The following is a 218,325-nucleotide window of genomic DNA, read 5'->3' on the forward strand; positions in this document are numbered from 1 at the left end:
GGCGGACAGCGGGCCCAGCCCGCCTGTCACCCACCGCCGGGACGCGCACCCGGCACCACCCCGACCGGGCGCGCGGCCAGCGCGTTTCGGAGTCCGCGATGTGCCCTGACGCGCCTGCGCGCAGCCGGTCGTCGCGTGCACGATCCGCCCTTCCGTTACGTGACGGGCGCATTCCGCCGCCGACCCGGAGCAAGCCTGGCTGGCCCGGTCGTCCGGTCGCCGGGCCGAGGAGGGCGTATGGCCGCGTGCGCTCCGCATATCCCTACGGAGCGGAGTTCGAAGGCGGCCCACGGCGATGCCTCGGCCCGCAACGCGGAGGCACCCAACCCACGTCCGACCTGGCGGGCGCGCCCACCACGTTCGACCCGGCGGGCAACCTGGCGGCTTCGTCACCACGGGCTGCGGCCCTGTGCGGCCTGCGGGTGCGGTACGCGATGACTTCCCCGTAGAGTTGCGGTTCGTTCACCGGGTGGTGGAAATGTCCGAGTCCCTACTTGTTGCTCAGGAGGGCCGCTTCCCCCGGTAAACGCCCAGGTCAGCAAGACTGCTCCCCGCGCACGCGGGGATGGTCCCAGGTACGCGGCCTCGATGAGCAGGGAGAGTGCCTGCTCCCCGCGCACGCGGGGATGGCCCCGAGAAGAAAGCGGCGGCGGGGGGTTCGACCGGCTAGGCCGCTGGCAGGACGTGTCCTCCCGCCGGGCAAGGCTCCCGCCGGGCAAGGCTCCCACCGGGCAAGGCTCCTGCCAGGCAAGGCTCGTGCCGATGGTGAGCAGGGCGAAGGGGCCGGTGCCGGAACGGGCAGCGCGTACATGCGTACCGCCTGTGGTCAGGTGCGCGCGACGTGGCGGGCAGCAGGGCGCTACCCGTAGGGAGCGCATCGCTCCTCACCCGGGATCGCGTGGCGATCGACGGTTGCGGAACGGGCCCCGTTGGTGACGGGGCGGGCCCCGGGCAGCGATGCGCAGGGTGCGCCCAGAGGCGCGTGGTTGCTGCTTCGGCGCTGCCGGGGGACCGGCGCGGCGCACGCCAGCCGTCGCAGCGGAGCCCGACCCGGCGTCAAGTAGCCATCTCCGCCCGGCACTTCGCGTCGACGCCGCGAAGTATCCGCGGTTCCCGGGCGGGGTACGCTGAGGAGGAGGCCCTTGACCCCGGCAGCGACGCATCGTTCTGCCCGCGGGGAGGCCCGCCGTGACCGTCTTGTTTTCTCTCCTCTTCCTGGTCCTCTTCGGTCTGGGTTTCCTCAACGCCCTGTGGTGGGTGGCCGCGGCCGTGCTCGCCTTCGCGCTCGTTGGCCCCGGTCGGAACCGGCGTCGTGGCAGGGGGCGTGGTCACGATTCCGACTACGGGGAGTACCGGGACCACCGGGATCGTGAGGACCGCTGGGACCGCCGCTACAGCCGCCAACGCCGGGGGCGCTGGAACCGCCGGGACCGCCGGGACCGCGAACATGACAGGTGACCGCGAGGAGCCTGCCGCCCGGATGCCCGGGAGCGGCTTCGGCCGGGCCGGACACCGCGAACCCGATAAGAGGTGTGTGTTCATGCAGCGGACGACCACGATCCACGCGGAGCGGTGGCATCTGAGGGCCGAGGCCGCATGGGGGAGTGAGCCCAGGGGGCAGGACACGGGCCAGGGAACGGAGCAGGACACAGCCGCGCTGCGCGCCGAGAACGATCAGCTTCGTCGGAAGATGGCCGGCCGCGCGGTCGTCGATCGGGCCTGCGGCATGGTGATGGTCCTGACCCCGTGCCGTCGCGGGGCGGCGAGGGGGCTGCTGGTGGAGGTCGCGCGGCAGTGCGATCTCAAACTCCGGGAAGTCGCCGCGGCCCTGGTCGCCACCACGGAGGACGAGCCGCTCCCCGAGCAGATGCATCGGGCGCTGCGCCGTGCACTGGTGCGGCTCTACACAGCAGACCGGCGTTTCCATACAGCAGACCGGCGTTGAGCGCCGCGCCGACGAGGCGCGGCTTCCAGGAGGGAGACGTCATGATCCACGCAGCCGATGTCCGCGAGTGGCGCAGCCTCGACGTCATCGACACCGAGGGGCACAAGGTCGGGGTCCTCGAAGCGGTCTATGTGGACACCGCGACCGACGAACCCGCCATGGCCACGGTGCGCACCGGACTGCCCACGCGGCACCGTCTGATCTTCGTCCCCCTCGCAGACGCGATCGCCGGTCCGGGCTACCTCAAGGTCACCTACGCCAAGGCGCTGGTGAAGACGGCCCCTTCGATCGGTACCGACGACGTCCTGCCGGCGGGGGACGAGGAAGCGATCTTCGAGCACTACGGGCTGCCCTACGAGCACGGCGCGGCCGGCGAGAGGCAACTGGCCCGACGCTGACCACGGCGGTATCCCCCGGGGGCCAGCGGAACACTGCTCGCGTCACTGCGTTATGAGGCAAACATCATGCATCAAGCGGCCACGCCCTATGAAGAACAGCGGCTGTGGGCGGCCACGGCTTCGACAGAGGCCGTGGCTCTCGTCGCCGAGGTCCTCGAACTGCGTGCCAAGAACGAGCAGCTGAGCAAGGCCCTGTCGAGCCGTGCCGCGATCGACCAGGCGCGCGGCATGGTGATGGCCTTGGCGCGGTGCTCCAGCGAGAGAGCCTGGGGCGTGCTGGTGGACGTATCGCAGCACTGCAACGTGAAACTCCGGGACGTGGCCGTGGCCCTGGTCGCCACGGCACAGGACGGGCACCTGTCCGAGGAGATGCAGCGCGAGCTGCGCCGCGCGCTGAGAGGTCTCAGCGACCGGTAGTGACTGCTGGGTGGGCTCGCTACGGGCGGCACCGGGAGCTGTGACTTCAACTCTCCGGCGCCTTCGTCCGGTATCGACGGGCGGACGCTCCTGCCGGGTAGCCCGCCGCGCGCTTCCCAAACGCGGGTAAGGAAGCCCTCGGCTTCGCTGACCGGTCACGTGCCGCGAGACAGGAGAGGCAGGCCGGTTGTGCCGGCCGTGCCGGTTGTTGGGGCCGCTGGGGTCGGGCGTTGTGAGCGAGGCCGTCGGGATGCCCCGGTGTGGGCACCCGAGCGGCAAGGGGTGCCGGTTTCGCCGGCGTGGTTCCGACACCGGGGCAGCGCTCACGGGAGCAGCGCTGTCCGGGACAGGCGCGCGGTTCGGTGTCGTCGGCCGGTAGCGCTCAGGATTCGCTGACCGGGGGCCCTTGGTGCGATCATTCAGGGCTCGGGCCGCGCACTTCGGTGAGTGGGCCGCTTCACTGTTTCAGTGCTTCACCGCGACGCGAAACGCACAGGTCACGAACGGGCCTCTCGCGCTTCGTCCACGCGGTCGAAGCGCTGCTGGGCAGCTTGCCCTGCCCGGCCGGCGCAGCCGGACCGGTCCTCAGGACCTCGCCGATCAGCGGCGCGCGGCTGTTACAGAGTGCGGACAAGATCCCGTGAACAAATCCGGGCTTGTCGTCATCACAGTGAACGTCCCGGTCGGCGAATCCGGTCCGGGGTCGATATTTCGCGAACTGCGGAATGACGTGTCACTTCGTCGTTGCGGTGAAGGAACTGCAGCGAATGGTCGGGCATGAGCCGCATCTAGGGTGAATGGGTAAAATGCGTATCTCTTTCTTGATCTTCAGTGCGTACGGGATGGGGGGAACCGTCCGCACCACCTTCAATCTGGCGCAGGCGCTCGCCGAGCAGCACGAGGTAGAGGTCGTGTCGGTCTTCCGGTACCGGGACAGACCGTTCTTCGAGCCGGGCAAAGGCGTACGGCTGACATCGCTGGTCGACATGCGGCGGCACAGACCGGGCTACATGGGCGATGATCCCGAACATGCGCTTCCCGCCCGGGTCTTCCCGGTTGCCGACGGACAGTACGCCCGGCACAGCGCGTTGACCGACCGCCTGATCGGTGAATACCTGGGCAGCACCGAGGCGGATGTCGTCGTAGGCACACGGCCCGGACTCAACGTGCACGTGGCCCGGCAGACGCGCCGTGGCACCGTGCGTCTGGGGCAGGAGCACCTGACGCTCGCCACGCATCCCGCGCGGCTGAAGCGCCTGCTGCGCCGGACCTATCCCCGTCTCGACGCGGTCACCACGGTGACCGAAGCCGACGCCCGCGACTACCGCAGGACCCTGCGGCTGCCCGGCGTGCATGTCGAATCGCTGCCCAACAGCGTGCCCGAGCCGGACGTCGGTTCCGCGGACGGCAGCGGCAAGTGGGTCGTGGCCGCGGGCCGGCTCGCACCCGCCAAGCGTTACGACGTCCTCATACGCGCCTTCGGCGAGGTCGTCAGGGAGCGTCCCGACTGGGGTCTGCGCATCTACGGCCACGGCCGCGAGGAAGGCAAGCTGAGGAACCTCATCGACGAGCTCGGCCTCTACAACCACGTCTTCCTGATGGGCTCGGCGAACCCCATCGAGGCCGAGTGGGTGAAGGGAGCGATCTGCGCGGTCACGTCCAGCCTCGAATCCTTCGGCATGACCATTGTCGAGGCGATGAGGTGCGGTCTCCCGGTCGTGGCCACCGACTGCCCGCACGGACCGAAGGAGATCATCCACGACGGCACGGACGGACTCCTGGTCCCCACAGGCGATGTGGGCGCGATTTCCGGTGCGCTGCTCCGCCTCATCAACGATGAGGGACTGCGTGCACGGATGGGCGCCGCCGCGCTCACCGCGTCGGCGCGGTTCGACCCGTCGCAGGTGGCCGCCCGGTACGAGAGCCTGATGACCTCGCTGGTGAACCGCCGGGCCGGCACGCTGCACCGGGCGCGCGGCACCCTCCTCGGCGGTGCGTACGCGGCCAAGGACAGGATCCGGCAGGGAGTGGGATACGCCCTTGAAGGAGCGCGGTCATGACGCAGCACTGCCTCGACACGCCACCACGCGCCGAAGCGGCGGCAGCCCCACCGGACGCCGGTTCGCCCCCCGTTCACAGGGTTCACCACGCGCGCGCCGACTGCACGGCCGACAGCGCCGGAGGGCTCACCTTCCGGGTGCGGCTCTTCGACGAGACCGCCAAGGAGATCAAGGCCCCCGAGGTGCCGGAAGCCGCGGCGGTGCTCCTGCGCCTGCGCCGGCATCACGGCCCGGACGCCTCCCTCAGGCTGCCGCTCGTCCGCACGGCGGCAGACGGCGGACTGCGCGCCGTGCTGGCCGGTACCGCGTTGCTTCGGGAGGGGCGCTGGGACGCCTCTCTCGTCCTCGCCGACGAAGAGCCGCAACGGTTGCTGCCCGGGGTGCACGACCTGCGCACCCTCGCCAGTCACGTGCCTCGTGAAACGCACGCGTGGCTCGGCGTCCGGATCCCGTACACAACCAAGCACGGCAATCTCACCCTCCGTACCTGGCTGCGCCGACCGCACGCGGAGGCAGGGGCGTTGCACCTGGGCGACGGCGCCATGGCGCTGCGGGGCAGGCTCTATGGTGCGCCGCTCACAGCCACCGCCTGCTTGGAGGCACACCCCCGTGACTCGGAGGTCTCGCCCGTGCGTGTACCGGTGCGCCTCGACGATGAGGATGAACGCTCCGGACACGGGGCCGCACCGGGACACGGGAGCGCGCCCGGGTACGGTGCCGACGCGCGATACCCGGCGCGCGGTTTTGCCGCCGAACTGCCGCTCAGCTCCCTGCTGCCCGGACACCGCATGTGGGACCTGTGGCTGCGTCCCTCCGTGGACGAGGAGCCGGTTCGCCTCGCGCGGATACTCGACGACATCCTGGACAAGAAGCGAATCTTCAGCTATCCGCCGCAGCGGGTGACAAGCTCCGACGGGGCGGTCCACTCGGCGAGGCCGTACTACACGGTCAACAACAACCTCTCGGTGCACGTCAGTGACGAGGACGGCGGCCCGGCGCAGGCCGGGCGATAGGGCTGTGCGGCCCTTGATCCCCTGGACCGCCCTCGTTCAGGGGCGTGGAGCGGAGGACGGTGAGGGTGGCCGGCTCCGGGGATTGCGTGGGTTCGGGGTGGGTGTGGCCCGCCGCGAGGACGTAAAGCGGGATGTGGCAGGTGTCGTCCAGGGCGCAACTCGCGGCGACCTGCGCGTCGTTGAAGGCCCCCGTCTGGGCTGGGCCCAGTCCCAGGGCCGTGGCGGTGAGCGCGAAGGTCTGGCCCAGGTGGCCCGCGTTGAGCAGGCAGACGCGGTAGCAGCGGGGGGTGTGGTACTTCACGCTGAGCCGTTCCAGCCGGGCAGCGAGCACGACGAGGAAGGCGGCTTCTCCGGCCCAGGGCTGGTCGGCGCACAGGTGCGTCGCCTGTGCGGGGGTGAAGCCCTCGGCGAGCAGCTCCAGTGAGTGCTGGAGGCCGTTGTAGTGGTACCAGCCGGGGGCGAGCCCCGTGACGTCGAGGGCACCGACGTAGGCGTCGAGTTCCTGGCGGGCGCCACCGGAGGGGCTGGTGCGGCGATAGAGCGCGCCGTGGCCACTGTCGATGAAGTCCACAGGTCCGAAGACGGTGGCGAGCAATGTGGCCAGCGTAGTCAACGGGACCGGGCTCCGGGCGAAGTCGCGGTGGGTGCGGCGCCCGTAGAGGACCTGTTCGTACGGGGTGCGAAGGTCGGCGCGTTGGCGGGGCAGGGGGAGCCGTGGAGCGTCCGGGTAGCTGGTGAACAGGGCCGGCATGCGGGCTGCTTCCGGGGCCGCGCCGGTGTCCTCGGTGTGCAGTCCGGTGTCGAGATAGTCGTGCTGCGTCGCGTAGTGGAGGAAGGAAGCCTCCGGCGACCCGTTCGGCGGCTACGGCCGCCTGCGGGAGCAGGGCCCCGTCGTCCGGGCACGTTTCATGGACGACACGCCCGTCTGGCTCGTGACGCGCTACGAGGAGGTACGCGCCGTCCTGCGGGACCCGCGCTTCGTGAACAGTCCGCACTCACTACCGGAGCGCAGGGGCGGCCAGGATCCGCGCGACCGGCTCATGGAAGTGCTCGGTATCCCCGAGGAGTACAGCGTCCACATCCTGGAATCGGTGCTGACCAGTGACCCGCCCGACCACACCCGGCTGCGCCGCCTGGTCTCCCGCGCCTTCACCGCCCGCCGTATCCCCAGCCTTCGGCCACGCGTCGAAGAGATCACGGACAAGCTGCTCGACGCACTGCCCGGACACGCGGACGAGTACGGAGTGGTCGACCTCATCGAGCACTTCGCGTACCCGTTGCCGATCACGGTCATCTGCGAGCTGGTGGGCGTACCCGAGGTGGACCGGCCGCGCTGGCGGGACTTCGGCTCCGACCTCGCCTCACTGGAGCCCGAACGCATCGCGACGTCCTTTCCGGCCATGGTCGGCCACCTGCGCGAACTGATCGCCGAACGCCGCGCTGAGCCGCGGGACGATCTGATCACCACGCTCATCCGCGCCCAGGACGACGACGGCGGCCGGCTCAGCGACACCGAGATGATCACCCTCGTCATGACACTGGTGCTCGCCGGTCACGAGACCACCGCCCACCTCATCGGCAACGGCACGGTCGCCCTGCTCACCCACCCCGACCAGCTGCGGCTGCTCAAGGAGGACGGGGAACTGCTCCCGCACGCCGTGCATGAGCTGATGCGCCGGTGCGGCCCCGTCCAGATGACCCAGCTGCGCTACGCCGCGCAGGATGTGGAGTTGGCGGGCACCCGGATCCGCCAGGGCGAGGCCGTCCAGCCCGTCCTGGTCTCCGCCAACCACGACCCGCGCCACTACGACCACCCCGAACGCCTGGACCTGACCCGGCAGTCGGCGGGCCGCGGCGAGGACCATGTCGGCTTCGGCCACGGCACGCACTACTGCCTGGGCGCCTCGCTCGCCCGCCAAGAGGCCGAGGTGGCCATCGGCCGCCTCCTGCGCCGCCACCCGGACCTCTCCCTGGCCGTCGCCCCCGACCAGCTCAAGACCCAGGTACGCCGCCGCCAGCCAGGCGCCTGGCGCCTCCTGCGCCTCCCGCTACGCCTGACACCCATGGCGCAGCAATGACGCCACGGCGGCACCGTGCACCCGAGGGCTCCTATTTGCGGTTCCCGCGCGATGGAACTCCGGCATCGTGGAAGGCCACGCCAACCGGACCAAGACGCTCAAGCGCCAGACGTTCGGCCGCGCAAGGGCCCGAGTACCTCAGCGAACGCGCCCTGTTGGCGTGACCGAGCGCCACGGCCGCCCAGGAATCGGGCCAGAGCCACTACTGCTCAACCGGTATCCCGAACGGGGTTCGGCCCGCGCCGTGTTCCCTACCGTGTTCCGTGCCGTGTCCCGCCCAGGGATTCGTGCCCCATCTGGACGGTGACTGTGAAGTCGCGCCGATGCCGGACTCGCAACGGACCGCGGCTGCGGGCCTGTTCGGCGCGGCGCCGAACGAGCCGGACGCCCCCAGCCGGTTCTACGTCACCGCACCGGACGCGGCGCTGCCCGCGGCTGAGCAGGCGCTGTGGCTGGCGTCGTACTTCAACCGCGCCACGCTGCCCGTCATCGCGGTACACGAGGTCGCGCCCGGTCACTTCGCGCACAGCCGAGCCTGGCGCCGCGCCGAAGGGCAGATCCGGCGCACGCTGTTCTCGGAGGGATTCAGCGAGGGGCGGGCGCACTACACCGAGCAGCTTGCGTTCGAGGAGGGCTTTCGCGGCGGCGATCCCGCCTTCGGCGTCGGGGTGGCGCTCGACGGACTCCGCAGGGTGGCCCGGCTCTCCAGCGCGCTCGGCCTGCACAGCGGTGAGCTCACGCTCGACGATGCCGCGGCGCTGTTCGGTCGGGACGCCCACATCACCGGTCCCGGCGCGTACTCGAAGGCTCGGCGCGGCCTGCTCGATCCCGGCTACGGGCGCTACACCTGGGGCAAGCTCGCCGTCCTGGACGCGCGGGAGCGGGCCAGGAGCGTCAGCAGCATCGCCTGCTCACCTCGCTGCTCCCCGCGCACGCGGGGATGGACCCGACGTGCCGCGCGAGACCTGGAGGCGCTGGCATTGCTCTTCGCGCATACGGGATGGACCCCTCCCGAAGATCTCGACCACCGACCCCGACGTCTGCTCCCGTAGCTGCGGGAGCGGGAGGCCAGTGGCCTGGTGCGCGGCGAGGTCCACCACACCGTGTCATCGACCATCCCGAATCCCCGCTCGCACTCCAGCCACGCAAGCAGTTCCGAAAGGAGGCCGTTCCCCTTGTGGGCGGCACCCTGGTGGCACTCGTAATCATTCGGTGGTCGAGCGGTCGAAGAACTGCGAGTACTCCGCGAACCACGAGGCCGTCATCGTCATCATCGATGCGGGGACCCGGCTCGTCGTGGCGGTCCGCCGACCGCAGCCCGCCCGGCAACCGCTACAGCTGCAAGGTGGGGAAGGCGGGGTAACTGTCCGGTGCGAAGGCTGCCTTCGGCCGGACCACGGTCATCGCGGACGGCGGCTACCCGGCACCGGCCTGGTCGTCCCGCACCGCCACGAACGCGGCGAGACCGACTGCCCGCATGGAAAGACGAGCTCAACGTCTCCCACCGCGAGACCCGGGCTGGTCGGCCCGCGTCGAGCAGGTCTTCCCGCGGACGAAGAGCTGGAAGACCCTTCGCGCCTGCCATCCGAAGGGCGATGGCGTGCACACTTCGGTGCTCCGAAATGCCCGGCTGCACAATCCGTCCCCACGGGCCAACTCCCACCTCCCCTGAGTCCCAGAGCGGCGGCTCAAGGGAGGCGACACCTCACGTCACCGGCTCGGTGGATGCTCAGTCGAGGCAGAACTCGTTGGCTTCGATGTCCTGCATCACAATGCACGAATCGGTGCCGTCATACAGAAGTTGCACGCGTACCGCGCCGAGCGGGATCAGTCGTGCGCATTCGGCCTCCAGCGCGGCAAGTCGCTCTTCGCCCGTGAGTCCGGTGCCGACCCTCACATCAAGATGCAGCCGATTCTTGGCTACCTTTCCTTCTGGGACGCGCTGAAAGTACAGTCGCGGGCCCACGCCTGAGGGGTCACTGCAGGCGAACGATGACCCCTGGTCCTCGGGAGCCTGGGAGCGATCGAAATCGTCCCAAGTTGCGAACCCCGCCGGTGGCGGCGGTATGACGTACCCCAGCACCTCGCACCAAAAGCGAGCGAGACGCTCAGGTTCCGCACAGTCGAAGGTGACTTGGAACTGCTTGATCGATGACATCGGCGCACCATAGCAAGGGGCACTCCGTTACTCACCCCGATGGAAACCGGCACTTCTCGGGGGAGGGCCGCCCCTGCTCGCCCGTTGCTGTTTCGCGGGTCGTTTTCAGGTAATTTCCCGCAGGCCGAACCGGCGCCAACCGCCGTTCTGAGTACACGATGCACAGAGCCTCAGCAGAATTTGAGTCAGAACCTCAGCCTGACGAAATGGGTGACGGCTCAACACCGAAGGCTCGGCGGCAGAGCTTCCCGGCCGCCGCGAAAAGCATCGGTCGCTGTGACCACTGATGCGGGTGGGAACCTGCGGTCTGTGGCCCGCGTCCTTCTGGGTGTGACTGAATCGCCTGGCCCCTCCAGCCCTGACAACTGCGCCGGCTCCGAAGGCGACGAGGAGTCCCTGCGGCCCGGTCCGCTATGGCGCCACGCCTTGTGGGTGGTGGGCGTCACTGTCCTTGCAGTGGGCTGGGGTTGGGTCAGCGCGTCGTTCCGTACGGGTCCCGACGAGTTCGGGATGCCGCTCGCCGTTCCCGGGCAGGTGTGGCCGTATCTGATGGCTTGGACCGCGACGGGGCTGGCGGCGGCAGTCACGCTGCGGGCTGTCGCCGCCAGGGTTCCGCTTCTTTGCCCGGAGGTGGTCGTGGTCGCACTCACCTTCCTGGGCACCCGGCTCTCCCTAGGCTTTCGACCGGACCCACCGCTCCTGGGCGCGATGGCCGCAGCCGCACTGACGGCAACGGCCACATGGTGCGCCCTTGCGCTGTGCCGCGGCCTGCGTGGCAACCGCGGGCAGCGAGTTGCTTCTGGTGGGGGAGAGGCCGGGTAAGTAAGCAGGGGCGGCCCACGCAACCCGGGCACTTTGCGGGCCGCGCTCGGGTTCCGTGAGGCCGTCGCGCGGGTACGCGGGCGGACACGGTATGCCGCTGCTCGCGTCGGCACCCGGTGGCAGCAACGCAGGATACGACGCGAACGTTCACCGACTGCCGACTGCCGACTGCCGACTGCCGACTGCGGCCCCGGACTTCATGGACCGAGCCGCGCCGACGGTGTTGGCCTGCCCCGCGACCGAGGCCGCCCCCGGGCGTGAGTAGTTGGCGTACAGGAAATCCCGGTGAGAACGACCATGGTCGGCCGGCACACCTCCCGGAGGCTCCGCCGGAGTTCTCGGGAAGGTTGCTGGACGGGCGTCGGAGCTGGCTACGTTCCGCTGCGTGCCGGTGGAATTCCTGACTGACGAGCAGGTCGAGGCGTACCGAGCGTTCACCGATGTGCCCACGCGTCCGGAGCTGGAGCGGTTCTTCCGCCTCGACGGGGACGACCGCGACCTGATCGCGTTGCGGCGTACGGACACGCACCGACTTGGCGTGGCCGTGCAGATCCGCACGGTTCGCTACGTCGGCCGGTTCCTTGGTGAGGACCCGCTTCGTGCCGTGGGAGGCCGTGGAGTACCTGGCCGGGCGGCTCGGCATCGAGGACGCCTCGTGTGTGAAGCGGTACCCGGTGCGCCTGTCGACGGTGTACGAGCACGCGGCGGAGATTCAGGAGCGGTTCGTGTACCGGGACTTCACCGACGGGCGGTGGGGCCGGGAGGTGGACGCCGAGCTGGTGCCCGCGATGTGGGAGCGGGCGGTGTTCTCCAGCACCAAGCTGCTCCAGGGGGCGGTGGACCGGGACGCGTACGCGGTGTGCGTGCTGTGGAACATCCGCTACTCGCACGCCGCAGCCGCCCAACTCCGCGCCGAAGGCCATGACCTCAAGGACGAGGACGTGGCCCGCCTCGCACCGTTCAAGGAGCGGCACATCAACTTCCTGGGCCGCTACCTGTTCAACATCACCGCCAGCGGCCCGGCCCCGGCCAGGGCCTACGCCCCTTCCGTAACCCCGACGACGCCGAGAACAGCGAGGACAGCGAGGACAGCGAGGAGGAGGAAGGCGAGGGCGCCCAGGTCCCGGTCGATGTCACGTCCGGGACCTGGGGGCGGCTCAGTCGGCCTGGTTGTTTGCTTGCTTGGGCAGGCAGAACATCAGGGCCCACATCAGGGCGAGGAGGCCGCTGACCCACCACAGCACGGTGACGAACGCGTCGCGGTTGACCGCGCCGTCGGGAGAGCCGCCGGTGATGGCGAAGAACACCACGGCGGTCAGCGCGGTGCCCAGCGCGATGCCCAGGTGAATGGCGGTGTTGAACAGGCCAGAGGCCGAGCCGGCGTCCTCGTGCGGGACCCTGGCCAGCGACAGGTCGGCGAGCGGGCCGGCGACCATGCCCAGGCCGAAGCCGATCAGCACCACCGGAGCGGTCATCGCCAGCAGGGTCAGGTCGGCCTGGTGGCTGCCGATCTGGAGCCCGTAGGTGACCATCGCAGCGGTCGCGATGAGGGCTCCGGCCTGCGGCAGACGGCGGGCGAAACGTCCGGCGGTCTTCGCCGCGATCGTCGCGCCGCCCAGTTCTCCCACGGAGAGCAGCACGAAGGCCACGGCCGCCTCAAGCGGGCTCAAGCCCAGTCCGCGCTGCAGGTACAGCGTCCAGGTCATGAAGAACAGGCCGCACAGCAGGCCCTGCAGCAGGTCCGCGGCCATGCCCCCGGTGAACTGCCTGACCCGGAAGAGGGACAGGGTCACCAGCGGGGCGTTGTCCTGCCTGCGCCGCTGGTGGCGCAGGAAGACACCGAGGACAAGGGCGCCGGCGGTGAGCATGGCGAAGCACCACAGCGGCCATCCGTGAGCGTGGCCCTCGGCGAGCGGGAAGAGGATCAGGACGATGGCCAGGCCGGACAGCACCATGCCGACCAGGTCGAGCCGGTCGGCCTTGCGGACGGTCGATTCGGGGATGAATGTGCGTCCCAGGAGGAGTACGGCCAGCCCGACGGGCACGTTGACCAGGAAGATCGGCCGCCAGGACAGCCCGAACAGGTCGGCCTGGGTGAGTACGCCGCCCAGGACCGGGCCCAGGACGTTGGCGATGGCCAGGACGGCCCCGTACAGGCCGAACGCCTTGCTGCGGTTCTGGCCCTCGAAGGTGACGTGCATGGTCGCCAGGACCTGCGGGATCATCACGGCCACGCCGACGCCCTGGATCAGGCGGGCGCCGATCAGCACGCCCGGGCCGGTGGCCAGACCGCACAGCAGCGAGGCGGCGGTGAACACGACGGTGCCGATGAGCAGGATCCTGCGGCGGCCGTAGATGTCACCGAGCCGTCCGCCGGTGATCAGCCCGACGGCGACGGGCAGGGAATAGGCGGTGGTCAGCCACTGCACCGCGACGGGTCCGGCGCCGGTCGACTCCTGGATCGCGGGCAGGGCGGTCAGCACGACCGACTGGTCGAGCATGTTCATCAGCTCGGCGGTCAGCAGCACCAGGAGGGCGATCCAGACCGACAAGGCCATTTTCGGATGGTGAGGTGCTGGGCGGTCTGGGGAGTGGGTGGTGCGCTGCGGCTCGTTGTCGAGCGCGGAGGAAGACACGACGGGAAGCTCCTGATCCAAAGGAATCGGGGAGCCCTGCCGACAGCCGCACCAGGGCCGGAAGAGACGCAACCCGGGGCAGACGGCAGAGCTGCACCCGGGAAAGACAGAAAACTGCGGGAAGGGTGGCGCAACTCAGGCAAGCGCGACGTCCGCCCCCGGACACGTGCGACAACTCAGCACGCGGGGAACACGGACGACTACACGGCCTGGTTGATAGGACGTCACCTCAAGATCGACGCAGAAAGGAACAGAAAGTCCGGTCGCTGCCACCGACACCTCGGCGCAGGAATTCGTCCACTGTACGACACCCCCTGATCCCGCCGCACACCAGAACGGGCCCGCCCCCTGCCCGGCCGCAACGCCCAGCCTCCACTGCCAGAAACGGGGCCCGTTTGGGAGAACGCCTGAGCCCACCGGTCCTGCTCGGTCACTCGGTCTCCGTGGACTCAAGGGCCTGTGCGCAGAGAGCTACTGGCACCCTCGCGGCAGCTTCGGGAGGACAGGGACGTGACCGACGAACAGGTACGTCACGCCCGCGACCTGCTCGCCCGCCCGGAGAACAGCGTCACCTCCATCGCGAAGCTGCTCGGTGTCTCCCGCGACACCCTCGTTCAGCAGGCTCAGGCTGGGCGGCCTTGCGATGCTTCGGCGGCGCTGATGTGGACCTCGGTCGCGCCGAGGACGCGTCCGTTGGCCTGGACCTCGATGCGGTGCGGGCCGGGGTGGATCGTGCGGACCGAGAGGCTCTCGAACCGGTGCCGGCGTGAGAAGCGGGCCGCCTGGCCCGCGGGGAGGTCCCGGGTGGTCAGCTTGAACACCTTGCCTGCTCTGGGGCCGCGAACCCCTTGGTAGTGGACTATGTAGTCGATCGCCGCTCTCGTCGCGTCGGTGGCGTGCAGTGCGAAGGTGACGGTGGTCGCTTCGCCGATGGAGATGGCGGAGGGCGAGCAGGCGAGGTCCGTGATCTCGATCGGAGCATGGTGATCGAACCCGAGAACCGCGAGAGCCTCCGGGCGTCCTCGCTTGACGAGTGTCCGCAGGCCGTGGCGTACGACGAAATCGCCCTGCGTGCTGCCGCGAAGCCATCGCCGGGCGGTGACGAGGACGAGGTCGGGGTGGTCCTTGCTGATGTCGTTGAGGTGGTTCGCCACGGAACGGCGGACGTAGAGGGACTCGTCGTTGACGAGAGGCTCCAGGAGCGCCAGCGCTGGAGCGGGGTCGGCGACGAACCGCGAGAGCTGTGACGCCCAGGGCAGCCGCGGGCGCGTGCCCTCCGAGACGAGCCGCCGAACATGTTCGTCCGGGTCGGTGGTCCACGCCCTGAGCTGGTCCATCGTGACCTCGTAGTGGGCTTCGACGAACGGGCGGACAGCGAACTCGGCGGTGTAGCGGGAAGTGAGCGCGGCCAGCAGCGGCAGCGCGACATCGGGCCGGTCCAGCAGCGCCGAGGCGACGTAGGCGTTGACGGGCATGGAAGCCCACCCCGTGAGGCCCCCGCTGTCGAGGGCACCACGGATCACCCGCCCGGCATCCTCGGGGGACGTCGGCATCGTCGCCGCGAGGGCACGGGCGATCCAGTCGATACGGGCCTTCAGCTCCAGGTCACCGATACCGGTGCCCGCGAGCTGCTCGAACGCCGTCCGGTCGAACGAGGACGCGGCACCCGCGAGGTCGCCCGCGAGACGCCCGATGAGCTCCGGCGACAGTTCATCTTTGAAATCGGCCATCTCAACGCCCGCCCACGGTCACGTCGAGGCCCCCGACCGCTCGCCCCGTACGGCTCTCGGCCGGCGGGAGGAGGGGCTCGATGCGCTCCCACTGTTTGTTCGGGAGCGGTGTGGATCTCGACCTGGGCATCATGGTTTCGAGTCTGCCACGGACCACTGACACACAGCCGGTGCCTCAGGCGCTCTGAGCTGCGACGACACCCCGCAGCTCGACGCCCGCCCTCGCCAAGCACGGCATCGAGCGCGACAAGGTGTTCTCCGAGAAGATCAGCACCCGCTTCCGGGCCCGTCCCCAGTTCGAGGCCGCGCTCACGCTGGCCCGCCAGATCAAGGCCCACGCGCCCCGCGCTGCCGGGTCGTCTTCACCGTGTACGCGTGCTCCCCGCGCACGCGGGGACGGACCCACCCCGCGTTCACGTGGGCAGGCCCTACACGAAAGGCCGCCCCGCGAACCGCAGGCCCGGGCGGCCAGCCACGGGCGGCCCCAAACGCGGGCGGCCCAGGCGCGAGCGCCCAGGCGCGGGCGGCCCGAGTCGCGGGTCGCCCGTGCCGGCGTGGCTGCCGCTCGGGGCGGTCACTGCCGTTTCGTAGGCGGCTTCTCGCACTTCTTCCAGGCGAAGTGGTAGACGGTGCTGACGTCGCCGTCCGTTGAGTCCATGGTCATGAAACTCGTGGTGTTCTCGGCGTCCGAGGTGCCCGCGTTGACGCGCAGTTCGGTGTTGATGTTGAAGTTGCGGAGTTCGCCGCAGGGTGCCCAGACCAGGTGGGCATAGTCGGTCGTGTCTGTGGCCTGCCAGTTGTCGTCGTAGGCTCCCTTGTAGTTGTGGCTGTGGGTGGTGGTCTCGGGGGAGCCCTGGAAGTAGTAGCTCGCCTTGGACATGCCCGAGGCGCCTTTTTCCAGGTACGCGTAACCGCGGTAGTCCACGCTGGCGATCGCGTAGGTGAAGCCCTGGGGCACGTGCATGATCAGGTTGAGCTGACAGTTCTTGCGGAAGTCGACGGGTTTGGATCCCTTGCCGACCTGGGCCAGGTATTCGGAGTACGTGACCGTGAATGCCTTGTTGTCGGGTGAGACGGCGACGGCTGTTGTGCCCTGGGGGCAGCCCGATCCATTGACGGTCGCGACTTTGATGACGATTGCGTCGTCGGGCGGGTCGTCGAATATTGGACTACCGTGCTGAGGCTGAGCGGAGAGCATCGAGGCGAACAGGGCGGCGAGGGCGCCGCCGGCGAGAAGAGCGCCGGGCATGGTTCTCCCATCGGAGGTCGCGGTCTGCGGATTCGCTCAGCACTTCTTCCAGGCGAGCTGGAAAATGGTGCTCACGCTGCCGTCGGTCGAGTCCATCGACATAAAGCTGGTTTCCGCGGCCTTCGACGTTCCGGCGTTCACCCGGAGTTCAGAGTTGATGTTGAAGTTCTTGTCCTCTCCGCAGGGCGCCCAGACCAGCGAGCTGTAGTCCGTGCTGTCCCTGGTCTGCCAGTTGTCGGAGTACGGGCCCGCGAACTTGTGGCTCTGCCTCGCGGTGTCCGAGGACCCCTGGAAGTAGTAGCTCGCTTTCTGGAGGCCCTGTGACCCGTCCCTGAGGTGTGCGAATCCCCGGTAGTCCACCGCCGCGATCGCGTAGGTGAAGCCCTGGGGGACGTGGATGTCCAGGTTGAGCTGGCAGTTCTTTCTTATGTCGGTGGGGTCGGAGTCTCCGCCCGCTCTCGCCAGGTAGTCGCTGTACGTGACGGTGAAGGCGGTGTTGTCCGAGGCGGTGCCCACTGCGGTGGTGCCCTTGGGGCAGCCGGAGCCGTTCACCGTCTGGACGGAGATCTCGATCTTCTGCGGCGGTACCTCGGGTTCCGCCGGCACGCCGTGTACAGAGGCGGTCGACGCGAAGAGCGCGGCGATCCCGCCCGTGAGAAGAGCACCAAGCATGGCTCTCGTAACTCCTTTCGGGGTTCAGCGGATGGTGCGGAAAAGAGCCGGTCGGCTCCGGTGCCGACGTTGTGCGAAGGCACACCGCACCGCTGCGTATCTCTCAGGGCGCGATGGACCGAGGGGAAGGGGCGCATTTCCGTGGGTTCCGACAGAAACGGCGGAAAGTACGGCAATTGGGCGTTGCGCGTACGAGGGGTGAAGAGCAGCGCGTACGACGGGGACAGAGAAGAACAGGCCCGGGACCGGTACCGGCGAACTGTGCCTGTGAACTATGCCTGCGAAGTGTGCCTGCGCGTGCGCGCGGAGGGCGAGAAGAATTTCTCCGGTGCCCGCGCGAGCGATGGGAGACGTGTTGCGGTGCGGTCAATATAGCGCCGAGGGCGGCACGGATTAAGTCTCAGGAAAGCGCTGCGTAATGACTTTCCGGTCAACTTGCCGGAAAGGCAGAATTGCTGACCGTGCGTCAGCCCCACCGCTTCTGTACTGTGTCGCCATCGCGTTAGTGCATTCTGCCCTGACTTATGCGCACTTGGTGCCGATCTTCTCTGACATGCGACAACGCGGGACAGGTTCGGGATACATCCCGTTTCCCGCGGCCCCCGCGCTGTCTTGTGCGCGCGTAGACCGGAACCACGCGGACCGGAGAGGCGTAGTCCGGAACCGGGCGCGGGCAGGGCGATGCGCCGGGTCGGACCACCGGCGTCTCCGTCGGCACCGGCGGCTCCGTCGTCTTCGGTCCCGCGCCGTCGGTCTGGACGTCGGCGCCTCCAGGTCTCGATCGCCTTGTCCGACCGCCATCCCCCGCGTGTGACGGGGGTCACCTCCTCGGGAAAACGTGCCGTCCGTGCTCGGCGTCTTGAGGGTGTGAGATCAGTCAGGAAAGCACCGGGTGAGCTGGACGAGGAGCGTCTCGTCCGGCTGGTGGCCAGGGGCGACCGTGCGGCGTTCGAGGAGCTGTACCGGCGTACGTCGCCGTGGATGGCGACGCGGCTGCGCGCTACCTGCCGCAGGAGTTCGGCTACTACAAGCGCTTCACGGTGCGTGAGTTCGTCGAGTACATGGCCTGGCTGAAGGAGGTACCCAAGGCGGATGTCCCCGGGGCCGTGCAGCGGGCCGTTGAGCGGGTCGGCCTGGGGGACCGCGCCGACGACCGGATGAAGACCCTGTCGGGCGGCATGGTGCGGCGGGTCGGTATCGCGCAGGCACTCGTCAACGACCCGGCGGTGCTGCTGCTGGACGAACCGACGGTCGGCCTGGATCCGGGGCAACGGCTGCGTTTCCGCGGGCTGTTGCAGGAACTGGGCACGGACACCTGTGTGGTCGTCTCCACACACCTGGTGGAGGACGTCGCAGCGGCCTGCACCGACGTGGTGCTGTTCGCCGAGGGCCGGCTCGTCTTCCAGGGCACCCCGGACGAGCTGGCCGCGGCAGGCGGCACCGAGCACGCCGGGGACAGCCCGCTGGAACGCGGTTACTCGGCGCTTCTGGCCGGCTCGGCGCGGGACGCGCAGGGAAGGGGCGACTGGTGAACGTCCGTGTGCTGCGTACCGAGTTGAGGCGTTCCGTCGCGCCGTGGGCCGGTGTGGCCGTCGTGGCGGTCGGGCTGGGCTTCCTCTATCTGATCAACGGAGCGTGGTGGCGGGGCACGGCGCGGTGGACGGCCCACTGGACGCCCATGGCCCTGTGGACCCGTAGCCTGCTGGCCTTCCTGTGGCCGCTCGCCGTGGGGCTGGGGGTGATGCAGGGGCTGCGCGACCCACGTTCGGGTACGGCCGAACTGCTGGCGACCACGCCACGGCCCGCCTGGCACCGCGCGGCCCTGCTCGCGGGCACGACGGCGCTCACACTGACTGCGGGCTTCGCGCTGTTCGTCCTCCAGGGCGGGGTGCGGGTGCTGCTGGGCGGCGCCGCGTACACGCACCTCGGCTGGCTGCCGATCTCGCTGGTGGGGGGGCTCGCCCTGGTCGCGGGAGCGCTGTTCGGCATGGGAGCCGCGCGGGCACTGCCGTCCGTGCTCACCCCGCCCGCCCTGACCGTGGTCGCGCTCGCGGCTACCGTACTGCTCCAGCAGACGCCGGACTCGGCGCTGCCGTCCGGCCTGGCGCCGAACCGGCTCTCGCAGCTGTCACCCGCGGTGTCACAGGTACGCGAGTCGCTTCTCACCCTGTCCGCCTCCGTGCACGCCGGCCAGACGCTCTGGCTGCTCGGCATGCTCGCGACGGGCTTCGCGCTGCTGGTCGTCACCTCCGCACGCGCCAGGCTGCTCGCCCTCGCGCCCGTGCTGGCAGGCGCGGCGCTGGCCCTGCTCGTCCTCCCCGCCGAGCCGCGAGACACGTACGTCGTCGACGAGGCCGCCGCCGCGATGGTGTGCGAGGGGCCGGTGTGCGTCACGAAGGAACAGCAGCACAGGCTGGCCGAACTCGCGCCGCACGGCCGGAAGGCGCACCGCCTTCTGCGCCAGGTGCTGGGCGGTCAGGCGCCCGCCACGTTCCGGGAGGAAACCGCACCGCGGGCGATCTCCGACGATCGCGATCTCTCCCGCGAAGACGCACTCCTCGACTTCGACGACCCGGTGTTCGCCCGGGCGAAGGGCGAGGAGCTGACGCGCGTCCTGCTCGCCGAGGGCCTGGCGCCGCACTGCCTGGGCCGCAGCGAGGCCGAGAGCGGTGTCCTCACCGAACTCGCCGCACAGAGCGTCGCGGCCGGCTCGGTACTCGGGGACTTCAAGCCCCTCGGCGGCAGCGCGTGGAGCGAGAAGGACCAGCGCGCCGAGGCCGCCCCCGTATGGCAGAAGCTCAAGGCACTGCCCCCGGCCGAACAGCGCTCCCGGATCCTCGCCGCACGCTCAGCCGCGTTCTCCTGCGAGCGCGACGCACTCGAAGCGCTGGCCGGTGACTCCCGGTGAGATGGCTGACGTTGTACGCGCGGTCGCGGCAGGCACCCGCGTCGGCCGCCGTGATCGTGGCCTGCACGCCGGCGCTGTGGGCGCTCGCCCGCAACGGCAGCGGGGCCCTGGCGATCCCCGGCTGCCCGCGCTCGTCCTCACAGCGGGCGCGATGGCGGTCTCGACCGGACTCAGCGGGCAGGACCCCGAGCTGGACCGGACGGCCGCGATCCGCTGGGCGCCCCGCAGAGCGGCGCACGTGCTGCTTGCCGGCGCGCTCACCGCGGGGGTACTGCTGGCGGTGCAGGCGACGGGCAAGGACCTGGCCACCACCGCGTTCGTCGTCCGGGACAGCGCCGGCCTGATGGGGCTCGCCGCCATAGGGGCGGCGGTGTGCGGGGGGCGGTACGCGTGGCCGCTGCCGTTCGCCTGGCTCGCGTTCTCCTTCTTCGCCCCGTCTCCGACGAGCGCGCCGACGCAGGTGGCGACCTGGATGCTGCTGCCACCCGGCACGGCGGCCGGCACCTGGACAGCCCTGACCCTCACGGTCGCCGGCACCACCGCCTACGCCCTCGCGGGACCGAGACGGTAGCCGCCCCCGGCCGCCCCTGGTCACCGCCTCGGGTCACCGAGACGGGGCATGCCCGTGGGCCCGTACGCGGATACGCTCCCGTGCGCGCAGCTGCTGCGCACACGGGAGCGACGGGCCAGCTGCGGCGGGCCCGGCGGGGGCGCGTGCGGTTCCACGGTCGGACGGCACATGCCTCACGCCGGTTCGGGCTGCGGTTCCGGCTGCTGCACCGGCGCGGCCTTCGGCTCCCAGCGGCTCGTGGTCCGGATGTAGAGGTGGACCACTGAGGCCATCGCCAGGATGAGAAGCGGCCCGAATATCCACGGGCGTTCGGCCATTTCCGTCGGCAGATAGCGATACGAAACCAAGAGCGCCGTGAAGACGGTCGACCCGTAAGCGGCCAGCTGGATTCCCGGCCGGTCCCAGCCGCGGTCGAGCGAGCGCATCACCGCCTCAAGCGTGACCGCGAACACCACGCCGGCGACGATGTCCACGCCGTAGTGGTAGCCGAATCCCAGCGTTGCCCCGAGCGTGGCGATCAACCAGAGCGTGCCGAGGAGCCGCAGCAGCCGTGGGCCCGTACGGGAATGAATGAAGATCACGACAGCCCACGCGGTGTGCAGGCTGGGCATGCAGTTGCGCGGGGTGATCTCGTCGTGCGGCATCGGGACCGGGGTACCGAGCGACGGCGGGGTGTTCGGCCACAGATTGGCCAACGCCCAGTGCCCGCCCTCGGCGCCGAAGGCGTAGATCGGCCCCACCACCGGGAAGAGCATGTAGAAGGCCGGTCCGAGGAGGCCGATCACCAGGAAAGTGCGCACCAGATGGTGACGGGGGAATCGGCGCTCGGCCGCCACGTGCCGCAGCTGGTACGCCGCGACGATGACCGCTCCCACCGCGAGCTGGGCGTAGACCCAGTCGAGAACGCTGGTGCCGACCGGAGCCGTCGCCTCGACGATCCGGCCCGCCAGCCACGACGGGTTGCCCAGTGCGTGATCGGCGGTCGCCACGTACTGGTCGAGCACCACCGGACGGGTCTCCGACGTGATGAGCAGCCAGGTCTCGCCGGTCTTGCGGCCGGCCAGCAGCAGCAGGCCCAGTCCGACGCCCTTCAGCAACAGGAGACGTTCCTTGCCGGTGCGGCGCACGACAGCGATGACCGCGTAGCCCAAAAGCACCCACAGCGCGCCGTTGCCGAAGTACATCTTGGCGTCGAAGGCCCAGCGCACAGGCAGATAGGCGACGTCGATTCCGATCGCGACACCGGCCGCGATGAAGCGCTGCCGCCAGGGGAGCACCACCATCATCAAGGCCAGGCAGGCGTACAGCAGCGGCCCCGATTTCGGCGTGAGGAACACCTCTCGCGCCTGGGTGACGACCGGTCCCGGCAGGCCGTAGTGGTGCGCGGCGATCTCCAGCGCGATGAGGAATCCAAGGGTCGCCACACCCGCCGTCACCCAAAGCACAACCCGTGGCTGACGGTAAGCGGAGAAATCAATTCTCCGATGTATTCGCGAAAATACCCGCGATGTTTTAGTTATCAATTTGAGTCGATTTGTTAGTTTTGGTTGTTTGTTAACTTTTGCGCCGGATGGCGCGGTTGTCTAGGGAGGGTGGGCAATCAGAGTGATCGCCATGAGTTCGATCATGCTATCGGAGCGGAGTGGAGAGCGCTGGTCGTGCTGATGGGAGTGCAGCCGGTCCCAGACTCGTTGATTCAACACCCCGGGGACAACCACGAGCTTCCCGGCGTTCGGCGGGCGTTAAGGAACCTGCGGACGCGCGGAGGCCGACGAGCGGGTCCGGCACGAGCTGGTCGACGTCACCGACCCGCGCGAGCGTCACCTGGGCCGCAGTGAGATTCGGGGCCCGGCGTCCCCCTCGTCAGAGCGGTGGCAGGCGAGCGGCGCGGTGTGTCCAGGGAGCGCAGCCAGATCTCGCCGGCCAGCGTCTCCATCAGCGGTGCCAGGTCGGGCACCGTGGCGTGGGAGTGCAGGACGCGGCGCACCTTGTCCGGTGCGATCAGGCCGGCGTCGCCCAGCAGCGAGCCGTCAAGCAGCGCGAGGATCTGCCCCCGTTGGCGGCGCAGTGCTCGGTAGAAGTCGGCGTCGTAGCAGCCCTTCGTGGTGCGGCGCAGGATGCGCGGCGGCACGATGCCGTCCATGGCGGCGGTCAGCAGCGGTTTGAAACGGCCAGGAACGGCGGCCTCCAGCGGCCGGGCGGACAGCGCGGCGGCGACGACCGCGTCGTCGTTGTAGGGGAGGACGTAGTCAGGGCCGGGCAGCACCCTGTTCATCTGACGCACCGCGTTGCCGCCCTCTCGCACCCGTAGCAGCGCCCCGTGCATGGACCGCTGGGGAGCGAGCGGTTCGGGACACCGCGCCGCGGCGTCCCTCAGCGCCGCCCTGGCGGCGTCCACGGCCTCGGGCGAAGCCCACGCCGGCATACGGAAATCCGGATGCCAGCCCATGAGGCTCCTCGCCAGGGGTGGCTGCGGGGCCGTCAGCCGAGCACCCGCCTGGCGAAGCGACCGCTGGTAGCTCTCCCGGCCCAGCAGGGCACGCAGCGCCTCCGTACGACTCACCCGCAGGCCGAGGCGCTTGTGCCGCATCCGCCGCAGGACGAGCAGCGGATGCGCACACACCAGGTCGGCCAGGTGTGAGGGAAGCGGCGTGAACAGCTCGTCACCGCCGCCGCCCCCCAGGTGCAGCCGGGAGCCGTGCGCCCGCGCCCGCAGGAAGGTGTCGCTCACCTTCCCGACATCCCTGAACCAGTTGACGGGCTCCTCCGTCGCCAGACGCATGCCGCCCACGCCGGCGAACCAGTCCGGAGTCTCGTCTTCCCCGACCACCACATGGGTCGCCCCCGGCAGCGCCCCGACCGCCCGGCGTGCCCAGTGGGCATCGTCGTTCCTCGTGTCCACGCCCTCCCAGCGCACCGTCACCAACTCGGCCTCACCCCGGGTGGCCGCCAGAAAACACAGACTGGTCGAGTCAAGGCCGCCCGACAGGTCGGCGCTGATCCTGCCGCCGCCGGCCGTGCAGGTGGCCACCGCCTCCATGAGCGCGGTACGCACCGCACCGGCCGCTTCGGCGAGCGGAGCCTCGGGCCGGGGCGGATGCCACCAGCGCACGCTGCGCTGCTCGCCGTCGCGTTCCCACACCAGCGCCTCATCCGGGCGCACGGCGTCCACGTGCCTCCAGATGGTGCGTCCGCCCACGGCGACCCAGGGGAACGGCGGGTCCATCAGGCGGGCGGCCAGCATCTCCATGTCCGGTTCCGAACCGGCCAGTTGGGCCAGCACATCAGCATCGGGGCCGCCCACCGGAACGTGTCCCACCCGCGTGGTGAAGAGACGGCACGCCGCTGAGGCCGTGCCCCGCGCCCACACCCGGCCATCGACCGAGGCCACCACGTGGTGGCTGCCCGCCACCCCCTGCACCGCAGCCGCCAGGTCCCCGACGCTCCGCACCCGCCCGACCCGCTTGCGCAGGGCCTCGGCGCTGAGCCGGCACCGGCCGAGCAACGCCACGCGTGCGGCTCCGGCCTCAGCGGTGACCGCTCCATGTCCACGCCAGCGGCCCACCAGCCACGGCCGGCCCGAGGCGTGCCGTACACAGTCGAGCCTCGCGCCTCCCAGCCGCTCCACCAGCCCGGTCGTCGCCTCCGTATCAGGCAGGACGATCCACCAACGGTTCATCAGGGCACCCTCCGCGTCACCGAGAAGCCGCTCACGGGACCGCCAAGGCCCCTCAGGCAGAGATGGAGGATCGGCGCGGGGCGGTGATCACCGCCCCGCGCAGACCATCAGTTTCCGGGGCCCTGGAAGCGGTAGATGAAGGGGGCGTGACCACCGTCGAACGTGAAGCCCGCCAAGTCGCCAAGCGTGACCTCGTTGAAGTCACCGGCCTCGGTCACCATCGGCGCCTCGTAGATCTCGATGTCCTGCTGCACGTGGCTCATCTCCTTTCTGGTCGGAAATCGTCCTGTACTTGGACCGCCCGGCCGTTCGCGGACCACCCGAATTCCTGTCCAACGGAGCGCACGACAACCTATACGTCCGTCTAAACAATCTCTTCAGGTATATAAGAGGCAATGAGTATGTAAGGTGCCCCGGCGCACGCGGGGCAGAACGGGCAGCGCGCCCATCGTCACCAGGTCCGGGCGCGAGTCCGGGTGCGGGTCCAGACAGTCGGCGGGTGTGCCCAACGCTCAAGCCACGGGCGCGAGTTCGGGCAGGATGAGGGCCGAGTGGGCAGGTCGTCCCTCGGAGGGCGGCATGGTGCTGAGGTTGCGCAGCATGTTGTTGCGCTGCTCCAGGGCCCTGGCGGTGGTGGGGAAGAGCGTGGCGTCGCCCTCGCCGACCTGTTCCTGGTTCACGGTCACGAACTCGCGCGTGCTGTGTTCGTAGGCGGCGAAGCCCGCGGCGTGGTCCCGGTCGGCCAGGGAAGCGGCGAGCATGTACGCGCCGACGAGCGCGAGGCTGGAGCCCTGTCCTGTCAGGAACGACGGTGCGTACGCGGCGTCGCCGACCAGCGCGACCCGTCCGCTGGACCAGCGGGGCATGCGGATCTGGCTGACCCCGTCGAAGAACAGGTCGTCCGCTTCGTGCATGGCCGCGAGCATGCCCGGGACCTCCCATCCCGCGTCGGCGAAGACCGCGGCGACCAGGTCCCGTTGGGCGTGAGGGTTCCGGAACGCGCCGAACGGGGGTTCCGGGTGGGCGAAGTTCAAGAAGGCGTGCACTTCGTCGCTGTCCCCCACGGCGTAGAGCGCCGCGGCCCTGCCCGGGGTGTTCCACATCATGGTCTCGTGGGAGAGCCCGAAGGTGTTGCGCATGGTGAACACGGCGAAGCAGTAGCCGAGATAGCGGTGGAACTGCTCTTCGGGGCCGAAGAGGAACTCGCGGGTACGTGAGTGCATACCGTCCGCGCCGAACACCATGTCGAACGTTCGCTCGCTGCCCCCGCGGAAGGTGACATCGACCCCGTGTTCTGACTGGTCGAGGGTGTCGATGGAGTCGTTGAACAGGAACTCCACGTCGTCACGGACCGCCGAGTGGAGAGCGTCGGTCAGATCACCGCGGCGCACCTCCAGGTCCTGTCCGGCGACGCCACCGGTGACGGAGTGGGGGCTGATCGAGGCCACTTCGCTGCCGTCACCGTCGAGGAAGGTCAGCCGGCGCAGGTCGATGTGCGCTTCCCGCAGCCGCGGCAGGATTCCCATCCTCCGTACGACCTCAAGTGCGGTGCCGCGCACGTCGATGGGGTATCCGCCGCTGCGCAGCGTGCCCGCCTTCTCGACCACCGTGACCGCGAATCCGCGGCGGTTCAGCCAGTACGCGAGGGCCGGCCCCGCGATGCTGGCACCGGATATCAGGACCTTGCGCCCGGGTGTGGGTCGGGCGCTGCTCAACTGCTGGGTGTGGCTCACTTCTTGGCTCCTTTGCTCATGGAACGGACGACAAGCAGGGACAGCACCGCGACGACGCCGGCGATGAGGAAGCCGGCGGCGAAGGCCGATTCGGCCGGGTCATCCGATCCGGAAGGGGTCCCCGAGGTGAGGAGCACGCCACCGAGCATCCCGCCCACGGCGGAGCCCAATACGCGAGTGACCAGGATCAGACTGGTGGCGATGCCGGTGTCGCCTTCGTCCACGGAAGAGACGATGCTGGTCACCATGGCCGTGACGCACAGGCCGTTGGCAAGTGCGATCAGCGCCTTGGCGACGACGATGTGCCAGACCTCGGTGTGTGCGACCGACAGGGCGAGCATGGCGGTGGCCATGAGGACGACCGCGGTAGTGGCCACGGCTCGCGAGCCGAAACGCCGCTCTCCGAGCCCTCCGGCGGGCCCTGCCAGCGTCCCGGCCACGGCGCCCGGCAGCAGGATGAAGCCGATCTCGGTGGCGCTGGCCCCGAAACCGTAGCCCTGGCCGGACACGTCGAGAAGCTGCGGAATGAGGAAGACTCCCGTAGCCGTGCCGAGGCAGATCACGAACGTCAGCACACACGACTTCCAGATCACAGGCCGTGCCAGCATGCGCAGATCGATCAGCGGCGCGGCCGAACGGCGTTCAACGGCTATCCATCCGGCCACGAAGGCGGCCAGAAGCACGACGAGGGCGCCGAGCACGAGAGGCTGCGAGCCGGCGTCGGGCACCATCGCGAGCGCCAGCATGAGCGTGACCAGTACCCCGCTCAACAGCAGCATGCCCGGCCAGTCGATCCCGGCATCGTCGGACCGGCCCGGCGGATCGGAGGGCATCAGCCTGTTCACCAGCAGAGTGAACCCGATGACCGCGAACGTCGGCACCGCGAACATCCAATGCCGGGAGAGCGCTTCGGCCACGGGCCCGGCCGCCAGCAGTCCCACCATCGAACCGCCCACGAACATCCCGCTGACCAGCCCGATGGCCACCTTCGACTCTCCCGCGGGCAGGTGCTTGCGCACCACGATGAACGACAGGGGCAGCGCGCCTATCATCGCTCCCTGCAGTACCTGGCCGAGCAGCAGCACGGGCAGGTTCGGCGCCATCGCGGAGACCAGGCCACCGACCGAGACCACCGCCATCAGCCTGATCAGGACTCGTTTTCCGCCGTAGCGGTCGCCGAGCTTGCCCGCGAGCGGGGTGACGAGCGCACCGGTGATGGCGAGCACGATGTTGAGCAGTGCCCCGGTGGATGGACTGATGTCCAGCTCGCGCTGCAACAGCGGGAGCGTCGGCGCCACCACCGACTCCAAGGAGCCCGTGGAGATCGCCAGCAGGCCGAGGGCCCAGACAGCGGCTTTCCCGATACGGACCGGGGGAGCCAGAGTTGCGGTCATGGACGTCCTTTCCGTCATTACGAGGAAGTGAGGGGTCGGCCGTACGCGTGGCGCTGCCGCCGTGCCGAGCCCGGCAGTGGCCCCTTCACGCGGGGCGCGGTGTACGTGGAGCTGAATGGACAGGTCCGAGGTCGTCCGGCGGGCGAACCCGGTGAAGCGATGACCGAGGCGGCGCGTGCACGGCTCCGCCTGGTGGAGCGGGTGCGGTGGAGCGGGTGCCGGAGGAACAGGTGCAAGAGTGCGATGCGCACCGAAGCAATTATTACACTACACCGTGCAGTGTAGAAAGGTTAAGATGTGGCCATGCCGACCACGAAGACACTGCGCGAGGGATCCACGCGGAAGCGTGCCGCCATCCTCTCGGCGGCCCGGGAACTGTTCCTCGCCGACGGCTTCGACCGGTCGAGCGTCGACGCGGTCGCCGCCAGGGCCGAGGTGTCCAAGCGGACGGTCTACGACTACTTCGGCGACAAGCAGACGCTGCTGCAAGCGGTTGTCGACGCCGTCGGCCAGGCGATGATCTCCACGATCCGGCGCACCCTCGACGACACCCTCACCGACGCCACCGAGGACGCCGACCTTGAGGACGCGCTGATCACGTTCTCGATGCGCATCGCCACCGACATGCTCGGCTCGGCGGAGTACGCAACGCTGCAACGGCTGGTCAGGGCGGAATCCGGCAACCTGCCGCACCGGGGCTACAACTCCATGGCCGACACCCCCGACGAGGCGATCGCCGAGCGGTTCGCCGCCTTCGGCGCGGCCGGGCTGCTCGACGTCCCCGACGCCCGGCTCGCCGCCGACCAGTTCATCGCGCTGACCTTCGGTGTCGCGCTGGACCGGCTCGGTTCCGCGAACGCGGCGGAGGACGCCCGCGTCCGGCCCCTCGTCGTCGAGGGAGTGCGGACCTTCCTCCGGGCGTACCGGACCAGGTAGGGCCGGGGCCGGCAGTACGAACGGACAGCGCGCCGCCGTCCCGGGGGACTTCGCAGGGTTCCTGCTTCTCCGCTGAATCGCCCTGTGTCCCGACTATTGACCGGTCAATTGGCCGACTACTACGGTCCATACATGACAGCCCCGCTGTACCTCCGTATCCGGAACGAGCTGGAAGCCCGTATCCGGTCGGGGGAGTTGCCGCCTGGCACCCGGTTGCCCACCGAGGCCGAGCTGCAGGAACAGCATGGGATCGGCCGCGCCACCGCGCAGCGAGTCCTGCACGAACTGGCTCAGGCCGGCCTCGTCGAACGGCACAGGCGGCGGGGCACGTTCGTGACCGAAGGGGTGCGTCAGGAGAACCTGCTCCGATTCGTCAACCCGAAGCTGGTGGGCCCGGAGATCCCGGGCAGGCACGAGGTGTACAGCGCCTCGGTCGTCCCCGCATCGGACGTGACCCCACCGGTGCCGGGACTCGCGGCCGACACACCCGTGACCTATCTGGTGCGCCGTAAGTTCGACGCCGAAGAGAACCCCGTAGCCCTCGAATACGCCACCGTTCCGTTCGCCCTCGCCCCGCGCCTGCTCGACGAGGACCTGGACCACCTCACGATGATTCCGTACTTCCGCGGGCAGGGCGTTCCGATCGCCACCTCGCGGATGTACCTCGATCCGATCCTGCTCGACGAGCCGACGGGCGCACTGCTCGGCTGCGCGCCGGGCACCCCCGTCCTCCGCCAGCGCAGGCTCACCTGGCTGGAGAACGGTGAGTTGGCCGAGTCGGCGGCCTATCTGATGCGCCCCGGGCTGATGGAGTTCTACATCGAGCAGTCCGTCCGCGGCGACTGACACCCGAGCCGACCCGGGGAGCCCGTCCCCAGCGGGCTGCCTTGCCGGGCCGCTTCCCCGGGCCGCGTCCCTTGCCGAGCTGTGCCCCTTCCCGAGCCGTGCCCTTTCCGAGCTGTACCCCTTCCCGAGCTGCCCACCGAGCTTTCCAGCTGCCTCGTCCCAAGCCTTCGAGCTGCCCCCCCCGAGCTGAATTCACGCGCTGACCCCAACAGCCCCGGCCACCCGTGTGTGCGCCGGCCTTCCGCGAGGAGCTTTCATGACGGCTTCGGCACCCCGTGTCGCGATCATCGGCACCGGCGTCATCGGCGCCATGGCCGCGTGGCAACTCGCCGCCCGCGGCGCTGACGTCCTCACCTTCGACACGTACGGCCGCGGGCACGACCGCGGCGCCTCGGCGGGGGAGTCCCGCATCTTCCGTACCGTCTACAAGGAGGGAGGCTCCTACGTTCCGCTCCTGCGGCGCGCACACAGCCTGTGGCGCGAGTTGGAGACCGCCAGTGACCGGGCCCTGCTGACGATGTGCGGCGGCCTGACCATCGGCGCCCCCGACGAACCCGATGTCGCCGCCGTACGCCGCTGCGCCGAGGAGGCCGGGCTGCCGCACGAGGTGCTCGACCGTACGGCAGCGGCCGAGCGCTACCCCCAACACCGGCTCGACCAGGGCGAGATCGCGTTCCTCGACCCGGACTCCGGGGTGCTGCGCCCCGAACCCTCCGTGCAGGGCGCGCTCGACGCCGCCGAGCGCGCGGGAGCGCGGATCCTCTCGTACCGGAGGGTCGACGAGGTCGCCGAGACCGCGGACGGCTGGCGCCTCTCGGCGGGCGGCGAGACATACACCGTCGACCACGTCGTCCTCACCACCGGGCCCTGGTCGCCCGGGGTGGGTCCGCTCGCGGAACTCCCCGTACGGGCACGGCTGATCACGGCGTGCTGGTTCGCCGCGCGGGACGTCGCCGCTCACCGTCCCGACCGGCTGCCCATCGCGATCCGCAGGCACCCGGAGGCCGGATTCTCCTGCTTCCCCGTACTCGACGGCGCCGCGGTGAAGATCGTGCCGCACCACCTGGGCTGGCCCGACCTCGACACCCCCGACGGTCTGCCCCGCAGCGCCGCGCCGGAGTTCGCGCGCGCCGCGTCCGAGGCCGTCGCGCGGCTGCTGCCCGGACTGATACCGGAGCCCATCCGCATCGGCACGTACGCGGAGGGCTTCACACCCGATGACCACGCCATCGTCGGACCGCTGCCCGGCGCCCGTAACGCCACCGTTCTCACCGGGTTCTCCGGCCACGGCTTCAAACTCGCGCCCGTCTTCGGCGAGATCGCGGCCGACCTCGTGCTGGAGGGAAAGATGGGATACGACATCGGCGCACTCGACCCCCGGCGCTTCACGCCGGACGCGTAAGCGGTCCGGCGGCCACAGAAACTGACAGCAGACAGCAGACCGCGGGAATTCAGCGGGTCACAGAAGCGGGTAACAGAACCGCCGGCTGAGGCAACAGCAGGAGCCACGTAAAGACACACACATTCACAACACGTGCATGTACGCAGAGTGCGCGTGCTGGTCCCGTCATGCCCACGGAGGCAGGCCATGCCCAGAAACTCGACCGGCCAGATCGTCGCCATCGTCCTCGCGAGCCTGCTCATCATCGCGTTGGGCGCATTGCTCTCCATGTATTTCGGCAAGCGTGCCAAGAATTCCGATGACTGGCTCGCGGCACCCGAATCCCTGCCGCTCGGTGTCGTCGTCATCACGCAGTTCGCCACCGCCGTCGGCGGGGGTGTCCTGATCGCCCATGTCGGCATCGCCTACTCCTCCGGATGGTCCGTCTTCGCCTACGAGGGCTGCGTGCTGCTCGGATTCCTCGGGCTCGCCGTGGTCGCACGCTGGCTGCGGCAGCAGCGGTTCACGACCGTGCCCGACATCATCAGCAAGTTGTTCGGGAACAGCAGGCCCGTCACCGCCGTGGCCGGGATCGCCGCGCTGATCGTGCCGTTCGGCTGGCTGGCCACCCAATTCGTGGCCTTCGCCAAGCTCTTCGGCGAACTCACTGGGATTCCTTCGCCGGTGCTGATCCTCACGATCATGGTGGGCTCCCTCATCTTCGTACTGCCGGGCGGACTGACCTCGGTCGTCTGGACGGACTTCGTCTTCGGTATCTTCAAGATTGTGATGTCGCTCATCGTCGCCGGTTACGCCGTCTATCTCGCGGGCGGCTGGGGCGGAATCACGGAGAAGGTCCCGGAGAATCTGTGGCGGCCGAGCGGAATCACGGCGGCCGGCGGTGAACAGATATGGCTGTGGGTCGCCGCCATCGTTCCTGGCACGCTCACCAACCAGCTCTATTTCCAGCGGGTCTTCGCCACGAAAAAGGTGTCCGACGCGCGACGCGGACTCGTACTCTCCGGGATGACGATCCTCATCGGCGGCCTCTACGCCGGATGCATCGGCCTCGCGGTGCGCGCCATGAATCCCGGGCTCAGCAACCCGGAGGACGCGGCGGGCTGGCTGATCACCCGGCTCCCCGCCGTACTGCTCGTCGTGTACGGCGCCTTCCTCGTCGCGACCATCGTCTCCACGACCGGCGCGGCACTGCAGTCCGTGGTCGCCAACCTCATCCGCGACCTCTACCAGAACGTTTTCGGCCGCACACGCGGCGACCGCGCGACGGTCTCGCTGTCGCGGATGTTCACCGCGGTCGTGGCCCTGCTCGCCGCAGGACTGGCCATCGCCTTCCCCAGTGCGCTGGACTGGCTCGTCGCCAGCTACGCCTACTCGGCCGCGACACTCGCGGCACCGATCTTCGTCGGCTACCTGCTGCGCGGACGCTTCACCCTGCGGCCCGTCATGGCGCTGGGCGGCATGGTAGCCGGAATCGCGGGCTGCGCGGCAGCCCAGCTCATCGGTACGACCGTGCCGTACGCCGTCTACGGAATCTCCGCCTCCATCCTGGCCCTGCTGGTGCTGCTCCTCGTGCCGGGGCGCGGCCGGCCCAGCGCACGAAGCGGAACCGGAAGCAGCGGATCCGGCGCCCCCAAGAACCTGTCCACCGTGGAAAGTTGAGGTAAGCACATGCGTATCGCGATTGTCGGTCTCGGGGTCATCGGCGCAAGCACGGCCAGGTCACTGGCGCTGGCCGGCGCTCAGGTGACCGTCTTCGAACGCTCTCTGCCCGCAGCGGGGACCACCGCTACCTCGGCCACGACGTTCGCCTGGATCAACTCGCACCAGAAGAACCCCCTCGCCTACCACGCGCTGAACGTCGCCGGTATCGCCGAGCACGAAGCGCTGGCGGCGGACGGGGGTGACTGGTTCTTCCAGACAGGGAACCTGGAATGGGCGCACGAATCCGGCCTGGACACCCTCTCCGACGCCGTCGCCGAACTCCGCGTGCGCGGCTACCCCGCAGAGTGGATCACCCCGGAACGCGCCCGCACCCTCGTGCCCGACCTGCGGGTACCGCCCGGTGTGCGGGACATCGCCTGGTACCCGCAGGAGGGCCATGTGCTGCCGGCCGCGCTCCTCGCCCGCCTCTGGGGCGAGGCACGCGACCTCGGCGCCGTACTGCGCTGCCCCGAGGAGGTCACCGGCGTGACCGCGCACGGCAACGGCGCCCGGGTGGCCCTGGCGTCCGGCGGCGACGAGGATTTCGACGCCGTGGTACTCGCCGCCGGCCGCTGGACCGAACCCCTCGCCGCGGCTTCCGGGGTGCCGGTCCCCATGGCCGACCCGGAAGCGCCGGGCTCAGCCACCGTCGGCCTGCTCGGCTACACGGCGCCGGTGCCCGCGCGCGTCGGCAGGGTGCTGACGACGCCCGAGCTGAACGTACGGCCCGAAGGCGGCGGCAGGCTCGTCGTACAGGGGCTCGACCTCGACGTGCACGCCGACCCGGCCAACGTCCCGGCGCCCGACAGCACGTACGCGGCGGAACTCTGCGCCCGCCTGGGGGACTTGGTCGACGGTGCCGAAGGAGCACGCCTGGAGTCCCTGCGCGTCGGCCAGCGGTCCATGCCCGCCGACGGCAGGACGGTCGCCGGACCCGGAAGCGGCGGTCACGTCTATGTGATCGCCACGCACAGCGGCATCACGCTGGGCCCGTTGCTCGGCAGGCTCGCGGCCGAGGAGATCGTCTCCGGGACGCAGAGCCCGCTGCTCGCCGAGTTCCGCCCGGAGCGGTTCGAGGGGGTGAACAGGGAATCCCTCGCTCCGCTCACCCCGGCCCGCTTCGCCGGGCAGCAATGACCGACCGGTGCGAGCGGTTCACTCGTCCCAGTCCCAGGAGTCGAAGTAGGCCGTCGCACCCGTGCGCCTGGCTTCCATCACCGCCTCCAGGCGGGCGAAGTCCCGCCGGGGCATGAGCGCCCGCCACTCCTCCACCGCCAGCACGCGCACCTCGTCGTGCTCGTCGGCGTCCAGTGCGATGTCCTCGATCTCCTGGCCGGTGAGCCGGCCGCCGTCGAAGACGAACCCGATCGTGCTGAACGGCCACGCACGCCCGGGCCCACCGAAGACCGAGGCGATAAGCCGGGGCGGCCCGCCGAAAGCGATGCCGGTCTCCTCCTGGCATTCCCGCAGGGCCGTCTGCCAGGGACGCTCACCCGGGTCCATGGTTCCGCCCGGCCACTGCCAGGGGTGCCCGGGGGAGTAGACCGACCGCAGCTGCAACGGGCGTTCACGCTCGTCGGTGAAGAACAGGCAGGCGAAAGATGTCGACTTGAGGAGCTTCTCGGCGTACTCCTCGGGCGGCAGCCACACCGGACTCCTGCCGTATGCCGTGCTGGTGGCGGGGCAGCCGGGCGTGTCAGCGGCGGCGGCAGCACTCGTGGCGACGGTGGTGGCCGGACCGGTTTTCCCCGGCTTCCCGTCCCCGGAACCGGGCGCGGGCCCTTCTGCGCGGGGAGTTGGACGGTCGGCGCACACGCGGTCGGCGCATGGGCGGTCAGGGGACTGCAGCGCGGCTTGCGTCCGCTCGTGTGACGGGTGCCGGTCCCACGACGGTACGGAACCGGCATGGTGGCCGTCGCTGAGGTGGGCCGTGGCGCCGGACATGCGGGCGCGTACGGCGGCCACCACGATCCGCGCGTCCACCGGGGTCATCAGCTCGCTCGCCGCGTGCGGGTCGATCAACCTGTACCCGGACAGTTCGTCGGCCGGCAGCCGGAGGGACGCGATGTCCGCCGCGGTGAGAACTCCGCCGTCCAGGACGTACCGCACCTCACCGGGGAAGGGCAGGCCGGCGGCAACGTCCGGGTGTCCTGGGGAGAGCCAGTGCACGGCCAGGAGCTTCCCCGGGGCCCGCGACAGGCCCAGTTCCTCGTGGACCTCGCGCCGGCACGCCGTCTCAGGGCTCTCGCCGGGTTCGGCGCAGCCGCCCGGCAGCAGCCACTCGCCGCGGTAGGTGGGCTTGACCAGCAGAACGCGGCCCAGCTCGTCGGAGAGCAACGCCGCCGCGCCCAGCCAGACCGCGTGCCGGGAACGGGCGTACTCCTCCTGGCTCGTCCTCGGCTGTTGCGGGATCCGCGGAGTGCCGCGGTGCGGTGAGTCCATCTCGGCTTCCCTGAGGTGAGAGATGCGGTCAAAAGGTCAGCCAGGACAGTGTCTTGCAGGTTGCGCTTCGATGGGGTCACCCACTCGGGAGACCGGCCCGTGCTGCCTTCCGGCGCGGACCGGCGACGCGAAGGCCGTCGCACGGTCGCGCCTTCGCGGCGTGCCCCCGGCCCGCTCCCAAGCAGGCCACCGCTCACCGCGCAGTGGCGTCCTCTGCGCGCGCTCTTCCCTGTCAGCGCGTCCGCTCCGAAGAGCGCGCGTTCGTCTACGCGTCTTCCTGACCTTGTACCCGCTCCTGCCGGAGGCTGCCCCGTACGACGGCGACGGGGCAGTGCGCATGGTGCAGGAGCGCCTGGCTGACCGAGCCGAGCAGGAGCCCCGTGAAGCCGCCGCGCCCGCGTGCGCCCACGACGAGGAGCTGAGCCTCTTCGCTGGCTTCGAGCAGCGCCTGCCTGCTGTACTCCTGTACGAGCCGGGGAGTGACGGCGACGTCGGGGTACTCCTCGCGCCACCCGGCGAGCGTGGCCGAAAGGATGCGCTCCTCCTCGTCCTTGAGCATGTCGATGTCGTAGACCATCGGCACCTGGACGCCGGTGCCGACGGCGACGGGCCCCGTCCAGTTGTTCCAGGTGTGCAGCGCGACGAGTTCGGCCCCGCGCAGTGAGGCTTCCGCGAAGGCCCAGGCCACGGCCGCCTCGCCCACCTCGGAGCCGTCGACACCGAGCACAACGGGACCCATGGGGTCGGGTTTGCCGCGTGTGACCAGGACGGGGCACTCGGCGTGTGCCGCGAGGTGCACGGCGACCGAGCCGACCAGCAGCCCGGTGAAGCCGCCCATGCCACGGGTTCCCACGACGACGAGCCCGGCCTCGCGTGACTCGGTGCTGAGCACGGACAGCGGTTCGCCGGAGACGACCTCTCCGGTGACCTCGACACCTGCCTCGGCCGTGCGAGCGCGGCTGACGGCCTCCTCAACGGTCTGGTTGGCGAGGTTACGGAGCCCGCCTTCGGGCGAGCCCACCACGGACGGTGCCAGCGGTACCGACATCAGAGGCCAGACGAACGCGTGCACGATACGCAGCGAGGCTCCCCGTACCGCCGCCTCGCGCGCGGCGACATCCACCGCGTAGAGGCTCGAAGCGGAACCGTCCACACCCACGACGACTGACGCGCTCACGACCGTCTCCCTTCCCCGGGGACCCCACGCACCGTGGGGCTGCCCTCTCCAGGCTTACAGCCCATGCGCCCCTCCAGCAGGGACGGATGGCCCGAACGAGCGGGACCTTGGGCCCGGAACGGACACCGCGCAGGCATGCCCATGCCGAATTCAGGGCTCCCGCGGCGGCCCTCGCACTCCCCGGACCCGGAAATCCCCCGGGGACCTCCGGAAGTCCCTCGGGCCTCTGGAAATCCCCCGGAACTCGCGAAGTTGCTCGCTTCCCAGTACCGGTGCGTTACGACGACCACTAGATCGGACGACCACGAGAACGAGGGCGTCCGCGTTCCGGACCTCCGGCCTTTTCCTGTATCTTCCCTGCGCCTTTTCCGGCTCTTTCCAGGGTGCCGGATCACGTTGGGTAATGCATCGCCGCGCTTTCATTACGCCACCTGGGCGAGACACCGGGCAATTCCGCATTAGTCGTGTCGCACGGAAGCCGCGGTCGTTACGGAGGGCGACAGCGGAGTTGCGGGGCGATCAGCCAGTGAACGTCTGCGGCAACACCATCGGCATTATCGGATTGTTGAACCCCGCGTTCGGCAACGCCCGCAACAACAGCTGAAGTTCCCCCGCCGTTCACGTGCGGGAACAGAGCCGACCGGCTCCGGTGCATGGGGCGTGGAGCCCACGCACCGGAGCCGTCCGGCTTGTGTGCAACACCTCCACCCTTGAACCGATCTGAAGCGACTTGCGGTCGGCCCGGAAGCCCCGCCCGGATTCCCGTGATTCCCGGCCCTCCGCGCCTTCCGCAACCGACTGAGAGCAGGAAGAGACCATGCGAAAGGTCTTGAGCAGGAGCCTTCTCACCGCGGCTGCCACCACCGGAGTCCTCGCGGCGGCGGCCGGACATGCGCACGCCGACGCCAGCGTCGGCTCGCTGACGAACAACAACCCGGGGGCCGGTTCAGGCAGCTCGGTACAGACCCCCCTCGACGGATCGATGGATGCCTGCGACAACTCGACGAGCGGGCTCGGCGCGCTGAACCCGGTGTTCGGGAAAAAGTGCGCCGAGGACGACGGGGCCTCCGGGCACCGTACGGGGTCGAGCGCACCCCGGCAGTCGGCGCAGGACAGCGTGCCCGAACAGTCCGCGCCTGAGCGTTCGGGGTCCGAGCCGTCCGCACAGGACCGGGCCCCCGAGAGTGCACCGGCTGACACGTCGGAGGAGGACGCCTCCTCCACCCGGCAGGCACCCCCGCAGCAGCGGGCGGGGGGCTGGGCCGCGCAGAGCGAGTCGGCCCAGCCGAGCGGCGCGGACAACGCGCTGGCCGAGACCGGTGCAGCGGGCACCGGAGCGCTCGGGGCCCTGGGCGCCGGCGCGCTGTTCGGCGGCGTAGTGCTCTACCGCCGCTCCACCCGCCGCCGCGCCTGAACCTGCGTCCGGCGAACGATCGGCACCTCAGCGGAGCGGACCACAGCGGTCCGCTCCGCTGAGGTCGTTCTCCTCGGGGCCGCCGGCCCCGGCGCCCCCGGCTGAGCAGTACGGGGTCCCCGCACCGTCCGACGGCGGACGGTGCGGGGACCCCGGAACGGAACGGGTCAGCCGCGTACCTCCTGCCAGCGCCAGAACTGGTCGGTCCATGGCCCGACTTCCTCCAGTTGCAGGATGGCGTTTCCTGCCTGATAACTCTGGCGGGTATTGATCACCAGGCCCTCATGTCCCAACGGGGCGATCACGAAGTCGGCCTGGGCGCTGTCCATCGAGATCAGGCGCCACAGTTGCTTTTCGCTCTTGCTGTCGGACTTGCGCGACACGACCGCCGCACCGTTCTCGGGAGTCTCTCCGATGAGGGAGAGGCTTCGGTCGAAAGCACCGGTGCTTTTGTCGTATGCGGCGTTCCTGATGCGTGCGACGCGGTCGCCGTACCCGGGTTCGGGGATGAACTCCCACTGCGACGGCTTGAACGGCGTCGTGGGGGTGTCGCGCCACACGACGGCCGGTACGTCGCTGTCGGACCAGCCGAATGGAGTGATGTGCATTCCGGTCACCGACTGGACGATCATTTGCGGGCCTTGGGGCAGGGGCAGGCTGACCATGTGCTTCCTCTCGTCGGACAGACCGCACTTCTCGGGTCGAGGACCGAGCGGTCGCGTGTGCACGACGTGCCGGACCCTTCCGAGTCGCGGATTTACCAGGGAAGTTGAGCACCCGGCGGAGACGCTATGCGCGGGATGCACCTATCAAAGAGAGATGATCCGGCCATGACGGACTTGGCTGCTTTGGGGTAGTGGGGCGTTCCGAAGAAATCCGCCGACGCCACATGTGCGCCGAGGGGTGGCAAGCACAACTCCGTCCCGGCCCTCGCACCCCAGGGGCGGTGGTGGCCGGCATTCGGGGCGCCGGTGGGGGCCGCCGCCCCCCATGCATTCGGCTCGGTGTGCGATCGGTTTCCGGCCGAACCGCTCCCTGCCCGTACGGCGCACGCCTCGCGCGCCGACGCGAAGTCGCTGAGCGCTTACCCCACTCGCCTCCCTGCTGTTCCGCTGCCGTCCCTCGTCCGATGGGCGTCACCGACGTGTGCGTAGCGCTCGGTGCGGATTCGGGCATGCACCGGTCAGCCGAATGCTGTGCATGCCATGGATGCCGTGCCGTAGGAGAGGTCAACCGGCCGTTATGTGCCGGCCCCTGGCGAGCAGTGGGGAAGGCCGGGGCTTCGGTACGGAATCACGGTGGACAGGGGAGTTCTCACATGGTTGTTCCGCAGGAAAAGCGCATGGTGATGTACTACCAGACCAAGCATCTGAGGGACGGAATCGGTCTGATCTCACCGGAGTTGATGCTCCGCCCCACTCCTGCCCTCACCGATCTCATCGTGGCCGCGGTGCATCTGAACCATCAGGGTCCCGTGCTGACCATCAACAACTGGGAGCCGCAGGACGCGGGTCACGATCAGATGTGGGAAGCCCTGGCCGTGACGCAGCGCGCCGGTGTCCATGTCCTCGTCCTCCTCGGCGGCGCCGCGGTCGGCACGTTCGCGCGCCTGGCGGAGGACTTCGAGAAGCACTACGGGGCGCTGCGGGATTTCCTCACGCACTACCGCCTTGACGGGGTGGACATCGACATCGAGGAGGAGGTCGAGGTCGGGCCGGTCAGGGAGCTGATCCTGCGGTTGCGGGAGGACTTCGGGTCCACGTTCAAGATCACTATGGCGCCGGTCGCCAGGGAGCTGTGGGCGGTCGACGAGGTCGTCTTCAAGGGGTTCCGTTACCGGCAGCTGTACCGGGAGTGCGGGGAGGAGATCGACTGGTTCAACGCCCAGTTCTACAACGGCTGGGGCTCCCTGCGTGACCCGGGTGACTACCGCAGGATCGAGGCGGTCTCCGCCGATCCGGACACGCGGATCGTCCCCCTCGACAAGGTCGTGCCCATCGCGCTGACCAACGAGAAGAACGGGGACCCGGCAAGCTACGTCGAGTTCGGCAGGCTCCTCAAGACCGTCAGGGAACTACGGGACACCCACGGGGCCGTTCTGCGGGGTATGGCCGGCTGGGAGTACTTCAACAGCGTCGTACCCGGGGTGGACGGGCCCTGGCAGTGGCCCCGACAGATCCAGGCCGCCCTGACAGCCGAACCCGAGCCGGTGCCTGTGCCGGTGCCTGAGCCGGTGCCCGAGCCGGGACCGGGACCCGTGCCTGGCCTCTGACCGCCGCTCAACTGCGGGACCAGGGCGCCGCACCACCTCGACCGGCGGTGGGGCATCGGCGTCCGTCCACCCTCGGGGGCGGACGGACGCCGGGTGAGCGGGGCGGACTCTGCCTCCCAGCACGCGGACCCCGGCGGGCGACAACCCGTGACCGTCGTCCGCAGGGCCCCGGCCGGCCGGTTTCTTCCGGGCGGCCGTCAGGCGACCGCCGACACCGCAAGCGCGCCTCGCTCCGCCGTGTCGCGGTGGAGCGGGGTCCCCGAGCCGGTCAGCGGGACGCCGGTTCCGCCGCGCCGGGCCGCGACGATCTCCGCCGCGATGGACAGCGCCGTCTCCTCGGGCGTACGGGCGCCGAGGTCGAGGCCGATCGGTGACCGCAGCCGGGACAACTCCGGCTCGCCCAGGCCGGCTTCTCGCAGCCGCCGGTTCCGGTCGGCGTGGGTGCGGCGCGAGCCCATCGCGCCGACGAAGGCGACCGGCATCCGCAGCGCCGTCTCCAGCAGGGGCACGTCGAACTTGGCGTCGTGGGTGAGCACGCACAGCACCGTGCGCCCGTCGGTCGCCGTGCCCCTCAGATAGCGGTGCGGCCAGTCGACCACGATCTCGTCGGCTTCGGGGAAGCGGGCCCTGGTGGCGAACACGGGACGCGCGTCGCACACGGTCACGTGGTAGCCGAGGAACTTGCCCGTGCGTACCAGCGCAGCCGCGAAGTCGATCGCACCGAACACGATCATGCGGGGCTGCGGCAGGCTCGACTCGACGAACAGCGTGAGCCCGCCGGGGCAGTGCGAGCCGTCCTCGGAGAGGGCGACGGTGCCGGTACGGCCGGCGTCCAGCAGCGCCCCGGCCTCGGCGACCGCCGTCCGCTCCAGCTCCCCGCCATTGCCGAGCACACCCTCGTACGATCCGTCGGCGCGTACCAGCAGGGGCCGGCCGAGGAGTTCGGCCGGCCCCTGTACGACCCGGGCGACGGCGGCCGGCTCGTCCCTGGCGGCGGCCGAGAGCGCAGCGCGGAACACCGCGTCGCCCGCGGCGTCGGCGCGAACCGGGGTGACCAGGACGTCGATGGTCCCGCCGCAGGTCAGACCGACGGCAAAGGCGTCCTCGTCGCTGTAGCCGAACCGTTCACGTACCGTCAGGCCGTCCTCCAGCGCCTGTACGCACAGGTCGTACACCGCGCCTTCCACACAGCCGCCGGACACCGAGCCGATGGCCGTGCCCGCGCTGTCGACGGCGAGGGCGGCCCCGGGATCGCGCGGTGCGCTGCCGCCGACGGCCACCACGGTGGCCACGGCGAAGTCCCGGCCCTCGGTCAGCCAGCGGTCCAGTTCGACCGCGATGTCAAGCATCCACCGCTCCCGTGCCGGCCCGCAGCACGCGGTCGGGCCGGATCGGCAGATCGCGGTGGCGTACACCGGTGGCGTGCCAGACCGCGTTGGCGATCGCGGCGGCGGTGCCCACGATGCCGATCTCGCCGATGCCGTTGATGCCGACGGGGTCGTCCGGGTCCGCGTCCTCGATCCAGTCGGCCTCGATGAGCGGTATGTCGGCGTTGCCCGCGATGTGGTATCCGGCCATGTCGGCGCCGACATGGCCGCCGGACGCCTGGTCCCTGATCGCCTCCTCGTGCAGGGCCATGGAGAGGCCCCAGACCATGCCGCCGACGAACTGGTTGCGCGCGGTCAGCGGGTTGACGATCCGGCCTGCGGAGAAGATGCCGAGCATCCGCCGTACGCGTACCTCGCCGGTGCCGGGATCGACGGCGACCTCGGCGAACTGGGCGCCGTACGTGTGCCGTTCCTTCGGCGGCAGCGTGGCGATGGCCGCGGCGGTGTCGGAGCGCGCCGTGACGCCCTCCGGCGGGATGACGGCGCCCGGGAGCAGCAGCTCGCGCAGTTCGGTGGCCGCCGCCATGATCGCCCAGGCCCAGGAGCGGGTGCCGAGCGAGCCGCCCGCGATGAACGCCTGGCCGAAGTCGCTGTCGCCGATCCGCACCCGCACGCGGTCCGGAGTGGTCTCCAGCGCGTCGGCGGCGATCAGGGTGAGCGCGGTGCGTGCGCCGGTGCCGATGTCCGCTGCGGTGATCCGCACGGTGAAGGTGCCGTCGGCCTCAGCCGTCACGGCGGCCGTGGACGGTCCGACACCCGCGTGGTACGAGGAGGACGCGGTGCCGGTGCCGAGCAGCCAGCGGCCGTCCCTGCGCACCCCGGGACGCGGGTCCCGGTCGGCCCAGCCGAACCTGCGGGCGCCCTCGGAGAAGCAGCCGAGCAGGTTACGGGCGGCGAACGGCAGCCCGGAGAAGGGGCCGGTCTCGGGCTCGTTGCGGGCACGCAGCTCGATCGGGTCCAGGCCGCACTTCTCGGCGAGTTCGTCGATCGCCGACTCCAGCGCGAACGACCCGGGCGCCTGGCCGGGTGCCCGCATCCAGGTCGGTGACGGTACGTCGAGCGGTATCACGTGGTTGACGGTGTGGTGCGCGTCGGCGTCGTACATCGTCCGGCCAAATCCGGCGCTCGACTCGACGAACTCGTGCACCTGGGAGGTGAGGCTCAGCGAGCTGTGCGCCAGGGCGCGCAGCCGTCCGTCGGCGTCGGCGCCGAGTCTGACCCGCTGCGCCGTGGGGCTGCGGTAGCCGGTGAGCGAGAACATCTGACGCCGGGTCAGTACCACACGGACAGGGCGCTGGAGAACGGTTGCGGCCATCACGGCGGCCACCTGGTGGACGCGTACGCCCTTGGAGCCGAAGCCACCGCCGACGTGTTCGGAGATCACGCGCACGGAGTCCTGGTCCAGCGAGAACATCTCGGCCAGTTCGCTCGCCACCCAGGTGCTGCCCTGGTTGGAGTCGACGACCGTGAGCCGGCCGCCGTCCCAGTGGGCCGTCGCCGCGTGCGGCTCCATCATGCTGTGGTGCTCTTCGGGGGTGGTGTACTCCGCGTCCAGTACGACGGCCGAGGCGGCGAGTTCGGCCGCCAGGTCGCCCTTCTCGACGGTGTCGGGCGCCGCGCCCTCCGCCTCGTCGTCGACGCGTGCTGCGCTGAACGCGACGTCGTGCGGCTCCTCCTCGTAGGTCACGACGAGGGCCTCGGCCGCCTCCTTGGCCTGCTCTGACGTCTCGGCGACGACCAGGGCGACGGGCCAGCCCACATGCGGTACCCGATCGTGCTGGAAGACGCCGGCTGTCGGGTCGGGCTTGCCCAGCAGCCCGGCGTAGTCGGTGCTGACGCGCGGCGCTTCGCTGCCGTGGTGCAGTACGGCAAGGACGCCTGGCATCTCCAGTACGGGCCCGGTCTCCACCGAGCTGATCCGGCCGCGCGCGATGGTGGACAGCACCAGCCAGCCGTGCGCGAGTTCGGTGAAGGGGATGTCAGCCGCGTAGCGTGCGGCGCCCGTGACCTTGTCGCGGCCCTCGACGCGCGTGGTCGCTGCGCCGACGGAGCCCTTCGGGCGGGTGGCTGTGGTCATCGGGCGACCTCTTCGGTGAGTCGGGTCAGTTCGGCCACCACGAGGTTGCGCATCAGGTCCACCTTGTACGCGTTGTGCGGCAGCGGGCGTGCGGCGGCCAGTTCGGCGTCCGCAGCGGCGGCGAAGGTCTCGGCGTCGGCCGGTGCGCCGGTGAGGACCTCTTCGGCGCGACGGGCCCGCCACGGCCGGGAGGCGACAGCGCCGAAGGCGAGCCGCACCTCGCGTACGACACCGTCGCTGACGTCGAGCGCGGCGGCGACCGAGCCGATCGCGAAGGCGTACGAGGCGCGTTCGCGGACCTTGCGGTAGCGCGAGTGGGCGGCCACCTGCGCGGGCGGCAGGGACACGCCGGTGATCAGCGCGCCGGCGGGCAGCGCGGTCTCCAGGTGCGGGGTGTCGCCCACCGGGAGGTAGAACTCCGAGAACGGCAACTCGCCCGGCCCGTCGGCCGTTTCGTAGTGGACGACGGCGTCGAAGGCCGCGAGGCCGACGCCCATGTCGGAGGGGTGGACGGCGACGCAGTGGTCGCCGGCGCCCAGGATGGCGTGGTTGTGGTGCTCGCCCTCGATGGCGGGGCAGCCGCTGCCGGGCGCCCGCTTGTTGCAGGGCTTGGTGACATCGGCGAAGTAGCCGCAGCGGGTGCGCTGGAGGAGGTTGCCGCCGACCGTGGCCATGTTGCGCAGCTGTCCGGAGGCGCCGGCCAGGACCGCCTGGCTCAGCGCCGGGTAGCTGCGCCGGACCTCCGGGTGGGCAGCGAGGTCGCTGTTGGTGACGGTCGCGCCGATGCGCAGCCCGCCGTCCGGAGTCGACTCGATGTCGTCCAGGGGCAGTTCACGGACGTCGACGAGGCGCGCGGGCCGCTCGACGCCGGTCTTCATCAGGTCGACGAGGTTGGTACCGCCGCCGAGGAAGCGTGCGTCCGGGTCGGCGCCGAGCAGCGCGACAGCGCCGGGCACGTCGTGCACACGCTGGTAACCGAACTCCTTCATGCCGCCACCTCCGCACCGGTGCCGGTGCTGGTCCGAGTGCCGGTGCCGGTCCGGGCGCCGGGGTCCGCCTGAGTGCTGGAGCCGGTCCGCGTAGCGGCGGCCCGTGCGACCGCTTCGACGATCGATACGTAGGCTCCGCAGCGGCACAGGTTGCCGCTCATCCGCTCACGAATCTCGTCGGCGGTCAGCGGCGGTGGTCCGGCCTCGGGCCGGACGTCGTCGGTGGCGGCGCTCGGCCAGCCGGCCGCGTGCTCCTCGATCACCGCGACGGCGGAGCAGATCTGCCCCGGGGTGCAGTAGCCGCACTGGTAGCCGTCGAGGTCGAGGAATGCCTGCTGCACCGGGTGCAGCTGGTCACCGTCGGCCATGCCCTCGATGGTGGTGATCTCACGCCCTTCGGCGGCGACCGCGAGCTGAAGGCAGGAGACGCTCCTGCGCCCGTCGATCAGGACCGTACAGGCGCCGCACTGTCCCTGGTCACAGCCTTTCTTGGTGCCCGTCACATCGAGCCGCTCGCGCAGTGCGTCGAGCAGGGAGGTGCGATGGTCGACGGTCAGCGGATACTTCTCGCCATTGATGCTCAGAGTGATGGCGCTGGACGTTGATGGGGCCATGATCAGCCTTCTCTCGCGAAACACGAAACACGGAACCAGAGACAGAAGACCGCGCCGTACCGGCGCAGGCATGATCGGTCAGTCGCTCGCTGTCGTTGCCGGGGCTACCTCTCGGACCGTATGCGCAGGTATGGTGGGCCTAACTGGACAACTGTCCGCTACGCGAAAACCTAGCGGACAACTGTCCGCTTAGCAAGGGACGGGTTCGGTCACGGGCCCGTGAGGAGGAGGAGTGCGGGAGAAGAAGAGCGCGCCGGTGCGCTCGGACGCGCAGCGGAATCGCGAACGCATCCTGAAAGTGGCCCTGGTCGAGCTGACGCACTGCGCGGACGCACCGCTCAGCGCGATCGCGAAGAAGGCAGGCGTCGGACAGGGCACGTTCTACCGCAACTTCCCCAACCGCGAGGCACTCGTACTGGAGCTCTACAAGCACGAGATGCAGCAGGTCGCCGACGCGGCCCCCGAGTTGCTGCGGACGCGGGAGCCCGAGCAGGCACTGCGCGAGTGGCTGGACCGCCTCGCCCAGTTCGCCATGGCCAAGGCGGGCCTCGCGGACGCCATACGACAGGCCACCAGCGGACCCTGCGGCCAGACGAAGCCGGGCCACGCCCCCGTGGCCGAGGCGGCCGAACTGCTGCTCCGGGCCAACGAGGAGGCCGGCACGGTACGGCCCGGCGTGACCGGAGACGACTTCTTCCTCATCATCGGCGGCCTCTGGCAGATCAACCCCGACGACCCCGACCGGCAGCGACGCACCGCCCGCCTCCTGGCCTTCATCATGGACGGCCTGCGTACGGGGGCCTCCGGGGCCTGACTTGCCAAGATCGTCAGTCCGTATGGACGGCCTGCGTACGGGGCCTCTGCCTCCTGACCTGCGAAGATCGTCAGTCCGTATAGACCTCGGCACGGTCGACGCTCACGAAGGCACCCCGGGAACCGGGATTGTGCTCTCCGGTGACGCGGACGCGCAGGGTGTGCTTGCCGTTCTGGAGGCGCGGGCTCAGATACTGCACGGCCTCACCGATGCGGAGGGAGCCGTGGAAGTCCACCCGCTGTTCCGGCCCGCCGTCGACGCTGATGCCCGCATAGCCGTTGCCGGCGTCCTTGACCGACAGCAGGGCGATCCGGGTGCCGGTGAAGGAGAACGTCGCGGTCGCTCCCGCCCGGTCGCTCCAGTGGTCGTCTCCCCAGAAGCACTGGGTCGCACAGCCGCTACCGGAGTTCCAGGCACCGCTGTAGGCGACGGCACCTGTCCCGCTGGAGCGACCGTCATCGTTGATCCAGTAGTTGCCGGATCCGGGGTCCCCTGAGGGCAGGTCCTGGGTGGCGCCGATCGCGAGGGGCCTGCCGAAGTCGGGGCTGCCGTCCGCTCGCCAGGTGAACTTCTGCGCCCGGGTCGTACGGTTGCTGTACGTGTTCTGGGACGTCGTCTTGGCGTGGTAGACGATCCAGTCCTCCTTGCCGTCCGGGGAGCGGAAGAAGGCGTGGTGACCCGGGCCGTACACGCCGCGGTCGTCGGCGCGGGAGAACACCGGCCCCTGGTGCTGCTTCCAGTTGCCCGGCACGAGCGGGTCGGCGCCCTGGGGCATCGACATCATCCAGACCTGGTAGTCCGGCTTGCCGGTGTCGCAGGCCGAATACGTCATCCATACGCGGCCGTTGCGGTACAGGAACTCCGGCCCTTCCCGCACCTCGGGACAGCCGCCGGCCCCGTCGATGGCGACGGCGTCGCCGGAGACGGTGTACGGGTTGGACATCGGGGCGATGTTCAACCCGTTGTGCTGGTACCGGTTGATGCCGCTGTACGCGAGGTACAGCCGCCCGTTCACCTGCAGGATGCCCGCGTCGATGGCGAAGTCGTTCGCGTGGTTGGGCGGGGCCAGCTTCGCCTTGAAGTGGTACGGCCCCGCGGGATCGTCGCCCTCCGACTCCAGCACGTACAGGCGGTGATGGTCGTCGATGCCGTCGTCGGCCGTGTAGTACATGTACCAGCGCTCACCGAAACGGTAGAACTCGGGCGCCCAGATGTTGCGGTTGCGTGAGGGGTCGGAGTCCTTCCAGACCGTGACGGGCTCGGCCGCCGCCAGGGTCCCCAGGGACGGGGAGCGCCACATGCGGATGCTGTCGCCCTGGGTGGTGGTCAGGTAGTAGTTGCCCTTCCAGTGCGTCATGAAGGGGTCGGGGCTGCTGTTCAGCGGATTGCGGAACGTGTTGGCTGCTGCCTTCGCCCCGGTCGCTGCTCTGGGGCTGGTGGCCGCCTCGGGTCCGGTCGTGGCCTTGGGGCTGGTGGCCGCCTTGGGGTCGGTCGTGACCTCGGGGCCGGTGACCGCCTTGAGGTCGGTGGCCGCTGCTCCGGTAGCGGCCTGCGACCCGGCTCCGGCACCGGCGTCGGCCTTGGCTCCGGCCTCGGCTCCGGCGAGTGAACTGGCTTGCCCGGCAGGGCCGTTGGATGCGGGAGTGCCGGTGGCCGACGCGGCGGAAGGTGCGGCGGCGGAGGGCGTGGCGGCGGGAATGGCGAAGACCACGAGCGTCGCCAGGAGGAGCCCAAGAGGGGACGACACGATCGACGCGACGCGCCTGCGGCGACGGGAGGGGGCAGGCGAGGGGGAGGCGGAGGCGGGAAGCATGGGTCCTTCCGGGGTTCTCGGCCGGGGGAGGCCGTGACGGGGAGGTGGGGACCACGAGCTTTTACATCGATGTAACGACGGGGCGTGACGGTAAACGCGGGTGGTTGCCTTGTCAATGGCCCCTGCTTCGCCGGGAATTGGCGGCTCGCGAACGCGGGGGAGCCGGGCAGCGCAGCAGCCCCCGCCCCGCCCCGCCAGAATCTCGGTGGGCGGTGGCGTCACCGGCCAGTACCGTGCCAGGCCGGACCAAGGGGGTGAGCTGATGCGTCCAGTGCTGATGGTGGATGTGGACGGACCGCTGAACCCGTACGCCGCGAAGCCGTACCGACGGCCCAAGGGCTATGAGACGCACCGGCTTCTGACACCTCGCTGGAAGGCCGCCGAGCGGCGCCGGTTGACCGACTGGGGGCTGCCGAACAAGCCGGTGAAACCGCTGCGTGTGTGGCTCAACCCTGAGCACGGCCCAGCATTGGACGCGCTTCCCTTCGACCTGGTGTGGGCGACGACGTGGGAGGAAGAGGCCAACGCTTTCGTCGCGCCGGTCCTGGGACTGCCCCAACTGCCCTTCCTCGCTTGGTCTTCGCCTCGGACCGAGCCCGGGAACGGCGTGTTCTGGAAGACGCCGGAGATCGTCGCGTGGGCAAATGGCCGGGCGTTCGCCTGGGTGGATGACGAGATCACAGCGGCGGATCGCACATGGGTGAACGATCACCACGACGGTCCCGCTCTACTGCACCGGATCGACCCCCGATACGGCCTTGCCACCGAAGACTTCGCCGCACTGACGGCATGGGCGACCGACCTGGACTGACGTCGCGGCCAGTCGCCACCTGCCTGAGTCGCCCGTGCCGCGTCCCCTTTACGGGACAGCACCCGGATGTCGCGCCGCCGCGGGACCGCCCCCGAGTGGCCCGGGCCTGACGTCCAAGTACTGCCGGGGAGTGTCGTCGGGCGGCGTTCGGGAGAGGTAGTGCCTGGTCAGCCGGATCGCCCGGTCACACGGTGACCGGGCGATCCGTTACTGCGCTGCCGCCCGGCAGGAGCAACACGTTCGACACGCGCCCCCCTACCGCCAGCCCCGTCCCCCTTCAACTGCCGCCCACGGGGCGTCAGTTGGCCGTCCGCGAGTGACGGCCGACTGGGACGAACACCCGGGGGGAGAGCAGAGGCGCGAGGCCGGAGGCTGAAGACCAGGGCCGGGCCGGAGGCCCGGAATCAGCAGCGCTTCTGCGAGACAGCCTGGTACGGCTGGGGCGCACCAGCGGGCCGCAGGGTGCCGACCGCTGAGGTGCAGTCCTTGACGGTGGCGGTGCCCTTGGTCCAGAACTCCTGCTGTGTGCCCTTCCAGGCGTTCGCGCCGTACGTCGTGTCGCTCGTGTAGTTGTAGACGCCGAGAGTGACGTCGTACGGCTTGGCGTTCTGGTGGAAGCTCTCCCACACCCACAGGTAGCCGTAGTTCTCGTTGCACTTCTTCGAGTAGAACTGCTTCACCGAGGCGAGGGTCGTACCGTCCCGCTTGATCAGCCCCTTCTGACCGATCTCGACGGCGTCGTCACAGACACCGGCGGCCACGGCCTTCTTGCTGACCGGGTTCCCCGCCGGAGAAGGCGCCACCGACCGTTTGGTCTTGTCGGGAGCGGGGGCCGAAGGGCCGCTGCCGGCGAAGGCCGCACCGGCGGGCAGCAGGATCAGCGCACTGGTCGCGGCGGCGGCGAGCAGGCCCTTGGAGAGCTGCTTGGTCATGGCAGACTGCATGGGAATTTCCCCCTCTTTCATGATGAACAGGTCGAAGACTCGACGAAAGGTGCTATCGGAGTCATGTTGTCCCATGTACGGGATACTTAATGAGACCCTCGGACCCTGCGAGGGGTTGTACGGCCCGCGGCACGGATCGGCCCGGCTCCCGCCCGCACTCCTCTACTGGGGCCCGGCTCCGGCTCCCGCCCACGCACCTTCGCTCGGCGAGGTCCCGCCCGTTGGGGCGTACAGCGACACTCCTCGCCTGGTCGTGCCGGGCCCGGCCGGCTGGCGTTGACGCGGAAGGCCAGGTCCGGGGAACGAGGTGAAGTGCCTGGGGGGTTGAGGAGCCCTGGCACGTAAGTCCTGTCCTTCGCCGGTGCGTTGAGGTCGCCACCCCTCCGCGTTGCCTCGCGCCTTCGGCTGCCCCGGCCCCTCGTTTTGCCGGACTCACCCATGCATGGCCTCGCGCTGCTTACGCTGCACCTGGCGTGCTGCGCCCGCTGACCTCGTTCGGCCTGGAGGTAGAAATGTCCGGATCACCAATAGTTGCTCAGAACGGCTCGCCCTCCCGGTAAACGCCCAGGTCAGCAAGACTGCTCCCCGCGCCCGCGGGGATGGACCCGGCTTGGTCGCACTGGGGTTGCTGAACATGAACTGCTCCCCGCGCACGCGGGGATGGACCCATGTGCGGCGGCAGACCGAGCTGCGTCGCCATCTGCTCCCCGCATCCGCGGGGACAGACCCCGAAGGCACCGCACGCGCACGCCAACCTCATCAGTGAGCGCAACAAGCTGAAGCTCAACGCTTCTCGTGTCGGCTCGCTGCCCAAGCGCGAGCCCGCGTGGAGGCGCTGTAGGCGCTCGTGGCGCGTCCGGGTTTCGTGGGAGACGTGGGGTGTTGAGCAAGTCGGCCGTGGACCCGTTGGGTTCGGGTGACTTCTTCGCCGCCGCCACTCCTCCCGCCGGGCAGCGCACCCGCGCTCACCGGGTTGGCACCGGACCGGACGCGGGCGAACCCCGACTGCCAGCGCGTCAGCGCATCAGCGCGCCAACGTGCGCCCGCACGCTGTTCGCCGGCCCTCGCAGGGGCAGCTCGCCCCGTGCGACCGCACCGCACCGTACGGACCGGCACCGCCCCGCACCGTACGCACCCACGCAGCAGGCAAGTGGCAGGTGTCCCCCGTGCGAGCTACGTGCAGGTGTCCTCGGTGAGGTGACGAATTCGGGGTGGGGGATCAGTAGCGTTCGGTGCAGCCGCGGGGTTGCGGGGGGTGGGATTGATGGAGGGGTTTTTGTGGGGTTGGTGTGGCAGCTCGCGGATGGGGCTGCGGTCGCCTTTGTCGGGGGGCCGGGTGTCGTTGCGGTGGAGGGGCGGCCTTGGGTGGCCCGTCGGCGGCATGTGGGGCTTCGTTGGTGCGGTGCCCGGGCGAGTGCTACCGCGAGAATTGCCCAGTGATCAAAAATATCCCCACGTTCAAATTCCGGTTCCTGGAACTGTGGCACCGGTTCGACACCGTCGCCTGGTACGTCGTCGCGCTGGTCCTCTTCACCGGGTCGCTGCTGCCGGCGTTCCAGAGTCAGGGGACGATGCTCGGCGGCATGCCGCCCCGCCCGTTCGATGCGTTGGCCATCGTGGCGGTCGCCTTCCAGGCTCTCCCGGTCGCCGTGTGCCGGCGGTGGCCGGTGGCCTGTCTGGTGCTGGTGGTGCTGGGCTTCGCCGTCGACCAGTTGCGCGGCTACCACTCGTTCGCGGGCACCGCGCTGCCCCTCGCGCTGATCGCGGTGGGGGCCAAGCTCGAACGGCGCCGGCGTGTCACCGCGCTTCTGCTCACCGCGGCGTACGTGGCACTGGTGCTCGCGCTGTCCCAACTCGGTCCTGGCGAGTCCCCGGGCGAGTACCTGATGTTCTACCTGGCGGTGACCCTCGCGTGGGGTGTCGGTACGTGGTTGCGTTCCGTGCGGGCGGCGGAGGCCGATCGCCGCCGCCGCGTTGCCGAGGACTCCCGGCTCGCCGAACGTACCCGTATCGCCGGTGAACTCCACGACGTCGTGACGCACCACGTGACGGCGATGGTCGTGCAGGCCGAGGCGGCACGCTATTTGACCGCCGCGCCTGAGCGTCTGGACCAGTCACTGACGGCCGTCGGCGACACCGGCCGGCGGGCGATCTCCGACCTGCGGCACCTGCTCGACCTGCTCAATCCCGACTATGGGACCCCGGGCAACGGAACCGGCGGTCACGGAATCGCCGATCGCAGAACCGCCGGTCACCGAACCCCCGAGCACGGGACCGAGGCCAGGACGCCGTCCGTCGGCAGCCTTCTCACGCTCGTGGAGCAGACGCGCAGGGCAGGGCAGCAGGTGGAGTTCACCGAGGAGGGCACGCCGACGGAGCCGACCGGCAGCGCCGACCTCGTCGCGTACCGGGTCGTGCAGGAGGCACTGACGAACGCTCTCAAGTACGCCCGTGGAAGCCGCACCTCGGTCCAAGTGCACTACAGCGAAAGGGAGATCACCGTGGAGGTCAGCACGGACGGTTCCGGTGCGCGGTCCGGTTCCCCCGGTGGGAGCGGGCGAGGGCTCGCCGGTCTCCGTGAACGGGTCGACATCCTCGGCGGCGACTTCAGCGCGGGGCGGCGGACGGGCGGCGGCTTCGTCGTGCGTGCGCGCATACCCGCGGGGAGCCCGGCGTGAACGTACCTGTGGGGAGCCACCCCGGTGTGAGCGCGCCGATCCGGGTCCTGGTCTGCGACGACCAGGTGCTGGTGCGCACCGGGCTGGTGACCATCATCGACGCTCAGCCCGACCTTGAGGTGGTGGGCGAATGCGCGGACGGGCAGGCCGCTGTCGACCTCGCACGCCGGCTGCGTCCTGACGTGGTGGTGATGGACGTACGCATGCCGGTGCTCGACGGCATCGACGCCACCCGCCTGCTGGCCGGTGCGGGGTTGCCGGATCCCGTCAAGGTGCTCGTGGTGACCACGTTCAACCTGGACGAGTACGTCTACCAGGCGCTGCGCGCAGGGGCGAGCGGCTTTCTGCTCAAGGACGCACCACCGGCCCAACTGCCGCACGGTATCCGGACCGTGGCCATGGGCGCGGCACTGCTGGCACCCGAGGTGACACGCGAACTCCTGGGCATGTACGCCGCCCGTGTCCGACCCGCCGAGGACACCGGGCGCGACATCCCGCTTTCCCCGCGCGAACTGGAGGTTCTCCGCCTCCTCGCTGACGGGCGTTCCAACAGCGAGATCGCCGCGATCCTCCGGATAAGCCAGGAGACCGTCAAAACTTTTGTGTCACGCATCCTCACCAAACTCGAACTCCGCGATCGCGTCCAGGCAGTTGTCTACGCATACCGCCATGGCCTGGTCACCTGACGCGGCGCGGTGCCGCGCGGCGTGAGCGGCGCGGCATGAGGCCGGTGCCCGGTACCCCGTACATCGGTCACGTCACCGGCAGTACCCGGAAACAGAAACCGGGCAGCACCGGAAACAGAAGAGCAGAACATGGCGGCGCCCATTCCGTCGCGCCGCCGTGTGTCCCGTATTCCGCAATTCCACTGTTCCGCAATTCCGCACGTATCTCTTGTTGGAGGAAACATCATGACCCGCAATACCCGAGCTTCCGTCCTGGTGGCGCTGTGCTGCGCCGTAGCCGGCGCTGGACTTGTCGGCTGCGAGGAATCAAAGAGCGCTGGTTCTGATTCCTCGCCCACCACCAACGCGAAGAACGCCGAGCAGGGCTTTCCCTCGGGAACGAAGAAGATCCGGGTGGACGGCCATGCGGTGAACGTGTCCTGTTCGGGCCGCTCGGCGGACGGCAAGCCGGTCACCGTTCTGCTGCACGGGGGAGGGGACAGCCTGAAGAAGATGGCCGCGTTCCAGAAGACCCTGAGCAAGAAGGGCCGGGTCTGTTCCTACGACCGGCTCGGCGCGGGCGCCAGCGACAAGCCCGCCGGGCCGCAGACCGTCGAGAGCAGCGGCAAGGTCCTCACCGGGGTGCTCGACCGGGTCGCCGGTGACGCTCCGGTCGTCCTCGCGGGGCATTCGCTGGGCGGCCTGATCGCGGCCAGGTACGCGCCGGACCACCAGGACAAGGTCAAGGGCCTGGTCCTGATGGACGCCACCCCGTCGACGCAGAACGCCGATGTCACCAGGGAGGTCCCCAAGTCGGCAACCGGCCCCGCGGCCGATGTGCGCGATCAGTTCCTCGCGATATCCCAGGGGAAGAACCCGGAAAAGCTCGTGATCAAAGATGGGAAGGTCCGTTCTGCCGGTGACATCCCGGTGGAGGTGATCAAGCACGGCAAGAAGTACCTGGCGGCCGTTCCCGACAGCGGCCCGGGCCTGGAGCGGGCGTGGTCCAAGGGCCAGCGCGAGTGGCTGAAGATCTCCAGCAACAGCAAGCTGAGCACCGCCAAGAAGAGCGGTCACTACATTTACGCCGAGCAGCCGGAAATCGCTGTCCAGGCTGTCCAGCACGTCGTCTCGCAGGCCGCTGACTGATCGGGCCGATGTTCCCGCAGGGGAGCGTGGCCCCGGCGTCGAGCAGTAAGAAGCCCCGCGCCTGCGCGGCTGCGGGCCTGTGCGGCTGTGCACCTGTGGGCCTCAGCGCCCGTGCGTGTGTTCGCCTGTGCGTGTGCTCGCGTGAGGTGACCCGGTAACGGGGGTGACGCGGTGGTGCGGTGACGCGGTGGTGCGGTAGTGCGGTAGTGCGGTGACGCAGGGCACGGTTACGTGCCCCGCGCGCCGCGCGCGGCGGCCGTCATGGTGGGTCCCGCAACTGCGCGATCTTGAGGCTGAGATGGGCGATCAAGCGGTCGTCGCCCCGTGAGAGCGACAGGCCCGTCAGTTCCTCGGCCCGGCGCAGGCGGTTGTAGAGGGTCGACCGGTGTATGTGGAGCCGAGCGGCGGCGCGTCGGGCGTCGCCGGCCTCGTCGAGGTATGTGCCCAAGGTTTCCGCGAGTTCCGGGAGGCCGGAGTGCGGCTGGAGCAGGCCGCGCACGCCGGGGTGCATGCTTTCGGCGCGTTCGGCGGGGGAGAGCTTCGCCAAGAGCGCGTAGACGCCCAGGCGTGCGTGCGTCGTGACCGCTTCGCCGCTCCCCGTCGCCCACGCCACCTCCGCGGCCTGCCGCGCTTCCGCGTAGGAGGCGGCTGCTTCCGTCAGCCTGCGGTGGACCCGTCCAACTCCGACCCGGCACACGGCTGTTGGGTCCGAGTGGAGTTCGGCACGCAGCCGTTGGCAGAGCACGTCCGCCATCTCCTCCGCGCCGCGCGCGGCTTCCTCGTCACCCGCGTCGGGCCGGATGCTGAGCAGCAGCGCGTGGTCCGGGCGGGTCAGCGAGAGTGCGTGCGTGGGGGCCAGCCGCCTGCGGGCATGGTCGACGGCGATATGGAGGGCGAGCCGTTGTTCGTCCGGCAGCGGCTCTCCCGAGCCGCTGCCGACCGTGCCGACGACGGCGACGACGGCGACACCATCGACCGCGTCAGCACTGCCCGTCGCGGCGAGCCCTTCCTCGACGAGCATCCGGGCCGCCTCGGCCCTGAGCACGGGGTCGGTGGACACGAGGTCGCGGACCAACTCGCGTTTCGCGGCTTCGTGAGACCTGGTCGTGCAGATGCTCCCCGTGAAGGATGAGGGCGGCCTGGCGCGCGGCCTCCCGCAGCCCGTCGGCCTCCCGCCGCCCCGCCGGCCCTTCGTTGGCGGTCAGCCAGACATAGCCGAGCGGTGCGCCCTCGTACCGGATCGGCATGCCGAAACGGGCCACCTCGATGCCGATCTCCGGCCGCGCGGAGATGGTGAACAGGCCGGTGGCACAAGGTGCACCCTCTGCGGCCACGTGCTCGACCAGTTCGGTGGACACGCCCCGGTTCATGAGGGATTCGATACGGGCCGAGTCGGCTTCGCCGTGATGCGCACTGTGCGCGAGGAGGCGGAGCCGCCGGTCGTCCACCGCCACCGAGCGCCCCAGCCGTGCGCCGAGAGCGTCGACCACCTGCTGCAGATCCGTTGCCACGACCGCATGTTAGGTGCTCCCCTCCGCTCCCTCTTCCTCGATGCCTCCTCAGCGTCGCCGTACCTGCCCCGTCATGCCTGCCTCGCCATGCCCGCCGCGCCATGCCCGCCCCGGCCATTCACGTCCTGCCGTCGTACCCGCCCCCGCCATACATGTCCTGCCACGCTCGCCCCGCTCGACCGGCGTGGTGCACGCACGGGCTCCCGCCGGCGAGGTGCACGCGGGCTCCCACCCGGCGCGACATATGGCGACCTGGCCGGCGGGAAGGCGCGACAGCTGTCGCGGGGCCACGCTGTTCGACCTGCGTAATGTGCGTGACGCAGGGACCACGGGCCGCGAGCCGGGAGCCGGGAGGCAGGGGCCGCGGATCGGCGCTCCGGCGCCCGGGGCCCCTTGGGCGGGCACTTGACGGTCCGGGGCCCGGCGGTTCTGCTGTTCAGTCCGACATCCCGAAGGAGTGGCGTGGTGTCCGTGACCGCCGAGGTCGTCATTGTCGGAGCCGGAGTTGTCGGCTCCTCGACAGCACTTGAACTGGCACGGAGCGGGCTGCGCGTCACCGTCGTCGACAGGCTCGGTGGTGCGGGCAACGGCTCCACCAGCGCCTCCAGTGCGGTGGTGCGTTTCACCTACCCGACCGCCGAAGGGGTGGCAGCGGCGTGGGAGTCCCGGCACTGCTGGGAGGGATGGCGCGACCATCTCGGAGCGCCCGCCGGCGAACCACTGGCCGCTTTCACCCGGTGCGGGGTCGTCATGCTCGATGTGGACCTCGCCCCGCGCAGCCTGTTCACCCGCCTCTTCGACACGGTCGGTGTCCCCTACGAGGAGTGGGAGGCCCGGGAGTTGGCGGCGCGGCTGCCGGCGCTGGACACGGGCAGGTACTGGCCGCCGCGCGCCGTGGACGACGAGGAGTTCTTCGCCGACGCCTCCGGCCGGCTGGGCGCGCTCTGCACGCCGGACGGGGGGTTCGTCGACGATCCGCAGCTTGCCGCGGCCAATCTCGCGGCTGCCGCCCAACGGCACGGGGCCTCCTTCCGCTGGAACACCCGCGTGACGGCGGTGTCGCAGGCCGGAGGCAGGGTGAGCGGTGTCAGGCTCGACGACGGCACCGCGCTGTCGGCGCCGGTCGTCGTCAACGCGGCCGGTCCCTGGTCAGGGCGGCTGAACCGACTGGCGGGCGTGGGCGGCGACTTCACCATCGGCCTGCGCCCCCTGCGCCAGGAGGTCCACCATGTGGCGGCGCCACCCGGCTACGGCGTCGGCGGTGGTGCGGGTCCCGTGGTCGCGGACATGGATCTCGGCACGTACATACGTCCGGAAGGGCGGGAGTTCCTGCTCGTCGGTGGCACCGAGCCGGAGTGCGATCCGCTGGAGTGGCTGGACGATCCGGACGCCGGCAGCCCGGCACCCACCGCTTCGCGGTTCCGTACGCAGGTGACGCGCGCTGCCCGCCGGTTGCCCGGGCTGCGGGTGCCCGGTCGGCCGCGCGGAGTGGCGGGCGTGTACGACGTGGCCGACGACTGGACCCCCGTATACGACCGGACGGACCTCGACGGCTTCTATGTGGCCATCGGCACCAGCGGCAACCAGTTCAAGAACGCCCCCCTGGTCGGCCGCCTCATGTCCACCCTGATCCACGGCGTCGAGGGCGGGCACGACCACGACGAGCGTCCGCTCGTGCACGTCTGTGAGCACACGGGGCAGAGCATCGGTCTCGCCGCTTTCTCCCGCCGCCGGCGCCCGTCCACATCGACGGGAACGGTCCTCGGCTGACCGGGGGAGCGGCACGCAGCCGGTACGCACCGGTACACCGTGGCCCGCCGTACCACCGGGGCCCCGCGGTACCGCAGTTCACGAAGGAGACAGCGATGGACAAGGACCTCCGCGAGAGCGCCACGTACGCGGCAGTCGACGACCACTTGCGCAAGCTGCACGAGCCGGGCTTCGGTACCCCGCACGCGCTGCGCGAGCCTCACCTCACCGCCGACGGCCGGCACGTCACCGTGACCGGCGTCGTGTTCGACCGGCTCGACGGCCTTCCCCGAACCGCCGTTTACACCTGCGGCGACGGCCGCCTCGTCCCCCTGTCCTCGGGGACGGCTTCGGCCAGGGGAGCCGTCTTCTCCCCGGACGGCAGCACGCTCGCCTTCCTGTCCGACCGCGGTACGCCCCGGAACTTCCAGCTGCACCTTCTGCGTTCGGACCGGCTGGGTGAGGCCGCCGCCGCGCCCACCGTGCCCGGCAGCGTCGAGTACGCGCACTGGTCTCCCGACGGGCGGCAGGTCCTGCTCGGCGTCGCCGCCCTCGGCGCCGACCTGTCCGGCAGCCAGGGCTCGGCGACCGTGCCGGCCACGTCCGCGGCGGCCCCGGGCGGTACCGCGGAGTGGCAGCCGCTCGTGGAGACCGGTGACGAGGACGGCCGGCGCAGCCTGTGGCTCTACTCCCTCGACACCGGCGAGGTCCACCAGGTGTCGCCCGAGGGGGTCAACTGCTGGGAGGCGGGCTGGTGCGGCGCCGGTCATGTCCTCGCCGTGGCGTCCGAGGGCGCGGACGAGGACTCCTGGTATCAGGCGGCGCTCACCCTCATCGGCACCGCCGACGGAAGCTGTCGCGAGCTGTTCAGCAGCGAGGTGCAGCTCGGGCTTCCGGCGGGCTCGCCGGACGGCCGGACCGCAGCGGTGGTGCAGGCCGTCTGCAGCGACCGGTGGCTCGTCGCGGGCGACCTCTTCCTCATCGATACGACCACCGGGCTGCGTACGGCCGTTGACACGGCGGGAACGGATGTCACCGGCCTGCAGTGGATGGACGAAACCCGGCTCGGCTATGTCGGCCAGCGCCATCTGGACTCGGTCGCCGGAGTCGTCGACACCACGACCGGACGGGTCAGGGAGGTCTTCGCCACCGAAGTCGCCTGCGGCGGCTCCTCGTTCTTCCCCGCCGGGTGCTTCACCGCTGACGGCCGGGTGCTCACGGTTCAGGAGTCCTATGAGCTGCCCCAGCAACTGGTCCTGACCGACGGCCACACCGACGAGGTGCTCGCATCGGTGGCCGGCCCCGGAACCGATCATCTGCGCTCCGTCGGCGGCGCGGCCCGTGGGATCTCGTGGAAAGCACCGGACGGGCTGGAGATCGAGGGCATCCTGTGCGTCCCGGAGGGCGAAGGTCCGTTCCCGCTCGTCGTCAACATCCACGGCGGCCCGGTCGGGGCCTTCCGCAACACCTGGTCCATGAACCAGCCCTGGGTTCCTCTCCTGGTCTCGCGCGGCTACGCCGTGCTCAACCCGAACCCGCGCGGAAGTGCGGGCCGGGGGCAGGAGTTCGCCGGACGGGTCGTCGGTGACATGGGCGGGGACGACAGCCGTGACCTCCTCGCGGGCATCGACCACCTGGTGGGCGAAGGGCTCGTCGACCCCGCCAGGGTGGGCCTCATCGGGGGCAGTTACGGCGGCTTCATGTCCTCGTGGCTGGTCACCCAGGACACCCGCTTCGCGGCTGCGGTTCCGGTCTCACCCGTCACCGACTGGTACAGCCAGTCGCTGACCAGCAACATCGGCGAGTGGGGCAACTCCTTCCTCAAGGCCGACCCCGCGCAGCCGGGTTCAGCCGTCCACTCCCGCAGCCCCGTCTTCCACACTCACAGGGCCCGTACGCCGTGCCTCGTCGTCGCCGGAGCGAAGGACCGCTGCACACCCCCGGGGCAGGCCCGCGAGTTCCACCAGGCGCTGAGGGCCAACGGCGTCGAGACGGCCCTGGTGATCTACCCCCAGGAAGGACACGGCGTACGCAGCTATCCGGCGGTGACCGACTTCCTCACCCGCGCCCTCGACTGGTTCGAACGGCACATGCCCGCACGCGCCTGAGCGTGTTCTTCACGAACGCCCGCCGGCGCACGTCGACGTCCTCGCCGTTCAGGCCGGAGGGGGCCGGCCAGGACCGCACACGCCTGGAGGGGCGGGCGGACCGTGTTCGGTCCGCCCGCCCCTCGCGGCCGTTCATCCGCTACGGAAGGCTGTGAACCTTCGCTACGGAAGGCTGTGCACCTTCGGGCCGACAGCGTTCGACCACGCGTGGCCCGCCGTCGCGTCCCAGTTCGTCGACCACGTCATGGCGCCGCGCAGCGACGGGTACGTCTTCGGCGGCTTGAAGGAGCCGCAGCCGGTGCCGCGGGTCAGGCAGTCGAGGGCGTTGTTCACGACCGACGGGGCCACGTAACCGCTGCCCGCGCCACGCGTCGACGCCGGGACGCCGATCCCGACCTGCGACGGGTCGAGGCCGCCCTCCAGCTGGATGCAGGCGAGCGCGGTCAGGAAGTCCACGCCGCCCTGGCTGTAGACCTTGCCGTCACAGCCGAGCATCGAACCGCTGTTGTAGTACTGCATGTTGACGACCGTGAGGATGTCCTTCACGTTCAGCGCCGTCTGGAAGTACCCACCGGACGTGGACTGCATGTCGATGGTCTGGGGTGCCATCGTGAGCACCATCTTCGGGCCCGCCTTCGCCGAGAGCTGGCGCAGCGCCTTCGACATGTAGGTGGGGTTGAGGCCGTTCTCCAGGTCGATGTCGACGCCGTTGAACCCGTACTCCTGCATCAGCGCGTAGGCGCTGTTGGCGAACGCCGTCGCGGAGGCGTCACTGTTGACGGAGATGGTGCCCTTCTCGCCGCCGACCGAGAGGATCACGGACTTGCCCGCGGCCTTCTTCGCGGCGATGTCCGCCTTGAAGTCGGCGGTGGAGGCGTAGCCGACGGCCGGGTCCAGGTTGAAGGTGATCTGTCCCGGAGTGGTGGTGGCATCGGCGAACGACACGGCGATGATGTCGTACTGCGAGGACACGTCCCGCAGCTTCTGCACGGTCGCGCCGTTGTTGAAGTTCTGCCAGTAGCCGGTCACCGCGTGCCGGGGCACGGTGCCGTTGCCGTCACCGTCGCCCTTGGGGGTCCGTACGGACACCGCCGTGGACTTCGCCGACTCGCCCGCCGCGTTCGAGGCGCTCACCTGGAAGCTGTACGTGGTCTCCGGTGTGAGCCCTGTGACGGTCGTGGAGGCGCCACTGGCCGAGGCGACCTTCGTGCCGTCGCGGTAGACGGTGTACCCCGTCGCCGTGGACGACGGCGTCCAGGACAGGTCAACCGATGTGGGCGTCGCCGTGCCCGCAGCGAGGCCGGCCGGGACGGGCGGTATCTCGACCGGGTCGGGGCCGCCGCCCCCGTCGGGTCCGAAGACGCTCACGTCGTCCACGTAGTACGCGCTCTGCCCGTACCAGCCGTGTGTGTACACGGTGACCGAGGTGGTGTTCGCGCCGGTGGTGAAGCTGGTGGAGAGCTGTTGCCAGGACGAGGTGCCCGGCGTCCAGGTCGACACGTCGGTGGTGCCGGTGCCGCGGGCGCCGAGGTAGGCGTAGCTGCCCTGCACCCAACTGCTCAGCTTGTACGTCGAGTTCGGCTTCACCGCGACGATCTGGGAGCACTCGGCTGTGCCCTGACCTGACGGGGTGGCCTTGAGCGCCTTCGCGCCGCCGCGCACGGGGGAGGTGACGGCGGAACCGCTGTTCGCTGCGCAGGTCCAGTTGCTCAGGTCCGCCTCGAACCCGGCGTTCTTGGCGACGTTGACGTCCGCCGCTGTGGCGCCGGCCGTTTTGGTGCCCGCGGCCTTGGTGCCGGCCGCGTCGGTGTCCGCCGACTGCGCGGGCGCGGCGAGCGCGGTGACGGCGAGCGCGGCGGCCACACCGAGGGCCATCGCGGCGCTGATCCTCCGGCGGACGCCGGGTCTGTCCTGACGATCACGGTCCACGGGGTGTCTCCTCGGGGAAGGTGAAGCATGTAAGCGACGACGGTGGCCACCGCTGTTGCGCGCAAAGTTGGTCCAGACCAATCGAGTTGTCAAGACTTCTGGAGAGGAGAGCCCGCAGCGGGGCACGCGACAGCCGTGGCCACCGTCATCCCCGGCGCCCCGACCGGGAGGCCGGACAGGAGGTCGGCCGGGAGCGGACCAGGCGGCGCTTCATGCGCGGGACTTCGTATCCGGCGTCGAAGACGACCAGCCGTTCCGCCGGTTTCATGCCGGTGAAGCGGCGGTGGTCAGGAACCCGCGGATGTACCCGGCCACGGTGTCCAGGTGGCTCTCCAGCAGGAAGTGGCCGCCTCCGGGTACCAGGTGGATCTCCGCTTCCGGCAGGTCTTCCGCGAAGGCACGTGCTCCGTCCGGGCCGAAGATCTCGTCGCCCGCGCCCCAGACCGCGAGGAGCGGAACCTGGCGTTCCCGGAAGTAGGCGTGCACCCGGGGGTAGAGGGGCCGGTTGCCGGCGTAGTCGCGGAACAGGGCGAGCTGTACGAGGTCGTTGCCCGGCCGGTTGACCTCGCGGTGGTCGGCGGCCCAGGTGTCGGGATCGACCAGTTCGGGCCGGTCCACTCCGTGCAGGTACTGCCAGCGGATGGCGTCGAGCGAGAGGGCGGCACGGACGGCGGGTTCGGTCCCGGGGCCCGGGTTCTCGGCGTATGCCCATACGGGCTGCCAGAAGTCCGGTACGAAGCCGTCCTCGTACGCGTTGCCGTTCTGGGTGATCACCGCGGTGATCGCGTCCGGGGCGCGCAGGGCCAGCCGCCAGCCGATGGGTGCGCCGTAGTCCTGGACGTACACGGCGTAGCGGGTGACGCCGAGCTGGGTCAGCAGGGCTTCGGTGATGTCGGCGAGGGAGTCGAACGTGTAGGTGAACGCGTCGACGGGCGGAGCGTCGGAGTTGCCGAAGCCGAGGTGGTCGGGGGCTATGACGTGGAAGCGATCGGCCAGCGCCGGAATGAGGTGGCGGAACATGCGCGAGCTGGACGGGTATCCGTGCAGCAGCACCAGCGTGGGCGCCTCACGGGGCCCTGCCTCGCGGTAGAAGACGCGGTGTCCCCGCACTGTCGCGTACTGGTGGCGTACCTCAACCATGACTAACCCCTTCAGTGGAGTGTGGTGGTTAATCTCCGGGCGTTCAGTAGACCGCCCTTGAGGTAACCTGTCAAACCGCTTGATGAAGTTAGTTGGGAAGGTGAGGTCAGTGCCGGACGACCAGGCCGTGCTGGGCGCCCAGGCCCTGATGCAGGCGCTGAACAGCGCCCCCGTTGTGGACGGCCGACGCCAGGACCTGTGGCGTGACGACCACGAGGTGGACAGGTGGGCGCGGGAGCACGGGGGCCTCGGGGGCGACGAGGAGCGCCGGTGGCTGCGCACCGCCCGGGACGCGCTCCAGGCGGTGGAGTCGGGCACCCCGGCTGAACCCCGGCTGCGGCAAGTCCTCGCAGGCGTGCGCAAGGTCCCGCGGCCCAGTGCGGCGGGCATCGAGTGGCAGGTGGAGGCGCCGCCCGAACGCAGGCTCGCCGTGGAACTCGTACTCGCGTGGGCGGACGTCAAGGAGCGTATGCCCGGCCGTCTGCGGCCGTGCGAGAACCCCGAATGCTGCCTCTTCCTCCTGGACCGCAGCCGCGCCAACACCGCACGGTGGTGCTCGATGAAGACCTGCGGGAACCGGCTCAAGGCCCGCCGCCACCAGGCCAGGACACGCGACACCCCGCGCCCCGGATAGAGCGCTCACCCGCCGGTGTTCGTACCGACCGGTGTTCGTACCCGCCGACGTTCGTACCCGCCGGTGCGCACGGGCGTGCGTGCGCCCTCGACCCCGGTGGCCGGAGCGGCTGGAGCGGCCGGGCCGGCGGCGTGCTTACCGTGCGATCCACTCGCTGGAGGTGGTCACCTCGTCAAGAACGTCCGGCAGCGGCGCGACGCCGATCCCTGGACCGGCGGGGACCTCCAGGTGGCCGTCGGAGAGGACGAACGGTTCCGTGAGGTCCGTGGCGAAGTAGCGGTGGGAGCCCGAGGTGTCGCCGGGGAGGGTGAAGCCGGGCAGCGCCGCGAGGGCGAGGTTGGCGGCGCGGCCGATGCCGGTCTCCAGCATGCCGCCGCACCAGACGGGGACGCCGTGGGCGCGTGCCAGGTCGTGGATGCGGCGGGCTTCGAGATAGCCGCCGACCCGGGCCGGCTTGATGTTGATGACCGAGCAGGCGCCGAGGGAGATGGCCGCCGCGGCGTCGGTGGCGGACTCGATGGACTCGTCCAGGCAGATCGGGGTGCGCAGCAGCTTGGCCAGTTGCGCGTGCTGGACCATGTCGTCGTTGGCCAGCGGCTGTTCGATCAGCAGAAGGCCGAAGTCGTCCAGCCTGGCGAGCTGTTGGGCGTCCACCAGCGTGTAGGCGGCGTTGGCGTCGACCTGTAGGAGCAGATCGTCGTCGAAGCGTTCGCGCACGGCGCGTACGGGCTCGACGTCCCAGCCGGGTTCGATCTTCAGCTTGATCCGGACGTAGCCCTCGGCGACGTACCGCTCCACGGCGTCGAGGAGCGCGGGCACCGAGTCCATGATCCCTACCGAGACGCCGCAGGGCACCCGGTCCCTGGCGGCACCGAGGTAGGAGCCGAAGGACTCGCCCGCAGCGCGGAGTTGGGCGTCCAGCACCGCTGTCTCCAGCGCGGACTTCGCCATGCGGTGGCCGGTGAAGGGGCGCAGGATCCGCCCCACCGCCTGTGCGTCCACGCCGTCCTTCGGCAGCGCGTGAATGAGGAATCTGCGCAGTACGTCCTGGGCGCCGTCGACGTACTCGGAGCAGTAGCGCGGCTCGGACGGGGCCCCGCACTCGGCCCACCCCTCGTGGTCGGGGGTCACTACGCGTACCAGGAGCACGTCGCGGCCGGTCTCCACGCCGAAGGAGGTACGGAACGGGGCAACGAGCGGCATCGTGATCCGGCGCAGCTCGACGCCGGTGATCTGCGTCGTGCCGGAGGTCTGTGTCTTCATGACTGGTGGCTCCTCTGCGTGCGGTCAGGCGCGGGGAGTTGTGGCGCGCTGGACCACGTAGCGGCGGCGTTCGTGGAACCCGACGACACGGGCGCCTTCACCGAGCAGGCCGCCCAGGGTGTGCCGTACGGCCAGTCGCCAGGCATGTGCGGCGCCGGGATCGGTGCGGCGCAGGGCCTCGATGTCGTCGGGCAGGTCGATGAGTACGGTGCCGGCCTCGGTCGCGGCGGTCTCCGGGCGGCCTTCGTGATCGCGAAGGCGGTGGGCGGCTCCGGCGGGCAGCTCGCTCACCGCGGGTGGGGAGGGCGCGGTGAGATCCCAGGCTGCCAGTACCCGGTCGGACTCGTCGCCGCCGTTGACGGCGTCGTCCATCGCGCCGTAGAAGGAGGTCAGGTAGCCCTCGGGCCGGGCGCCGAGCTTGACCAGGTTGAAGTAGGCGTTGCGGCGCACGAGCGGGTCGTAGGTCCAGGTGATGCGCCTCAGCCGGCGGGCAAGCGCCCACCGGCGCTGGTGCAGCTTGAGGGCGAGGCCCGCGCCGTGCCCCGAGACGGCCGCTGTGATGTGCGAGTGCAGCCGGGTGCCTGCGGGCTCGCCGAAGAAGGCGACCGAGGCGCCCACCAGCCGGTCGTCCTCGTACGCTCCCGCCACGTAGTTCCCGGAGTGGGCGAGGGCCCGCATGACCTCCGCCGGGATGGGCGAGCTGCCGGGCCGCGACCCCCAGACCTCGGCGTAGAGGAGGCTCACGGCGTCGAAGTCCTCCATGACGTGAAGTTCCCTGATGGTCGATCCGCTCATCGCAGCGCTCCGACGAGGTGGGCCAGAAGGCGGGCGCGTTCCGGCATGGTGGCGGTGACGACATGTTCGTGGTCGGCGTGCGCGCCGTCGCCGACCGCGCCGAGGCCGTCGAGCGTGGGGCACCCGACCCCCGCGGTGTAGTTGCCGTCGGAGGCTCCGCCGACAGCCGTCTGCCGCAGCGGGCCGAGCCCGAGCCGTGCGGCCTGTTCGGCGGCCAGCGCGAACAGTTCCCGGGAGGCGTCGGGGGCCAGGGGCGGCCGGTTGGGGCCGCCGTTGATCTCCAGCCGGGCGCCGGGAACCTGCGGCTCCAGGCCCCTGATGAGCTGGTCGACCGCCTCCTGGGCCGCGAGGTGGGGCACGCGGACATCCACGTTCAACTCGCCCCGCGCGGGCACGGTGTTGCTCGCCGTGCCGGCCCGTAGCACCGTGGGCGTCACGGTCGTCCCCGGCCCGGTGGACGCGGTGACGGTGTCGGCTACGCCTTGGAGGGCGAGGAGTTGGTGGGCGAGTTCGGTGCCCGCGTTGACGCCCTTCTCCGGTTCGAGCCCGGAGTGGGCCGCACGGCCGTGCACGGTGATGTCGTAGAAGGACACGCCCTTACGGCCGGTCTTCAACACCCCTCCGGGCGCCGAGGGCTCCAGGACGAGGGTGGTCGAGCACTGGCGTGCGATGCCCTCGATGAGCGCGCGTGAGGTGGCCGAACCGGTTTCCTCGTCGCCGGTGACGAGCACGCAGAGGCCGTCGAGGGAGGGCAGCGTGGCGAGAGCGTGGAACATCTGGACCAGACCGGCCTTCATGTCGAATACCCCGGGCCCGCGTGCGATGCCCCGCTCCACCGACCAGGGATGGGTCCGTAGGGAGCCGGTCGGCCAGACGGTGTCGTGATGGCCCAGCAGCAGGACGCGCGGCGCCCCGAAAGTCCACCGCACATGGGTGACGCCCTCGGTGACCAGCGTGCGGGGCGAGGCGCCGAGCAGGCGGCGGCCCTGCGCGGCGACGACCTGTCCACTGCGGGCCACGGCAGCGTGGTCGGTGGAACAGGACTCGCAGGCGACGAGTTCTTCGAGGTCGGCGAGCATGGTGTCCGAGTCCGGAGCCGGCGCCTGGTCGGCGCGCGCGGTGAGGTGTGCGTCGTCGTGCGGCACGGGTGAGTCCTCCAGGTGGAATGACCGCCACGCAAAGCGTGCGAGCGAGAGCTGTGTCGGGGGGTGCGGTGTCGGGTGCCGGGGGTGCGGTGACCGTGGTGGGGGTGATCGTGAGGCGGTGACCGTGATGGGGGTGATCGTGAGGCGGTGACCGTGAGATGGGCACCGGCTGAACGTGCCGCGGGGCCGAACGGCCGGGACGGTCAGCCCATGTGCGTGTTCATGAGGCGTCGTATGTTCCCGCCCAGGATCTTCAGGATGTCCTGCTCGGGCAGGCCCCGGCGGACCATCGCCTCGGTGACCAGGGGCAGACCGGCCGGACCCTCCAGTCCGGGAAACCTGAACGAGGGGTCGTCGTCGGCGGTCTCGCAGCAGGGCGCCGTGACATCAGCGATGACCTCGCGCACGAAGTCGGGCCCGAGGCCCACGTGGTCGGTCCCGGCCACGGAGGCGACGTGTTCGATGTGGTCGACGACCCGGTCGACGCTCACCTTCGCCTGGTCGTCGGTGAGGAAGTCAGGGACGAAGTTGACGCACACCACGCCGCCGGTGCCGGCGACACCGCGGATCTGGTCGTCGGTGAGGTTGCGGTGGTGGTCGCGCAGGGCGCGGGCGCAGGAATGGGTGGCGATCAGCGGGCGGGTGGCCAGCTCCAGGACATGGGCAACGCCGCTCGCCCCCAGATGGGAGATGTCGAAAAGCATGCCCAGGCGCTCCATCTCCCGCAGCGCCTGGACCCCGGGCGCGGTCAGCCGACTGCCGGTGGCGTCCTCGCGGCTGCCGTCGGCGAGCGGGGTGCGTCCCCAGTGGGCGATCGAGGCGATCCGCACGCCGAGCCGGAACAGCGTGGAGAACAGCTCGACGGAGGCGTCGATGCCCGGTGCGCTCTCCAGAGCGAGTACGAGGGCGGTCTTGTCCTCGGCCAGGGCCCTGTCGATGTCCGCGCCGTTGACGCACAGAGCGACCTGTTCCCCGTTGTCCTCGGCGAGTACGTGGGCGCACTCGATCATGCGAAGGGTCTGCCGCAGCGCCCCCTCGGGGCGGTACTGCTCGTCGATGAACACCGGCAGGACCTGGATGCCGACCCCGCCCTCGCGCAGCTGCGGCAGCCACCTGTCCCGGAAGAAACTGCCCCAGCGCTCCGGGGGCCGGGCGGCAACGGCCATGAGGAGGTCGTTGTGGGCGTCGGCGACGACGGCGCGGTGGTGCAGTTCCGAGGACATGGCGGGCCTTTCGCGTGGAAGGGGGGAAGGGGGTGACACGTGATCCGATCCACCACCCATGCGCTGACGGGCCGCACGGGCGGGGCGGGCCGTACCGGCGTGGGCGGGCCGTACGGGGCGTACGGCCGTACGGGCAGGGCGGGTCGCTGAACCTGGCCTCAACGTACGCACGGTGGAACCCTGCTTCTTGGTCTCACGGAACAAACCAGTAGGCCAATGCTTGGACGTGCGGACAACAGCCAACGCCCAGTGCCCAGTACCCGGTGCCCAGCAGCCAACGCCGCGCCCTGGCAGCTCACTTGGCATCGGCACCGGCATCGGCCGGCCAAAGGGCCCGCCCCGGCAGGCCGTATAGCAAATCCGGCGTGATGACCCGTTGGCCAGACGCACAACGCGGCCGGGAAATCTCTGGATCGGCGCCGCACCCATACGGCCGGTCCAGGCCGGACGCTGTGCGCATGCAGGACGGAATGGAACACCTCGGGGGCCGACGCATCGGGTGCGCTGGTCACCACCGGCGCCGACGCGACTGCCTTCTGGACCGCGCTGTGGAGCGGGAAACTGCTGGCCCCGGCCCAGTTGGCCGAGATGAAACGGACCGTTCCCGACGGCGAAACCCCGGGCGAGCGCTACGGCCTCGGAGTCGAGCGCTACGAGCGCACCCCAGGCTTCGTCACCTGGGGACACAGCGGCTCCATGGAGTCAGGACACATGACCAGGAACGCCGTCACCGATGACGGCGCACGGGCCGTGACCCTGCTGATCGGCTCGGAAACGTTCGACTCGGCAAAGGTGGACTCCACCATCGGCAAACTCCTCCGCGACCTCCGCTGATAGGGGTGTTCCACGGAGCGGCACACACGCAGTGAAGGGACGCAGCTCAAGCAACGCAGTGATGAGACGCAGCTCAAGGCGTGCCGGGAGCGACGGAGGCCCCGCTTCCCGCGGCACCGCTGAGCCCCGCCAGGGCCCTCAACTGGAGCCAGAGTACGAGCCGTTCGTCGGGGTCCTGGAGGTCGATCCCGAGCTGCCGGCCTACCTGCTTCAGGCGGTAGCGGCAGGTGTTGGGATGGACGGAGAGGGCCTTGGCCGCGCTCGTCACGTCACAGCCCGCGTCGAACCAGGACACCAGGGTGCGGGCGTAGTCGGTGCCGTGCTCCGCGTCGGCGGCCAGCACGCGCCGGCAGGCGCCCGCCCTCAACTCCCGTCGCTCTCGCATCACTTCCGAGAGCCGCAGCAGTGTCACCCGGGGACGCACCTCGTCGACCGTGGCCACCGGCAGAGCGTCGTCCAGCAGCCGCAGGACCACATCCGCGTCCGCACGTGAGTCCGTCACCCTGCCGAGGTCCGGCACCACCTCGCCGAGCGCCGCCCGTACCGGTACCCGCAGCGCCCTGCCTGCCCGCCGCACGATGTCCTCCGCCAGCTGCCGGTGCCGCCGGTCGCCCGCCTTCCGCCCCGGCGGCGCGTGCGCCATGCGCTGCTCCCCGGACGCGTGCTCTCCGGATACGTGCTCGCCGGGCGCGTGGTGCGCCCCGGGGGCCGGCAGCAGCGCGTACACCACCCCGTCCAGGAGCACACATGCGTGCCGCCCGTAGCGTGCCTCGCACTGCAGGCGTACGACGTCCAGCAGCCTGAGCGAGGTCCGCTCGGCGTCCGGCACGCTCGCCGCCGCGTCCAGTACGAACGCGGCCACGCGTACCGTGTCCCATCCCAGGCGGTGCGCCGCCGTCGAAGCCTCCGCCGTACCGTCGAGCAACCGGCGTACCAGGTCGGCCTCCTGATGGCGCGTCAACTCCTGGGCCGCGCGGGCGCGCAGCAGGAGCAGCGCCGCCGTCGAGGCACCCTGGGCCAGGCCCTCCTCGGCGTCCGCTGCGAGGGTGCCGCCGTCGATCACCCAGACCGAGCCGAGTGTCTCGCCGCCGGCCCGCACCGCGACGGCGAGCCGCGGCAGGTCGCCGGCCGTGAGCGGGGGCAGCCGCACAGGCCCTTCCGAGGCGAACACCAATCTGACCTGCTCCGAGTTCTCCAGGCTGCCCGGGACCTGAAGGCCGAGGATGCCCTGGCGGCGGTCCTCGTCGACCGGCTGACCGCGCACGGTGGAGTAGGCCAGAATCCGCTTGCGCGGGTCCTCCACGGCCGTTGCCCCTCCGGTCGCCACCGCGATCGCGTCGGCCAGCGCGAACAGGTCTCCCAGCCCATCGCCGCGTGCGGAACGCGCGCCGATCGCCGAGGCCAGCATCAAGTGCACGCGATGCCAGGCCGCGTGCTCATCGACCGCCAGCAGCGCCACCCCGTGCGCCTCGGCCTCACCGACCGGCCCGTCCTGGCCCCGCACCACGACCCCTGTCATCCCCGCCTCAGCCGCGGCCCGCACCAGCGGCCCGGCAGCGGCTGCCCGTACACCGACCGCGAGCAACAGGGCTCCGGGCGCATGGCGTAGCGGAGCGTGTGCGTCGTACAGCAGCGCCTCTGTGACCGGTAGGGCGGCTCCCGCGGGCGCGGTCTGAAGCCGCAGGGCCGGGCTGCCGATGACGTCCATGAGGTCGCCGAGCGTGCAGACGTCCACAGGTGCTCCTCACGGCGTCGGCCCCGGACCGAACGGACTGCTACCACCCGGGCCCGACCGGATTTGCGACCAGCCCCGACCGGACTGCTGCCCGGACACCCCAGGTTGCTCCCCAGCAGGCCCCGGTCGATTGGCCGATCCCCACAGGAACGTACGTTTCCGTTGTCCGTCGCCACAACCCGTCTCCGTGCCCCATGGCTGCGTCAGCCGTACATCGCCACGCGATAGAGGGCATCGAGCGCGTCGTCGATGGGGTGGGGCTGCGGCTTACCGGTGGAGTCGAGCCTGTTCCACCTCTGCATGTTCACCGCGACGGACATCTGCCGCTTGCCGTCGGCACGGGTCATGGCCAGCGCCCCGGCACCCCAGACCGTGCCGCCGTGGCCCCAGAAGGTGTCCTGACCGGGAGCGTCCATCGGGTGCAGGCCGAGGCCGTAGTCGATGGTCTTTCCCTCCTGGGAGATGACCGGGACGGTGCGTTGCATCTGCTTCAGCGACGACGGGCTGACGATCTCTCCGGCAAGCAGCATGCCGTAGAAGCGGTTGAGGTCGGCGACGGTCGATATCAGGGAGGCCGAAGGTCCCGCGTACGACATGTCGAAGACGCTGTAGTCGCGCGGCGGGTCGATCATGCCGAACCACGCCTCGTAGATCTGCGAGTGCGACCCGTCGACATACGGTCCGGTGGGGAGTTCGGTGTCCCGGAGCCCGGCGTGCTCGATGACGTTCCGGGTGATGTACCGCTCGGCCGTGGTGGCGGTCACCTGTTCCAGGAGTTGGGCGAGGAGCAGGTAGTTGGTGTTGGAGTACACGCCCGGGGTGCCGACGGCTGGGGCGGTGACCCCCATCTCGATCAGTTCGGCGCGGTGGAACCGTGTGAACCGGTGGTCGTCCAGGCTCTGCGGCCCGGTGTTCGCGAGGTCGGGGAACGCCTTGAGGGACGGGTAGGCGTAGGGGAGATACTCGGCGAGGCCACTGGTGTGATTGATCAGCATCCGTACCGTGATCGCGTCAGCGCGCTCGCCGGGGACCGCCCCGGGAAGGTACCGGCCGATCGGCGCGTCGAGATCGATCCGGCCGCTCTCGACCTGCTGCAGAACCGCCGCGGCTGTGAAGGTCTTGTTGATGCTGCCGACGCGGTGCCGCATGTCGGCGGTGACGGGGCGACTGGTGGCGACATCGGCGACCCCTGCGGCACCGCGCCAGACCTGGTCGCCGTCCCGCACCTCGGCGAACAGGCCCGGCATCCCGGCTCGATGGACGTCTTCGATGGCGGCGTTCAGCTCCGCGGGCTCCAGCGGTTTGCTCACGGCATACGTCCTTTCGTGGTCCCGGGGGCGAGCTCCACAGCGGCCCCCTGACTCGTGTGACAGGGCACGTACAGCACGCCGGACGCCCGCTGCCAGGCCGGTCGGCACGCTCATGTCCTCATTATGCACGCGGTGCGTGCAACACCAAGTGCATAGGTTAAGGTGCTTCCCGACGAGAGGGGTGGGATGACAGGCCGAAGGCGCTGGTCGACCGAGGAGATCCTGGACGCGGCAGCGGAGTTGCTGCGCACGAGCGACGCCGAATCGTTCAGCGTGCGCAAGCTCGCCGCTGTGCTCGGGACCGATTCCTCCAGCCTCTACCGGCACTTCCGCAGCAAGACCGAACTGCTGCGCGCGGTCGCCGACCGGACCCTCCTGGCCGCCATGGACGGCTACCGCCCCGAGGGCGACTGGAAGCAGCGCATCACGGCCGTGGCCCTGCGCGTGCGAGAGGCGTTCGGACAGCACCCCCAGCTCGCCGCGACCTGGGGACGCTATGCGTCGAGCGGCACCGGTTCCCGGCTGCTCATGGAAGAGGTGCTCCAGGCTCTGCGCGCGTCAGGGCTGCCCGAAGCGGAGATCCCGGCGCGCTACCACCGGATCGCCGTCCTCATCGCCGCGTTGATCGCCTCCGAGGCCGGGGTCAGCGCCCTCACCCCCGTGGAGCACGAACAGGGCATGGAACTGTTCCGCGTCGCGGTACTCGGCGCAGACCCCGAACGCTTCCCTGCCCTGGCCCACTTCGCCCGCGACGTCCGCCCCCTCGGGGCAGACCGCCGCGCCGCGTTCGAAGAGCTTCTCGCCGCCCAACTCACCCACATCGAGGCCGCAACCCGCGCTCAATGAGGTAGCCCGCGAACCCGGTCGTCTCCTGTAACTGGCAGCCGCACTGCAAGGTCAGCCATGTCGCCTCGCCGCACGTCATCCGGGCCGCACGTCATCCGGAAAGAGGACGCCCAGGAGCTGTGGCTCTGTTTCCACGGCGGGAACGGCACGACCCGCCTCGCCCGCTCCAAGGGCGGCACCACCTTCATCTACGACAAGGTGGTGCTCACCGCCGGGATGAGGGATCGATCGCCGTCGCACGCGGCTGACGGGACCGGCGGCGCGGGCCGACCGGTCCCGTCGGGGGCTCGGAGCGGGGCTCGGGGAGGGTGCCGAGCCGGCGGGTGCTGAGCTGCGGCCACGGGAGTTCCGCGGGTTTCCTATGGGCGCGGCGGACGCTTCGCCGCGCCTCTGAAGCGGCCCAGCACCTGGCTGAGTGTGCCGGTGGGTGAGTCGGCCGGCGGGGCTGCCGGGTCCTTCGGGGCCATCGGATCCGCCGGGTCCGCCGGGTCCGCCGGGGACCGCAGCATCGCTGCCGCGCCGCCTGCCGCGGCAAGCTCGCTCCTGGCCAGTTCCGCTTCCTTCCTGTACAGGTCGCGGGACTCGGTCATGGCGGCGAGCGCCTCGGCGTACTGGTCGACGATTCCCCGGGCACGGGCCAGCTCCTCCTCCGGGGTCAGCAGGTGCCAGCGCTGCCGCAGGAAACGTACGGCCTGCTCGGCCTCGGCCGGCATGGCCTGCGGCAGGGCAGCGAACGCCGCGATCCTCCATATCAGTTCGGTCGGCTCGGAACTGCCCAGGAACAGGTTGCGCACCACGAAGCGGTCCGCGTCGTAGTACGGGCCCTGCGGCAGCGTGGGCAGCACGACGGCTCCGCCGCGCGGCACGTTGACGTGCAGATCCTTCAGCGCCCAGTTGACGATCTGGACCTGTTCCGGCGAGGCACGGTGCTCCACCACGCGGTGACGCAGGCTCGGCGGCAGGAAGGAGGCCAGCGGACGGCGGCCCTGCTCGTCAGGGGTCATCGCCTCGTGGATGACGACGTGGATGTTCCAGCTGTCGCGGGCGCAGTCCTTGAGCAGGCGCCGCATCTCCTTGTCGTCCTCCGGCAACCGGTGCGTGATCCCCAGACGGGGCCCGGGCACCACGTCGTGGTTCCACCCGGCCCGGTCGGTGTCGGGCCAGAACATGGTGGCGGGGGACGGCCAGTCCTGGTCCCACGGCTGCTCCGCCTCGGCGGCGAGCACCCAGGTGACCACCTCACCGCGCTTGCGCCGCTCGGCGTCGTACGTGGACAACTGGGCACGCACGGTGACCTCGTCGGCCACGCGCCAGCGGGCCTCGAAGACCCGCCGGAGAGAGGCGGCGGGCGTGGGGGCACCGTCCTCGTGGCCGAAGGGGTCGTGCATACCGCCGACTGCGGACGAGGCGGCCTCCGGGGGTGCGAGGTCGAGGTAGCCGTCGATCACTCCGGCGGCCTGGAGCGCGATCAGATTGCGGCGGATCTCCAACTCGGGCTCGGGTCCGAGCTGGCGCCCGTGTCCCAGCCAGACGGTGTCGGGGACGATGGGGGAGCTGTGCTTGGTCTTCGGCATGTCGTCGATCTGTGGGGGGCTGCGTACGGTCCCCAGTATGGCGGTGCCGGTTCTCCTGGCGGGGGTTGGTGGACAAACAATGTTGACGGCCCCCCACAGCAAGCCCCGGCCGCGCCCCGCTGATCTGTGCCGCGACCCCGGATCTGCGCCGCGGGACCGGAGGAGTACCCTCGCGACGCGGACCAGGCGGAGGTGGCCGGGGGTGGTCGGTCAGGGTCGGCCGGTGAGGTAGCCGCCCATGGAGGTGAAGTACTCGGTCGCCGGCAGCTCGGCGCCCTCCTCGGTCCTTACGCGGGTGACGGCCAGGCCGTGGTTGCGGCCGGTACGTGCGTCGGCTCCGGCGACGATCACCACGCCGTCGCCCTCGCGGTAGAAGACGCGACCGGGTGTGCCGCCGTAGCGCCCCTGGGAGACCACGGCGGCCAGGACCTCAAGCCGCTTGCCCCTGTGGAAGGTGAAGGCGCTGGGATACGGCTCGGACTGGGCGCGTACGAGTCGTTCGAGGTCTTCCGCAGGCCAGGACCAGTCGATGCGGATGTCCTCGGCCGCCCGCTTGTGGAAGAAGCTCGCCTGGGAGCGGTCCTGCTTGGTGAACTCGGTCTGCCCGGTGGCGATGAGGTCGAGCGCGCCGATGGTGACCGGAGTGATCAGATCGACGGTCTTGTGAAAGAGGTCGGTAGCGGTGTCAGCGGGCCCGACCTGCACCGCTTCCTGCCGGACGATGTCGCCGGCGTCCAGCTCGTCGTTCATCATGTGCGCGGTGACGCCCACCTCGCGCTCCCCGTTGATCAGGGCCCAGATCAGCGGCGAGAAGCCGGCGTACTTGGGCAGCAACGAGTCGTGGACGTTCAGCGTGCCGTGGCGGGGGAGACCGAAGATCCGCGGCGGGATCCACGTCCGCCAGTTGTTGGCCACGATGATGTCCGGGGCGGCCTCCTTGAGGCGCGCGAACAACTCGTCGTCGTCGGGGCGGTTGCGGATCAGCACGGGTACGCCGTGCTCTTCGGCGAGATCGGCGACGGAGTCGCTCCAGATCTTTTCGTAGGCGTGCTCGCTCTTGGGGTGCGTCACGACCAGCACCACGTCGTGCTCGGAGTCCAGGAGAGCTTGCAGGGTGCGGTGCCCCCAGGTCTGGTAACCGAACATGACGACCCGCATGGGGTTCCTCCTCGGAGCAGGGGGTGCGCGACCAACGGTCAGTAAAGCAAGGCTTACCTAAGTGCGCAACAGGTGGTCGCGGTCCGTGAGTTGAAGGCCCGGGCGGCGGCCGTCGGTCGATTACCCGCCGGCCGTCGGTCGATCGCCGGTCGGTCGCCGGTCGATCAGCGGCTGATCATCGGCCGGCCGCCGGTGATCCGTACTGCGCTATCGACAGCCCTCCGCCATTAGCTTAGGCTCACCTAAGTTTTTGCGGGGCGTCGGCTCGGTGTGCCCACCCTGCCCGCGTTCCCTCCGTCTGACAGCCGGCTTCCCCGCACGATGGGAGTGACATGTCACAGGCTCTTCCTGGCGATACCCCACCCGTCCACGACCTCATAGGCATCGGCTTCGGACCCTCCAACGCGGCCATGGCGATCGCGGTGAGCGAGCACAACGCGCGCCTCGGCGGGGAGGAGCCGGTCACCGCTCACTTCTTCGAGCAGCAGCCGTGCTTCGGCTGGCACCGCGGCATGCTGATCGACGACGCGACCATGCAGGTGTCCTTCCTCAAGGACCTGGTGACGCTCCGGAACCCGGCCAGCGAGTTCAGCTTCCTCTGCTACCTCAAGGACAAGGGGCGGCTGGTCGACTTCATCAACCACAAGAACCTCTTCCCGCTGCGGGTGGAGTTCCATGAGTACTTCGAGTGGGCGGCGGCCAAGGTCGACGACATGGTCTCCTACGGCCACGAAGTCATCGGCGTCGAGCCCGTGTTCCATGGCGGAGACGTGACGTACATGGACGTGACGGTCAGATCGGGGGAGGGGCTCTCGGTCCACAGGGCCCGCAACCTCGTCGTCGCCACGGGACTGCGCCCGCTCATGCCGGACGGCGTGGAGCGCGGCGACCGGGTCTGGCACACCTCCGACCTGCTGGCGAAGATCGACGGGCTGGAGGACGCCTCGCCCTCGCGGTTCGTCGTCGTGGGTGCGGGGCAGAGCGCGGCGGAGAACGTCGCCTATCTCCACCGCCGCTTTCCGCGTGCCGAGGTCTGCGCGGTCTTCTCCCGCTACGGCTACAGCCCGGCCGACGACAGCGGCTTCGCCAACCGGATCTTCGACCCCGACGCGGTCGACGACTACTTCGCCGCGCCCGAGCACGTGAAGAACCGGTTGATGGACTACCACGGCAACACCAACTACTCCGTGGTGGACATCGACTTGATCGACGACCTGTACCGGCAGACGTACCGCGAGAAGGTCCTCGGCTCCGAGCGGCTGCGCTTCCTCAACGTCTCGCGGCTCGCCTCGGTCAAGGAGACGCAGGACAAGGTGCATGCCACCGTGAGGTCCCTCGTCACGGGCGAGGAGACCGATCTGGAAGCGGATGTCGTGGTGTTCGCCACCGGCTACAGCCCCGCCGACCCCCTCGGCCTCCTCGGCGAGGCCGCGGAACACTGCCTGCGCGACGACCAGGGCCGCGTACGCGTCGAGCGGGACTACCGCGTCGCGACGGACCCCGGGCTGCGCTGCGGCATCTACGTGCAGGGTGGAACGGAGCACACGCACGGCATCACGTCGTCCCTGCTGTCCAACACCGCCGTACGGGTCGGCGAGATCCTGGACTCGCTGCTCAACAGGGGCTCGGGGAGCGCTTCCTACGAGGCCAGGCAGGTCGCCGGCGGAATCGGCAGCAGCGCCCGTTAGCCGCGGGTTCGGCACTCAGCTCGGAGAGATAACGTAACGTCGACATGTCCACGACTGCAGTTGAGCGCCCCGCGCCCAGGGGGACGACAGAGACCCGCCGGCGGCGGGCCGTGGGTCTGGGCACGCTCGCGGTGATCCTCGTGGTGGTGGGCGCCGTGTCACTCACCGTCGGCGCGCGCGCGTTGAGCCCTCCCGAGGTGTGGCACGCGCTGTTCGGGCCTCCCGACTCCGACCAGGGGCTCACCGAGATCCGGCTCATCGTGCAGACCGCGCGGGTGCCCAGAACGGTGCTCGCGGTCGTGGCGGGTATCGCGCTGGGCGTCGGCGGGGCGCTGATCCAGGGGTATACGCGCAACCCCATCGCGGACACCGGCCTGTTGGGGGTGAACGCGGGTGCGTCGTTCGCCGTGGTGTCGGTGATCGCCCTGTTCGGTTTCGCCAACCCGTTCCAGTACGTCTGGTTCGCCTTCCTGGGCGCGGCGGTCGCCGGTGTGGTCGTGTTCGGTCTCGCGAGCATCGGCAGGGGAGCGGGCAACCCGCTGACGCTCGCGTTGGCCGGGCAGGGGATCACGGTGTTCCTCGCGGCGATGACCACGGCGGTCTCGCTCTCGGACCAGAAGTCCCTGAACGCGCTGCGGTTCTGGAACTCGGGCTCCGTCGCCGGTGTCGGTTTCGGCGTCATCTGGCCGGTGACCGTGTTCATCGCGGTCGGGCTGGTGCTGGCGGCGACCGTGCTGCCCGCCCTCAACCTGCTCAACCTGGGCGACGACGTGGCCAGGGGCCTGGGCGTGAACCTCGCGCTGAGCCGGACCGTCGGCATCGTCGCCATCACCCTGCTGGCCGGTTCGGCGACGGCGGCGTGCGGCCCCATCGCGTTTCTCGGGCTCATGGTGGCCCACGTGGCCCGCTATCTGACCGGGCCCGACTACCGCTGGCTGGTGCCGTACGCGGGTCTGCTCGGAGCCGTCGTCCTGCTGGTCTGCGACATCGTGGGGCGGCTGGTGGTGCGGCCGGGTGAGTTGGACGCGGGTGTGGTGGTCGCCCTCCTCGGCGCCCCGTTCTTCGCGATCCTGGTGTGGCGAGGAAAGTTCAGGAGCGCATGAACGGCACAGAGGTGAAGGCGTCGGTGGCGCCGGGCGTGCGGCTCGGCCGGATGTCGTTCGTATGGAGGCCCTGGGTCGCGTGCGTCACGCTGCTGCTGGCGGTGGCGACCTTCCTGGTGTTCTGTCTGTCCATCGGCGTCGGGGACTTCCCCATCGGGATGTCCCGGGTGATCGCCACGCTCCTGGGCAAGGGCGAGCAGGTCGACGAGTTCGTGATCATGGACTTGCGCATGCCGCGTGCGCTGGCCGGGCTCGTCGTGGGGATCGCGCTGGGTGTGTCGGGCGCGATCACGCAGTCCATCGCGCGCAATCCGCTGGCCAGTCCGGACATCCTGGGGATCACCGGAGGCGCGGGCGCGGTCTCGGTGTTCCTGCTGACGGTGTCGGGCGGAGCCTCGGCGGCGGTCGTCAGCTCCGTCGGCATGTCGGCCGCCGCACTCGCCGGCGGTCTCGGCACGGGACTGCTGGTGTACTTCCTGGCGTGGCGGCGCGGGATCGACGGCTTCCGCCTCATCCTCATCGGCATCTCGGCGAGCGCGATGGCGGAGGCGATCACGACCTGGCTGCTGGTCTCGGCCGACATCAAGGACGTGGCCAGGGCCCAGACATGGCTGGTCGGCTCGCTGGACGACCGGTCGTGGGGCGCGATACGGGTGGCGCTGTGGTGCACGCTCGCGCTCCTGGTCGTGGTGGCCTGCGTCGCCTTCCAGTTCAAGCCGATGCACCTCGGCGACGAGGTCGCCGCGGGACTGGGCGTCCGGTACACCAGGGTGCGGGCCGTTCTGCTGCTGTGCGCCGTCCTGTTGGCCGCCGTGGCGGTGAGCGCGGCCGGGCCTGTCCCGTTCGTCGCGCTGGTGGCGCCACAGGTGGCGTTGCGCCTGGCGCGGTACCCGACGCCGCCGATGGTGGCCTCGGGGCTGGTGGGAGCGCTGCTGCTGACCGGGGCCGACCTGGTCGCGCGCGCGGGCCTGCCGATCACGTTGCCGGTGGGCGTGGTCACCGCGGCGATCGGCGGACCCTTCCTTGTGTATCTGCTCGTACGGGCCAATCTCAGGTAGATGGTAGAAAAGGTTAGCCATACCTAAATCAAGGGGGGCTTGTGAGCGCTGAGTACGTCACCGGGAACGAGTACGGGGCCCACACGTCCCACGGCGGATCACGGCTGGCCGCCAGGGGTGTCACGGTCGGGTACGGCAGCCGGGCCGTCATCGACGGGCTGGACGTGGCGATCCCGCCGGGCGTGATCACCACCATCATCGGGCCCAACGGGTGCGGGAAATCGACCCTGTTGCGGACCCTGACCCGGCTGCTCAAGCCCGCCAAGGGAACGGTGGTGCTGGACGGCGAGGACGTCGCCAGGCTCAAGACGCGGGACGTGGCGAAGAAGTTGGGCCTGCTCCCGCAGGCACCGGTCGCGCCGGAAGGGCTGACGGTCTCCGACCTGGTGGCCAGGGGGCGCCATCCGCATCAGAGCTGGCTGCGGCAGTGGTCCTCGGACGACGCCGGTGTGGTGGAGCGTGCGCTGGCGATGACCGGGGTGTCCGAACTGGCCGACCGCCCGGTCGACTCGCTCTCCGGCGGGCAGCGCCAGCGCGTCTGGATCTCGATGACGCTGGCTCAGGGCACGGATCTGCTGCTGCTCGACGAGCCGACCACCTACCTCGACCTGGCGCACGCGATCGACGTTCTCGACCTGGTGGACGACCTGCACGAGTCGGGCTGCACCGTGGTGATGGTGCTGCACGACCTCAATCTGGCCACGCGGTACAGCGACCACCTCATCGTGATGCGGGAGGGGTCGATCCTGGCGCAGGGGCATCCGCGCGACGTGATCACCGCCGGGTTGCTGGACGAGGCGTTCGGGCTGCGCGCCACAGTGATCGAGGACCCGGTGGGCGACCGGCCGCTGATCGTGCCGATCGGCCGTACCCATGTCCAGGCCGGGCAGTCCGAACAGCCCGGGCAGTCCGAGCAGTTCGGGCACTCCGAGCACTCTGAGCGGTCCGGCACGGTTCCAGCCGAAGAATATGCAAATTAGGCTAGGCTTGCCTAAGTGGGCCGGGTAGGGTTTGGCTGCCCTGAGACAGGGCGCAGCGGACAACTCGATAGCAAGGGAACCCGGATGCACCTCCATCGAACGACGCTCACGAAGTCCTGGCGTCGGTTGGCGGCGACTCTGTCCGCCGCGGTCCTCGGCGCCGGCCTCCTCGCGGGGTGCGGTTCCGACTCGGCGGACAAGCCGAGCGACGAAGCGCCGGCCGCCGCCGGTGGCGAGTTCCCGGTGACCGTGGACCACGCGTTCGGTTCCACGAAGGTCACCAAGGCGCCCCAGCGGGTCGTCTCCGTCGGCTACACCGACGACCAGGCCCTTCTGGCGCTCGGAACCAAGCCGGTCGGCATGGTCGACCAGTATCCGAACCCGGCGGGCAAGAGCCCCGACATCAACACCCAGTGGCCCTGGGTGAAGGACAAGTGGGGCAAGACCCGCCCCGAAGTCATCATGAAGAACGGCGACTCGGCCCCCAACTACGAAAAGATCGCAGCGCTGCGCCCCGACTTGATCGTCGCGGTCTACTCCGAGATCGACAAGGCCGCCTACGACAAGCTCTCCAAGATCGCCCCGACGGTGGGCCGTACCAAGGCCGAGAAGGAGCCGTTCAGCGCTCCGTGGCAGGACAACGCCCGCCACATCGCCAAGGCGCTCGGCAAGGAGGACGAGGGCGCCAAGCTGGTGAAGGGTATCGACGGCAAGCTCGCCGCGGCGCGCGAGGAGCACCCGGAGTTCGCGAAGCAGACCGCCGTCGTACTGTCCTGGTACAAGGACTCGGTCGCGCCGTTCACCACCACCGACGTGCGCGGGCGGCTGGTGACGGGCATCGGCTTCAAGGGCGAGAAGAAGATCGACAAGGTCGCCGGCGGCAAGTTCTCCACCGAACTGTCCCCCGAGCGCGTCGACTTGGTCGACGTCGACCGCGTCTTCGTCGTCAACGACAAGGCGGACCAGGAGTCGTTGAAGAAGTTCAAGCTGTTCGCCAACCTGTCGGTGGCCAAGAAGGGGAACGTGTCGTACCTGCTGGACAGCGAGGGACCCGCGGTCGGTGCCGCCATGTCCCAGAGCACCCTGCTGTCCTTGCCGTACGCGATCGACGAACTCGTCAAGTCGGTCGACTGAGCATGGCGTTCGACGTGCCCAGCTCCCTGCGCCCCCTGGTACGCGGGTGAGCACCGCCGGAACCCGCCCAGCGCCGGCGATCCTGGGCATGGCGTCCGGACGTGAGGCCACTCGGTGGGTCTCGGCCCACTGCCGCGAGGTGCCGGGGCTGACGGCGGCCACCGTGCTCACCACGGTGGCCGGCGCCGCGCTCCAGGTGTTCCCTGTGCTGCTGCTCGGCCGGGTGGTCGACGGGGTGGTCGGGGGTGAGCCGCGTTCGGTCCTGGTCACGGTCGGGGTGCTGATGGTGGCCGCCGCTCTGCTGGGCGCCGTGGGCACCGCGATGTCGACGTATCTGATCGGGCGGCTGGGCGCCGAACTGCTCGCGCGGCTGCGGGAACGCGCTGTCCGGGCTGTGCTGGGGATGCCCAGTGCGCGGATCGAGCAGGTCGGCAGGGGAGATGTGCTCTCCCGGGTCGGTGACGACGTGGCCGTGCTGTCCAAGGGCATACGGACGGCCGTCCCCACGGTGTTCTCGGCGGGAGTGCTGGTCGCCATCGCCACGATCGGGATGTTCGGTCTGGACTGGCGGCTCGGCCTGGCAGGGGCCGGTGCGCTGCCCGCGTATGCGCTGGCACTGCGCTGGTACCTGCCGCGGTCGGCCCCGCTCTACCGTAAGCAGCGGGTGGCCCAGGCCGATCGTGCGCAGGCGCTGATCAGCGGTCTGGACGGAATCGGTACGGTACGCGCCTACCGCCTTGAGGAGGCCGTCCGCGAGAAGGTCACCCACGAGTCGTGGCGGGTGCGTGACTTCGGCATCGAGGTGTTCCGGTTCTTCGGCCGCTTCGTCGGCCGGGAGAACCGTGCCGAGTTCATCGGGCTCGTGCTGATCCTCCTGGTGGGATACGCCCTGCTGGAGGCCGGCGCGGCAAGCCTCGGCGAGGTGTCGGCGGCGCCGCTGATGTTCCACCGGCTGTTCACTCCGCTCGGCGCCATCATGTTCACCTTCGACGAGGCGCAGAAGTCGGGTGCGAGCCTGACCCGGCTCGTCGGGGTGCTGGGGGAGCCGGCCGAGGACAGGTTGGTGGGCGACCCCTCCGTCGCCTCACCGGAGGCCGGGCCGTACGGGGTGACGGTTGAGGGGCTGACGTTCCGTTACCCCGACACCGAGGAGCCGGTGCTGCGGGACGTCGATCTGACGATCCCTGCGGGCGGTTCGCTCGCCCTGGTCGGCGCGACCGGCGCGGGCAAATCGACCCTGGCCGCGCTGATCGCGGGCATCGGGACGCCGCAGGCGGGTTCGGTGCGTATCGGTCCGCACGACCTCGCCGGTCTGGACGAGGCCGCGGCGCGGGCACTGGTCAACATCCTGACGCAGGAGACGTACGTGTTCTCCGGCCCGCTCGCCGAGGACCTGCGGCTCGCGGCGCCGGAGGCGACCGAGGCCGAACTGCGGGACGCGTTGCGCACGGTCGGCGCCGACGGCTGGGTCGACGCGCTGCCCGAGGGACTGAACACCGTGGTCGGCGAGGGCGGTGAGCGCCTGGACGTCACCAAGGTCGCTCATGTCGCCCTGGCCAGGCTGGTGTTGCGCGCGGCTCCGGTGGTGGTGCTCGACGAGTCGACGGCCGAGGCGGGCAGCGAGGGCGCGGCCGAGCTGGAGCGGGCCGTGCTGGCCGCGTGCGCCGGCCGTACCACGCTGTTCGTGGCACACCGGCTGACGCAGGCGATGGCGGCCGACCGGATAGCCGTGCTGGACGCGGGGCGTGTGGTGGAGCAGGGGACACACGGGGAGTTGGTGGCCCTGGGCGGCAGGTACGCACGGCTGTGGCGGGCTTGGCGAGAGGGTAGTTAGGGGAGCCTTGGTTAGGTTAGGCTAACTTTTATGCCTGGAAGGGGCGCTGCTTTCGATGACGGATTCGCAGACGGAACCGAACGCTCGTCTCGCACCACTTTCCTCCGCCCAACTGGACAGCATGCGGCGGCGTATCGGCGGCCACGCGGATCAGGCGGAGCGCGTGAACCACGCGGATCACGCGGCCAGTTCGGGTCACGCGGACCGGGCAGGTCACGCGGGCTACGAGGACCGGACCCTCGTGGAAGCCTGCGCCGTCGGGCTCGCGTACTGGGCGACGGGCCGGAGCCCCGACGGCATCGACCTCACCCCTGACACCCTGTTCGCCGACCTCTGCGGATGGATCGACAACGGCGGTACCGCGCCCGGCGGTTGGCAGGTCGGCCAGGACGGCCAGGACGGCCAGGACGGCCAGAGCATCGTGCTCCCCGAAGGCGTCGTACCGGCCGAAGCGCGGCTCGCACTGGACGACCTGGCCGACTTCCCAGACCGGCCCCTGGGCACCATCGGCCCCTCCAGCGTGGCGGCGAGGCTCCGGGACCTGGCCGGGTGGAACGACACCCACGCCGACCGGGAGCGCCCGAGCCTTGTGGAGATGTTCCGCGAGCAGGCGCGGTCCAGGCCGGACGCCGTCGCCGTCGTCGACGGGCACCGGGAACTGACCTACCGTCAGGCGGCGGCGCGCTCCAGCCAGTTGGCCCATCACCTGCTCGAACGGGGGCTCGCGGGCGAACAGGTCGTCGGCATCTCCCTGGAACGCTCGGCCGACATGGTGATCGGGCTGCTCGGCGTCCTCCAGGCGGGGTGCGCCTTCGTGCCGCTCGATCCGCAGTGGCCGGCCGCGCGCCGTGCCGTCGTCATCGAGGACGCCGGTGTCGTGCTCCAGCTCAACGACTCGGGCGAGCATGCCTCAGGCGAACCGGAGGCCGTCGCCGTGGACCTCGGCGACTGGCGCTTCGGCTCCTGTCCCGAGCAGGGGACCGGGGTCACCGTCGACGGTGAGTCGCTGGCGTACGTGATCTTCACATCGGGATCGACCGGGCGTCCCAAGGGCGCGATGATCCGGCACAAGGCGATCAGCGAGCGCCTGCTGTGGCAGGTCAACGAGATCCTGGGCTTCGGCCACGACGACGCCTCGCTGTTCAAGGCGCCGCTGTCCTTCGACATCTCCATCAACGAGATCTTCCTGCCGCTGGTGTCGGGCGGCAGGCTGGTGGTGCTGCGGCCCGGCGGCGAACGCGACCCGCACCACCTGCTGAGCGTGATCGCCGAGCAGCGCGTCACCTTCACCTACCTGGTGTCGTCCATGCTGGACGTGCTGCTGGAGATCGCGGGCGACTCCGGCCGCCTCGACAGCCTGCGGCACGTGTGGTGCGGCGGCGAGGTGCTGACCCCCGAGCTGTACGAAAGGTTCCGCACCCGGCTCGACATCCCCATGTACCACGGCTATGGCCCGGCCGAAACGACGATCGGCGTCTCCCACGTCATCTACCGGGGCGCCGCCGAACGCCTGTCCACGTCGATCGGCAAGGCCAACCCGAACACCCAGCTGTACGTACTGGACGAGGAGCTGCGCCCGGTACCGGTCGGCGTCGGCGGTGAACTGTACGCGGGCGGGCTGCTGTTGGGGCGCGGATACGTCAACGCTCCCGGCCTGACGGCGTCCCGGTTCGTGGCGAACCCGTTCGCCGGTGACGGGTCCCGGCTGTACAGGACCGGTGACCTCGCACGGTTCGGTCCCGACGGGTCCCTGGAGTTCCTCGGCAGGGCCGACAACCAGATCAAGATCCGCGGCATGCGGCTGGAGATCGAGGACGTCGAGGCCGGGCTCGCCGAGCACCCCGGGGTACGGCACACCTGCGTCGTCGCGAAGAAGAACACGGCCGGCGGCACCTACCTGGTGGGGTACGTGATACCCGCCGCGGGGAGCGAGGACCTGCGCGCCGAGGAGGTCACGTCGTGGGCCACCGCGCACATGGTCGCGTACATGGTGCCGGCGCACATCGTCGTGATGAGGGAGTTCCCGCTCACCGAGAACGGCAAGCTCGACCGGGGCGCGCTGCCGGAGCCCCCGACAGGGTCGGGCCAGGGCGTCCCGCCGTCCACCGGGAACGAGCGCGCTGTCTGTGCGGCGGTCGCGGCGCTGCTGGGGCTCGAACAGGTCGGTGTCGACCAGGACTTCTTCCAGCTCGGCGGGGACAGCATCCTGGCGATCTCGCTGCTGAGCGCGCTGCGCGAGGCGGGGCTCCATGTCACGGCGCGGCAGATCTTCACCCACAGCGTCGTGGGCGCCCTGGCGGCGGTGGCGAGCCGCGAGGACACCGGCACCGTGGACCACGGCGACACCGCGACCGGTGCCGTCGTGGGGTCGCCCATCGTGCGGTGGCTCGGCGAGACCACCGACGCGATCGACGGCTTCGTGCAGTCGGTGGTGCTGAACACCCCGGCAGAGCTGACCCCTGAAGCGCTCGACGAGATCCTCGCCGCCCTGGTCAGGCGGCACGACATGCTGCGCGCCAAGCTGGTGCGCGGCGAGCACTGGAGCTTCGAGATCCCGGAAGCGGACCGGGCGTCGGCCGAGCGGCACGGGCCCGGCGCTGAGGCGGACCCGTCCGGCGCCGGGTCGCACCGGTCAGGGGCCGGGTCGCACCAGTTCTTCGCGGGGTGGCAGGAGAGCGATCTGCCGCTCGACGCGTGCGTCTCGCTCGCCACCGACGGGCTCGACCCTGCGGGCGGCGTGATGCTGCGCGCCGTGTGGCGCCGTGCCGCGCGGCAACTGGTCGTTGTCGTCCACCACGTGGTCGTCGACGGTGTGTCCTGGCGGATCCTGCGCGAGGACCTGGCCACGGCGTGGGGCCAGTTCGCCTCGGGTGCGCCGGTCGAACTGCCCCCGGTGGGTACGTCGTTCCGGCGCTGGACACAGCTGCTGGAGCGGGCCGGGTTCGAGACGGACCGCGGCTACTTCCAGCAGCTCCTGCCGGGGGCCGACCAGCCGGTGGGCAGGCGCGCGCCCGCCCCGACCGACACCGTCGCGCGGGAGCGGACGCTGACCGTAGCGGTTGACCCCGAGGTCACGGCCGCGCTGCTGGGCGAGGTGCCCGCGGCTTTCCACGCGGGCGTCAACGACGTGCTGGTGACCGCGCTCGCCGTCACCCTCGCCCGGTGGCGCCGCGACCTCGGCCAGGACCAGACGTTCGCGTACATCGAGCTGGAAGGGCACGGCCGCGAGGCGCGGTTCGTCGCGGACGCCGCCGGCTTCGAGCCCGATCTCTCGCGCACCGTGGGCTGGTTCACCACCCTGTGCCCGGTGACCGTGGACCCCGGTACGCCTGGCGACGGCGGGGGTCCGGGGGGCCTGGGGGACGGCTCCCCGGGAGAGTGCGGCACCTCACCCGCGTATCTGGCCGCCGCGCTCAAGGCGGTCAAGGACGACCTGGCCCGCGTGCCGGGCAACGGCCTGTCCTACGGCGCCCTGCGCTACCTCACCGAAACCGGCTGCGACGTGCCCGCACCGCAGGTGCTCTTCAACTACCTGGGCCGCTTCGAGGCCGGCGCGGCAGGCGACTGGCAACTCGCGGGCCCGACAGGGCAGTTGGGTGAGAGGCGGGACCCGGGGATGCGGCTGCCCCGCGCCCTGGAGTTCAACGCGATCGCCGAGCCTGCGGCGAGCGGTGAGTACGAACTGGTCACCACCCTCTCCTGGCCCGAGGGGATGTTCACCGACGAGGACATCGCCACGCTCGGCGACTACTTCCGTACCGCCCTGACCGGGCTCGCCGCGCTCGACGAGGGCGGCCACTCTCCCGGCGACTTCGCGCCCGTGCCCCTCACCCAGGCCGACGTCGACGAACTGGACGGTCCCGCGCTGCGGGACATCCTGCCGCTGACCCCGTTGCAGGAGGGCCTGTACTTCCACTCGGTCTTCGACGGCGACTCGGCCGGCGCCTACGTCGAGCAGCAACTCCTCACGCTGGAGGGCGAGGTGGACGCCGACCGGCTCGCCGCTGCGGCCACCCGGCTGTTCACGCTGTACCCGAACCTGGCCGCGCGGTTCGTCGCCCTCGCCGACGGCCGGGTGGTCTCCGTCCTGGAATCCGGTACGGAGGCACCCTTCACCACGCTGGACGAGCCCGGCATCACCGATGAGGGGATACGGGAGCACGCCGAGCGGGACCGCCGCGCCGGGTTCGACCTGGCCACGGGGCCCCTGATGCGGTACACGCTGATACGCACCGGCTCGGCCCGGCACGTACTGGTGCAGACCGTCCACCACCTCGTCGCGGACGGCTGGTCGGTACCGCACATGCTCCGCGCGCTGCTGGCCGAATACCACGCGCCGGGCAGCCTGTACCCGCTGGGCGGCTTCCCCGACCACGTACGCCGGCTCGCCGAACGGGACGACGACGAGAGCGATCAGGTGTGGTGCGAACAGCTTGCGGGGCTGCCGGGGCCCTCGTTGGTCGCCGAGGGGCACCCCCCGTCCGACCGGTTCGCCGACAGCGCGGTGGAGCCGGACGAGGACATCGAGGGGGCGGCCAGGTCGGCCGGTGTTCCCCTGAGCGTGGCCGTGCACAGCGCCTGGGCGGTGACGCTGGGCGGAGTCCTGCACGACAGGGACGTGGTGTTCGGCTCCACGGTGTCCGGGCGCGACGCGGGCATGCCGGGCATGGGGGCCGTCGGGGGCTTCGGGGCCCTGGGGGAAATGGTCGGCCTGTTCATCAACACGATCCCCGTACGCGCCCGCTGGTCGGACACCACCACGGCGGGTGAACTGCTCGCTTCGGTCCGGGAACACCAGAGCGCTGTCCTGGACCACCAGCATGTCTCGCTCGCGCGGATCGGCCGCCAGGCCGGCGCCGGCACCCTGTTCGACACCCTGGTGGTGTTCGACGTCGCCACCGATGTCGAAGCACTGCGGAGGCCCGACGACACACTCGTCATCACCGACATCGTGAACGAGGGCGCCCCCCACTACCCGTTGACGCTGGTGGTGGAGCGCACCGGCGACCGGCGCCCGCGCTTCAACCTGATCTACGACGGCGAACTGCTGCGCGAGCCGGGCGCCCAGGCGATCCTCGGTACGTTCTCGCGGACGCTGACCGGCCTGCTCACCCGGCCGGAAGCGCCGGTCGACACGCTGGGCGCCGAGCCGGCGCCCGGGGCCGACCCGCTGCCCGCGCCGATCACCCCGACGACCCTGCACGAACTCTTCGACGCCGCCGCGCGCCGCGACCCGGCAGCCACCGCCGTCACCCAGTGCGCCCTCGACGGCGGCACCCGCTCCCTGACCTACGGCGAACTGGCGCTCGCCAAGGACGAGTTGGCCTCCACACTGCGCGCGGCCGGTGTCGGCCCCGGGCGACGGGTCGCCGTCGCCGTGCCGCGCTCTCTGGAGCAGGTCGTCGCCCTGCTCGCCGTCGTCACCGCGGGCGGCGCCTACGTACCGCTCGACCTGGCGTACCCGGACGAACGGCTGGAGTACCTCCTCGCCGACGCCGCTCCGCAGGTCCTCCTCGTGGACCGTGAGCAGCACGACCGCTGCGCCGGGCTGCTGGCCCGCGCGGGTGTGCCGGCACGCGTGCTCGTACTGGGCGAGGAACTTCCGACGGCCACCGCCACCCCCATGGGGTCGGGGGTCACCGACACCGTGCCCGGAGCCGCCACCACGGGGCCCGGAGCCGCCACCACGGGGCCCGGGGCCGCCACCACGGGGCCAGGGGCCAGGGCCGGTTGGCATGACCCCGCGTACGTGATCTACACCTCGGGCTCGACCGGCCGGCCAAAGGGCGTCGTCGTCCCGCACTCCAGCGTGGTGACGCTGCTCGCGAACACCCGGCCGGCGATGGACTTCGGCCCGCATGACGTGTGGGTCCAGTTCCACTCCTTCTCCTTCGACTTCGCGGTCTGGGAGCTGTGGGGGGCTCTGGTGCACGGTGGTGAACTGCTGGTGCCGGAGTACGGACTGACCCGTTCCCCGGTCGACTTCCACCGGCTGGTCCGCGAGCGCGCTGTGACCGTGCTCAACCAGACCCCGTCGGCCTTCTACCAGTTCACCGAGGCCGACCGGCACGCCGACGAGCCGGTGACGGCACTGCGCCTGGTCATCTTCGGCGGCGAGGCGCTGGACCTCGGGCGGCTGCGCGGCTGGGTCGGCAGACATGGCACGGCTTCGCCCGAGCTGGTCAACATGTACGGCATCACCGAGACCACCGTCCACGTCACCCACCGGGTGCTGACCGACGGCGACTTCGACCGGGGGGAGGTGACCGGCCCACCCGGAGGCCCGATCCCCGGCCCGCTCGGCGGCGCGGTCCCCGGCCTGGAAACCTACCTGCTCGACGACCGGCTGCGGCCGGTGCCGCCCGGCCGGGTGGGCGCCATCTACGTCGCCGGCGACCAGGTGTCGCTCGGCTACCTGGGCAGGACGTGCCTCACCGCGAGCCGGTTCGTGGCGAACCCCTTCGCGAACGACGGCTCCCGCATGTACCACACGGGCGACCTCGCCCGCCGCACGCTCGACGGCGAGCTGGAGTTCGCAGGCCGCGCCGACGACCAGGTGCAGCTCAAGGGCTTCCGTATCGAGCTGGGCGAGGTGGAGTCCGCGATCAGGGAACTCGATGGGGTGACCGACGCTGCCGTCACGGTGGCGGACAGCGGCGACCATCTCGTCGCGCACGTCGTGTGCGCGGCGCCAAGCGATGCGGTCGACGCCGTCGATGGTGTTGATGGCGTCGATGTCACCGGGCCGCTGTCCGCGAAGCTGCCCGCGCACATGGTGCCGGGGCGGGTGCTGCCGGTGGCAGCGCTGCCGCTGACGGTCAACGGCAAGCTGGACCGGCGGGCACTGGCAGCGCGGGTGAGTGCGCCAGGAACGGGCGCGGGGAAGGGCGCGACCGGCCACGGTGTACGCGCGGGCGAAGACGCTGCCGGGGCGGCGCCTCTTGAGGTTCTTGAGGAGGAGGCGGCACCTCTTGAGGAACGGACAGACGCCGTACTCCGCATGCTGGTCGGTATCTTCGCCGAGGCACTGCCGGGTTCCGCCGTGGACGCCGACACGGACTTCTTCCGCGCCGGAGGCGACAGCATCGTCGCCATCACCGTGGTCAACCGGGCCAGGGCGCTCGCGCTGCCGATCGCGCCACGGGACGTGTTCCTGTGCAAGACGCCGCGCGCGCTCGCCGCACACCTGGGCCCCCACCTGTCCCAGCCCGCGAAGTCCGCGCAGGCTCGCGGACAGGCACCCGTGCAGGCATCCGCGCAGTCTCGCGGACAGGTGTCCGCGCAGGCACCCGCTTCCGCACCGGTTCGCCGCGAGGACGGTCCGCTGGCACCGACGCCGATCATGCTGCGCCAGCGTGAACTGGGTGCGTCCCTCGCCCGGTTCGCGCAGGCCAGGAAGGTGGTGGCGCCCGAAGGCGCCGGGCTCGCCGATGCCGAGCGCGCCGCGCACGCCGTCGTGGCCGCGCACCCGGCCCTCCGGCTGCGGCTGTGCGTCGAACACGGCGTATGGGCGCTGCGCACCGAACCCGTCCGCGAGGTCACCGTCGTGGGCACGGACACGTCCGACGCGACGGCGGCGGCCGACGAGGCCGCCGGACGGCTCGACCCCGAGGCGGGGAACGTCGTCGCCTTCTCGTGGCTGGCGGCGAGCAGGACGCTGGTGGTCACCGCGCACCACATCGCCGTCGACGCGGTGTCCTGGCTGATCCTTCTCGACGACCTGGCCGCTGCCCTGCGCGGGGAGCCCCTGGCACCGGCGACCACCCCCTACGCCGAGTACGCCGAAGCGCTCGCCTCGCAGTCCACACACCCGCTCGACGACCTCGGCCACTGGATCACCACGCTCCAGGCCCCCGCGCTGCTGCCCACCCTCCGGACACCGGCCCCACCGGCCCCACCGGCCCCACCGGCCCTGTCGCCGGCAGCCGGGGCGCCGCGCGAGACCACCGTGGTGCTCGCGCCCGGGGCGAGCGATCGCGTGACACGTACAGCGCCCGCCGCACTCGGTGTCGGGCTCACAGAGTTGCTGTGCGGGGCGCTGCGTACCGCGCTGACCCTGATCCAGCCGTCGCCAACCGACCTCGCGATCGAGCTGGAGCGGCACGGCCGGGTCCCCGTACTCGAAGGCCACGACTACACGCGCACGGTCGGCTGGTTCACCGCCATCGCGCCCGTACGGCTCACGGCGCACACGGACCCCGTCGCCGCCGCACGCGAGGTCGCCGCACGCCAGCCGGACGAGCGTGGGCACGTCGGCTACGGCCGGCTCCGGTACCTCGACCCGCAGACGGCCCCGCTTCTGACCGCCCACCCGCAGGTGCTGTTCAACTACCTGGGCCGGGGCGGCGAGTCCCAGGCACTGCGCCTGACCGGCGGCGACCAGGCCGGCCCGTACGCCGTCGAGGTCAACGCGTGGACCGACGCGGCGACCGGCTGTCTGCACGCGGACTTCACCCTCGCCGAAGAGGTTCCCGACGAGATCACCGAGCACTGGCGCGGCGCGCTGGAAGCCATCGCGGAAGCCTCGGTGACGGCCGAGCGCACGGCACCCGTCACCCCGCTCCAGCGTGGCCTGTACTTCCAGGCCCAGCTGGCGGGTCCTGGCGGCCGGGGAAGCTCGCAGTACGTCGCGCAGAGCTACTTCACCTTCGACCGGCGCCTGGACACCGAGGCGCTGGCCGAGGCGATGGCGTACGTGATCGCACGGCACCCGGGCGTCGGCGCCGGCTTCGGCACCGACGACGAAGGAAACCCGGTCCAGATCCTCCAGGCGGGCCGCAGCGTCGGCGTCCGTACGGTCGAACTCGCGGCGGAAGCCGAAGCGGAGGCCGAAGCAGAGGCCCTGTGCGCCGAGGACCGCGGCAGGGGGTTCGACCCCGACGAGCCGCCGTTGATCCGGCTGACCGTGCTGCGGCTGCCGGACGGCTGTGACGGGCTGCTGCTCAGCTACCACCTGCTGCTGTGGGACGGCTGGTCCCGCGAGATCCTGCTGCGGGACCTGTTCGGCGCCTACGAGGCCGCCGTCGCGGGCGAGCTGCGGGAAGCGTCACCCGCGACCCCGAGCTTCGAGGACCACGCACGGAAGCTCGCGGCCGAGCACGCCAGGAACGCAGCCGCAGCGGAACGCTTCTGGGCCGAGCACCTGACCGGCCTCACCGGGCCGACGCTGCTCGCGGGACCGGCCCGTTCGCCCATGGACCTCACGGATGCCACGGCGGACACGGGGGCAGCAGAGGATACGGAGGCCGCGGACGACGCGTCCCGTACGGACGTGTTGCCGCACACGGTCGTGCACACGCTCAGCGCCGAAGAGTCGGAGCTGCTGCGGGAAGCGGCCAGGGCGCACGGCGTCACGCTGAACTCGGTGCTGACCGGCGCGTTCGGCCTGCTGCTCGGCGCGCACACGGGCCGGAGCGACGCCGTGTTCGGGGTGACGGTCTCGGGCCGCGAGGGCGAGGGCCTGTCCGGCATCGTCGGTGTGCTGCTCAACACCGTGCCCATGTGGACGCGGGCACGCCCCGACGACACGGTCGGTGCGTATCTGTCGGCCGTGCAGGCGGCCAGGGTCGAGGCGATGGAGCACGAGCACCTGGGGCTCGGCGAGATCCAGCGCGCCAGCGGGCACGACACCCTGTTCGACAACCTCTTCGTGCTCCAGAACTTCCTCGACATGGACGCGTTCGCCGGGATGAACTCCCGGCACGGCATCACCTCGGTACGGGCCGACGACTCCACGCACTATCCGTTCACCTGGGTCGTCACCCCCGGCGACCGGATCACGGTCAAGCTGGAGCACCGCGAAGGCGACCCCGGCGAAGCCCGTCGTCTCCTCGACGACTACCTGCGGGTGCTGCAGGACCTGGCCGCCTCGAACGGACCTGTGGGTGCACTGGTGGGGCCGGGACCGCGGCCCGAGCCGGCCGGACGTACGGACATCGGCACGGACACCGTCGTCGACCGCTTCGACCAGGCGGCCGACCGTGACCCGTCGCGGGTCGCGCTCGTGGCACACGGCGTGACCCTGACCTTCGCCGAACTCCGCGACCGCAGCCGCGCGGTTGCGGGTGTCCTCGCCCTGCGGGGCATCGGCCCCGGCGCGACCGTGGGGCTCGCGATCCCGCGCTCCCTCGATTCGATCGTGGCGCTGTTCGCCGTACTGCGCGTCGGGGCGGCCTACGTACCGCTGGAGCTGGACCACCCGGACGAGCGGATCGCCGCGATCGTCGCCGACGCGTGCCCCGACGTGATCCTCACAGAGAGCACCGTGTCACCCCGGCTGACCGGCGAACTGATCGAACTGGACCGCCCGTTGCCCGAGGCCGAGCCGTTCGTGACGTTCGCGCCCGACGACCCGGACCGCCTGCGGCACCCCGCGTACACGATCTACACATCCGGGTCGACGGGGAAGCCCAAGGGCGTGGTGACCGAGTACGCGGGGCTCACCAACATGCTGATCAACCACCAGCGCAGGATCTTCGAGCCGGTGCTGGCCGAGCACGGCCACCGCGTCTTCCGGATCGCGCACACGGTGTCGTTCGCGTTCGACATGTCGTGGGAGGAACTGCTGTGGCTCGCCGACGGCCACGAGGTGCACATCTGCAACGAGGAGCTGCGCCGTGACGCGCCACGCCTCGTCGCATACTGCCTGGAGCACCGCATCGACGTCATCAACGTGACCCCGACCTACGCGCAGCAACTGGTGGCCGAGGGCCTGCTCGACGACCCGGCACGGCGACCCCCACTGGTGCTGCTGGGCGGTGAGGCCGTCACCCCGGCGCTGTGGCGGCGGCTGGCGGAGACCGAGGGCACGGTCGGCTACAACCTGTACGGGCCCACCGAATACACCATCAACACCCTTGGCGTCGGCACCTTCGAATGCGAGGACCCGGTGGTGGGGGTGGCCATCGACAACACCGACACCTATGTGCTGGACCCGTGGCTGCGGCCCGTGCCTGACGGCGTTCCCGGCGAGCTGTATGTGGCGGGCATCGGTATCGCACGCGGCTATCTCGGGCAGTACGCGCAGACCGCGCACCGCTTCGTCGCGTGCCCGTTCGGCGCACCCGGTGAGCGGATGTACCGCACCGGGGACCTGGTGACCCGGCGGCCCGACGGGAACCTGACGTATCTGGGCCGCACCGACCAGCAGGTCAAGATCCGGGGCCACCGGGTCGAACCCGGCGAGGTCGAGGCCGCGTTCGCCGCGCATCCGGCGGTGCGGTTCGCCGCCGCTGTCGCCCAGCCCGACCCCCAGGTCGACGGCGCGTACCGGCTCGCCGCCTACCTTGTCCTCGATGGCTCCGTTGGCTCCGTTGGCCCTGATGACTCCGATGACGCTGATGGTCTCAGCGGCTCGGGCCCGGCAGCCCCGGCGGCCTCGGTGACCCTGACAGCCCCGGTGCCCCCGGCGTCTTCCGCGCCCCCGGTGACCCTGGCGTCGGTGGCGGCCGAAGTGGGCGCCGGGCTACCGGACTTCCTGCGCCCGACGCACTACGCCCAGGTCGACAGCATCCCGCTGACGGTGAACGGGAAGGCCGACACCAAGGCGCTGCCGGAAGCCAAGCCGCTGGGCGCGCTGACCACGGCGGCTGAGCGCGGCCCGCGCAGCGGAACCGAGACCGTGGTCTGCGAGTTCTTCGCCGAGGCACTGGATCTGGACGACGACGAGGTGAGCGCGGTGAGCGACTTCGTGTCACTCGGAGGGCACTCCATGCTGGCCGTACGCCTGATCGGGCTGCTGCGGCGCGAGTACGGTCCTGTGGTCACGATCCGGGACCTGTTCACCCTGCGAACCCCGGAAGCGATTGCCCGCCACCTCGATGACGACTCCTGAGACCGACGACAACTCCTGAAACCGAATGACGATCCCTGAGACCCGATGACGACTCCTGAAACCGAATGACGACTCCTGAGACGCGATGACGACTCCTGAAATCCACAGCCCCCGGTCGGGCCCAGGCATCCTGCGCACCGCGCTGCGCCGTAACGTTCGCGCGATGGTCTGGGGCACCGTCCTCATGGGCCTGTATCAGGCGGGGGAGACCGCCTTCCCCATCGCGCTCGGACTGATCGTCGACCATACGATGCGGGACCGCAGCCTGGGCGCGCTCGGGCTGTCGGTCGCGGCGCTGGCGGTGATCATCACCACCGTTTCGCTGTCGTGGCGCTTCGGGATGCGCGTCCTGCAGAAGGCCAACACGACGGAGGCACACCGCTGGCGGGTGCGGGTCGCGGCCTGTGGACTCCAGCCGGTGGCCAGGGACGTCGACCTGAAGTCCGGCGAGGTGCTGACCATCGCCACCGAGGACGCCGACCAGACGGCCGACATCATCGAGGTGGTGCCGCTGCTGATCAGTTCGCTGGTCGCGGTGCTGGTCGCGGCCGTCGCGCTGGGCCTGGCCGATGTCAGGCTCGGCCTGCTGGTGATCTTCGGCACCGTCGTGATCCTGTCCGTCCTGAGCGTCATGTCCAAGCGGATAGGCGCGAGCACCCGCGAACAGCAGGCCCGGGTGGCACGCGCCGGCGCGAAGGTCGCCGACCTCATCACCGGCCTGCGCCCGCTGCACGGCTTCGGCGGCAACCACGCGGCGTTCCGCTCCTACCGCGAGGTCAGCACGGTGGCGAGGCGCCAGGCGGTCACCGTCGCCAGGGTGAGCGGCGTGTACGCGGGCACCGCGCTGGCGCTCAACGCGGTCCTGGCCGCAGCGGTGACCCTGACCGCGGGCTGGCTGGCCTTCGGCGGCGGGATCACCATCGGTGAACTCGTCATGGCCGTAGGGCTCGCGCAGTTCATCATGGAACCGCTCAAGCAGTTCTCGGAGATGCCCAAGTACGTGATGGTCGCGCGGGCCTCGGCCGAGCGGATGGCGCTGGTGCTGGCCGCGCCGCCCGTGACGACACCGGGCACCGGGCGCCCGGCCCCCGGTGGCGGCCTCGAAGTCGACCACGTCCGGTACGGGTCGCTGCGCAAGCTGAAGTTCACGGTGCCCGCCGGCGGATTCGTGGCGATCGCCGCCTACCAGCCACGGGTGGCGGCCGACCTCGCGTCGGTCCTCGCCGTGAACGTCCCGCCCGCCGCGTACGAGGGCGTCGTGCGGCTCAGCGGGCAGGAGATCGCCGACCTGTCCATCGAGTCGGTCCGCGAACATCTGCTCGTGAACCCCTACGACGGGGAGATCTTCGCCGGCACCCTCCGTACCAACATCGACCCGTCGGGCACCAGCAGGACGGTCGCAGCCGCCGTCGAGGCGTCCCTGCTGACCGACGTGGTGGCCCTGCACAGGGAGGGCCTCGACTATGCCGTGCGCGACCGCGGCGCGAACCTCTCCGGCGGCCAGCGCCAACGCCTGTCCCTCGCCCGCGCCCTCGCCGCCGACTCCGACGTACTCGTCCTCCACGACCCGACAACGGCCGTGGACGCCGTCACCGAACAACTCATCGCACGCAACATCGCCGAACTGCGCCGAGGCCGCACCACCCTCGTACTCACCAGCAGCCCACCCCTCCTGGACACCGCCGACCGCGTCCTCGTCCTGGACGAAGGCACCGTCACCGCCGAGGGCACCCACCGAACCCTCCTCGCCTCCGACGCGGACTACTGCCGGGCTGTGGCCAGGTGACCGGAGTACCTACCTGAGTTCGCTCCCGCACCGCGCGGGACGCAACGGGCGGGTCACTGTGGCCAGTTGGGGTGTCCCGGGGGTCAGTTGGAGGGTGCGACGCCGCGCGGGCTCTGTCCCGGTTCGGCCGACCTCTGACCGTGATCTCTTTGGGACCGTTCCGTGCCGTCCTCCGCGGCCTTCCCGTCGTCAAAGGGACGTCATCCCCGACTCCCGACGACCCCAGAGAGGCGGACCCAATGCGCGTTCACCGTTCCGCATTACGCGTCCACGTCGCCCTGGCCGGCGTTCTGCTGGTACCGGCCCTCCTGCTCACCGGCTGCACCGGCACGCAGGACACGGACGGCAGCGCGTCCCGAGGCGGTTCCAAGGCGGAAGCGAAGGCGGATGTGGAGGACGGCGCTCCCGGCGGGACGGGCGGCAAGTCCAAGGGGGCCTCTGCGCCTCGGCTCACCGCGAGCCATGTCATCCGTACCGCCTCACTGACCGTGCAGGTCAAGGATGTCCCGAAGGCCCTGGACAGGACCCGGGGCACCGTCGAGGCCGCCGACGGCTACATCGGCAAGGAGACCACCACCCGGAACGAGAAGGGCCGCGAACGTACTCGCGTCGTGCTGCGTGTCCCCGTCGGGAAGTACGAGAAGGTCCTCGACGACCTGGAGGGCACCGGCCGGCTCGTGGACCGCGACACAAAGGCGAAGGACGTCACCGAACAGGCCGTCGATGTGGAGAGCCGCATCAAGACGCAGCGGGCCAGCGTGGCCCGGATCCGTGAACTGATGGATGACGCCACCAAACTGGGCGACGTGGTGAAACTGGAGGGCGAACTCAGCTCTCGTCAGGCCGACTTGGAGTCCCTGCTGTCCCGGCGGGCGTCCCTGAAGGACCGTACGGACTTCGCCACCATCACACTCTCCCTGTCCGAGAAACCAGCGGGGGAGACCGACGGGGACGACCCGGGGTTCACGGACGCGCTGGCGGGCGGCTGGAACGCGTTCCTGACGATGCTGCTCTGGGTGGCGGTGGCGCTCGGCGCTGTGCTGCCGTTCGCGGCGGCAGCGGCACTACTGGTGACCCTGTGGCTGCGAGTGGCAAGGCCCTGGCTGCGGCGCCGCACCACCCCCGAGACCACGACGGCCCCGGCGAGCGCGCAGACCCCTGACCCCTGAGCGGCGCCGTGGCCGGCCCCGCCAGGGGCGCGGGGAACCGCGCGCTCAACTACGACGTACCGGCAGTCCGTGAATGACGCCCGGGGCCGGCGCCGGCCTCTTGTCTCGGGCCCGAGCCGCAAAGTAACGGTCGAGCCCGTTGTCAGTCGATGGCCTGGTAGAGCGTGGTCCAGAAGTCGTTCATGGCACGCGGAGAATCCGGGGTGGACAGTCCGACCTGGGTGAGCAGGACTCCGGTGAGCTGGTTGGTCCTGTCCGCGTAGGTGGTGGTGCCGGTACCGCCGAACCAGCCGAACTGGCCGATGGGCGCGTAGTCGCTGCGAGAGGTGCGCACCGACATCCCGAAGCCCCAGCCGCCGTTCGCCCCCTGGCCGGACGACAGGTGGGCGACGTTGCTGAACATGGCGTCCCGGGCGGCCAGTTGCTCGGGCGAGAGACGGTTGGTGGTCATCAGCTCGACGGCGGCCCTGGACAAGATCCGCTCACTCCCGTGCATCCCGTGGCTCAGCAGCATCTGGAAGTAGGCGTGGTAGTCGTCGGCGGTGGAGACCAGCCCGCCGCCTGCGCCCTGGAACGCGGGAGGCACGCTGGACCTTCCCCCTGCCGCCTCGTCCCACACTGTGAACTCGCCGGTCTGCGGGTCGGGCCCGTACAGGGGCGGCAGTCGGTCGATCTTGTCGGCGGGCACGTGGAAGGCGGTGTCCTTCATCCCCAGCGGATCGAGGACGCGTGTCCGCAGGAACGTCTCCAACGACTGTCCCGTGACCCTGGAGACAAGCACACCGACCACCTCGTTGCTGAGGTCGTACTGCCACCGCACTCCGGGCTGGTACTGCAGCGGCAGCTCGCCGAGGCGGCGCATCCACTCGTCCGGGTCCGGCGCCGGCGCGGAGGCCACGCTGTGGTCGAGACGCTCGAAGGTCGCGGCCCTGATCGGGGAAGCCATCGACTCGAAGTCAACCCCGAGCCCGAACGTGGAGGTCAGCAGATCCCGTACGGTGATCGGCCGGTGTGCGGGCACGGTGTCGTCCAGGGGTCCGTCGGGCCGCTTCAGCACCTGCCGGTCGGCGAGTTCGGGCAGCCATTGGTCCACGGTGTCGTCCAGCCGCAGCCGGCATTCGTCGAGCAGGATCATCGCCGCCGCCATCGTGACCGGCTTGGACATGGACGCCATCCGGAAGATCGTGTCCCGGCGCATCGGCGCGCCACCGTCATGGCGCATCGTCCCGATCGCTTCGATGTGCGTCGAGCCGCCGCGGCTGACGAGGGCGACAAGGCCGGGAATCTTCTTGGACTCGATGTGCTGTGCCAGCACCTCGCGCAGCCGGCCCAGCCCTGCGTCGGAGAAGCCACTGTTGCCTGGTCCCATGATGAATCTCCTGTTCACGGTGTGGTTCTCACGGCGGCCCCGGTGGCTGCCTGGCCCTTCGAACGGCCATGTGCAGAGCCTGCGGCCTTGACCCGAGGTCAAGGTCAACCCCCTGCGCCGATCAAGGGGTGACCGGCACCGATCGCAGGCGTCCCGGCCCCTCTTGGCGACAGGGGATGGGCCGGAACCGGTGCACGCTATCCTCACCCTGGTGATCACCCGGACTTCCCGGCCGTCACCCACACGGTGCGCGAGACCGCAGACGCGCACGACCCGGAGGTGCGCCGAGCCGATGACAGACGGGCTGACGATCGGTCAGGCGGCGGCTTTCGTCGGTGTCACGATCAAAACCGTGCGGCACTATCACCGGCTCGGCCTGGTCGCCGAGCCGGAACGCGACGGCTCCGGCTACCGCCGGTACCGCTCGGACGAGCTGTACCGGCTGGTCCAGGTCCGGACCCTGGCCGCGGCAGGCGTGCCGCTGGCCGAGGTCGGTGACCTGCTCGACGCGGATCCCACGACGTTCGCCGCCACCTTGGACGACGTCCACGACCAACTCACCGAACGGATCGAAGACCTGACCGCGCGCCGCGACAGGCTGCACCGTCTCGACCATGGTGACCGCGCCCTGCTGCCCGACCGGGCCTGCGCGGTCCTGGAGCGGCTCGTCGAACTCGGCTTCGGTCCCGACTACGTGGCCGCTCAACGGGAGGCTCTGGTGCTGGCCCTGGCACTGGTCCCGGCGATCTTCGACAGCTTCCTGGCCCGGCTCGAACACTCCCTGGACGACCCCGAGTCCGTCGAGCTGACCAAGCGCGGTTGGGACGCGAGGACCTGGGATCCTGACGACCCGCGGATCGAGGAGTTGGCGTCCACGCTGGCCGACAAACTGCTGACCCAACGGGCGCTGCTGGCGATGCCGACCGGGTTTGAGGACCAGTCCGACGCCGCCTCCCGGTACGCGATGGTCAACCACCACCGGGAAGACCGGTCACCGTCCATCGCCCGGTTGAACACGCTGGTCGAGGCGAACCTGCGCGCGGCCGGCGTCACCGTTCCGAGCCAGTGACGGACGCCCAGCGGACCCGGCACTGCGGCGAGACGCCCGCCTCGCCCCGCCGTCGACGCTCCGTCAGCCACCCACCAGGGCAGATCGAGGCTTGACGCCGGTTTCCGCTCCGATGTTCGTTCCGATGTTCCTCAACCCCCGGGACAGCGGGAAGCGAGGCGGGGCGGAGGCCCTACCGGAGTGTCCAGGCGATGTCCCGCAGCAACGCGTGCCGCCAGCCCGCCCGGTCGTGGCCCGAAGCCGACCGGGAGACCCGCACGGTCGCCCCGGCCCGCGCGGTCAGGCTCTCGGTCAGCGCGCAGTGCGGAAGCATGCGCGCCTCGTGCTCTCCCACGTCGAACGCGGCCCGTAGACCGGACAGATCGGGGCGCTCCCGCAGGCGCGCGGCGAGGGCGCCGCCGACCGGGCCCGCCAGGGGATCGGCCAGTTCCGCGGCCTCGGGCGACCACCAGAAGGACGGTGACTGGCAGGCGATACGGGAGACCAGGTCGGGGAACTCCAGCGCCGCGTACATCGTGCTCAGCCCGCCGAGGCTCTGCCCGGCGACCACCAGGCGTTCCCGGTCGGCGGGAATGCCGGATTCCGCCACCAGCGGCAGCAGTTCGTCCCTGACCGCCTCCCACAGCGCGGGCCCGCACCCGAACTCGGCCTCCCTGTCCCTGACCGGGAGGAAGACGAGGGTGACGGGCGGCATGTCGCCAGCGTCGACGGCCGAGTCGAACGCGGTCATGGCCGGATGCAGATAGAGCCAGTCGTCCCCGTCGAGCAGCAGGACGACCGGTCCTCCGCCGCCCGCCGGGTGTACGCGCACGGTGCGCCGGCCGCCGAGCCGTTCGCTGGTCCAGCGGAGTCGGGTGCGGGGGAGGGGCAGGACGTCAGCGGCCCCGAGCACCGGCCAGTGCGGCTGGTCCGGTGCGTCCGGGGTCGCGGCGAGGGACCGGTCACCGCCGGCGCCGACCGGGTTGAACGGGTCGGCATGCGCGCCGTCGTCCGTCAGGAACCGGTAGGTCACCCGCAGCCGCGCGGGCATCGGCAGTTCGGCGTACCAGCAGTCCGTATCGCCCCACCGGGCCATGGACACCGTCTCCGACCAGCTCTCGAAGGCGATGTCAGCCGGGGACCCGCGCCACAGGAACAAGGTCACCCAGCCGCCGCCCTCCGCCGGGACCGAAACCGGGGCGCGCGCCGCCGCCCAGAACGCGTCGGTGCCGGGCCTGCCGTGCAGCCCGAACCCGGCGAAGGCGTTCTCACCGTCGGCCGCACGGCCGGAGTCGGGGCCCGTCATGTCCGGCAGCTGAGGTGGTCGCCCTCGGTGCGGAGAAGTCCACGTGCGGTCAAGTCCCCGCCGGGGCGGGCCCGTTCGGTCACCGGACGCATCAACGGCTCCTTGTGGGAGGGGAGGGGGAGAGCTAAGCTCGCCCACGATTAAGTGAGCCTAACCTAAGTAGCATCCCGCCTTCCATCCCCGAACCCCTCCGAACCCCGCCCTCCGACCCCCCGTCCTCCGAACTCTTCCTTCCGAACCCTCCGTCCCGACGACCCCGAAGACACTGGCGATCCCGAGGCCCTCGACGCACGCGCTCGACGCGGCTACGCGGCCACGCGGCCGTCACCGGCTCCCGTCGGTCACCGCCGGTCACCGCCGGTCACCGTCGGCTCCCGTTTCGCCCCCGAGGAGGCACTGACACATGAGCGTCAACCCGTTCGACGACCCCGACGGCCGGTTCCTGGTCCTGGTGAACGACGAGGGGCAGCACTCGCTGTGGCCGTCCTTCGCCGAGGTGCCCGGAGGGTGGACGGTCGTCTTCGAGGAGAACACCCGGGACGCGTGCCTGGAGTTCGTCGAGACCCACTGGACCGACCTGCGCCCACGGTCCCTCGCCGCGTCCACGGACCTCTGACCGCAGCGCGGAGGAGCAGAGGAGCGGAGGAGCGGAGGAGCGGAGGAGCACCGCTGATGCTCAGCACCAGACTGACCAACGCGCGCTTCCTCACCATGGATCAGGACCGTCCCGTCGCCCATGAACTCGGCATCTGGCGGGGCCGGATCGTGGGCCTCGACGAGGCGGTGACCTCTCTGCCGGCGCGCGAGGTGATCGACCTGCGGGGCGCCACCGTGCTGCCGGGGTTCGTCGACGCGCATGTGCACCTGGCCTGGACCGGGTTCAGGGAGGACACCCCGAGCATCGCGGGCCGTACCCGGATCGACGACGTGCTCGCAGCTGTGGAGGAAGCCGTTGCCCGGAAGGCCACGCCCGGCGCCTGGGTGAGCGTCGTCGGCTACGACCAGCGTGCACTGGGCCGCCATCTGACCGCCGCCGAACTGGACAAGGTCAGCCACGGGCACAAGCTCTTCCTGCTGCACGACTCCGGGCACGGCTGCGTCGTCAACACCGCCGTTCTCGACCTGCTGCCCGCCGACGTCCCGCAGGAGAACGGCTTTCTCGCCGAGGGCGCCATGGGCGCGGCGCGCGCACTGCGCCTGCCGCACTCCCAGCGGGAACTGGCCGAGGCGATCGGGCGTGCGGCGCGCACCTGTCTTGCCGAAGGCGTCACCGCCTGCGCGGAGGCAGGCATCGGCGGTGCCCTGCTCGGCCACAGCCCTGTCGAACTGGGCGCCTACCAACTCGCCCGCGAACAGGGCGGGTTGCCGCTCCGCGTGCAGCTCATGGTGTCCGCCGACCGGCTGCACCCGGTGGCAGCGCACGAGGACGACGGCCTGCCCCGGGCCCTCGACCTCGGGCTGCGCACCGGGTTCGGCGACGACCACCTCTCCGTGGGCGCGCTGAAGATCTTCATGGACGGCGGCATGATGGCCAGGACGGCCGCACTCAGCGTGCCGTACGAAGGGCTGGACCACAGCGGCCAGTTGCAGGACGACCCCGAGGTGCTGGCCGACACGATCGTGGACGGCCACCTCGCGGGGTGGCAGCTCGCGATCCACGCGATCGGCGACCGTGCGGCCGACATCGCCCTGGACGCGCTGGAACGGGCCCAGCGGCTGCTGCCCCGCCCCCGCGCCAGGCACCGCATCGAACACGCCGGCCTGATACGCCCCGACCAGCTCCCACGCTTCGCGCGACTCGGCGTCAGCGCTGTCGTACAGCCCAATTTCCTGCGGTACTTCGGCGACGACTACGCGGCGGTCATGGGCGCCGAACGGGCACCGTGGCTCTACCGCGGCAGGGCGTTCCTGGACCACGGCATCCCTCTCGTCGGCAGCTCCGACCGCCCCGTCACCGACGGATCACCGCTGCGGGCCATCCAGTTCATGGTCGAGCGTGCCTCGGAGCGCGGCCAGGTGATCGGCCCGGAGGAGGGCATCACCGTCGATGAGGCCCTGCACGCCTACACGGTCGCGGGCGCCTTCGCCTGCCACCGGGAGGACAGCCTGGGAAGCCTCACCCCCGGCAAGCTCGCCGACCTGGTCGTACTCGGCGACGACCCCCGCAGCGTCGACACCTCGCGCATCGGGGACATCGAGGTGGTGGCGACGTACGTCGACGGCCGCGAGACCGGCACGGTGGCGCCGTGAGCCGGCCGGAGGGGAGGACGGCGGAAGCCGAGGCGTACGCGCACCTCCGGTAGGGCGCCGCGCACCTCACGGACGGCGAACCGCACCCCGGAGGAGACTCCCCGCACCTCGGGGAGGACCCGCACCGCTGGGTCATCTGGAACACGGACGAGGAGCCCCTCGTCTTCGACCGGGCAACCAACTGCCCCGTGCACATCGGTGACGAGACCGTCCTGCGCGAGGTCCTGCGCAGGATGCGCGCGCCGCGCGTCCGTACCCGAGAGCGACGACTACCCGGGCCGCCCGTGCGCGTGAGCGGGCGCCGCCCGTGCGCATAGGAGTCCAGCCCGTGCGCGTAGGAGTCCGGGGGCGGTCAACCGGGGCGGTCAGCCCTCTTTCTCCGTCAGACCCACATACATCGTGCGGTGCAGCGCGGTGACGTGATCGTGCAGGAGGCGGGCCGCGAGGGCAGGGTCGCGGGCGGCGAGCGCGTCGCGGATGTGCCGGTGCTCGCGGTTGCTCTCACACAGGTAACTCATCGGGTACGGCAGGAAGTACAGATACAGCTCCCTGGTGACACGGCGGTACAGCTCCAGGGCCGACGGCTGCCCCGCTCCGTGTGCGATGCCGAGGTGGAAGCTTTCGTCGGCCGCGCGGAAGTCGGCCCAGGTGCCGGCCGCTTCCATGGCCGCGAGGCAGTCGTCCAGCGCCGCGAGACCGGCCTGGTCGAGGCGCGCGGCGGCCAGGTGAGCGAAGCCGGTCTCCAGTACGGCCCGTTCGTCGACCAGCCGGTGCACGCGCTCGCTGTCCTTCGCGTACGCCTCGACCTGCGGGACCGTGTGGTGGCTTGGCCGCTCGGCGATGAACGTGCCGCCGCCGCGCCCCGGGCGGCGCGTGACGACGCCCTCGCGCTCCAGCGCGGTGAGCGCCCGCCGCACGGTGATCTCGGCGACGCCCAGAGCCGCTGCCGTGTGCGGAACGTTCGGCAGCCGCTCGCCGGGGGCGAGCAGGCCGAGGTCGACGGCGAGCGAGATACGCGCGCGTACGGTGTCGACGGCGCTGGTACGGCGGATCGCGGCGAGCGCTGTACTGGTGAGCGCCGTACTGCTCACGGAAGCCTGCGCTGGAAGGGCTCGCGAGGCACGGGCCTGCGAGGCACGGGCCTGCGAGGCAGGGGCCTGCGATGTACGGGCCTGCGCGGCAGGGGTCTGCGACGTACGGTCCTGGGACGCCATCAGCCCAGGGTATGCGGCACGTTCGGCGGCCCCGAAGCCTTTACGTGCTCAAAGTGAGCATGTTTCTATGGCGGAACCGATGGCGGAGATCGACCGCTGACATCGCTTCGAGGACCGCGTATGAAGATCGCCGGACTGCAGACCGCCGGGACACCCGGCGACGTGGACGCCAACCTCCACGAACTGGACGCGGCATGCCGCCAGGCCCGTGAGCAGGGGGCCGAACTGCTCATCACCACCGAGATGTTCGTCACCGGCTACGACATCGGTGACACCGTCCACGAGCTGGCCCGCCGCGATCTGCTCACGCCTGCGCGTGACGTCGCCCGCAGGCACGGCATCGCACTCGTGCTCGGCATGCCAGAGCAGGCCGAAGGGACCTGCTACAACAGCGCGTTCCTCCTGGCGGCCGACGGCACGGTGCTCGGCCGCCATCGCAAGGTCCACCTCTTCAGCGACCTGGACAGCACCCGTTTCGCGGCGGGCGACCGGCTCACCGCGCCCATCTCCTACGGCGGACTCCGGATCGCCCTGCTGATCTGCTACGACGTGGAGTTCCCCGAGACCGTACGCGCCGCCGCGCTCGCCGGCGCCGATCTGATCGCGGTACCGACGGCCCAGATGCAGCCGTACGAGTTCGTCGCCGACCACCTGCTGCGGGTGCGCGCCTGGGAGAACCAGGTCTATCTCGCCTACGTCAACCACGACGGCGACGAGGGCTCCCTGCGCTACGTCGGACGCAGCTCGATCGTCGCCCCGTCCGGCGACGTGCTCGACCAGGCACGGCACGGAAACCGGCTGATCCTCGCCACCGTCGACCCGGAAGAAGTCAGCAAGGCCCGCGCGGCCAACCCGTATCTGACCGACCGCAGGCCGGGGTTGTACGGGCACACTCCAGCAACCGAGGACCGCCCATGCTGAGGGACCCCGCAGGGGACGCCGAGCCCAACGGGGGTGCCGAGCCGAACGGAAGTGCCGAGCCCGTCGGGGACCCAGGGCTGGACGGGAGCGCCGGACTGGCTGGAGGCGGCGCCGAGCCCGCCGCCGAAGCGCGGGCCCCGGCGGCGCCCGCGCGTCTGACCGGCCGGCTCGGCACCGGCTCCATCGTCTTCATGGTGATCGCCGCGGCTGCGCCGCTCACCGTCGTCGGCGGCAACGTGCCGCTGGCCATCGCCAACGGCCCTGGCGCCGGCGCACCCGTCGGCTTCGCGCTCGCCTCGCTCATCCTGCTGATCTTCGCCGTCGGCTTCGTCACCATGACGCCGTACGTCCGCCAGGCGGGCGCCTTCTACGCGTACGCCACACGCGGGCTCGGCGACCGGATCGGCATGGGCACCGCCGCGGTCGCGCTCGTCACGTACACCGCGATCCAGGCGGGCGTCTACGGCTATCTGGGCTGGGCCGTCAACAGCGTACTGGCCGACTTCGGCGGGCCCACGGGCACTCCGTGGTGGGTGTGGTCGCTGGCGGCCGTAGGCGTCGTCGCCTTCCTCGGCTACCGCCACATCGAACTCAGCTCCAAGGTGCTGGGCGTGGCGCTGGTGCTGGAGATCGCGGTCGTGGCCGTGCTGGACGCGGTGATCCTCGGGCAGGGCGGGGACAGCGGAGTGAACGCCGACTCCTTCACGCCCGACGCGGCGCTCTCCGGACCGCTGGGCGTTGCCGTGCTGTTCGCGCTCACCGGATTCATCGGCTTCGAGTCGACGGCCGTCTTCCGCAGCGAGGCCCGCGACCCGGACCGCACCATCCCCCGAGCCACATACTGCGCCGTGCTCGTCATCGGCGCCTTCTACACCCTCTCCTGCTGGGCACTGGTGCTCGGCGCGGGAACCGACAAGGTCTCCGCCGTCGCCGGCAAGTCGCTGGCCGACGGCGGGAACATGCTCATGGACGCGGCGGGGGCCTACGTGGGCACGGCGCTGCGGGACGTGATGCAGGTGCTCCTGCTCACCAGCCTGTTCGCCTGCGTGCTGTCCTTCCACAACGTCATTGCCCGCTACGCCTTCACCCTCTCGGGACAAGGCAGCGGACTCCCGGGACAGGGCAGCGGAACCGGCGTACTCCGCCGGCTGGGCGCCGTGCATCCGCGGCACCGCTCGCCGTACGTCTCCTCACTCGCGCAGACCGGCACGGCGGTGGTGCTGGTCCTCCTCTTCGCCGCGCTCGGAGTGGAGCCGCTGGTGGGCGTGTTCGGTTCGATGGCGGGCGTCTCGACGGTCGGCATGGTGCTGCTGATGCTGACCACCTCGATCGCCGTGCTGGCCTTCTTCGCCCGCCACCGCGACCTGGCCGCCGGAAGGACCTGGCACACCCGGATCGCCCCGCTCCTCGCGGTGGCCGGCCTGCTGACAGGGCTGTGGCTGGTCGTCTCGAACTTCACACTCATCACGGGCGGCAGCGTGGGCGTGAGTGTCGCACTGGGCGCGATCCCGTTCGCGGCGTTCCTCGCGGGTTGTGCCGGAAGGGCGTATCGAGCCATGGGCACACGGTGATTGCGGGCGGGACGCTGGAAGTGACTGAGCTTTAGCCGACAGGTTCGCTCAACTCAGGCAGCCAGTCGTGAACGTGCCCGCTCAACCAGTCCGTTCCGCGCCGAGATCGGCTTCTCGGCTCCTCACGCTGGGGGCCGAGTAAACGGCCCCCGGGCGCAGGGGCCACCGGCCCTGAGTGTCATTGGGGAACGTCACCGCGTCTGCCGTGGGCATGATGGCTCCTGTCAGGCGCGAGAAAGGTCGGTGCCTTCCGGGGCTTGGTAGCAGGGCGAGATGAGGGTGACACTGATCTGTGGCTTGAGGTCACCTGAGCGTTGCTTCAATGCCCGAATCGCCACATGGTGCCCGGAGGTGGTGTGTACCGCCTTGATCTCCGGATTGCGGGCCACGCTGTTCATAGGCCCGTCCTTGGTAATACGCCACCCCATGCCGGGCAGTCGGGAACGAAGGTTCTCCATGGCGGTGTCGAAATTGCCCACGTCCGCTTTCCCCAGTGCCCAGGGGTGGTCCACGGTGTAGTAGGTGGTGAAGTCCGGGTCGACGGCGTCACACGGGCCGGCGGCGGCAGGAAGGTCAGTCAGGGTGCCGGGAATGCCCATGGCATCCAGCAGCCGGGACGACATCCGGTTGACCTCGTCCTCTGCCTCGGACACCTCGCGCACCTCGGGCGTGTATCCGAGCATCTTGCGTACCTTCGACGGTTTGGCGACTCGTCCGCGGCCAGTGTTGTCCATGATCGAGCATCCCATCAGCGGAATCAGGGTCAGCAGGGTGGCTGCACGGTAGCTTCCCGCTGGTCGGTCACTGTTTGAGCGTGACGTTGGTGTAGTCGCCGGCCAGGACCTTGGCGCTGTCCTGGGCAGCAGCGTGCCCCCTTCGGTCCGGCGGAGGACCGCAACGGGGCACGCACAGCGTGCGGCCAGGGGCTACAACTCGCCGCGCCCGCAGCCTGGTTGCTGGCAGGTGCCGTGAGCGACCGGGTCAACGCGAGACGTACGCCTGCGAGTTCGCCGTCGCGCGTCCCGGTGTGCTGCCGCTCTTCTGCGATCACGATGGCCACGAGGTTCCTGACGGCTTCGCAGGCGGCGAACTGGTGCCCGGCCCGTGTGCCGGGCCTGCCGTCGTGTTTCCCGTAACGCTTGTTGTGTAAATTCATCCGGCTCGGTACGGTGCTGCCATCTTCTGTACTCACGACGGGAAGCCGGGATCACCATGTACGACGTCGCAGCGAGTGGGGCCGGGACCACCGGCGTGACCTACTCGGCGTTCAGCGGCTGGGTCGACCGGCCCACCGACTTCGCGCCGATGCTGGAAGGGGAGCTCACGTGCGACATCGCCGTCGTCGGGGGCGGTTACGCGGGCATGGCGGCGGCGCTGCGGCTGGCCGAACGGGGTGCCGATGTCGTCCTGCTGGAGTCCGGGTTCTGCGGATGGGGCGGCAGCTCGCGCAACGCCGGGTACTTGTCGAACGCGCTGGCGGGTGACCCGCAGCTCCTGAACACGCTGTACGCCCGCCGCCTGCCGCGCCTGATCCGCTACGCGGACAGCGCGGCCCATTTCACCGAGGAGCTGATCGGACGGCTCGCCGTCGACTGCGAGTACGAGCCGACGGGCAACGTCATCGCCGCCGTCTCCACGGGACAGCTCCGGCGTACGCGACGGAACGCCGAGATACTCCGGGGTGCGGGCGCTGACGTCGAGTTCGTCGAGGGCGGCGGCTTCGGCCTGCCGAAGGCGTTCCTCGGCGGGGTCTTCGAGCGGGCCGGTGGGCTGCTCAACCCGGGGAAGTTCGCGCTCGGTCTGCGCGAGGTGCTTCTCGCATCGGGCGTGCGGGTGTACGAGCGGACCGCCGTGCGCGCGGTCGAGCCCCATGCCTCGGGAGCCGTCGTCAGCGTGCCCGGTGGCCGCGTCCGTGCCGAGCGTGTGGTTCTGGCAACCAATGCCTACTCCCGTGACCTGGCGATCGCGCCGAAGCGGATGGTCACACCGATCTGGACCAGCCTGGTCGAGACCGAACCGGTCGCCCCCGAACGCCTGGAGGCGACCGGCTGGACGCGGCGCATCGGCATCATCACGCCGCACACGATCCTGGAGAACTACCGGCCGACACCGCGCGGCACGATCATGTTCGGAACCCGTCGGCTGCGGACGGCGCCGGGGGCGCTGGGCGCCCGGGAGCCGGACGGTACGGTCGTGGCGGACCTCGTCCGCGGCTTCCACGAGCGGTTCCCGACGCTCCGCGACGTCGCACCGCGACGTGCCTGGGGCGGGTGGATCGCGATGACATCGTCGCTGCTGCCGGTGGCCGGAGAGGCGGCGAAGAACGTTTTCTACGCCATCGGCTGCAACGGCCACGGCCTCGCCCAGTCCCCCTATCTCGGGACGCTGCTCGCCGACCGGCTCGCAGGCGACCGGATGCACGAAGACCTCGCCGCCGTATGGCGTGCGCGGCCCCGGTTCGCTCCGCCCGTCCTCAGCGCGCCGACGCTGCACGCCGCCTGGACGGTCGACCGCATGTCGGACCGCTTGCACCGCCGCAGGGCCTGAGGACCGGCCCCGAGGGGCGTCCGGCCCGTGGCCGCCCGCGCCGGGCCAACGGCCGGGCACGGCTGCTGAGCAGCGGGGACAGGCGCGGGCGCGCTGTCGTGCTGCGCCGCACCGTATCGCCGGCGGGCTAGCGACCGCGCAGTGCCGACACCAGGCTTGCGACCGTGACGGTGTTGAAGACGAAGGCGATGACCGTATTCGCCGCCACGGTCCTTCGCATGCCGCGTGAGGTCACGTTGACGTCGGTGGTGCCGAACGTCGTCATCGCTGCCAGGGCGAAATAGGTGTAGTCGGCCCAGGCCGGGGCCCGTTCTCCGGGGAAGTCGAGTGCCCGCTCGTTCTCCACGAGGTTGTCGGCCTGGAAGGTGACGGTGAAGGCTACGACCACGCAGATCCACGAGACGACGACCAGAGCGAGAGCCACCAGCGTGCGCGGGAGGGCGGAGAAGGCGGTGCTGAGGTGGCCGGGGAGCCACAGCACCGCCACCACCAGCGCGGCAGCCGCGATGAAGAGTGACGCCCCGGGGCCGGGCGCGGTTCCGAACACGTAGCGCTGTAGGAACGTGCCGCGGGCTTCGCGATGCGCCCAGGAGCGGACCCGCTCCGGAGCGACACTCAGGAAGGCGGTCAACGTGAGGGCGAGGTAGGGAAGCAGGTAGGCGAAGAGCACGAGCACGCCGACATCCGCTGTCGAAATCCGCGCCACACTGTCGTTGGGGAGGACTGCCGCCGCGCACACCGCGATGACCAGGCTTACCGCCGATCGGCGCCGTTCGGAAAGCCAGCGATGCACGGACGAGCCTCCCTGACCGGTCGTCGTGTGACGGGATCACGCTGAGGGGAAAGGTCGCGGCTGATCTTATGGGCGGCTCCGCCCCCTGGGGCGGCGGCATGGCGGGCGTGTCCCGGTGGCGGTCCGCACCGGGGCCCGGGCACCGCGCCAACCGCACTGCGGGGAAACAGTCCTTCACGAGGCCGGCGCCCCCGTCGCGGAACGTATCCCTCGCTGACACCTGCCCGGGGCCCGGGCGTTCCTTCCGCGGGGCAGGAGGCGGCAGCACCGCGACGAGCCAGAGATTTTACGCAACGACCGTTACGTTAAGTCTGTGACAGAATCGCGGGGTGTCAGACAACCCCACCCGACAGGCGAACGACGACGGCGGAACCGGACCGGTCGTGCGGCGTGGCCGCCCGACGGGCGACCGCGCGGCGAAGCGGGCCGAGCTGCTGAAGGCGGCGGCCTCGGTGATCGCGCGGGAGGGCTACGCCAACACCTCGCTGCGCAAGGTGGCCCACCGCGCGGGGTGCACGACCGGGGCCGTGACGTACTACTTCGCGAACAAGGAGGAACTGGTCACCGCGTTGGCCGAGAGCCGCTTCGACGGCTTCGACGCCATGCTCGCGACCGGCAGGGACCGGCCCGATGTCAGGGCGATCCTGGAGCGGTGGCTGTTGCGGGCCACGGACGACCCCGAGTTCTGGCCCGTGATGTCCCAACTGCTCGCCCACGCACGGTACGAACCGGCCTTCGCCGCCGCCATCGAGCGGCGTTACGCCCGTCACCGCGGCGAGCTGGCCTCGCTCCTCGCGGCCGGACAGGCGCAGGGAACGATCCGCGACGACATCGCCGCCGACCTGCTCGCCGACCAACTCGGCGCCATCGGCGACGGCTGGATGGTGATGTTCCCCATCGAGCCGGAACGGTTCACACCGAGCCGGGTCCAGGCGCTTCTCGACGCCGCCATCACCCTGATCGCCCCGCCTCCCGGCGCCCGCCCTGCGTCCGGCTCGTAACCGACGAGCCCACTTCTCCGGGCAGCTCCGGGGCGCCGTGCAGCGCAGGCAGGGCGCGGCGTCCACGGAAAGGGCGTGGTCACCCTCTGACGCACGGGCTACGGCTGCCTCCCACCTGGGTTCACCGTCGAGGAGCGGCGCCCCTTCGAGACCCGTCTCGATCACGCCCAGGCAGGGTCGTCCGTGAATGCCTACGCCCAGATCTGTCTGGCCAGGCTGCGCTCCTACGCCACTGACGTCGTGGCCGTGCTGGGCCCGGCCCAGTTGAGGGTGGTCCCGGACACCACCATCGTGAACATCGCCCTGCCCTCGGACCAGGCCGACCTCGGCTTCTCCGACGGCTCCCGGCAGTGGGTCATTACCGCATACACGCTGGCCTCCGCCGCCCTGCTCCCGTGCGGCGGGCGGCTGGCCGACCTCTGCCGTCCGAGAAGTACGCCGCCTCAGCGCGCAAAGGGCAGTGACCGTGTCAACGATCTCCCGCGGGGGCGCGGGGAACCGCGCCACCGGCCACGGCGAGCGCGGCGGTCCGCGGTGATCGGACAGGGGCAGGGGTGGCCCGGGTTCGGAGGCGGAGCGGGAGGGGACGTGCGTGGAGGTGGCCGGGGACGCGGTTTAGCTGGGCCGGGGGCGCGATTCACTCGTCCGCGAAAGGGAATTCGGGCAGGTGGATGTAGGGGGCAAGAGCGGAGGGTGCGGTGGTTTCGCGGCAAGAGCCGCGAAGCGCCATCCAGTCGACATGAGTCTTTCGCAATGGCTGTGACCTTGGCAGACTTCCCGCGTTCCTGCTGTTCCGCATACCTATGTGAGGTCCTCAGACATGGCTGAACTCAATCGGCGCCGCTTTCTTCAGGTAACGGGAGCAACCGCGGGCTTTGCGGCCCTCTCCGGCAGTATCGACAGGGCGGCGGCGATCCCGGCAGCACGCCGTACCGGTTCCCTCAAGGACGTCGAGCACATCGTGGTGCTCATGCAGGAGAACCGCTCGTTCGACCAGTACTTCGGCGCGATGAAGGGGGTACGTGGCCACGGCGACCCCCGGCCCGTCTCGCTCCCGAGCGGCAAGTCGGTGTTCCACCAGCCCAAGAAGCCGGGTTCGGCGACCGAGGTGCTGCCCTACCGCGCCGACGACGAGGACCTCGGCATGAAGTTCCTCGCGGGCCTCGACCACAGCTGGAACGGCAGCCACAAGGCGCTCAACGACGGCAAGTACGACGGCTGGATCGCCGCGAAGTCCGAAGAGACGATGGCCTACATGAACCGGGACGACATCCCGTTCTTCTACGCCCTCGCGGACAAGTTCACCGTGTGCGACGCCTATCACTGCTCGTACATCGGCAACACCGAGCCCAACCGCTACTACATGTGGACGGGTTACCAGGGCGGCGACGTCAAGGGCATCGGGGGCCAGGTCGTCTCCGGCGACAAGCCGGGCAACGGGGGCACCAGCTACCCCGAGCGGCTGGAGGAGGCGAAGGTCTCCTGGAAGTTCTACCAGGACATCGGCAACGGGCTGAGCGGCGCGGGCGAGTGGGGCTGGACCGAGGACGCGTACATCGGCAACTACGGCTGCAACACGCTGCTCTACAACGAGACCTTCCGCAAGGCCAAGCCGGGCGAGGCACTGTACGAGAAGGCGCGGCGCGGCACCGAGATCAAGAAGAGCGGTGAGCTCCTCGACGACCTGCGCGCCGACGTCCGCGCGGGCACCCTGCCCCAGATCTCGTACATCACGGCGCCCGAGGCTTTCGACGAGCACCCCAACTGGCCCACGAACTATGGCGCCTGGTACATCGCGCAGGTCCTCGACGTGCTGACCTCCAACCCCGAGGTGTGGAGCAGGACGGCCCTGTTCATCACGTACGACGAGAACGACGGCTACTTCGACCATGTGGTCCCGCCCTACGTGCCCGCCTCGGAGGCGCAGGGTGACGCGACGATGGACACGGCGGCCGACTACTACAAGGGCGACTCCAGCAACCAGGCAGGGCCCTACGGTCTGGGCCCGCGTGTGCCGATGCTCGTCGTCTCGCCGTGGTCGACAGGCGGCTACGTGTGCTCGGAGACGTTCGACCACACCTCGATCATCCGCTTCATGGAGCAGCGCTTCGGGGTCCACGAGCCGAAGATCTCGCCGTGGCGCCGGGCCGTGTGCGGTGACCTCACCTCGGCCTTCGACTTCTCGCTCAAGGACACCGGCCGCCCCGAACTTCCTGACGTCGACGCCTACGAGCCCACCGACAACGACCGGCACGACTCCTACAGCCCCGTGCGCCCCGATGTCCCGCAGGCGCTCAAGCAGGAGAAGGGGCGCCGCCGCACCAGGCCGCTGCCCTACGCCCCGCTGGTCGACAGCGAACTGGACCCCGGGACCGGGAAGCTGAAGCTCACCTTCGGCGGCGGCAGGGACGCGGGCGCCCACTTCCATGTGACCTCGGGCAACCGCAGCGACGGGCCCTGGGTGTACTCGACCGAGGCCGGGAAGACGATTTCGGCCACCTGGTCGACGCAGCAGACCAAGGACGCGTACGACCTCACGGTCCACGGACCGAACGGGTTCCTGCGCACCTTCCAGGGCAAGGCGGCACAGGCGGGCCCCGAGGTCACCGCGCGGCACCGGGCAGGCAGCGGCAGCATCGAGCTGACGATCACCAACTCCGGTAAGGCCAAGGCGACCCTGCACCTGACCAACGGCTACGGCGGCAGAAGCGAGAAGCTCACCGTGCGTGCGGGGCAGACGCTCACCCACACCGTCGGCCTGTCCCACACCAGGCACTGGTACGACGTGCGCATCCTCAGCAGCACGGACGACACGTACCTCCGCCGCCTTGCGGGGCACGTCGAGACGGGCAAGCCGGGCGTGAGCGACCCGGCCATCGCCACCGCCTGAGCGACCCGGCCATCGCCGCCCGCCCGAGCCGGTCCCCCGGCACCGCACGGCGCTCTTCATCGGTCCCAACTGCCCCTGGCCGCACAACCATTCGGCTGGCAGGGCCGTCTGAGTCCCGGAACCCGCACACCGCACTCCTTCTCAGTGAGGGCGGAACCGCACTCCGTCTCAGAGAGAGCGAAGAGGACACGCCATGCGTCCCCGCACACTTGTCACAGCAGCGACCCTGACGGCACTCGCGGCGACCGGTCTCGTGGTCCCTCTCGCGGCGGCCGGCCCCGCGGCTGCCGAGCCCTCGGGGCTGCGTGAGGACTTCAACGGCGACGGCTACAAGGACGCCGCCATCGGAGTACCGAGTGCCAACGGCAAGGCCGGCGCCGTGGTCGTGACGTACGGATCGGCGTCCGGAGTCTCTCCGTCCCGTTCGGTGCGCATCACGCAGGACACGGCGGGTGTCCCGGGGACGGCCACGGCGGGCAACAGGTTCGGGGAGAACGTCACCAGCGGGGACGTGGACCACGACGGCTACGCCGACCTGATCGTCGGCGCACCCGACGAGGCGAAGGCGGGCAAGCCGGACGGCAGCCTCTCGATCGTCTGGGGGAGCGCGGAGGGTCTCACCAAGGGTGGGATCGCCCTCCACGCTCCCACCGACGACGACCGTGACTTCGGCCAGGGCGCCTCCTTCAGCGACCTGGACGGCGACGGCACCCCGCAGCTCCAGGTCATCAGCGGACGGCACTTCTGGTGGTACTCGGACGCGGTACCCAAGGGCGACGGAACCGATGTGGCCCTGCCCTTGGAGGACGACTTCCTGCCCGAGGACGTGCAGCTGGACGATGTCGCGGCCGGGAACTTCGGCAGCACCTCGGGCAGCGACTACCTGCTCTCCGGCAGCCGCGGGGACGGCGACGGCGACTATCTGGCCACCTTCAAGGGCGGGGCGGGCGACATCGGCTACTCCCACGCGGTCCTGTCGGACGGCGGCACCGAGACGCGCTCGATCGCGACCGGCGACATCGACAAGGACGGCAGGACCGACCTGGTCACCGGCGAGCCGGCCGGCGGTCGCGAAGCGGGCGCTGTCACCGTCTGGTGGGGCGCGCCAGGCGGCCTCAACACCGGCCGGGGCGCCCGGATCCTCGACCAGAACACTCCCGGCGTCCCCGGAACAGGGGAGACCGGCGACAGCTTCGGCGCGGATGTCTCCGTGGGCGATGTGACCGGAGACGGCTACCAGGACATCGCCGTCGGCGTTCCCTCCGAGGTCGTACGCGGCAGCGGTGCCGGCGCGATCGTCCTGCTCAGGGGCTCAGCGGGCGGCGTCACCACCACCGGTGCCCAGACCTTCCACCAGGACAGCTCCGGCGTCCCCGGCGTGGGTGAGAACGGCGACCGCTTCGGCTCCGCCGTACACCTCGCCGACATCAGCGGGAACGGCAAGGCCGACCTCTTCGTCGGCGCCGACGGCGAGGACATCGGTACCCAGGCAGACGCCGGCGCGGTCTGGAACCTGCGCGGCACCGCTTCCGGCCTGACCACCACCGGCATCACGTCGTTCAACGGCTCCGATTTCGGCTTCACCGGAGTCGCCGGGCTGCGCCTCGGCGAGACCTTCGATCACTGAGTGCTCGCACGAGGCACCGCGCGGCGTGCGGAACCGGGCGAACCCGATGTGACTGCGCACTACGGTTCGGTTCGCGAGCGAGTTGATCTCTGTTCGGCGACGGTATACGCGTGAGTCGTTGCCGGGTGGTGTGGTGTGCGTAGGGTCGGCGGTATGGCGACACGGCTTGTTCAGATCGCGATGGACGCACAGGACGACTCGGCGGTCGGCCGGTTCTGGGCCGAGGTGCTCGGCTGGGGCATCGACAGCGAGGAACCCGGCGTGACCAACCTCGAACCCGTGGGCTTTGCCTACCCCGATCCCGTCGCCGTCTGCGTCGATGTCGCTCGTGTTCTGGGTCGCAAGACGGTGAAGAACCGTGTGCACGTCGACCTCGCCACCACATCCGCCGTCCATCACGCGGAGCTGGTCGCGCGCGTTCAGGCTCTCGGTGCGACGCCTGCCGATGTGGGTCAGGGCGAGGTGCCGTGGACGGTTCTGGCCGACCCGGAGGGCAACGAGTTCTGTGTGCTGGAGCCTCGGGAGATGTACCGGAACACGGGGCCGATGGCCGCTGTGGTCGTCGACTGCGCGGATCCGCGGGAGATGGCCCGGTTCTGGGGTGGGGCGATGGACTGGGCCCTGCATGAAGTGACCGACGAGCACGCCACGTTGCGCTCCGCCAAGGGTGTCGGCCCGTATCTGGAGTTTCTGCGCACACCCGAGCCGAAGACTGTGAAGAACCGCGTTCACCTCGACCTGCGCCCGTATCCCGGTGAAGAGCAAGCGGCGGAGGTGGCGCGGCTGCGGGCTCTCGGCGCCGGCGAGATCGACCTCGGCCAGGGAGACGTGCCGTGGACGTGCCTCGTCGATCCGGAGGGCAACGAGTTCTGTGTCCTCACCCCGCTCTGACGTCGAGGAAGTGGAAGCCGGGCCGGGGGTGCATGAGGAAGTCGTGGTGCGAGATGTTCCACGCGTAGGCGCCCGCGAGGCCGAACGCCACGCGGTCGCCGGCGCGTAGCCCCGGCGCGAGGACGCCGCGGGCCAGGACGTCCTTGGGGGTGCACAGTTGGCCGGTCAGCGTGAGGCGGTCCCCGGTGGCGGCCGGCCGGGGCCAGGGGTGGGGCCAGGCTTCCACGGGGAGTACGGAGCAGGGCTGGTCGTGGCCCTTGGCCGCCGGAGTGCGGAGGTGGTGGGTGCCGCCGCGTACGACGGCGAACTCCTCCCCGTGGCTGCGCTTCACGTCCAGCACCTCGGTGGCGTACCACCCGCAGTACGCGCTCAGGGCGCGGCCAGGCTCGATCCGCACGGTGAGGTCCGGGTGCGCGGCGGCGAGGCGGCGCAGACCGGCGCCGTAGGTGTGCCAGTCGAAGCGGCGCTCCGGATCGGCGTAGTCGACGGCCATCCCGCCGCCGACATCGACCTCACGGAGGCGGACCCGGTGCCGCGCCGCCAGAGCCGCTGACCACGTGACGACGGCCTCGGCGACAGCCAGTTGGGCGGGGGCCTCCAGGCCGCTGGCCAGGTGCGCGTGCACACCGCACAGCTCCAGGTGTGGGTACGTACCGTCGGTGAGGAGCCGGACAGCGGTGTCGGCCTCCGACGGGTCGAGGCCGAACGGGGCGGGCCTGCCGCCCATCGCCAGGGAGCTGCCGGCCAGCGAGACGGTGGCCGGGGCGAGGTTGAAACGGAGCAGGACACCCACTTTCGCGCCGGCCTGCCCTGCCCACCCTGCTCGCCCTGTCTGCTCTGCCCATCCTGCCTGACCTGTCTGCTCCGCCCACCCTGCTCGCCCGGCCAGTTCGGCGAGCATGTGCAGCTCGTGGAGGCTCTCCGCATGGAAGCGCCGTACGCCCAGTTCCAGGGCCGAGGCGATCTCCGCCGGAGTCTTGCCCGGGCCCCCGAACGCCAGTGCGCCGCCCGGCACTTCCTCGCCCACGTGCTTGCCCACATGCTTGCCCACATGCGCGAGTTCGCCGCCCGAGGAGACCTCGTAGCCGTCGAGGTACGGGGCGAGCGCGGCGAGGATCTCCGGTTCCGGGTTGGCCTTGGCGGCGTAGTACAGCTCGACGCGTGCGGGAAGCGCTGCCCTGATGGTGGCCGCGTGCGCGCGCAGAGCTTCCATGTCGTAGATGTACGCGGGCAGTTCCTCGCCGGAGAGGGAGAGCACGCGGTCGCGCACCGGGGGAGTGGGGGCTGTCATGGGGCCTTCCAGGTGTCGTGGCCGTGGGCCGTTCCGCGTCCTGCGCTGTGTGTGCTGTGTCCTGTGCCGTGGGCCGTTCCGTGGGCCGTCCCGTAGGCCGTTCCGTGCGTAGCCTCGTGCGCTGTTCCGTGGGTAGCCTCACGCGCCGATCCGTGAGGCGTTCCGTGCGGTCCGGCCGGTGCGTCGTCCGTGAGCTCCGTGAGCTCCGTGAGCTCCGTGAGCGGGGAGCGCAGGCGTACGTAGCCCGCTCGGCGGTCGGCCTTGCGCTCCCAGCGGGTGAGCAGGTTGGCCTTGGCAGGCAGCGGTGCGCCCGCGAGCAGGGCCGCGAGGCGCGCGGGGCAGCCGTGGCGGTCGGCGTACGCCTGGAGCGTGGCCCGCACCTCTGCCCACAGCGCTTGCTCGGTGCCCGGGTGCAGATCGGCGAGGGCCGCGAGCACCTCGGCGACGTGGTTGACCAGCAGGCAGTACACGACCCGGTCCCAGCCGCGCCGCGCGTCGTACGTCAGAGGGCCCGCGACCTCGGAGGGCAGCGCTGCGAGCGCTTCGGCGTGGTGGTCGGGGAGCAGCTTGGCGCCCTCCAGGTCGCGGAAGAGCACCTGCGCCGGCATGCCGTCGTCATCGACGCAGACGAGGACGTTCTGGAGGTGCGGTTCCAGTACCAGACCGTGGTCGAAGTACGCGGCCAGTACGGGCGGTACGAGCAGCTTCAGGTACGCCGACCACCAGCCGAGCGCCGCACGCCGGCTCCCGCGGCTGAGGAGCCGCGAAACGTGCGCCGGGCCTGTCGGGTACTCGTCGGCGACGGCCGCGGCGAGCAGCGGAGTGGTACCGGGCAGCAGCCGCGCCGCGAGGCCCTCGCGCACGATCACCCCGAAGCCTTCCAGCAGAGACCTGTCCCGCGTACCGCCGGGACCCGGCAGCGCGAGGCTGCGGTACGCGGGTTCGCGCAGCATGGCACTGCCGGGGAACCGTGCGGCCAGGTCGGTGAGCGCCGGCTCCAGCAGCCGGGTCAGGGCCACGGCGCCCGACAGCTCGTAACTGGCGCTCCTGCGCACGCAGTTGGTGAGGCGAATGTTCAGGCTGAACTTCAGGAACGTCTCGCCGTCGTACAGAGTGCGGACGGATGCGGTGGCCGCGAACGGCCTTCCGCCGGGCCCCAGGTCGATCAGGTCGCGCCGCTCGAAGGCGGCGCGCAGCGCCGGATGCCCGCTCAGCATCTCGTACTGCCACGGGTGGGCCGGCAGCAGCCGGTAGCCGTCCGGAGCGCCGGTGCGCAGCCGGTCGAGGACACCGGCCGCACCGGCACCGGCCGTTTCCTGCGCGATCAGGTGCTCGCGTACCGCGAGGTGACGCAGGGGGAACACCGCGCCCGTCTCAGGCGCGTACGCGGGCCACGAGCCCGGGTCCCCGCTGCGGGCCTTCGGTGTGGGATGGAACCGGTGGCCGAACAGGAGGGACTGCTCCGAGCGGAGGTAGGCGGCCAGGGGCTCGACCGCCACCCCGTCGTGACCACTCCTGGACCCGGGCCCGGTCCCGATCCCGGACCCGGTCGTGGCTCCGGCCCCGGCCCCAGTCGTGGCCCTGGTTACGGCCGCGCGGGCCCGCCCCGGCCCCGGCTCCGGCTCCGGCTCCGGTCGTCCGGCGCGTCCGGCGCGTCCGGCGCGTACGGCGAGCGCGGTGGTGATGGCAGCGTGGCTGGAGGCGACCTGGTCCAGGAACTCCTCGTTGCGCACGCCGGTACGGAGCGACAGTTCGTCCCGGATGTACTCGGCGAGGCGCCGCCAGCCGACCGCCACCCAGCCCCCGTCCCGGTCGCCGCCCGAGCCGGGGCCCCCGTCTCCGTTCCCGTCCCCGTGTGCTTCCCCCGCACGCCGCTCCTCCACCGGCCCGGTGAACCGGTGCGCGCCCAGCAGCGATCTGCGACGTACGGCGATACGCAGCAGCACACCTCGGCATGGCAGGCGCAGCAGCAGATGTTCCCCGTCGGAGGCGGCTCCGGAGGGGGAGGTCTCTCCCGGTACGCACTCTCTCAGCAGGCAGTTGAGGAGAGTGTGAGCGACGGCGTCGTCGGCGGTCGGCAGCGCGTCAGGGACACCTGGCCCACCGGGGACGGCGGAGGCGGGGAGAGCGCCGATCGTGTCGGTCAGCGGCATCAACGGCATCAACGGCTCCAGCGGATGCGGGGAGTACGGGGGTGCGGTGGCGGAAGGGCGGTTCCGCGCAGGTAGTTCGGGCCGGTGGTGTAGTGCTTGTTGATGTCGGCGGCGCCCGAACGCTCCTTGGTGAGCAGCGTCCCGGCGGTGACCATGGCTTTGACGGGCAGTTCCGGGGCGTTGAGTACGTACGCGCTGAGCGCCGCGCCCGGTTGCCCTGGGCCGGTGCCGAGCCGGTCGGCCGCCTCGGCGAGCCGGTCGCGTATCAGGGCCAGCAGCCTTCCGAGCGGAGCCCTGCCGTGCCGGGCCAGCCCGAACGCGTAGGCGCCCGCGCACAGATGGAGGGTGATGGTGGTGAACAGGGCGAGGAGCGGCCCGTCATCGCTGACGAAGATTCGCTCGTCGTCGAAGTCGGAGGGGTCGGGCGCTCCGGCGCCCAGACTCTCGCGCATCCGGGCGGCGTGGATACGGGGGCCGTCGTTGTCCTTGAGCAGCAGCCGCAGTCGCGTACGGCCGCTGCCGTCGCTGTCCAGGACGAGGGAGACGTTCTGCTGGTGAGACTCCAGCGCGATGCCGTGGCCGAAGAGCGTGGTCTGCCAGTCGAAGAGCAGGGTCAGACAGGCGTCGAGCAGTGCGACGGGGTCGCCGCCGTAGAAGCGGCCGGCGAGGTGGTCGATCACCATCGCGCCGCCGGGCGCCTCGCTCAGCAGCGCGGCCATGGGCACGACGACGGCCTCGCCGAGACCGGACGGGTAGCGGCGGCAGAGTACGGCGAGGAGTTCGTGCCCCGCGTGCGCGTACACCGTCTCGTCAGCGAGCAGGACCGTCTCGCGGAAGCGCGGCTCCCGGGCGGTCACGGCTTCCAGGAGACGCCGGCAGGCGGCGCCGTCCACGAGCGTGCCCGGCTTGATCGTTCTGCGGTTGCGCAGGCCCAACGTGGCGGTGGCGAGCGGCAGTTTGAGGTGGAGTGCGGGGTCAGCGGTCAGCGCGACCGTGCGCATGGAGAGGGTCGGAGCCGCCTCCAGCCAGTGACGCTCCGCGAGCACGGCCCGGTCCTGAAGACCGGAGGCGGCAAGGGCAGTACGCAGGGGAGCGCCCAGGGTCAGCGGGTGTACGGGGAGCGCGAGGTGGCTGCCGGTCAGCTCCGGCAGCCCGAGCAGCGCGGGCGAGGGCCAGCCTGCGGGCAGGCCGCCCCCTGCCAGGGTGAGCGCGGCACGCGGTACGGCCAGCCAGCGCAGCGCGAAGCGCGGGTGGAACTCGGGGGCGTAGGCGCGTAGTTGGACCTCGTCGAACCCTGAACGCCCCCGGGCGGCCGGATAGACGGGGTGATCGTGGCGGGCCGCGAGGGTGTCGAGCGCCAGCCCTCCCGCGAGTCCCGTCCACCGGGCCGGGTCCGCGCCGTACCGGTCCCGGAGCCGACCGGCCACCTCCCTCCGCGTACGACCGTGCAGCCGCCGCGCCACGAGGTCCTGACGGCACTCCTCGGCGAAGGCGTCGAAGCCGGGCCGGTCGGCGGGGTGCGCGAGCGCCTTCAGGGCGACCAGCACGTCGCCGTACGAGGTCAGTCGCCGTCGGCCCGTTTCGGGCATCGGTTCGGGCTCCGGGAACAGGCCCCGGTCCAGGCTCAGGTCCGGGTCCCGTCCCGGGTCGAGGTCCGGTGCTGGGTCGAGGTCCGGTGCCGAGTCCAGGCCGCGATCCAGGCTCAGGTCCGGTGCCGGGTCCAGGTCCGGCCCCGGGCCAGGTCCTGGGCCCACCTCCGGCGCGGGTACTGACCCCGGCGCGGGCCCTGACCCCGACGCGAGCTCCGTGTCTGGCGCGGGCGCCGTCTCCTGCGTGGGCCCTGACCCCGGCGCAGGCTCCGTATCCGACGCGGGCCCTGACCCCGACGCGGGCCCCGACTCCCGTACGAGGAGCGGGAGCCGGGCCGTGTACCCGCTCTGGAAGCCGTCCTCGGTGACGGGCAGCAGCAGGGCGTCCGTGCCACCGTCACCGGCCACGGGGAGCCGCAGCCAGACGTCGTCCTCCCGCTTCACAGGCGTTGAGCGGGAGCGCAGGCCGACCACGTCCTCACGCAGTAGGGCGCTCAACACCCGCAGCAGCAGGGTGCGTTGGGCGTGTTCGGGGGCGACGGCAGGGTCCGTCGCGTTCACGGGGTGACCTCCCAGTGCCGCGCGGCCAGGAAGCCGGTCACGGCCGAGTCGACCGCTGTCTGATCGGTTCCGGTGGCTCGGACGACACCGAGGAAGTCGCGGTTCGTGCGGTACAGCTCGTGCCGTTCGCCCACCTCGCGCAGCGGTCGGTAGACCAGTCGTACGCCGTCCACGACCAGGTCGGCCGCCGCCGGTGCGGCCGTCAGCGTGCCGGCCCTGTCGGCGCAGGGGTATTCCAGGACGGCCGCGCCGCCGGTGCGGGCTCCCAGATCGGTGGGCAGGGGCTCGCCCAGGTGCGTGCGCAGGATGTGGTCGAAGAGTGGTACGCCGAGCAGTTCGGCCAGCAGCAGATCGCACTGGTCGCCGATGGCGCGGTAGTTGACCTCGATGAGGCGTGCCCGGCCCTCGTCCACCACGAACTCGGTGTGGCAGGCGCCGAAGCCGACGCCGAGCGCGTCGAGTTGGGCGAGTACCTGCGTGACGACGTGCTCGGGGTGGTCCCGCACGAACGTCATCCGCTCCTCGACGAAGTACGGCGGCGCCGACAGCTGAGTGCGGAAGCCGCCGAGGACGTGCCGGACGCGGCTGTCGCCCAGTGTCTCCAGGGTGCACAGCTGCCCGGTGAGGTACTCCTCGACGACCAGGGCCGCTCCCGGCCGCCGCGCCTGGATCTCCCGGCAGCGCCGCACGGCGTCGTCCTGTCCCTCGGCCAGCACCACGTCCTCGCTGGCCACGCCCTCGCGGGGCTTGACCACGCACGGCCGGGGCACCTCGGTGCCGCCGAGCACGGCGCCGGGGTCCTGCCCTGCCGGCACCTCGGCCGACCACACCGCGCCGGCTCCCGCCGCCGCCAGGTGGCGGCGCATGTGCGCCTTGTCCTTGGTGCGCAGCGCGGCCTGCCAGGGCTTGGCGGGGAGGCCGAAGTACTCGGCTGCCAGCGCCGCTTGGGTCTGGAGGTGGTCGCTGTTGGTGAAGACGGCGTCCGGCGGAAGGTGGGTCGCGATGCGGGTGATGACGGCGCGGAAGTCGCGGACGTCGCACTCCAGTACCTCGGTCTCCGGGTACGCACGGCGATGTGCCTCCGGCTGGTCCGTGAGCACGGCGGTCTCCAGGCCGAGCCGGGAGGCGGCGGGCAGAAAGCCTTCGGTGACCGAGTCGGTGGGGTTGAGGGCGAGCAGGTACAACCGCATGGACGGTGGCCCCTTCCGAGTGGGGGAGCGGGCAGCGCGGCGGCGCGGGTGACGTGGTGCGGCACGGCACGTCAGCCCTGGTCACGGCAGCGAACGGAAGCTTAGGTTAGGCAAACCTTAATCATCAACTCGCCTTGCTGTGCGCCGACATGAGCCCGGGTCAGGCAAGGGGAAGTCTGCGTTAAGGTAAGCCTCACCTTATGCATGTGATCTTTTGGAGACCCGCAGTGCCGCACGTGGAAGTACGCCGATGACCACGACCCCGGCCCTCGCCCCAGCGACGGCCGCACTCGCCGACCCCTTCGCCGCGCCCCTGCCCCGCACGTACCAGCGGGTCATCGCCCTGTGCGAGTCACTGGACGCGAGACTTGTCTCCGCCGGGCCCGAAGTACGCCCGGACGGCGGGGAATTGAACGGCGCGGCACCGAATGGCACGTGGCTGGACGGCGAGGCGCTGAAGGGCACGGCGCCGAAGGGCACATGGCCGGACGGCGAGAACCTGGCCCGGGACGGGGAGGCCCTGGACGCATTCATCGGGGCCGAGGCGGCCCGTATCAGGGAACGCCACGGACACGAGCCCCGCAGGGACGTGGCCGCCTCCCGCGCGCTGCACGACTACCTTTGGTCCGTCAGTCTGCTGATCAGCGGCGCCTGGTACCTGGAGCGGCGCGTGCCGCGCCTCGCGCCAGGGGAGGTCGGTCTCGACTGCGCGGCGGGGGTGTTCGAGATCCTTCCCGGTACGGACTTCGCCTGCCTGCCCGACGATCCTGCGGCCTCGGCTCCCGGCGCGCGCGTGGTGGCTCACGAGGAGGCGCTGCGCGCCGAGTTGCGGTCCGCCGTGGCCGATCACGTAGGGCCGCTGCTCACCGCCATCGGCCCCCGTGTCCGCCGGGGAGCGAGGGCCCTGTGGGGAATGGTGGCCGACGACCTGGTCTCCGGGATCTGGTACCTCGGCCGTACGCTCGGCGAGGAGGAACGGGCCGTCAGCGCCGCGGCACAGCTGCTTCCCGCCGCCGCACCACCGTTCCCCGGCGGGGCCGGCTTCCGCGAACTCGCCGGAAGCGGCGGCCGGCGGTACCGCACCCGTACGCGCCTGGGCTGCTGCATGTACTACACCCTCGACGCCGCCGAGGCGTGCCTGACCTGTCCCCGGACCTGCGACGCCGAGCGCGTACGGAGGCTGGAGAGCGAGTGCTGATCTCGCCGGTCACGCGGCGTCCCGCACAGGGTGAGGGCCGGTCGCGGCGGCCCGGGGGCTCTCACATGCGTGCGGCGCCGTCCTTGATCGCCTCGCGGATGCGCACATAGGTGCCGCAGCGGCAGATGTTGCGGATGCCGTCGAGGTCGTCCTCGGTGATCCGGCGGCCCTCTTCCCTGACCCGGCGTACCAGGGCGACGGCGGCCATGATCTGGCCGGGCTGGCAGTAGCCGCACTGGGCGACGTCATGGTCGAGCCATGCCTGTTGCATCGGGTGCAGCTCGGCGCCGGCGGTGGCGGCGAGCCCCTCTATCGTGGTGACTTCGTCCGTGGGCCGCAGATCCTTGACGGGGATCGCGCAGGGGTTGGCCGCCTTGCCGTTGACGTGGCTGGTGCAGGCTTTGCAGACGTTGATACCGCAGCCGTACTTCGGCCCTGTGATGCCGAGGATGTCGCGCAGCACCCACAGCAGCCGCTCGCTGTCGGCCGCCTCGACGGTGACCTGCTCGCCGTTGACGCGGAACGTGTGCTCGGGCACGGAGCCTCCTGAGGTCAACGGACGTGGTCCAGGCCGTCGGTGGGGGACGCGGGAACGGGCGGCACGGTGGGCTTGGGCTCGAAGGAGAGGGTGCCGTGGTTGAGGGGGAAGCTGGTCGGCATGGTGCCCGTGGCCCTGCCGTAGGCACAGGCGACGGCGGCCATCGAGGCGGCGACGCCCAGCTCTCCCGCGCCGCCCGGCTCTCCCGTGGTCGTCGGCATGACGATGATCTCCAGCTCGGGGGGCGTGTTCCACTGCCGGGTGTAGAAGTAGTTGTCCCAACTGGCCTCCAGGAAGTACCCGTCGCGCAGATGCAGGCTGGAGGTCAGCGTCAGAGCGATCCCGTCCATGAGGCAGCCCATCATCTGGGCCTCCAGGCCGCGTGGGTTGACGGCGAGGCCGACATCCACGGCGAGGACGGCCCTGGTGACACGCGGTCCTGTCACCCCGTCACGGATGGGGCGGCCGACGGTTTCGGGCCGGCAGTCGATCTCCACCAGTACCGCGCTGACCGCGTGGTACTCGGAGTGGAAGGCGATTCCCTGCGCGGTGCCCTCCGGCATCGCGCGGCCCCAGTTCCCGGCCTCCGCCACCTTCTCCAGCGCCGCGCGTGAGCGGTCGTCGCGCAGGAAGTCGCGCCGGAAGCTGAACGGGTCCTTTCCCGTCTTCGCCGCCAGCCGGTCGACGACCAGCTCCCGGGCGCAGGTGACATCCGGGGAGTAGACGTTGCGCATGCTGCCGGTGTTGAAGCCCTTGTCGGTCTCGGCGAGCAGCCTGCTGTGGAAGCCGAAGTCGTAGGGCGTCGACTGGGAGAGCTGGAAGAAGGTCTCGGAGAAGCCGATGTCGCCCACAGGCAGCCTCGCTGCCAGCGCGGTGAAGACCTCACCGAGCCCATGGCTGAGGTCCGTGGCCACGCTGGTGTGCCGTTGCCTGTAGCTGAGCACGGATTTGCCGAGGTACGCGGCGCGCACGCGGGAGGTGGCCATGGGATGGGTGCGCCCCTGGCGGGAGTCGTCGGCGCGGTGCCACATGAGTTTGACGGGCTCGCCGATCTTCCGGGAGATCTCGGCCGCTTCCAGCGCGGCGTCGAAGAACAGCCTCCGTCCGAACGAGCCGCCGCTCTCCGTGACATGCACGGTGACCGCGTGCGGCGGCAGCCCCAGCTTGGCGGCGATGGCCTGTTTGGCGACGATCGGTGCCTTCAGGCCGGACCAGATCTCCGCGCGGTCGGGCCGTACGTCGGCGATGGCGCAGTTGGGCTCCAGCGCGCTGTTGCTGCGGAAGGCGAAGGTGAAGGTGGCCTCGACCGACGGCGTCACCGGGGGGAGCCCGAGCGGCAGTTCGGCGTCGCGCAGCTCCTCGCGTACGGACGCGTCGGACTTCCCCTCGGCGCTGCCTGGCCGCCAGGACACCCGCAGGGCGCGTACGGCGTCGATGCACTGGCCGAATGTCCGGGCGCGCACCGCGACCCCGGTGGAGATCACCGCGACATGGGTGACGCCCGGCATGCCGCTGACCTGTTCGGCGTTGGCGACGGAGCCGACCTTGCCGTTGAGGGTGGGCGGTCTGCACACCATGGTGGGTCCGGCGTCCGGGACGTCGAGGTCCATCGCGAACTTCTTGCGCCCCGTGACCGCTTCGAGCGCGTCGATCCGGTTGCGCGGTGTGCCGATGACGGTGAACTCACCGCGCTCCTTGAGCTGTACGGACACCCGCCGCGGCTCGTCGCTCGCGGCCTTCTCCGCGAGCGCGCCGATGCCGATGCTCCCGCCCGCGAGGTCCGTGACGACGCCGGCCTTCAAGGTGAGGTCTGTGGCCTTCGCGCCGAGTTCGACGGCCGCCGCCTCCAGCAGCCGGCCCCTGGCGACCGCAGCTGCGACCCTGATCGGGGTGTAGGTCGAGATCGTCGTGTTGGAGGCGCCGGTGAGCTGGTTGAACGCCAACTCGGGCCGCGCGTCGGCCAGCGTGACCCGGACCCTGTCGAGCGGTACGTCCATCTCCTCGGCGATCAGCATGGCCGTCGACGTGGTGATGCCCTGACCGACCTCGGCCCGTGGCAGAGCGAAGGACACGGTGCCGTCCTTGTTCACCACGACCTTGATCAGGTTCGAGGTCGGCCAGGCAGCCGCCGTCATCACGTCGTTGAGGTCGACCAGCTCGGTGAGGTCGGGCGACGGGACCGCCGCCGCGGCGTCCGCCGCCGAGGGGGCACCGGCAGCGGCGGCCTCCGGCGCCAGTGCGGGCTCCGCCGCGGTCGCCAGGGTCGGAGCGGCCAGTACGTAGCCGAGGAACCGTCGCCTGCCGATGCCCTGCGCGCCCGTGGAGGACCTGGCCGTGCGGGGGCCGGCCAGGTCCCGGCGGTCCCGGTCGTCGCCGGTCACCGATGACGCCCCTCATCCGTGGCACCCGTCGCTCTCGCCGGTCCGGCACGGCGCCCGCTCGTCTTCATCCGTTCTCCTGCGGCTCGTTGGCGTGCTCCCGCGTGATCCGGGAGGAGGGACCTTCCCGTCAGCGGCTGGACCGTCGTTCAGGAGGGACGGTTCGCGTCGGGGATCTCGATGCTGATGGGTTTTCCCTCGGAGAGGAAGAGCAGGACGAACCTTCGGATCGCCTCCTCCATGGTCCAGGCGGCCTCCGGGACCAGCGGCAGCGGAATCAGGCCCTCGCGGAAGGCCACCAGCAGCGGCCACGCTCTCCTGATCACCGGCTCCCAGAACGGCTCGTCGGACAGCTCGATCAGGTCCCCGACCCGGTCGCCGAGCGTGTACCTCGCGAACGCGCTGACCAGCGGCCGGCTCAGCCCGCCGTCGATCTCGGCGACGATGTCGAGCAGCACGTCGGTCAGCTTGACGCCCTCGGGAGTGCGCCCCAGTACCGGGTCGAGGAGCTGTTTGGACTGGGCGTTGGCCGCGTCCCAGGTGGCGGGAACGTACTCGTCACGGACGCCGAGCAGGTGCGCGGTCACCTGCCACACGTGCAGGTACGCCGCTGACTCGGCGGGCGAGACCCGCACCTTCCACTCCAGCATCTTGCGCATGACGAAGGTGGGGAGACTGTGCCAGGTGACCAGGATGTCCGCCTGGCTGATGGGGATCTTCTGGCCGCCGCTCGTTCCTGACCAGCCCGGGGACTGCGGCAGCAGATGCCGTACGGCCGCGTGCACGAGCCGGGTCTTGACCGCGGTCACCTGCATCGAGCCCCGGGGCTGATAGGCGTCCAGGTCCCCGACGTCGTAACCCAGCTTCGCTGTCTTGGCGATGCGGTCCTTCATGTCCGCGCCGCCCTTGGAGTAGTACACGGCGCGCGCTTCCCGGGGTATGGCGGTGCTCATCAGGCCGCTGCCCAACCCGTACAGGGCACCGACGTAGATGCCCTTGGTCTTGTTGAACCGTGCGGCGGTGTCGAGCTTGCCCTGGTCGGCCCAGGTGGGCAGTTGGCGTGCCGTGTCCATGAACTCCCGCAGGTCGGCGGGGAGTCCGTCGGGCAGGGGCTGGTCGTTACGGGTCCAGGTGCGCAGGAGCTGGTTGACCTTGGGTACGTCGCCGCGTTCGATCACATCGGAGACGATCCGGTCGATCTCCTCGTCCCACACCGAGTGGGGGTCGCTGCCCGCTCCCGAACCGGCCACCGAGCCGCTGGCCGCCCAGGACCAGGCGCTTCCCGCGCGGGCCGGTGAGGCGGCGCCGAGCACGCCGAGTGCTCCCAGCGTTCCGCCGGCGAGCAGCATCTTGCGTCTGCTGAGTTCGTCCATGCCTGAACTCCTCCTTGCGTTCTGCCGAGGGGAACCGAAATGCGCAGGGGAGTGGTTCCCGGGTCAGCCGGGACGGTTGGTGTCGGGGATCTCGATATGGACCTCGCGCCCCTTGGACAGGTAGAACAAGATGTACTGCCGCGCCGCTTCGTCGATCGTCCAGGCGATCTGCGGGACCAGCGGCAGCTTGATCAGTCCCTCGCGGAAGGCCACCAGCTTCGGCCATACGGTCTTGATCGTCGCGTCCCAGAACGGGGCCCGCGGGATGCCGTCCCAGTCGGCGACCTGGTTGCCCACCAGGTAGCGCGCGAGCGCGTTGACCAGGGGCCGGTCGAGGCCGCCCGGGCTGGTCTGCTCGGCGAGCTGGCGCAGCAGGATGTCGGTCAGTTCGACGCCCTCGGGTGTGGGGCCGAGCACCGGGTCGAGGAGCTGTTCGGACTGGGCGTCGGCCGCGTCCCAGGTGGCGGGAACGTACTCGTCCCTGATGCCGAGCAGGTGCGCGGTCACCTGCCATATGTGCAGGTAGGCGGCGGAGTCGGCGGAGCTGATGGGGACGTCCCAATCGCGCATCCTGCGCATGGCGAAGGTGGGCAGCGTGTGCCAGGTGACCAGCATGTCCGCCAGGCTGATGGGGATCTTCTGGCCGCCGCTGGTCCCTGACCAGCCCGGCGATTTCGGCAGCAGATGTCGTACGGCCGCGTGCACGAGCCGGGTCTTCACGGCCTCCACCACGATGCTTCCGCCGGGCTGATACGCGTTCAGGGCGCCGACGGCGAAGCCCAGTTTGCTCGTCTTGGCGACACGGTCCTCCATGTCGGCCCCGCCCTTGGAGTAGTACACCGCACGCGCCTCTCGGGGGATGGCGGTGCTCAGCATGCCGCCGCCGATTCCGTTGAGCACGTTGAGGTAGAAGCCCCTGGTCTCGTTGAACCGTGCGGCTCTGTCGAGCTTGTCCCGGTCGGCCCAGGTGGGCAGGTGGCGTGCCGTGTCCATGAACTCCCGCAGGTCGGTGGGGAGTTCGCCGGGCAAGGGCTGGTCGTTGCGGGTCCAGGTGCGCAGGAGCTTGTTGACCTTGGGTACGTCGCCGCGTTCGATCACGGTCGCCAACAGCTGATCGGCTTCCTCGTCCCACACCCAGTGGGGGTCGCTGCCCGTTCCCGAGCCGGCCACCGAGCCGCTGGCCGCCCAGGACCAGGCGCTTCCCGCGCGGGCCGGTGAGGCGGCGCCGAGCACGCCGAGTGCTCCCAGCGTTCCGCCCGCGAGCAGCATCTTGCGTCTGCTGAGTTCGTCCATTGCCCTGAACTCCTCCTTGAGCCGCCGAAGTCCTGGCTGATACTCTGATACAGATCGTGTAACCGTGTATCTTCAGCGAAACGCACTCCGGACCGGAGTGCAAGACTCGCGGCTCAACTTCTTTGTAACCGCCGGTAATTCGGGGAGGGTCAGGGTGTATGGGCCTGCTTTTCCCGGAATGCGCGCCAAGAAAGGCGACCGTGGAACCTGTGTTTTCCTTCCCTGCCACGCCCCCTGGCTCGGACTCCGTCCTGGAGCGTGCGTACGCGGAGGCCGCCGAGGCCGCCGAGACGACCGAGCGTGCCGACGACAGCGACGAGATCACCACGCGCGTGCTCGATGCCGCCTTCGAGCAGTTCTGCCGCATGGGCATGCGCCGCTCCACCATGGAGGACGTCGCCCGCAGGGCGGGCGTCTCCCGGATCACGGTCTACCGCAGGTTCACGTCCAAGGACGCGCTGGTCGAGCAGGTCGTCCAGCGTGAATTCCGGCGCTACTTCGACCAGTTCAGCGTCGACGTCCAGAGCGCTGAGACCGTCGCGGACCGCGTGGTGCTGGGCTTCGTCAGCTCGCTGCGGGTCATTCGCGGCAATCCCCTCATCGGTGGCCTGATGGCAGCCGAACCCGACGCCGTCGTACCGTCCATGACCGGCGACGAGGGCCGCACCCTGGCCGTCGTACGGCAGTTCGTCGCGGGCAGGCTGCGCCGCGAGCAGCAGGCGGGCAACGTCGCGCGCGACGTGGACGTGGAGGTCGTGGCCGAGATGATGGTCCGGATCTCCGCCTCCTTCCTGGTCATCCCCAGCCAGGTCATCGACATCGACGACGAGGAGCAGGTGCGCGAGGTGGCCCGGCGCTTCCTCGTCCCGATGCTGGAGCCGCCGCGCCCTGCCCGCCCATAGCGCCCTCCTTCGCGGGCCGTCACGGCAGCAGGTTGATGTGCCGCCGGACGCGTCGTGCGGGGCGACCGGAAGAGCGTGACCCACACCGTTTCAAGGAGGGACGCACACCATGCCCCGAGTGCTGACGGACGAGCGCCGCGACCTGGTGAAGGCGGTGGGCGACTTCTGCCGCCGCGAGTGCGGCACGAAGGAGCAGCGGGACCAACTGACCGCGGACGGCAGGGAACCGCACAACCAGAAGCTCTACGAGAAGATGGCGGCGCTGGGCTGGCTGGGCATCGTCGTCCCCGAGCAGTACGGCGGTGCGGGGCTGGGCATGGCGGAGCTGTGCCTCTTCCTGGAGGAGACCGCCTACGGGCTCGCTCCGGTCAGCGGATTCGCCACGACGGTCATCGCCGCCGCCGCTTACGAGAAGTTCGGCACCGAGAGCCAGCGGCGCCTCGTACTCGAAGGTGTGGTCAACGGGCGGGTCGAGGCGGTCTCGATGTCGGAGCCGGGCGCCGGCTCCGACGTGGCGGCGCTCACCTGCCGCGCGGAGCGTACCGCCGGCGGCTATGTGGTCAACGGGCAGAAGACGTGGTGCTCCAACGCGCACTTCGCCGACCACATCCTGCTCATCGCGCGTACGTCACGGGAGGAGACCAGACACCGGGGGCTGACCCAGTTCATGGTGCCCACCGAAGCGGAGGGCCTGGTGATCAGGGGGATCGACACGATGGGCGGCCGGGAGGTCAACGACCTGTACTTCACCGACTGTTTCGTCCCCGACGCCGCGGTCGTCGGCACGCCGGGCCAGGCGTGGAAGCAGCTGATGGTCGGGCTGAACCTGGAGCGGATGATCCTGGCCGCGCTGATGCTGGGCACCGCCAGGCGTGCCTTCGACGACACGGTCGCGTATGTGCGGCAGCGCGAGCAGTTCGGCCGTCCGATCGGCTCGTTCCAGGCGCTCAAGCACCGCATCGCGGACATGGCCACCGAACTTGAGTGCGCCAGGCTGCTGGTGGACGACGTCGCGTCCGCGATCGACGCGGAGCCCGGACGCGTCTTCGCCCGTGAGGCGTCCATGGCCAAGCTCAAGTGCACCGAACTGGCCAAGCATGTGGCGCTGGAAGGCATGCAGATGCTGGGCGGCTACGGCTACGCGACGGAGTACGGCATGGAGGCGCTGCTGCGTTCGACCGTTGTCTCCACGGTGTACGGAGGGACGAGCGAGATCCAGCGCGACATCATCGGCACGTCGTACGGGCTGTAGGCGCGCGCCGCCGGCAGCTCTGCTTCGGGGGGTTCGGAACCGGGCCGCCCGGGACCGCCACCCGCCCTGGACCGCCACCCGCCCCGAGCCGGTGAGCGGCCCGGCAATCCCGGGCCGCTCACAGACAACAGGGGACAGGGCCCCAGGACCACAGGGCACACAGGGACGGAGTACGAGGTGCGGAGAGGCCGGGGCGCCGGAGAGGTCAGGGTGCCTCCGCCGCTCCCACCCTTCGGGGATCGGCGCACGCGTGGGCCGTACCGGTGGCGGGGTCGAGGGTGATGCCCTCGAAGTTGCCGGTCAGCGCGTTCCAGGGGTTGATGACCCTGGTCCACAGGCGTTCCCGTTCCGCCCAGCCCCGCACCTCGCGCAGTACCTCGCGCGGGAACCCGGACTCCAGCAGGTTGCCCGGCTGCCAGCCCCGTTCGGGTGTGTGCGGGCGGGCACCGAAGCGGGGCGCGCGTACGGACTCCTCGATGCTCATGCCGAAGTCGACCAGGTTCACCAGGTTCTGGAGGATGTTGGCCACCAGGGAGACCGAGGGCGAGCCGGACACGATGACGGGTTTGCCGTCCCGCAGCACGAGGTTGGGCGCCAGGTAGACGGAGGCGCGCTCACCCGCTCCCGGCATCACGCGCTGGAAGAAGGAGCCGCCGCCGGAGAGCTGGAACCCCTCGCAGAAGAGCCCGTTGACGAACCCGGAGGCCATGTGCGAGTGGGTCAGGGAGGCCACGTCGCCCGCGGCGTCCACGACGGAGACATGGATGGTGCCCGGTGAGGGCGGCGCGGCGCCGGGCGGCGGGGCCGTCTCCAGCAGTGCCATCCGGGTCCTGGCGTGGTCCTTGGAGAGCAGCACCTCCAGCCGCTCCCGGTCCTCGGACAGATCGCGCCGCAGCGGGGGCGCGTAATAGGCGGTGTTGTGTGCCTGGATGAGCAGCCGCAGCGTCTCCGGCGAGACGCTGGACGGCCCCAGCCGTGCCAGGTCCACCGTCTCCAGCATGTTCAGCGCGCCGATCAGCTGGACGCCGCCGTCGTCGGGCGGCGGGGACGCGACGATCCGGGTGTCACGGTAGGTGCCGCTCACCGGTTCCTGCACGCGGACCTCGTACTCCTCGAAGTCCCGCTCGGTGACGACCCCGCCGTCGCAGCGCACGGTCTCGGTGAAGGCGCGCGCGAAGTCCCCGAGGTAGTAGTCCATGCCCTCGTCGCGCAGCCGCTGGAGCGTACGCGCCGCGCGCACCTGCCGGATCGTCTGGCCCGGTACGGCGAGGTGGCCCTCGGCGAAGAACACCTCGCGCATCTGCGCGGAGGCCCCCAGGTTGGCCTGCTCGCCGTAGGCCGTGCCGTACAGGAACGGGTTGACCTCGAACCCGTCGGTGGCCGCTGCGATCGCCGGTGCCAGCAGACGGTCGGCGCCCCGGGTGCCGAAGCGGCGCCTGGCCTCGTCGAAGGCCGGCCACCAGCCGGGCACGGGCACACCGCGTCCGCGCGTCAGATCGGCCCCGGTGAAGTCGGGGAGCGGCGCGAGCGGGGCGTTGACGTTTCCGTTGAGGTAGGTGGCGGTGCCCGTGCGTGCGTCCCGGTGCAGCAGGCTGAGCCCGCCCGTCAGCGAGGTCATGTGCGGTTCGACGACGAGCTGGGTCGCCGCGGCGGCGAGCGCGGCGTCGGCGGCGTTGCCGCCTTCGCGCAGCACGTCGCGCGCCGCGCGGGTGGCCAGCGGATGCGAGGTGACGACCATGCCGCTTTCCCCCGTGACGGGGGGCTTGGGGCCGTAGCGAGCGGGTGCGACGGGATCGCGCCCGGTGGACGGTGCGCTCATGGCTGTGAGTCCTCCTTGGACAGGTCGGGCCGGGACGCCGGCGGTTCCGCTGCCGTGGTCCCGGAGGCGCGCGGTCCCGGCACGGCACCCGCCGGTTCGGCGGGCTCGCGGTCGGTGCCGGTTTCCGGGGGTTCGCGGTCCGCTCCGGCTCCGGCGGGTGCGCGGAGAGCGTCGATGGACTTCGGCAGGGCGAAGGCGGCGACCAGCGCGGAGCCCAGGCAGATGGCGGCCATGTACCAGCCGAAGGAGACCTCGGTACCGGTGGCGGACACCAGCCAGGAGGCCAGCAGCGGTGCGGTGCCGCCCAGCAGCGTGGTGCCCAGGTTGTAGTTGAGCGCCGCGGCCGTGCCCCGCACATGCGCGGGGAAGCTCATCACGTAGGCGGTGGTCAGCGGGCCGCCGATGATGTTGTTGAGGACGGTGAAGATGACGACGGCGATGAACGCGAGGAGGAAGGAGCCCGACTCGATGGCGACGAACGTCGGCACCGTGAACAGCACGAAGACGCTGTAGCCGAACACCAGCAGCCGTTTCCCGCCGTACTTGTCGGCTATCCAGCCGCCCCAGATCGCGGCGGGCGCACCGACGATGTACGTGAGGATGGCCGCCAGCAGCGCCTGGTCCTCACCGAAGCCGTTCTGCACCAGCGCGGTGACGAAATAGCTCTGGATCATGAAGGAGCCGACGCGCTGTCCCGCGCCGAGGCCGATGGCGCGGAGCATGTCCCGCCAGTGGCAGCGCACGGCCTCACGGAACGGTGTCTGCTCGACCGAGTTGTTCCGCGCCTCCTCCAGCACCCGCTTGTACTCGGGTGCCTCCGTGGTGTGCCGCCGGATGTAGAGCGTGACCAGGGAGAGGGGAGCGGCGAGCAGGAACAGCAGCCGCCAGCCCCAGGAGTTGAAGGCGTCGGCGGGCAGCGTGACGATCAGGACGTACGCGATGACGGAGGCGATCAGCGGCCCGAGCGAGGTGGAGCCGACGGCCCAGCCCGAGAGGTAGTTGCGCCGGTTGCGGGGGCCGTGCTCCAGCAGGAAGTTGGTGGCGACGGTGTACTCGGCGCTCGCGCCGAGCCCCTGCACCAGCCGGCAGAACGCGAGCAGCACGGGCGCCGCGATACCGATCGCTGAGTAGGCCGGCAGTACGCCGATCGCGACCGTGCCGACCGACATCATGACGATGGTCAGGGTGAGGACGTACTTGTGGCCCTTCACATCGGCCAGCCGTCCCATGAGCGTGCCGCCGATGGGGCGGATCGCGTAGGAGAGGATCAGTCCCAGATACGTCGAGATCAGCGCGACCGTGGGGTCACCGCCGGGGAAGAACGTCCGGGACATGACGACGGCGAGGATGCCGTAGAGGGCGTTGTCGTACCACTCCACGGCGTTGCCGAGCATCGCTGCCCAGAGCACTCGGCGCCAGGGGGCGCCGGTTGTCTGCTCGGCGCGCGGATGCTCGGGCGTCGGATCGGCCAGGGAGGAAGTGGCAGGTGGTGCGGGGGTGCTCGGCATTGAGACACCTCCTTGCTGTGTCCAAGGGCGGCTCGGGGCGGCCCGGGGCGGGTGTGCCCGGGAGGGGAACGGATCGTCGTCTCCGGCGCGGGGACCCTCGTCTCCCGCGCCGGAGGAAGCGGGTGCTGCGGACCCGGAGGAAGCGCGGTGCCGCGGCTCCGGGGGAGCGCGGTGCCGCGGACCGGGGGGTGTTACCGGGAGGTGTCGGTGACGGAACCTTCGCGCACGTCGCGCTCCAGCTCCCGCGGATCGCGTTCGGCCGGATCGCCGTAGCCGCCGGCTCCTGCCGTGACGATGCTGACGCGGTCGCCTGGCTGCAGCACCGTGGCGCCGCCGCTCACCGGCTGCGCCCCGTCGCTGAGTTCGACGGTCGCGGGGGAGCCGGGCAGACCGCCGTCCAGCCCCCAGGGGCGGGAGAGCTGACGGCTGGTGTCGAGCTGGAACCGTACGTCGTTCTCCTCCACGCGTACGGTGCGCCTGATGCCCATGCCGCCGCGGGTCCTGCCTGCGCCTCCGGAGTCGGGCACCAGCTCGTACGCCTCGACGACCAGCGGATATTCGGTCTCCAGCGCCTCGACGGGCAGGTTGGAGGTGTTGGTGACGTGGACCTGCACACCGTCCAGACCGTCCTTGGTCGCACGCGCTCCCGAGCCGCCGCCGATGGTCTCCAGATAGACGAAGTAGCGGCCCGTCCTGCTGTCGAGCCCCGAGAAGTGCACCCCGGTGTTGGCTCCGTTGGAGGCGGCGGTGACCCGCTCGGGAACGGCAGGGGCCAGGGCGCCGTGGATGAGGTCGACCACGCGCTGACAGGTCTCGGTGCGCCCGTTGACGGCCGCGGGTTCGACGCAGTTGACGATCGAGCCGAGGGGAGCCTCGATACGGATGGGCCTGTGCAGCCCAGCGTTGGAGGGGATGTCGGGATCCACCAGGGTCTTCACCGCGTAGTAGACCGTGGCGTACAGCGCCGTCCAGACCATGTTGACCGAGGCGCGCACCTGCGGCGGATTGCCGGCGAAGTCGAAGTGCAGTTCGTCGCCCGTGACGGTCACCCGCAGCCGCAGATCCAGCTCCTCCTCGCCCAGTTCGGGACAGTCGAAGCGGTCCGTGAACGTGTACGTGCCGTCGGGCACCTCGGCGACGGCGGCGCGGGTACGGCGCTCGGTGTAGTCCAGAAGCGCGGCCGAGGTTGCCCGCATGGTGTCGCGGCCGTACCGGTCGACCAGCTCCGAGTAGCGGTTCACGGCGAGACGGTTGGCCGCCATCTGCGCCCGGAAGTCCGCCTTCCGCTCGGCGGGCACCTGGCAGTTGGTGAGCACGAGCTGAAAGATGTCCTCGACGATGACGCCGTCCCGCGCGAAGCGCACCGGCGGGATGCGGACGCCCTCCTGGAAGATGTGCGCGTGCCCGCGGTCGCCGAAGTCGGCGTGGTGGGCGAGGTTGGCGGCCCACGCGGTGAGCCGCCCCTCGGCGAAGACCGGGGTGACCAGCACCATGTCCGGAAGGTGCGAACCGCCGCCGGAGTAGGGGTCGTTGCTGAGGAAGGTGTCGCCCGGCCGGATCTCCTCGGCGGGGAAGCGCTCCAGCACGGCGGCGACGACGCCGATGAGGGAACCCAGATGCACGGGCGAGGCCAGCTCCGCCTGGGCCAGCATCTGCCCCTCGGCGTCGAAGAGGCCGGCCGTGCAGTCCCTTCGCTCCTTGATGTTGCTGGAGTAGGCGGCCCGGACCAGGGTCTCGCCCATCTCCTCGACGATGGAGGCGAGGGCCGAGCCCATGACCTCCACCAGCACGGGGTCCACGGCCCCTGCGGCGGTTCGGTGCGCGTGCGCGTTCATAGGGAGTTCCTGTTCGGTACGGCTACCGCCGCGCGGCGGCCGGTTCGGTGAGTTCGCTGAGCTCGATGACGAGGTTGGAGTGCGCGTCGACGGTGAGCAGGTCGCCGGGCAGCAGCACGGTGGTGGTGTCCATCTGCTCGATCACGGCGGGGCCCTCGACACGGTTGCCCGGCCTCATCAGCTCGCGGCTGTGCACGGGGACGGGTGTGAAGCCGCCCAGCTCCGGCAGGTGGACCTCGCGCACGCCGGTACGGGAGGCGGAGGCTTCGGCGCCGCCGGGCTGCTCGCGCGGCAGCTCCGCCTGGGGAACGGAGCCCACCGCACGGACCCGTAGCGTGACCGCCTCGACGGGCTCGCCGGGCGAGTCGTACCCGTACAGGCGCCGGTGCTCCGTACTGAAGGACTCCAGTACGGCGCCGACGGCGTCGCCGTCGAGGGGGCCTTCGGGTACCGGTACCGGGATCTCGTAGTTCTGTCCCGCGTAGCGCAGTTCGGCGGTGCGCTGGGTGCTCCGGTCCCCCGGTGCGACCTCTTCGCTCTCGAACCAGGTCGCGGCCTCGGCCGCCAGCTCCCCGTACAGCTCTCCCAGCCGCGCGGCCGAGGCGGCGGCGAAGGGCTGGATACGGGTGCGCGAGAAGTCAGCCCGTACGTCGGTCATCAGCAGCCCGAGCGCCGACTGGGCCCCGGGCGTCGGCGGCACGACCACCGTGCGCATCCCCAGCTCACGGGCGAGCCGCGAGGCATGCAGCGGTCCGGCGCCGCCGAAGGGCACGAGGGCGTAGTCGCGGGGGTCGTAGCCGCGCTGCACGGAGATCACGCGGATGGCACGCGCCATGTTCGCCGTGACGACCCGGAGGATGCCCTGCGCCGTCTCCTCGATGCCGAGCCCGGCGCGCTCGGCGAGCCGGCCGACGGCCGCGCGGGCCGCGCCCTCGTCCACGGACATCCGGCCGCCCAGCAGCTCGGTGGGGTTGAGCGTGTGCAGCACGACGTTGGCGTCGGTCACCGAAGCCTCGGTCCCCTTGCCGTAGCAGGCGGGGCCAGGATCCGCGCCGGCGCTGGCCGGACCGACCTTGAGGTGACCGCCGGCGTCCACCCGGGCGAGCGAGCCGCCGCCCGCGCCCACGGTGTGGATGTCCAGCATGGGCGTGCGGATGGGGCGCCCGTCCAGCTCCATGCCGGTGGTCACCTTCGGCACCCCGTCCCTGACCAGGGAGACGTCCGAGGAGGTACCGCCCATGTCGAAGGTGATGATGTCGGGGTGTCCAGCGGCCAGACAGATCCCGGCTGCGCCGACCACTCCGGTACTGGGCCCCGAGAGCACCATGCGGACGGGGAACTCCTCGGCGGCCTCGAACGGGATGATGCCGCCGTTGGACTGGGTCACATGCGGTACGGCGCCCAGGCCGCACGCCGCCAGCCGCTGCCTGAGCCTGGCGAGGTAAGCGGAGACGACGGGCCCCACATAGGCGTTGGTGGCCACCGTCGACAGGCGCTCGTACTCGCGGAACTCCGGCAGCACCCGGCTGGAGAGGGAGACATGGACCCCGGGCAGCTCCTCGGCGAGGATCTCCCCGATGCGCTCCTCGTGCGCGGGGTGCAGAAAGCTGTAGAGCAGACAGACGGCGACCGCCTGTACGTCCCGCTCGCGCAGCGTCTTCGCGGCCGTACGCACGTCCTGTTCGTCCAGCGGCGTCTCGACCCGCCCGTCGTGGCGTACCCGCTCGGTCATCTCCAGGCGCAGATCGCGCGGCGCGAAGGGCACGGGCTTGTCCGCCTGGAGGTCGTAGAGCCGCGGCCGGCGGCCCCGGCCCAGCTCCAGCAGATCGCGGAAGCCCCGTGTCGTGATCACACCCGTGCGGGCGCCCCGCTGGGTGAGCAGCGCGTTGGTGCCGACCGTGGTGCCGTGCGCGAAGTAGGCCACCTCCGCCATGGTGCGCTCGGCACCCTCCTGGTCTGCCCCGCCCATCTGGCGCAGGATCTCCTGGACCCCGTCCACGATCGCGCGGCCCGGGTCGTCGGGGGTGCTGGACACCTTCCGCACATGGATACCGCCGCTCTCCTCGTCGAAGGCGACGACGTCGGTGAAGGTGCCTCCGGTGTCGACACCGATGCGCAATGTCATGGTTTTCCTGCCTGGACTCGTGAGGGAACGGGGGTGCTGGAGAGGGGAGCTCCATGGCCGAATCCGCCGTACTCGGTGCATGCGGACGCCGCCGCCTCGGCCGCGTGAGCGAGCCCGGATTCCGGGTCGCCGTCCGCGACGAGGGTGGTGAGAAGGGTGCCGACGAAGGCGTCCCCGGCTCCGAGGGTGTCCACGGCCCGGGTACGGACCGCGCGCCGGCGCCAGAGAGCCGTGCCGTCGGTGAGCACGGCGCCCTCGGCTCCCCGCGTGGCCAGGGCCCAGCGGGCGCCCTGGTCCGTCGCTGTGCGGAGCAGTCTGATCGAATCCTCCTCATCCAGCTGTGACGCGGAGAACACCGCGAGGTACAGATGGGGAAGAAGGGGCTCGGCCCACGGCTCACGCCAGTGGTGCGAGAAGTCGAACGAGACCGCGGTACGGGCGGCCATCTGCGGCACCTGCGCGGCGAGCGAGCCGCTGTAGGCGGTGTGCGCGAGGTCGTAAGAGCCCAGCGCGCGCAGATCGTCAGGACCGAGGGAGAACGCGGAGACACCGTCGTCCGAGCCCCTGAAGACCCGGTCGCCGTCCTCCAGCCCGATCTCCGCCCAGGCGTTGGGCCCGTGCGCCGTGCGAACGCGGGAGGTGTCGACACGCTCAGCGCGCAGACCTGCCCGTACGACCTCCCCCGCGGGGTCGTCCCCCGTCACGCCCCAGTACGAGGCTTCGGCCCCGGCCCTGCGCGCGTACACCGCGACGTTGACGGCGTTGCCGCCGGGGAACATGGTGCCGCCTGCGCCCTCGGGCACAGCCGCTCCGGCGTACCGGTCGACGACGTTGTCGCCGATCCCCAGCAGACGCACGCGCCCCATCAGTACGCGACCCGGTACATGTACCTGCGCTGTGCGGTGTTGTGGCCGCGTTCGGCGGCGCAGAAGTCCAGCAGCCGCCGGGAGGCCGAGGCGATGGCGAGCGGACTGATCAGTCCGCGCTGGCCCTCGGGGACACCGGGCAGGGTGAAGTCGGCGGAGTCCAGCACCGCGTGGGTGTCGTAGTAGCGCTCGGCGAAGGCGACGGCACGTTCGCCCATGGGGCGGGTGGAGTCCTCGCCGTTGAGGATGAGCACCGGGTGCTGCCCGATGATCTCGAAGGGCCCGTGGAAGAAGTCACCCGCGCTGACCGCGGAGGCGTGCAGCCAGTTCATCTCCTGGAGATAGCAGGCCGCGAGCGCGTTGGCCGCACCGGAGTTGGGCCCGGCGCCGAGCACGTAGACCAGGTCGGCGTCCCGCCACTGGGCACCCACGCGGGCACCGAGCGGGGCCACCTCCTGCTTGGCCGACGTCAGCGCCTCCGGGATCGCCTCGACCGCGCGCCAGGCGGCCCGCGGGTCGGGGAGCGCGCCGGCCGCTTCCAGCACGGCGAGGGCGACCTGCGTGAAGTGGATGGCCTTGGGCTCGGTGACGGTCACATCGCTCGGATAGTCGAAGAGCACATCGGCCTCTTCGGCCATCGCCGAGTCCCCGGCCCGCGCGATTCCCGCGACGGTGGCGCCCGCCTTCTTGGCGAGCTGGACCGCCTCCAGGGTCTCGGGCGTGGCACCCGAGTGCGAGGAGGCGACAACGAGCGCCGAGCTGTCGAGCCCGGCCAGCGGGCGGTGGATCATCTCGGCGGCCGTCATCCGGTGCGAGACAGGCGAGACCGCGTGGCTCTCCATCAGGTCCTGCGCGGGGAACGTCGAGTAGAACGAGCCGCCGCAGCCGACGAAGTAGACGGTGCGCAGCCGGTCGGTGAGGCGGGACGCCAGCTCACGTGCCGTGGCCGCCTGGGCGACGGTGCGCTCCAGGGTCGGGGTGAGGTCGGTGGCGAGCGGGATGGGGTCGACGGCGACTGGCGACGGCATCGGGAGGATCTCCTTGGAACGGGACAGGTGCGTCCGCCACCGGAACGCCGGGCAGCGGCATGCGGAGCCGGCCCGGTACGAGACACCGGTTCCGGGATCGGGAACCGGGACTGAGAAGGTTCTCAGTGGCAGTGGTGAGAACCTTCTCAGCGCCCTTAGACTGTCGTCAACAGGTTCCCGGGAAGAGATTTTCGAGACGGCCGGCCGGGTCGGAGAGGGGCGAGGTGCCGCACAGGGAAAGAGGCTCGAATCCTCCGAGCATCGTCGAGGTCGCCCGCGAGGCAGGCGTCTCCACCGCAACGGCCGGCCGTGTTCTGGGCGGCTACGGACAGGCGAGCCCCGCCTCGCGCGCCAAGGTCGAGGACGCGGCCCGCCGCCTGTCCTACCGGCCCAACGGCCTTGCCCGCAGCCTCATCCACGGCTCGACGGAGACCGTCGGCGTCATCGTCACCGATGTCGGCAACTCCTTCTTCGCCAACGCCGTACGCGCCGTCACGGATGTCGTCCGCGCCGCCGGCTACGAGATGCTGCTGGCCAACACCGACTCCGACCCGGAAGCTGAGCGGCGGGCGATCCAGGTCATGTGGGAGAAACGCGTCGACGGGCTGATCGTCGCGCCCCAGTCGCCCGACAGCGCCGACCGGCTGCGCGCCCTGGCGGACGCCGGGCTCCCGCTCGTCCTGCTCGACCGGCCGCTGCCCACGTTGCCGCAGGTCGACCAGGTCATCGTCAACAACACCTCCTGCGCACGGAGCGCCGTGGGACACCTCGTACGGCTCGGTCACCGCCGTATCGCCGTACTCAGCGAGGCGGCCGAGGACTTCCCCCGGCTGCGCGACGCCGCCTCGGCCGACGGCGACGCCGAACGGCCCAGCGCCGCACGGCTCGTGGGCTACCTCGCGGCGATGCGCCGCGCCGGGCTCACCCCCGAACCCGGGCTGATCGTCCATTCCCCCTACGACAGGGACGCCGCCGCACACGCCGTGCTGCGCCTCCTGCGCCGCGATCCGGGGGTCACCGCACTGTTCTGCACCGACAACGTGCTCGCCTCGGGCGCGGTCGCCGCGCTCCAGCGCAGTGGGCGCGCGTGCCCCGACGACATCTCGCTCGTCGGCTTCGACGACCAGGAGTGGACCACCCTGGTCAGGCCCCGCCTGACGGTCGTACGCCAGCCGAACCGCGAACTGGGCAGCACGGCGGCCGAGCGCCTGCTGGAGCGGATCAGGGAACGGCGCGAAGGCGGCGGCAGTACCCGGGGAACGGAGCGGGAAGCGGAAACCGGCGGGACGGAACCGGCAGCGGGCGCCCGCGGGACGGGCAAGGGCACGGGGCCGGGCTCGCCACGTGCCACTGCCACCGCCACCGGCACCGAGGACGGGCAACGTCTGGTGCTGCGCGGACGGTTGGTCACGCGCGACTCCACGGGGCCGCCTCCCGGCACGGGGTCCTGACACGCGAACGGACGGAGCTGGCCGACGCGCACGCGCCTTCGCGGTGCGGAGGGGCCGGGGTACGACGGAGTGGGACACGTACGAAGGAGGCACATGGCATCGCGGCGCATCGCCGTCATCGGAGCGGGAGTCCTGGGGGCCGCGCTCGCCCACCGGCTGACCGCGGAACGGGACACATCCGTCGAGGTCACACTGCTGGACCGGGACCAACCTGGGCGGGGCACCAGCCGCTGGAGCCTCGCCTGGCTCAACTCCAACGGCAAGTCACCGCGCGCCTATCACGACCTCGGCGTGCACGGCATGGCCGCGTGGGAACGGCTGGCGAGGCGCACGGACGGCGACACGTGGTACCGGCCGGTCGGCAACCTCCGCTGGGCCGGGACCGAGAGGGGCACGCGGCTGCTGGCCGAGCGGGTCGCGTGGATGAGCGCCTGGGGATACGCGGCCGAACTGGTGGACCGGCACGAGGCAGCCCGCCTCGAACCCGCGCTGGACCTGCCCCCGGATGTCGCGCACGCCTCCTGGTTCCCCGGGGAGGGCTATGTGCTCACCGAGCCGCTGATCGCCTCCCTCGTGCAGCGGGCACGGGCGCGCGGCGCCGAAGTGCGCACCGGCAGCTCAGGGCAGGTGACCGCGGTGGAGGGCGAGGGCAGCGGGCCGCGTGTGGTGCGTACGGCGGACGGGGGGCAGTTGGAGGCCGACACCGTGGTGTGCTGCGCGGGCCGGTGGACACCGGAGGTGACGCGGCTGGCGGGAGCGCCCGGGGTCGGCGTCCCGATCGTCGATCCCGAGCCGCCGGGCTCCTCGGCGCCCGCACTGGTCGTCCGGGTCGGCCCCGTGCGCGAGGCACCCGTACGCGTGCTGCACACTCCCCTCGTACACCTGCGCGCGCACGGCGTCGACAGCGGGCAGGTCCATCTGGAGGCGGGAGATGTGACCGTCGATCTCCACACCCCGGACCACGAACTCGACGCCTGGGCCACGACCCTTCTGGAGCGCGCCCGCTCTCTTGTGCCCTCGCTCAAGGACGCGGAAATCCTCGCGAGAAAAGTGTGCGTGCGGCCTTTGCCGCTGGACGGATTGCCGGTCGTGGGCCCCGTTGCGGGAGAAGGCAGCCCCTATGTGGTGGTGACCCACAGCGGGGTGACTCTCGGCGCCGGTCTCGCCGAACTCGTGGCGGAAGAACTCCTGAAAGGCGAACGGCTACCGGCACTCGAACCGTTCAGACCCGACAGGTTCGAACCCGCGCATTCCACCGAGGGCTGACCCGCGCGTTCTTCCGAGGGCTGGTCCACGTATTCCCCCGAGGGCTGCCTCGCGTATTCACCCGAGGACTGAAGAGCCCGGAGCGGATAGATCTGCCTCCGGTAGGACATCGGGTAGGCGGAGAAGTCCGCGTACCGCCGGGGGAGCCGGTTCATGTTCGCCGCGACCCACGCCTGCGACTTGGACCGGCCGCCGCGTGCGAAGGCGGGGACCTGCCCGGTGACGGCCAGGCCGGCCACTGCGGCGGCGCCGAGGCCGAGTTGCAGGAACCGCTTGCGCCCCATCGCGTCGCCGGCCCCCTCTGCCGAACGGGGCGCGGGGTGACGGAGCCGCCCGAAGGCCCGGACCACCCGGGCCGTCGAGCGCGGCCCCAACCAGACTGAGCGTGGAGACTGAACGGGGAGACCACGTAAAGAGGAAGAGGGGCGTTAAGCGGGAACGCCGGGCGGCTGGACAGTGTGCGCGGTAAGGCTACGTGCCGCGTACATCGCGTGGCTTTTCGCGTTCCGTTGCCGATTTTGCCGGTGAGTCGAGGCGAGTGGTTCGCGCGCAGGGCATTCGCGGGAAGAGCAGAACCACTTACGCCTGGAAACCGTCGGCACAGAAAATGCCCTTGGCGGCCATACCCCGTGTGCAGGGGTGTGGCCGCCAAGGGCGGGTGTACTCGGTTGTGGGTGCGGTCGGTGTGCGCACCGAGCCGGATTTCCGAGTCTCAGTAGGCCGAGTTGACGTTGTCCATCGAACCGTAGCGGTCCGCCGCGTAGTTGCACGCCGCGACGATGTTCGCGACCGGGTCGTACTGGTCGGCGGGAGTTCCCTCGACGTGGTAGGCGTCGAAGGTCGGCTTGATCACCTGGAGCAGGCCCTTGGAAGGCACGCCATTCACGGCGTTGACGTCCCAGTTGTTGATCGCGCGGGGATTGCCGCCCGACTCGCGGATGACGTTGCGCTTGATGCCCTCGTAGGAGCCGGGAATTCCGTGCTGCTTCATGACGGCCAGCGATTCGCGGATCCAGCCGTCCAGGTTGTCGGGGTAGGCGGGCTGGGCCGGGGCGCGCTTGGCCGAACGCGAGGCCGCCTCCTTTTTGGCGCGCTCCTGCTTGGCTGCCTGGGCCGCGCGGTCCTTTGCGTCCTGCGCCTCCTTGGCCGCCTTCGCCTGCTTGGCTTCCTTCGCTTCCTTGGCGTCCTGCGGCTCGGCCGCTGCCTCGGTCTTCTTCTCGTCCTTCGCGTCGGCGCCCTTGGCGTCCTTCGCATCGTCCTTGGCGTCCGGCTTCTTGCCACCGGGCAGCGTGGTGAGTTCCTGACCCTGCTTGGGGAGAGTCGAGGAGTCCATCGAGTACGCGGCGCTCTGGGTGGAGGTCTTCTTGGCTATGGCCTGGTCGGAGTCACCGTGCGCCGCGGTACCGGGGAGAACCGTCAGGGCGAGCGCGGCGGCGCCGGCGGTGCCGAGGCCGATCGAGGAATACTTCTTGGCCTTCGTGCTGAGCGTGAAGCCAGTATTGCTGGGCATAAGAAGATCGGAACCTTTCCATCACTGGCGTCGCATAGGCGGGGAGCCCTGGGGGAACGCCGAGTTCTGTTTCACGGCGCCGTGCGACGACGGAAATTCTTAGAGGCTCCGAATCGGTTAAGCAATACTGTGACGTACTACCTGAATTCGGGGGCGAAGGATGTGCGGAACAGTTTCGCGGTATTGCATTCCAGGTCGTGGCCTTATCGCATACCACTAGCCCTGTTCGTAAGTGACGTGCGCCCTATGTGCGGGCTCACACCCGCTGGACTTTTACCGCACTGCGCGTCACGAGATATGCGCGTTATGTTCGGAGTTTGTCCGGCTTTCCCGGCAAGCCGGGCATCGGCCCTGAAAAGGGGTCCGAGTTTCCCGGAGAAAGCGCAGGTGGCAGCACCTGCGGTGGCGAGCGGCAGTGCCGTCACGCCCTCCGCGACTCTACGATGTCCGGGCCGGACGGGCCGGGCCGGGGGTGCCCCCGGCGAAGGACCGGCTCCGGGCCGCTGAGAAGCCGCTGAGCAGCCGCCGAGAACGCGAGAGGTACGAGATGCGGACATCCCGTCTGTACGCCTGGGGCAAGACCGTCGAGATCGAGGAGACCGGCCCGCTGGGGCAGCCCGCCGATGGCGAGGTGATGGTCGCCATGGAGGCGGCGGCGGTCGGCCATCTCGACCTCACCGTGATGACGGGGACCTTCTCCTACCGCCCGGAGCTGCCCTTCACGCCCGGCGCTGTCGGGGTCGGCACCGTCACGGCAGGGGAGCCGTCTCTGGTGGGCAAGCGGGTACTCGTACGGGGCGGCGGGGTCGGCCTGGAGCGGGCCGGCACATGGGCCCAGCAGGTCGCCGCGCCGGTGGATGCCGTGCGGGTGGTCCCCGACGGCGCCGACGCGGCGCTCGTCGCGACCTGGTTCGCACCCGTCACCACGGCCTGGGCTGCCCTCGGACCCGTCGGCCGGATCAGCGAGGGCGAGCGAGTGCTGGTCACAGGGCCGCGCGGCGGTGTGGGCTCGATGGCCGTGCAGCTGGCGGCACGCGCGGGAGCACATGTCATCGCGCTGGTCCGCGACGAGAAGGAGGCAGCAGCCGTGCCCTCGGCTGCTGCCGAGGTCGTCATCGGGCAGGGCCGTGCGGCGCAGGAGCGGCTGGCGGCGCTGGGCGGCGTCGACGCCGTACTGGACACCGTCGGCGGCGACACCGTCCCCACCCTGCTGCCCGCCATCGCGCCGGGCGGCCGAGTCGTCATGATCGGCTACGTCGCGGGGAAGACCCTCACCCTCGACCTGCCCAACCTCATGGCGGCCGACGTCAGCCTCCTGCCGGTGAACATGGTCCGCCGCAGCGTGCCCGACGACGTGCTCACCACCCTGCTCACCGAACTGGGGAGCGGCACCTTCGCCCTGAACACCCTCACCTTCCCCCTCACGGACCTGAACAAGGCACTGGAGGTCCGCGCCGGCAGCGGCGTCTCCGGCACCGTCGCCGTGACCATGTGATCCGCCGCGGCGCGGGGAGCGTACGGTCAGCGTTGCCCGAGTCCGCCGAGACGGTGTCGTGCAGAAGGAGACGCTGCCGTACGTGAACGAGACGCTGGCGTCTGAAGACGGCGCAACCTGGCTGTGCACGACTGGTGCTTCGGCGGCCGGGGCGGCGGTGGCCGGCACGGCCGCCGTCGTCATGGTGAGGTCTCTGCGGGGGAGGGGGCGGAGTGCGACTCGGGCGGGGAGGCGGGGATCTCGGCCGTGTGGGGGCGCGGGATGAGGAACGAGGTGGCGTAGGCGGCGGCGAGGACGGCGGCGCCGGTGAGCATCGCGGCCACGTATCCGCCGGTCGAGGAACTGCCGTGCGGGCTGCCCGTGACCTGTACGGCGGAGAGCAGCGCGAAGCTCAGGCCGGCGCCCAGCCCGAACGCTGCCGAGATGAGCCCGGGGAGGAAGCCGGGGTGGTCCTTGGGGGCGAGTACGACGCCGAGCAGGTTGAGGATGATGTTGGCGGTGCCCGCGTAGGTGACGCCCAGCAGGACGGTGCAGCCGATCATGACCGGCACCGAGTGCACGCCCACCAGCGCCATCACCGCGACGACTACGGCGCTGCCCAACAGGCCCCAGCGCAGCATCCGGCCGTAGCCGACGACCGGCGCCAGCCGCCCGGTGAAAGGCCCGACGAGCCAGCCCACCAGGGCGATCGGGGTGAGGAAGAGCAGCGAGGCGACGCTCGCGCCCATGCCGAATCCGGCGTGCTCGTTCTGTACGAACGAGATGAGGACGCCGTTGACGATCGCGAACACGCCGATGAGGGTGAGCAGCGTCGTCAGCAGGGGCGCCCAGGTGGCGCGCTGCTTCAGATCGCTGATCCGGACCAGGGGATGCGGGCTGCCCTTCTCGGTCTTCCAGAACGCGGCGAAGGAGAGGGCGGCGACCGCCAACAGCCCCGCTGCGAGCGGCCAGTTGGCTGAACCGAGCTTCTTGGCCTGCTCAACGGCCAGGAGCAGCGCCGCAGCGCTCACCACGAGCGGCAGCACCCCTCGCCAGTCCATCGGGGTTCCGGCCGAGGGCCGTGATTCGGGGCAGCCCACCGCGACCGCGACGACGGCCAGTACCGCGACGACGGCGATGGTCCAAAAGACGCTGCGGAAGCCGAAGGTGGAGGCCAGCCAACCGCCCGCCAGCGCGTCCACCCCGGCGACGCCGCCGTTGACGGCGGTGACCACGCCCATGAGGGTGCCGAAGCGCCGGGGGTCGGCGACCTCGGAACGCAGCGTCAGCAGCGAGATCTGGACGACGGGGCCCGAGACGCCCTGGACGACGCGCGCGAGGTCGAGCACCGCGATGTTCGGCGCGAGCGCGGCCAGTACGGAGCCCGCGGTGAGGACGACCAGCATCCCCAGCAGGACACGGCGGCGCCCCGCGATGTCGCTGAAGCGGGGCAGGAAGAGGGAGAACATCGCGCAGGCGGTGAAGAACGCCGTCTGCGAAAGGCCGGTGCCCGCCTCGTCGGTACGCAGCTCGCGTGCCATGGTGACCAGCGCGGGACTGAGCATGCTGGCGTTGAGCTGGAAGGCCACACAGGCGGCCAGCAGCGCTGTCATCAGCGCCACGGTGCCCGCCGTCTTCTGCGCGGGCGGGGCGGTCGGATCAGGTGCCATGGCCGTGTCTCACCTCGTTGTCCGGCACAGCCGCTCGATGAGCAGCTCGGGAAAGGTGCCGTCGGTCTCCAGGACCACGGCCGCGTTGGCTTCGGGCTGTGCGGGGTAACCGCGGTGCAGGCCGCGGGTGTCGGCGACGACGGCGCCCCGTGCGGCGCCGTCCGCCGTGTCGACGGTGACGGACAGCCGGGGCGCCGATGTGGGCGTGACCTCGCCGATGGCGATGGCGGCGGCGAGCGGGTCGTGGAGGGCGGCGCCGCGGAACGGCAGGGCCGTCTCCTCGTGGAAGGTGAAGTAGAAGTCGAGGATCTCGCCCGCCAGTTGGCAGAGCGGGGTGCCGTTGGCGAGCAGCCGCTGCCGGTGCGCCTCGGTGAGGTTCTCGCGCATCGTCACATCGAGGGGGACGAGGGTGACGTCCCAGCCGGCGGAGAGCACCAGTTCGGCCGCTTCCGGGTCGTTGCCGATGTTGGCCTCGGCGACGGGGCTGATGTTGCCCGGGTGGTGGATGGCGCCGCCCATCACCGTCACGTGCCGCACCAGTTCGGGCAGCCGGGGTTCCTCGCGCAGGGCGAGGGCCAGGTTGGTCAGCGGTGCGGTGGCGAGTATCTCCAGCTCGCCTCCGGCCTCCTCGGCGGTGTCGATGATGAGCCGGGTGGCGTGCCGGGGGTCGAGCGCGGTGGTCGGGTCCGGCCGCGTGACGCCGCCGAGTCCGCCCTTTCCGTGGACGAAGTCGGCCTCGGGGCGTGTCACACCGCGCAGGGTGGTGCCCGCGCCGGCGGCGACGGGGATCCGGGCGCGGCCGGCGGTCTCCAGCACCTGGAGCGTGTTGCGCGCGGCCAGTTCGGCGCTGGTGTTCCCGGCGACCGTCGTGACGGCGCGCAGGTCGACGCCCGGGGTCTGGCACAGGTAGAGGAGCGCGATGGCGTCGTCGATGCCGGTGTCGCAGTCCATGAGCAGCGGACGGGAGGTGATGTCGGGCATGGGTGTTACTTCCGCGTGAGAGGGCGTGACAGCTCCGGGCCGTGACACGGGAGGCGATGCCTCCCGCACCGACGATCCAAGATTGTCGGACAAATAATGTGCGGTGAGATTAGCCCCGCACTGCGATCGGGACAAGGGGGTCACCGGCGATCGCCGGTGAGAGATGCGGAACACCAGCGGGCGCGGCCACCGGGCCCGCGCTCCGGACTCATGGCACTGCACGCGTACGAGCGCCTGCTCGTCGGGGCGGTGGCCTCCGGGTCGCCGGGTGCGCCGACCGGCGGGAAGCGGTGGATCACGGCGGGGCTACCCTGGAACGCACATCTGGCCGGTTCGGTGTCACAGCCATGCGGTCGCCATAGAATGTCCGACATAAGTTTCCGGAGCTGCTATGCCCCGACAGGGAGACCGCCGCCACTCGCCCCGCGTCCGGCTCTACCAGCGGATCGTGGCCGCCATCGACGACGGCACCTTCCCGCCCGGCGCCAGGCTGCCCCCCGAGCCCGAGCTGGCAGGCCGCCTCGGCGTGAGCCGCTCCGCCCTGCGCGAGGTGCTCATCCTGCTCCAGGAGGACGGCGTCATCACCCGCCGCCAGGGCTCGGGCAGTACGGTCAACCAGCGCCCGCCGGCTCCCGGGCTCGAACGCCTGCTGCCCGTCGAGGAGTTGCTCGGCCCCGGCGCCGTGCGGTGTCACCGCCGCGCGGTCGAACTGGAGGAGCCGACCGACTTCTCCGGCCACCACCTGCGGATGGCTCCGGCCGAACGCTCCCGCTTCTGGGAAACCGTCGTCGAGGTGGACGGGGCACCCGCCTGCTTCGCGCACGAGTGGGCCGCCGACGAGTCCGTGCTGCGCACCGTCGCGGGGCCGGCGCTCATCGAGGCACTCGCGGCCCCGGGCGCCGGCGAGGTCACCGAAGAGGGTTCCGTGGCCGCGGGTACCATGCTCGCCGTCTTCCTGGAGGCCGCACCCGGCCTGGCGTTCACGGCCCGCAGCACGCTCGGCGCGACCGTGCTCGGAGAGGAACGCGGCCGGGCCGTCTCGCGCGCACCGGAGACACCGGCCCTGCTCCTCACCCAGACCGTCTCGGCGTCAGGCCGCCCCCTTCTGTCCGCCAAGTACCTCTTCCCCGGAGGCGCCCCGCCGCTGGCCCTGACCCCGCGCCGCTGAGCTTGTTCTTCGGCCTCTCAACCGCCGTGGAGCGATGACTGTCTTCTCGCGGCGGATGGTTTTCGCCCGGCGGATGATTTTCGCCCACGTCGTACGGGTTGCCCGGGCGTCTGCCTCGGGTTGCTCGCTGCGGAGAAGCGCTGCGCGGCGGCCATCCCGGGCCCGCCATCCCCCCCGCTGAACCGCTGGTGGAGACGCAGCGGCAGCTCTCCGGTCCGCCGGGTCGCCGTGCGCCTCCAGGTCCTGAGCAGGGTCAACGCCGCGTGCTGGTGGTCGGTGATGCTGCGCGAGCCGCATGCGAGCCGCGCGCCTGCCATCGCGAGCGGGCCCGGCGCGGTCGCGCCCGGCGTTCAACTCACGAGCGCTCTCGGGGCGCTCCACAGGCACCACCGGACGTGGGGGCGGCTCACGCGGCCAGCCGGCCAGCCGGCCGACCGGCCGGCCGGGAGCACCGCGACGTCGCTTACTTTACCTTCCGGATGGTAAAGTAGCGCTATGGCAAGGAACGCAAAGCCTCAGATCCTGGACGGTGCGCTGGAGTTGCTCCGAGTGGAAGGCGGTGGGGCGATCACTCTGGACGCGGCGGCCAAGCAGGTCGGGCTGACCAAGCCGGGGCTGATGTACCACTTTCCGACCAAGGAAGCGCTGATGCTCGGTGTCGTCGATCATGTCGCCGAGAGATGGGAGAAGCTCCTGCTGGACCGGCTGGGCCGGCCACTGGAGGCGGCCTCTCCGCACCAGCGGATTCGCGCCTATGTCGAAGTGGCCCTGACCACGCGGTTCGACCGGGCGGACTACGCGATCTACTCGGACGCGCACTACCGCGACGCGCTGACCGACACCTGGGTGCGCCGCTTCGAACCGTGGCTCGCCCTCCCCAGCACCCTCCCGGACGCGGCACGTGCCCGGCTCACCGCAGCCCGGCTGCTCGCCGACGGTTACTGGGTTGCCGCCACCACCGGCGTCTTCCCCGTCCCCGACCACGACCGTGACCGGCTCCTCGCACTGGCCGAGACCCTCTTGGAAGACGAGGCACCCTCATGAGGAAATGGCTGCTGCTCACCGCGGCGATCCTGCTCGAAGTCACCGCCGCGCTCTCTCTGCGCGGGGCCCTCGACCACCCGGCCCTGTACATCCTCGTGCTGGTCGGCTACGTCGGCGCCTTCGCCGGCCTGGCCATGGTGCTGCGCGCAGGACTGGCGCTCGGTGTCGCCTACGGCATCTGGGGCGCCTCCGGCGTCGCGCTGACCGCCGTGATGGCGACCGCTCTCTTCGGGGACCCCCTGACCGCGATCATGGGTGTCGGTATCGCTCTCGTCGTCGCCGGGGTGCTGTGCGTCGAACTCGGCTCGCAGGCCGCGCTGGCCGCGCGGGCCCGCTCGCACGAGAAGGAAGGAGCGACGCCATGACCTGGTTCTTCATGACCGGCGCCATCCTGACTGAAGTCGCCGCCACGCTGTCACTGCGGATGGCATCTCAGGGTGGCGGCAAGAAGTGGCTCGTCGCGGTGCTCGTCGGCTACCTGGCCGCGTTCGCCTTCCTCACCCTGACACTGGACGGCGGCCTCGCCCTCGGTATCGCCTACGGCATCTGGGCGGCGAGCGGCGTGGCACTGACCGCCGTGGCCTCTCACGTCCTGTGGCAGGAACCTCTCACCAAGGTCATGGGGCTGGGTATCGGCCTCATCGTCATCGGCGTCCTGTGCATCGAACTCGGCGCCGCCCACTGAGACCTGCTTCCCCCGCCGTCGGCGGGGGAAGCAGGTCTCACCTCACCAGCCGCTGGACCGGGGACACACCCTGGACGGAGGGAGCAAAGGGGGCGCCGACGACGGCGTCGGTCGGGTCGGCAGTGGAGCCTACGCTTCCGCCCCACCGGGTCAAGAAGGGCTGCGCGGTTCCCATAGGGTTGCGATCATGTCTTCGTCAAACGATCCCCAGCGCGCCGCGCGGCGCGAGCCGTTCATCCGGATACCGGCAAGCCGGAAGAGGAAAACCCTGGTCGTGGCCCTCGGTATCGGCATGGCCCTCGCTCTGAGCGGGTGCAACGACGACACGGGCAAGTCCAAGGACAAGGACACCGACTCGGCCAAGAAGCCCTCGGCTGAGTCGTCACCGTTGTCACCGTCCTCGGCGCCCGCGGGCCCCTCGGGCAACAAGCCGCTGGTGGCGGGGTGGCAGACACAGACGGGGAAGAAGCACCACTTCCGCTACGACGTGCCGGCCAAGGCCAAGAAGTGGAAGGTCCTCGACAAGGGCATGGCCCTCTCCTACACGGACAAGGGCGGCAAGCCGATCGTCGTCATGACGGGAGCCGCCAACTACCGTGAGGGCGGCTGCAGTTCGAGCCCCAACCCGAAGGCGTTGGGCGAGGCGGGCAAGGGTCAGCTCGCCACGGTCGGTACCACAGGCGGCGGCAAGGACGGCTCGCTCCAGGAGAACGCCCGCAACTGGGCGGGCAACTGGGGCTTCGCCGCGTACGGCGGCGAGGAGCACAAGCCCAAGGTCAAGGTCAGCACCCCCAAGCCGCTGAAGCAGGGCGGTATCGAGGGCTACACCGCGACCGCCAAGGTCACCGTCACCAACCGGCCGGGCTCCTGCGTCCCGCCGACCGCTGTCGTGCACAGCATCGCGCAGAAGCTCCCCGACGGCACCATGCACGGCTGGGTGATCTACGCGGACCAGGGGGTCCCGAACGCGCTGACCCCCACCGAGATCAAGAAGATCATGAGCACCGTCAGGTCGACGGACAGCTGACGCCGTACGCGCCAGGGCCGCGCGGCGGCCCTCCGCCTCGCTGCCCGGGACCCGGCGCCGTCCCCGGTCCCGGGCAGCCGTGCGTACGGTGGCGGCCCGGGACCGGAGACGTGTGCCTCACTCGATGGTGACCTTGAACGTGGATGTCGTGTTACGTACGTCCTCCGCGTTGTCCCGCAGGGTAAGCCCGCGGAACGTCGCCTGACCCACGGCGGGTCCCTGTCCCGCCTCGGGCATCTCGTTGGCCCAGATCCCGAAGCCGGACTTGTGGTCGTACTCGTCGCCGCTCCTCTTCGCCCCGGAGATCGTCACGTCGCTCAACTCCGTGTCCTCGACCGGGTTCTGCGGCTGTCCTCCCACGTAGTTCGTCTGGAACATGATCCCGTGGTACGTCGGGTCCGTGATCTCCGCGCCCTTCACCCGGATCGCCTTGAACGGCTTCGAGGCCGAGAACATCCAGATGCCGGGGAAGGTCTGACCGTTCCAGAAGTGGCCGCCCGCGCGCTCGATGCCCAGGTTCTCGAACGTGGTCTGCCCCGGCCCGAACCCGTTCATCGGGAAGCCGAAGTCCAGCGAAGAGATGGTCACTCCGGAGTAGACCAGGGTGTCCGTGACCCGGATGTTGCGGAAGGTGTTGAGCTGGCCGCCGTAGACGGCCAGGCCGGCGGCCCGCCAGGTGAGCTTCGAGGTCAGGTTCTCGTAGACGTTGTTCGTCTGCTCGCCGCCGCCCGAGTCCAGCGCGGAGAACAGCGCGAACGAGTCGTCACCCGTTGACCTGGTCTCGTTGTTGGTCACCAGGTTGTCGCTGGAGCCGTTGGTCATGTTCAGACCGTCGGCGAAGGTGTTGCGGATGCGGTTGTCCTTGAGCGTCATCCTGTCGGTGTTGGCGCCCCAGTAGAGGCAGACCATGTGCTCGGCCCAGATGTTCTCGATGGTGATGCCGGAGACGTTCTGGAAGTCGAAGACCTTGCCGGGGCCGTCGATGCGCGAGGTGTAGTTGCCGAAGTAGGCGAAGCCGGCGAACGTCGAGCCGTTCGCGCCGTTGTCGGCGCGGAAGCCGACATCGGTGTTCTCCTGTCCGGACGGTGCGTGGAAGCGGGTGAACCACGGCCCCGCACCGATCACCTTCACCGGCTTGCCGTAGACCTGGAACTTGCTGGACGTCTGGTAGTCGCCCGGCGGCAGATACACGCCCTGGATCTTCCCTGTGGTGTCCATCCTGGCCTGGTCCAGCGCGTTCTGTACGTCCTGGTGGCCGAACCCGGCAGGCTCGACGAACGCTCCGGAATCCGGGTTCGGCGTGGCGGAGACCTTCTCGAAATCGACGAAGTCGATCGCGTACGAGGAGGAGTTGTCCGCGTCCTTCTGGAGCCTGACCGTGCTCCCTGCCGGAACCGTACGGCCGAGGTCGAGCTGCGCCTCGTCGTAGATGTGCCGGGCCGGGCCGGCACCCGGGTTGTTGACCGGGGACGCCTCGGCGCCGTACAACCAGGCGTACTTGGACGTCAGATCCAGCGGCTTCACCTTCTCGCCGTCCACGTAGACGTTCAGCGTGGCGTTCGTCCCGCCGCCGCCGGGCGCGTCCGGAATGGAGAAGCGGGTGGCCAGGGTGTTGGTCTCGGCCGCGGTCGTGAACTCGACGTACTGGCCGGTCTCCTTGAGCGTCACGGCCTTACGCCCCGACGCCTCGCCCGCCAGGTCGCCGATCTTCCGGTTGGCCCCGACCACCTGGGCGCCTCCGCCCGCGGTGCCCGCCTCCGCCTCGACGGTGGTGTACGGCATGTCGGCGCCGGTCGCCGCGCCGGTCGTTGCGCCGCCCTTGACGGTCTTGGCGGCCTTGACGGTCTCGGCGGACCCGGCAGCCTTGGTGGCCTTGGTACTACCCGCGCCCTTCGCGAGTCCGGCGCCGCTGCGGGGCGGCTTGAAGGCCGCGCGCGGGGAGCTTTCGCCCGCCGCGACGGTACGGGTGGCCGCGCGGCTGTCGGGGGACTGGTTGCCCGCCGCGTCCCGGGCCCGCACTGTGTAGTCGACGGAATCGGCCTTCCGCGCGGTGCCGCCCGGCGCCATGGTGTCCTTCCAGCGCGTCGCCTTCGCGGGCAGCCCGGCGCGCAGCCGGCCGTCGGCGTAGACGTCGTAGCCGGCGACTCCCGGTATCCGTTCCCAGCGCAGCGTCGCACCGTCCAGCCGGACGCCGCGCGGCGTCTTCGGGGGAGCGGTGTCGCCCGACTTCGCGCGGTACACGGCGAGTTCGCCGACCCGGTGGGCCCCGGCCACCCGGACGTACCTGACCGGCGCCCCGTCCAGCCGCAGTGTGACCTCGCCCTTGCGTGCCCGCGCGTCGGACAGCTCCACGAAGTCCCGGCCGTTGACGGAGCCCTGGAGCTGTACCCGCTGTGCCTTGCCGGGCAGCTTGAGTTCCACCCGGTCCAGGCGGCGGGTCGCGCCGAGGTCGGCCCGCACCCAGCGTGAGGTGCTGCCCTTCGCGTACGACCGGGGGTCGCCGTCGTGCGCGCGGGCCGCCCCGTCGCCGGTGAGGTGGACGGGGAGGGGCCCGGCACCCTTGCCGGCCGCCGCGCCGTCGGGCGCGGCCTCGGCGGAGAACGCCTGCCAGCCGGTCGCCAGCAGTCCGGTGCTGAGCACGGCGGCCAGCACGGACCGCCAGGCCCTTCGGCGCGGGGCGCCGCGTGGGGAGCTGCGCGGAGCCGCGCGTGGAGTGGTGCGTGGAGTGGTGCGTCTTGTGGTGCCCATGACATTCCCTTCTGTGGGGAGAGGGAGGCGGCCGTGCCCGGGTCAGGCCCGCAGCCAGACCGCCGTGTCCTGCGGCAGCGTGCCCACTGGTGTCAGGGGGCCGCTGGCCAGCAGAAGTTCGGAGTGCGCTGGGAGCATCACGTCCGGTGCTCCGAGGTTGACCACGCACAGCAGAGTGCCGCCGTCGCCGCGGCTGCCGTCGTCCCCGGCTCCGGCGCCGGGGAGGCCGGCTCCGTCGCCGTGCGGCATGCTCCGCGCGAACGACAGCACGTGCGGGTCGTCCGTACGCAGCCAGCGCAGGGGGCCGGCGTCGCGGAAGGAGCTGCGCAGCCGCAGCGCCGTGCGGTAGAGCGCGAGCATCGAGTCCGGGTCCGTGGCCTGCCGTTCGGCGGCGTAGCGCTCCCAGCCGTCGGGGCGAGGCAGCCAGGAAGGGCCGTCGCCGTCGGCTGACCAGGGCAGCGGTACCCGGCAGCCGTCCCGGCCCGGATCCACGCCGCCCGACCGCGCGTGCATCGGATCCTGGATCAGTTCGCGCGGGATCTCGGCCTCGGGCAGGCCCAGTTCCTCGCCCTGGTAGAGGTAGACGGAGCCGGGCAGGGCCAGGGAGAGCAGTGCGGCGGCGCGCGCCCTGCGGGTGCCCAGCGCCAGGTCGCTGCGGACCCCGAACCGCTTGCGCTCGAAGGCGAACCCGGTGTCCTCGGCCCGCCCGTAACGCGTGACCGTACGCGTCACGTCATGGTTGGCCAGCACCCACGTGGCGGGCGCTCCGACCGGGGCGTGCGCTGCGAGCGTGAGGTCGATGGAAGCGCGCAGCTCGACCGCGTCCCACGGGCGGGCCAGGAAGTCGAAGTTGAAGGCGGTGTGCAGCTCGTCGGGGCGCAGATAGCGGGCGAAGCGTTCGGCGTCGGGCAGCCAGATCTCGCCGATCAGCACGGCCCCGTACTCCTCCGCGATCCGCCGCCAGGAGCGGTAGACGCCGTGCAGCTCCGGCCTGTCGTGGAAGGGATGCGGGCCCGCTTCGGCGTCGCGCGGCATGTCGGGCAGCCCTTCGGCCTTGGCGAGCAGCGCGGCCGAGTCGATCCGTACGCCTGCCGCGCCGCGGTCGAGCCAGAACCGCAGGACGTCCTCGTGTTCCTGGCGCACCTTCGGGTGGCTCCAGTTGAGGTCCGGCTGTTCGGGAGTGAACAGGTGCAAATACCACTGGCCGCTCCCGGTGCGCGACCAGGGCACGCCGCCGAACTCGCTCACCCAGTCGTTCGGCGGCTCGGGGGAGGGCGGGCTGAAGTGGAACAGTTCCTGTTCCGGCGAGCCAGGCCCGGCGGCGAGCGCCGCCCTGAACCACGGGTGCTGGTCCGAGACATGGTTCGGCACGATGTCCACGATGGTGCGCAGGCCCAGCTCACGCGCCTCGGCGAGCAGCTTCTCCGCCTCGGCGAGGGTGCCGAAGGCCGGGTCGATGGTGCGGTAGTCGGCGACGTCGTAGCCGCCGTCGGCGAGCGGCGAGAGGTACCACGGGGTGAACCACAGCGCGTCCACGCCGAGTTCGGCCAGATACGGCAGCCGGGCGCGGACGCCGGCCAGATCGCCGGTGCCGTCGCCGTTCCCGTCGGCGAAGGAGCGTACGTACACCTGATAGATGGCAGCGCTGCGCCACCAGTCCGTGGGGGACAAGGGAGGAGTCCTTTCGTACGGGTCGTACGGGAGCAGCCGAGGAGGGGCGGACCGCCTGCGGGCCGGCCGTGTACGGTCGAACAGCCGGACGGGTCAGCCCTTGAGGCTGCCCGCGCCGAGACCGGCGACGATCTGCCGCTGGAAGACCAGGAACAGCGCGATCAGCGGCAGCGAGGCCATCACGAGGCCCGCGACCAGGCTGTTGAGCGGGGTGTCCTGGGCGACGCGCTGGAGGAACACGCTCAGCGGTTGCCTCGCCGGATCGGGCAGCACCAGCAGCGGCCAGAGGAAGTCCTTCCACGCGGTGACGACCGAGAGGATCGACACCACGGCGAGGATCGGCCGGGAGAGGGGCAGCACGATCCGCCACATCGTGCCGAACGGTCCCGCGCCGTCGATCCGCGCGGCGTCCAGGAGTTCGTCGGGGACGCGGTCGAAGAAGTTCTTGAGGATGTAGATGTTGAAGGCGTTGGCCGCAGCGGGCAGCCAGACCGCGCTGGGGCTGTTTATCAGGTTCCGGTTGATCAGCGGAACGTCGACCACGGTGAGGTAGACCGGCACCAGCAGCGCGGTGGCGGGCATCATCAGGGTGACCAGCATCAGTCCCAGCACCACGTTCCCGAACCTGGGCCGCAGCTTGGACAGCGCGTAGGCGGCGGGCACCTGCACAGCGAGCTGGATCAGCCAGGCGCCGCCCGCCAGCAGCACCGTGTTGAGGAAGTAGCGGGTCAGGTCCATCTCGCGCCAGGCACGGGCGTAGTTCTCCGGGTGCCACTCCGAGGGGACGTACGTCGGCGGGTTCTGCGCCAGCTCGGTGGGTGACTTCATCGCGCCCGTCGCCGCCCAGTACAGCGGCACGAGGAAGGCGACCGTGAACAGCGCCAGCGCCAGGGCCAGCACCGACCAGTAGATCAGCCTCCCCTTGCGGGTGCGCAGTACGGCGGGGCGTACGAGCGTGCGGGTCGAGGCGGCCATCAGTCCTCCTTCGCGCTACGGGTGGCGCGCAGATAGAGCGCTGAGAACGCGGCGAGAACGAGGAGAAGCAGCAGGCTGAGCGCGCTCGCCGTGCCGAAGTCGTTGTAGACGAAGGCGTAGCGGTAGACGAGGAACATCACGGTGACCGTGGAGTCCTCCGGCCCGCCGCCCGTCATCACATAGGGCTCGGTGAACACCTGCATCGTCGCGACGATCTGCAGCAGCATCAGGACCAGCAGGACGAACCTGGTCTGCGGGACCGTGACATGGCGCAGCCGCTGCCACAGGTTCGCGCCGTCCAGCTCGGCGGCCTCGTACAGCTCACCGGGGATGGTCTGCAGCGCGGCCAGATAGATCAGCGTGGCGGTGCCCATGTTGGCCCAGGTGGAGACGATCACCAGGGAGACCAGTGAGGTGGCGGAGGAGTCCAGCCACTGGGAGGTCGGCAGATGGAGGCCACGCAGGACCTCGTTGAGCAGCCCGGGCCCCGGGTCGTAGAACCACTTCCACATCAGCGCGACCACGACAGGCGGCAGCATCACCGGCAGATAGACCAGGATCCGGAAGTACGCGCGGGCGTGCCGGAACTCGTTGAGCAGCACCGCGGTAAGGAACGGCACGAAGAAGCCCAGCACCAGCGCGTACGCGGTGAACAGCGCGGTGTTGCGCCATGCCGTCGCCAGCAGCGGATCCCCGAACAGCTTCTCGAAGTTGGCCAGGCCGGCCCAGGTGCTGCCGGTGGCGAAGTTGACGTGCTGGAAGCTCAGCAGCACATTGCGGATGATCGGCCACCACGAGAACAGAGCGAAGAGCAGTACGGCGGCGCACAGGAACCCGTATGCCGTCAGGTGCTCGCGCACGGAACGCCGGCGGCGTGCGGCACGCCGCTCCCGCGCCGCCGCGGCCGGCGGCGCGGGCACCGGCTCCTCCGGCCTGTCCGGCTTCTTGAGCGGGAGTGCGGTGGTCATCAGGACGCGCTGTAGAGCTGGTTGACCTTCTTCTCGGCCGTGGCGAGAAGCGCGTCGATGTCGGCGTCCTTCTTGGTGAGGACCGCCTGCATCGCGTTGTCGAGCGCGGCATAGACCTGCTGCGCCTCGGGGGGTTCGGTCATACCGGGTATACGGGGCGCCGCGTCCATGAAGGACTGGTAGTTGGAGACGGGGACGTTGGCTTTCTCGCGCTTGGCCTTCTCCACCCGGTCGCGGACGGAGCCCTTCCAGATGTCCGGAGTGGGCGGCATGGGCAGCCCGATGGGCAGCTTCGCCTTCAGGGTGTCCTGGATGCTCCGCTCGACGAGATCCGGGTTGAGGAACTTCCACTGGAGCCACTTGACCCCCGCCTTGACCTTCGCCGGCGGGGCCTTGGGATTGATCATGTAGCCCTCGCCGCCGATCAGCGTCGCCTTGGCGTCGGGTACGGGCGCGAAGCCGTAGTCCCGGTACTTGCCGCCGAACTGTTTGGCGATGACGGTGATGTTGTCGGCTGCCGAGACATACATCCCGAGCTTGCCGCTGCCCATCATCCGCTGGACGTCCTCGGCCTGGAGCAGCTGCTTGCTGCCCATCGAGTCGTCCTTCCAGCGCATGTCGTGCAGGTCTTGGAGGGTGGCCTTGCCTGCCGCCGAGTTGAACGCGGCCTTCCACTTCCCGTCCTGTTCGGTGGCCATCCGGCCGCCACGCGAGAACAGCTCGGCTGTGAAGTGCCAGCCGCCCTGGTTGTTCTTGGAGAAGTCGGCGTATCCGGCGGTGTTGTCGCCGAGCTTCGCGATCTTCTTCGCCGCCGCGCGTACGTCGGCCCACGTACGCGGCGGCTCGTCGGGGTCGAGGCCCGCCTTCTTGAACAGCGTGCGGTTGTAGAGCAGTCCCATCGAGTAGTTGGCGGTCGGCAGGCCGTACTGGCGGCCCTGCCCGTCCTGGAACACCTTCATCAGCTCGTCCTGCACGTCGTCGCGGTGCGGCATCTCCTTGACGTGGTCGGTGATGTCGGCCGCCTGCTTCTTCTCGATCAGACCGCGGGTGTCGGTGAAGTAGACGTAGAAGACGTCCTCCAACTTTCCGCCCGCCAGCTTGGCGTTGAACGTCTTCGGGTCCATGAAGCCCTCGTGCGGTACCACGTCGATGTCAGGGTTGGCCTTCTCGAACTGCTTCACATGCTTGTCGAAGAGCTTGCGCTCGAACGCCTGCGTAGTGGGCGGCTGCCCGTTGACGTCGAGCTTCACCTTGCCGCCCTCCGCACCGTCGGCGCCGTTGCCTTCGCTGCTCGTGCCGCAGGCGGCGAGGGCGGTCAGAGAGACGACGGTGGCGGTGGCGAGTGCGAGGGAACGGCTTCTCGTGGAGGACATCGGTAACCCCTCTTGGCGGGAACGACGCGGGAGCGTGCGATGGCGCACACTCAAGCACCGGCGTCAGAAGAGCGCAATATACCGAGCAGAACTTGCAAATGATTGACAGCTGATTCCGCCCCCTCCCGCCTACCCGAAGAGGGCGTGCCCCGAGAGAACGTGCCCCGAGAGAACGGGCCCGAAGGGGCGCGGGGAACTGCGCGAGCAACCACGGACAGGCCGCAGCCGCACAACGACCGCGCCGCCCAGGGCCGGGCGGCGCAACACGGCTCGGGCGGTGAGACCGTGCGTCGCAAAGCCCAGCGGCCTCTCGCGAGGTGAGGGACCCGTCGAGGCGGCCTATCGCGAGATGAGAGGGCCCGTCGAGCCCCGTACGACCAGCTCGGGCTCGAACATGATCTCGTCGCGGACCACTTCCTTGCCGTCGATCTGCGCGGTCAGCAGCTGGATCGCGGCGCGGCCCATCGCGTCGATCGGCTGTCGCACGGTGGACAGCGGCGGGTCCGTGACGGTCATCAGCGGCGAGTCGTCGTACCCCACGACCGATACGTCCTCAGGGACCCGCAACCCCCGCCGGCGCGCGGCCCGTATGGCGCCCAGCGCGATGATGTCGCTGGCGCAGACGATGCCGGTCACCCCGGCGTCCAGGAGGCGGGAGGCCGCAGCGTGGCCGCCCTCCATCGAGTACATGCCCCGCACCACGCGCTCCTCCGGCAACTCGGCGCCGGCCGCCCGCGCGACGGCCTGACCGGCGGCCAGTTTGCGCCGCGAGGGCATGTGGTCGGACGGGCCGAGCGCCAGGCCGATCCGCTCGTGCCCGAGCGAGGTGAGGTGACGCCACGCCTGCTCAACGGCGACCGCGTCGTCGGTGGAGACACAGGGGAAATCGAGCCCCGCGATAGGGGCGTTGACCAGCACCACCGGCAGGTTCCTGTCGTGCAGCAGCCGGTAGTGGTCGTGCGGCGCGTCGTCCTGCGCGTACAGCCCGCCCGCGAACACCACGCCGGACACCTGCTGTTGGAGCAACAGGTCCACGTAGTCCGTCTCCTGGATGCCGCCCGGCGTCTGGGTGCACAGCACGGGGGTCAGCCCGCGCTGCGCGAGGGCGCCGCCGACGACCTCGGCGAAGGCCGGGAAAATCGGGTTCGACAGTTCGGGGAGCACGAGCCCGATGAGCTTGCCGCGCTCCCCGCGCAGTTGGGTCGGCCGCTCGTAACCGAGCACGTCCAGCGCGGTGAGCACCGCCTGCCGCGTCCCCTCCGAGACCCCTGGCTTACCGTTCAGCACCCGGCTGACGGTCGCCTCGGAGACGCCCACCTTCTTCGCTACCTGCGCAAGTCGTCGCGTCATACACGCAATAATAGCGCAAGCGATGCAAGCCACTTGCGCTGTCCATGCGGCCGGCATCGTGGAGCTGCGGCGACATACGGCGGCAGCGGCGGCTACGGCCGGGCGACTGCGTCAAGGGCGGCATCATGTTTCCGGTACCGAAGGGGCATCGGGCCGAGCGGGCGATCTACGCCCCAGAGGGCACAGAGCCCGCCGAGTGGCAGATCCCCAAACGGTAGGTGTGCTGCGGAAGCGCGGCGGCGGTGCAAGGCGTCGATAGGCACCTCGTCCCACCACCGGCCCTGGCACTCGCCCACCGCCGGAGACAGAGGCTGGCCGGCTTGCTGCGCCTCGACAGTTGTGTGAATCGGGGCCTCAACGCTGGAGGAGGGGGGCCCCGACTCCCATGGAAGCGGAAACCGGCGAACGTGCCAGCTCACACCCCGCTCTATACCCCCGTACGACTCGGTGTCGGCACCACCCGGCGAGCCCACGCACAGGAGGGCCTGCCCGTGTCGCACGTACTGGTGCAGGGGCGCCACCGTCGCGCGGCGAACCGTATCCGTGTGCCCGAAGTCGGCGATGGAGGCAACGGCGTGGGCTCGGGTAGGCCAGGCGGTTTTCACTGCCAACGGCCGGAAGTCCGGGGACGGGCTTCGTTCGACACCCGCCCCCGGACACGGCGCGTACTCCCGACAAGGGTCAAGCGTCGGGTGATTGCTCAAGCATGGCGAGGGTCAGGACGTTGCCGCCGATGCCCCAGCCGCCGTCGGGGACCTCTTCGACGAGGACCATGGTGTTGGCGCGGGCCCGTTCTCCGTAGATGTCGACGTACAGCTCGGTGGCGCGGGTGACGATCTCCTCCTTCTGCTTCTCGTCGAGGCTGCCTGCGGGGACCTTGAAGTTGGCGAAGGGCATGGTGTCTCTCTATTCGTGAGGAGTTACAGGAGAAGTGGCCGCAGTAAGCGGGTTGTTCGGGCCGTTCGGGGCGGTCAGATGATGCCGCCGTTGGCGCGGAGAACCTGGCCGTTGACCCAGTGGCCGGCGGGTGAGGCGAGGAAGGCGACGACATCGGCGATGTCGGCGGGGGTGCCGAGCCGTTCCAGTGGGGGCTGGGCTGCCAGGCGGGCGATGGTCTCCTCGTCCTTGCCTTCGAGGAACAGATCGGTGCCCGTCGGCCCCGGCGCCACGGTGTTGACGGTGACGTTCCGGCCCCGCAGCTCACGCGCGAGGATCATGGTGAGAGCCTCGACGGCACCCTTGCTGGCTGCGTAGGCGCCGTAGCTGGGGAAAGCCAGGCCCACCACGGAGGTGGAGAAAGTGATCACCGCCCCACCGTCGCGGATCTTCCGCGCCGACTGCTGCGCGACGACGAAACTCCCGCGGATGTTCGTGCGGTGGACCGCGTCCAGTTCCGTCAGGTCGAGGTCGGCGACGGGGGACAGATACATGCGGCCGGCCGCATGGACGACGACATCGACGCCGCCGAACTCGGAAGCCGCGGCGTCGAACAGTGCGGCCACCTGCTCCTCGTCCGCGACATCGGCCTGAACGGCGAGCGCCTGGCCACCGGCGTCGGTGACGTCCTTGACGGCGCCTTCGGCCAGGTCGCGGTTGCCCGCGTAACCGGCCACGACAGCGAATCCGTCGGCGGCCAGTCTGCTCACCGCCGCGCGGCCGATACCGCGTGAGCCGCCGGTGACAACTGCGACCCGTGGCCGGTCCGCCTGGTCGCCGGGCCGGGCACGACCGGACATGGCTTCTTGATGGGGCATGGTTCCTCCTCGGATGCGGGATGCGGGATGCGGATGGACAGGGACGAGGGGCGAAGGGTGGGGGACGAGGGACACCGAATATCGGATCCGGGATACGTGTCCTCGGATTCCGTATACGAAGTACCGGATACGACCCCACATCGCTCGCGCCGCGGAGCACGTGGCGCGTCGTCGACGTCGACGGGCAGCGATCACGCCGGCAGCGCTGCCGGCGACGGCAGCGACGACGTTGACGGCGCCGCCGCCCCGCTCGCCTCTCCAAGATGACCCGGGGTCTCCACGCCAGCCAGGGCTGTCCCTACCCGGGGGTTGCCGGCCCCTGGCTCCTGGCGCCCATGCGAGTGACCATGGGGAACGTGAACCATTCCGAGCTCGCCGCGTTCCTGAAGTCCCGACGCGACCGCATCCGCCCGTCCGACGTCGGCCTGCCCGCAGGCCCACGGCGCCGGGTGCCTGGGCTGCGGCGCGAGGAGGTCTCTCATCTGGCGGGCCTGTCGGCCGACTACTACACCGAGCTGGAACGCGGTCGCGGCGCCCAGCCCTCGGCGCAGGTGCTGGCCGCGCTGGCCCGGGCGCTCCGTCTGGACGGCGACGAGCGCGACCACCTGTTCCATCTCGCGGACCGGCGCGTGCCCCCGGCGGCACACGGCCCGACCGCGCACGTCCAGCCGGGCCTGTTCGGCCTGCTGGACCAGCTGACCGGCACGCCGGCCCAGGTCATCACCGACCTGCACGAAATCCTCGTCCAGAATCCGCTGGCCGCTGCGCTCGTCGGGCCGCCCCATGCGGTGCGCGGCCCCGAGGCGAGCTTCGTCCACCGCTGGTTCACCGACCCGGCCTCCCGCGCCCTCTACCCGGTCGAGGACCACCCCCATCACTCGCGGGTCTTCGTCGCGGACCTCCAGGCCGTGGCCGCCCGGCGCGGCGGTGATCCCGAGGTGAGCCGGATGGTGGCCGGGCTGCGGCGGCGCAGCCAGGAGTTCGCCGACCTGTGGGACACCCGCGATGTCGCCCTCCGGAGGAGCGACCGCAAGCGCATCGTGCATGCCACGCTGGGCGTCATCGAACTGGACTGCCACAGCCTGTTCAGCGAGGACGGGCGCCAGCGCCTGCTGTGGTTCAGCGCCCCGCCCGGTACCGAGGGCGCCGCCCAGCTCGAACTGCTCTCCGTCATCGGTACCCAGGACATGTCACCCGGCGCCGACCGGGCCGGTGCCGCCGCCGGTGAACGCACCGACCCGGACCGGATGTCCCACCCCTCGGGGACTGACTGACCATTCAGGGACAGCCCTCTGAGGGACCGGACCTCTCAGGGACCCGCCTCCCAGGGACCCGCCCCCCACGGCACCCCGAGACCGAGTGACCTCTCAGGACCTGACTGACCCCGCGGAGGCGGCAGCCCCCATCGTCTCGTCCAGCCAGTCGTATACGCGCGCGAAGGCCAGGCGCTGGGCCCCGGCCTGGCAGTGCGCCGCTGCTCCCTGCTCGGCGGTGAACTCCAGCAGCTTCTTGGGGCAGTTGAGGTGCGCGTAGAGCAGTTCGGGCTGGCCGGCGAAGAAGCCGTCGTCGGCGCCGGCGCAGACCAGGGTCGGGCAGGTGATCTTCTCGGCTATGCCCTCGCGCACGTGGTAGTCGAGGTAGGCGGCGCCGAAAGCCCGCGGGGACTCGGCGCCCATGACGTACATGCCCTGCTGCATGGCCCACCGCACCATGGGGCTGGCAGCCATGGCCTCCTCAAGTACGGCGTCCAGCTCGGGGTCGTGGTCGGCGCGCAGTCGCCGTTCGGCCTCGGCCCGGTCACCGGGGACGGGGGAGGTGGTGATGGTGCCCAGGTCGTAGATGCCGTCGAAGGCGATGAGGGCGGCGACGCGGTGGTCGAAGGCCGCTGCGCGCGGTGCCAGTACGCCGCCCATGCTGTTGCCGAGCAGGGCGATCCGGGCCGGGTCCACTTCGGGAAGGGTCAGCGCGTGGTCGAGTACGGGGCCGACGACCGACTCCCAGTCGGGGCGGAACAGCAGGCCCTGGTGGTGGCGCGTGCCCGGCTGGCCGGGTCCGTCGAAGGACAGGACGTTGTAGCCGCGCTCGACCGCCGCGGCTGCGCCGACGAAGTGCATCTCCTCTGCCGAGCCGTCGAACCCGTTGAACATGACCACCGTCGGGCGCGGGGTGCCCGAATCGTCGACCCGGTAGAGGTAGCCGGGGAGGGTGGTGTTCTCGTACGGGATCGCGATCGGCTCGATGGGCGGTGTGAACAGCCCCGCTGCCTCGCGGAAGCAGGCGACGGAGGCGTCGTAGGCGTGCAGGATGCGGGGGTCGGTGGCGTCGCCGTGCAGGAAGAACTCGGCGTTGCGGTAGTAGTTCGAGGCACGCAGGAAGGCGTCCCTGGCGCTGATCCGGTGCCCGTGGGTCAGGGCCGTACGCCCCTCGTCGGCCACCCGGTCGGCTGTGGCCAGCCACTCGTCGTGCCAGCTGTCGTAGTCCCCCGCCTTGATGCGCTGGGTGGTCACCACGGTCTCGCCGAAGTCGGCGCCTCCGTAGGTGATGTGTCCGAAGGTCCGCAGTGTCTCGAACCAGAACTGGGGGTCGTCGGGGAAGAAAACGGGCTCCATGGTCACTCCTAAAGCAGCTCAGATCTGCGTTTACGTGGGGAACGGTAAACCGGTGGGAACGGCAAACGCAAGTCTGGACTGCGTTAAGAGGTAGGGTGGGGGCATGAAGGAAGAGCAAGAGCGGGCCCGCAGGCCGGGCGGTCGCAGCGCCCGTGTCAGAACGGCCGTACACCAGGCCGTATCCGCACTGGTCGCCGAGCGCGGATACGGAAACTTCACCGTCGGCGACGTCGCGGCTCGTGCGGGTGTGGCCGATACGAGCATCTACCGCCGCTGGGGCACCCTCGAAGCCCTGACCAAGGATGTGGCTCTCGCCGGGTTGACCGCGCAGTCCCCGATCCCCGACACCGGAAGCCTGGAGGGCGACCTGCGTGCCTACGCGGCCCATGTCGCCCGTGACATCACGGGACCCGAAGGCCCCGCGGTGCTGCGCCTGGTCATCGCCCTGTCCACGGCCGGCGAGGACGGCATGCGGGCGCGCGACGACTTCCTCGCCGAGCGCACACGCCAGATGGAGGTCATGCTCGACCGGGCCCGCGCCCGGGACGAACCAACGCCTGATGTGCTGGCCGTGGTCGACCACGTACTGGCTCCGATGTACATCCGCTCCCTGTTCGGAGCCGAGTCCCTCACCCCCGGCTACGTCGACGACCTGGTCGACCACGTGCTGCGCACCCTCACCGGGCCCCGCGCGTAAGCCAGGCACGCAGGCCGGCGGGACTCGTGGCGCGGATCACCGAGCCCGCGTTCGCAGATCACCGGCCCCGCGTTCGCGGATCACCGCGCCCGCGTGCACGGGCGACAGGGCCCGCGTTCACCAGCCACCGGGGCCGCGCGGTTGCGCGGGCCCCGGGGCGTCAACGGGGGCCGTGCGTATGCGAGTTGACGGCGTACCCCGCAGCCCGGGGCGTCAGTTCCCCGTGATGCCGGAGGCGATCCCCCCGAGGAGAGCGGCCAGTTCGGCGGGTGCGGTCAGGAAAGCGGAGTGGCCGGCGTCGAGCCGTTCGACAGCCGAGGCGTGTCCTGACATCTGCTCCTGCAGCGCCGGCGGCATCGCCCGGTCACGGGTGCAGAGCACGTACGTGGAGGGCACGGTCCGCCACGCCGCGCGGGTCACTTGCTGCTGGAACGACCGGTTGCTCTGCCCCACGAGTTGGCCGATGGCGTCCTCGGCCTGGTCGTCGGGCAGCTCCGCGTACAACGCGACGCGGGGGTTGTCGAAGATGGACGGATGGGTGCCGGTGAGGTCTTCGTCCTCGGGTGTGGGTGCGCCGTGGATGCTGTTGAGCGACTCACCCTCGGCCGGCATGTAGGCCGAGAGGTAGACGAGATGGGCGAGGTTCCCTTGGTCCGTCGGCAGCTGCGTGGCCGGGAGGCCGGCGTAGGAGTGCGCGACGAGCACCACGGGCCCGTCCATCTGCCGCAGGTGCGCGGCTATTTCCTCCGCGTCGTCGTACATGCCGGCCGCCGGCGTGCCCTGCGGGCCCGTGCTGGGCAGCGCGACCGTGCGGGACCGGTGGCCGTTCGCGGCGAGGAGGTCCCGCAGGGCGTTCCAGCACGTGGGCCGGTGCCAGGCGCCGTGGACGAGGAGGAACGAAGCGCGTGCTGCGGGGCTGGACATGGTGCGGCTCCAGGGGGTGACGAAGCGGACGGTGACGCGGGACGGGGGCGCTGCGGTGCGCGGGCCACGCAGCACTTGCCCCCGTACCGGCCGGTTCACGCGGTCGAGGACACCGGTTCCTGCGGGGTGGGCGCCGACGAGGGTGCCTTGCCCTCGCCCCCGGGTGTGCCCCCGGCTGCCGGCTGCTTGGGCGGACGTACCAGTACCAGGACGAGCAGCCCGCCGAGCGCCGCCGCGAGGGCCGACAGCAGGAAGACGAGGTCGAGACCCGCGGCGAACGCCTGGTGCACCGCATGGCGTGCCTCGTCGCGGTGCGCGAGCGGTGCCGCTTCCGTCAACTGCCGTGCCTGGCCGGCCGCCAGCGCGGAAGCGCCGCCTTCGGGGTCAGGCACCGTTCCCGACGCGGCGAGCGCGGTGGCCGTCCGGTCGGTGAAGACGGCGCCGAGTACGGCGATCGCCAGGGTCATGCCCAGCTGACGGAAGGTGTTGACCGCTCCGCCCGCCATCCCGGCGCGCTGCGGCGGCACGGTGGCCGTGGCGGCCGAGACGAGTACGGGCGTGGCCAGGCCCACACCGATCCCGGCGACCACCAGGCCCAGCGCGAGCGATGCCCGTCCCGCTTCGGCCGTCATCGCCGCGCGCAGCAACAGCATTCCGGCCGCGACGAACAGGAGCCCGATGCCGATCGGCAGGCGCGGCGCCAGCCGCTGGATGTGCCGCCCCGCCAGGGCGGCCACGAGGAACGAGGCACCGGCCAACGGTGCCAGGGCGAGACCGGCGGCGACAGGGCCGAGGTCCAGCACGGACTGGAGCCACAGCGAGACCAGCACGAGGCTGCCGAAGGCGCCGCCCTGGAGCAGCAGCGCACCACTCATCAGACCGGCGAACGACGGGCGCCGCAGCAGCGCCAGATCCAGCATCGGGCTGCCGCCGCGCCGCGCCGTACGGTGCTCGATCACCACGAACGCCGTGAGCGCCACAACGGTGACGGCGAAGGATCCCAGGATCGTCGGCGAGCCCCAGCCCGCCTCCCCGCCACGGATGAGCCCGTAGGTGAGCGAGCCCGCGGCGACGGTGAACGTCGCGGCTCCTGACAGGTCGATACGGGCCGGTGCGCCGGAGCCGGCCGGGCTGCCGGGCCTGTCGGCCCGTACCACCCGCAGCGTCATGGCGGCGGCGACGGCCGCGATGGGCAGGTTGACCCAGAAGATGGCCTGCCAGCTGAGGTGTTCGGTGAGCAGGCCACCGAACAGGGGGCCGGCAGCGGCGGCGGCCCCGTTGGTGGCGCCCCAGATGCCGAAGGCGGTGCCCCGGTCCCTGCCCTGGTAGGAGGAGAGCAGCAGCGCGGGGGCCGTGGCGAACATGGCGGCGCCCCCGGCACCCTGCACCACGCGGGCCACGACCAGTACCTCGGCCGAGGGCGCCAGGCCGCACAGCAGGGAGGCCAGCGCGAATACGCCCAGGCCGTAGAGGTAGAGCCGCCGAGGGCCGAAGCGGTCGGCGAGGGAACCCGAGAGCAGCAGGAGCGCCGCGAGCGCGAGCGCGTAACCGTCGATCACCCACTGCAGCGAGGTGAAGGAGGCATGAAGGCCGTCGCCCATGCTGGGCAGCGCCACATTCACAATGGTCACGTCCACCAGCAGGATGAAGGCGCCCAGGCAGACGGCCACGAGTGGCCACCACTTACGCATGTGTGGTTCTCCGTTCGAATCGAGCGTGCTGTACGGGACCGCGACAGGAACCGGTCCCGGGCTCCGCGACCTGGACCCTGGTGAAGGACCGGTGCGGTTTCCTTGAGTGAGTCTGGATACGGCTCAGGCGTTTTCCTGAGCCAGGGTGCTCCACCTGCTCGAATCCGACAGAATCAAGCCCATGAAGACGTATCTCGACACCACCCCTCCTGTGTGCCGCGAGCTGTCGGAGGAGGACATGGCGCTCGTGCACGCCCTCCAGGTCAACGGGCGGGCCTCGTTCCGGGAGATCGCCGACGCCCTCGGGGTGTCCGACCAGACCGCCGCGCGCCGGTGGACGCGGCTGCGTTCAGCGGGGAAGCTGCGGGTCCTGGGCCTGACCGACGCCCTACGGCTGGGGGACTCCCTGTGGATCGTCCGCACCAGGTGCACGCCTGACGCGGCCCGCTCGCTGGGGGAGGCGATGGCACGGCGTACGGACACGACCTGGGTCAACCTCACCGCCGGCGGCACCGAGATCACCTGCTCCGTGCGGACCCGGGGTCCCGGCCAGGAGGAGGCGCTGCTGCTGCAGAAGCTGCCGCGTACACCGCAGGTGGTGGACGTGTCGGCGCACTGCGTCCTGCACATCTTCTTCGGCCGGGACCTCGGCCTGATCAACAAGCGCGGCCCCCTGACTCCCGCGCAGGTCGCCGAGCTGGCCTTCCCGGCCGCGCCCGGGCCGGCGGCCGACGCCGCACCCCCGATGGCGCTGGACGAGGGGGACAGGCACCTGCTCGACCTGCTGGCCAGGGACGGCAGGGCGGCCCCCGGCGAGCTGGCCGCCGCGACCGGTCTTTCCACGTCGACCGTGCGCCGCCGTATCACCGACCTCAGGACGGACGGCGTCCTGTACTTCGACGTCGAGTACCACCCGGACGTGCTGCAACAGGAGTTCCGCGCTGCCCTGTGGCTGGAGATCGACCCCGCGCGCCTCGCCGAGGCGGGCGCCGCGCTCGCCACGCATCCCGGGGTGGCCTTCGCCGCCGCCACGACCGGTACGACCAACCTCTTCGCCAGCGTCGACGTCCCCACCGCGCAGCGCTTCTACCAGTACCTCACCGAGTCGGTCGCGGCCCTTCCCGGCCTGCGCCGCACGGCGACCGCGCCCCTGCACCGCACCCTGAAGGGCCCCGGCCCCTACCTCCCGGTCAGGACCTGAAGCCCGCCGCCGACCGCGCGGAGTGGGGCGGTCCGCACAGGCGCGGCCAGGTTTTGAAAACGAATCCCACATTCATGTAGTCTCGCCGCGAACCGACACGAGGAGGACCGCCATGGCCGTGCCCAAGCGGAAGATGTCCCGGAGCAACACACGGCACCGGCGTGCCCAATGGAAGGCGCAGGTGCCGCCGTTGGTGCCGGTCACGGTCGACGGCGAGACCCGCCTGATACCGAGAAGGCTCGCGAAGGCGTACGAGCGCGGGCTGCTGGGACCGCAGAGCTGAGCGACGTGCGGCCGGACCGGCTGCCCGTGACCGTACTGTCCGGCTTCCTGGGCGCGGGCAGGACAACGCTGCTGAACCATGTCTTCGCCCACCGCGAGGGGTTGCGCGTCGCGGTGATCGTCAACGACATGGGCGAGGTCAACATCGACGCCTCCTTGTGCACGGCGGCGAGGCCGCTCTGTCCGCCACGCATGGGCATGGCGTCCCGTGCGCGCTGCGTGGTTGACGGTCGCCGTCAGCACGGGGTGCTCGGCCGCGAACCACGCCATGGCCCGGTCGTGCGTCGCGAACTCCTCGGGACTCGTGCCGTCTTCCGCGGCGGCAGGTCGGAGTGCGTCGCGGTGCGGGTGCAGGAGCCGGTCGGCTGCGCAGGCGGTGTGCGTGTAGTGGTCGAGTACGCGGGTGAGTGCCGCGTCCGCTTCGCCGGCGGGCGCGTCGGTCTCCGCCAGTTCGAGGGCGTACGCACGCAGCAGGTCATGACAGGTGAAGCGGCCGGGGGCGCGTTCCTGGACGAGGTGGTGTGCCTGGAGACGGCGCAGCCGCGTACGGAGCCCGGCGAGCGGCAGGGCCGTGAGGCTGACGGCGGCGGACAGGCCGATGTCGGCGCCGGGCGCCTGGGCGAGCTGCCGGAACACCCGCGCCGAATCGGCGTCGAGAGCACGGTAGGACGAGGCGAAGACGGCGCGTACATCGCTGGCGTCCTCGCCTGTGTCCAGGGCGTCGAGCCGGGTCGCCGTGGAGCGCAGTTCGTCCGCCAGCGCGGTCAGAGTGAGCACCGGGTTCGTGGTGAGGCGGGCGGCGAGCACGCTGATGGCCAGCGGGAGCCCGGCGCAGTGGTGGAGGAACTCGGCGGCTGCCGCGGGCTCGGCGGCGAGCCGGTCGGCGCCGATACGGCGGACGAGCAGGTCGCGCCCTTCGGCGCCGTCGAGGGTGTCCAGGTCGGCCTGTTGCTTCCGCACCGACCGTTGAATTCGCCATCGAGGGCTGGTCTGCCCTCGTACGACGGGGCGGAGTAGCGCGTGGAAATCCTCACGCGGTGGTCGGGCTCTCCGCGAAGGCAAGTGACCCGAGAAATCGGGTCTGTTCGTGTTCCACTGTGGCGTCCAGCTCACCCATTGCTTCCAGAGCACGCGGATCGCCGAACGTCATGGCACGAAGTGCGCGTTCCAAATGTCCCTGGTCCTCGATCTCCCACAGGTTGAATGCCTCGTACAGCGGTCCGACCTGCGTCACCGTGCCCGCAATGAGCGTGATGCCCTGAGATTCGAAGAGTTCGCGGACTGTCACCATGGCGGCCTCGTAGCGTGCCAGGTTCGCGAAACCGTACTTGAGCTGGAGCTGCGCCAGCATGTAGCTGCTCAACTGTCCGCCTTTTCTGTACCGGCCCTCTTCTTCTGTCCGGGGCCAATGCCTGGAAGGTAGACGTTCACACTGGTGTGAAGGGCAAGTCAGTTGTTGCTGGTCACCGCGTTCAGTACGGCTTCCAGGCCGGTCAGCTTGGCTTGCAGTTCTTCCGCCTCAACGGAGAGTTCGGCGTGCCGTGTGCGCAACAGAGCCTCGATCCGGGGCGCTGAGCCGGGAAGTTTCCACTCCTGGACCACTGTGCGGATCAGGTCGCTCGGCAGGCCCGCGCCGTACAAACGCTGGATGAAACTGACGCAGCTGGCGTCCCTGGCCTCGTACTGGCGATGCCCCGCGGCGTTGCGTGCGGGGAGCAGGAGTCCTTGCTCCTCGTAATACCGCAGTGACCGCGTGCTCACTTGGCATAGGTGAGCGAGTTCACTGATCTTCAAGCCGCCCTCTGTTCTCCATCGACTCGACCTTGACATCAATGTATAGGTTTCACGTCCCGGCCGGCTCTTCACCTTCTCGCTCTCGTCGACCCGGACGAAGTTCCTCACGCCCGGCAGTCTCAACGTGGCTCGTTGCTGAAGAACGGGTCGTCGGCGGGGCCCCAGTGCTCGCGGCCCCGTGAGAGTTCGTCGTCGGTGAGCAGGGTCTCGTGGAACGCCTCGCGGATGCGCCGCGGGTCGAGGTCGACACCGGTCAGGGTGATCTCGTTGCGGCGCTCGCCGTAGTAGTCGTCCCAGTACCAGGAGGCGAGGGTCCGCCGCTGTGCGGAGACGGCCTCCCACGCCGAGCCCGCCCCGTCCTCCAGCCAGGGGCCCGCCTCGCGCAGCTCCAGGTGCGCCCCCGCCGAACGCCATGTCACCACGGAATCCGGGCGGTTGGACAGCCACAGGTGCCCGTGCCCGCGCACGACGCCGAGCATGACGACGGAGAGCGCGTCGGCCAGTCGGCCCGGGTGGACGGGCCGCCGGGTGCGCCACAGTACGGAGTCCACGCCCGCGCCGGCCCCGGGCGCCGTGTGCGGTACGCCCACCGGGTCCAGCCGGGCACGCCAGCCGTCCCGGCCGGTGTGGTGGGCCGGGCGGAAGAGCGCGGAGGGCAGCCCCTCGCCCGGCTCACGCTCAGGTCCCGGCCCGCCGGACAGCACCAGGCACGCCGCCGCCTGGTTGAGGTGACGTACGAGGGTGGCGACCCCGCTCGTCAGCGTGGCGTGCCGGCCTGCCGGGTCGGTGAGCACCAGCGCGTCGGCGGTCTCCACCTGGCGGGCCGCCGCCTCGGCCCGCGTCATGGGCGCACAGCGGTCCCAGCCCGACCACTTGCGTACGGCGGTGTGGACACAGCCCAAGTCGGCCAGGAACACGGCCGGTTCGATGCCCGCCAGAAGCGGACCCGCGACGTAATGCCGGCTCAGCGCGCCGTTGCCGGGCGTCTCACGCCACAGCTCCGTCAGGAACGGCAGCGTGTCCAGCTCGTCGGTCAGCGCGAGTACCACGTGCGGGCGCCGCGAGGTGCGTGCGACCGCGAGCAGGTCCTGGCGGACGATCACGGCCGGAGCGCCCGTGGCGCCCTGGTCAACGGCCACGGACAGGCGGGGATCGGTGTTGGACAGGAAGCGTTGGACGACGGGGTATCCGTCGCCTTCGCCGTGCAGCGAGACCGACAGGACCACCGCTCCGGGAGAGGCGTTCAGTACGTGGTCGACCAACGCCCCTCTGGTGTGGGGAGCGTTGCCGGTCACCACGCTCAACAGGGTCTTCGTCACGCTCTCTCCGCTCAGTTGGGGTGGGCCCCGGTACGGGCGGAGCGCCGCGCCCGCAGTCGAGCGGGCAGCGACCCGTCCGCGTCCCCGGGCATGCCGGTACGGAGCCACAGGCACACCGCCTCGGCGTCGGCCGCGCCTCTCACGGGCCCGATCCGGACCAGCGGGCCACTGGGCTCCCGGTCCTTCGTGCACGGCTGGACCACCGCGTAGAACCCCCGCGCCGAACTGCACGAAAGGAACAGCCGCAGACATCCGCCGGTCACCAGCACGCCGTGCGGACAGCTCCGTACGGCCACGCGCAGCCGTTCAAGCGCCCGTTCCTCCGCCGCCGTCCGGCAGGTGGTGCAGACGACCAGCGTGAAAGGGCGGCTTCCGTTCTCCGCTGCGCCCTGGTGCATTGCTCTCCTTCCTCTGCGCCGCGGCGGCCCCGCGGTCCGTGCACGTCCCCGTGGGGCCGATGGCAGGGGGGAGGCGGGGCCGCTGTCCTGTCGATCTCTTCAGCGGCTCGCGTACGGGAGCAGCGCCATCTCCCGGGCGTTCTTGATCGCCCTCGCCAACTGGCGCTGTTGCTGTGCGGTGACGCGGGTGACGCGGCGGCTGCGGATCTTTCCCCGGTCGGATATGAACCGGCGCAGCAAGTCGGTGTCCTTGTAGTCGACGTAGGTGATTCCGGCCGTGTCCAACGGATTGGGCTTCGGCTTCCGGACCTTGCGCGCATCGTGGTTACGGGAGGCCATCTCTTCTCCTGGGGCTGCTGGCACTTCTGGTGCTTCTGCTGTTACTGGCGTTACTGGTGTCGTGATGTGCGTGAGGTGCCCGGCGTCTGCGGCCATCGGCAGGCCCTGGCCCCGGCCCCGGCTCTGGTACCGGCTCCGGCCCGACGCCGGTCGGCGCCAATTGCCGTGGCCGCACGGCCCGTTCAGCCGACGGGGTCCAGGAGGGCGTCGAAGGCGGCCGGGAGCCGGAGCCACGCCTCACGTCCGGCCGCGTACTCGCTGTCGGTCAGCAGGCAGGAGTCCAGCAGTTCCTCGACGGCCTCCCGATCCAGCCCCGGCGAGGTGAAGACGAGGTGCTGGCAGCGGTCGCCGTGCTCCGGGTCCCAGTCCAGGGAGGCAGCGGCCCGCCGTGTCGGAGGCACCATGTCCCAGGCCGCGTCCGGAAGGGAGGCGAGCCATGGTCCTGTGCTGTCCACGCAGAGGGCGCCGCCCGCGGCTTCCCAGGCGAGCAGGGTGTCGGGGCGGTCGGCCAGCCAGAAGCGTCCGCGGCTGCGGGCCGCCGCACATGTCAGGTCCTCCAGGGCCGCGTACAACCGCTCCGGGTGGAAGGGCCGCCGCCGGCGCCACACGAGGGTGACGACCCCCGCGTCATCGCCCTCCTGGGGCAACCGCGCGCACGAGGGGTGCTGCGCGTCGGCGGCGGCATCCACGTCGAAGCCGGCGAAAGCGGCCCGTACGAGTTCGGGGGAGGAGGCGGGCAACTGGGCGGCTGTGGGGTGCAGTTGGCACAGCAGCGCCCGGTCCTCGTCGTCGGCCTCCTCGCCGGAGGCGAGCGCGAGCACTTGCGGGTACTCCAGCTGGCGTGCCCAGGTGTCGGCGATCGTGCGCTGATCGGTGGCGGTGAGACCGAGGCCCGCCTCCGCCAGGTCGTCCCCGTTGGCCAGGCAGGGCAGGATGAGCGCCGGGTCGATCGCGGTGACGACGTTTCCCAGGCGCAGCCCGTCCCCGCCGTGTGCGGCGATGGTCTCGGCCATGGCCTGCGGTTCGACCGAGTCCCACAACTCGACGACGGCCAGCGTGTGCAGTCCCGCGCCGGCCAGGCGCCTGAGTTCGGGAACGAGGTCCTCGCGCAGGGCGCAGCACGCACAGTCGTTCACCAGGGGTGCTTCACCCTGCGACACCTCACCCGTTGCGTCCCGCACCACGCGTCGGACCTTGCCCGCCGCGGCGGGGGAGAGGTCGTGGTGCAGCGCGATGCTGCGTGGCACGGAGCGCAGGAGATGTGTGACGACTTCCTGACGCGGCTCGGCGTGCATTCCCGCGACGAGGACGACGGGAAGCGGGCTCGTGTCCGGCATCAGCGTGTCCCGCCGCGCCCGTAGCGGCGCTCGAACCGCTCCACCCGGCCCGCGGTGTCCAGGACACGGATCGTGCCGGTGTAGAAGGGGTGGCTCTTGGCTGAGATCTCCACGTCGATCACCGGGTAGGAGTTGCCGTCCTCCCAGATGACGGTCTTGTCGCTGGTGCGGGTCGAGCGGGTGAGGAAGGCGTGTTCCGCTGCCCTGTCGCGGAACACGACCGGGCGGTACGCGGGATGGATACCAGGCTTCACAGGGGGTCCTTCGGGGTGCGTGGTCAGCGTTCTTCGCGGAAGTCGACGTGCTGCCGTACGACGGGGTCGAACTTGCGCAGCGTCATGCGGTCGGGGTCGTTCCGCCGGTTCTTGCGGGTCACGTAGGTGTAGCCGGTGCCCGCCGTCGAGCGGAGCTTGACGAGGGGGCGGAGTTCGTTGCGTGCCATGCCGCCACTGTATTGGGAATGGAAACCATTTTCAATACGGCGTCGGCGGCGGCCCGTGCGGCTCAGCTCCGCCTGCCCCTCCGGTCGTCGGCGTGGGGGCGGCACTCGCCGCATCGGCCGCTGAGTTCCAGGGTGTGATCGACGTCGGAGAAGCCGGTGACGGCGTCGAGCCGGCGTGCCCAGTCCTCCACGACGTCCGCGTCCACGGCTTCGCTGCGTCCGCAGTGCCGGCAGATCACGTAGTGCCTGTGCTCGGAGTCCGGCCTCGTGCGGTAGAGGCGCTTACCCGTGATGTCGTCCCGCACCGTGTCCACCTGGCCCGTCCGCTCCAGGTGCCGCAGTACGCGGTAGACGGTGGTGAGGCCCACTCCCACACCTTCGCCGGTGAGCCGGGCATGGAGCCCCTGGGCCGAGATGAAGTCCCCGTAGTCGGCGAGGCCGTATTGGACGACGGAACGCTGGCGGGTACGGCGCGCTCGCGCGGCGTCGGTGGGAGTGGTGCTCACGAGGCTCGGCGCTCCCCCTCGTAGGAGTGGTGAACGGGTACGGAAGCGGTGGTGCGTGTGCTCGCGGCGCGGACGCGCGGGTGCGATGTGCGCACGCGTGGGTTGCGCGTACGCGTGGGTGCGACGGACGGGCGCGGTGCCACCGCCGCACCCACGGACGGGGTGTCTACCAGCTCGACTTGGTCACGCCGGGCAGAAATCCGGCGTGTGCCTGTTCGCGCATCCGGACGCGGGAGAGGCCGAACGCGCGCAGGTGGCCGCGCGGCCTGCCGTCGACCGCGTCACGGTTGCGCACGCGCGTCGCGCTGGCGTCGCGCGGCTGACGCGCCAACTCGCGGCGCGCGGCGTCCCGTTCGGCCTCCGGGGTGCCGGGCCTGCGGATGATCTCCTTGAGCTGGGCCCGGCGCTCGGCGTACCGCGCGACGATCACGCGGCGCTGCTCGTTCTTGGCGATCTTGCTCTTCTTGGCCATCAGACCTTCTCCCCTCGGCCACGGATGCGGGCGACGGCCTTTTCGATCCCGAGGGAATCCACGGTCTTGATCCCCTTGGTGCTGAGCGTGAGCCGGACGTGCCGTCCCTCACTCGGCAGCCAGTACCGCTTCGTCTGGATGTTGGGGTCGAACCGGCGCTTGGTGCGGCGGTGCGAGTGGGAAACGTTGTTGCCGAACGCCGGTCGGCGCCCGGTCAGTTGGCAGTGAGCGGACATGCTGGTCTCCTTGGTGCACGGCTCTTAATGAATATGGTAACCGTTTCCGAATGCTAGCCGCGAGGGAAGCGGCGCACCATGTGCGGGGGTGGGGGAGTGCCGCTCAGACGGCCGCGACGGGGAAGTCCCAGATGTGCCGCAGCGCCTCGTCGGTCAGCACCACGTCCGGCGCTCCCTGTGCCACGAGCCGCCCGTCCCTGAGTAGCAGGCAGTGGTCGGCCTGCCGGGCCGCGACGAGGTCGTGGGTCGCCTGGACCACGGTCACCCCGTCCGCCGCCGCGCCGTCGAGCACGGCGAGGATGCCCTCCTTCGCGCGTATGTCCAGTCCTGTGGTCGGTTCGTCCAGCAGGAAGAGGCCGGCTTCCTGGGCCAGGCCCTGGGCGACCAGGGCGCGTTGGCGCTGGCCTCCCGACAGCTCGCCGAGCTGCCGTCCGGCCAGATCGGAGATGCCGAGCCTGTCCATGCAGCGCTCCACCACCGAGCGGTCGTGGGAGGTGAGCCGCCTCCACGGGCCGCGGTGTGCCCAGCGCCCCATCGTGACCGTGTCCCGGACGGTGAGCGGGAACGTGTCGGACACCGCGCTGCGCTGCAGCACGAAGCCGGGGCGTGAGGTGTGGGCCCGCTCCATGGTGCCCGCCGTGAGCGGGAGTACTCCGGCGAGCACGCTCAGCAGCGTCGACTTGCCCGAGCCGTTCGGGCCGACGACGGCCGTGATCGCCGACTGCGGTACGGAGGCGGTGAGTTGGCGCAGTACGGGGCGCAGGGGATAGCCGGCTTCGGCGCTCCTCAGCTCGACGGCCTGCTGCTCGGGAGGGGGTGGCACGGGCTCTCCTTGGTTGTTATGACAATCATTTTCATTGTAGGGTCCGCCGCATGGAATGGTTGACCGGCCCTTTCGAAGTGGCCTTTGTCCAGCGGGCTCTGTGGAGCGGGGTCCTGGTTTCCCTGATCTGCGCCGTGACCGGAACGTGGGTCGTGCTGCGCGGTATGACGTTCCTCGGGGACGCGATGTCGCACGGCATGCTGCCTGGCGTCGCCATCGCCTCGCTCTACGGGGGAAACCTGCTGGTCGGCGCCGCGGTGAGCGCCGGGGTCATGGCGTGCGGCGTGACGGTTCTCGGACGGACGCGGCGGCTCTCCCAGGACACCGGGATCGGGCTGCTGTTCGTCGGGATGCTGTCGCTCGGCGTGATCATCATCTCTCGGTCGCAGTCCTTCGCCGTCGACCTCACCGGGTTCCTCTTCGGCGACGTGCTCGCCGTGCGCGAGCGGGACCTGGTTGATCTCGCGGTGGCGCTGGTGGTCACCGTCGCGGTCTCCGTCTTCGCACACCGTTCCTTCGTCGCTCTCGTCTTCGACGAGCGCAAGGCGTACACCCTCGGGCTGCGCCCCCGGCCGGCGCACGCGGTCCTGCTGGGCCTGGTCACGCTCGCGATCGTCACCTCGTTCCATGTGGTCGGCACGCTGCTGGTCTTCGGGCTGCTCATCGCGCCGCCCGCCGCCGCGCTGCCCTGGGCCCGGCGCGTTCCCGCGGTGATGTGCGGAGCCGCGGTCTGCGGAGTGGGCGCCACGTTCGCCGGGCTGTCGCTGTCCTGGCACCTCGGCACGGCGGCGGGGGCGACCATCGCCGCCGTCGCGGTCCTCCTGTTCTTCCTCTCCGTTTCCGCTGCCGGAATACGGAACCGCCTGGGGAAAGCCGCCGAGATTCCTCCCCATGACCAACCCCGAAGGGAATACGAGCACTCAGCATGATTCGGAACCGAAAAAAGGCAGCGCCGGTCCTGGTGGCCGCCCTTCTGCTCAGCCCCGTCCTCGCGGCGTGCGGTGGTGGTGAGGGCGAAGGGGAGAGCGCCGGGGCGAAGCCGAAATCCTCAGCCAAGCCGCACGGATATGTCGAGGGCGCGGAGGAGACCGCGGAACAGCAGTCCCGGCTCGTGCTGTCGGACGCGGAAAGCGGCAAGGTCGAGCTGCTGGACCTCATCAAGGGGAAGACCACGGCGCTCGGCCGGACGGACAAGGCGGCCACGCTGAGAACGGACGGACGTTTCGCCTACGCGCGTGAGGGAGGTGGCGCGAAGGTCTTCGACAGCGGGTCGTGGATGGTCGATCACGGTGACCACATCCACTACTACCGCGCCGCGGCACGCGAGTTGGGCGACATCGCGGGAAAGAAGCCGGAACACGTCTACAGCAGCACCTCCCTGACCGCCGTCACCTTCGGCGACGGCACGGCGAAGGTCCTGGACCACGCGCGGATGGAGAAGGGAAAGCTCCGGAAGACGGCCACTTTCGACGACGTACGGAAGGGACCCGTCGTCCCCTACGAGGGGAACGCGCTGGTGCCGGTTTCCGGGCCAGGCGGGAGCACCGTGATCGAGGCGCGCGACAAGCGGGGCAGGACGAAGACCACCCTGAAAGAGAAATGCCGCGATCTGCGGGGTGCGGCCGTGACGCGGCGGGGAGTGGTGTTCGGGTGCGCCGACGGTGCCCTGTTCGTGAAGTCCGCCTCCGGGAAACCGGCGGCCGAGAAGATAGCCTTCGGCCGGAAAGTGGCCGCCGATGAACGGCCCGAATCCTTTCAACACCGTTCGCAGAGCACCACGTTGACGGCGAAGGCCGGGGACAAGGGCGTCTGGATCCTGGACGTGGCCGACCGCCGCTGGAAGCTGATCGAAACAGGGCCCGTAATCGCCGCGAACACGGCGGGCGAAGGCGCCCCGCTCGTCGCCCTCGACAGGTCGGGAACGCTGAAGTCGTACGAGATCTCCGACGGTAAGGAGATCGCGAGCAAGAAGATCCTGAAGGACCCTCCCGGGAAGAAGGAGGGGGACAGGACCGTCGTGGAGATCGACGCGAACCGTGCGTACGTCAACGACATCGGGGCCAGGAAAGTCTATGAGATCGACTACAACGACGATCTGCGCAAGGCGCGTTCCTTCGCGCTCGACTTCACGCCCAGCCACATGGTCGAGACGGGGCGATGACCGGTATGAGGAGAGCGGGGAACAGAACACGGCGGGGCACCGCTGCGGTTGCCGTCGCCCTCGTGTGCGCCGCGCTCGCCGGACTGGCCGGGTGCTCGGGAAAGCCGGGCGGCCGTCCCACCGTTGTCGTCACCACGAACATCCTGGGTGACATCACCCGCAATGTCGTGGGTGACGAGGCCGATGTGAAAGTGCTGATGAAACCGAACGCCGACCCGCACTCCTTCGGGGTCTCGGCCGCCGAGGCCGCGCAGCTCGAAAGCGCCGACCTCGTGGTCTACAACGGTCTCGGCCTCGAAGAGAACGTGCTGCGCCATGTGGAGGCCGCCAAGGAAGCGGGCGTTCCGACGCTCGGTGTGGGCGAGGCCGTTTCCCCCCTCGCATACCGCACGGACAAGTCGGAGGGGCAGTCGGACCCGCATTTCTGGACCGACCCGTATCGCGTACGCAAGGCCGTCGAGCTGATCGGCGACAAGGTGCGGAAAGAGGTCGAAGGCGTCGATACGAAGGCGGTCGGGGAACACGCCACGGCCTACGGGAAGAGCGTCGGCCGGCTCGGTGACTGGATGCGCGAGAGCTTCGGCTCGATCCCGGAGAAGCGGCGCAGGCTGGTGACCAATCACCATGTCTTCGGGTACATGGCCGAGCGTTTCGGACTCCGCGTCGTGGGCGCCGTCATTCCGAGCGGTACGACACTCGCCTCGCCCAGCGCCGCCGACCTGAAGTCGCTGGCCACGGCGATCGACAAGGCGGGAGTCAAAGCGATCTTTGTCGACTCCTCGCAGCCCGACCGCCTCGCGCGGGTGCTGAAACGCGAGAGCAAGGTCGATGTGGCGGTGATTCCCCTCTTCTCGGAGTCGCTCACAGAGAAGGGAAAGGGAGCCGCCACCTATCTGCAGATGATGCGCTCCAACACGACCGCTATCGAACGAGGGCTTTCGAAGTCCTGACACGCGAAGGGTATCCGTCCCGCGTGTGATTCATCCCCCTGATTCACCCAGCCTGGTCAGAAGACCATGGCGTCGAAAGGAATATGAGTGATGGACAGCAGGTCTCGTATGAGAAAGGCGGCTGCCGTTTCGGCCCTCCTGTTCTCGTCGGTCGCGATCGCCGCGTGCGGCGGAGAGGACACCGGATCGGGTTCGGCGAAGGGAGAGGAGAAGCAGGCGGCTTCGAGCGTCAGGAAACCGCTCGCCGTCACGTACGACGGCGGCATATCCGTACTCGACGGCGAGTCGCTCAAGGTCGCCAAGAATGTGCCGCTGAAGGGTTTCAACCGGGTCAATCCCGCAGGCGACGACCGGCACATCATGGTCTCCACACCCGCGGGATTCCGGGTGCTGGACGCGGCCGGGCAGAAGCTGACGGACGTGGAGTTCAAGGGGGCCGAGCCGGGGCACGTCGTCCAGCACGCGGGAAAGACCGTGCTGTTCACCGACGGAACAGGGGAGACCCGGATCTTCGACCCGGCCGGCCTGGGGAGCGGAAAGCCCAAGACCGAGACGTACAAGGCACCTTCGCCGCACCACGGTGTCTCCGTCGAGCTGGAGAACGGCGAACTGGTCACCACGCTGGGAACCGCGAAGAAGCGCAAGGGAATCGTCGTCCTCGGCAAGGACCGCAAGGAGATCCGGCGCAGCGAGAAGTGCCCCGAGGTGCACGGTGAGGCGACCGCGAAGGACGAGGCGGTCGTCATCGGGTGCGAGGACGGTGCGCTGGTCTACAAGGACGGCAAGATCAAGAAGGTGGACAGCCCGGACGACTACGGGCGGATCGGCAACCAGCGGGGCTCAGAGAAGTCGGCCGTCGTCCTGGGCGACTACAAGAAGGACCCCGAGGCGGAGCTGGAGCGCCCTGAGCAGGTGTCACTCATCGACACCCGGACGGGCAAGATGAAGCTCGTCGACCTGGGCGCGAGCTACAGCTTCAAGTCCCTCGCGCGCGGGCCCGAGGGCGAGGCCCTGGTACTGGGTACCGACGGCAAGATCCACGTCATCGACCCCGGGACAGGGAAGAAGACCGATTCGATCGCGGCCGTGGGCAAGTGGCGTGAGCCGATGGACTGGCAGCAGCCCAGGCCCGAGCTGTGGGTGCGTGAGGGCACGGCCTATGTGACCGACCCCGGGAAGAAGAAGATCCACGCGATCGACCTGGCCTCGGGAGAGAAGAAGGCGACCGGCACCCTCAAGAACAAGCCCAATGAGGTGAGCGGTGTGAGCGACATGGCGGCCCACTGACGGAAGCCCTCGCGCCTGGCACCTCGCGTCCCGCCTCTCGTTACGGTCACCGGCCGGGAGAGCCCGCAAGCTCTCCCGGCCGGTGAATCCGGTCGCCGTGGCCGGCCGCCGGTCGCCCGTCAGCCGGGCGCGTACGGTCTCGCGTACGCGCCCCGCACACGGCCCTCGTGCAAGCCCGTCAGGCCCGTCAGCAGTCCTGCCACAGGCGGGACATCACGCGGACCCCGAAGCGCAGACCTTCCAGCGGCACCCGCTCGTCCACGCCGTGGAAGAGCCGCCCGTAGTCCAGGTCGGGCGGCAGCTTCAGGCCCTTGAAGCCGAAGCAGCGGATGTCGAGCTTCGTGAACGCCTTGGCATCCGTGCCGCCCGGATTGCAGTACGGCACGGGGTGACCTTCCGGGTCCTCGGCGCGCACCGCTGCGCACATGGCGTCGACGAGGCGGCCCTCGAACGGGGTCTCCATGGCGATGTCATGGTTGACCCACTCGCGGTCGACCGACGGCAGCAGCAACGCGTCGATGGCTTCGAGGAGTTCGTCCTCGTGCCCGGGCAGGAACCTGCCGTCGACGCGGGCCGTGGCCTTACCGGGGATGACGTTCGTCTGGTAGCCGGCCGAGAACATGGTGGGGTTCGCGGAGTTGCGGAGCACCACCTGCGTGAAGTCGGCGACCGGGCCGAGCCTGGCCAGCTCCGCGTCCAGGTCCTCGGCCTCGAAGTCGACGGTGATGCCCTGGAGATCGGCCGCCTTCTGCAGCAGGGCCCGTACGGGTTCGATGAGGCGGACGGGGAAGGTGTGGCGGCCGATCCGGGTCAGCGATTCGGCGAGATCCGTCACCGCGTTCTCGTCGTTGGGTGACGAGCCGTGACCGGCCCTGCCGGTCGCGGTCAGCTCCATCCAGGCCATGCCGCGCTGTGCGTTCTCGATCGGGTACAGCCGCTGTGAGTCGTCCAGGGCGTAGGAGAAGCCGCCGCCCTCGCCGATCGCCTCGGTGACCCCGGCGAACAGTTCGGGCCTGTGCTCGACCAGCCAGTGCGCGCCGAACTTGCCGCCCGCCTCCTCGTCGGCGAGGAAGGCGAGCACGATCTCGCGCGCCGGACGGATGCCGGTACGCGCGAAGTGCCGTGCCGTGGCCAGCATCACGGCCACGGTGTCCTTCATGTCGATGGCTCCGCGGCCCCACAGATAGCCGTCGCGTATCTCGCCGGAGAACGGGGGCACCTGCCACTCGGCCGCATCGGCCGGCACCACGTCGAGGTGGCCGTGTACCAGGAGCGCGCCGCGCGAGGTGTCGGCGCCCGGGATACGGGCGATGACGTTCGCGCGTCCCGGGGCGCTCTCCACCAGCGTCGACTCCATGCCGACCTCGGCGAGCCTGGCCACGACCCAGTCGGCGCAGGCCCGCTCGTCGCTGGTGGGGTTGGAGGTGTCGAAGCGGATCAGTTCGGCGCACAGGTCGATGACCTCGTTCTGGACCGCTTCGGGAACTTCGGTGCTGATGCCGCTGTCCGGGACTTCGGTGGTCATGCCGCTCCTTCGAGGGTGGTGCCGCGGACGGCGGAAGCGTCCTGCGGCTCCGCGTCCTCCAGATTCGTGGTGCCGTACGTCTTGATCCAGCCGAGCAGCCCGAGCACGGAGTACAGGACGAAGGCGGTGATCAGAGAGTTGAGGGCGGGAATGCCGCCGTCGTAGAACTTGCCGACGCAGAACGCCGCCGCCCAGATCACCAGCGACATCGGCACCCAGGCAGGAGAGGTCGCGGGCAGCTTGCCCGACTCCCGGGTCTCCACGAGCGGCTTGGCCATGCGCCGTACCACCCAGTACTCGGCGACGATGATGCCGCCGATGGGCGGGATGGTCACACCGAGGATCGACAGGAAGCCGGTGAAGTGGGTCATGATGCCGACCGCCGACAGCAGCGTGCCCGCGAGTCCGAGAACGATGGTCACCGCGCCGCGGTGCAGCCGCCTGCCGAAGACGACCTGGAAGAAGTTGACGACGCCGAGCGAAGAGCCGTACAGGTTCCAGTCGTTGACCTTCGCGGTGGACATCAGGACGACCAGGACACCGAAGACGCCTGACGTGGAGAGCACGATGTGCGAGACCTCGCTGCTCTTGACCATGTGGCCGAGCAGCACACCGGTCATGCCGACGATGTACTCGGACAGGATCATCGACGAGGCGCCCTGTACGAAGACGTGCCAGCCCTTCTTGTTGTAGCGGGTCATCTCGGGCGAGACGATCGCACCCGTCATGAAGCCACCGGCGATGGCGGTGGCGGCGACGGCCAGCGGGATCGTCTCCCCGGGCGGCGGGGAGTCGATCAGCTCCGTGACGGAGTGGTGCATGAGCGCGTCCGTGACGGACCAGGCCACCATGGCGAAGAAGAGCGGCGTCACGATCTTGGCGAAGAGCGCCATGTAGCGGAAGCCGAAGATGACCAGCGTGGTGATCGCCAGCCCCGCGACCACGCACCACAGCCAGGACGGGCCGCCCGCCAGCTCGGAGACGCTGTCACCGAAGATCGTGTTCTGGACGCCGAACCATCCGACGAGGCTCACGGCGATGACGAAGCTGACGAGCGCCGAACCGTTGCGCCCGAAGCCCGCCCAGCGGGTCAGCAGCGGTGTCGCCAGGCCCTCTCGCATGCCCGCGAGGCCGATCACGAAGATGACCGCCTCCAGGATGACCGCGCCCAGCGTGAAGGCGAGGAGGGCACCGCCGAAGGTCATGCCGACGCCGATGGTCGCGCCGAGCGTGAACTGGGAGATCGACCCGGACTGCGCGAGCCACTGCAGCAGCATGGTCCAGAAGCCGAGGCGCTTGTCGCGCGGAACGCGGGAGAGCGCGTAGTCGTCGCTGCCGAGCGGCTTGGACCCGGCTTCGGGGGCCTCGGACGAGGGGGCCGCCGGGGAGGGCGCCGCCATCACGATCCCCTGACCGCGCGGCCGGATATGCCGCGGACGCGCACGGAGCCGACCCCCGTGCGGCCCGTGAGGCGCGTAAGTCGCGTGTGACCAACGCGGCGCGTGTGACCCGTACGGCCTGTGCGGTCGGGGGTCCGGACGGGGACGGGGCCCGGGGAGCCGCCGTCGGCATCCGGGGCGTCCAGCAGAACCAAGGTGTCCGGGACGTATCTCAAGGTGGGTGGCCTCTCATGATCATGCGGGCCGGCCCGGGTGCTTCTCGGACCGGCTTACAGCAGATTCGAGACCAAGTGGCGTTCTTGGCAATAGTTTCCCGTTATCTGCAACACGAGTCTGAATGGTGAGATACGCGCGGAGGTCCGGTGAGCCGCCGTGCTGGTGCGCCCCGTCGGCCGGCGGGGCAGGGGAGAGGGCCCGGCAGGCGGCCCGGTGTGGCGGGGAAAGCGGGGCGAAGCAGGCGTTATGCGACGCCGATGCCGGGTACCCGGCTGTCGCCGCCGGGGAGTGGCCCCCGCACTCTCCGGCGGTGACGGAGCGCGGCCCGCCGGTCAGCCCGGACGGGCCGCTGTCCGCACCGTGAACGAGCGGCCGACCGAACAGGAGAAGGCCATGGCACAGGTAGAGGAGTCCATCGAGGTGGCCGTCCCGGTGACGACGGCGTACAACCAGTGGACGCAGTTCGAGGACTTCCCCCGCTTCATGGACGGGGTCGAGCGCATCGAGCAGCGCACCCCGACGCTCACCCACTGGGTCACCGAGATCGGCGGCACACGGCGCGAGTTCGACGCCCGGATCACCGAGCAGATCCCGGACGAGCGCGTGGCCTGGACCACCGTGGAGGGTGAGGTCCGCCAGTCGGGCGTGGTCACCTTCCACCGGCTCGACGACGACCACTCCAAGGTGATGCTCCAGCTCGAACACGACCCGCAGGGCCTCGCGGACTCCGTCGGCGACAAGCTGGGCTTCGTCACCCGCAAGGCCAAGGGCGACCTGCAGCGCTTCCGCGACTTCATCGAGAAGCGCGGCAGCGAGACCGGCGGATGGCGCGGCAAGGTCTGACACAGCCGTCCGCAGGAGGGGTGGGACCGACCGTTCGAGGAGGGGCGGAACCGCAGGAGGCGCCATGGCACGCCCGGTCTGGAGCGGAGTGGTCAGCTTCGGTCTGGTGACGGTCCCGGTGCGGCTGTTCGCCGCGACCGAGGACCACACCATCCACTTCCGCCAGCTGCAGCGCGGGACCAGCGACCGCATCCGCAACAAGCGCGTCAACGAACGCACAGGCAAGACGGTCGACCAGGACGACATCGTCAAGGGCTACGACCTGGGCGACGGCGAGTACATCACCGTCGAGCCCGAGGAGCTGAAGGAGATCGCTCCGGGGAAGTCGCAGGTCATCGACGTCAGCGGCTTCGTGGAGAGCGACGAGGTCGATCCCGTCTACTTCGTCAGGGCCTACTACCTCGCCCCTGGCGGGGAGGGGTACACCAAGCCGTACGAACTGCTGCGCAAGGCGCTGGCCGAGTCGGGCAGGATCGGTATCGCGACGTTCGTCATGCACAGCAGGGAGTACCTGGTGGCGCTGCGCGCCCAGGACGGCGTGCTGGCCCTGCACACCCTGCGCTGGGCCGACGAAGTACGCGACCCGGACGAGGAGTTGCCCTCGCTCCCGGAGGGGCAGCAGTCGCGGACCAAGGAGCTGAAGACGGCGCAGCAGCTCATCGAGACGATGAGCACCGAGTGGCATCCCGAGGAGTACAGCGACACCTACGAGGACCGCGTACGCGAACTGATCAAGGCCAAGGCCAACGGCGAGGAGATCACCCCGGCCGAGGGCCCGCCGGAAGCCACCAACGTCGTCGATCTGACCGAGGCGCTCGAACGCAGCATCAGGCAGGCCGGGCCCGAAGGCGGCGGCCGGAAGTCCGGTTCCGCGCGCCGCCGTACGCGCACGGGCACGGGCTCCGGTGGCGGCCGGTCCTCGTCGTCCAGCCGCTCGTCCTCGTCCGGGCGGTCCTCCTCCCGTAGCAAGGCCGCATCGAAAGGCGGAGGCGCGCGGGACACGTCGCTGAAGGACCTGTCGAAGGACGAGCTGTACCAGCGCGCCACCGAGAGCGGGGTGCGGGGACGCTCCCGTATGTCCCGTGAGCAGCTCCTGGAAGCGCTCGGCGGCAAGAGTCCGGCGGGCGGCGCCAGGAAGGCGGCCTGAACCGGCGGGCCCGTACAGCGGACGGGCCCGCCCGTACACGCCCACCGGGGCGGAACCCCTACCCCGCACGTGTCATCGGCGGCGAGCGGGGAACTGGTGTCGCGCGGCGCTCCCTGGGCGCCGCGCGGCGACCGCTGGGAGGACGTGGCATGGGCGTACGCACCTGGATCAGGGAGTGGCCGGTCTACCGGCAGCTCACCGGCGAAGACCCGCTGGGCCGCGGGGACTCGGCCGCCTCGGAGCACACACGGAACCTGCGGGCGCGTACGGAGGACGCGGACCGGGTCGTCAAGTCGGTCTGCCCGTACTGCGCCGTCGGCTGCGGCCAGGACGTGTACGTCAAGGACGAGCAGGTCGTGCAGATCGAGGGCGACCCCGACTCCCCGGTCAGCAGGGGCAGGCTCTGCCCGAAGGGTTCTGCGACGCTCCAGCTCACCACGGGTGACGCACGGCGCCACGAGGTGCTCTACCGCCGCCCGTACGCGAAGGACTGGGAACGGCTGGACCTGGAGACGGCCATGGACATGGTCGCCGACCGGGTCGTACGCACCCGCGGGGAGACCTGGGAGGAGGAGCGGGACGGCGTGCGCGTCAACCGCACCCTGGGCCTCGCGACGCTCGGTGGCGCGGCGCTCGACAACGAGGAGAACTACCTCATCAAGAAGCTGTTCACGGCCCTGGGCGTGGTGCAGATCGAGAACCAGGCGCGGGTCTGCCACAGCTCGACCGTCGCGGGGCTGGGCACCTCGTTCGGACGCGGCGGCGCCACCACCTTCCTCCAGGACCTCCAGCACGCGGACTGCATCGTCATCGAGGGCTCCAACTTCGCCGAGGCCCACCCCGTCGGCTTCCAGTGGGTGATGGAGGCCAAGGCGCGCGGAGCCAAGATCATCCACGTCGATCCGCGCTTCACCCGTACGAGTGCGCTGGCGGATCTGCACGTACCGATCCGCGCGGGAACGGACATCGCGTTCCTCGGCGGCCTCATCAACCATGTGCTGAGCACCGGGGCCGACTTCCGCGAGTACGTCCTCGACTACACCAACGCCTCCACCCTCGTCGGCGAGGACTTCGCGGACACCGAGGACCTCGACGGCGTCTTCTCGGGCCTCGACGAGCACTCGGGCGACTACGACCTGACCACCTGGCAGTACGAGGGCGGCGGCTTCGTGCAGGCGGCGGCGGGGGAGCGGGACGCGCTCTACGAGGAACGCGCGGACGGTGAGGAGAGCGGGGACGCGGGGAAGACGGGGCAGGCCGGGTCCGGGGACAGCGGGAAGGCCGGGCGGGCCGGGAAGGCCGGGGACGGCGGGGTCGGCGCCCGGGAACGTGCAAGCCGGGACGGTGCCGGGCCGGCGGCTGGCGGCCCCGGCTTCGCGGGCGGTCCCGCCGCTTTCCCGCCGGCCGGGCAGTCCGAGACGCACGGGTCGGGCGGGGCGCCCGTCATCGGGGAGCGCCGGCACGACCGCACGCTCCAGCACCCGCGCTGCGTCTACCAGATCCTCAAGCGGCACTACGCCCGCTACACCCCCGAGATGGTCGAGGAGACCTGCGGCATCCCGCGCGCCACCTTCGAGGAGGTGTGCCGCGCGCTGGTGGAGAACTCGGGGCGCGAGCGCACCTCGGCGTTCGCCTACGCCGTCGGCTGGACCCAGCACACCGTGGGCGCCCAGTACATCCGCGCCGCGTGCGTACTCCAGCTGCTGCTGGGCAACATCGGCCGCCCAGGCGGCGGTATCCAGGCGCTGCGCGGGCACGCCAGCATCCAGGGCTCCAGCGACATCCCGACCCTGTTCAACCTGCTGCCCGGCTACATCCCGATGCCGCACGCGCACCAGGACGAGAGCCTGGCCGACTTCGTCAGCGCCATGCGCACGGACAAGGGCTTCTGGGGCGACATGGGCGCCTACGTCGTCAGCCTGCTCAAGGCGTACTGGGGTGAGGCGGCCACGGCTGACAACGACTTCTGCTTCGGCCATCTGCCCCGCCTGACCGGCTCGCACAGCACGTACGACACCGTGCTCGCGCAGCTCAAGGGGGAGTGCAAGGGCTACTTCCTGCTCGGCGAGAACCCGGCGGTCGGCTCGGCCAACGCCCGTATGCAGCGGCTCGGCATGGCGAACCTCGACTGGCTCGTCGTGCGCGACTTCTCCCTCATCGAGTCGGCGACCTGGTGGAAGGACGGCCCCGAGACCGAGACCGGCGAACTGCGGACGGAAGACATCGGTACCGAGGTCTTCTTCTTCCCCGCGGCAGCGCACACGGAGAAAGCGGGCTCGTTCACCAACACCAACCGCATGCTCCAGTGGCACTACCCGGCCAAGGAGCCCGACGGCGAGGCGCGCAGCGACCTGTGGTTCACGTACCACCTCGGGCGCCGCATCAAGGAGCGGCTGCGCGGCTCCACCGAGCGGGCAGACCGGCCTGTGCTCGATCTGACCTGGGACTACCCGGTCGACGGGCCGCTGGACGAGCCGGTCGCCGAATCCGTGCTCGCCGAGATCAACGGCCGTCACCCGGACGGCAGTCCACTCACCCGCTACCAGGAGCTGCGTGACGACGGGACCACCACCTGCGGCTGCTGGATCTACTGCGGGGTCTACAAGGACGGCGTCAATCAGGCGGCGCGCAAGAAGCCGCACACCGAACAGAACTGGATCGCCGCCGAGTGGGCCTGGTCCTGGCCTGCCAACCGGCGCATCCTCTACAACCGCGCCTCCGCCGACCCCGAAGGCGCACCCTGGAGCGCCGCCAAGTCCCTGGTGTGGTGGGACGAAGCGGACGGCCGCTGGAGCGGCTACGACGTCCCCGACTTCATCGAGGACCGCGCACCCTCCTTCCGCCCGGAGCCCGGCGCCACGGGGCCCGACGCGCTCTCCGGTACCGACCCGTTCATCATGCAGGCCGACGGAAAGGGCTGGCTGTACGCGCCGGCCGGACTCGTCGACGGCCCCATGCCCACCCACTACGAGCCGCAGGACTCGCCCGTCACCAACCCCCTCCACCCCCACCAGCAGCGCAGCCCCGTACGGCAGCTCTTCGCGCACGAGGACAACCGCTACCACCCCAGCGGCCGGGAGGCCGGCTCCGGCGTCTACCCGTACGTCATCACCACGTACCGGCTCACCGAGCACTTCACGGCGGGAGGTATGACCCGCTGGTCGCCGTACCTCTCCGAGCTGCAGCCCGAGTTCTTCTGCGAGGTCTCCCCGCAGCTCGCCTCGGCCCGCGGCCTGGAGCACGCCGGCTGGGCCACGATCGTCACGGCGCGCGGGGCCGTCGAGGCGCGGGTCCTGGTCACCGCGCGTATGGCGCCGCTGCGGGTGGGCGGCCAGGAGGTTCACCAGATCGGGCTGCCCTACCACTGGGGGCGCAACGGCTACTCGCGCGGCGACGCGGCCAACGAGCTGACCGCGCTGGCACTCGACCCCAACGTCCACATCCAGGAGGTCAAGGCGCTCACCGCCGACATCAGGCCCGGACGGCGCCCGCGAGGCCCCGAACTCCTGGCGCTGCTGTCCGGCTACCGCGAGCGCGCGGGGGTCACGGAAGAGACGGGAACGGAGGTACGCGGGTGACGGATCAGCTGCCCTGGCCCACCCTGCGGGATGAGGAACGTCCCGCGAGGGTCGGCTTCTTCACCGACACGTCGGTCTGCATCGGCTGCAAGGCGTGCGAGGTGGCCTGCAAGGAGTGGAACGCGATCCCGGAGGACGGCATGGAGCTGACCGGGATGAGCTACGACAACACCCAGGGGCTCGGCGCCTCCACCTGGCGGCACGTCGCCTTCATCGAACAGAGCAGGCCCGCCGAGGCTCTGCCCTCAGCTCCCGACCACTCGGGCGTCGATGTCTTCTCCCTCGCGGGACAGGGCTCCGAAGCGCCGGGCACGACCCCGCAGGACGGCTCCGAACTGCGCTGGCTGATGTCCTCCGACGTGTGCAAGCACTGCACGCACGCGGCGTGCCTGGACGTCTGCCCCACCGGCAGCCTCTTCCGTACGGAGTTCGGCACCGTGGTCGTCCAGGAGGACATCTGCAACGGCTGCGGCTACTGCGTGCCCGCCTGCCCGTACGGCGTCATCGAGCAACGGCCGGGCGACGGACGCGCGTTCAAGTGCACCATGTGCTACGACCGGCTCGGCGCCGGACAGGAGCCCGCCTGCGCGAAGGCGTGCCCCACCGAGTCCATCAGGTTCGGCCCGCTCGACGCGCTGCGCGAGCAGGCCGAACGGCGGGTCGGGGAACTCCAGGCTGCCGGAGTGAGCGGCGCCAGGCTCTACGGCGCGGACCCGGAGGACGGCGTCGGCGGCGACGGCGCGTTCTTCCTCCTGCTGGACGAACCCGAGGTCTACGGCCTGCCGCCCGACCCCGTCGTCACCACCCGCGACCTGCCCGCGATGTGGCGGCACGCGGGTACGGCCGCGCTCACTCTGCTCGCCGGAGCCGCCGCCGTCTTCGCCGGAACGGGCCGCGCCGGAAAGGGGACAGCACGCCGATGAGCAGCACACCGACGAGCGGCAACGGATCGGAACCCGCCACGCCGGGCCCGTGGCGCCGGCGCCGCAAGGGAGGGCGGCGCAGCGGCAGGGGCGAGCAAACCGTGGTCCCGCGCGCCGAGTTCACCTCCTACTACGGCAAGCCCGTCCTCAACATCCCCGCGTGGAAGCCCGCCAACATCGCCGGGTACTTCTTCCTCGGCGGCCTCGCAGGCGCGGGCTCGGTGCTGGCAACCGGCGCGCATCTGACCGGCAGCCCGGTGACGGCACGCGCGCTCAAGGTCTCCTCGACGGTCGCGATCGCGGGCTCGGCCGCAGCCCTCATCCATGACCTCGGCAGGCCCTCACGGTTCGCGAACATGCTGCGCGTCGTCAAGCCCACCTCGCCCATGAGCATGGGCTCCTGGCTGCTCGCCGCCTACGGTCCGGCAGCGGGCGCCGCCGCCGTCAGCGACCTCACGGGGCTGCTGCCGCGCACCGGCACGGCCGCGACCGTCGGCGCCGGGCTCCTCGGCCCCGCCGTCGCCACCTACACCGCCGTCCTGGCAGCCGATACGGCCGTGCCTGCCTGGCACGAGGGCTACCGCGAGCTGCCGTTCGTCTTCGCGGGCTCCGCGACCGCTGCCGCCGCCGGAATGGCCCTGCTCACCGGCCCCACGGGCGAGGCACGTGCCGCGCGGGGCGCCGCACTGTTCGGCGCAGCGCTGGAGAGCGGCGCGACCCGGGCGATGGAGGGCCGCCTCGGCATGATCGCCGAGACCTACCGCACCGGCACGGCGGGACGCTTCTCGCGCGCGGCGAAGGGCCTCACCGCCGCGGGGGCCCTGTGCGCGACGGCCGCCACCCGGTCACGTACCGCAGCGGTGCTCTCCGGCGGCGCCCTGCTGGCCGCCTCCGCCTGCACCCGGCTGGCGGTCTTCCACGCGGGCCGCGCCTCGGCCGAGGACCCGAAGTACACCGTCGTACCCCAGCGCGAGCGCCTGGACCGCCGCAGGGCCGGTGCGGCGCCCGCGCGATGACACCGTGCGCGGGGACCGGGCGCACCCGGACGTGTGCGCGGGGACCGGGTGCGCCGTGCCGGCATGCGCGTCGTGCCGAAGGGGGTGATCCGCTTCCATGGCTGAGGGCCGTGCGGGCGCGGTCAGGGGCACTCTCCGGGTGATGACGGTGAACGTGCTGGAGCGGACCTACGCGGACTGGGACCGGCGCAGGCACGTACTGGCCCGGGGCATCGAGAGCTGGCGCCCCGACATCGTCGCGCTGCAAGAGGTGGTCGGGGAAGGGGACCACGACGGAACCGCCGAACTGCTGGGCGGCGGCTGGCAGTTGGTCGCGCACCCCCGCTGGTCGGCGAGCGGCGTCGGCGCCGTACTGGCGAGCCGCTGGCCGCTCGGCGCCGTACGGGCGACCGCCTTCCCGGACACGGGGCGGACGGAAGCGGGCGCGTGGCGTGGCCTGACGGTGGTGGAGGTGCGGGCTCCGGGGCCGTTCGGGACGGTACTGATCGCTCACCACAAGCCGAGCTGGCCCCGGGGGTACGAGGCGGAGCGCGAGGCGCAGGCCGTCATGGCGGCCCGGCTGATCGACTCCATGGCGGGCTCGGGGCACGTCGTGCTGCTGGGCGACTTCGACGCGGCTCCGGACGCGGCCAGCGTCCGGTTCTGGACGGGGCGCCAGTCGCTGGACGGCGTGAGCGTCTGTTACCTGGACGCGTGGGCGGCGGCCCACCCGGACGAGCCAGGCCACACGTTCTCGCCGGCCAACCCCCTTGTCCGGCGCGGCGACATGCCGGAGGACGAGGGGCGGCGCATCGACTACGTCATGGTCCGCTGCGGCGACCACGGGCCGACACTCCACGTCACGCGGTGCGAGCGGGTGTTCGCCGAGGCGGTGGACGGTGTGTGGGCGAGCGACCACTACGGTCTCGTCGCCGACCTGGTCCCGCCGGCGCATCCGCCGGGCTCCTGGCGCGACCGCGGCTGAATCCGTCACGCTGTGCTCGCTCCCGTCACCACGCGGGGCCGGTCCGTCCGGATGCCGAACGGGCCGCGCGCCCGGTTTTAGCACCCCCGGGGCCGGGCCACCCGGAACACAGGCCCCGTAAGCGTCACGTCCGAGGGGCGAGGGGCGGAAGGGGTGAGGGGCCGAGGGGGACGAATATCGTGCCGGCGCGTGGCGTCGGCGGAGGTGTGGAGATGGATGCGGCTTCAGGGGCGCCCTGCTGGGTGAGCCTGACAACGGGTGACATGGCAGCGACGGAGGACTTCTACGGAGCGGTACTGGACTGGTCGTTCGAGGACGGCACGCTGGGGCCTGAGTTCCGGGTGGCCACGCAGGACGGTGAGCCGGTCGCGGGGTTCAACGAGACGAGTGTCTCGCCGGGGCTGGCGGTGCGCTGGACGGTGTTCTTCGCCGTGACCAGCGCGGATGAGGCCGCCTCGCGCGTCGTGGAGCGGGGCGCGACCGTCGCTGTCGGCCCCCTTGAGCTGGGCAGGGGCCGTGCGGTGGTGGCGGCCGACCGGGACTGCGCCGCCTTCGGGCTGTGGGAGGGTGACCGCGCTCCGGGCTGGGCCATCGGCGCCGGGCATGCGCCTGCCTGGCTGGAACTGCACACCAACGACGCGTTCGCCGCCGCCCTTTTCTACGGTGAGGTCTTCGACTGGGCCAAGTCCCCCGGCTACCGGGTGAGTTACGAGGAACAGCACGACGAGGTGCGGCTCCTCGTCGGTGGTGAGCCGGTCGCCGCACTCATCGGAGGCGGTATTGAGGCGACGCCCGACCCCCGGCTGCGTGCCCGCTGGGAGGTCTCCTTCCCGGTGCGGGACGTAGGCGCGGCGACGGCTGCCGCGGTCGGCGCCGGCGGCGAGGTCGTCACGCTGCCCTACGAGACGCCCCGGGGTACCGCCGTGACGCTGCGCGATCCGCAAGGCGCCCTGTTCTCGCTCCTCGGTCCCGCCGACTGACTCCTCGGTCCCGACTCGGTCCCGACGCCTGACCGCGCCGCGCGCATCCCGGATGCGGGCACTGGCCCAGAATGCCCGCATCTGGGACGCGCGTGGTTGCCGGGGCCCGGGGGCAGGGGGCCCGGCGCCCGGGGGAGTGGCCGGGCAGGGCGTCAGTAGTCGTCGTTCGGGCCGCGGGTCGAGTTGACCGCGTCACGGGCCCGGTCGACGAGGGAGGCGAAGGGGCCCACGGCCCACTGCGCCGTCCTCGATCCTGCCGTGGCCGGGTGCGGGTGGGTGGGCGCCACCTTCTCCACGGCCAGCAGCCGCTTGCCCAGCCGGCTGCGCTGCTCCTGGTCGTACACGCGCCGCAGGACGGTGAACTCCTCGCGCTCCTCGCGGTCGGCGTGTTCGCTCACGGACTCCTCGAACTCGTCGAGCAGGGTACGGAATCGCTCGCTGTCGACGTCAAGCCGCTCCAGTTCGGAGAGAACCTTGGTGGCCTCCTTCTCCTCCTCGTTGCGTGCCTCGGCCTCCCGCTCTCCCACCAGCTCCTTCGTCCGCGGCCTGACGACCATCTCCTCGGCGGTCTCGTGCACCGCCAGCACCATCCTCAGCTGGTCGAACCGTTCCTGACGCCGCTCGGCCGGCCCGTTACGCACGGCGGCGAACAGGTCGCGTATCCGGGCGTGCTGCGTCAGCAGGATGCCGACGACGTCGTCCTCGGGAAGCCGTGCGGCCTGGGCGCGCTCGATCTGCGCAGTACTCACGGCGTGTCCTCTCCTGTCGAATGACGTGCCTGTCGGGCGCCGGGTAACACCACGCACGCCGTACGAAACCCGCACCGGCCGGGGCCGCGGGGGCGCTCACACCGGCCCGGGTGCGGCTGTTTCGGACCGCCCTTTCCCGGCCACGCATGAGGCATGCACGACGTGCCCGGTGTGCCGGGCGGACCGCGTACACCGTGAGGGGATACGGCAGGACGATGGGTGAGACGCTCGCGCTGATGTCGGCTCTGTACTTCGGGGCCACGCACTTCCTGAACGGGCTGCTAGCGCGCCGCGTGGACAGCGCCGCCGTGGCCCTCATCGGCCAGATGGGCGGCACGGCCCTCGTCCTCGCCGTCGCGCCCTTCGTCGCAGCGCCGCACATCGGCGCCGGCGCACTGGGCTGGGGAGCGCTCTCGGGAGTCGGTACAGGTCTGGGCGTTGCCTTCCTCTACCGGGGCATGAGCGGCGGACGCTTCAGCGTCGTCGTTCCGTTGAGCGACGTGGCAGCCGTCGCCCTCCCGGTACTCGTGGGCGTCGCGCTGCTGGGCGACAGGCCGGGGCTGCCGGCCTGGTGCGGCATCGCCGTGGCGCCGCCCGCGCTGTGGCTCATCTCCCGCTCAGGGCGCGCCGACACACACGGCGAAACCGCCACCGCCTCGGGAGCCGGTGACGGCTTCCTCGCCGGAGTCGGCTTCGCCCTCCAGTTCGTCGCGCTCTCCCAGGCCGACCCGGCCGCCGGCCTGTGGCCCCTGGTCGCCAGCCGCGCCGCCTCGGTCCTGGCCCTTCTCCCCCTGGCCGTACACCGGCCGGGCCGGCTGCGCATGCCCCGGGGACCCGCCTGGGGTTGCCTCGGTGCCGGGGCGCTCGGCACGGTGGCGATCACGCTCTACACCCTCGCCACCCGCGAGCAACTGCTGTCCCTCGCCGTCGTCCTCACCGCGCTCTATCCGGCCATCCCCGTCCTGCTCGGCGTCACCGTCCTGCGTGAGCGCCTCACCCGGGCACAGGCGCTCGGCCTCGTCTGCGCGGGGGCCGCGGTCGCACTGCTCTCCCTGGCATAGCCGGCGCCCCGGAGCACGCGTGCTCCGGGGCGCTGTCCGCTCGGTACTCCGGCCGCCCGGTGCTCCGGCCGCCCGGTGCTCCGGCGGCTCGGTGCTCCGGCGGCTCGGTGCCGCGGCCGGTCGGTTCAGTAGACGGAGGGGGCCGGCGGGAAGCGGTCCCACACGCGGTGGGTCTCCAGCAGCGTCCTGACCTGGTCGAGGACCGTGTGCGGGTCGTCGTCCACGATGACTCCCGGCACTCCGGCAGGGCAGCCGGCCGCGCTGAGCACATCACCGCCGCCGCCCCAGGCGCCCAGCGCCTTGGCGTGCCGGTACGCCTCGGCCAGCAGGTGCAGGACGCGCGGGTCGGTACCGCCGCTTCCCAGCCCCTGACCCGCCTTCACGTCCCGCGCACCGTAGGCGTCGTCGCCCTGCGCGGGCACGCCCGCGACCAGCAGCGCGTCGAACTCGATGGAGCGCGCGTTGGCGAAGGTGCGCTGAACGACCACGGGTGCGGCGCCGCCGCTCTTCAGCGTTCCGCCGTGCGGGGCGATCACCAGCGGGACCATGCCGCCGTCGAGCACCGCGCCGCGCAGGGACGCCAGGGCTGCCAGGTCGCTGTTCTCGTCGGCGACGATGCCCAGGACCCGGCCGTCGGTCGGCCAGGATCCGCCGAGTTGGGAGAGCGCGGGGCTGGGGTCGAGCTGGGGGAGCGGGCCCGAAGGGTCCGGGGCCGGCATGCCGAGCCCGGCGGCGACCTGGGTGCACAGCACGGGGTCGATGTCGGCCAGTACCCGCAGGTTGCGCTCCTTGACCGTGTCCTCGTAGCACTTGCTCAGCTCAAAGGTGTACGCGGCGATCACATGCTCGCGCTCCACCGGGGTGAGGCTGAGCCAGAAGCGGCGGGTCTGGGTGGTGTGGTCGTCGAAGGAGGCGGGCTGTTCGCGCACCTTCCTGGCCCCGGAGGCGATCTCCAGCGGCACCTCCACGTAACCGCCCTCGGCGGCGCCGGCCTGGAACGGGCAGCCCCCGTCGAGGGAGTTGGGGTGGTACGGCGCGACGCCGGAGTGCACGGCCGTCTGGTGCATGCCGTCGCGCAGCATGTCGTTGACGGGCGCGTGGGTCCTGTTGATCGGGATCTGCGCGAAGTTGGGACCGCCCAGCCGGCTGATCTGGGTGTCGAGATACGAGAACAGGCGCCCCGCCAGCAGCGGGTCGTCGGTGATGTCGATGCCGGGCACGAGGTGGCCGGGGTGGAAGGCGACCTGTTCCGTCTCGTCGAAGAAGTTGGACGGGTTGGCGGTCAGCGTCATCCGTCCGATGGGCTGCACCGGCGCCCACTCCTCGGGGACGATCTTGGTGGGGTCGAGCAGATCGATGCCCTCGAAGGTCTGCTCCGGGGTGTCGGGGAAGGTCTGGATGCCCAGCTCCCACTCCGGATAGGCGCCCGCCTCGATGGCGTCCGCGAGGTCGCGCCGGTGGAAGTCCGGGTCGATGCCGTTGGCGATCTGGGCCTCCTCCCACATGAGGGAGTGCACCCCGGCCTTGGGCTTCCAGTGGAACTTCACCAGCGTGGTGTCGCCCTGCGCGTTGACCAGCCGGAACGTGTGGATACCGAAGCCCTCCATCATCCGGAACGAGCGCGGGATGCCCCGGTCCGACATGTTCCAGAAGGTGTGGTGCGTGGCCTCGGTGTGCAGCGAGACGAAGTCCCAGAACGTGTCGTGCGCGCTCTGCGCCTGGGGGATCTCCCGGTCGGGGTGCGGCTTGCCCGCGTGGATGATGTCGGGGAACTTGATGGCGTCCTGGATGAAGAACACCGGGATGTTGTTCCCGACCAGGTCGAAGGTGCCCTCGGCGGTGTAGAACTTGGTTGCGAAACCACGGGTGTCGCGCACGGTGTCGGCCGAGCCACGCGAGCCGAGCACGGTGGAGAAGCGGACGAACACCGGCGTTTCGGCGTCCTTGGCCAGGAACCCGGCCTTGCAGACCTGGGCAGCGGTGCCGTAACCGCGGAAGACCCCGTGCGCAGCCGCACCGCGCGCGTGCACCACACGCTCCGGGATGCGCTCGTGGTCGAAGTGCATGACCTTCTCGCGCAGGTGGTGATCCTGGAGCAGTACGGGACCGCGCTCCCCGGCCTTGAGCGAGTGGTCGGTGTCCGGAAGCCGCAGTCCCTGCGCGGTCGTCAGGCGGGGGCCCGTCTGCGCCCGTACCTCCGGGTCGGCGTCCACCGGGTCCCCCGTCGGTGAGTACACCTCAGGACCCGACTGGTCCCGCTTGGCAGGCAACGGTTCGCGGGGAGTGGTCGGCTCCTCCAACTGCGGGGTCTCGGGCCCCGGACGGCCCGGGATGCTGGGTTCTCCGGCTGGCTCGTTCTCGTGCGTCGGGGGCGCCATGGTTCCTCCTGGCTGCGAATGTGGCGACCTGGCCAGGGGTATCCGCGTGGCCGGTGCCGAAACGCGCTGTTCAGCCAAGGGGCCCGGATGGCTCAGACCACCCGGGAGCCGCTGGAGGCGGAGTCACCGGGGGAGCGAAAGGGCGGGGCAGGGGCGGAGCAGGGAGGGCTCGGTGCCCGGTGAGGAAATCCCGTACCCCACGTGTAGAAGGCGCCCAGAGGTCCACCCGTCGGTCATGACACCCGGACAAGCCGATCCTGATCCCGACCGCACCCCCGGTCTGGAGCGCGGCGGCACGGTGCCGCCAGGGGAGACACCTCCGGCCGAGGGCAGCACCCCGGACGCGGGGCCCGACGAGAAGCACAACCCCGTCAAGGGGTGGAGCAAGGCGCCGGTGATCGTGATCGGCGTGATCGTCGCCTGCTTCGTCGTCTACTTCCTGGCCTGGATCCTGGAGCTGTGACGTGCGGCTCCTGAAGCCGCGACGGCTCCGCCGGGGTTGTTGACGGCTCCGGCGGTGTTGTGACGGCTCCGCCGGAGCTGTGGCGGCCCGGAAGCGGCGCCCCGCTCCCGCGACGTACCGGCGACCGCTCCGGCGCGGTCACGCGCCGGGCGGGAACGCCATGTGTCGCCCCGGTCAGGTCACCGCGGTCAGGTCCCCAGCCAGGTCCCCGATGGGTTGCGCCAGGCCCTGGTCCCCCGCACCTCTGCGGGGGACCAGGGCCGGTCACCACTCCCGCGCCGGTCGCGGTCACCACTCCGCGCTGTGCCGGCGCGGGAGCGCGCCAGGCGTGTTCAGTCGTGCTTGCGGCCCGGCAGGTTCTCGTAGACGTCGGTGAGCTTCTGGCGGAAGCCCTTCGCCGCGATTCCGGTCCGCTCCGGGTCCTTGATCCCCGCCTTGACGGCCTTCTTCGCCTGGTCCTTCATGATGTGCGGTGGGATCGGGGCGATCTCGTTGTCCACCACGAACTCCAGCACCACAGGCCGGTCGCTGGTCAGCGCCTGCTGCCAGGCTTCGGTGACCTTCTTCGGGTCGTCGCAGTGGATGCCCTTCAGGCCGACCAGCTCGGCGTAGCGGGCGTAGGGGAAGTCGGGGATGTACTGGGAGCCGGGGTACTTGGGGTCGCCGCCCATGGCGCGCTGCTCCCAGGTGACCTGGTTGAGGTCCTGGTTGTTGAACACGCAGAAGATCAGCGGTGCGGATCCCGACATGCGGTCCGCATAGCGTTTGACCGTGATCATTTCGTTCATGCCGTTCATCTGGAAGGCACCGTCCCCGACGAAGGCGATCACGGGCCTTTCCGGGTAGGCGAAGCGCGCGGCGATCGCGTACGGGACGCCGGGGCCCATGGTGGCCAGGGTTCCGGAGAGCGAGGCGCGCATGCCGTCACGGAGCTTGACGTGCCGGGCCCACCAGTTGGTGGCCGAGCCGGAGTCGGCCGTGAGGATGGCGCCGTCCGGGAGGAGCGGGGAGACCTCGTGGGCGACCGCCTGCGGGTTGACCTTGCCCTCAAAATTTTGCCCCGCTCGCTTGTCCAGCACCGTGTTCCAGGTGCGGACGTTCTCTTCGATCCCCTCGCGCCACGAGCGGTCTTCCTTGCGGTGCAGAAGCGGGATCAGCTCCTTGAGCGTTTCCTTGGCATCGCCCACGAGGTGCGCGTCCATGGGGTAGCGGATGCCGATCATGCGGCCGTCGATGTCGATCTCCACGCCCTTGCAGCTGCCCTCGTCGGGGAGCCACTCCCCGTAGGGGAAGCTGCTGCCGATCATGAACAGGGTGTCGCAGTTCATGATCATGTCGTCGCTGGCCTTCGAGCCCAGCAGCCCGATGGGGCCGGTCACGAAGGGGAGTTCGTCGGAGACGACCTCGCGGCCCAGCAGCGCCTTGGTGACACCGGCGCCGAGCAGTTCCGCCGCCTCGATGACCTCGGCCTCGGCGTTGGCGGCGCCCTGCCCGACGAGCATGGCGACCTTGTTGCCCTCGTTGAGCACGTCGGCGGCCTTGCGCAGCTCGTCCTTGTTCGGCAGCACCCGCGGCTGGCTCCAGCCGACGCTGGAGAAGACCGAGCCGTGGCTCTTGGGCGGCGAGGGCTGGGCCTCGGCCTCCTGGATGTCCTCGGGCAGGATGATGGTGGCCACACCGCGCATCGTGAGCGCGGTCTTGAACGCACGGTCGATCACATGCCGTACCTGTCCGGGATCCATGCAGATCTGGCAGTACTCGGACACATCGGCGAAGAGATGTTCCAGGGCGACTTCCTGCTGGTAGTGGGTGCCCTGTGCCATGCGCTTCTGCTGTCCGACCACGGCCACGACCGGCTGATGGTCGAGCTTCGCGTCGTAGAGGCCGTTGAGCAGGTGGATCGCGCCAGGCCCCGAGGTTGCCGTGCAGCAGCCGACCTCGCCCGTGAACTTGGCGTGCCCGCAGGCCATGAAGGCGGCCATCTCCTCGTGCCTGGTCTGGATGAACTCGGGGTCACCCTTGGCGCGGTCGAAGGCGCCCAGCATGCCGTTGATGCCGTCGCCCGGATAGCCGTAGACCCGGTGGACGCCCCACTCGCGGATGCGCCCGAGAACGTAGTCAGCTACTTGCTGCCCCATGATTTTTCCTATCCACACGGTCGACGCGACAGTCCCGCATCGGGTCCCACGCCGGTCACCCGCGCAAACCGTGCCTCCATCGGATGACGGCACCCTCCGATGGCGGCACCTTCCGACGACGCCACCTTCGGCCGACGACGCCACCCGCCATGGGCACGCCACCCCGCCCATGGACACGCTGCTCGCCCGCCACAGGCACGCCGCCCGCCGCGGGTGAGCCGTCCGTTTCGGAGGGCACGGGCGAGGTACCCACGGTCTGTCGGATCAACGGTGTGAGCTGGTGCCGGGCCAACGGGGCGAGTCGGCGCCGGGTCGAGGAGCAAGGGTGCGGGCAGGTGGTGACAGCGATGGGCGGGCCTGAGGCGCGGGTCGAGGACATCGGCGTGCACGCCTTCCGTGTGCCCACGGACGGTCCCGGCGGGGTCGAGGAGGACGGCACCCTGCGCTGGGAGGCCACCACGGTGATCGTCGTCCAGGCGTACGCGCTGGGCCGTGCGGGACTCGGCTACACCTACGGGGACGCCTCGGTCGGCGACTTCGTCCATGCGCAGCTCGCCCCCGTCGTCACCGGCCAGGACGCGCTCGCCCCGGCCGCCACCTCGCGCCTGATGTCCGCCGCCGTGCGCAACGCGGGGCGGCCTGGCGTGGGTGCCATGGCGGTGTCCGCCGTGGACCTCGCGCTGTGGGACCTGAAGGCGCGGCTGCTGGAGGTGCCGCTGTACCGGACGCTGCCCGCCTTCCACGACCGGGTGCCGGTCTACGGCAGCGGCGGCTTCACGAACTACCCCGTGAACCGCCTCGCCGAGCAGCTCGGCGCCTGGGTGGGAGAGGGCATCCCACGGGTGAAGCTGAAGATCTCCCGCCACCCGGCCCAGGACCCGGGACGGCTGGACGCCGTACGGCAGGCGATCGGCCACCGTACGGAGCTGTTCACCGACGCCAACGGCGCCCTCGGCCGCAAGGAGGCGCAGTACTGGGCCGGGCGGCTGGCCGAGGAGTGGGACGTGCGCTGGCTGGAGGAGCCGGTCAGCTCCGAGGACACCGTGGGGCTGCGGCGGGTACGGGAGAGCGCGCCCGGGCGTATCGAGGTGGCGGCGGGGGAGTACGGCTACCTCCTGGGCGACTTCACGGCGCTGCTCGACGGCGGAGCCGTGGACTGCCTCCAGGCGGACGTCACGCGCTGCGGGGGCATCACGGGACTGCTCCGGGTCGCGGGTTCCGCAGCCGCTCACGGGGTGGATCTCTCGGCGCACTGTGCCCCGGCGGCCTCCACGCACGCGTTCTGTGCGGTCGAACGGCTGCGCCACCTTGAGTACTTCCACGACCACGTACGCGTGGAACGGCTGGTCTTCGACGGCGCTGTGCCCCCGGTCGACGGTGTGCTGCGGCCTTCCCCCGAGCGGCCGGGGCTGGGCCTTGAGGTCCGGTGGGCCGACGCCGAGCCGTACCGGGTGCGCGGCAGCCGCCCCGGCCGGCCGTCGCCCCCGCCGCCGTCGGGCTCACGGCCGTCCCCGTCGCCGCCGTGCGCCTCACCGGCGTTCCCACTGGCTTCCCCACCGAGCACGACACCGGTTCCGAGCGAGGGCGAGATCCATGGCTGAGGCGCCGCACGACCGTACGCGGGAGATTCCCGCCAAGACCGACCCACGGGCCGGGGGGCCGCCGAGGGCGCGTCAGGTGCTGGCCGTCGGGAAACTGGCCCAGGCGCTGCGCGACAGCGTCGAGGGAGAGGTCCGCTTCGACCCCGGCGCCAGGGCGATGTACGCGCACGACGCCTCCAACTTCCGGCAGGTCCCCATCGGGGTGGTCACCCCGCGCACCGTCGAGGACGTGGTCACGGTGCACCGGCTGTGCCACGAGTACGGGGCGCCGATCCTCAACAGGGGCGGCGGCACCAGCCTCTCCGGCGAAACGGTGAACTACGCCGTGGTCATCGACCATTCGCGCCACCTCACCCGCATCGGCGAGATCGAGCCCGAGCAGCGCCGCATCACCTGCGAGCCCGGCGTCATCAACGAACAGCTCAACCGGCACACCGGCCGCTGGAATCTCATCTTCGGCCCCGACCCGTCCACACACTCGCGCTGCGCGATCGGCGGCAACGTGGGCAACAACTCCTGCGGCATCCACTCCGTACAGGCCCAGCTCTACGGTCCAGGGCCGCGCACCTCCGACAACGTCGAGGCGCTGGAGATCGTCACCTACGGAGGTGACCGCTTCTGGGTCGGCGTGAACGAGGAGGACTCCCTGGAGGAGATCATCGCCGCCGGCGGGGCCAAGGGCGAGATCTACGCGCGCCTGCGCGACCTGCGCGACCGTTACGCGGACGCCATCCGGGCCGGCTTCCCTTCGGTGGCCCGGATGCCGCGCCGGGTCTCGGGGTTCAACCTCGACGAACTGCTCCCCGAGAACGGCTTCAACGTGGCCCGCTCGCTGGTGGGAACCGAGAGCACCTGTGCCACCGTGCTGCGCGCCCAGGTGCTGCTGACGCCCGCACTGCTGGAGCGCAGCCTGGTGGTCGTCGAGTACGAGGAGATCGCCGACGCGGCCGAGCATGTCGCGGACATCGTCGAACGGTTCAGGCCCATCGGGCTGGAGGCGCTCGACGAGGAGCTGATCGAGGACCAGTGGCGGCAGGAGATGAACCTGTCCCACATCAGCGAGCTGCCCCGGCCGGAGGGAGGCGCATGGCTGCTGGTGCAGTTCGGCGCCGACACCGGCGAGGACGCGGCCGAGCAGGCGCGCGCCTTCGCCGCGTGGCTGACGGGGACCAAGGGCTACGACGCCGACCGTGTCACGGTCGCTGACGGCTCGTCCGGTGGCCTGGCCCAGGACCTGTGGGCCATCCGCGAGGCGGGCCTGGGCTCCACGGCCTTTCCCCCCTCGGGCGACCAGTGGCCCGGCTGGGAGGACTCGGCCGTACCGCCCGGCCAACTGGGCGACTACATCCGGCGGTTGAGCGCCCTGATGGACACGCACGGCCTGCGCGGCGCGATGTACGGGCACTTCGCGCAGGGCTGCATCCACTCCCGTATCAGCTTCGACCTGCACAGCGCGGAAGGCATCGCGCGCTACCGGCGGTTCCTGGAGGAGGCGGCCGACCTCGTCTCCTCGTACGGCGGTTCGCTCTCCGGCGAGCACGGGGACGGCCAGCAGCGCGGCGAGCTGCTGGAGCGGCAGTACGGGCCCGAACTCCTGCGTGCCATGCGCGAGTTCAAGCTGATCTGGGACCCGGAGGCCAAGATGAACCCCGGCAAGGTCATCGACGCCTACCCGCTGGACGAGGACCTGCGGCTGGGCCCGGCCTCGGCACCGGCACACCCCAGGACCGTGTTCGCCTACCCGCAGGACGGGGGCGACTTCACGCACGCGACCCTGCGCTGTGTCGGCGTCGGCCAGTGCCGCAACCCGGAACCCGAGCAGACCATGTGCCCCAGCTACCAGGTCACCCGCGAGGAGAAGCACACCACGCGCGGCAGGGCCAGGCTGCTGTACGAGATGCTGCGGGGCGAGACCGTCACGGACGGATGGCAGTCCAGGGAGGTCGCGGAATCCCTGGACCTCTGCCTCGCCTGCAAGGGCTGCACCAGCGACTGCCCCGTCGACGTGGACATCCCCACGTACAAGGCCGAGTTCCTGCACCACCACTACAAGTCGCTGCGCCGGTGGCGGCCCCGGCACGCCTACGCCTTCGGCTTCATCGACCAGGGCGCACGGCTCGCCTCGCGCTTCCCCGAAGCCGCGAACCTCCTCACCCATGCACCCGGCCTCTCCCACGTCGCCAAGCTCGTGGCGGGCATCGACCGGCGCAGGCCGCTGCCGGCCTTCGCGCCCATGACGCTCCAGCGCTGGTTCAGGGAGCGGGGCGGCAGCGCCAACCCCGGCGGTCCGCCTGTGGTCCTCTTCCCCGACACCTTCACCAACCACTTCCACACCGAAGCGGGCGTCGCCTGCGTCGAGGCGCTGGAGGCCGCGGGGCGCCGGGTCATCCTGCCCGAACAGCACGTGTGCTGCGGGCGCCCGCTCTACGACTACGGGTTCCTCGGGGCGGCCGAACGGTACCTGCACGCCGTCGTGGACGTGCTGCGCCCCCACCTGCACGCCGGTACGCCCGTCGTCGGCATGGAACCGAGCTGTACGGCCGTCTTCAAGGACGAACTCACCAAACTCCTCCCGCACGACGACGACGCACGCCGGCTGGCCGGGAGCACCTACCACTTCGCCGAGTTCTTCCGCGCCTTCGAGCTGACCCCGCCCACGCTCCCCGGGACCGCGTCCGCGTCCACGTCAAGCCGACGACCCGGCATCCCGGAGAAGGCCCTGCTGTGGGGTCACTGCCATCAGCGCGCCACGGGAGGTACGGACGGCGAACGGTGGCTGCTGGAGAAGATGGGCCTGGAGACCGAGGAACTCACCGGCGGCTGCTGCGGCCTGGCAGGTTCCTGGGGCTTCGAGAACGGCAAGTACGGGATCTCCATGGACTGCGGCGAACAGGGGCTGCTGCCCGGCGTCCGCGCGGCCGGGCCGGAGACCGCCGTCGTGGCCAACGGCTTCTCCTGCAGGACCCAGCTCGCCGACGCCGGCGCGAACACAGGTCAACCGGCGCTCCACATCGCCCAGTTGATGAGCCTCGCACGCGGCGACCAGACCCACGCGCCCCGTGAGAAGCCCACCCCCGCACCCGGCAGGCGGGCCGCACGCCTCGCCGTGCAGGCCCTCGGTGGCGCGACCGTGACCGCGCTGGGCGCCACGCTCACGGCACGTGCGGCACGCGCGGTTGCCGCGCGGGTGCGGGCGTAGACCCGGGTACGGACGAGCCGCCGCCTCAACCGATGGGCCTGGCTCAGCGGGTGGGCGTGGATCAGCCGTTGAGGCGGGGCAGGACCTCGTTGCGGTAGAAGTCGAAGAAGCCCAGCCGGTTGGGGCCGATCTGGTTGACGTAGACCCAGTCGCAGCCGGCGTCGGCGAAGGCGCGGAGCGCCCGGACGTGCTCGTCGGCGTCGTTGCCGCAGACGGCCGAGGAGCTGACGGTCTCCTCGGTGACGAGCTGTGCCGCCTGCTCGAAGTGGCGCGGCGTACGCAGGACTTGGCCCAGTTCGCCGGGAAGGAACTGGTTCGGCCACAGCCGGTGGACCGTCCGGACGGCCTCCTCGCGGTCGGTGTCCCAGCACACCTTGAGACCTCCGCTGACCGGCCTGCCGCTCGGCCCGGAGCGCTCTGAGCCCTCGGAGCCGTCGGCTCCCTGCGACGCCTCCGAGGCGGCGGCGTGGAAGCGCGAGATCACCTTCTCGTCCGGGGCCATGGTGATCAGTCCGTCGCCGATACGCGCCGCGATCTCGACCGAACGGGGCCCGAAGGCGGACACGTCCAGCGGGACGGGCTGCTCGGGCAGGGTGTAGAGCCGGGCGTTCTCCACGGTGTAGTGCTTGCCGTGATGGTTCGTCTCCTTGCCGGTGAACAGCGCGCGCATCACATGCACGGCTTCCTCCAGCATCTCCAGGCGTACGCCCGCCGGGGGCCAGGCGTCCCCCAGTATCTGCTCGTTGAGCGCCTCACCCGTGCCGATGCCCAGCCGGAAGCGACCGTCCAGCAGCGCGGCGCTCGTCGCCGCTGCCTGCGCGACAACAGCGGGGTGGAGCCGCACCGTCGGGCACGTCACGGCCGTCTCGACGGGCAGCCGCACTGCCTCGGCGAGCGCACCGATGACGGACCACACGAAGGGACTCTCACCCTGCTCGTCGTTCCACGGGTGGAAGTGGTCGGAGATCCACAGCCCCTCGAATCCCGCCTGCTCGGCGAGCCGTGCGTGCTCCACCAACTCGTGGGGGCCCGACTCCTCGGACGAAAGGAAGTAGCCGTAACGCGTCATGTCACCCGGGTGGCCTCCCATAACGGTATTAAACGCCCAGATCGCCCTTCGTGGAGGAGCGGGAGGCAGGGGAGGAGCGGGAGGAACGGGAGGAGGGGGACGCCGTGGAGTTCGCCGAGGCGTCGGTGGCAGCCGGGGTCTCCGTCGGTTTCACCTTGGGGCGGGCGCGCAGATGCGCGCGTTCGCCCTGCCTGCCGAACAGGCTGAGGACCTCGACCGGTTCGCCGTCGGCGGCGCCGAACCAGTGGGGCACCCGGGTGTCGAACTCGGCGGCCTCTCCCGGCGGGAGGACCAGATCGTGTTCGCCGAGAACGAGGCGGAGCCGCCCGTTGAGGACGTAGAGCCATTCGTAGCCCTCGTGGGTCTGGAGAACGGGGTCCTTGGGCGGCTCGCCGCCCGGGATGACGAGCTTGTACGCCTGGATGCCGCCTGCCTTGCGGGTCAGCGGCAGCATCGTCATGCCGTGCAGCGTGACCGGGCGCAGGTGGACGCGGGGGTCTCCGGTGGGCGGGGCATCGACGAGTTCGTCCAGGCTGACGCCGTGTGCCTTGGCCAGCGGGAGAAGCAGTTCGAGGGTCGGCCGACGGGTGCCGGACTCCAGCCGGGACAGGGTGCTCACCGAGATGCCGGTCGTGGCCGACAGCTCGGTCAGCGTGGCTTCGCGCTGCCGGCGCAGCGCACGCAGTCGTGGTCCCACCGCTTCGAGCGCGCCGTCGAGATCGTTGTCCATGCCCCCAGCTTGCCATAACAGCAACAGGACTTGCTTGTCTCGTGGGTCGTACCGCAGGGTCGGGGCCATGAGGAGGTGGTCAAGGTGACCGAGGAACTGCGGATGACCGGCGAAGTGCGCCCGGCCGATGAACTGCGGGACAGCTACGACGTGGTGGTGATCGGCGGCGGCGCCGCCGGTCTGAACGCGGCCCTGATGCTGGCAAGGGCCCGGCGCTCGGTGGTGGTCGTCGACGCCGGCGCCCCGCGCAACGCACCGGCCGACGGCGTGCACGGACTGCTGGCCAGGGACGGAATGCCACCGGCCGAACTTCTGGAGCGCGGCAGGGCGGAGGTCCGGCGCTACGGCGGCCACGTCGTACCCGGCGAGGTCGCGACCGTGACCCACGCCGATGAAGCCGTGAACGGCGGCGACGATGCCGTGTCAGGCGACGGCGGAGCCGTGACCCGTGCGGGCGGAGCCGTGGACGGTGACCAGGGCGCCGTATCTCCCGGTACGGACGCCGGTGAAGGATTCGAGGTGGCGCTGGCCGACGGCAGGACGGCCCGTGCGCGCCGGCTGCTGGTTGCCACGGGGCTGGTGGACGAGCTGCCCGATGTTCCGGGACTGCGCGAGCGCTGGGCCCGTGACGTCCTGCACTGCCCGTACTGCCACGGCTGGGAGGTGCGTGACCAGGCCATCGGGGTGCTGGCCAGCGGGCCCATGGCTGTGCACCAGGCGCTTCTCTTCCGGCAGTGGAGCGACGATGTCACGCTCCTCACGCACACCATGCCGCCGCCGTCGGCCGAGGAGGCGGAGCAGCTCGCCGCACGCGGTATCGCCGTCGTGGAGGGCGAGGTGGCGGCCGTCGAGACCGTGCGGGACCGCCTCGCGGGCGTACGGCTGGCCGACGGCACGCTCGTACGGTGTGAGGCGCTGACGGTCTCGCCCCGGATGGTGGCGCGCGTCGGCTTCCTCGCGAAGCTGGGGCTGCACGCGGAGGAACACCCGCTCGGCGTCGGCGAGTACGTGCCCGCCGACGCGGCAGGCCGTACCGGCGTGCCCGGCGTGTGGATCGCGGGCAACGTCACCGATCTGCCCGCCCAGGTCGGCGCCGCAGCGGCTGCGGGCGCCACGGCCGCGGGCCAGATCAACGCCGACCTGGTCACCGAGGACACCCGTCGCGCGGTCACCGCCCTGCGGAACTCCGCCCCTCCCCGCGCTTCAGCGCCAGCGGGCCGGGCCGCCGCTGGGTGACACCCCGGGACACCTACGCGACGGCCGGGGGACGGGAACGCGCCCCGCGCCGTCGCCCGGTGCCCGGCTCAGGACCGCACGGGACGCGCGGGTCCTACGGGGTCCGTTTCCGGTCCGGGGGAGGGCGTCGGGGCGGGCAAGGCGGTCTCCTTGGCGGGGGTGGAGGGGATGAGGAACGAGGCGATGAGCCCCAGGACGACGAACCCGGCGGCGAGGTAGCCGCCGAGGGTGACCCCGTCGGTCATCGCCGCGCGTGCCGCGTCCGCGACGGAGGCGGTACGCGCGTGGTCGGCCAGGGGGCCGATGGCGGCGCCCGCGCTGTCGGTGACCGCGCCCGTGAACTTGTCGGACGCCGTGGCCGTCAGCCCGGCATCCGTGAGGCGGTCGTGCAACCGGCTGCTGAGGGTGGTGAAGAACACCGTGGTCAGAGCGGCGATACCCAGCGCGGAGCCGAGTTGGCGGAAGGCGCTCTGGACGCCGGACGCCTGGCCCGACCTGTCCTCGGGGACATCGTCGAGTACGACGTTGGTGACCTGCGCCGTGGCGAAGCCGACGCCGATCCCGTACAGGAACAGCACGAGCGAGACGGACCACCAGGAGCTGTCCGGAGTGGCGATCAGCCCGACTCCGGCCAGCCCGACCGCCTCCAGGGCAAGCCCCACCCGCAGTTGCCCCAGCGGGGAGACCTTGGCGGCCATGCCGAAGCTGGCGCCGCTGGCGACGAAGCTGCCGATGGCAACGGGCACCAGTGCCAGCCCCGCCTGGAGGGCGCTGTAGCCGAGGGTGAACTGGAGCCACAGGGGGAGCACGGCGACGATGCCGAACTCCCCGATACCGATGATCAGGGTGGCGATGTTGCCGCCGCGGAACGAGGCGATGGAGAAGAGGCTCACGTCCATCAGCACCCGGGAGGGGTCGCCCCCGCGGGCGAGCGCCGACTGCCGCCGTACGAAAGCGGCCAGCGCGACCGCGGCCAGTACGAGGGCCACGAGCACGGGGGAGGGCCCGCTGTCCCACGTGAGTCCGAGGACTTCCAGGGGGTGTACGGCGCTGATCCAGCCGTAGGTGCGGCCCTCCACGAGTCCGAAGGCGAGCAGTCCGAGGCTGACCACAGACAGCAGCGCGCCGGGCACGTCGACGCGTCCCCGGGTACGGGGTGAGGGCGCCATGTACAGCAGCACGCCGGCCGCGACCAGCGCGGACAGCGGCACGTTGATGCCGAAGGCCCAGCGCCAGGAGACGTGTTCGGCGAGCCAGCCGCCGAGCAGCGGACCGAGCGCGGCGGCTGCCCCGATGGTCGAGCCCCACACGGCGAACGCCTGGCCGCGCGCCTTTCCCGTGAACGTCGCCTTCAGCAGGGACAGCGAGGTCGGCAGGAGCATGGCCGCGCCTGCGCCCTGCAGGAACCTGGCCAGGACGAGAAGGCCGCTGCCGGGCGCCAGCCCCGCCAGCACGCTGGTGGCACCGAAGACCACGACACCGCAGAGGAAGACACGGCGGGCACCGAAGATGTCCGCCAGCCGCCCGGTGAGCAGCAGGAGCGCCGCGAAGACGATGGCGTAGGACTCCTGGATCCACTGCGTCTGGGCCGAGGTCGCGTCCAGGTCCTCGACGACCGACGGGACGATCACATTGACGATCGTGGTGTCCACCACGATCAGTGCCACACCCAGTGCGATGGCGATCAGACCGAGCCAACGGCGGGTGGGGGAGGGGTCACGCATCCCATGTCCTTCCATGGTGAAACAGTTCCACCATAGAATTATTCGAGGAGCGGTAAATTGTCAAAACGGTCCAACGGGCCGGGGTGACGGCATGGAGAGGGAGGCAGTGGCACGTGGCGGAGAAACCGGCGCTCGACGGCGTCGCGGGGCAGCGGGAAGCACTGATGGAGGGGCTCAGGGCGTACGGCGTCCAGCACGCGGAGTTCAGCCGCCGCTTCGCCGACTGGCTGGGCGTGCACTCCACCGACGCGGTCGCGCTCCTGGAGATCCTCGCCGCCGAGGAGCGCGGCGCCCCGCTCTCACCCGCGCGTCTCAGCGAACGCATCGCACTGTCCCGGGGTGCCACCACCGCGCTCCTGAACCGCCTCGAAGAGGCGGGACACGTCATCCGCAGCAGGGAGCACCAGGACCGCCGTGTCATCACGCTGCGCAGCAGCGCCCACGTCCAGCAGCGCGCCGACGTCTACTTCGCCCCCCTCGGCAGGCGCCTGGACAAGCTGATGGCCCGTCACCCCCCGGAACTCCTGGAGCGGTTCGAGTCGCTCCTGAGTGAGCTGCGCGGCGCGATGAACGAGCAGCTCGCCGAGGAGGAGCCGGGCATGTGAGGCGTGCCGGTGTGTGAGACGCGCTGGCTGAGACGTGCCGGCGCCTGACGCGTGCCGGCATGTGAGGCGGCGGGCGGTCGGCAACGCCCCGGCCGCCGTCGCGGTGCTGCGCCGTGCCGTGCCGAGCCGGTGTCGGTGCCTGTCGCGGTGCCGGTGTCGGTGCCCAGCCTCCCCGGTGGTCCGGCCCGTCGCCGTGGCCGATTGACAAATGCGGAGTCCGTCCCTCAACCTCATTGTGCTACTGCATTAGCAGAATGAGGTTGAGCGAAGGTGGACGTGATCAAATACCACATCGAGCGGCGCAGCGGCGTCTCGACGTACATGCAGATCGTGCAGCAGACGAAGCAGGCACTGCGGGTGGGCACGCTCGTGCCGGGGGACAGGCTGCCCACGGCCAAGGAGGTCGTCGAGGCGACGGCGATCAACCCGCACACGGTGCTGAAGGCATACCGGGAACTGGAGAACGAGGGGCTCGTCGAACTCCAGCCGGGGCGCGGCACGTTCGTACGGCGCGGCCTGGGCAACCCCGGCGCCTCGGACTCGCCCCTGCGCGGCGAACTGGCGGAGTGGATGCGGCGGGCGGCCGAGTCCGGGCTGGAGGCCGAGGACGTGACGGCCCTCTTCGACGCCTGCCGCACCGAGATCTTCTCCCCCGACCGGGCCTGAACCTGTCGGCTGACGCGTGGCCCCCACACCTCCACGAGCGAGAGAGCACGTACGTGAACACAGCAGAGTTCGATTCCATGAACGCCGGCCTGGTCGCCATCGAAGCCAGCGGGCTGGGCATGCGCTACCGGCGCGGCTGGGCCCTCCAGGAGTGCTCCTTCCGGCTGCCGGCCGGGCGCGTGTGCGGACTGGTCGGGCCCAACGGTGCGGGTAAGAGCACCCTGTTGTCCCTGGCCGCCGGGTTCGGCGAGGCATCGGCCGGCCGGCTCCGGGTCTTCGGCGCCGACCCCCGTACCCGTCAGGCGCGGGAACAGGTCGGCTACCTCGCCCAGAACAAGCCGCTCTACCCCCGGATGACGGTCACCGACACGCTGCGCATGGGCCGCGAGCTGAACAGGGCGAACTGGGACCAGCGGCGGGCCGAGGGCATCGTGCGCGCCGGAGACGTTCCGCTGCACGCCCGCGCCGGCAGCCTCTCCGGCGGCCAGCGCACCCGGCTCGCACTCGCCCTGTGCTTCGGCAAGCGCCCCAGGATGCTGATGCTGGACGAGCCGATGGCCGACCTGGACCCCCTGGTACGGCACGAGATGACGGCGCTGCTCATGGCCGAGGCGGCCGAGTACGGCACCACCGTCCTCACCTCGACCCACACGCTGCCCGAACTGGAGGGCGTCTGCGACTACTTGCTGGTGCTCGCCGACGGGCGGGTACGGATGGCAGGCGAGGCCGACGAACTCGCCGCCGCACACAGCCTCGTCGTCGGTGCCCTGCCAGCGGCCGACAGCGGGCAGCAGCGCAAGGACGGCGCAGCGACCGGCCCCGTGCTGCCCTCCGCGCTGGACCCGCACACCGTCGTCGAGGCCCAGGTCACCGGGCGGCAGTTCTCGGCGCTCGTACGCCGCGGCGCGCCGCTCCCCGAAGGCCCCGCCTGGTCGGTGAGCGAGCCGTCCATGGAGCAACTGCTGCTCTCCTACCTCCGTTCCCCCGAAGCGCCCGCGCTGCTGATGCCGAGCGCCGACCTGCCCGAGATGCCCGCCGCCCAGCTGAAGGACCACGCCGCATGAGCGCCGCCACCCTCGAACGCGAGACCGCACCCGCCCAGCGGAAGACCGGCAGGGAACTGCTGCACGGAATGCCGTGGCTGGTGTGGCGCCAGCACCGGGGCGCCGTCTGGGCCGGCCTCGCGCTGCTCGTCGCCCTCGCCGCCGCGGCCGTCTACCTGCGGCACGGCACCACCACGTTCGTGCAACAGCACGACATCGCGGGCTGCACCCTCTTCAGCGGCCCGGAGCGCTGCGCGGAGAACCAGGAGGCGATCCAGCTCTACCGCACCCAGTACCAGGACCTCGTACAGATACTGCTCGTTGTCGTCCTGGCGCTGCCGTACCTGGCCGGGCTGTTCGTGGGCGCTCCGCTCGTCGCCAGGGAACTGGAAGCCGGTACGCACCGGGTGGCCTGGAGCCAGTCGGTTCCTCCGCAGCGCTGGCTGCTCCACAAGCTGCTGCTGCCCCTCGCCGGGCTGGTCCTCCTGTGCGGACTCGCCGCCTGGCTGGCCTCCTGGGTCCTGGCCGGCGCCGGGCAGGCCACCCTCGGCATCTACTGGTACTCCGCGCTGGCCTTCGCCCCCACGGGGCCGGCCCTGGTCGGCTACGCGGCACTCGGTATCGCCCTCGGGGGCGCGGCAGGGCTGCTCATCCGCCGCACCGTCCCCGCCATGGTGGCCACGCTCCTCGCGCTCGGCGGCGTAACCCTCCTGCTCCAGTTCCTGCGGCCCCAACTGGCCTCGCCGATCACCCACGTGAGCAAGGCGGTTCCCCAACTGGCCGAGGATTCCTGGGTGTTGAGCGCCGCGCAGCGCTCGACCGCCGGAGGAGAGACGTTCCCGGCGAACCTGTGCGCCGACGCCCGTGGCGATGCGCTCCGTAACTGCCTCGCGGAGCACGGTGCGACGTATTACCACACCGAGTACCACCCGCTGTCCCAGATGCGGCAGATCCAGTTCACCGAGGGCGCGCTCTGCCTCGGCCTGGCCGCGCTCCTGGTCGCCCTGACCTGGTGGTGGCTGCGCCGCCGCGCACTCTGACCCGCCGGGACGAGAACCGCACCGGATTCCGCACGGCCCCCGGCGGACGCACCGCGACCGCCGGGCACGTGTACGGCCACGGGACGGCTCCCGGCTACCAGGCGGCTACCGGCTCCCGGTCGCCGGGCGGCTCCCGGCTGACGGAACTCCGAGCGTGTGAATGCCGCGGGGAACCTCCGGCCGCTCGGACGAATCCCCGGAACCGATGGCCACGCCCTCACAGCCCGGCCATGATGACCGTATGGACGGTCTTGTGAACGTGACGCCCGGACGCCTTCCCGCCTCCGTGGACGAGGACGGTCTGCGTGCGCTCGCCGACGGATACCACGCGCGCACCGTCACCCCGCTCGGCACCCACGAGGCGGCGGGGCATCTCGTGAAGGTGTACGCCGTCGAGGCGCCCGGGCGCACCGTGGCCGAGCCGGAGAGGGACACCGCACTGGCGCTCGCCGCCGACCACCTGGCGTCGGCGCGCGCCCGCGGTTCCCTGGGTCTGGCCGTACTGCTCGTCCACGCGGGCGGCGACGGCGACTACGTGCTCGTTCACACCTGGATCGAGGGATACATGTCCGACCTGGCCGTGTTCACCGGCCCCGCGGGGGAGCCCGCCGGGCTGCGCCCCGGACGGCAGGGACTCGCCCCCTGCGTGTGGGAGGCGGCCGTGCTCACCCATGAACGCGATGCCTTCAGCCGCCATGTGCTCGACGGTGAGGGCCAGTTGGAGCGACGGCTGGCCGCCTGGAGCGGCGACGTACTGAGGGGAGAGGCCCGGTGACGATGGAGGCCGTGCTCACCCGGGCCCGCTCCCTGGGGCTGCCCGAAGTCCAGTGGCAGGCCCCGCACTGGAACGAGGGCGCCATCCGCTTCTGCGACCGGCTCGGCGCCCACGCCCAGGACAAGCGCCGCTGCACGCTGCCGGTCACGCCCACCTGACGAGGCGGCCTCGTCAGCCGGCCTGGCCGCGCTCGGCCTTCTTCGCCTCGGCCTTCTCTTCCGCCTTCTTCTCCTTGAGGCGGGCTGCTTCCTTGCGTACCTCGGCCTGAGTGGCGCGCTCCTTCTGCAGCCACTCGGGGTTCTCCGCCTTGAGCGCCTCGATCTCCTCCGTGGTCATCGCCTCGGTGAGGCCACCGCGCGCGAGACCCGAGATGGAGACGCCCAGCTTCGCGGCGACGACGGGGCGCGGGTGCGGACCGTCGCGGCGCAGCTCGACCAGCCACTCGGGAGGCTCGTTCTGGAGGGCGTTCAGCTCGTCGCGCGAGACCACGCCCTCCTGGAACTCGGCGGGGGTGGCTTCTAGGTACACACCCAATTTCTTCGCCGCTGTCGCGGGCTTCATGGTCTGGGTGGTCTTCTGCGACGTCATGAGGTCAAGGGTATCGACCGTGTGCGGTACCTCCGACCACGCCCGGTAGCCTGGCGACGTGACAGGCTCGGAAACATCCCCTTCGTTCCGGCTCGCCTACGTCCCAGGTGTGACGCCCACGAAGTGGGTGCGGACGTGGAACGAGCGGCTGCCGGACATTCCCCTCACCCTCGTTCCCGTGACCCCGGCCGAAGCTCCCGCCGTCCTGCGGGACGGCGGCGCCGACGCGGGTCTCGTCCGGCTCCCGGTCGACCGTACGTACTTCAGCGCGATCCCGCTCTACACCGAGACGACGGTGGTCGTGGCCCCGAAGGACCACCTGGTCGCCGCTGCCGACGAGGTGACGGCCGAGGACCTGGCCGACGACATCGTGCTGCACCCTCTCGACGACGTCCTCGCCTGGGAGCAGCGCCCCGGCCTGCCCGCACGCGAGCGCCCGGCCACGACAGCGGACGCGATCGAACTCGTGGCGGCCGGGATCGGGCTCCTCGTCGTCCCCCAGTCCCTCGCCCGCCTCCACCACCGCAAGGACCTCACCTACCGCCCCGTCGTGGAAGCCCCCGAGTCGGGCGTCGCGCTCGCGTGGCCGGAGGAGCGGACCACGGACATGGTGGAGGACTTCAT

General features: G+C 70.6%; 166 protein-coding genes and 12 pseudogenes. 92 read left to right on the forward strand and 86 right to left on the reverse strand.

All coding sequences use genetic code 11. The annotated features are described in order from the left end of the window. The first annotated feature begins 1,188 nt into the window (after positions 1-1,188). The 6 genes from NMN56_RS08760 to NMN56_RS08785 all read left to right on the forward strand — a co-directional run bounded on the left by NMN56_RS08760 (position 1,189) and on the right by NMN56_RS08785 (position 5,833). Positions 1,189-1,458, forward strand: a complete 270-nt coding sequence (locus NMN56_RS08760; protein WP_274042357.1) for a hypothetical protein — start codon at positions 1,189-1,191, stop codon at positions 1,456-1,458. An 82-nt stretch (positions 1,459-1,540) separates the two neighbouring features. After that, on the forward strand, positions 1,541-1,945 hold the full coding sequence (locus NMN56_RS08765; RefSeq protein ID WP_280842733.1) for an ANTAR domain-containing protein: 405 nt from the start codon (positions 1,541-1,543) through the stop codon (positions 1,943-1,945). Between the two features lie 41 nt (positions 1,946-1,986). After that, positions 1,987-2,343, forward strand: a complete 357-nt coding sequence (locus NMN56_RS08770; protein ID WP_274042359.1) for a PRC-barrel domain-containing protein — start codon at positions 1,987-1,989, stop codon at positions 2,341-2,343. Between the two features lie 66 nt (positions 2,344-2,409). Next, positions 2,410-2,760, forward strand: a complete 351-nt coding sequence (locus NMN56_RS08775; protein WP_274042360.1) for an ANTAR domain-containing protein — start codon at positions 2,410-2,412, stop codon at positions 2,758-2,760. An 806-nt stretch (positions 2,761-3,566) separates the two neighbouring features. After that, positions 3,567-4,820: a glycosyltransferase family 4 protein gene (locus NMN56_RS08780; RefSeq protein WP_274042361.1), complete on the forward strand. Its 1,254-nt coding sequence runs from the start codon at positions 3,567-3,569 to the stop codon at positions 4,818-4,820. Next, the gene (locus NMN56_RS08785) at positions 4,817-5,833 is read left to right on the forward strand and encodes a hypothetical protein (RefSeq protein WP_274042362.1); all 1,017 of its coding nucleotides are present in this window, start codon (positions 4,817-4,819) and stop codon (positions 5,831-5,833) included. The genes NMN56_RS08780 and NMN56_RS08785 overlap by 4 nt, the downstream gene beginning before the upstream one ends. Here NMN56_RS08785 and NMN56_RS08790 read toward each other — a convergent pair. Then, positions 5,793-6,584, reverse strand: coding sequence for a SagB/ThcOx family dehydrogenase (locus NMN56_RS08790; RefSeq protein ID WP_274042363.1), 792 nt, complete (start codon positions 6,582-6,584; stop codon positions 5,793-5,795). The genes NMN56_RS08785 and NMN56_RS08790 overlap by 41 nt on opposite strands. A 157-nt stretch (positions 6,585-6,741) precedes the next feature. Between NMN56_RS08790 and NMN56_RS08795 the strand changes: the two genes are divergently transcribed. The 3 genes and pseudogenes from NMN56_RS08795 (at position 6,742) to NMN56_RS08805 (ending at position 9,583) form a co-directional block, all read left to right on the forward strand. Then, positions 6,742-7,911, forward strand: coding sequence for a cytochrome P450 family protein (locus tag NMN56_RS08795; RefSeq protein ID WP_274042364.1), 1,170 nt, complete (start codon positions 6,742-6,744; stop codon positions 7,909-7,911). A 287-nt stretch (positions 7,912-8,198) separates the two neighbouring features. Further along, entirely contained in the window at positions 8,199-8,963 is a 765-nt protein-coding gene (locus tag NMN56_RS08800) for a DUF885 family protein (protein ID WP_274042365.1), read from the forward strand. Further along, positions 8,852-9,583: pseudogene (locus NMN56_RS08805) on the forward strand (transposase). Before NMN56_RS08800 ends, NMN56_RS08805 begins: the two are co-directional and overlap by 112 nt. Positions 9,584-9,640: 57 nt before the next feature. Here the strand turns inward: NMN56_RS08805 and NMN56_RS08810 are convergent. Next, positions 9,641-10,069 (reverse strand): VOC family protein, encoded by a 429-nt coding sequence (locus NMN56_RS08810; protein WP_274042366.1) that lies wholly within the window; start codon positions 10,067-10,069, stop codon positions 9,641-9,643. Between the two features lie 1,207 nt (positions 10,070-11,276). Between NMN56_RS08810 and NMN56_RS43010 the strand changes: the two are divergent. Both NMN56_RS43010 and NMN56_RS43230 read left to right on the forward strand, forming a co-directional pair. Next, positions 11,277-11,694 (forward strand): annotated as a pseudogene (locus tag NMN56_RS43010) (DUF4158 domain-containing protein); the annotation flags it as partial. Between the two features lie 66 nt (positions 11,695-11,760). Further along, a pseudogene (locus tag NMN56_RS43230) lies at positions 11,761-11,874 on the forward strand (Tn3 family transposase); the annotation flags it as partial. Positions 11,875-12,048: 174 nt separating this feature from the next. Here the strand turns inward: NMN56_RS43230 and NMN56_RS08815 are convergent. The 4 genes from NMN56_RS08815 to NMN56_RS08830 form a co-directional block, all read right to left on the reverse strand. Then, positions 12,049-13,527, reverse strand: a complete 1,479-nt coding sequence (locus tag NMN56_RS08815) for an MFS transporter (RefSeq protein WP_274042368.1) — start codon at positions 13,525-13,527, stop codon at positions 12,049-12,051. Positions 13,528-14,150: 623 nt separating this feature from the next. Beyond that, on the reverse strand, positions 14,151-15,257 hold the full coding sequence (locus tag NMN56_RS08820; protein WP_274042369.1) for a DNA alkylation repair protein: 1,107 nt from the start codon (positions 15,255-15,257) through the stop codon (positions 14,151-14,153). A gap of 574 nt (positions 15,258-15,831) precedes the next feature. Further along, positions 15,832-16,506 (reverse strand): DUF4360 domain-containing protein, encoded by a 675-nt coding sequence (locus tag NMN56_RS08825; RefSeq protein ID WP_274042370.1) that lies wholly within the window; start codon positions 16,504-16,506, stop codon positions 15,832-15,834. A gap of 36 nt (positions 16,507-16,542) precedes the next feature. After that, the gene (locus NMN56_RS08830) at positions 16,543-17,178 is read right to left on the reverse strand and encodes a DUF4360 domain-containing protein (protein ID WP_274042371.1); all 636 of its coding nucleotides are present in this window, start codon (positions 17,176-17,178) and stop codon (positions 16,543-16,545) included. A gap of 867 nt (positions 17,179-18,045) precedes the next feature. Here NMN56_RS08830 and NMN56_RS08835 point away from each other — a divergent pair. The 4 genes and pseudogenes from NMN56_RS08835 to NMN56_RS08850 form a co-directional block, all read left to right on the forward strand. Further along, positions 18,046-18,186, forward strand: a pseudogene (locus NMN56_RS08835) (RNA polymerase subunit sigma-24); the annotation flags it as partial. Further along, positions 18,180-18,710 (forward strand): annotated as a pseudogene (locus NMN56_RS08840) (ATP-binding cassette domain-containing protein); the annotation flags it as partial. The pseudogenes NMN56_RS08835 and NMN56_RS08840, both read left to right, overlap by 7 nt. Then, on the forward strand, positions 18,707-20,086 hold the full coding sequence (locus NMN56_RS08845) for a hypothetical protein (RefSeq protein ID WP_274042372.1): 1,380 nt from the start codon (positions 18,707-18,709) through the stop codon (positions 20,084-20,086). The pseudogene NMN56_RS08840 and the gene NMN56_RS08845, both read left to right, overlap by 4 nt. Further along, a pseudogene (locus tag NMN56_RS08850) lies at positions 20,083-20,657 on the forward strand (hypothetical protein). Before NMN56_RS08845 ends, NMN56_RS08850 begins: the two are co-directional and overlap by 4 nt. Before the next feature lie 173 nt (positions 20,658-20,830). Here the strand turns inward: NMN56_RS08850 and NMN56_RS08855 are convergent. The 5 genes from NMN56_RS08855 to NMN56_RS08875 form a co-directional block, all read right to left on the reverse strand. Continuing rightward, entirely contained in the window at positions 20,831-22,102 is a 1,272-nt protein-coding gene (locus tag NMN56_RS08855; protein WP_274042373.1) for a phosphatase PAP2 family protein, read from the reverse strand. A gap of 356 nt (positions 22,103-22,458) precedes the next feature. Continuing rightward, on the reverse strand, positions 22,459-24,336 hold the full coding sequence (locus tag NMN56_RS08860) for an asparagine synthase-related protein (protein WP_274042374.1): 1,878 nt from the start codon (positions 24,334-24,336) through the stop codon (positions 22,459-22,461). A 107-nt stretch (positions 24,337-24,443) separates the two neighbouring features. Then, complete coding sequence (locus tag NMN56_RS08865; protein ID WP_280842735.1) at positions 24,444-24,599, reverse strand: lasso RiPP family leader peptide-containing protein; 156 nt, start codon at positions 24,597-24,599, stop codon at positions 24,444-24,446. Between the two features lie 249 nt (positions 24,600-24,848). Continuing rightward, a complete protein-coding gene (locus tag NMN56_RS08870) occupies positions 24,849-26,069 on the reverse strand; it encodes an FAD-dependent monooxygenase (RefSeq protein WP_274042376.1) in 1,221 nt (406 codons plus the stop codon). Beyond that, positions 26,066-27,463 carry an MFS transporter gene (locus NMN56_RS08875; RefSeq protein ID WP_274042377.1) on the reverse strand — a complete coding sequence of 466 codons (1,398 nt, stop codon included), beginning with the start codon at positions 27,461-27,463 and terminating at the stop codon, positions 26,066-26,068. Before NMN56_RS08875 ends, NMN56_RS08870 begins: the two co-directional genes overlap by 4 nt. Positions 27,464-27,766: 303 nt before the next feature. On the opposite strand from NMN56_RS08875, the gene NMN56_RS08880 reads away from it, so the two are divergent. The 5 genes from NMN56_RS08880 to NMN56_RS08900 all read left to right on the forward strand — a co-directional run bounded on the left by NMN56_RS08880 (position 27,767) and on the right by NMN56_RS08900 (position 33,485). Then, positions 27,767-28,399, forward strand: a complete 633-nt coding sequence (locus NMN56_RS08880; RefSeq protein ID WP_274042378.1) for a TetR/AcrR family transcriptional regulator — start codon at positions 27,767-27,769, stop codon at positions 28,397-28,399. A 132-nt stretch (positions 28,400-28,531) separates the two neighbouring features. Further along, on the forward strand, positions 28,532-29,245 hold the full coding sequence (locus NMN56_RS08885; RefSeq protein WP_274042379.1) for a GntR family transcriptional regulator: 714 nt from the start codon (positions 28,532-28,534) through the stop codon (positions 29,243-29,245). A gap of 256 nt (positions 29,246-29,501) precedes the next feature. After that, complete coding sequence (solA, locus tag NMN56_RS08890; protein WP_274042380.1) at positions 29,502-30,647, forward strand: N-methyl-L-tryptophan oxidase; 1,146 nt, start codon at positions 29,502-29,504, stop codon at positions 30,645-30,647. Between the two features lie 186 nt (positions 30,648-30,833). Next, entirely contained in the window at positions 30,834-32,306 is a 1,473-nt protein-coding gene (locus NMN56_RS08895; protein WP_274042381.1) for a sodium:solute symporter family protein, read from the forward strand. Between the two features lie 9 nt (positions 32,307-32,315). Continuing rightward, complete coding sequence (locus NMN56_RS08900) at positions 32,316-33,485, forward strand: NAD(P)/FAD-dependent oxidoreductase (protein WP_274042382.1); 1,170 nt, start codon at positions 32,316-32,318, stop codon at positions 33,483-33,485. A gap of 18 nt (positions 33,486-33,503) precedes the next feature. Here NMN56_RS08900 and NMN56_RS08905 read toward each other — a convergent pair whose 3' ends face one another. Then, on the reverse strand, positions 33,504-34,790 hold the full coding sequence (locus NMN56_RS08905; RefSeq protein WP_274042383.1) for an NUDIX hydrolase: 1,287 nt from the start codon (positions 34,788-34,790) through the stop codon (positions 33,504-33,506). 265 nt (positions 34,791-35,055) lie between these two features. Then, positions 35,056-35,967 (reverse strand): universal stress protein, encoded by a 912-nt coding sequence (locus NMN56_RS08910; protein WP_274042384.1) that lies wholly within the window; start codon positions 35,965-35,967, stop codon positions 35,056-35,058. Between the two features lie 523 nt (positions 35,968-36,490). Here NMN56_RS08910 and NMN56_RS08915 point away from each other — a divergent pair. Next, positions 36,491-36,571 (forward strand): annotated as a pseudogene (locus NMN56_RS08915) (chaplin family protein); the annotation flags it as partial. 213 nt (positions 36,572-36,784) lie between these two features. Then, positions 36,785-37,381 (forward strand): chaplin family protein, encoded by a 597-nt coding sequence (locus NMN56_RS08920; protein WP_274042385.1) that lies wholly within the window; start codon positions 36,785-36,787, stop codon positions 37,379-37,381. A 167-nt stretch (positions 37,382-37,548) separates the two neighbouring features. Here the strand turns inward: NMN56_RS08920 and NMN56_RS08925 are convergent, their stop codons facing one another. Further along, positions 37,549-38,046: a hypothetical protein gene (locus NMN56_RS08925; protein WP_274042386.1), complete on the reverse strand. Its 498-nt coding sequence runs from the start codon at positions 38,044-38,046 to the stop codon at positions 37,549-37,551. A gap of 653 nt (positions 38,047-38,699) precedes the next feature. Here NMN56_RS08925 and NMN56_RS08930 point away from each other — a divergent pair. Next, on the forward strand, positions 38,700-39,653 hold the full coding sequence (locus NMN56_RS08930; protein WP_274042387.1) for a glycosyl hydrolase family 18 protein: 954 nt from the start codon (positions 38,700-38,702) through the stop codon (positions 39,651-39,653). Positions 39,654-39,850: 197 nt separating this feature from the next. Here NMN56_RS08930 and NMN56_RS08935 read toward each other — a convergent pair whose 3' ends face one another. The 4 genes from NMN56_RS08935 to NMN56_RS08950 are packed head-to-tail and all read right to left on the reverse strand — an operon-like array spanning position 39,851 to position 44,721. Next, entirely contained in the window at positions 39,851-41,002 is a 1,152-nt protein-coding gene (locus NMN56_RS08935; protein ID WP_274042388.1) for an XdhC family protein, read from the reverse strand. Further along, positions 40,995-43,118: a xanthine dehydrogenase family protein molybdopterin-binding subunit gene (locus NMN56_RS08940; RefSeq protein ID WP_274042389.1), complete on the reverse strand. Its 2,124-nt coding sequence runs from the start codon at positions 43,116-43,118 to the stop codon at positions 40,995-40,997. Before NMN56_RS08940 ends, NMN56_RS08935 begins: the two co-directional genes overlap by 8 nt. Then, positions 43,115-44,107, reverse strand: coding sequence for an FAD binding domain-containing protein (locus NMN56_RS08945; RefSeq protein WP_274042390.1), 993 nt, complete (start codon positions 44,105-44,107; stop codon positions 43,115-43,117). Before NMN56_RS08945 ends, NMN56_RS08940 begins: the two co-directional genes overlap by 4 nt. Further along, positions 44,104-44,721 (reverse strand): 2Fe-2S iron-sulfur cluster-binding protein, encoded by a 618-nt coding sequence (locus tag NMN56_RS08950; protein ID WP_274042391.1) that lies wholly within the window; start codon positions 44,719-44,721, stop codon positions 44,104-44,106. Before NMN56_RS08950 ends, NMN56_RS08945 begins: the two co-directional genes overlap by 4 nt. Positions 44,722-44,953: 232 nt before the next feature. Between NMN56_RS08950 and NMN56_RS08955 the strand changes: the two genes are divergently transcribed. Beyond that, positions 44,954-45,535: a TetR/AcrR family transcriptional regulator gene (locus NMN56_RS08955; RefSeq protein ID WP_274042392.1), complete on the forward strand. Its 582-nt coding sequence runs from the start codon at positions 44,954-44,956 to the stop codon at positions 45,533-45,535. A gap of 70 nt (positions 45,536-45,605) precedes the next feature. On the opposite strand, the gene NMN56_RS08960 is transcribed toward NMN56_RS08955, so the two are convergent. Further along, positions 45,606-47,282 (reverse strand): family 43 glycosylhydrolase, encoded by a 1,677-nt coding sequence (locus tag NMN56_RS08960; protein ID WP_274042393.1) that lies wholly within the window; start codon positions 47,280-47,282, stop codon positions 45,606-45,608. A 328-nt stretch (positions 47,283-47,610) separates the two neighbouring features. On the opposite strand from NMN56_RS08960, the gene NMN56_RS08965 reads away from it, so the two are divergent. Further along, complete coding sequence (locus tag NMN56_RS08965; RefSeq protein ID WP_274042394.1) at positions 47,611-48,159, forward strand: HAD domain-containing protein; 549 nt, start codon at positions 47,611-47,613, stop codon at positions 48,157-48,159. Positions 48,160-48,563: 404 nt separating this feature from the next. Here the strand turns inward: NMN56_RS08965 and NMN56_RS08970 are convergent, their stop codons facing one another. Continuing rightward, a complete protein-coding gene (locus tag NMN56_RS08970; RefSeq protein ID WP_280842736.1) occupies positions 48,564-49,103 on the reverse strand; it encodes a hypothetical protein in 540 nt (179 codons plus the stop codon). Positions 49,104-50,539: 1,436 nt separating this feature from the next. Between NMN56_RS08970 and NMN56_RS08975 the strand changes: the two genes are divergently transcribed. The 3 genes from NMN56_RS08975 to NMN56_RS08985 all read left to right on the forward strand — a co-directional run bounded on the left by NMN56_RS08975 (position 50,540) and on the right by NMN56_RS08985 (position 53,595). Next, positions 50,540-51,781 carry a histidine kinase gene (locus NMN56_RS08975; protein WP_430542509.1) on the forward strand — a complete coding sequence of 414 codons (1,242 nt, stop codon included), beginning with the start codon at positions 50,540-50,542 and terminating at the stop codon, positions 51,779-51,781. A 26-nt stretch (positions 51,782-51,807) separates the two neighbouring features. Next, a complete protein-coding gene (locus tag NMN56_RS08980; RefSeq protein WP_274042639.1) occupies positions 51,808-52,467 on the forward strand; it encodes a response regulator in 660 nt (219 codons plus the stop codon). 225 nt (positions 52,468-52,692) lie between these two features. Beyond that, positions 52,693-53,595 (forward strand): alpha/beta fold hydrolase, encoded by a 903-nt coding sequence (locus NMN56_RS08985; RefSeq protein ID WP_274042395.1) that lies wholly within the window; start codon positions 52,693-52,695, stop codon positions 53,593-53,595. A gap of 259 nt (positions 53,596-53,854) precedes the next feature. Here NMN56_RS08985 and NMN56_RS08990 read toward each other — a convergent pair whose 3' ends face one another. Continuing rightward, entirely contained in the window at positions 53,855-54,655 is an 801-nt protein-coding gene (locus NMN56_RS08990; protein WP_274042396.1) for a PucR family transcriptional regulator, read from the reverse strand. After that, positions 54,576-55,106, reverse strand: a complete 531-nt coding sequence (locus NMN56_RS08995; RefSeq protein WP_274042397.1) for a hypothetical protein — start codon at positions 55,104-55,106, stop codon at positions 54,576-54,578. The genes NMN56_RS08990 and NMN56_RS08995 overlap by 80 nt, the downstream gene beginning before the upstream one ends. Before the next feature lie 462 nt (positions 55,107-55,568). Here NMN56_RS08995 and NMN56_RS09000 point away from each other — a divergent pair, with 462 nt between their 5' ends. Both NMN56_RS09000 and NMN56_RS09005 read left to right on the forward strand, forming a co-directional pair. After that, a complete protein-coding gene (locus NMN56_RS09000) occupies positions 55,569-56,876 on the forward strand; it encodes an NAD(P)/FAD-dependent oxidoreductase (RefSeq protein WP_274042398.1) in 1,308 nt (435 codons plus the stop codon). 95 nt (positions 56,877-56,971) lie between these two features. Continuing rightward, the gene (locus NMN56_RS09005; protein WP_274042399.1) at positions 56,972-58,963 is read left to right on the forward strand and encodes a S9 family peptidase; all 1,992 of its coding nucleotides are present in this window, start codon (positions 56,972-56,974) and stop codon (positions 58,961-58,963) included. A gap of 162 nt (positions 58,964-59,125) precedes the next feature. Here the strand turns inward: NMN56_RS09005 and NMN56_RS09010 are convergent, their stop codons facing one another. Together NMN56_RS09010 and NMN56_RS09015 are read right to left on the reverse strand one after the other, a co-directional pair. Then, positions 59,126-60,838 carry a chitinase gene (locus NMN56_RS09010; protein ID WP_274042640.1) on the reverse strand — a complete coding sequence of 571 codons (1,713 nt, stop codon included), beginning with the start codon at positions 60,836-60,838 and terminating at the stop codon, positions 59,126-59,128. A 318-nt stretch (positions 60,839-61,156) separates the two neighbouring features. After that, the gene (locus tag NMN56_RS09015; protein WP_274042400.1) at positions 61,157-62,032 is read right to left on the reverse strand and encodes an alpha/beta fold hydrolase; all 876 of its coding nucleotides are present in this window, start codon (positions 62,030-62,032) and stop codon (positions 61,157-61,159) included. 148 nt (positions 62,033-62,180) lie between these two features. Between NMN56_RS09015 and NMN56_RS09020 the strand changes: the two genes are divergently transcribed. Beyond that, positions 62,181-62,666 (forward strand): CGNR zinc finger domain-containing protein, encoded by a 486-nt coding sequence (locus NMN56_RS09020; RefSeq protein ID WP_274042641.1) that lies wholly within the window; start codon positions 62,181-62,183, stop codon positions 62,664-62,666. 135 nt (positions 62,667-62,801) lie between these two features. On the opposite strand, the gene menC is transcribed toward NMN56_RS09020, so the two are convergent. The 4 genes from menC to NMN56_RS09040 all read right to left on the reverse strand — a co-directional run bounded on the left by menC (position 62,802) and on the right by NMN56_RS09040 (position 67,092). Continuing rightward, the gene (menC, locus tag NMN56_RS09025; protein ID WP_274042401.1) at positions 62,802-63,929 is read right to left on the reverse strand and encodes an o-succinylbenzoate synthase; all 1,128 of its coding nucleotides are present in this window, start codon (positions 63,927-63,929) and stop codon (positions 62,802-62,804) included. 24 nt (positions 63,930-63,953) lie between these two features. Next, positions 63,954-64,724 carry a GNAT family N-acetyltransferase gene (locus NMN56_RS09030; RefSeq protein WP_274042402.1) on the reverse strand — a complete coding sequence of 257 codons (771 nt, stop codon included), beginning with the start codon at positions 64,722-64,724 and terminating at the stop codon, positions 63,954-63,956. Beyond that, complete coding sequence (locus NMN56_RS09035) at positions 64,721-65,803, reverse strand: M20 family metallopeptidase (protein WP_274042642.1); 1,083 nt, start codon at positions 65,801-65,803, stop codon at positions 64,721-64,723. The genes NMN56_RS09030 and NMN56_RS09035 overlap by 4 nt, the downstream gene beginning before the upstream one ends. Positions 65,804-66,072: 269 nt before the next feature. Continuing rightward, positions 66,073-67,092, reverse strand: a complete 1,020-nt coding sequence (locus tag NMN56_RS09040) for a dipeptidase (RefSeq protein WP_274042403.1) — start codon at positions 67,090-67,092, stop codon at positions 66,073-66,075. 588 nt (positions 67,093-67,680) lie between these two features. Here NMN56_RS09040 and NMN56_RS09045 point away from each other — a divergent pair. Continuing rightward, on the forward strand, positions 67,681-67,926 hold the full coding sequence (locus NMN56_RS09045; RefSeq protein WP_274042404.1) for a hypothetical protein: 246 nt from the start codon (positions 67,681-67,683) through the stop codon (positions 67,924-67,926). A 73-nt stretch (positions 67,927-67,999) separates the two neighbouring features. On the opposite strand, the gene NMN56_RS09050 is transcribed toward NMN56_RS09045, so the two are convergent. Next, on the reverse strand, positions 68,000-69,661 hold the full coding sequence (locus NMN56_RS09050) for a PucR family transcriptional regulator (protein ID WP_274042405.1): 1,662 nt from the start codon (positions 69,659-69,661) through the stop codon (positions 68,000-68,002). A 203-nt stretch (positions 69,662-69,864) separates the two neighbouring features. Further along, on the reverse strand, positions 69,865-70,908 hold the full coding sequence (locus tag NMN56_RS09055) for a serine hydrolase domain-containing protein (RefSeq protein ID WP_430542511.1): 1,044 nt from the start codon (positions 70,906-70,908) through the stop codon (positions 69,865-69,867). Between the two features lie 249 nt (positions 70,909-71,157). On the opposite strand from NMN56_RS09055, the gene NMN56_RS09060 reads away from it, so the two are divergent. After that, positions 71,158-71,817, forward strand: coding sequence for a TetR/AcrR family transcriptional regulator (locus tag NMN56_RS09060; RefSeq protein WP_274042407.1), 660 nt, complete (start codon positions 71,158-71,160; stop codon positions 71,815-71,817). 359 nt (positions 71,818-72,176) lie between these two features. Here NMN56_RS09060 and NMN56_RS09070 read toward each other — a convergent pair whose 3' ends face one another. Together NMN56_RS09070 and NMN56_RS09075 are read right to left on the reverse strand one after the other, a co-directional pair. Then, complete coding sequence (locus NMN56_RS09070; protein ID WP_274042408.1) at positions 72,177-73,391, reverse strand: hypothetical protein; 1,215 nt, start codon at positions 73,389-73,391, stop codon at positions 72,177-72,179. 210 nt (positions 73,392-73,601) lie between these two features. Beyond that, positions 73,602-74,549, reverse strand: a complete 948-nt coding sequence (locus NMN56_RS09075; RefSeq protein WP_274042409.1) for a methionyl-tRNA formyltransferase — start codon at positions 74,547-74,549, stop codon at positions 73,602-73,604. Positions 74,550-74,881: 332 nt separating this feature from the next. On the opposite strand from NMN56_RS09075, the gene NMN56_RS09080 reads away from it, so the two are divergent. From NMN56_RS09080 to NMN56_RS09120, 9 genes and pseudogenes are all read left to right on the forward strand, one after another. Beyond that, positions 74,882-76,237 (forward strand): lysine N(6)-hydroxylase/L-ornithine N(5)-oxygenase family protein, encoded by a 1,356-nt coding sequence (locus NMN56_RS09080; protein WP_274042410.1) that lies wholly within the window; start codon positions 74,882-74,884, stop codon positions 76,235-76,237. Between the two features lie 44 nt (positions 76,238-76,281). Beyond that, complete coding sequence (locus NMN56_RS09085) at positions 76,282-77,340, forward strand: FecCD family ABC transporter permease (RefSeq protein ID WP_274042411.1); 1,059 nt, start codon at positions 76,282-76,284, stop codon at positions 77,338-77,340. Next, positions 77,337-78,398 carry a FecCD family ABC transporter permease gene (locus NMN56_RS09090; RefSeq protein ID WP_274042412.1) on the forward strand — a complete coding sequence of 354 codons (1,062 nt, stop codon included), beginning with the start codon at positions 77,337-77,339 and terminating at the stop codon, positions 78,396-78,398. Before NMN56_RS09085 ends, NMN56_RS09090 begins: the two co-directional genes overlap by 4 nt. Before the next feature lie 41 nt (positions 78,399-78,439). Beyond that, positions 78,440-79,288: pseudogene (locus tag NMN56_RS09095) on the forward strand (ABC transporter ATP-binding protein); the annotation flags it as partial. A 174-nt stretch (positions 79,289-79,462) separates the two neighbouring features. After that, positions 79,463-80,512, forward strand: coding sequence for an iron-siderophore ABC transporter substrate-binding protein (locus NMN56_RS09100; RefSeq protein WP_274042414.1), 1,050 nt, complete (start codon positions 79,463-79,465; stop codon positions 80,510-80,512). An 88-nt stretch (positions 80,513-80,600) separates the two neighbouring features. Then, the gene (locus NMN56_RS09105) at positions 80,601-82,346 is read left to right on the forward strand and encodes an ABC transporter ATP-binding protein (protein WP_274042415.1); all 1,746 of its coding nucleotides are present in this window, start codon (positions 80,601-80,603) and stop codon (positions 82,344-82,346) included. A gap of 55 nt (positions 82,347-82,401) precedes the next feature. Beyond that, the gene (locus NMN56_RS09110; RefSeq protein ID WP_274042416.1) at positions 82,402-94,179 is read left to right on the forward strand and encodes a non-ribosomal peptide synthetase; all 11,778 of its coding nucleotides are present in this window, start codon (positions 82,402-82,404) and stop codon (positions 94,177-94,179) included. A gap of 85 nt (positions 94,180-94,264) precedes the next feature. Further along, positions 94,265-95,965 (forward strand): ABC transporter ATP-binding protein, encoded by a 1,701-nt coding sequence (locus NMN56_RS09115; protein ID WP_274042417.1) that lies wholly within the window; start codon positions 94,265-94,267, stop codon positions 95,963-95,965. A gap of 239 nt (positions 95,966-96,204) precedes the next feature. Next, the gene (locus tag NMN56_RS09120; RefSeq protein WP_274042418.1) at positions 96,205-97,134 is read left to right on the forward strand and encodes a DUF4349 domain-containing protein; all 930 of its coding nucleotides are present in this window, start codon (positions 96,205-96,207) and stop codon (positions 97,132-97,134) included. A gap of 142 nt (positions 97,135-97,276) precedes the next feature. Here the strand turns inward: NMN56_RS09120 and NMN56_RS09125 are convergent, their stop codons facing one another. Then, entirely contained in the window at positions 97,277-98,503 is a 1,227-nt protein-coding gene (locus NMN56_RS09125) for a serine hydrolase domain-containing protein (RefSeq protein ID WP_274042419.1), read from the reverse strand. A 292-nt stretch (positions 98,504-98,795) separates the two neighbouring features. Between NMN56_RS09125 and NMN56_RS09130 the strand changes: the two genes are divergently transcribed. Next, complete coding sequence (locus tag NMN56_RS09130; RefSeq protein ID WP_274042420.1) at positions 98,796-99,572, forward strand: MerR family transcriptional regulator; 777 nt, start codon at positions 98,796-98,798, stop codon at positions 99,570-99,572. Between the two features lie 172 nt (positions 99,573-99,744). On the opposite strand, the gene NMN56_RS09135 is transcribed toward NMN56_RS09130, so the two are convergent. Beyond that, positions 99,745-100,857 carry an alpha/beta hydrolase-fold protein gene (locus NMN56_RS09135; protein WP_274042421.1) on the reverse strand — a complete coding sequence of 371 codons (1,113 nt, stop codon included), beginning with the start codon at positions 100,855-100,857 and terminating at the stop codon, positions 99,745-99,747. A 403-nt stretch (positions 100,858-101,260) separates the two neighbouring features. On the opposite strand from NMN56_RS09135, the gene NMN56_RS09140 reads away from it, so the two are divergent. Further along, positions 101,261-101,473 (forward strand): MbtH family protein, encoded by a 213-nt coding sequence (locus NMN56_RS09140; protein ID WP_274042423.1) that lies wholly within the window; start codon positions 101,261-101,263, stop codon positions 101,471-101,473. A gap of 56 nt (positions 101,474-101,529) precedes the next feature. Next, the gene (locus NMN56_RS09145; RefSeq protein ID WP_274042424.1) at positions 101,530-103,107 is read left to right on the forward strand and encodes an amidohydrolase; all 1,578 of its coding nucleotides are present in this window, start codon (positions 101,530-101,532) and stop codon (positions 103,105-103,107) included. Positions 103,108-103,472: 365 nt separating this feature from the next. On the opposite strand, the gene NMN56_RS09150 is transcribed toward NMN56_RS09145, so the two are convergent. Then, entirely contained in the window at positions 103,473-104,321 is an 849-nt protein-coding gene (locus NMN56_RS09150; RefSeq protein ID WP_274042425.1) for a FadR/GntR family transcriptional regulator, read from the reverse strand. 120 nt (positions 104,322-104,441) lie between these two features. Between NMN56_RS09150 and NMN56_RS09155 the strand changes: the two genes are divergently transcribed. Continuing rightward, positions 104,442-105,242, forward strand: coding sequence for a carbon-nitrogen hydrolase family protein (locus tag NMN56_RS09155; protein WP_274042426.1), 801 nt, complete (start codon positions 104,442-104,444; stop codon positions 105,240-105,242). Next, complete coding sequence (locus tag NMN56_RS09160) at positions 105,236-106,813, forward strand: APC family permease (protein WP_274042427.1); 1,578 nt, start codon at positions 105,236-105,238, stop codon at positions 106,811-106,813. The genes NMN56_RS09155 and NMN56_RS09160 overlap by 7 nt, the downstream gene beginning before the upstream one ends. Positions 106,814-107,037: 224 nt before the next feature. Here the strand turns inward: NMN56_RS09160 and NMN56_RS09165 are convergent, their stop codons facing one another. Continuing rightward, positions 107,038-107,547: a hypothetical protein gene (locus NMN56_RS09165; protein WP_274042428.1), complete on the reverse strand. Its 510-nt coding sequence runs from the start codon at positions 107,545-107,547 to the stop codon at positions 107,038-107,040. Positions 107,548-108,025: 478 nt separating this feature from the next. Between NMN56_RS09165 and NMN56_RS09170 the strand changes: the two genes are divergently transcribed. Next, positions 108,026-109,360, forward strand: a complete 1,335-nt coding sequence (locus NMN56_RS09170) for an NAD(P)/FAD-dependent oxidoreductase (protein ID WP_274042429.1) — start codon at positions 108,026-108,028, stop codon at positions 109,358-109,360. 127 nt (positions 109,361-109,487) lie between these two features. Here the strand turns inward: NMN56_RS09170 and NMN56_RS09175 are convergent, their stop codons facing one another. After that, positions 109,488-110,153 (reverse strand): DUF1345 domain-containing protein, encoded by a 666-nt coding sequence (locus tag NMN56_RS09175; RefSeq protein WP_274042430.1) that lies wholly within the window; start codon positions 110,151-110,153, stop codon positions 109,488-109,490. 329 nt (positions 110,154-110,482) lie between these two features. On the opposite strand from NMN56_RS09175, the gene NMN56_RS09180 reads away from it, so the two are divergent. The 5 genes and pseudogenes from NMN56_RS09180 to NMN56_RS09200 all read left to right on the forward strand — a co-directional run bounded on the left by NMN56_RS09180 (position 110,483) and on the right by NMN56_RS09200 (position 116,562). Then, entirely contained in the window at positions 110,483-111,154 is a 672-nt protein-coding gene (locus tag NMN56_RS09180) for a TetR/AcrR family transcriptional regulator (RefSeq protein WP_274042431.1), read from the forward strand. Between the two features lie 243 nt (positions 111,155-111,397). Then, positions 111,398-111,574, forward strand: a pseudogene (locus tag NMN56_RS09185) (MFS transporter); the annotation flags it as partial. Positions 111,575-111,974: 400 nt separating this feature from the next. Then, positions 111,975-114,044 carry a phosphocholine-specific phospholipase C gene (locus tag NMN56_RS09190; RefSeq protein ID WP_274042432.1) on the forward strand — a complete coding sequence of 690 codons (2,070 nt, stop codon included), beginning with the start codon at positions 111,975-111,977 and terminating at the stop codon, positions 114,042-114,044. Between the two features lie 193 nt (positions 114,045-114,237). Next, complete coding sequence (locus NMN56_RS09195) at positions 114,238-115,671, forward strand: FG-GAP repeat protein (RefSeq protein ID WP_274042433.1); 1,434 nt, start codon at positions 114,238-114,240, stop codon at positions 115,669-115,671. A 153-nt stretch (positions 115,672-115,824) separates the two neighbouring features. Next, positions 115,825-116,562: a VOC family protein gene (locus NMN56_RS09200; RefSeq protein ID WP_274042434.1), complete on the forward strand. Its 738-nt coding sequence runs from the start codon at positions 115,825-115,827 to the stop codon at positions 116,560-116,562. On the opposite strand, the gene NMN56_RS09205 is transcribed toward NMN56_RS09200, so the two are convergent. The 4 genes and pseudogenes from NMN56_RS09205 to NMN56_RS09220 all read right to left on the reverse strand — a co-directional run bounded on the left by NMN56_RS09205 (position 116,549) and on the right by NMN56_RS09220 (position 123,346). Continuing rightward, entirely contained in the window at positions 116,549-117,853 is a 1,305-nt protein-coding gene (locus tag NMN56_RS09205; RefSeq protein WP_274042435.1) for a type III PLP-dependent enzyme, read from the reverse strand. The genes NMN56_RS09200 and NMN56_RS09205 overlap by 14 nt on opposite strands. A gap of 212 nt (positions 117,854-118,065) precedes the next feature. Further along, positions 118,066-120,015, reverse strand: a pseudogene (locus tag NMN56_RS09210) (IucA/IucC family protein); the annotation flags it as partial. Then, complete coding sequence (locus NMN56_RS09215; RefSeq protein ID WP_274042436.1) at positions 120,015-122,156, reverse strand: IucA/IucC family protein; 2,142 nt, start codon at positions 122,154-122,156, stop codon at positions 120,015-120,017. The pseudogene NMN56_RS09210 and the gene NMN56_RS09215, both read right to left, overlap by 1 nt. Beyond that, positions 122,153-123,346: an ATP-grasp domain-containing protein gene (locus NMN56_RS09220; protein WP_274042438.1), complete on the reverse strand. Its 1,194-nt coding sequence runs from the start codon at positions 123,344-123,346 to the stop codon at positions 122,153-122,155. The genes NMN56_RS09215 and NMN56_RS09220 overlap by 4 nt, the downstream gene beginning before the upstream one ends. Before the next feature lie 250 nt (positions 123,347-123,596). Here NMN56_RS09220 and NMN56_RS09225 point away from each other — a divergent pair, with 250 nt between their 5' ends. After that, positions 123,597-124,544: a (2Fe-2S)-binding protein gene (locus NMN56_RS09225; protein WP_274042439.1), complete on the forward strand. Its 948-nt coding sequence runs from the start codon at positions 123,597-123,599 to the stop codon at positions 124,542-124,544. Between the two features lie 61 nt (positions 124,545-124,605). On the opposite strand, the gene NMN56_RS09230 is transcribed toward NMN56_RS09225, so the two are convergent. From NMN56_RS09230 to NMN56_RS09245, 4 genes are all read right to left on the reverse strand, one after another. Then, complete coding sequence (locus NMN56_RS09230) at positions 124,606-125,082, reverse strand: (2Fe-2S)-binding protein (RefSeq protein WP_274042440.1); 477 nt, start codon at positions 125,080-125,082, stop codon at positions 124,606-124,608. 14 nt (positions 125,083-125,096) lie between these two features. After that, complete coding sequence (locus tag NMN56_RS09235) at positions 125,097-127,433, reverse strand: molybdopterin cofactor-binding domain-containing protein (RefSeq protein ID WP_274042644.1); 2,337 nt, start codon at positions 127,431-127,433, stop codon at positions 125,097-125,099. A 176-nt stretch (positions 127,434-127,609) separates the two neighbouring features. Continuing rightward, positions 127,610-128,833 (reverse strand): oxygenase MpaB family protein, encoded by a 1,224-nt coding sequence (locus NMN56_RS09240; RefSeq protein WP_274042441.1) that lies wholly within the window; start codon positions 128,831-128,833, stop codon positions 127,610-127,612. A gap of 63 nt (positions 128,834-128,896) precedes the next feature. Continuing rightward, complete coding sequence (locus tag NMN56_RS09245; RefSeq protein WP_274042442.1) at positions 128,897-130,126, reverse strand: oxygenase MpaB family protein; 1,230 nt, start codon at positions 130,124-130,126, stop codon at positions 128,897-128,899. A gap of 200 nt (positions 130,127-130,326) precedes the next feature. Here NMN56_RS09245 and NMN56_RS09250 point away from each other — a divergent pair, with 200 nt between their 5' ends. Next, positions 130,327-131,028, forward strand: coding sequence for a TetR/AcrR family transcriptional regulator (locus tag NMN56_RS09250; RefSeq protein WP_274042443.1), 702 nt, complete (start codon positions 130,327-130,329; stop codon positions 131,026-131,028). Between the two features lie 109 nt (positions 131,029-131,137). Next, the gene (locus NMN56_RS09255) at positions 131,138-132,280 is read left to right on the forward strand and encodes an acyl-CoA dehydrogenase family protein (protein WP_274042444.1); all 1,143 of its coding nucleotides are present in this window, start codon (positions 131,138-131,140) and stop codon (positions 132,278-132,280) included. A gap of 205 nt (positions 132,281-132,485) precedes the next feature. Here NMN56_RS09255 and NMN56_RS09260 read toward each other — a convergent pair whose 3' ends face one another. The 6 genes from NMN56_RS09260 to NMN56_RS09285 all read right to left on the reverse strand — a co-directional run bounded on the left by NMN56_RS09260 (position 132,486) and on the right by NMN56_RS09285 (position 141,461). After that, positions 132,486-134,099, reverse strand: coding sequence for a gamma-glutamyltransferase (locus tag NMN56_RS09260; protein ID WP_274042445.1), 1,614 nt, complete (start codon positions 134,097-134,099; stop codon positions 132,486-132,488). Next, the gene (locus NMN56_RS09265; protein WP_274042446.1) at positions 134,096-135,607 is read right to left on the reverse strand and encodes an MFS transporter; all 1,512 of its coding nucleotides are present in this window, start codon (positions 135,605-135,607) and stop codon (positions 134,096-134,098) included. Before NMN56_RS09265 ends, NMN56_RS09260 begins: the two co-directional genes overlap by 4 nt. Before the next feature lie 191 nt (positions 135,608-135,798). After that, complete coding sequence (locus NMN56_RS09270; protein WP_274042447.1) at positions 135,799-137,442, reverse strand: hydantoinase B/oxoprolinase family protein; 1,644 nt, start codon at positions 137,440-137,442, stop codon at positions 135,799-135,801. A gap of 22 nt (positions 137,443-137,464) precedes the next feature. Further along, the gene (locus tag NMN56_RS09275; RefSeq protein WP_274042448.1) at positions 137,465-139,567 is read right to left on the reverse strand and encodes a hydantoinase/oxoprolinase family protein; all 2,103 of its coding nucleotides are present in this window, start codon (positions 139,565-139,567) and stop codon (positions 137,465-137,467) included. After that, the gene (locus NMN56_RS09280; protein ID WP_274042450.1) at positions 139,564-140,433 is read right to left on the reverse strand and encodes a PfkB family carbohydrate kinase; all 870 of its coding nucleotides are present in this window, start codon (positions 140,431-140,433) and stop codon (positions 139,564-139,566) included. The genes NMN56_RS09275 and NMN56_RS09280 overlap by 4 nt, the downstream gene beginning before the upstream one ends. Continuing rightward, the gene (locus NMN56_RS09285; protein WP_274042451.1) at positions 140,433-141,461 is read right to left on the reverse strand and encodes an SIS domain-containing protein; all 1,029 of its coding nucleotides are present in this window, start codon (positions 141,459-141,461) and stop codon (positions 140,433-140,435) included. Before NMN56_RS09285 ends, NMN56_RS09280 begins: the two co-directional genes overlap by 1 nt. A 224-nt stretch (positions 141,462-141,685) precedes the next feature. Here NMN56_RS09285 and NMN56_RS09290 point away from each other — a divergent pair, with 224 nt between their 5' ends. Together NMN56_RS09290 and NMN56_RS09295 are read left to right on the forward strand one after the other, a co-directional pair. Beyond that, the gene (locus tag NMN56_RS09290; RefSeq protein ID WP_274042453.1) at positions 141,686-142,912 is read left to right on the forward strand and encodes a LacI family DNA-binding transcriptional regulator; all 1,227 of its coding nucleotides are present in this window, start codon (positions 141,686-141,688) and stop codon (positions 142,910-142,912) included. Between the two features lie 93 nt (positions 142,913-143,005). After that, positions 143,006-144,178: an NAD(P)/FAD-dependent oxidoreductase gene (locus NMN56_RS09295; protein ID WP_274042454.1), complete on the forward strand. Its 1,173-nt coding sequence runs from the start codon at positions 143,006-143,008 to the stop codon at positions 144,176-144,178. A gap of 712 nt (positions 144,179-144,890) precedes the next feature. Here NMN56_RS09295 and NMN56_RS09300 read toward each other — a convergent pair. Further along, positions 144,891-145,688, reverse strand: coding sequence for a transglycosylase SLT domain-containing protein (locus NMN56_RS09300; protein ID WP_274042455.1), 798 nt, complete (start codon positions 145,686-145,688; stop codon positions 144,891-144,893). A gap of 547 nt (positions 145,689-146,235) precedes the next feature. Here NMN56_RS09300 and NMN56_RS09305 point away from each other — a divergent pair. Continuing rightward, entirely contained in the window at positions 146,236-147,183 is a 948-nt protein-coding gene (locus tag NMN56_RS09305) for a quinone oxidoreductase family protein (RefSeq protein ID WP_274042456.1), read from the forward strand. Positions 147,184-147,362: 179 nt separating this feature from the next. Here the strand turns inward: NMN56_RS09305 and uriT are convergent, their stop codons facing one another. Continuing rightward, entirely contained in the window at positions 147,363-148,832 is a 1,470-nt protein-coding gene (gene uriT / locus NMN56_RS09310) for a uridine transporter UriT (RefSeq protein WP_274042457.1), read from the reverse strand. Between the two features lie 9 nt (positions 148,833-148,841). Then, entirely contained in the window at positions 148,842-149,813 is a 972-nt protein-coding gene (locus tag NMN56_RS09315; RefSeq protein ID WP_274042458.1) for a nucleoside hydrolase, read from the reverse strand. A 391-nt stretch (positions 149,814-150,204) separates the two neighbouring features. Here NMN56_RS09315 and NMN56_RS09320 point away from each other — a divergent pair, with 391 nt between their 5' ends. The 5 genes from NMN56_RS09320 to NMN56_RS09340 all read left to right on the forward strand — a co-directional run bounded on the left by NMN56_RS09320 (position 150,205) and on the right by NMN56_RS09340 (position 153,737). Continuing rightward, complete coding sequence (locus tag NMN56_RS09320; RefSeq protein ID WP_274042460.1) at positions 150,205-150,981, forward strand: GntR family transcriptional regulator; 777 nt, start codon at positions 150,205-150,207, stop codon at positions 150,979-150,981. A 495-nt stretch (positions 150,982-151,476) separates the two neighbouring features. Continuing rightward, positions 151,477-152,025, forward strand: coding sequence for a TetR/AcrR family transcriptional regulator (locus NMN56_RS09325; protein WP_274042461.1), 549 nt, complete (start codon positions 151,477-151,479; stop codon positions 152,023-152,025). Next, positions 152,022-152,390: a DMT family transporter gene (locus tag NMN56_RS09330; protein WP_274042462.1), complete on the forward strand. Its 369-nt coding sequence runs from the start codon at positions 152,022-152,024 to the stop codon at positions 152,388-152,390. Before NMN56_RS09325 ends, NMN56_RS09330 begins: the two co-directional genes overlap by 4 nt. Continuing rightward, positions 152,387-152,710 carry a DMT family transporter gene (locus tag NMN56_RS09335; RefSeq protein WP_274042463.1) on the forward strand — a complete coding sequence of 108 codons (324 nt, stop codon included), beginning with the start codon at positions 152,387-152,389 and terminating at the stop codon, positions 152,708-152,710. The genes NMN56_RS09330 and NMN56_RS09335 overlap by 4 nt, the downstream gene beginning before the upstream one ends. Before the next feature lie 187 nt (positions 152,711-152,897). Then, positions 152,898-153,737, forward strand: coding sequence for a DUF8017 domain-containing protein (locus NMN56_RS09340; RefSeq protein WP_274042464.1), 840 nt, complete (start codon positions 152,898-152,900; stop codon positions 153,735-153,737). Positions 153,738-153,854: 117 nt separating this feature from the next. Here NMN56_RS09340 and NMN56_RS09345 read toward each other — a convergent pair whose 3' ends face one another. The 8 genes from NMN56_RS09345 to NMN56_RS09380 form a co-directional block, all read right to left on the reverse strand. Next, positions 153,855-156,485: a galactose-binding domain-containing protein gene (locus NMN56_RS09345; RefSeq protein ID WP_347178582.1), complete on the reverse strand. Its 2,631-nt coding sequence runs from the start codon at positions 156,483-156,485 to the stop codon at positions 153,855-153,857. Between the two features lie 42 nt (positions 156,486-156,527). Continuing rightward, on the reverse strand, positions 156,528-158,156 hold the full coding sequence (locus tag NMN56_RS09350) for a glycoside hydrolase family 13 protein (RefSeq protein WP_274042465.1): 1,629 nt from the start codon (positions 158,154-158,156) through the stop codon (positions 156,528-156,530). A gap of 93 nt (positions 158,157-158,249) precedes the next feature. Further along, entirely contained in the window at positions 158,250-159,131 is an 882-nt protein-coding gene (locus NMN56_RS09355; protein WP_274042466.1) for a carbohydrate ABC transporter permease, read from the reverse strand. Then, the gene (locus NMN56_RS09360; protein ID WP_430542512.1) at positions 159,131-160,102 is read right to left on the reverse strand and encodes a carbohydrate ABC transporter permease; all 972 of its coding nucleotides are present in this window, start codon (positions 160,100-160,102) and stop codon (positions 159,131-159,133) included. The genes NMN56_RS09355 and NMN56_RS09360 overlap by 1 nt, the downstream gene beginning before the upstream one ends. Further along, complete coding sequence (locus tag NMN56_RS09365) at positions 160,099-161,472, reverse strand: ABC transporter substrate-binding protein (RefSeq protein WP_274042468.1); 1,374 nt, start codon at positions 161,470-161,472, stop codon at positions 160,099-160,101. Before NMN56_RS09365 ends, NMN56_RS09360 begins: the two co-directional genes overlap by 4 nt. Positions 161,473-161,811: 339 nt before the next feature. Beyond that, positions 161,812-162,822: a LacI family DNA-binding transcriptional regulator gene (locus NMN56_RS09370; RefSeq protein ID WP_274042469.1), complete on the reverse strand. Its 1,011-nt coding sequence runs from the start codon at positions 162,820-162,822 to the stop codon at positions 161,812-161,814. A gap of 681 nt (positions 162,823-163,503) precedes the next feature. Beyond that, positions 163,504-163,719 carry a 4-oxalocrotonate tautomerase family protein gene (locus NMN56_RS09375; RefSeq protein WP_274042470.1) on the reverse strand — a complete coding sequence of 72 codons (216 nt, stop codon included), beginning with the start codon at positions 163,717-163,719 and terminating at the stop codon, positions 163,504-163,506. Positions 163,720-163,793: 74 nt separating this feature from the next. Further along, complete coding sequence (locus tag NMN56_RS09380; protein ID WP_274042471.1) at positions 163,794-164,576, reverse strand: SDR family oxidoreductase; 783 nt, start codon at positions 164,574-164,576, stop codon at positions 163,794-163,796. Positions 164,577-164,932: 356 nt separating this feature from the next. On the opposite strand from NMN56_RS09380, the gene NMN56_RS09385 reads away from it, so the two are divergent. Further along, on the forward strand, positions 164,933-165,850 hold the full coding sequence (locus NMN56_RS09385; protein WP_274042472.1) for a helix-turn-helix transcriptional regulator: 918 nt from the start codon (positions 164,933-164,935) through the stop codon (positions 165,848-165,850). 93 nt (positions 165,851-165,943) lie between these two features. On the opposite strand, the gene NMN56_RS09390 is transcribed toward NMN56_RS09385, so the two are convergent. Next, complete coding sequence (locus NMN56_RS09390; protein WP_274042473.1) at positions 165,944-167,185, reverse strand: alpha/beta hydrolase family protein; 1,242 nt, start codon at positions 167,183-167,185, stop codon at positions 165,944-165,946. A 103-nt stretch (positions 167,186-167,288) separates the two neighbouring features. On the opposite strand from NMN56_RS09390, the gene NMN56_RS09395 reads away from it, so the two are divergent. Beyond that, positions 167,289-167,882: a TetR/AcrR family transcriptional regulator gene (locus NMN56_RS09395; RefSeq protein WP_274042475.1), complete on the forward strand. Its 594-nt coding sequence runs from the start codon at positions 167,289-167,291 to the stop codon at positions 167,880-167,882. Positions 167,883-168,095: 213 nt separating this feature from the next. Here NMN56_RS09395 and NMN56_RS09400 read toward each other — a convergent pair whose 3' ends face one another. Both NMN56_RS09400 and NMN56_RS09405 read right to left on the reverse strand, forming a co-directional pair. After that, a complete protein-coding gene (locus NMN56_RS09400) occupies positions 168,096-168,806 on the reverse strand; it encodes an alpha/beta hydrolase (RefSeq protein ID WP_274042476.1) in 711 nt (236 codons plus the stop codon). A gap of 95 nt (positions 168,807-168,901) precedes the next feature. Then, positions 168,902-170,497, reverse strand: a complete 1,596-nt coding sequence (locus NMN56_RS09405; RefSeq protein ID WP_274042477.1) for an MFS transporter — start codon at positions 170,495-170,497, stop codon at positions 168,902-168,904. A gap of 181 nt (positions 170,498-170,678) precedes the next feature. Here NMN56_RS09405 and NMN56_RS09410 point away from each other — a divergent pair, with 181 nt between their 5' ends. The 3 genes and pseudogenes from NMN56_RS09410 to NMN56_RS09420 all read left to right on the forward strand — a co-directional run. Next, entirely contained in the window at positions 170,679-171,698 is a 1,020-nt protein-coding gene (locus tag NMN56_RS09410; RefSeq protein ID WP_274042478.1) for an Lrp/AsnC family transcriptional regulator, read from the forward strand. A gap of 112 nt (positions 171,699-171,810) precedes the next feature. Next, positions 171,811-171,981 carry a 50S ribosomal protein L32 gene (gene rpmF / locus NMN56_RS09415; protein ID WP_274042479.1) on the forward strand — a complete coding sequence of 57 codons (171 nt, stop codon included), beginning with the start codon at positions 171,811-171,813 and terminating at the stop codon, positions 171,979-171,981. 5 nt (positions 171,982-171,986) lie between these two features. Beyond that, positions 171,987-172,171, forward strand: a pseudogene (locus NMN56_RS09420) (GTP-binding protein); the annotation flags it as partial. Positions 172,172-173,010: 839 nt separating this feature from the next. Here the strand turns inward: NMN56_RS09420 and NMN56_RS09425 are convergent. The 12 genes from NMN56_RS09425 to aztA form a co-directional block, all read right to left on the reverse strand. Beyond that, the gene (locus NMN56_RS09425; protein WP_274042480.1) at positions 173,011-173,343 is read right to left on the reverse strand and encodes an NIPSNAP family protein; all 333 of its coding nucleotides are present in this window, start codon (positions 173,341-173,343) and stop codon (positions 173,011-173,013) included. 86 nt (positions 173,344-173,429) lie between these two features. Continuing rightward, positions 173,430-173,810: a MerR family transcriptional regulator gene (locus NMN56_RS09430; RefSeq protein ID WP_274042645.1), complete on the reverse strand. Its 381-nt coding sequence runs from the start codon at positions 173,808-173,810 to the stop codon at positions 173,430-173,432. Positions 173,811-173,893: 83 nt separating this feature from the next. Then, on the reverse strand, positions 173,894-175,093 hold the full coding sequence (locus NMN56_RS09435) for a GTP-binding protein (RefSeq protein ID WP_274042481.1): 1,200 nt from the start codon (positions 175,091-175,093) through the stop codon (positions 173,894-173,896). Positions 175,094-175,104: 11 nt separating this feature from the next. Further along, complete coding sequence (locus tag NMN56_RS09440) at positions 175,105-175,491, reverse strand: hypothetical protein (RefSeq protein ID WP_274042482.1); 387 nt, start codon at positions 175,489-175,491, stop codon at positions 175,105-175,107. 99 nt (positions 175,492-175,590) lie between these two features. Beyond that, positions 175,591-175,830 (reverse strand): 30S ribosomal protein S18, encoded by a 240-nt coding sequence (gene rpsR / locus NMN56_RS09445; protein ID WP_274042646.1) that lies wholly within the window; start codon positions 175,828-175,830, stop codon positions 175,591-175,593. A 182-nt stretch (positions 175,831-176,012) separates the two neighbouring features. Further along, on the reverse strand, positions 176,013-177,167 hold the full coding sequence (locus tag NMN56_RS09450; protein WP_274042483.1) for a CobW family GTP-binding protein: 1,155 nt from the start codon (positions 177,165-177,167) through the stop codon (positions 176,013-176,015). Next, entirely contained in the window at positions 177,167-177,421 is a 255-nt protein-coding gene (locus NMN56_RS09455) for a type B 50S ribosomal protein L31 (protein WP_274042484.1), read from the reverse strand. Before NMN56_RS09455 ends, NMN56_RS09450 begins: the two co-directional genes overlap by 1 nt. A 23-nt stretch (positions 177,422-177,444) precedes the next feature. Continuing rightward, the gene (rpmG, locus tag NMN56_RS09460) at positions 177,445-177,609 is read right to left on the reverse strand and encodes a 50S ribosomal protein L33 (protein ID WP_274042486.1); all 165 of its coding nucleotides are present in this window, start codon (positions 177,607-177,609) and stop codon (positions 177,445-177,447) included. Between the two features lie 62 nt (positions 177,610-177,671). Next, positions 177,672-178,115, reverse strand: coding sequence for a Fur family transcriptional regulator (locus tag NMN56_RS09465; RefSeq protein ID WP_274042487.1), 444 nt, complete (start codon positions 178,113-178,115; stop codon positions 177,672-177,674). A 166-nt stretch (positions 178,116-178,281) separates the two neighbouring features. Beyond that, the gene (gene rpsN, locus NMN56_RS09470) at positions 178,282-178,587 is read right to left on the reverse strand and encodes a 30S ribosomal protein S14 (RefSeq protein ID WP_274042488.1); all 306 of its coding nucleotides are present in this window, start codon (positions 178,585-178,587) and stop codon (positions 178,282-178,284) included. After that, positions 178,587-178,823: a 50S ribosomal protein L28 gene (gene rpmB, locus NMN56_RS09475; RefSeq protein WP_274042489.1), complete on the reverse strand. Its 237-nt coding sequence runs from the start codon at positions 178,821-178,823 to the stop codon at positions 178,587-178,589. Before rpmB ends, rpsN begins: the two co-directional genes overlap by 1 nt. 103 nt (positions 178,824-178,926) lie before the next feature. Beyond that, positions 178,927-179,646, reverse strand: coding sequence for a zinc ABC transporter ATP-binding protein AztA (gene aztA / locus NMN56_RS09480; protein WP_274042490.1), 720 nt, complete (start codon positions 179,644-179,646; stop codon positions 178,927-178,929). Positions 179,647-179,696: 50 nt separating this feature from the next. Here aztA and aztB point away from each other — a divergent pair, with 50 nt between their 5' ends. From aztB to aztD, 4 genes are all read left to right on the forward strand, one after another. Continuing rightward, positions 179,697-180,575, forward strand: coding sequence for a zinc ABC transporter permease AztB (gene aztB / locus NMN56_RS09485; RefSeq protein ID WP_274042491.1), 879 nt, complete (start codon positions 179,697-179,699; stop codon positions 180,573-180,575). Then, positions 180,572-181,807: a hypothetical protein gene (locus tag NMN56_RS09490; protein ID WP_274042492.1), complete on the forward strand. Its 1,236-nt coding sequence runs from the start codon at positions 180,572-180,574 to the stop codon at positions 181,805-181,807. The genes aztB and NMN56_RS09490 overlap by 4 nt, the downstream gene beginning before the upstream one ends. Further along, on the forward strand, positions 181,804-182,757 hold the full coding sequence (gene aztC / locus NMN56_RS09495; RefSeq protein WP_274042493.1) for a zinc ABC transporter substrate-binding protein AztC: 954 nt from the start codon (positions 181,804-181,806) through the stop codon (positions 182,755-182,757). The genes NMN56_RS09490 and aztC overlap by 4 nt, the downstream gene beginning before the upstream one ends. A gap of 90 nt (positions 182,758-182,847) precedes the next feature. Then, positions 182,848-184,044: a zinc metallochaperone AztD gene (gene aztD, locus NMN56_RS09500; protein WP_274042494.1), complete on the forward strand. Its 1,197-nt coding sequence runs from the start codon at positions 182,848-182,850 to the stop codon at positions 184,042-184,044. A 187-nt stretch (positions 184,045-184,231) separates the two neighbouring features. Here the strand turns inward: aztD and NMN56_RS09505 are convergent, their stop codons facing one another. Together NMN56_RS09505 and NMN56_RS09510 are read right to left on the reverse strand one after the other, a co-directional pair. Further along, positions 184,232-185,569 (reverse strand): M20/M25/M40 family metallo-hydrolase, encoded by a 1,338-nt coding sequence (locus tag NMN56_RS09505; RefSeq protein WP_274042495.1) that lies wholly within the window; start codon positions 185,567-185,569, stop codon positions 184,232-184,234. Beyond that, complete coding sequence (locus NMN56_RS09510; RefSeq protein WP_274042496.1) at positions 185,566-186,969, reverse strand: cytosine permease; 1,404 nt, start codon at positions 186,967-186,969, stop codon at positions 185,566-185,568. Before NMN56_RS09510 ends, NMN56_RS09505 begins: the two co-directional genes overlap by 4 nt. A 609-nt stretch (positions 186,970-187,578) precedes the next feature. Here NMN56_RS09510 and NMN56_RS09515 point away from each other — a divergent pair. From NMN56_RS09515 to NMN56_RS09545, 7 genes are all read left to right on the forward strand, one after another. Continuing rightward, positions 187,579-188,028: an SRPBCC family protein gene (locus NMN56_RS09515; RefSeq protein ID WP_274042497.1), complete on the forward strand. Its 450-nt coding sequence runs from the start codon at positions 187,579-187,581 to the stop codon at positions 188,026-188,028. A gap of 64 nt (positions 188,029-188,092) precedes the next feature. Then, positions 188,093-189,175, forward strand: a complete 1,083-nt coding sequence (gene ku, locus NMN56_RS09520) for a non-homologous end joining protein Ku (protein WP_274042498.1) — start codon at positions 188,093-188,095, stop codon at positions 189,173-189,175. A gap of 149 nt (positions 189,176-189,324) precedes the next feature. Further along, entirely contained in the window at positions 189,325-192,753 is a 3,429-nt protein-coding gene (locus NMN56_RS09525; RefSeq protein ID WP_274042499.1) for a molybdopterin-dependent oxidoreductase, read from the forward strand. Beyond that, entirely contained in the window at positions 192,750-193,676 is a 927-nt protein-coding gene (locus NMN56_RS09530; protein ID WP_274042500.1) for a 4Fe-4S dicluster domain-containing protein, read from the forward strand. Before NMN56_RS09525 ends, NMN56_RS09530 begins: the two co-directional genes overlap by 4 nt. Next, positions 193,673-194,692: an NrfD/PsrC family molybdoenzyme membrane anchor subunit gene (gene nrfD, locus NMN56_RS09535; protein ID WP_274042501.1), complete on the forward strand. Its 1,020-nt coding sequence runs from the start codon at positions 193,673-193,675 to the stop codon at positions 194,690-194,692. The genes NMN56_RS09530 and nrfD overlap by 4 nt, the downstream gene beginning before the upstream one ends. Before the next feature lie 97 nt (positions 194,693-194,789). After that, positions 194,790-195,656 carry an endonuclease/exonuclease/phosphatase family protein gene (locus NMN56_RS09540; RefSeq protein ID WP_274042502.1) on the forward strand — a complete coding sequence of 289 codons (867 nt, stop codon included), beginning with the start codon at positions 194,790-194,792 and terminating at the stop codon, positions 195,654-195,656. Positions 195,657-195,868: 212 nt separating this feature from the next. After that, positions 195,869-196,636 (forward strand): VOC family protein, encoded by a 768-nt coding sequence (locus NMN56_RS09545; protein WP_274042503.1) that lies wholly within the window; start codon positions 195,869-195,871, stop codon positions 196,634-196,636. Between the two features lie 152 nt (positions 196,637-196,788). Here NMN56_RS09545 and NMN56_RS09550 read toward each other — a convergent pair whose 3' ends face one another. Beyond that, on the reverse strand, positions 196,789-197,385 hold the full coding sequence (locus NMN56_RS09550; protein ID WP_274042504.1) for a hemerythrin domain-containing protein: 597 nt from the start codon (positions 197,383-197,385) through the stop codon (positions 196,789-196,791). Positions 197,386-197,600: 215 nt separating this feature from the next. Between NMN56_RS09550 and NMN56_RS09555 the strand changes: the two genes are divergently transcribed. Then, a complete protein-coding gene (locus NMN56_RS09555) occupies positions 197,601-198,446 on the forward strand; it encodes an EamA family transporter (protein WP_274042505.1) in 846 nt (281 codons plus the stop codon). Between the two features lie 125 nt (positions 198,447-198,571). Here NMN56_RS09555 and NMN56_RS09560 read toward each other — a convergent pair whose 3' ends face one another. Beyond that, the gene (locus NMN56_RS09560) at positions 198,572-200,824 is read right to left on the reverse strand and encodes a catalase (protein ID WP_274042506.1); all 2,253 of its coding nucleotides are present in this window, start codon (positions 200,822-200,824) and stop codon (positions 198,572-198,574) included. 235 nt (positions 200,825-201,059) lie between these two features. Between NMN56_RS09560 and NMN56_RS09565 the strand changes: the two genes are divergently transcribed. Beyond that, the gene (locus tag NMN56_RS09565; protein WP_274042507.1) at positions 201,060-201,287 is read left to right on the forward strand and encodes a DUF6480 family protein; all 228 of its coding nucleotides are present in this window, start codon (positions 201,060-201,062) and stop codon (positions 201,285-201,287) included. A 332-nt stretch (positions 201,288-201,619) separates the two neighbouring features. Here the strand turns inward: NMN56_RS09565 and NMN56_RS09570 are convergent, their stop codons facing one another. Next, complete coding sequence (locus tag NMN56_RS09570) at positions 201,620-203,425, reverse strand: thiamine pyrophosphate-requiring protein (protein WP_274042508.1); 1,806 nt, start codon at positions 203,423-203,425, stop codon at positions 201,620-201,622. Between the two features lie 347 nt (positions 203,426-203,772). On the opposite strand from NMN56_RS09570, the gene NMN56_RS09575 reads away from it, so the two are divergent. Together NMN56_RS09575 and NMN56_RS09580 are read left to right on the forward strand one after the other, a co-directional pair. Then, complete coding sequence (locus NMN56_RS09575) at positions 203,773-205,026, forward strand: enolase C-terminal domain-like protein (protein WP_274042647.1); 1,254 nt, start codon at positions 203,773-203,775, stop codon at positions 205,024-205,026. Then, positions 205,019-208,225 carry an FAD-binding and (Fe-S)-binding domain-containing protein gene (locus tag NMN56_RS09580; RefSeq protein ID WP_274042509.1) on the forward strand — a complete coding sequence of 1,069 codons (3,207 nt, stop codon included), beginning with the start codon at positions 205,019-205,021 and terminating at the stop codon, positions 208,223-208,225. Before NMN56_RS09575 ends, NMN56_RS09580 begins: the two co-directional genes overlap by 8 nt. A gap of 61 nt (positions 208,226-208,286) precedes the next feature. On the opposite strand, the gene NMN56_RS09585 is transcribed toward NMN56_RS09580, so the two are convergent. Further along, positions 208,287-209,294, reverse strand: a complete 1,008-nt coding sequence (locus NMN56_RS09585; protein ID WP_274042648.1) for a TIGR03557 family F420-dependent LLM class oxidoreductase — start codon at positions 209,292-209,294, stop codon at positions 208,287-208,289. Positions 209,295-209,448: 154 nt separating this feature from the next. After that, positions 209,449-210,024, reverse strand: a pseudogene (locus NMN56_RS09590) (helix-turn-helix domain-containing protein); the annotation flags it as partial. Positions 210,025-210,126: 102 nt separating this feature from the next. Here NMN56_RS09590 and NMN56_RS09595 point away from each other — a divergent pair. Beyond that, complete coding sequence (locus tag NMN56_RS09595; protein ID WP_274042649.1) at positions 210,127-211,260, forward strand: NAD(P)/FAD-dependent oxidoreductase; 1,134 nt, start codon at positions 210,127-210,129, stop codon at positions 211,258-211,260. A gap of 68 nt (positions 211,261-211,328) precedes the next feature. Here the strand turns inward: NMN56_RS09595 and NMN56_RS09600 are convergent, their stop codons facing one another. Then, positions 211,329-212,984, reverse strand: a complete 1,656-nt coding sequence (locus tag NMN56_RS09600; protein WP_274042510.1) for an MFS transporter — start codon at positions 212,982-212,984, stop codon at positions 211,329-211,331. A gap of 164 nt (positions 212,985-213,148) precedes the next feature. On the opposite strand from NMN56_RS09600, the gene NMN56_RS09605 reads away from it, so the two are divergent. From NMN56_RS09605 to NMN56_RS09630, 6 genes are all read left to right on the forward strand, one after another. Beyond that, positions 213,149-213,589, forward strand: coding sequence for a MarR family winged helix-turn-helix transcriptional regulator (locus tag NMN56_RS09605; RefSeq protein WP_274042650.1), 441 nt, complete (start codon positions 213,149-213,151; stop codon positions 213,587-213,589). 276 nt (positions 213,590-213,865) lie between these two features. Beyond that, complete coding sequence (locus NMN56_RS09610; protein WP_274042651.1) at positions 213,866-214,255, forward strand: GntR family transcriptional regulator; 390 nt, start codon at positions 213,866-213,868, stop codon at positions 214,253-214,255. Between the two features lie 53 nt (positions 214,256-214,308). Beyond that, positions 214,309-215,319 (forward strand): ABC transporter ATP-binding protein, encoded by a 1,011-nt coding sequence (locus tag NMN56_RS09615; protein ID WP_274042511.1) that lies wholly within the window; start codon positions 214,309-214,311, stop codon positions 215,317-215,319. After that, positions 215,316-216,338, forward strand: a complete 1,023-nt coding sequence (locus NMN56_RS09620; protein WP_274042512.1) for an ABC transporter permease subunit — start codon at positions 215,316-215,318, stop codon at positions 216,336-216,338. The genes NMN56_RS09615 and NMN56_RS09620 overlap by 4 nt, the downstream gene beginning before the upstream one ends. A gap of 241 nt (positions 216,339-216,579) precedes the next feature. Further along, complete coding sequence (locus NMN56_RS09625; RefSeq protein WP_274042513.1) at positions 216,580-217,113, forward strand: hypothetical protein; 534 nt, start codon at positions 216,580-216,582, stop codon at positions 217,111-217,113. Further along, complete coding sequence (locus NMN56_RS09630; protein WP_274042514.1) at positions 217,110-217,271, forward strand: GNAT family N-acetyltransferase; 162 nt, start codon at positions 217,110-217,112, stop codon at positions 217,269-217,271. The genes NMN56_RS09625 and NMN56_RS09630 overlap by 4 nt, the downstream gene beginning before the upstream one ends. A 13-nt stretch (positions 217,272-217,284) precedes the next feature. Here the strand turns inward: NMN56_RS09630 and NMN56_RS09635 are convergent, their stop codons facing one another. After that, positions 217,285-217,701, reverse strand: a complete 417-nt coding sequence (locus tag NMN56_RS09635) for a DUF5997 family protein (RefSeq protein ID WP_274042515.1) — start codon at positions 217,699-217,701, stop codon at positions 217,285-217,287. Between the two features lie 58 nt (positions 217,702-217,759). Between NMN56_RS09635 and NMN56_RS09640 the strand changes: the two genes are divergently transcribed. Beyond that, positions 217,760-218,325 (forward strand): LysR family substrate-binding domain-containing protein (locus NMN56_RS09640; RefSeq protein ID WP_283742479.1); only part of this gene is annotated, 566 nt, incomplete at its 3' end.

This window comes from Streptomyces iconiensis (assembly GCF_028657195.3).
GTDB classification, from domain to species: domain Bacteria; phylum Actinomycetota; class Actinomycetes; order Streptomycetales; family Streptomycetaceae; genus Streptomyces; species Streptomyces iconiensis.

Coding starts and splice junctions, on each gene's coding strand:
- NMN56_RS08765 (WP_280842733.1), top strand. CDS start 1,541: ATGCAGCGGACGACCACGATCCACGCGGAGCGGTGGCATCTGAGGGCC.
- NMN56_RS08770 (WP_274042359.1), top strand. CDS start 1,987: ATGATCCACGCAGCCGATGTCCGCGAGTGGCGCAGCCTCGACGTCATC.
- NMN56_RS08775 (WP_274042360.1), top strand. CDS start 2,410: ATGCATCAAGCGGCCACGCCCTATGAAGAACAGCGGCTGTGGGCGGCC.
- NMN56_RS08780 (WP_274042361.1), top strand. CDS start 3,567: ATGCGTATCTCTTTCTTGATCTTCAGTGCGTACGGGATGGGGGGAACC.
- NMN56_RS08785 (WP_274042362.1), top strand. CDS start 4,817: ATGACGCAGCACTGCCTCGACACGCCACCACGCGCCGAAGCGGCGGCA.
- NMN56_RS08790 (WP_274042363.1), bottom strand. CDS start 6,584: ATGCCGGCCCTGTTCACCAGCTACCCGGACGCTCCACGGCTCCCCCTG.
- NMN56_RS08795 (WP_274042364.1), top strand. CDS start 6,742: ATGGACGACACGCCCGTCTGGCTCGTGACGCGCTACGAGGAGGTACGC.
- NMN56_RS08810 (WP_274042366.1), bottom strand. CDS start 10,069: ATGTCATCGATCAAGCAGTTCCAAGTCACCTTCGACTGTGCGGAACCT.
- NMN56_RS08820 (WP_274042369.1), bottom strand. CDS start 15,257: ATGGCCGATTTCAAAGATGAACTGTCGCCGGAGCTCATCGGGCGTCTC.
- NMN56_RS08825 (WP_274042370.1), bottom strand. CDS start 16,506: ATGCCCGGCGCTCTTCTCGCCGGCGGCGCCCTCGCCGCCCTGTTCGCC.
- NMN56_RS08830 (WP_274042371.1), bottom strand. CDS start 17,178: ATGCTTGGTGCTCTTCTCACGGGCGGGATCGCCGCGCTCTTCGCGTCG.
- NMN56_RS08860 (WP_274042374.1), bottom strand. CDS start 24,336: ATGAACCGTTGGTGGATCGTCCTGCCTGATACGGAGGCGACGACCGGG.
- NMN56_RS08865 (WP_280842735.1), bottom strand. CDS start 24,599: ATGAGCCACGTGCAGCAGGACATCGAGATCTACGAGGCGCCGATGGTG.
- NMN56_RS08875 (WP_274042377.1), bottom strand. CDS start 27,463: ATGACCGCAACTCTGGCTCCCCCGGTCCGTATCGGGAAAGCCGCTGTC.
- NMN56_RS08880 (WP_274042378.1), top strand. CDS start 27,767: ATGCCGACCACGAAGACACTGCGCGAGGGATCCACGCGGAAGCGTGCC.
- NMN56_RS08885 (WP_274042379.1), top strand. CDS start 28,532: ATGACAGCCCCGCTGTACCTCCGTATCCGGAACGAGCTGGAAGCCCGT.
- solA (WP_274042380.1), top strand. CDS start 29,502: ATGACGGCTTCGGCACCCCGTGTCGCGATCATCGGCACCGGCGTCATC.
- NMN56_RS08895 (WP_274042381.1), top strand. CDS start 30,834: ATGCCCAGAAACTCGACCGGCCAGATCGTCGCCATCGTCCTCGCGAGC.
- NMN56_RS08900 (WP_274042382.1), top strand. CDS start 32,316: ATGCGTATCGCGATTGTCGGTCTCGGGGTCATCGGCGCAAGCACGGCC.
- NMN56_RS08905 (WP_274042383.1), bottom strand. CDS start 34,790: ATGGACTCACCGCACCGCGGCACTCCGCGGATCCCGCAACAGCCGAGG.
- NMN56_RS08920 (WP_274042385.1), top strand. CDS start 36,785: ATGCGAAAGGTCTTGAGCAGGAGCCTTCTCACCGCGGCTGCCACCACC.
- NMN56_RS08925 (WP_274042386.1), bottom strand. CDS start 38,046: ATGGTCAGCCTGCCCCTGCCCCAAGGCCCGCAAATGATCGTCCAGTCG.
- NMN56_RS08930 (WP_274042387.1), top strand. CDS start 38,700: ATGGTTGTTCCGCAGGAAAAGCGCATGGTGATGTACTACCAGACCAAG.
- NMN56_RS08935 (WP_274042388.1), bottom strand. CDS start 41,002: ATGCTTGACATCGCGGTCGAACTGGACCGCTGGCTGACCGAGGGCCGG.
- NMN56_RS08940 (WP_274042389.1), bottom strand. CDS start 43,118: ATGACCACAGCCACCCGCCCGAAGGGCTCCGTCGGCGCAGCGACCACG.
- NMN56_RS08945 (WP_274042390.1), bottom strand. CDS start 44,107: ATGAAGGAGTTCGGTTACCAGCGTGTGCACGACGTGCCCGGCGCTGTC.
- NMN56_RS08950 (WP_274042391.1), bottom strand. CDS start 44,721: ATGGCCCCATCAACGTCCAGCGCCATCACTCTGAGCATCAATGGCGAG.
- NMN56_RS08965 (WP_274042394.1), top strand. CDS start 47,611: ATGCGTCCAGTGCTGATGGTGGATGTGGACGGACCGCTGAACCCGTAC.
- NMN56_RS08970 (WP_280842736.1), bottom strand. CDS start 49,103: ATGCAGTCTGCCATGACCAAGCAGCTCTCCAAGGGCCTGCTCGCCGCC.
- NMN56_RS08985 (WP_274042395.1), top strand. CDS start 52,693: ATGACCCGCAATACCCGAGCTTCCGTCCTGGTGGCGCTGTGCTGCGCC.
- NMN56_RS09005 (WP_274042399.1), top strand. CDS start 56,972: ATGGACAAGGACCTCCGCGAGAGCGCCACGTACGCGGCAGTCGACGAC.
- NMN56_RS09010 (WP_274042640.1), bottom strand. CDS start 60,838: ATGGCCCTCGGTGTGGCCGCCGCGCTCGCCGTCACCGCGCTCGCCGCG.
- NMN56_RS09015 (WP_274042400.1), bottom strand. CDS start 62,032: ATGGTTGAGGTACGCCACCAGTACGCGACAGTGCGGGGACACCGCGTC.
- NMN56_RS09020 (WP_274042641.1), top strand. CDS start 62,181: ATGCAGGCGCTGAACAGCGCCCCCGTTGTGGACGGCCGACGCCAGGAC.
- menC (WP_274042401.1), bottom strand. CDS start 63,929: ATGAAGACACAGACCTCCGGCACGACGCAGATCACCGGCGTCGAGCTG.
- NMN56_RS09030 (WP_274042402.1), bottom strand. CDS start 64,724: ATGAGCGGATCGACCATCAGGGAACTTCACGTCATGGAGGACTTCGAC.
- NMN56_RS09035 (WP_274042642.1), bottom strand. CDS start 65,803: ATGCTCGCCGACCTCGAAGAACTCGTCGCCTGCGAGTCCTGTTCCACC.
- NMN56_RS09040 (WP_274042403.1), bottom strand. CDS start 67,092: ATGTCCTCGGAACTGCACCACCGCGCCGTCGTCGCCGACGCCCACAAC.
- NMN56_RS09045 (WP_274042404.1), top strand. CDS start 67,681: ATGAAACGGACCGTTCCCGACGGCGAAACCCCGGGCGAGCGCTACGGC.
- NMN56_RS09055 (WP_430542511.1), bottom strand. CDS start 70,908: ATGCCGGGCCTGTTCGCCGAGGTGCGGGACGGCGACCAGGTCTGGCGC.
- NMN56_RS09060 (WP_274042407.1), top strand. CDS start 71,158: ATGACAGGCCGAAGGCGCTGGTCGACCGAGGAGATCCTGGACGCGGCA.
- NMN56_RS09070 (WP_274042408.1), bottom strand. CDS start 73,391: ATGCCGAAGACCAAGCACAGCTCCCCCATCGTCCCCGACACCGTCTGG.
- NMN56_RS09075 (WP_274042409.1), bottom strand. CDS start 74,549: ATGCGGGTCGTCATGTTCGGTTACCAGACCTGGGGGCACCGCACCCTG.
- NMN56_RS09080 (WP_274042410.1), top strand. CDS start 74,882: ATGTCACAGGCTCTTCCTGGCGATACCCCACCCGTCCACGACCTCATA.
- NMN56_RS09085 (WP_274042411.1), top strand. CDS start 76,282: ATGTCCACGACTGCAGTTGAGCGCCCCGCGCCCAGGGGGACGACAGAG.
- NMN56_RS09090 (WP_274042412.1), top strand. CDS start 77,337: ATGAACGGCACAGAGGTGAAGGCGTCGGTGGCGCCGGGCGTGCGGCTC.
- NMN56_RS09100 (WP_274042414.1), top strand. CDS start 79,463: ATGCACCTCCATCGAACGACGCTCACGAAGTCCTGGCGTCGGTTGGCG.
- NMN56_RS09105 (WP_274042415.1), top strand. CDS start 80,601: ATGGCGTCCGGACGTGAGGCCACTCGGTGGGTCTCGGCCCACTGCCGC.
- NMN56_RS09110 (WP_274042416.1), top strand. CDS start 82,402: ATGACGGATTCGCAGACGGAACCGAACGCTCGTCTCGCACCACTTTCC.
- NMN56_RS09115 (WP_274042417.1), top strand. CDS start 94,265: ATGACGACTCCTGAAATCCACAGCCCCCGGTCGGGCCCAGGCATCCTG.
- NMN56_RS09120 (WP_274042418.1), top strand. CDS start 96,205: ATGCGCGTTCACCGTTCCGCATTACGCGTCCACGTCGCCCTGGCCGGC.
- NMN56_RS09125 (WP_274042419.1), bottom strand. CDS start 98,503: ATGGGACCAGGCAACAGTGGCTTCTCCGACGCAGGGCTGGGCCGGCTG.
- NMN56_RS09130 (WP_274042420.1), top strand. CDS start 98,796: ATGACAGACGGGCTGACGATCGGTCAGGCGGCGGCTTTCGTCGGTGTC.
- NMN56_RS09135 (WP_274042421.1), bottom strand. CDS start 100,857: ATGACGGGCCCCGACTCCGGCCGTGCGGCCGACGGTGAGAACGCCTTC.
- NMN56_RS09140 (WP_274042423.1), top strand. CDS start 101,261: ATGAGCGTCAACCCGTTCGACGACCCCGACGGCCGGTTCCTGGTCCTG.
- NMN56_RS09145 (WP_274042424.1), top strand. CDS start 101,530: ATGCTCAGCACCAGACTGACCAACGCGCGCTTCCTCACCATGGATCAG.
- NMN56_RS09150 (WP_274042425.1), bottom strand. CDS start 104,321: ATGGCGTCCCAGGACCGTACGTCGCAGACCCCTGCCGCGCAGGCCCGT.
- NMN56_RS09155 (WP_274042426.1), top strand. CDS start 104,442: ATGAAGATCGCCGGACTGCAGACCGCCGGGACACCCGGCGACGTGGAC.
- NMN56_RS09160 (WP_274042427.1), top strand. CDS start 105,236: ATGCTGAGGGACCCCGCAGGGGACGCCGAGCCCAACGGGGGTGCCGAG.
- NMN56_RS09165 (WP_274042428.1), bottom strand. CDS start 107,547: ATGGACAACACTGGCCGCGGACGAGTCGCCAAACCGTCGAAGGTACGC.
- NMN56_RS09170 (WP_274042429.1), top strand. CDS start 108,026: ATGTACGACGTCGCAGCGAGTGGGGCCGGGACCACCGGCGTGACCTAC.
- NMN56_RS09190 (WP_274042432.1), top strand. CDS start 111,975: ATGGCTGAACTCAATCGGCGCCGCTTTCTTCAGGTAACGGGAGCAACC.
- NMN56_RS09195 (WP_274042433.1), top strand. CDS start 114,238: ATGCGTCCCCGCACACTTGTCACAGCAGCGACCCTGACGGCACTCGCG.
- NMN56_RS09200 (WP_274042434.1), top strand. CDS start 115,825: ATGGCGACACGGCTTGTTCAGATCGCGATGGACGCACAGGACGACTCG.
- NMN56_RS09205 (WP_274042435.1), bottom strand. CDS start 117,853: ATGACAGCCCCCACTCCCCCGGTGCGCGACCGCGTGCTCTCCCTCTCC.
- NMN56_RS09220 (WP_274042438.1), bottom strand. CDS start 123,346: ATGCGGTTGTACCTGCTCGCCCTCAACCCCACCGACTCGGTCACCGAA.
- NMN56_RS09225 (WP_274042439.1), top strand. CDS start 123,597: ATGACCACGACCCCGGCCCTCGCCCCAGCGACGGCCGCACTCGCCGAC.
- NMN56_RS09240 (WP_274042441.1), bottom strand. CDS start 128,833: ATGGACGAACTCAGCAGACGCAAGATGCTGCTCGCCGGCGGAACGCTG.
- NMN56_RS09245 (WP_274042442.1), bottom strand. CDS start 130,126: ATGGACGAACTCAGCAGACGCAAGATGCTGCTCGCGGGCGGAACGCTG.
- NMN56_RS09255 (WP_274042444.1), top strand. CDS start 131,138: ATGCCCCGAGTGCTGACGGACGAGCGCCGCGACCTGGTGAAGGCGGTG.
- NMN56_RS09260 (WP_274042445.1), bottom strand. CDS start 134,099: ATGAGCGCACCGTCCACCGGGCGCGATCCCGTCGCACCCGCTCGCTAC.
- NMN56_RS09265 (WP_274042446.1), bottom strand. CDS start 135,607: ATGCCGAGCACCCCCGCACCACCTGCCACTTCCTCCCTGGCCGATCCG.
- NMN56_RS09270 (WP_274042447.1), bottom strand. CDS start 137,442: ATGAACGCGCACGCGCACCGAACCGCCGCAGGGGCCGTGGACCCCGTG.
- NMN56_RS09275 (WP_274042448.1), bottom strand. CDS start 139,567: ATGACATTGCGCATCGGTGTCGACACCGGAGGCACCTTCACCGACGTC.
- NMN56_RS09280 (WP_274042450.1), bottom strand. CDS start 140,433: ATGGGGCGCGTGCGTCTGCTGGGGATCGGCGACAACGTCGTCGACCGG.
- NMN56_RS09285 (WP_274042451.1), bottom strand. CDS start 141,461: ATGCCGTCGCCAGTCGCCGTCGACCCCATCCCGCTCGCCACCGACCTC.
- NMN56_RS09295 (WP_274042454.1), top strand. CDS start 143,006: ATGGCATCGCGGCGCATCGCCGTCATCGGAGCGGGAGTCCTGGGGGCC.
- NMN56_RS09300 (WP_274042455.1), bottom strand. CDS start 145,688: ATGCCCAGCAATACTGGCTTCACGCTCAGCACGAAGGCCAAGAAGTAT.
- NMN56_RS09305 (WP_274042456.1), top strand. CDS start 146,236: ATGCGGACATCCCGTCTGTACGCCTGGGGCAAGACCGTCGAGATCGAG.
- uriT (WP_274042457.1), bottom strand. CDS start 148,832: ATGGCACCTGATCCGACCGCCCCGCCCGCGCAGAAGACGGCGGGCACC.
- NMN56_RS09315 (WP_274042458.1), bottom strand. CDS start 149,813: ATGCCCGACATCACCTCCCGTCCGCTGCTCATGGACTGCGACACCGGC.
- NMN56_RS09320 (WP_274042460.1), top strand. CDS start 150,205: ATGCCCCGACAGGGAGACCGCCGCCACTCGCCCCGCGTCCGGCTCTAC.
- NMN56_RS09325 (WP_274042461.1), top strand. CDS start 151,477: ATGGCAAGGAACGCAAAGCCTCAGATCCTGGACGGTGCGCTGGAGTTG.
- NMN56_RS09330 (WP_274042462.1), top strand. CDS start 152,022: ATGAGGAAATGGCTGCTGCTCACCGCGGCGATCCTGCTCGAAGTCACC.
- NMN56_RS09335 (WP_274042463.1), top strand. CDS start 152,387: ATGACCTGGTTCTTCATGACCGGCGCCATCCTGACTGAAGTCGCCGCC.
- NMN56_RS09340 (WP_274042464.1), top strand. CDS start 152,898: ATGTCTTCGTCAAACGATCCCCAGCGCGCCGCGCGGCGCGAGCCGTTC.
- NMN56_RS09345 (WP_347178582.1), bottom strand. CDS start 156,485: ATGGGCACCACAAGACGCACCACTCCACGCACCACTCCACGCGCGGCT.
- NMN56_RS09355 (WP_274042466.1), bottom strand. CDS start 159,131: ATGGCCGCCTCGACCCGCACGCTCGTACGCCCCGCCGTACTGCGCACC.
- NMN56_RS09365 (WP_274042468.1), bottom strand. CDS start 161,472: ATGTCCTCCACGAGAAGCCGTTCCCTCGCACTCGCCACCGCCACCGTC.
- NMN56_RS09370 (WP_274042469.1), bottom strand. CDS start 162,822: ATGACGCGACGACTTGCGCAGGTAGCGAAGAAGGTGGGCGTCTCCGAG.
- NMN56_RS09375 (WP_274042470.1), bottom strand. CDS start 163,719: ATGCCCTTCGCCAACTTCAAGGTCCCCGCAGGCAGCCTCGACGAGAAG.
- NMN56_RS09380 (WP_274042471.1), bottom strand. CDS start 164,576: ATGCCCCATCAAGAAGCCATGTCCGGTCGTGCCCGGCCCGGCGACCAG.
- NMN56_RS09390 (WP_274042473.1), bottom strand. CDS start 167,185: ATGGAGCCCGTTTTCTTCCCCGACGACCCCCAGTTCTGGTTCGAGACA.
- NMN56_RS09395 (WP_274042475.1), top strand. CDS start 167,289: ATGAAGGAAGAGCAAGAGCGGGCCCGCAGGCCGGGCGGTCGCAGCGCC.
- NMN56_RS09400 (WP_274042476.1), bottom strand. CDS start 168,806: ATGTCCAGCCCCGCAGCACGCGCTTCGTTCCTCCTCGTCCACGGCGCC.
- NMN56_RS09405 (WP_274042477.1), bottom strand. CDS start 170,497: ATGCGTAAGTGGTGGCCACTCGTGGCCGTCTGCCTGGGCGCCTTCATC.
- NMN56_RS09410 (WP_274042478.1), top strand. CDS start 170,679: ATGAAGACGTATCTCGACACCACCCCTCCTGTGTGCCGCGAGCTGTCG.
- rpmF (WP_274042479.1), top strand. CDS start 171,811: ATGGCCGTGCCCAAGCGGAAGATGTCCCGGAGCAACACACGGCACCGG.
- NMN56_RS09430 (WP_274042645.1), bottom strand. CDS start 173,810: ATGTCAAGGTCGAGTCGATGGAGAACAGAGGGCGGCTTGAAGATCAGT.
- NMN56_RS09440 (WP_274042482.1), bottom strand. CDS start 175,491: ATGCACCAGGGCGCAGCGGAGAACGGAAGCCGCCCTTTCACGCTGGTC.
- rpsR (WP_274042646.1), bottom strand. CDS start 175,830: ATGGCCTCCCGTAACCACGATGCGCGCAAGGTCCGGAAGCCGAAGCCC.
- NMN56_RS09450 (WP_274042483.1), bottom strand. CDS start 177,167: ATGCCGGACACGAGCCCGCTTCCCGTCGTCCTCGTCGCGGGAATGCAC.
- rpmG (WP_274042486.1), bottom strand. CDS start 177,609: ATGGCACGCAACGAACTCCGCCCCCTCGTCAAGCTCCGCTCGACGGCG.
- rpsN (WP_274042488.1), bottom strand. CDS start 178,587: ATGGCCAAGAAGAGCAAGATCGCCAAGAACGAGCAGCGCCGCGTGATC.
- rpmB (WP_274042489.1), bottom strand. CDS start 178,823: ATGTCCGCTCACTGCCAACTGACCGGGCGCCGACCGGCGTTCGGCAAC.
- aztB (WP_274042491.1), top strand. CDS start 179,697: ATGGAATGGTTGACCGGCCCTTTCGAAGTGGCCTTTGTCCAGCGGGCT.
- NMN56_RS09490 (WP_274042492.1), top strand. CDS start 180,572: ATGATTCGGAACCGAAAAAAGGCAGCGCCGGTCCTGGTGGCCGCCCTT.
- aztC (WP_274042493.1), top strand. CDS start 181,804: ATGACCGGTATGAGGAGAGCGGGGAACAGAACACGGCGGGGCACCGCT.
- aztD (WP_274042494.1), top strand. CDS start 182,848: ATGGACAGCAGGTCTCGTATGAGAAAGGCGGCTGCCGTTTCGGCCCTC.
- NMN56_RS09505 (WP_274042495.1), bottom strand. CDS start 185,569: ATGACCACCGAAGTCCCGGACAGCGGCATCAGCACCGAAGTTCCCGAA.
- NMN56_RS09510 (WP_274042496.1), bottom strand. CDS start 186,969: ATGGCGGCGCCCTCCCCGGCGGCCCCCTCGTCCGAGGCCCCCGAAGCC.
- NMN56_RS09515 (WP_274042497.1), top strand. CDS start 187,579: ATGGCACAGGTAGAGGAGTCCATCGAGGTGGCCGTCCCGGTGACGACG.
- ku (WP_274042498.1), top strand. CDS start 188,093: ATGGCACGCCCGGTCTGGAGCGGAGTGGTCAGCTTCGGTCTGGTGACG.
- NMN56_RS09525 (WP_274042499.1), top strand. CDS start 189,325: ATGGGCGTACGCACCTGGATCAGGGAGTGGCCGGTCTACCGGCAGCTC.
- nrfD (WP_274042501.1), top strand. CDS start 193,673: ATGAGCAGCACACCGACGAGCGGCAACGGATCGGAACCCGCCACGCCG.
- NMN56_RS09540 (WP_274042502.1), top strand. CDS start 194,790: ATGGCTGAGGGCCGTGCGGGCGCGGTCAGGGGCACTCTCCGGGTGATG.
- NMN56_RS09545 (WP_274042503.1), top strand. CDS start 195,869: ATGGATGCGGCTTCAGGGGCGCCCTGCTGGGTGAGCCTGACAACGGGT.
- NMN56_RS09555 (WP_274042505.1), top strand. CDS start 197,601: ATGGGTGAGACGCTCGCGCTGATGTCGGCTCTGTACTTCGGGGCCACG.
- NMN56_RS09560 (WP_274042506.1), bottom strand. CDS start 200,824: ATGGCGCCCCCGACGCACGAGAACGAGCCAGCCGGAGAACCCAGCATC.
- NMN56_RS09565 (WP_274042507.1), top strand. CDS start 201,060: ATGACACCCGGACAAGCCGATCCTGATCCCGACCGCACCCCCGGTCTG.
- NMN56_RS09570 (WP_274042508.1), bottom strand. CDS start 203,425: ATGGGGCAGCAAGTAGCTGACTACGTTCTCGGGCGCATCCGCGAGTGG.
- NMN56_RS09575 (WP_274042647.1), top strand. CDS start 203,773: ATGGGCGGGCCTGAGGCGCGGGTCGAGGACATCGGCGTGCACGCCTTC.
- NMN56_RS09580 (WP_274042509.1), top strand. CDS start 205,019: ATGGCTGAGGCGCCGCACGACCGTACGCGGGAGATTCCCGCCAAGACC.
- NMN56_RS09585 (WP_274042648.1), bottom strand. CDS start 209,294: ATGACGCGTTACGGCTACTTCCTTTCGTCCGAGGAGTCGGGCCCCCAC.
- NMN56_RS09595 (WP_274042649.1), top strand. CDS start 210,127: ATGACCGGCGAAGTGCGCCCGGCCGATGAACTGCGGGACAGCTACGAC.
- NMN56_RS09600 (WP_274042510.1), bottom strand. CDS start 212,984: ATGCGTGACCCCTCCCCCACCCGCCGTTGGCTCGGTCTGATCGCCATC.
- NMN56_RS09605 (WP_274042650.1), top strand. CDS start 213,149: ATGGAGGGGCTCAGGGCGTACGGCGTCCAGCACGCGGAGTTCAGCCGC.
- NMN56_RS09620 (WP_274042512.1), top strand. CDS start 215,316: ATGAGCGCCGCCACCCTCGAACGCGAGACCGCACCCGCCCAGCGGAAG.
- NMN56_RS09625 (WP_274042513.1), top strand. CDS start 216,580: ATGGACGGTCTTGTGAACGTGACGCCCGGACGCCTTCCCGCCTCCGTG.
- NMN56_RS09635 (WP_274042515.1), bottom strand. CDS start 217,701: ATGACGTCGCAGAAGACCACCCAGACCATGAAGCCCGCGACAGCGGCG.